This is a genomic window from Streptomyces sp. 147326 (assembly GCF_045000215.1).
GTDB lineage: Bacteria > Actinomycetota > Actinomycetes > Streptomycetales > Streptomycetaceae > Streptomyces.
The window spans coordinates 7,107,898-7,333,961 of record NZ_CP134201.1 but is presented as its reverse complement, the minus strand read 5'-3'; the positions used below and the strand labels follow the sequence as shown (position 1 = coordinate 7,333,961).

Annotated in this window: 204 protein-coding genes, 3 rRNA genes, 10 pseudogenes and 2 riboswitches (2 of these 219 only partly in view); of the genes and pseudogenes, 102 read left to right on the top strand and 115 right to left on the bottom strand. The window is 71.8% G+C overall.

Going from position 1 to position 226,064, the window contains the following annotated elements; genetic code table 11:
- Positions 1–109, top strand: partial view of a helix-turn-helix domain-containing protein gene (locus RIU97_RS33770; protein ID WP_404961297.1) — the end only. It extends 776 nt beyond the left edge of the window; only the last 109 of its 885 coding nucleotides appear in the window; the start codon falls outside the window, past its left edge; it ends in the stop codon at positions 107–109.
- 12 nt (positions 110–121) lie between these two features.
- Complete coding sequence (locus tag RIU97_RS33765; protein ID WP_319722562.1) at positions 122–343, top strand: DUF397 domain-containing protein; 222 nt, start codon at positions 122–124, stop codon at positions 341–343.
- A 6-nt stretch (positions 344–349) separates the two neighbouring features.
- On the opposite strand, the gene RIU97_RS33760 is transcribed toward RIU97_RS33765, so the two are convergent.
- Positions 350–1,522, bottom strand: coding sequence for an 8-amino-7-oxononanoate synthase (locus tag RIU97_RS33760; protein WP_404961296.1), 1,173 nt, complete (start codon positions 1,520–1,522; stop codon positions 350–352).
- 157 nt (positions 1,523–1,679) lie between these two features.
- Between RIU97_RS33760 and bioB the strand changes: the two genes are divergently transcribed.
- The 4 genes from bioB (at position 1,680) to RIU97_RS33740 (ending at position 5,974) form a co-directional block, all read left to right on the top strand.
- Positions 1,680–2,924 (top strand): biotin synthase BioB, encoded by a 1,245-nt coding sequence (gene bioB, locus RIU97_RS33755; RefSeq protein ID WP_404961295.1) that lies wholly within the window; start codon positions 1,680–1,682, stop codon positions 2,922–2,924.
- A 145-nt stretch (positions 2,925–3,069) separates the two neighbouring features.
- Positions 3,070–4,308 (top strand): adenosylmethionine--8-amino-7-oxononanoate transaminase, encoded by a 1,239-nt coding sequence (locus RIU97_RS33750; protein WP_404961294.1) that lies wholly within the window; start codon positions 3,070–3,072, stop codon positions 4,306–4,308.
- Position 4,309: 1 nt separating this feature from the next.
- Positions 4,310–5,041 (top strand): dethiobiotin synthase, encoded by a 732-nt coding sequence (gene bioD, locus RIU97_RS33745; RefSeq protein WP_404961293.1) that lies wholly within the window; start codon positions 4,310–4,312, stop codon positions 5,039–5,041.
- A gap of 246 nt (positions 5,042–5,287) precedes the next feature.
- Positions 5,288–5,974, top strand: coding sequence for a class I SAM-dependent methyltransferase (locus RIU97_RS33740; RefSeq protein ID WP_404961292.1), 687 nt, complete (start codon positions 5,288–5,290; stop codon positions 5,972–5,974).
- Here RIU97_RS33740 and RIU97_RS33735 read toward each other — a convergent pair.
- Positions 5,946–6,380: a GNAT family N-acetyltransferase gene (locus tag RIU97_RS33735; protein ID WP_404961291.1), complete on the bottom strand. Its 435-nt coding sequence runs from the start codon at positions 6,378–6,380 to the stop codon at positions 5,946–5,948. The genes RIU97_RS33740 and RIU97_RS33735 overlap by 29 nt on opposite strands.
- A 205-nt stretch (positions 6,381–6,585) precedes the next feature.
- Between RIU97_RS33735 and RIU97_RS33730 the strand changes: the two genes are divergently transcribed.
- The 8 genes from RIU97_RS33730 (at position 6,586) to RIU97_RS33695 (ending at position 13,614) form a co-directional block, all read left to right on the top strand.
- Positions 6,586–7,920, top strand: a complete 1,335-nt coding sequence (locus RIU97_RS33730) for a hemolysin family protein (protein WP_404961290.1) — start codon at positions 6,586–6,588, stop codon at positions 7,918–7,920.
- Complete coding sequence (locus RIU97_RS33725; RefSeq protein WP_404961289.1) at positions 7,917–8,942, top strand: hemolysin family protein; 1,026 nt, start codon at positions 7,917–7,919, stop codon at positions 8,940–8,942. The genes RIU97_RS33730 and RIU97_RS33725 overlap by 4 nt, the downstream gene beginning before the upstream one ends.
- Positions 8,943–9,009: 67 nt before the next feature.
- A complete protein-coding gene (locus RIU97_RS33720; RefSeq protein ID WP_404961288.1) occupies positions 9,010–9,792 on the top strand; it encodes an SGNH/GDSL hydrolase family protein in 783 nt (260 codons plus the stop codon).
- A 71-nt stretch (positions 9,793–9,863) separates the two neighbouring features.
- Positions 9,864–11,297: an adenylosuccinate lyase gene (gene purB / locus RIU97_RS33715; protein WP_404961287.1), complete on the top strand. Its 1,434-nt coding sequence runs from the start codon at positions 9,864–9,866 to the stop codon at positions 11,295–11,297.
- Positions 11,294–11,842 carry a G/U mismatch-specific DNA glycosylase gene (gene mug, locus RIU97_RS33710; protein WP_404963036.1) on the top strand — a complete coding sequence of 183 codons (549 nt, stop codon included), beginning with the start codon at positions 11,294–11,296 and terminating at the stop codon, positions 11,840–11,842. The genes purB and mug overlap by 4 nt, the downstream gene beginning before the upstream one ends.
- Positions 11,843–11,986: 144 nt before the next feature.
- Positions 11,987–12,745, top strand: a complete 759-nt coding sequence (locus RIU97_RS33705) for a GNAT family N-acetyltransferase (protein ID WP_404961286.1) — start codon at positions 11,987–11,989, stop codon at positions 12,743–12,745.
- A 148-nt stretch (positions 12,746–12,893) separates the two neighbouring features.
- The gene (locus RIU97_RS33700) at positions 12,894–13,382 is read left to right on the top strand and encodes a hypothetical protein (RefSeq protein WP_404961285.1); all 489 of its coding nucleotides are present in this window, start codon (positions 12,894–12,896) and stop codon (positions 13,380–13,382) included.
- A 31-nt stretch (positions 13,383–13,413) separates the two neighbouring features.
- Positions 13,414–13,614: a hypothetical protein gene (locus tag RIU97_RS33695; protein ID WP_404961284.1), complete on the top strand. Its 201-nt coding sequence runs from the start codon at positions 13,414–13,416 to the stop codon at positions 13,612–13,614.
- A gap of 17 nt (positions 13,615–13,631) precedes the next feature.
- On the opposite strand, the gene RIU97_RS33690 is transcribed toward RIU97_RS33695, so the two are convergent.
- Positions 13,632–14,054 carry a DUF4190 domain-containing protein gene (locus RIU97_RS33690; protein ID WP_404961283.1) on the bottom strand — a complete coding sequence of 141 codons (423 nt, stop codon included), beginning with the start codon at positions 14,052–14,054 and terminating at the stop codon, positions 13,632–13,634.
- Positions 14,055–14,339: 285 nt separating this feature from the next.
- Between RIU97_RS33690 and RIU97_RS33685 the strand changes: the two genes are divergently transcribed.
- Both RIU97_RS33685 and RIU97_RS33680 read left to right on the top strand, forming a co-directional pair.
- On the top strand, positions 14,340–15,473 hold the full coding sequence (locus RIU97_RS33685; RefSeq protein ID WP_404961282.1) for a sensor histidine kinase: 1,134 nt from the start codon (positions 14,340–14,342) through the stop codon (positions 15,471–15,473).
- Positions 15,470–16,210, top strand: a complete 741-nt coding sequence (locus tag RIU97_RS33680) for a response regulator (protein WP_404961281.1) — start codon at positions 15,470–15,472, stop codon at positions 16,208–16,210. The genes RIU97_RS33685 and RIU97_RS33680 overlap by 4 nt, the downstream gene beginning before the upstream one ends.
- A 494-nt stretch (positions 16,211–16,704) precedes the next feature.
- Here the strand turns inward: RIU97_RS33680 and RIU97_RS33675 are convergent, their stop codons facing one another.
- Genes RIU97_RS33675 through RIU97_RS33665 form a run of 3 tightly spaced genes read right to left on the bottom strand, consistent with a single transcriptional unit; the run spans position 16,705 to position 18,882 of the window.
- Positions 16,705–17,142, bottom strand: coding sequence for a hypothetical protein (locus RIU97_RS33675; RefSeq protein ID WP_404961280.1), 438 nt, complete (start codon positions 17,140–17,142; stop codon positions 16,705–16,707).
- Between the two features lie 40 nt (positions 17,143–17,182).
- The gene (locus RIU97_RS33670; RefSeq protein ID WP_404961279.1) at positions 17,183–17,932 is read right to left on the bottom strand and encodes an ABC transporter permease subunit; all 750 of its coding nucleotides are present in this window, start codon (positions 17,930–17,932) and stop codon (positions 17,183–17,185) included.
- A 38-nt stretch (positions 17,933–17,970) separates the two neighbouring features.
- Positions 17,971–18,882, bottom strand: a complete 912-nt coding sequence (locus RIU97_RS33665; protein ID WP_404961278.1) for an ABC transporter ATP-binding protein — start codon at positions 18,880–18,882, stop codon at positions 17,971–17,973.
- Positions 18,883–18,990: 108 nt separating this feature from the next.
- Here RIU97_RS33665 and RIU97_RS33660 point away from each other — a divergent pair, with 108 nt between their 5' ends.
- The 3 genes from RIU97_RS33660 (at position 18,991) to RIU97_RS33650 (ending at position 22,075) form a co-directional block, all read left to right on the top strand.
- Entirely contained in the window at positions 18,991–20,166 is a 1,176-nt protein-coding gene (locus RIU97_RS33660) for a sensor histidine kinase (RefSeq protein WP_404961277.1), read from the top strand.
- A 4-nt stretch (positions 20,167–20,170) separates the two neighbouring features.
- Positions 20,171–20,821, top strand: a complete 651-nt coding sequence (locus RIU97_RS33655; RefSeq protein WP_404961276.1) for a response regulator — start codon at positions 20,171–20,173, stop codon at positions 20,819–20,821.
- Between the two features lie 99 nt (positions 20,822–20,920).
- Complete coding sequence (locus tag RIU97_RS33650) at positions 20,921–22,075, top strand: ROK family transcriptional regulator (protein WP_327417657.1); 1,155 nt, start codon at positions 20,921–20,923, stop codon at positions 22,073–22,075.
- Positions 22,076–22,143: 68 nt separating this feature from the next.
- Here RIU97_RS33650 and RIU97_RS33645 read toward each other — a convergent pair whose 3' ends face one another.
- Positions 22,144–22,914, bottom strand: coding sequence for a GntR family transcriptional regulator (locus tag RIU97_RS33645; protein WP_404961275.1), 771 nt, complete (start codon positions 22,912–22,914; stop codon positions 22,144–22,146).
- 288 nt (positions 22,915–23,202) lie between these two features.
- Here RIU97_RS33645 and RIU97_RS33640 point away from each other — a divergent pair, with 288 nt between their 5' ends.
- The 4 genes from RIU97_RS33640 to RIU97_RS33625 all read left to right on the top strand — a co-directional run bounded on the left by RIU97_RS33640 (position 23,203) and on the right by RIU97_RS33625 (position 29,463).
- Positions 23,203–24,054: an alpha/beta fold hydrolase gene (locus RIU97_RS33640; protein ID WP_404961274.1), complete on the top strand. Its 852-nt coding sequence runs from the start codon at positions 23,203–23,205 to the stop codon at positions 24,052–24,054.
- A 123-nt stretch (positions 24,055–24,177) separates the two neighbouring features.
- Complete coding sequence (locus RIU97_RS33635; RefSeq protein ID WP_404963035.1) at positions 24,178–25,737, top strand: alkaline phosphatase D family protein; 1,560 nt, start codon at positions 24,178–24,180, stop codon at positions 25,735–25,737.
- A 246-nt stretch (positions 25,738–25,983) separates the two neighbouring features.
- Entirely contained in the window at positions 25,984–27,453 is a 1,470-nt protein-coding gene (locus RIU97_RS33630) for a GNAT family N-acetyltransferase (protein ID WP_404961273.1), read from the top strand.
- Positions 27,454–27,759: 306 nt separating this feature from the next.
- On the top strand, positions 27,760–29,463 hold the full coding sequence (locus RIU97_RS33625) for a DUF885 domain-containing protein (protein ID WP_404961272.1): 1,704 nt from the start codon (positions 27,760–27,762) through the stop codon (positions 29,461–29,463).
- Positions 29,464–29,551: 88 nt separating this feature from the next.
- Here the strand turns inward: RIU97_RS33625 and RIU97_RS33620 are convergent, their stop codons facing one another.
- Positions 29,552–30,067: a rhodanese-like domain-containing protein gene (locus RIU97_RS33620; protein ID WP_404961271.1), complete on the bottom strand. Its 516-nt coding sequence runs from the start codon at positions 30,065–30,067 to the stop codon at positions 29,552–29,554.
- A 94-nt stretch (positions 30,068–30,161) separates the two neighbouring features.
- Here RIU97_RS33620 and RIU97_RS33615 point away from each other — a divergent pair, with 94 nt between their 5' ends.
- Positions 30,162–30,608: an Lrp/AsnC family transcriptional regulator gene (locus tag RIU97_RS33615; RefSeq protein ID WP_404961270.1), complete on the top strand. Its 447-nt coding sequence runs from the start codon at positions 30,162–30,164 to the stop codon at positions 30,606–30,608.
- On the opposite strand, the gene RIU97_RS33610 is transcribed toward RIU97_RS33615, so the two are convergent.
- The 3 genes from RIU97_RS33610 to RIU97_RS33600 form a co-directional block, all read right to left on the bottom strand.
- Entirely contained in the window at positions 30,598–33,609 is a 3,012-nt protein-coding gene (locus tag RIU97_RS33610; RefSeq protein ID WP_404961269.1) for an AAA family ATPase, read from the bottom strand. The two genes, RIU97_RS33615 and RIU97_RS33610, sit on opposite strands and share 11 nt — an antisense overlap.
- Entirely contained in the window at positions 33,606–34,775 is a 1,170-nt protein-coding gene (locus RIU97_RS33605; protein ID WP_404961268.1) for an exonuclease SbcCD subunit D, read from the bottom strand. Before RIU97_RS33605 ends, RIU97_RS33610 begins: the two co-directional genes overlap by 4 nt.
- Positions 34,776–34,860: 85 nt before the next feature.
- Positions 34,861–35,487, bottom strand: a complete 627-nt coding sequence (locus RIU97_RS33600) for a YigZ family protein (RefSeq protein WP_404961267.1) — start codon at positions 35,485–35,487, stop codon at positions 34,861–34,863.
- A 106-nt stretch (positions 35,488–35,593) separates the two neighbouring features.
- Here RIU97_RS33600 and RIU97_RS33595 point away from each other — a divergent pair, with 106 nt between their 5' ends.
- Positions 35,594–35,998: a CoA-binding protein gene (locus tag RIU97_RS33595; protein WP_404961266.1), complete on the top strand. Its 405-nt coding sequence runs from the start codon at positions 35,594–35,596 to the stop codon at positions 35,996–35,998.
- On the opposite strand, the gene RIU97_RS33590 is transcribed toward RIU97_RS33595, so the two are convergent.
- Positions 35,995–36,579 carry a helix-turn-helix domain-containing protein gene (locus RIU97_RS33590; protein ID WP_404961265.1) on the bottom strand — a complete coding sequence of 195 codons (585 nt, stop codon included), beginning with the start codon at positions 36,577–36,579 and terminating at the stop codon, positions 35,995–35,997. The two genes, RIU97_RS33595 and RIU97_RS33590, sit on opposite strands and share 4 nt — an antisense overlap.
- Before the next feature lie 120 nt (positions 36,580–36,699).
- On the opposite strand from RIU97_RS33590, the gene RIU97_RS33585 reads away from it, so the two are divergent.
- Positions 36,700–37,566 carry an EamA family transporter gene (locus RIU97_RS33585; protein WP_404961264.1) on the top strand — a complete coding sequence of 289 codons (867 nt, stop codon included), beginning with the start codon at positions 36,700–36,702 and terminating at the stop codon, positions 37,564–37,566.
- Between the two features lie 16 nt (positions 37,567–37,582).
- Here the strand turns inward: RIU97_RS33585 and RIU97_RS33580 are convergent, their stop codons facing one another.
- Positions 37,583–38,329 (bottom strand): acyltransferase, encoded by a 747-nt coding sequence (locus tag RIU97_RS33580; RefSeq protein WP_404961263.1) that lies wholly within the window; start codon positions 38,327–38,329, stop codon positions 37,583–37,585.
- Positions 38,330–38,472: 143 nt separating this feature from the next.
- Here RIU97_RS33580 and RIU97_RS33575 point away from each other — a divergent pair, with 143 nt between their 5' ends.
- Positions 38,473–39,018: a gamma carbonic anhydrase family protein gene (locus RIU97_RS33575; protein WP_404961262.1), complete on the top strand. Its 546-nt coding sequence runs from the start codon at positions 38,473–38,475 to the stop codon at positions 39,016–39,018.
- On the opposite strand, the gene RIU97_RS33570 is transcribed toward RIU97_RS33575, so the two are convergent.
- The 5 genes from RIU97_RS33570 to RIU97_RS33550 all read right to left on the bottom strand — a co-directional run bounded on the left by RIU97_RS33570 (position 39,015) and on the right by RIU97_RS33550 (position 43,493).
- Positions 39,015–39,242: a hypothetical protein gene (locus RIU97_RS33570; RefSeq protein WP_404961261.1), complete on the bottom strand. Its 228-nt coding sequence runs from the start codon at positions 39,240–39,242 to the stop codon at positions 39,015–39,017. The genes RIU97_RS33575 and RIU97_RS33570 overlap by 4 nt on opposite strands.
- Complete coding sequence (locus tag RIU97_RS33565) at positions 39,239–39,910, bottom strand: DedA family protein (protein ID WP_404961260.1); 672 nt, start codon at positions 39,908–39,910, stop codon at positions 39,239–39,241. The genes RIU97_RS33570 and RIU97_RS33565 overlap by 4 nt, the downstream gene beginning before the upstream one ends.
- Before the next feature lie 57 nt (positions 39,911–39,967).
- Positions 39,968–42,496, bottom strand: a complete 2,529-nt coding sequence (locus tag RIU97_RS33560; RefSeq protein WP_404961259.1) for a beta-glucosidase — start codon at positions 42,494–42,496, stop codon at positions 39,968–39,970.
- A 115-nt stretch (positions 42,497–42,611) separates the two neighbouring features.
- Positions 42,612–42,812, bottom strand: coding sequence for a type II toxin-antitoxin system VapB family antitoxin (locus RIU97_RS33555; protein ID WP_404961258.1), 201 nt, complete (start codon positions 42,810–42,812; stop codon positions 42,612–42,614).
- Between the two features lie 228 nt (positions 42,813–43,040).
- Positions 43,041–43,493 carry a DUF4442 domain-containing protein gene (locus RIU97_RS33550; RefSeq protein WP_181382609.1) on the bottom strand — a complete coding sequence of 151 codons (453 nt, stop codon included), beginning with the start codon at positions 43,491–43,493 and terminating at the stop codon, positions 43,041–43,043.
- A 96-nt stretch (positions 43,494–43,589) separates the two neighbouring features.
- Between RIU97_RS33550 and RIU97_RS33545 the strand changes: the two genes are divergently transcribed.
- The gene (locus RIU97_RS33545; protein WP_404961257.1) at positions 43,590–44,597 is read left to right on the top strand and encodes a hypothetical protein; all 1,008 of its coding nucleotides are present in this window, start codon (positions 43,590–43,592) and stop codon (positions 44,595–44,597) included.
- Positions 44,598–44,672: 75 nt separating this feature from the next.
- Complete coding sequence (locus RIU97_RS33540; RefSeq protein ID WP_404961256.1) at positions 44,673–46,016, top strand: MFS transporter; 1,344 nt, start codon at positions 44,673–44,675, stop codon at positions 46,014–46,016.
- A gap of 108 nt (positions 46,017–46,124) precedes the next feature.
- Here the strand turns inward: RIU97_RS33540 and RIU97_RS33535 are convergent, their stop codons facing one another.
- The 3 genes from RIU97_RS33535 to tuf all read right to left on the bottom strand — a co-directional run bounded on the left by RIU97_RS33535 (position 46,125) and on the right by tuf (position 49,206).
- The gene (locus tag RIU97_RS33535; RefSeq protein ID WP_404963034.1) at positions 46,125–46,916 is read right to left on the bottom strand and encodes a spermidine synthase; all 792 of its coding nucleotides are present in this window, start codon (positions 46,914–46,916) and stop codon (positions 46,125–46,127) included.
- Positions 46,917–47,079: 163 nt separating this feature from the next.
- The gene (locus RIU97_RS33530; RefSeq protein ID WP_404963033.1) at positions 47,080–47,925 is read right to left on the bottom strand and encodes a patatin-like phospholipase family protein; all 846 of its coding nucleotides are present in this window, start codon (positions 47,923–47,925) and stop codon (positions 47,080–47,082) included.
- A gap of 99 nt (positions 47,926–48,024) precedes the next feature.
- Positions 48,025–49,206: an elongation factor Tu gene (gene tuf, locus RIU97_RS33525; RefSeq protein WP_404961255.1), complete on the bottom strand. Its 1,182-nt coding sequence runs from the start codon at positions 49,204–49,206 to the stop codon at positions 48,025–48,027.
- 276 nt (positions 49,207–49,482) lie between these two features.
- Between tuf and RIU97_RS33520 the strand changes: the two genes are divergently transcribed.
- Complete coding sequence (locus RIU97_RS33520; RefSeq protein WP_404961254.1) at positions 49,483–49,875, top strand: nuclear transport factor 2 family protein; 393 nt, start codon at positions 49,483–49,485, stop codon at positions 49,873–49,875.
- 48 nt (positions 49,876–49,923) lie between these two features.
- Here the strand turns inward: RIU97_RS33520 and RIU97_RS33515 are convergent, their stop codons facing one another.
- Positions 49,924–50,649: a DNA alkylation repair protein gene (locus tag RIU97_RS33515; protein ID WP_404961253.1), complete on the bottom strand. Its 726-nt coding sequence runs from the start codon at positions 50,647–50,649 to the stop codon at positions 49,924–49,926.
- A 49-nt stretch (positions 50,650–50,698) separates the two neighbouring features.
- Between RIU97_RS33515 and RIU97_RS33510 the strand changes: the two genes are divergently transcribed.
- The gene (locus RIU97_RS33510; RefSeq protein WP_404961252.1) at positions 50,699–51,427 is read left to right on the top strand and encodes a TVP38/TMEM64 family protein; all 729 of its coding nucleotides are present in this window, start codon (positions 50,699–50,701) and stop codon (positions 51,425–51,427) included.
- 48 nt (positions 51,428–51,475) lie between these two features.
- Entirely contained in the window at positions 51,476–52,354 is an 879-nt protein-coding gene (locus RIU97_RS33505; protein ID WP_404961251.1) for an undecaprenyl-diphosphate phosphatase, read from the top strand.
- A 311-nt stretch (positions 52,355–52,665) separates the two neighbouring features.
- Here RIU97_RS33505 and RIU97_RS33500 read toward each other — a convergent pair whose 3' ends face one another.
- Both RIU97_RS33500 and RIU97_RS33495 read right to left on the bottom strand, forming a co-directional pair.
- Positions 52,666–53,382 (bottom strand): carbamoyltransferase N-terminal domain-containing protein, encoded by a 717-nt coding sequence (locus RIU97_RS33500; RefSeq protein ID WP_404961250.1) that lies wholly within the window; start codon positions 53,380–53,382, stop codon positions 52,666–52,668.
- Between the two features lie 107 nt (positions 53,383–53,489).
- On the bottom strand, positions 53,490–53,660 hold the full coding sequence (locus RIU97_RS33495; protein WP_171053193.1) for a DUF6042 family protein: 171 nt from the start codon (positions 53,658–53,660) through the stop codon (positions 53,490–53,492).
- 292 nt (positions 53,661–53,952) lie between these two features.
- Between RIU97_RS33495 and RIU97_RS33490 the strand changes: the two genes are divergently transcribed.
- The 3 genes and pseudogenes from RIU97_RS33490 to RIU97_RS33480 all read left to right on the top strand — a co-directional run.
- Positions 53,953–54,345 carry a hypothetical protein gene (locus RIU97_RS33490; protein ID WP_404961249.1) on the top strand — a complete coding sequence of 131 codons (393 nt, stop codon included), beginning with the start codon at positions 53,953–53,955 and terminating at the stop codon, positions 54,343–54,345.
- Positions 54,346–54,350: 5 nt separating this feature from the next.
- Positions 54,351–55,009: pseudogene (locus RIU97_RS33485) on the top strand (nucleotidyl transferase AbiEii/AbiGii toxin family protein).
- A 347-nt stretch (positions 55,010–55,356) separates the two neighbouring features.
- Positions 55,357–55,461 (top strand): annotated as a pseudogene (locus RIU97_RS33480) (Sua5 family C-terminal domain-containing protein); the annotation flags it as partial.
- Positions 55,462–55,750: 289 nt separating this feature from the next.
- Here RIU97_RS33480 and RIU97_RS33475 read toward each other — a convergent pair.
- The 4 genes and pseudogenes from RIU97_RS33475 to RIU97_RS33460 form a co-directional block, all read right to left on the bottom strand.
- Positions 55,751–56,089 carry a hypothetical protein gene (locus RIU97_RS33475; RefSeq protein WP_404961248.1) on the bottom strand — a complete coding sequence of 113 codons (339 nt, stop codon included), beginning with the start codon at positions 56,087–56,089 and terminating at the stop codon, positions 55,751–55,753.
- A gap of 76 nt (positions 56,090–56,165) precedes the next feature.
- Positions 56,166–56,423, bottom strand: a complete 258-nt coding sequence (locus tag RIU97_RS33470; RefSeq protein ID WP_404961247.1) for a hypothetical protein — start codon at positions 56,421–56,423, stop codon at positions 56,166–56,168.
- A gap of 218 nt (positions 56,424–56,641) precedes the next feature.
- Positions 56,642–56,844, bottom strand: a pseudogene (locus RIU97_RS33465) (cold-shock protein).
- 248 nt (positions 56,845–57,092) lie between these two features.
- On the bottom strand, positions 57,093–57,431 hold the full coding sequence (locus RIU97_RS33460) for a MerR family transcriptional regulator (protein ID WP_404961246.1): 339 nt from the start codon (positions 57,429–57,431) through the stop codon (positions 57,093–57,095).
- Between the two features lie 892 nt (positions 57,432–58,323).
- Between RIU97_RS33460 and RIU97_RS33455 the strand changes: the two are divergent.
- Positions 58,324–58,554: pseudogene (locus tag RIU97_RS33455) on the top strand (ATP-binding protein); the annotation flags it as partial.
- Positions 58,555–58,602: 48 nt separating this feature from the next.
- Positions 58,603–58,961, top strand: a pseudogene (locus tag RIU97_RS33450) (hypothetical protein).
- Between the two features lie 103 nt (positions 58,962–59,064).
- Here the strand turns inward: RIU97_RS33450 and RIU97_RS33445 are convergent.
- The 6 genes and pseudogenes from RIU97_RS33445 to RIU97_RS33420 all read right to left on the bottom strand — a co-directional run.
- On the bottom strand, positions 59,065–59,376 hold the full coding sequence (locus tag RIU97_RS33445) for an SCO5918 family protein (protein ID WP_404961245.1): 312 nt from the start codon (positions 59,374–59,376) through the stop codon (positions 59,065–59,067).
- 49 nt (positions 59,377–59,425) lie between these two features.
- The gene (locus RIU97_RS33440) at positions 59,426–59,839 is read right to left on the bottom strand and encodes a CBS domain-containing protein (protein ID WP_404961244.1); all 414 of its coding nucleotides are present in this window, start codon (positions 59,837–59,839) and stop codon (positions 59,426–59,428) included.
- 46 nt (positions 59,840–59,885) lie between these two features.
- Positions 59,886–61,400, bottom strand: coding sequence for a DEAD/DEAH box helicase (locus RIU97_RS33435; RefSeq protein ID WP_404961243.1), 1,515 nt, complete (start codon positions 61,398–61,400; stop codon positions 59,886–59,888).
- 319 nt (positions 61,401–61,719) lie between these two features.
- The gene (locus RIU97_RS33430) at positions 61,720–61,923 is read right to left on the bottom strand and encodes a cold-shock protein (RefSeq protein WP_008734853.1); all 204 of its coding nucleotides are present in this window, start codon (positions 61,921–61,923) and stop codon (positions 61,720–61,722) included.
- 636 nt (positions 61,924–62,559) lie between these two features.
- Complete coding sequence (locus RIU97_RS33425) at positions 62,560–63,120, bottom strand: hypothetical protein (RefSeq protein ID WP_404961242.1); 561 nt, start codon at positions 63,118–63,120, stop codon at positions 62,560–62,562.
- Positions 63,121–64,151: 1,031 nt separating this feature from the next.
- Positions 64,152–64,424 (bottom strand): annotated as a pseudogene (locus tag RIU97_RS33420) (helix-turn-helix domain-containing protein); the annotation flags it as partial.
- A 223-nt stretch (positions 64,425–64,647) separates the two neighbouring features.
- Between RIU97_RS33420 and RIU97_RS33415 the strand changes: the two are divergent.
- The gene (locus tag RIU97_RS33415; RefSeq protein ID WP_404961241.1) at positions 64,648–65,037 is read left to right on the top strand and encodes a hypothetical protein; all 390 of its coding nucleotides are present in this window, start codon (positions 64,648–64,650) and stop codon (positions 65,035–65,037) included.
- Here RIU97_RS33415 and RIU97_RS33410 read toward each other — a convergent pair.
- The 3 genes and pseudogenes from RIU97_RS33410 to RIU97_RS33400 all read right to left on the bottom strand — a co-directional run bounded on the left by RIU97_RS33410 (position 64,991) and on the right by RIU97_RS33400 (position 66,513).
- On the bottom strand, positions 64,991–65,491 hold the full coding sequence (locus RIU97_RS33410; RefSeq protein WP_404963123.1) for a hypothetical protein: 501 nt from the start codon (positions 65,489–65,491) through the stop codon (positions 64,991–64,993). The two genes, RIU97_RS33415 and RIU97_RS33410, sit on opposite strands and share 47 nt — an antisense overlap.
- Positions 65,492–65,577: 86 nt before the next feature.
- A pseudogene (locus RIU97_RS33405) lies at positions 65,578–66,289 on the bottom strand (NAD(P)-binding domain-containing protein); the annotation flags it as partial.
- 95 nt (positions 66,290–66,384) lie between these two features.
- Positions 66,385–66,513, bottom strand: coding sequence for a hypothetical protein (locus RIU97_RS33400; protein ID WP_404963122.1), 129 nt, complete (start codon positions 66,511–66,513; stop codon positions 66,385–66,387).
- Between RIU97_RS33400 and RIU97_RS33395 the strand changes: the two are divergent.
- Positions 66,464–66,625, top strand: a pseudogene (locus RIU97_RS33395) (ArsR/SmtB family transcription factor); the annotation flags it as partial. The gene RIU97_RS33400 and the pseudogene RIU97_RS33395 overlap by 50 nt on opposite strands.
- A 39-nt stretch (positions 66,626–66,664) precedes the next feature.
- On the opposite strand, the gene RIU97_RS33390 reads toward RIU97_RS33395, so the two are convergent.
- Positions 66,665–67,930: a sensor histidine kinase gene (locus RIU97_RS33390; RefSeq protein WP_404961240.1), complete on the bottom strand. Its 1,266-nt coding sequence runs from the start codon at positions 67,928–67,930 to the stop codon at positions 66,665–66,667.
- The gene (locus tag RIU97_RS33385) at positions 67,927–68,604 is read right to left on the bottom strand and encodes a response regulator transcription factor (protein WP_404961239.1); all 678 of its coding nucleotides are present in this window, start codon (positions 68,602–68,604) and stop codon (positions 67,927–67,929) included. The genes RIU97_RS33390 and RIU97_RS33385 overlap by 4 nt, the downstream gene beginning before the upstream one ends.
- A 270-nt stretch (positions 68,605–68,874) precedes the next feature.
- On the opposite strand from RIU97_RS33385, the gene RIU97_RS33380 reads away from it, so the two are divergent.
- The 4 genes from RIU97_RS33380 (at position 68,875) to RIU97_RS33365 (ending at position 73,894) form a co-directional block, all read left to right on the top strand.
- The gene (locus RIU97_RS33380; RefSeq protein ID WP_404961238.1) at positions 68,875–70,485 is read left to right on the top strand and encodes an alpha/beta hydrolase; all 1,611 of its coding nucleotides are present in this window, start codon (positions 68,875–68,877) and stop codon (positions 70,483–70,485) included.
- Positions 70,486–70,528: 43 nt separating this feature from the next.
- On the top strand, positions 70,529–72,151 hold the full coding sequence (locus RIU97_RS33375; protein ID WP_404961237.1) for a serine/threonine-protein kinase: 1,623 nt from the start codon (positions 70,529–70,531) through the stop codon (positions 72,149–72,151).
- 146 nt (positions 72,152–72,297) lie between these two features.
- Entirely contained in the window at positions 72,298–73,101 is an 804-nt protein-coding gene (locus tag RIU97_RS33370) for a PIG-L deacetylase family protein (RefSeq protein ID WP_404963032.1), read from the top strand.
- Positions 73,102–73,264: 163 nt separating this feature from the next.
- Positions 73,265–73,894 carry a class I SAM-dependent methyltransferase gene (locus RIU97_RS33365; protein WP_404961236.1) on the top strand — a complete coding sequence of 210 codons (630 nt, stop codon included), beginning with the start codon at positions 73,265–73,267 and terminating at the stop codon, positions 73,892–73,894.
- 113 nt (positions 73,895–74,007) lie between these two features.
- Here RIU97_RS33365 and RIU97_RS33360 read toward each other — a convergent pair whose 3' ends face one another.
- The 4 genes from RIU97_RS33360 to RIU97_RS33345 all read right to left on the bottom strand — a co-directional run bounded on the left by RIU97_RS33360 (position 74,008) and on the right by RIU97_RS33345 (position 80,894).
- Positions 74,008–76,485 (bottom strand): tyrosine-type recombinase/integrase, encoded by a 2,478-nt coding sequence (locus RIU97_RS33360; protein ID WP_404961235.1) that lies wholly within the window; start codon positions 76,483–76,485, stop codon positions 74,008–74,010.
- Positions 76,482–77,771 (bottom strand): tyrosine-type recombinase/integrase, encoded by a 1,290-nt coding sequence (locus RIU97_RS33355; protein ID WP_404961234.1) that lies wholly within the window; start codon positions 77,769–77,771, stop codon positions 76,482–76,484. The genes RIU97_RS33360 and RIU97_RS33355 overlap by 4 nt, the downstream gene beginning before the upstream one ends.
- 476 nt (positions 77,772–78,247) lie before the next feature.
- Positions 78,248–80,113: an FG-GAP-like repeat-containing protein gene (locus RIU97_RS33350; protein WP_404961233.1), complete on the bottom strand. Its 1,866-nt coding sequence runs from the start codon at positions 80,111–80,113 to the stop codon at positions 78,248–78,250.
- Positions 80,114–80,174: 61 nt separating this feature from the next.
- Positions 80,175–80,894, bottom strand: coding sequence for a hypothetical protein (locus RIU97_RS33345; RefSeq protein WP_404961232.1), 720 nt, complete (start codon positions 80,892–80,894; stop codon positions 80,175–80,177).
- Positions 80,895–81,272: 378 nt separating this feature from the next.
- Between RIU97_RS33345 and RIU97_RS33340 the strand changes: the two genes are divergently transcribed.
- The gene (locus RIU97_RS33340; protein WP_404961231.1) at positions 81,273–82,370 is read left to right on the top strand and encodes a hypothetical protein; all 1,098 of its coding nucleotides are present in this window, start codon (positions 81,273–81,275) and stop codon (positions 82,368–82,370) included.
- 33 nt (positions 82,371–82,403) lie between these two features.
- Positions 82,404–82,934, top strand: a complete 531-nt coding sequence (locus RIU97_RS33335; RefSeq protein ID WP_404961230.1) for a hypothetical protein — start codon at positions 82,404–82,406, stop codon at positions 82,932–82,934.
- Positions 82,935–82,986: 52 nt separating this feature from the next.
- Here RIU97_RS33335 and RIU97_RS33330 read toward each other — a convergent pair whose 3' ends face one another.
- Complete coding sequence (locus RIU97_RS33330; protein WP_404961229.1) at positions 82,987–84,525, bottom strand: RICIN domain-containing protein; 1,539 nt, start codon at positions 84,523–84,525, stop codon at positions 82,987–82,989.
- A 912-nt stretch (positions 84,526–85,437) separates the two neighbouring features.
- Here RIU97_RS33330 and RIU97_RS33325 point away from each other — a divergent pair.
- The 6 genes and pseudogenes from RIU97_RS33325 to lnt all read left to right on the top strand — a co-directional run bounded on the left by RIU97_RS33325 (position 85,438) and on the right by lnt (position 89,831).
- Positions 85,438–86,430: an IS630 family transposase gene (locus RIU97_RS33325; RefSeq protein WP_404963031.1), complete on the top strand. Its 993-nt coding sequence runs from the start codon at positions 85,438–85,440 to the stop codon at positions 86,428–86,430.
- A 44-nt stretch (positions 86,431–86,474) separates the two neighbouring features.
- Complete coding sequence (locus tag RIU97_RS33320; RefSeq protein WP_404961228.1) at positions 86,475–87,239, top strand: hypothetical protein; 765 nt, start codon at positions 86,475–86,477, stop codon at positions 87,237–87,239.
- An 11-nt stretch (positions 87,240–87,250) separates the two neighbouring features.
- Positions 87,251–87,364, top strand: a pseudogene (locus RIU97_RS33315) (undecaprenyl-diphosphatase); the annotation flags it as partial.
- Positions 87,365–87,498: 134 nt separating this feature from the next.
- Positions 87,499–87,675, top strand: a complete 177-nt coding sequence (locus tag RIU97_RS33310) for a hypothetical protein (protein ID WP_365480734.1) — start codon at positions 87,499–87,501, stop codon at positions 87,673–87,675.
- A 69-nt stretch (positions 87,676–87,744) separates the two neighbouring features.
- Positions 87,745–88,212 (top strand): nuclear transport factor 2 family protein, encoded by a 468-nt coding sequence (locus tag RIU97_RS33305; protein WP_404961227.1) that lies wholly within the window; start codon positions 87,745–87,747, stop codon positions 88,210–88,212.
- A gap of 44 nt (positions 88,213–88,256) precedes the next feature.
- Complete coding sequence (gene lnt / locus RIU97_RS33300; protein ID WP_404961226.1) at positions 88,257–89,831, top strand: apolipoprotein N-acyltransferase; 1,575 nt, start codon at positions 88,257–88,259, stop codon at positions 89,829–89,831.
- On the opposite strand, the gene RIU97_RS33295 is transcribed toward lnt, so the two are convergent.
- A complete protein-coding gene (locus tag RIU97_RS33295) occupies positions 89,776–90,681 on the bottom strand; it encodes a Gfo/Idh/MocA family protein (protein ID WP_404961225.1) in 906 nt (301 codons plus the stop codon). The two genes, lnt and RIU97_RS33295, sit on opposite strands and share 56 nt — an antisense overlap.
- An 84-nt stretch (positions 90,682–90,765) precedes the next feature.
- Between RIU97_RS33295 and RIU97_RS33290 the strand changes: the two genes are divergently transcribed.
- Positions 90,766–91,290 (top strand): DinB family protein, encoded by a 525-nt coding sequence (locus RIU97_RS33290; RefSeq protein ID WP_404961224.1) that lies wholly within the window; start codon positions 90,766–90,768, stop codon positions 91,288–91,290.
- A 165-nt stretch (positions 91,291–91,455) separates the two neighbouring features.
- Positions 91,456–91,986 carry a hypothetical protein gene (locus tag RIU97_RS33285; protein WP_404961223.1) on the top strand — a complete coding sequence of 177 codons (531 nt, stop codon included), beginning with the start codon at positions 91,456–91,458 and terminating at the stop codon, positions 91,984–91,986.
- Positions 91,987–92,031: 45 nt separating this feature from the next.
- Here RIU97_RS33285 and RIU97_RS33280 read toward each other — a convergent pair whose 3' ends face one another.
- The 8 genes from RIU97_RS33280 to RIU97_RS33245 form a co-directional block, all read right to left on the bottom strand.
- On the bottom strand, positions 92,032–92,568 hold the full coding sequence (locus tag RIU97_RS33280; protein ID WP_404961222.1) for a hypothetical protein: 537 nt from the start codon (positions 92,566–92,568) through the stop codon (positions 92,032–92,034).
- Between the two features lie 96 nt (positions 92,569–92,664).
- Positions 92,665–93,333, bottom strand: coding sequence for a uracil-DNA glycosylase (locus RIU97_RS33275; RefSeq protein WP_351303116.1), 669 nt, complete (start codon positions 93,331–93,333; stop codon positions 92,665–92,667).
- A gap of 110 nt (positions 93,334–93,443) precedes the next feature.
- Positions 93,444–95,027, bottom strand: coding sequence for an ABC transporter substrate-binding protein (locus RIU97_RS33270; RefSeq protein WP_404961221.1), 1,584 nt, complete (start codon positions 95,025–95,027; stop codon positions 93,444–93,446).
- A 152-nt stretch (positions 95,028–95,179) separates the two neighbouring features.
- Entirely contained in the window at positions 95,180–95,941 is a 762-nt protein-coding gene (locus tag RIU97_RS33265) for an SDR family oxidoreductase (RefSeq protein ID WP_404961220.1), read from the bottom strand.
- A 35-nt stretch (positions 95,942–95,976) separates the two neighbouring features.
- Positions 95,977–96,738 carry a 3-oxoacyl-ACP reductase FabG gene (gene fabG / locus RIU97_RS33260; RefSeq protein ID WP_266610951.1) on the bottom strand — a complete coding sequence of 254 codons (762 nt, stop codon included), beginning with the start codon at positions 96,736–96,738 and terminating at the stop codon, positions 95,977–95,979.
- A 304-nt stretch (positions 96,739–97,042) separates the two neighbouring features.
- Positions 97,043–97,426: a DUF3037 domain-containing protein gene (locus tag RIU97_RS33255; RefSeq protein WP_351590594.1), complete on the bottom strand. Its 384-nt coding sequence runs from the start codon at positions 97,424–97,426 to the stop codon at positions 97,043–97,045.
- Positions 97,423–98,262, bottom strand: coding sequence for a HipA family kinase (locus RIU97_RS33250; protein ID WP_404961219.1), 840 nt, complete (start codon positions 98,260–98,262; stop codon positions 97,423–97,425). The genes RIU97_RS33255 and RIU97_RS33250 overlap by 4 nt, the downstream gene beginning before the upstream one ends.
- 18 nt (positions 98,263–98,280) lie before the next feature.
- Positions 98,281–98,895, bottom strand: a complete 615-nt coding sequence (locus tag RIU97_RS33245) for a cysteine hydrolase (RefSeq protein ID WP_404961218.1) — start codon at positions 98,893–98,895, stop codon at positions 98,281–98,283.
- Positions 98,896–98,971: 76 nt separating this feature from the next.
- Here RIU97_RS33245 and RIU97_RS33240 point away from each other — a divergent pair, with 76 nt between their 5' ends.
- On the top strand, positions 98,972–99,445 hold the full coding sequence (locus RIU97_RS33240; RefSeq protein ID WP_361768383.1) for a pyridoxamine 5'-phosphate oxidase family protein: 474 nt from the start codon (positions 98,972–98,974) through the stop codon (positions 99,443–99,445).
- 40 nt (positions 99,446–99,485) lie between these two features.
- On the opposite strand, the gene RIU97_RS33235 is transcribed toward RIU97_RS33240, so the two are convergent.
- Positions 99,486–100,388 (bottom strand): LysR family transcriptional regulator, encoded by a 903-nt coding sequence (locus tag RIU97_RS33235; RefSeq protein ID WP_404961217.1) that lies wholly within the window; start codon positions 100,386–100,388, stop codon positions 99,486–99,488.
- Positions 100,389–100,462: 74 nt separating this feature from the next.
- Between RIU97_RS33235 and RIU97_RS33230 the strand changes: the two genes are divergently transcribed.
- Both RIU97_RS33230 and RIU97_RS33225 read left to right on the top strand, forming a co-directional pair.
- Complete coding sequence (locus RIU97_RS33230; RefSeq protein ID WP_404961216.1) at positions 100,463–101,467, top strand: DMT family transporter; 1,005 nt, start codon at positions 100,463–100,465, stop codon at positions 101,465–101,467.
- Positions 101,468–101,513: 46 nt separating this feature from the next.
- The gene (locus RIU97_RS33225) at positions 101,514–101,771 is read left to right on the top strand and encodes a hypothetical protein (RefSeq protein WP_404961215.1); all 258 of its coding nucleotides are present in this window, start codon (positions 101,514–101,516) and stop codon (positions 101,769–101,771) included.
- Positions 101,772–101,860: 89 nt separating this feature from the next.
- Here the strand turns inward: RIU97_RS33225 and RIU97_RS33220 are convergent, their stop codons facing one another.
- Positions 101,861–103,195: an aminotransferase class I/II-fold pyridoxal phosphate-dependent enzyme gene (locus tag RIU97_RS33220; protein ID WP_404961214.1), complete on the bottom strand. Its 1,335-nt coding sequence runs from the start codon at positions 103,193–103,195 to the stop codon at positions 101,861–101,863.
- A 37-nt stretch (positions 103,196–103,232) separates the two neighbouring features.
- Between RIU97_RS33220 and RIU97_RS33215 the strand changes: the two genes are divergently transcribed.
- Entirely contained in the window at positions 103,233–103,934 is a 702-nt protein-coding gene (locus tag RIU97_RS33215; protein ID WP_404961213.1) for a pyridoxamine 5'-phosphate oxidase family protein, read from the top strand.
- Here RIU97_RS33215 and RIU97_RS33210 read toward each other — a convergent pair.
- Both RIU97_RS33210 and RIU97_RS33205 read right to left on the bottom strand, forming a co-directional pair.
- On the bottom strand, positions 103,916–104,878 hold the full coding sequence (locus RIU97_RS33210; RefSeq protein WP_404961212.1) for a DMT family transporter: 963 nt from the start codon (positions 104,876–104,878) through the stop codon (positions 103,916–103,918). The genes RIU97_RS33215 and RIU97_RS33210 overlap by 19 nt on opposite strands.
- A gap of 161 nt (positions 104,879–105,039) precedes the next feature.
- A complete protein-coding gene (locus RIU97_RS33205) occupies positions 105,040–106,014 on the bottom strand; it encodes an EamA family transporter (RefSeq protein ID WP_404961211.1) in 975 nt (324 codons plus the stop codon).
- A gap of 171 nt (positions 106,015–106,185) precedes the next feature.
- On the opposite strand from RIU97_RS33205, the gene RIU97_RS33200 reads away from it, so the two are divergent.
- On the top strand, positions 106,186–106,614 hold the full coding sequence (locus RIU97_RS33200; RefSeq protein WP_404961210.1) for an SRPBCC family protein: 429 nt from the start codon (positions 106,186–106,188) through the stop codon (positions 106,612–106,614).
- An 87-nt stretch (positions 106,615–106,701) separates the two neighbouring features.
- On the opposite strand, the gene RIU97_RS33195 is transcribed toward RIU97_RS33200, so the two are convergent.
- Entirely contained in the window at positions 106,702–107,316 is a 615-nt protein-coding gene (locus RIU97_RS33195) for a PadR family transcriptional regulator (protein ID WP_404961209.1), read from the bottom strand.
- Positions 107,317–107,616: 300 nt separating this feature from the next.
- Here RIU97_RS33195 and fxsT point away from each other — a divergent pair, with 300 nt between their 5' ends.
- Positions 107,617–110,106: an FxSxx-COOH system tetratricopeptide repeat protein gene (fxsT, locus tag RIU97_RS33190; protein ID WP_404961208.1), complete on the top strand. Its 2,490-nt coding sequence runs from the start codon at positions 107,617–107,619 to the stop codon at positions 110,104–110,106.
- A gap of 447 nt (positions 110,107–110,553) precedes the next feature.
- Positions 110,554–111,396 (top strand): PhzF family phenazine biosynthesis protein, encoded by an 843-nt coding sequence (locus RIU97_RS33185; RefSeq protein ID WP_404961207.1) that lies wholly within the window; start codon positions 110,554–110,556, stop codon positions 111,394–111,396.
- 46 nt (positions 111,397–111,442) lie between these two features.
- Here RIU97_RS33185 and RIU97_RS33180 read toward each other — a convergent pair whose 3' ends face one another.
- The 3 genes from RIU97_RS33180 to RIU97_RS33170 all read right to left on the bottom strand — a co-directional run bounded on the left by RIU97_RS33180 (position 111,443) and on the right by RIU97_RS33170 (position 114,740).
- Positions 111,443–112,204 (bottom strand): hypothetical protein, encoded by a 762-nt coding sequence (locus tag RIU97_RS33180; RefSeq protein WP_404961206.1) that lies wholly within the window; start codon positions 112,202–112,204, stop codon positions 111,443–111,445.
- Positions 112,205–112,290: 86 nt separating this feature from the next.
- Positions 112,291–113,112 carry a CPBP family intramembrane glutamic endopeptidase gene (locus RIU97_RS33175; RefSeq protein WP_404961205.1) on the bottom strand — a complete coding sequence of 274 codons (822 nt, stop codon included), beginning with the start codon at positions 113,110–113,112 and terminating at the stop codon, positions 112,291–112,293.
- Between the two features lie 95 nt (positions 113,113–113,207).
- Positions 113,208–114,740 (bottom strand): glutamate-cysteine ligase family protein, encoded by a 1,533-nt coding sequence (locus RIU97_RS33170; RefSeq protein WP_404961204.1) that lies wholly within the window; start codon positions 114,738–114,740, stop codon positions 113,208–113,210.
- Between the two features lie 493 nt (positions 114,741–115,233).
- Between RIU97_RS33170 and RIU97_RS33165 the strand changes: the two genes are divergently transcribed.
- Positions 115,234–115,854 carry a hypothetical protein gene (locus RIU97_RS33165; RefSeq protein WP_404961203.1) on the top strand — a complete coding sequence of 207 codons (621 nt, stop codon included), beginning with the start codon at positions 115,234–115,236 and terminating at the stop codon, positions 115,852–115,854.
- A gap of 261 nt (positions 115,855–116,115) precedes the next feature.
- Complete coding sequence (locus RIU97_RS33160; protein WP_030009772.1) at positions 116,116–116,304, top strand: DUF5999 family protein; 189 nt, start codon at positions 116,116–116,118, stop codon at positions 116,302–116,304.
- Between the two features lie 100 nt (positions 116,305–116,404).
- Here RIU97_RS33160 and gcvP read toward each other — a convergent pair whose 3' ends face one another.
- Positions 116,405–119,290, bottom strand: coding sequence for an aminomethyl-transferring glycine dehydrogenase (gene gcvP, locus RIU97_RS33155; RefSeq protein ID WP_404961202.1), 2,886 nt, complete (start codon positions 119,288–119,290; stop codon positions 116,405–116,407).
- A gap of 196 nt (positions 119,291–119,486) precedes the next feature.
- Positions 119,487–119,585: riboswitch (glycine riboswitch) on the bottom strand.
- A 113-nt stretch (positions 119,586–119,698) separates the two neighbouring features.
- On the opposite strand from gcvP, the gene RIU97_RS33150 reads away from it, so the two are divergent.
- The gene (locus tag RIU97_RS33150) at positions 119,699–120,064 is read left to right on the top strand and encodes a PRC-barrel domain-containing protein (protein ID WP_404961201.1); all 366 of its coding nucleotides are present in this window, start codon (positions 119,699–119,701) and stop codon (positions 120,062–120,064) included.
- 61 nt (positions 120,065–120,125) lie between these two features.
- Here the strand turns inward: RIU97_RS33150 and RIU97_RS33145 are convergent, their stop codons facing one another.
- The 13 genes from RIU97_RS33145 to RIU97_RS33085 form a co-directional block, all read right to left on the bottom strand.
- Positions 120,126–121,631: a DNA polymerase IV gene (locus RIU97_RS33145; protein WP_404961200.1), complete on the bottom strand. Its 1,506-nt coding sequence runs from the start codon at positions 121,629–121,631 to the stop codon at positions 120,126–120,128.
- Positions 121,632–121,675: 44 nt separating this feature from the next.
- Positions 121,676–122,314, bottom strand: coding sequence for a MerR family transcriptional regulator (locus tag RIU97_RS33140; RefSeq protein ID WP_404961199.1), 639 nt, complete (start codon positions 122,312–122,314; stop codon positions 121,676–121,678).
- Positions 122,315–122,503: 189 nt separating this feature from the next.
- On the bottom strand, positions 122,504–122,977 hold the full coding sequence (locus RIU97_RS33135; RefSeq protein WP_030009777.1) for a bifunctional nuclease family protein: 474 nt from the start codon (positions 122,975–122,977) through the stop codon (positions 122,504–122,506).
- 63 nt (positions 122,978–123,040) lie between these two features.
- Entirely contained in the window at positions 123,041–123,802 is a 762-nt protein-coding gene (locus RIU97_RS33130; protein WP_404961198.1) for a MerR family transcriptional regulator, read from the bottom strand.
- Positions 123,803–123,872: 70 nt separating this feature from the next.
- A complete protein-coding gene (locus tag RIU97_RS33125; RefSeq protein WP_404963030.1) occupies positions 123,873–124,817 on the bottom strand; it encodes an FHA domain-containing protein in 945 nt (314 codons plus the stop codon).
- Positions 124,818–124,902: 85 nt separating this feature from the next.
- The gene (locus RIU97_RS33120; protein WP_404961197.1) at positions 124,903–125,757 is read right to left on the bottom strand and encodes a DUF881 domain-containing protein; all 855 of its coding nucleotides are present in this window, start codon (positions 125,755–125,757) and stop codon (positions 124,903–124,905) included.
- Positions 125,758–125,762: 5 nt separating this feature from the next.
- Positions 125,763–126,095 carry a small basic family protein gene (locus tag RIU97_RS33115; protein WP_007262894.1) on the bottom strand — a complete coding sequence of 111 codons (333 nt, stop codon included), beginning with the start codon at positions 126,093–126,095 and terminating at the stop codon, positions 125,763–125,765.
- Complete coding sequence (locus tag RIU97_RS33110; RefSeq protein ID WP_404961196.1) at positions 126,092–127,000, bottom strand: DUF881 domain-containing protein; 909 nt, start codon at positions 126,998–127,000, stop codon at positions 126,092–126,094. Before RIU97_RS33110 ends, RIU97_RS33115 begins: the two co-directional genes overlap by 4 nt.
- A 135-nt stretch (positions 127,001–127,135) precedes the next feature.
- Positions 127,136–129,631 (bottom strand): sugar phosphate nucleotidyltransferase, encoded by a 2,496-nt coding sequence (locus RIU97_RS33105; protein WP_404961195.1) that lies wholly within the window; start codon positions 129,629–129,631, stop codon positions 127,136–127,138.
- Positions 129,632–129,731: 100 nt separating this feature from the next.
- On the bottom strand, positions 129,732–130,322 hold the full coding sequence (locus RIU97_RS33100) for a CDP-alcohol phosphatidyltransferase family protein (RefSeq protein ID WP_327412764.1): 591 nt from the start codon (positions 130,320–130,322) through the stop codon (positions 129,732–129,734).
- A 136-nt stretch (positions 130,323–130,458) separates the two neighbouring features.
- Positions 130,459–130,575: ribosomal RNA gene (gene rrf, locus RIU97_RS33095) — 5S ribosomal RNA — on the bottom strand.
- Between the two features lie 76 nt (positions 130,576–130,651).
- Positions 130,652–133,772 (bottom strand): 23S ribosomal RNA (locus RIU97_RS33090).
- Positions 133,773–134,055: 283 nt separating this feature from the next.
- Positions 134,056–135,580: ribosomal RNA gene (locus RIU97_RS33085) — 16S ribosomal RNA — on the bottom strand.
- The 16S, 23S and 5S rRNA genes sit together here, the layout of an rRNA operon.
- 735 nt (positions 135,581–136,315) lie before the next feature.
- Here RIU97_RS33085 and RIU97_RS33080 point away from each other — a divergent pair.
- Both RIU97_RS33080 and ptsP read left to right on the top strand, forming a co-directional pair.
- Entirely contained in the window at positions 136,316–136,765 is a 450-nt protein-coding gene (locus RIU97_RS33080) for a PTS glucose transporter subunit IIA (protein WP_404961194.1), read from the top strand.
- Between the two features lie 79 nt (positions 136,766–136,844).
- Complete coding sequence (ptsP, locus tag RIU97_RS33075) at positions 136,845–138,515, top strand: phosphoenolpyruvate--protein phosphotransferase (RefSeq protein ID WP_404961193.1); 1,671 nt, start codon at positions 136,845–136,847, stop codon at positions 138,513–138,515.
- A gap of 69 nt (positions 138,516–138,584) precedes the next feature.
- Here the strand turns inward: ptsP and RIU97_RS33070 are convergent, their stop codons facing one another.
- Both RIU97_RS33070 and RIU97_RS33065 read right to left on the bottom strand, forming a co-directional pair.
- Positions 138,585–139,487, bottom strand: a complete 903-nt coding sequence (locus tag RIU97_RS33070; protein WP_404961192.1) for a hypothetical protein — start codon at positions 139,485–139,487, stop codon at positions 138,585–138,587.
- A gap of 75 nt (positions 139,488–139,562) precedes the next feature.
- Positions 139,563–141,539, bottom strand: a complete 1,977-nt coding sequence (locus RIU97_RS33065) for an acetoacetate--CoA ligase (protein WP_404961191.1) — start codon at positions 141,537–141,539, stop codon at positions 139,563–139,565.
- A 221-nt stretch (positions 141,540–141,760) separates the two neighbouring features.
- Here RIU97_RS33065 and RIU97_RS33060 point away from each other — a divergent pair, with 221 nt between their 5' ends.
- Complete coding sequence (locus RIU97_RS33060) at positions 141,761–144,535, top strand: glycoside hydrolase family 31 protein (protein WP_404961190.1); 2,775 nt, start codon at positions 141,761–141,763, stop codon at positions 144,533–144,535.
- A 170-nt stretch (positions 144,536–144,705) separates the two neighbouring features.
- On the opposite strand, the gene RIU97_RS33055 is transcribed toward RIU97_RS33060, so the two are convergent.
- A complete protein-coding gene (locus RIU97_RS33055; RefSeq protein ID WP_404961189.1) occupies positions 144,706–145,218 on the bottom strand; it encodes an NUDIX domain-containing protein in 513 nt (170 codons plus the stop codon).
- A gap of 29 nt (positions 145,219–145,247) precedes the next feature.
- On the opposite strand from RIU97_RS33055, the gene RIU97_RS33050 reads away from it, so the two are divergent.
- From RIU97_RS33050 to RIU97_RS33035, 4 genes and pseudogenes are all read left to right on the top strand, one after another.
- Complete coding sequence (locus RIU97_RS33050; RefSeq protein WP_404961188.1) at positions 145,248–145,955, top strand: M15 family metallopeptidase; 708 nt, start codon at positions 145,248–145,250, stop codon at positions 145,953–145,955.
- Positions 145,956–146,039: 84 nt separating this feature from the next.
- Positions 146,040–146,362: pseudogene (locus RIU97_RS33045) on the top strand (Mpo1-like protein).
- A gap of 32 nt (positions 146,363–146,394) precedes the next feature.
- Positions 146,395–146,850 carry a Zn-ribbon domain-containing OB-fold protein gene (locus RIU97_RS33040; RefSeq protein ID WP_404961187.1) on the top strand — a complete coding sequence of 152 codons (456 nt, stop codon included), beginning with the start codon at positions 146,395–146,397 and terminating at the stop codon, positions 146,848–146,850.
- The gene (locus tag RIU97_RS33035) at positions 146,847–148,037 is read left to right on the top strand and encodes a lipid-transfer protein (RefSeq protein ID WP_404961186.1); all 1,191 of its coding nucleotides are present in this window, start codon (positions 146,847–146,849) and stop codon (positions 148,035–148,037) included. The genes RIU97_RS33040 and RIU97_RS33035 overlap by 4 nt, the downstream gene beginning before the upstream one ends.
- Positions 148,038–148,244: 207 nt before the next feature.
- Here the strand turns inward: RIU97_RS33035 and RIU97_RS33030 are convergent, their stop codons facing one another.
- From RIU97_RS33030 to RIU97_RS33015, 4 genes are read right to left on the bottom strand one after another with little or no spacing between them, the layout of a single operon-like run.
- Positions 148,245–148,871 carry an ATP/GTP-binding protein gene (locus RIU97_RS33030; RefSeq protein ID WP_030706636.1) on the bottom strand — a complete coding sequence of 209 codons (627 nt, stop codon included), beginning with the start codon at positions 148,869–148,871 and terminating at the stop codon, positions 148,245–148,247.
- The gene (locus RIU97_RS33025) at positions 148,852–149,316 is read right to left on the bottom strand and encodes a DUF742 domain-containing protein (RefSeq protein ID WP_319734258.1); all 465 of its coding nucleotides are present in this window, start codon (positions 149,314–149,316) and stop codon (positions 148,852–148,854) included. The genes RIU97_RS33030 and RIU97_RS33025 overlap by 20 nt, the downstream gene beginning before the upstream one ends.
- A gap of 10 nt (positions 149,317–149,326) precedes the next feature.
- On the bottom strand, positions 149,327–149,764 hold the full coding sequence (locus RIU97_RS33020; RefSeq protein WP_030016314.1) for a roadblock/LC7 domain-containing protein: 438 nt from the start codon (positions 149,762–149,764) through the stop codon (positions 149,327–149,329).
- Positions 149,761–152,583, bottom strand: a complete 2,823-nt coding sequence (locus RIU97_RS33015) for a nitrate- and nitrite sensing domain-containing protein (RefSeq protein ID WP_404961185.1) — start codon at positions 152,581–152,583, stop codon at positions 149,761–149,763. The genes RIU97_RS33020 and RIU97_RS33015 overlap by 4 nt, the downstream gene beginning before the upstream one ends.
- 386 nt (positions 152,584–152,969) lie before the next feature.
- Between RIU97_RS33015 and RIU97_RS33010 the strand changes: the two genes are divergently transcribed.
- The gene (locus RIU97_RS33010; RefSeq protein WP_404961184.1) at positions 152,970–153,419 is read left to right on the top strand and encodes a hypothetical protein; all 450 of its coding nucleotides are present in this window, start codon (positions 152,970–152,972) and stop codon (positions 153,417–153,419) included.
- 173 nt (positions 153,420–153,592) lie between these two features.
- On the opposite strand, the gene RIU97_RS33005 is transcribed toward RIU97_RS33010, so the two are convergent.
- The 3 genes from RIU97_RS33005 to RIU97_RS32995 all read right to left on the bottom strand — a co-directional run bounded on the left by RIU97_RS33005 (position 153,593) and on the right by RIU97_RS32995 (position 160,997).
- Positions 153,593–158,344 carry a hypothetical protein gene (locus tag RIU97_RS33005; protein WP_404961183.1) on the bottom strand — a complete coding sequence of 1,584 codons (4,752 nt, stop codon included), beginning with the start codon at positions 158,342–158,344 and terminating at the stop codon, positions 153,593–153,595.
- Between the two features lie 54 nt (positions 158,345–158,398).
- Complete coding sequence (locus tag RIU97_RS33000; protein WP_404961182.1) at positions 158,399–159,298, bottom strand: hypothetical protein; 900 nt, start codon at positions 159,296–159,298, stop codon at positions 158,399–158,401.
- Positions 159,299–159,491: 193 nt separating this feature from the next.
- On the bottom strand, positions 159,492–160,997 hold the full coding sequence (locus tag RIU97_RS32995; RefSeq protein ID WP_404961181.1) for a hypothetical protein: 1,506 nt from the start codon (positions 160,995–160,997) through the stop codon (positions 159,492–159,494).
- Positions 160,998–161,097: 100 nt separating this feature from the next.
- On the opposite strand from RIU97_RS32995, the gene RIU97_RS32990 reads away from it, so the two are divergent.
- From RIU97_RS32990 to RIU97_RS32970, 5 genes are all read left to right on the top strand, one after another.
- The gene (locus RIU97_RS32990; RefSeq protein WP_404961180.1) at positions 161,098–161,892 is read left to right on the top strand and encodes a LamB/YcsF family protein; all 795 of its coding nucleotides are present in this window, start codon (positions 161,098–161,100) and stop codon (positions 161,890–161,892) included.
- Positions 161,889–162,509, top strand: a complete 621-nt coding sequence (locus RIU97_RS32985; protein WP_404961179.1) for an allophanate hydrolase subunit 1 — start codon at positions 161,889–161,891, stop codon at positions 162,507–162,509. Before RIU97_RS32990 ends, RIU97_RS32985 begins: the two co-directional genes overlap by 4 nt.
- Positions 162,502–163,368 (top strand): biotin-dependent carboxyltransferase family protein, encoded by an 867-nt coding sequence (locus tag RIU97_RS32980; RefSeq protein WP_404961178.1) that lies wholly within the window; start codon positions 162,502–162,504, stop codon positions 163,366–163,368. Before RIU97_RS32985 ends, RIU97_RS32980 begins: the two co-directional genes overlap by 8 nt.
- Before the next feature lie 74 nt (positions 163,369–163,442).
- The gene (locus tag RIU97_RS32975) at positions 163,443–164,021 is read left to right on the top strand and encodes an RNA polymerase sigma factor (protein ID WP_404961177.1); all 579 of its coding nucleotides are present in this window, start codon (positions 163,443–163,445) and stop codon (positions 164,019–164,021) included.
- Positions 164,018–165,103, top strand: coding sequence for a hypothetical protein (locus RIU97_RS32970; protein WP_404961176.1), 1,086 nt, complete (start codon positions 164,018–164,020; stop codon positions 165,101–165,103). The genes RIU97_RS32975 and RIU97_RS32970 overlap by 4 nt, the downstream gene beginning before the upstream one ends.
- 202 nt (positions 165,104–165,305) lie before the next feature.
- Here the strand turns inward: RIU97_RS32970 and RIU97_RS32965 are convergent, their stop codons facing one another.
- Together RIU97_RS32965 and RIU97_RS32960 are read right to left on the bottom strand one after the other, a co-directional pair.
- A complete protein-coding gene (locus tag RIU97_RS32965) occupies positions 165,306–166,703 on the bottom strand; it encodes a HEAT repeat domain-containing protein (RefSeq protein WP_404961175.1) in 1,398 nt (465 codons plus the stop codon).
- A 333-nt stretch (positions 166,704–167,036) separates the two neighbouring features.
- Positions 167,037–167,459 carry an ankyrin repeat domain-containing protein gene (locus tag RIU97_RS32960; RefSeq protein ID WP_361765315.1) on the bottom strand — a complete coding sequence of 141 codons (423 nt, stop codon included), beginning with the start codon at positions 167,457–167,459 and terminating at the stop codon, positions 167,037–167,039.
- 316 nt (positions 167,460–167,775) lie between these two features.
- Between RIU97_RS32960 and RIU97_RS32955 the strand changes: the two genes are divergently transcribed.
- A complete protein-coding gene (locus tag RIU97_RS32955) occupies positions 167,776–167,970 on the top strand; it encodes a hypothetical protein (protein ID WP_030031218.1) in 195 nt (64 codons plus the stop codon).
- Positions 167,971–168,039: 69 nt separating this feature from the next.
- Positions 168,040–169,653, top strand: coding sequence for a hypothetical protein (locus tag RIU97_RS32950; protein WP_404961174.1), 1,614 nt, complete (start codon positions 168,040–168,042; stop codon positions 169,651–169,653).
- Positions 169,654–169,730: 77 nt separating this feature from the next.
- On the opposite strand, the gene RIU97_RS32945 is transcribed toward RIU97_RS32950, so the two are convergent.
- A complete protein-coding gene (locus RIU97_RS32945; protein WP_404961173.1) occupies positions 169,731–171,233 on the bottom strand; it encodes a PLP-dependent aminotransferase family protein in 1,503 nt (500 codons plus the stop codon).
- 258 nt (positions 171,234–171,491) lie between these two features.
- Here RIU97_RS32945 and RIU97_RS32940 point away from each other — a divergent pair, with 258 nt between their 5' ends.
- The 3 genes from RIU97_RS32940 to RIU97_RS32930 all read left to right on the top strand — a co-directional run bounded on the left by RIU97_RS32940 (position 171,492) and on the right by RIU97_RS32930 (position 174,440).
- A complete protein-coding gene (locus tag RIU97_RS32940) occupies positions 171,492–172,262 on the top strand; it encodes a glycerophosphodiester phosphodiesterase family protein (RefSeq protein ID WP_404961172.1) in 771 nt (256 codons plus the stop codon).
- A 68-nt stretch (positions 172,263–172,330) separates the two neighbouring features.
- Positions 172,331–173,740 (top strand): MFS transporter, encoded by a 1,410-nt coding sequence (locus RIU97_RS32935; protein ID WP_404961171.1) that lies wholly within the window; start codon positions 172,331–172,333, stop codon positions 173,738–173,740.
- Positions 173,741–174,065: 325 nt separating this feature from the next.
- Positions 174,066–174,440, top strand: coding sequence for an RNA polymerase-binding protein RbpA (locus RIU97_RS32930; protein ID WP_031146696.1), 375 nt, complete (start codon positions 174,066–174,068; stop codon positions 174,438–174,440).
- Between the two features lie 140 nt (positions 174,441–174,580).
- Here the strand turns inward: RIU97_RS32930 and fxsA are convergent, their stop codons facing one another.
- The 4 genes from fxsA to RIU97_RS32910 form a co-directional block, all read right to left on the bottom strand.
- Entirely contained in the window at positions 174,581–175,210 is a 630-nt protein-coding gene (fxsA, locus tag RIU97_RS32925) for an FxsA family membrane protein (protein ID WP_404961170.1), read from the bottom strand.
- 67 nt (positions 175,211–175,277) lie between these two features.
- Positions 175,278–176,087: a polyprenol monophosphomannose synthase gene (locus RIU97_RS32920; protein WP_404961169.1), complete on the bottom strand. Its 810-nt coding sequence runs from the start codon at positions 176,085–176,087 to the stop codon at positions 175,278–175,280.
- Between the two features lie 329 nt (positions 176,088–176,416).
- Positions 176,417–178,045 (bottom strand): amidohydrolase, encoded by a 1,629-nt coding sequence (locus RIU97_RS32915; protein WP_404961168.1) that lies wholly within the window; start codon positions 178,043–178,045, stop codon positions 176,417–176,419.
- Between the two features lie 57 nt (positions 178,046–178,102).
- The gene (locus RIU97_RS32910; RefSeq protein ID WP_030011705.1) at positions 178,103–178,543 is read right to left on the bottom strand and encodes an Lrp/AsnC family transcriptional regulator; all 441 of its coding nucleotides are present in this window, start codon (positions 178,541–178,543) and stop codon (positions 178,103–178,105) included.
- A gap of 217 nt (positions 178,544–178,760) precedes the next feature.
- Here RIU97_RS32910 and RIU97_RS32905 point away from each other — a divergent pair, with 217 nt between their 5' ends.
- A complete protein-coding gene (locus RIU97_RS32905) occupies positions 178,761–179,240 on the top strand; it encodes a hypothetical protein (protein WP_404961167.1) in 480 nt (159 codons plus the stop codon).
- Positions 179,241–179,274: 34 nt separating this feature from the next.
- Here the strand turns inward: RIU97_RS32905 and RIU97_RS32900 are convergent, their stop codons facing one another.
- Both RIU97_RS32900 and RIU97_RS32895 read right to left on the bottom strand, forming a co-directional pair.
- Positions 179,275–180,366 (bottom strand): phosphotransferase family protein, encoded by a 1,092-nt coding sequence (locus RIU97_RS32900; RefSeq protein WP_404961166.1) that lies wholly within the window; start codon positions 180,364–180,366, stop codon positions 179,275–179,277.
- 16 nt (positions 180,367–180,382) lie between these two features.
- Positions 180,383–181,516: a hypothetical protein gene (locus RIU97_RS32895; protein ID WP_404961165.1), complete on the bottom strand. Its 1,134-nt coding sequence runs from the start codon at positions 181,514–181,516 to the stop codon at positions 180,383–180,385.
- A 1,284-nt stretch (positions 181,517–182,800) separates the two neighbouring features.
- Between RIU97_RS32895 and RIU97_RS32890 the strand changes: the two genes are divergently transcribed.
- The gene (locus RIU97_RS32890; protein ID WP_404961164.1) at positions 182,801–183,082 is read left to right on the top strand and encodes a hypothetical protein; all 282 of its coding nucleotides are present in this window, start codon (positions 182,801–182,803) and stop codon (positions 183,080–183,082) included.
- A gap of 45 nt (positions 183,083–183,127) precedes the next feature.
- Here the strand turns inward: RIU97_RS32890 and RIU97_RS32885 are convergent, their stop codons facing one another.
- Positions 183,128–184,300, bottom strand: a complete 1,173-nt coding sequence (locus RIU97_RS32885; RefSeq protein ID WP_404961163.1) for an acyl-CoA dehydrogenase — start codon at positions 184,298–184,300, stop codon at positions 183,128–183,130.
- A 147-nt stretch (positions 184,301–184,447) separates the two neighbouring features.
- Positions 184,448–185,146 (bottom strand): TetR/AcrR family transcriptional regulator, encoded by a 699-nt coding sequence (locus tag RIU97_RS32880; RefSeq protein ID WP_404961162.1) that lies wholly within the window; start codon positions 185,144–185,146, stop codon positions 184,448–184,450.
- Positions 185,147–185,231: 85 nt separating this feature from the next.
- Between RIU97_RS32880 and RIU97_RS32875 the strand changes: the two genes are divergently transcribed.
- The gene (locus RIU97_RS32875; RefSeq protein WP_404961161.1) at positions 185,232–185,354 is read left to right on the top strand and encodes a hypothetical protein; all 123 of its coding nucleotides are present in this window, start codon (positions 185,232–185,234) and stop codon (positions 185,352–185,354) included.
- 261 nt (positions 185,355–185,615) lie between these two features.
- On the opposite strand, the gene RIU97_RS32870 is transcribed toward RIU97_RS32875, so the two are convergent.
- The 3 genes from RIU97_RS32870 to RIU97_RS32860 all read right to left on the bottom strand — a co-directional run bounded on the left by RIU97_RS32870 (position 185,616) and on the right by RIU97_RS32860 (position 187,916).
- Positions 185,616–185,768: an SCO1431 family membrane protein gene (locus RIU97_RS32870; protein ID WP_404961160.1), complete on the bottom strand. Its 153-nt coding sequence runs from the start codon at positions 185,766–185,768 to the stop codon at positions 185,616–185,618.
- A gap of 141 nt (positions 185,769–185,909) precedes the next feature.
- Entirely contained in the window at positions 185,910–186,368 is a 459-nt protein-coding gene (locus RIU97_RS32865) for an SPW repeat protein (RefSeq protein WP_404961159.1), read from the bottom strand.
- A gap of 183 nt (positions 186,369–186,551) precedes the next feature.
- Entirely contained in the window at positions 186,552–187,916 is a 1,365-nt protein-coding gene (locus RIU97_RS32860; RefSeq protein WP_404961158.1) for a peptidase C39 family protein, read from the bottom strand.
- Between the two features lie 109 nt (positions 187,917–188,025).
- Between RIU97_RS32860 and RIU97_RS32855 the strand changes: the two genes are divergently transcribed.
- Together RIU97_RS32855 and RIU97_RS32850 are read left to right on the top strand one after the other, a co-directional pair.
- Entirely contained in the window at positions 188,026–188,661 is a 636-nt protein-coding gene (locus tag RIU97_RS32855; RefSeq protein ID WP_404961157.1) for a uridine kinase, read from the top strand.
- 388 nt (positions 188,662–189,049) lie between these two features.
- Positions 189,050–190,966, top strand: coding sequence for an AAA family ATPase (locus tag RIU97_RS32850; protein ID WP_404961156.1), 1,917 nt, complete (start codon positions 189,050–189,052; stop codon positions 190,964–190,966).
- Between the two features lie 213 nt (positions 190,967–191,179).
- Here RIU97_RS32850 and RIU97_RS32845 read toward each other — a convergent pair whose 3' ends face one another.
- The 10 genes from RIU97_RS32845 to ribD form a co-directional block, all read right to left on the bottom strand.
- On the bottom strand, positions 191,180–192,223 hold the full coding sequence (locus tag RIU97_RS32845) for a hemolysin family protein (RefSeq protein ID WP_404961155.1): 1,044 nt from the start codon (positions 192,221–192,223) through the stop codon (positions 191,180–191,182).
- Positions 192,220–193,650: a hemolysin family protein gene (locus tag RIU97_RS32840; protein ID WP_404961154.1), complete on the bottom strand. Its 1,431-nt coding sequence runs from the start codon at positions 193,648–193,650 to the stop codon at positions 192,220–192,222. Before RIU97_RS32840 ends, RIU97_RS32845 begins: the two co-directional genes overlap by 4 nt.
- A gap of 200 nt (positions 193,651–193,850) precedes the next feature.
- Complete coding sequence (locus RIU97_RS32835) at positions 193,851–194,315, bottom strand: PH domain-containing protein (RefSeq protein ID WP_404961153.1); 465 nt, start codon at positions 194,313–194,315, stop codon at positions 193,851–193,853.
- 44 nt (positions 194,316–194,359) lie between these two features.
- On the bottom strand, positions 194,360–195,208 hold the full coding sequence (hisG, locus tag RIU97_RS32830; RefSeq protein WP_404961152.1) for an ATP phosphoribosyltransferase: 849 nt from the start codon (positions 195,206–195,208) through the stop codon (positions 194,360–194,362).
- Between the two features lie 56 nt (positions 195,209–195,264).
- A complete protein-coding gene (locus RIU97_RS32825; protein ID WP_319730509.1) occupies positions 195,265–195,546 on the bottom strand; it encodes a phosphoribosyl-ATP diphosphatase in 282 nt (93 codons plus the stop codon).
- A 58-nt stretch (positions 195,547–195,604) separates the two neighbouring features.
- Positions 195,605–196,090, bottom strand: a complete 486-nt coding sequence (gene ribH / locus RIU97_RS32820) for a 6,7-dimethyl-8-ribityllumazine synthase (RefSeq protein ID WP_007262951.1) — start codon at positions 196,088–196,090, stop codon at positions 195,605–195,607.
- A 51-nt stretch (positions 196,091–196,141) separates the two neighbouring features.
- Entirely contained in the window at positions 196,142–197,431 is a 1,290-nt protein-coding gene (locus tag RIU97_RS32815) for a bifunctional 3,4-dihydroxy-2-butanone-4-phosphate synthase/GTP cyclohydrolase II (protein WP_404961151.1), read from the bottom strand.
- Positions 197,428–198,084, bottom strand: a complete 657-nt coding sequence (locus tag RIU97_RS32810; protein ID WP_361765248.1) for a nicotinamide mononucleotide transporter family protein — start codon at positions 198,082–198,084, stop codon at positions 197,428–197,430. Before RIU97_RS32810 ends, RIU97_RS32815 begins: the two co-directional genes overlap by 4 nt.
- Complete coding sequence (locus RIU97_RS32805; RefSeq protein WP_404961150.1) at positions 198,081–198,710, bottom strand: riboflavin synthase; 630 nt, start codon at positions 198,708–198,710, stop codon at positions 198,081–198,083. The genes RIU97_RS32810 and RIU97_RS32805 overlap by 4 nt, the downstream gene beginning before the upstream one ends.
- Entirely contained in the window at positions 198,711–199,847 is a 1,137-nt protein-coding gene (gene ribD / locus RIU97_RS32800) for a bifunctional diaminohydroxyphosphoribosylaminopyrimidine deaminase/5-amino-6-(5-phosphoribosylamino)uracil reductase RibD (RefSeq protein WP_404961149.1), read from the bottom strand.
- Between the two features lie 150 nt (positions 199,848–199,997).
- Positions 199,998–200,128: riboswitch (FMN riboswitch) on the bottom strand.
- A 298-nt stretch (positions 200,129–200,426) separates the two neighbouring features.
- On the opposite strand from ribD, the gene RIU97_RS32795 reads away from it, so the two are divergent.
- The 3 genes from RIU97_RS32795 to RIU97_RS32785 all read left to right on the top strand — a co-directional run bounded on the left by RIU97_RS32795 (position 200,427) and on the right by RIU97_RS32785 (position 204,570).
- Positions 200,427–202,778 (top strand): chitinase C-terminal domain-containing protein, encoded by a 2,352-nt coding sequence (locus tag RIU97_RS32795; RefSeq protein WP_404961148.1) that lies wholly within the window; start codon positions 200,427–200,429, stop codon positions 202,776–202,778.
- Positions 202,779–202,868: 90 nt separating this feature from the next.
- On the top strand, positions 202,869–203,768 hold the full coding sequence (locus RIU97_RS32790) for an RNA polymerase sigma-70 factor (RefSeq protein ID WP_404961147.1): 900 nt from the start codon (positions 202,869–202,871) through the stop codon (positions 203,766–203,768).
- A gap of 52 nt (positions 203,769–203,820) precedes the next feature.
- On the top strand, positions 203,821–204,570 hold the full coding sequence (locus RIU97_RS32785; protein WP_404961146.1) for an SDR family oxidoreductase: 750 nt from the start codon (positions 203,821–203,823) through the stop codon (positions 204,568–204,570).
- 596 nt (positions 204,571–205,166) lie between these two features.
- Here RIU97_RS32785 and RIU97_RS32780 read toward each other — a convergent pair.
- Positions 205,167–206,318 (bottom strand): ROK family protein, encoded by a 1,152-nt coding sequence (locus RIU97_RS32780; RefSeq protein WP_404961145.1) that lies wholly within the window; start codon positions 206,316–206,318, stop codon positions 205,167–205,169.
- Between the two features lie 55 nt (positions 206,319–206,373).
- On the opposite strand from RIU97_RS32780, the gene RIU97_RS32775 reads away from it, so the two are divergent.
- From RIU97_RS32775 to RIU97_RS32760, 4 genes are all read left to right on the top strand, one after another.
- Positions 206,374–207,612, top strand: a complete 1,239-nt coding sequence (locus RIU97_RS32775) for an MFS transporter (protein WP_404961144.1) — start codon at positions 206,374–206,376, stop codon at positions 207,610–207,612.
- A 93-nt stretch (positions 207,613–207,705) separates the two neighbouring features.
- Positions 207,706–209,103 carry a uracil-xanthine permease family protein gene (locus RIU97_RS32770; protein ID WP_404961143.1) on the top strand — a complete coding sequence of 466 codons (1,398 nt, stop codon included), beginning with the start codon at positions 207,706–207,708 and terminating at the stop codon, positions 209,101–209,103.
- A 76-nt stretch (positions 209,104–209,179) separates the two neighbouring features.
- Entirely contained in the window at positions 209,180–209,857 is a 678-nt protein-coding gene (locus tag RIU97_RS32765) for a DUF5995 family protein (RefSeq protein ID WP_404961142.1), read from the top strand.
- 47 nt (positions 209,858–209,904) lie between these two features.
- Positions 209,905–210,486, top strand: coding sequence for a hypothetical protein (locus RIU97_RS32760; protein WP_404961141.1), 582 nt, complete (start codon positions 209,905–209,907; stop codon positions 210,484–210,486).
- Between the two features lie 66 nt (positions 210,487–210,552).
- Here RIU97_RS32760 and RIU97_RS32755 read toward each other — a convergent pair whose 3' ends face one another.
- From RIU97_RS32755 to RIU97_RS32745, 3 genes are all read right to left on the bottom strand, one after another.
- Positions 210,553–212,250, bottom strand: coding sequence for a flavin monoamine oxidase family protein (locus RIU97_RS32755; protein WP_404961140.1), 1,698 nt, complete (start codon positions 212,248–212,250; stop codon positions 210,553–210,555).
- A 40-nt stretch (positions 212,251–212,290) separates the two neighbouring features.
- Positions 212,291–213,091 carry a carbon-nitrogen hydrolase family protein gene (locus RIU97_RS32750; protein WP_404961139.1) on the bottom strand — a complete coding sequence of 267 codons (801 nt, stop codon included), beginning with the start codon at positions 213,089–213,091 and terminating at the stop codon, positions 212,291–212,293.
- 199 nt (positions 213,092–213,290) lie between these two features.
- Positions 213,291–213,746 (bottom strand): hypothetical protein, encoded by a 456-nt coding sequence (locus RIU97_RS32745; protein ID WP_404961138.1) that lies wholly within the window; start codon positions 213,744–213,746, stop codon positions 213,291–213,293.
- A 451-nt stretch (positions 213,747–214,197) separates the two neighbouring features.
- On the opposite strand from RIU97_RS32745, the gene RIU97_RS32740 reads away from it, so the two are divergent.
- Together RIU97_RS32740 and RIU97_RS32735 are read left to right on the top strand one after the other, a co-directional pair.
- Positions 214,198–214,914, top strand: coding sequence for a GNAT family N-acetyltransferase (locus RIU97_RS32740; RefSeq protein WP_404961137.1), 717 nt, complete (start codon positions 214,198–214,200; stop codon positions 214,912–214,914).
- A 92-nt stretch (positions 214,915–215,006) separates the two neighbouring features.
- Positions 215,007–215,306: a WhiB family transcriptional regulator gene (locus RIU97_RS32735; RefSeq protein ID WP_404961136.1), complete on the top strand. Its 300-nt coding sequence runs from the start codon at positions 215,007–215,009 to the stop codon at positions 215,304–215,306.
- A gap of 71 nt (positions 215,307–215,377) precedes the next feature.
- On the opposite strand, the gene RIU97_RS32730 is transcribed toward RIU97_RS32735, so the two are convergent.
- On the bottom strand, positions 215,378–215,833 hold the full coding sequence (locus RIU97_RS32730; protein ID WP_361764872.1) for an Lrp/AsnC family transcriptional regulator: 456 nt from the start codon (positions 215,831–215,833) through the stop codon (positions 215,378–215,380).
- Positions 215,834–215,850: 17 nt separating this feature from the next.
- Complete coding sequence (locus RIU97_RS32725) at positions 215,851–217,326, bottom strand: amino acid permease (protein ID WP_404961135.1); 1,476 nt, start codon at positions 217,324–217,326, stop codon at positions 215,851–215,853.
- Between the two features lie 445 nt (positions 217,327–217,771).
- Here RIU97_RS32725 and RIU97_RS32720 point away from each other — a divergent pair, with 445 nt between their 5' ends.
- The 7 genes from RIU97_RS32720 to RIU97_RS32690 all read left to right on the top strand — a co-directional run.
- Positions 217,772–218,791 carry a GDSL-type esterase/lipase family protein gene (locus tag RIU97_RS32720; RefSeq protein WP_404961134.1) on the top strand — a complete coding sequence of 340 codons (1,020 nt, stop codon included), beginning with the start codon at positions 217,772–217,774 and terminating at the stop codon, positions 218,789–218,791.
- 118 nt (positions 218,792–218,909) lie between these two features.
- A complete protein-coding gene (locus tag RIU97_RS32715; RefSeq protein WP_404963029.1) occupies positions 218,910–219,863 on the top strand; it encodes an SCO0930 family lipoprotein in 954 nt (317 codons plus the stop codon).
- Between the two features lie 131 nt (positions 219,864–219,994).
- The gene (locus RIU97_RS32710; protein WP_404961133.1) at positions 219,995–220,819 is read left to right on the top strand and encodes a LytR/AlgR family response regulator transcription factor; all 825 of its coding nucleotides are present in this window, start codon (positions 219,995–219,997) and stop codon (positions 220,817–220,819) included.
- Positions 220,820–221,058: 239 nt separating this feature from the next.
- Complete coding sequence (locus RIU97_RS32705) at positions 221,059–221,334, top strand: hypothetical protein (RefSeq protein ID WP_362814223.1); 276 nt, start codon at positions 221,059–221,061, stop codon at positions 221,332–221,334.
- Between the two features lie 135 nt (positions 221,335–221,469).
- A complete protein-coding gene (locus RIU97_RS32700; protein ID WP_404961132.1) occupies positions 221,470–223,227 on the top strand; it encodes a cation acetate symporter in 1,758 nt (585 codons plus the stop codon).
- Entirely contained in the window at positions 223,224–224,459 is a 1,236-nt protein-coding gene (locus tag RIU97_RS32695) for a sensor histidine kinase (RefSeq protein WP_404961131.1), read from the top strand. Before RIU97_RS32700 ends, RIU97_RS32695 begins: the two co-directional genes overlap by 4 nt.
- 85 nt (positions 224,460–224,544) lie before the next feature.
- On the top strand, positions 224,545–226,064 hold the 5' portion of the coding sequence (locus RIU97_RS32690) for a LuxR C-terminal-related transcriptional regulator (RefSeq protein WP_404961130.1). It continues 1,291 nt past the right edge of the window; only the first 1,520 of its 2,811 coding nucleotides appear in the window; its start codon is at positions 224,545–224,547; its stop codon lies off the right edge, out of view.

Sequence of the window (226,064 nt, the reverse complement as noted above, 5' to 3'; positions counted from 1 at the left end):
GAAGGAAGACCTAGAGGCGTACAGCGCCGCGTTCCGCACCATTCAGGAACACGCCCTCCCGCCCCAGGACTCGTCGGATCTCATCAGCAGCCTTGCTGACAACGCGTAAGGAGGCACCCCCGTGTCCGCAACCCCCTTATCCTCCAGCGGACTTCTGATCAGCGCGCGGTGGCGGCGGAGCAGCCGCAGCACCGGAATGAACAACTGCGTGGAAGCGGCCGCCCTCGGCGGCGGCCTGCTGGCCGTCCGCGACTCCAAGCGGGCCGACGGCCCGGCCGTGCTCTTCACCGGGCCGGCCTGGGACGGCTTCCTCGCCTCCGTACGGGCGGACGCGCACGCGTAGCTCCGCCTAGCGTTCCGTGGCTCCGGCGGGCGCGGTCCGAAGGATCGTCCCGACCGCCCGGTTGATCTCCTCCGCCGTGAGATCGGCCCGGGCGGTCAGCCGCAGCCGGGAGATGCCGTCCGGCACCGACGGCGGGCGGAAGCACCCCACGGACAGACCCGCCTCGCGGCAGTCGGCGGCCCAGCGCAGTGCCGCCGACGCCGACGGGGCCCGTACCGACACCACGGCCGCGTCCGGCCGGGCCGCGGTCAGGCCGGACGCGGTGAGCCGCCCGTACAGCCGGTCGGCCACCTCGCGGGCGCGGCCCGCCCGCTCCGGTTCCCGCTGGAGCAGGCGCAGGCTCGCCAGGGCCGCGCCCGCGGCGGCCGGGGCCAGTCCGGTGTCGAAGATGAAGGTGCGCGCCGTGTTGACCAGGTGTCTGATCACCTTGGCCGGGCCGAGCACGGCCCCGCCCTGGCTGCCCAGGGACTTCGACAGGGTCAGCGTCGCGACCACGTAGGGCGCGCCCGCGAGCCCGGCGGCGTGCAGCGCGCCGCGGCCGCCCTCGCCGAGCACGCCCAGCCCGTGGGCGTCGTCCACGATCAGGGCCGCGCCCTCGTCACGGCAGGCGGCGGCGTACCCGGCGAGCGGGGCGGCGTCCCCGTCCACGGAGAACACCGAGTCGCTCACCAGCAGCGCCGGGCCGTCGTGGGTGGCGAGCGTCTTGCGCGCGGTGTCCGGGTCGGAGTGCGGGATCACCGCGGTCTCGGCGCGCGAGAGCCGGCAGCCGTCGACGATCGAGGCGTGGTTTCCTGCGTCGGAGACGACCAGCGTCCCCCGGCCGCCGAGCGCGGTGACGGCGGCGAGATTGGCCGCGTACCCGGAGGAGAGGACCAGCGCGGCCTCGAAACCGCAGAAGGCGGCGAGCTCCCGCTCCAGCTCCTCGTGCAGCTCGGTCGTGCCCGTCACGAGGCGGGACCCGGTGGCTCCGGCGCCCCAGCGCTCGGCCGCCTCCCGTGCCCCGCGGACCGTCTCGGGGTGCCGGGACAGGCCGAGGTAGTCGTTGCTCGCGAGGTCCAGGAGCGGCGACACCGCCGGCCGCGGGCGGAGCGTGCGGACCAGCCCCGCCTGCTCCCGCTCGCTCTCCGCGGCGTCGATCCAGGCGAAGACGGCCTCGGGGTCGGGGGTGTGCTGGGGCATCGGCATGTCCTCGTGTTTTGTCGGCAGTCCACAGACCTGCCCCGACCCTAGCGGCCGTGACTTGTGCGCCAGGTGTGGTGATACACACACACCCATCCGGCCATGTTGTGCGATCTCTCCTTGGCCGGGATGGGTGCTGTGGTCCAGGATCGGGTGCATGGACCTGCTGAACACCCTGGTGGACAAGGGGCTGCGGCGCGAGCTGCCGACCCGCGAAGAGGCGCTCGCCGTACTGGCGACTTCTGACGACGAACTGCTCGACGTGGTGGCCGCGGCCGGCAAGGTGCGCCGCCAGTGGTTCGGGCGTCGGGTCAAGCTGAACTACCTGGTCAACCTGAAGTCGGGCCTGTGCCCGGAGGACTGCTCGTACTGCTCCCAGCGCCTGGGATCGAAGGCGGAGATCCTCAAGTACACGTGGCTGAAGCCGGAAGAGGCCTCCCAGGCCGCCGCCGCCGGCGTCGCGGGCGGCGCGAAGCGGGTCTGCCTGGTCGCGAGCGGCCGCGGGCCGACGGACCGGGACGTGGACCGGGTCGGCAAGACCATCGAGGCGATCAAGGAGCAGAACGAGGGCGTCGAGGTCTGCGCGTGCCTCGGCCTGCTCTCGGACGGCCAGGCGGAGCGGCTGCGCGACGCGGGCGCGGACGCCTACAACCACAACCTCAACACGTCCGAGGCGACGTACGGCGCGATCACCAAGACCCACACCTACGCGGACCGGGTCGACACCGTACAAAAGGCGCACGCCGCCGGCCTGTCCGCGTGCTCCGGTCTGATCGCGGGCATGGGCGAGACCGACGAGGACCTGGTCGACGTCGTCTTCTCGCTGCGCGAGCTGGACGCGGACTCGGTACCGGTCAACTTCCTGATCCCCTTCGAGGGCACCCCGCTGGCCAAGGAGTGGAACCTCACCCCGCAGCGCTGCCTGCGGATCCTGGCGATGGCGCGGTTCGTCTGTCCCGACGTCGAGGTCCGCCTCGCGGGCGGGCGCGAGGTGCACCTGCGCTCGCTGCAGCCGCTGGCCCTGCACGTGGTCAACTCGATCTTCCTGGGCGACTACCTGACCAGTGAGGGCCAGGCCGGTCAGGCCGACCTCGACATGATCGCGGACGCCGGTTTCGAGGTGGAGGGCGCCGGTACGTCGACCCTCCCCGCGCACCGCTCCGACGCGGCGGCCGCCGGGGGCTGCGGCTCGAACGGCGGCGCCTCGGTCTGCGGTTCGGGCGCGACCACGGGCGACGACGCCCCGGCGGCGGGCTGCGGCTCGGCGTGCGGCGGCTGCTCCGGGCACGGGCACGCGGAGGCGGCGCCCGTACCGGCCCAGGCCGAGGCCGGCGAGGTCCGGCCGGAGCTGGTGGCCGTACGCCGTCGCGGCGCGGGGACGGACATCGCTCCCAATGCCTGATCAGCCGCACCCGCTCGACGCACCGTCGTCCGGGACACGTCCGGCCGGCACTCGTTCGTCCGGCCCTCGTTCTTCCGGCCCTCTTTCGTCCGGCGCGGAACTGCTCGCGCTGGACCGGCAGCACGTCTGGCACCCGTACGGTCCGATGCCCGGGCGGCAGGAGCCGCTGGTCATCGCCTCCGCCTCGGGAGTGCGGCTGCGGCTCGCCGAGCCCTCCCAGGGGGAGGGCCACGAGGAGCTGGTCGACGGTATGTCCTCCTGGTGGTCGGCCATCCACGGCTACAACCACCCGGTGCTCAACGAGGCCGTGACCACGCAGCTGGGCCGTATGTCGCACGTGATGTTCGGCGGGCTCACCCACGAGCCCGCCGTCCGGCTCGCCGCGAAGCTCGTCGAGATCACCCCGCAGGGGCTGGAGCACGTCTTCCTCTCCGACTCGGGCTCGGTGTCCGTCGAGGTCGCGGTCAAGATGTGCCTGCAGTACTGGCGTTCGGTGGGGCGGACGGGCAAGACCCGGCTGCTGACCTGGCGCGGCGGCTACCACGGGGACACCTGGCAGCCGATGGCCGTCTGCGACCCCGACGGCGGCATGCACGAGCTGTGGCAGGGGCACCTGCCGCGGCAGGTCTTCGCGGACGCGCCGCCCGCCGGTTTCGACACGCCCGTGGACCCGGCGTACGCCGACCACCTGCGCTCCCTGATCGCCGCGCACGCCGACGAGTTGGCCGCCGTCATCGTGGAGCCGGTGGTCCAGGGCGCGGGCGGCATGCGCTTCCACCACCCGGACCACCTCCGGGTGCTGCGCGAGCTGTGCGACGAGTACGGCGTCCTCCTCATCCTGGACGAGATCGCGACGGGCTTCGGCCGCACGGGCGCGCTCTTCGCGGCCGACCACGCCGGGATCACCCCGGACGTGATGTGCCTGGGCAAGTCGCTGACCGGTGGCTACCTCACCCTCGCGGCGACCCTGTGCACGGAACGGGTCGCCGACGGGATCTCCCAGGGCGAGGTGCCCGTGCTCGCGCACGGGCCGACCTTCATGGGCAACCCGCTCGCGTCGGCGGTGGCGCTCGCGTCGATCGAGCTCCTCCTCGGGCAGGACTGGGCGACCGACGTCAAGCGGATCGAGGCCGGCCTCCGCGAAGGCCTGGCGGCCGCGGCGGGGATCCCCGGCGTGCGGGACGTGCGCGTGCTGGGCGCGATCGGCGTGGTGCAGCTGGACCACGAGATCGACATGGCGGCCGCGACCCGGGCGGCGGTGCGCGAGGGCGTGTGGCTGCGCCCCTTCCGGGACCTGATCTATGTCATGCCGCCGTTCGTCACCGGCGAGGCGGACGTGGCCCGTATCTGCCGCGCGGTGTGCGCGGCCGCGGAGGAAGGCTGAGATGTCCGTAGTGGTGGTGTCCGGGACGGGCACCGAAATCGGCAAGACCATGGTCACGTCGGCGATCGCGGCCGCCGCGATCGCGGCCGGCCGCTCGGTGGCCGTGCTCAAGCCCGCGCAGACGGGTGTGGGTCCGCAGGAGCCGGGGGACGCCGCGGAAGCGGTCCGCCTGGCCGGCTCCGCGGTCACCGCGGTGGAACTGGCCCGCTATCCGGAGCCCTTGGCCCCGAACACGGCGGCCCGCCGCGCGGGGCTGCCGACCCTCTCCCCGGCGGAGATCGCGGAGGCGGCGCGGCAGCTGTCCGAGGCGCACGACCTGGTCCTGGTGGAGGGGGCGGGCGGGCTGCTCGTCCACTTCGACGACGAGGGCAACACTCTGGCCGACGCGGCCCGGCTGCTGGGCGCGCCGACCGTGATCGTCGCCCCTGCGGGCCTCGGAACCCTCAACTCCACCACCCTCACGGCGGAAGCCCTGCGGGCCCGGGACCTGACCCCGCTGGGCGTGGTGGTCGGCAGCTGGCCGCAGGACCCGGACCTGGCGGCCCGCTGCAACCTGGCGGACCTCCCGAAGTCCGCGGACCTGCCCCTCCTGGGCGCGATCCCGGAGCGCTCGGGCACCCTCCCCCCGGACCACTTCCGCACCTCGGCCCCCACCTGGCTGGCCCCACCCCTCTGGGGCACCTGGTCGCCAGCCTCCTTCCTCACGACGTGGTCCCCTCCGGCATACGCCTGAGCCGGGGCACGAACCCCCGCCGGCGACAAACCCGGCAACGCCGCCGCAATCCGGCCCCGTCGCCTCAATCCAGCCCCGTCGGCGTCTGAGGCGCGGGGTCCGGGGCGGAGCCCCGGGTCTTTCCGCCTCGCCGGCGTCTGAGGCGCGGGGCATGGGCTCGGAGCCCGAGCCGCCGGAGGCAGGGATGACGGCCCGACCACAGGGCACGCTGGAGGTACCGGAACGTCGCCTCCCGGGAGGTCCGTCATGCCGCCCCGCCGCAACAAGCGCACCACGCACAGCACCCCGCCCCACGACCCCGTCCACCACCCCGTCTTCGCCCGCTTCTACGCCCGCGCCAGCACCACCGCCGAGACCCGCGCCGGCATCGCCCCCCTCCGCCGCGAGCTGCTGCACGGCGTCTCCGGCCGCGTCATCGAGATCGGCGCCGGCAACGGCCTGAACTTCCCGCACTACCCCCGCGCCGTCTCCGAGGTCGTCGCCGTCGAACCGGAGCGCACCCTCCGCCGGCTCGCGGCCTCCGCCGCCCTCCGCTGCGAGGTCCCCGTGGACGTCGTACCCGGCGCCGCCGAGGCCCTCCCGGTCAAGAGCGAGGCCTTCGACGCCGCCGTCGCCTCGCTGGTGCTGTGCACCGTACGGGACCTGCACCGCTCCCTCGCCGAACTGCACCGCGTACTCCGCCCCGACGCCGAGCTGCGCTTCTTCGAGCACGGCCTGGCGCCCGGCCCCGGCATGGCCGCCGTCCAGCGCACCCTGGACCGGACCGTCTGGCCGCACCTCTTCGGCGGCTGCCACACCGCGCGCGACCCGCTCGCCGCCATCGAGGCCGCCGGCTTCCGGATCGTCTCGCACCGCCGCCTGCGGCTGCCCGAGCGCGGTCCGGCCCTGCCGACCTCCTACTGCGTCATCGGGTCGGCGCGCCGAGAGGCTTGACCCAGCGCGTCCACTGGTCCTGGGGCCCGTAGCCCGCGGCGTCCCAGGCCAGGTGGGCCCGTGCGTTGCGGACGAGCACCATCGCGTCCGCCCGCCGCCCGCCGAGCGCCACGAAGCGTTCCTCGGCGGCGGCCAGCAGTGCGGTCCCGATCCCCTGGCGCCGGTGGCCGGGGTGCACGGCGAGCCGGTACAGGTGACAGCGCCAGCCGTCGAACCCGGCGATCACCGTGCCCACGAGCTCGCCGTCGCGCCGGGCGAGGAGCAGCGCCTGCGGGTCGCGGTCGTGGAGCCGCTCGACCCCGGCGAGGTCGTCGCTGATACTCGTTCCCTCGGCGGCGGCCTTCCAGAAGGCGAGCACGGCGCCGAGATCGGCGGCCGAAGCGGGTCCGATATGAAGATCAGTCATATCCGGATCCCATCATCCGGCCGGACTCCGCCAAAAGAATGATCCGTTCTCTTTGCCCGTCCTTTACCATGTGGGCAAGGTCCCTCTTGAGTGAAAGGTGTGAGCGTCCGCCCATGGGCGAGCCTCCCAGTCCCCGACATACCGCTCCGCGACATCGCGCGGTCCCCCTCCTCCTGGCCGATCATGGGACGGAGGTGATCGACCGATGACCGAGGTGCTCCTGCTCGTCGTGGCACTGCTGCTCTGCGTCGCCTGCGGGGTCTTCGTCGCGGCCGAGTTCTCGCTGACGACCGTGGAGCGCAGCGAGCTCGAACGAGCCGTCGAGCGCGGTGAGCGCGGGGCCGACAGCGCCCTGGCGGCCGTCCGCACCCTGACGTTCCAGCTCTCCGGCGCCCAGCTCGGCATCACCGTGACCGGCCTGGTCATCGGCATGATCTCCAAGCCGTCGATCTCCACCCTGCTCCAGGGCCCGTTCGAGGCGATGGGCCTGTCGGCCGGCGCCGCCTCCTCCACCGCCCTGGTCCTCGGCACCGTCGTGTCGACCGTGGTGCTGATGGTCGTCGGCGAGCTGGTGCCGAAGAACTGGGCCATCTCCTCGCCGCTGGCGATCGCCAAGCGCGTGGCGACCGCGCAGCGTGTCTTCAGCCGGGCCTTCAAACCCCTGATCAGCCACCTCAACACCACCGCGAACCACATGGTGCGGCGCCTGGGCATGGAGCCGGCCGAGGAGCTGGCCTCCGCGCGCACCCCGCAGGAGCTGGTCGCCCTGGCGCGGCACTCCGCGAAGGAGGGCGCGCTGGAGAAGGACACCGCCGAGCTGTTCGTGCGGACCCTGAACCTGGCCGACCTGACCGCGGAGAACGTGATGACCCCGCGCGTCCAGGTCACCGCTCTCGACGTGCAGACCACCGCCGAGGACGTGGCGAACGCGACGCTCGCCACCGGCCTGTCCCGCTTCCCGGTCTACCGGGGAAGCCTCGACACCGTCGTCGGCACCGTCCACATCAAGGACGTGCTGGCCCTGCCCGCCGAGGAGCGGCGCCGCCGTCCGGTGTCGCAGCTGCTGCGCGAGCCCCTCCTCGTACCGGAGTCGCTGACCGTGGACCGGCTGCTCGACCGGCTGTCCGGCAAGCAGACGATGGCCGTGGTCATCGACGAGTACGGCGGCACGGCCGGTGTGGCCACGCTGGAGGACATCGTCGAGGAGGTCGTCGGCGAGGTCCGGGACGAGCACGATCCGCACGAGACCCCGGACCTGGCCCCGGCCGGTACGGACGATTCCGGCCGCCTCCTCTACTCCGCCGACGGCTCCGCGCGCACCGACCAGCTCCAGCGGATCGGCCTGCGCGTGCCGGACGGTCCGTACGAGACGCTGGCCGGCCTGATAGCGACCGAGCTGGGCCGGATCCCGGCCGTCGGCGACCAGATGGAACTGGACGGCTGGCAGCTGGACGTGGTGGACGCCGGCGGACGCCGGGCGGCGCGGGTGCTGCTGCACGCCCCGGCCGAGCGCGCCGGGGGAACGGAGGAGGCCCGATGACCGTCATCCAGCTGCTGATCGGCCTGGCGACCCTGGTCGTCAACGCCTTCTTCGTCGGTGCGGAGTTCGCACTGATCTCGGTCCGGCGCAGCCAGATCGAGCCGTACGCCGAGCAGGGCGACCGGCGGGCCCGCGCCGTCCTGTGGGGCCTGGAGCACGTGTCGGCGCTGATGGCGGCGGCGCAGCTGGGCATCACGCTGTGCACCCTGGTGCTGGGTGTGGTGGCCGAGCCGGCCATCGCGCACCTGCTGACCCCGCTGTTCGACCTCGTCGGGGTACCCGACGGGCTGACGCACGCGATCTCGTTCGTGGTGGCTCTGTCGCTGGCTACGTACCTGCACATGCTCTTCGGCGAGATGGTGCCGAAGAACGTGGCGCTGTCCGAGCCGGTGCGCACCGCGCTCCTGCTGGGGCCGCCGCTGGTGGCCGTCACCCGGGCGCTGCGGCCGGTGATCTTCGCGATCAACGCCTTCGCCAACGCCCTGCTGCACCTGCTGCGGGTGGAGGTGAAGGACGAGATCGCGGCGAGCTTCTCGGACGACGAGCTGGCGCGGATGGTCAAGGACTCCAGTGACGCGGGTCTGCTCGACGACCGGGCGAGCGAGCGCCTGCACGACGCCCTGGAGCTGGGCCGGCGGCCGGTGACCGATGTGGTGCTGCCGGCGGACCGGGTGGTCTCGGCCCGCGTGGGCATCACTCCGACCGGCCTGGAGCGGCTGTCGGCCGAGTCCGGGTACTCCCGTTTCCCGGTGGTCGACGAGCAGGACCGGATCCTGGGCTACCTGCACGTGAAGGACGCCCTGGACGCGGACGGGGAGGCACGGAACGAGCCCTTCCCCGTGGCGGAGCTGCGGCCGATCGCCCAGGTACGGGCGGAGACCCCGCTGGACGACGTGCTGACCGCCATGCGGCGCAGCCGTACGCACCTGGCGGCGGTGCTCGGGGCGGAAGGTGCCATGACGGGCCTCGTGACCATGGAGGACGTACTGCGGGAGCTGTTCGGCAGGCCCGCGTCCGCCTGATCCGTCGGGGAGGTGCGGTCCCCCGGCCCTGCGGGGTCGGGGTACCGCGCGGTAACATCACTCCGCCATGGAGATGAATGCCTCTTACACCAGTTTCGTCGCGGTCGGCGACTCCTTCACCGAGGGCATGTCGGACCTGCTTCCGGACGGCTCCTACCGGGGCTGGGCCGATCTGCTGGCCGCCCGCCTCGCCGCGCGCGAGCCGGGCTTCCGCTACGCGAACCTCGCGGTCCGCGGGAAGCTGATCGGGCAGATCGCGGAGGACCAGGCCCCGGTGGCGGCGGCGATGGGCGCCGACGTGGTGGCCCTGGTGGGCGGGCTGAACGACGCCCTGCGCCCCAAGGTGGACATGGGCCGGGTCCGCGGCCACCTGGAGGCGGCCGTGGAGATCCTCGCGCCCTCCTGCAAGCGTCTCGTCCTCATGCGCTCCCCGGGGCGCAACGGTCCGGTGATGCAACGATTCCGGCCCCGCATGGAGGAGCTCTTCGTCATCATCGAGGAGCTCGCCGCCCGGCACGACGCCCAGGTCGTGGACCTGTACGGGGCCTCCGTGCTCGGAGACCAGCGGATGTGGGACGTGGACCGGCTGCACCTGACGGCGGAGGGCCACCGCCGGGTGGCCGAGGCCGTCTGGCAGACCCTGGGCCTGCCCGCCGAGCAGGATTGGCGCACGGAGCTGCCCGTCGCCGTAACGCCCGGCTGGACGGTGCGCCGGGCCCAGGACCTGAGCTTCGCCCGGCAGCACCTGCTCCCCTGGATCGGCCGCCGCCTGACGGGCCGCTCCTCCGGGGACGGCCGCCCGGCCAAGCGCCCGGAGCTGCTGCCGTACGGGGACGCTTCGCTCTCGTAGCAAGCCACAATCACGAGCGGGGGCCCTACCTGCGTGAACGCACAGCGGTGGCCCAAGTAGAATCCCTCCACGTGACTGCCAAGCCCCGCATCCCCAATGTCCTGGCCGGCCGCTACGCCTCCGCGGAGCTCGCCGTCCTGTGGTCCCCCGAGTACAAGGTGACGCTGGAGCGGCGGCTGTGGCTCGCCGTGCTGCGCGCCCAGAAGGACCTCGGTATCGAGGTCCCGGACGCGGCCCTCGCCGACTACGAGCGCGTCCTGGAGACCGTCGACCTCGCCTCCATCGCCGAGCGCGAGAAGGTCACCCGGCACGACGTGAAGGCCCGGATCGAGGAGTTCAACGCCCTCGCCGGTCACGAGCACGTCCACAAGGGCATGACCTCGCGCGACCTCACCGAGAACGTCGAGCAGCTGCAGATCCGGCTCTCGCTGGAGCTGGCCCGCGACCGCACGGTGGCCGTCCTCGCCCGCCTCGGCAAGCTGGCCGGCGAGCACGCCGAGCTGGTCATGGCCGGCCGCTCCCACAACGTGGCCGCGCAGGCCACCACCCTGGGCAAGCGCTTCGCCACCGCGGCCGACGAACTGCTCGTCGCCTACGACCGCCTGGAGAACCTCCTCGGCCGCTACCCGCTGCGCGGGATCAAGGGCCCGGTGGGCACCGCCCAGGACATGCTCGACCTGCTCGGCGGCGACGCCGCGAAGCTCGCCGACCTGGAGCAGCGGATCGCCGCCCACCTCGGCTTCGCCCAGGCCTTCACCTCGGTCGGCCAGGTCTACCCGCGCTCGCTCGACTACGACGTGGTCACCGCGCTGGTGCAGCTGGCCGCCGCCCCGTCGTCGATCGCCAAGACGATCCGCCTGATGGCCGGCCACGAGCTGGTCACCGAGGGCTTCAAGCCCGGCCAGGTCGGCTCCTCGGCGATGCCGCACAAGATGAACACCCGCTCCTGCGAGCGCGTGAACGGCCTCATGGTCATCCTGCGCGGCTACGCCTCGATGACCGGCGAGCTGGCCGGCGACCAGTGGAACGAGGGCGACGTCTCCTGCTCCGTGGTCCGCCGGGTGGCACTGCCGGACGCGTTCTTCGCCTTCGACGGCCTGCTGGAGACCTTCCTGACGGTCCTCGACGAGTTCGGCGCCTTCCCGGCGGTCGTCGCCCGCGAGCTGGACCGCTACCTGCCCTTCCTCGCGACCACCAAGGTCCTGATGGGCGCGGTCCGGGCCGGCGTCGGCCGCGAGGCCGCCCACGAGGTCATCAAGGAGCACGCGGTGGCCTCCGCGCTCGCCATGCGCGAGCAGGGCGCCGAGCGCAACGAGCTGCTGGACAAGCTGGCCGCCGACGACCGGATGCCGCTGGACCGGGCCCAGCTCGACGCCCTCATGGCCGACAAGCTGTCCTTCACCGGCGCCGCGGGCGACCAGGTCGCCGCCGTCGTCTCCCGGATCGAGGCGATCGCCAAGCAGCACCCGGAGGCCGCCGGGTACGCGCCGGGGTCGATCCTCTGACCCCCGAGGAGCTGACCGCCGCCCGTGACCGCGTCCTCCCGGACGTGGTCGCGGGCGGTCTGCGTGTGCTGTTCTGCGGGATCAACCCCGGCCTCCTCTCCGCCGCGACGGGCCACCACTTCGCCCGCCCCGGCAACCGGTTCTGGCCCGTCCTGCACCTGTCGGGCTTCACTCCGCGCCGGCTGGCCCCCGCGGAGCAGGAGGAGCTGCTGACCTACCGTCTCGGCATCACCAACGTCGTCGCCCGCGCCACGGCCCGCGCCGACGAACTGAGCGCCGAGGAGTTCCGCGAGGGCGGCCGCATCCTGACGGCCAAGGTGGAGCTCCTGCGCCCCCAGTGGCTGGCGGTGGTCGGAGTGACGGCCTACCGCACGGCCTTCGGGGAGCGGAAGGCGCAGATCGGCCCTCAGGAGCGGACCATCGGCTCCACCCGCATCTGGGCGCTCCCCAACCCGAGCGGCCTCAACGCCCACTGGACCGCCGAGTCCATGGCCCAGGAGTACGCCCGCCTCCGCGCCGCCGCCGAGGCTCCCGAGGGCTGCTGACCTCCCGCCGTTCGGCGGCTGGACCAAGACGTTCACCGACCCCCGCCTCTGCGCGGCCATCGTCGACCGCCTCACCGCGGCCAAGGCCGGCTGACATCTGACTGGGCGGTCTGAAGGTGCGGATGATCGACGAGGATCGTCGCCATGACCTACGTGATCGAAGCCGCTCGTCCGGACGACTCCGCGTGGTTGGGGCCACTGCTGCTGAGGGCTTGGCTGGAGACATACCGCAACCCAGAGGTGGGGGTCGACGAGGACTGGGTCCGTGAGCATCGCAGCTCGTCAGCCACGGCGGAGGGCATCACCCAGTGGCGGGAGTTCATCGAGGCAGCGAACCAGCAACCAGACCTGCTGTTCTGCCGCGTTGTCCGTTCCGAAACCGAGATCGTCGGCGTTCTCTGCGGGCGCCGCGGCGAAGTGGTCACCCTCGGACCGATGTATTTGCTGAATCACGTCCAGGGTCAGGGACTCGGTGGCCGCATGATGACCGAGTTCTTCACCTGGGCCGGAGCCGCACCCATAGGCCTGTGGGTCACTGACTACAACCAGAGCGCGGTCCGCTCCTACCGTCGTCACGGATTCAAGATCACGGGTGAGCGAGAGCTTTGGCAAGGAAGGCTGCCAAACCTGCGCATGACCCGCGAGGTCGCATCCAGCTTCAATCACAGCCGAGCTGCACGGAACCAGACCCGCGTTGGCAACAACTGCCTCGATGGCCAGGTGCGGGAAAACCCACCCCACGGGATCGTGGGTGGGGCCAAAACAGACTCGACGGCCCGCCGCCCTCCGGGCAGCGGGCCGTCCCCGTGGTCTGCTGCTACTTCTCGGTTCTGGCACAGATCTTGGGGAGTCGTCGCCGAGTGTTGCCCCGATGTTCGATTGCAGGGAGGCGAGTTCGCGTGAGACCGCGTACGCCTTGCCGTCCGAGAGTAGAGCTGTCGGACGCCGCCCCGATGCGATGCGTGCGCCTTTCGTGCGACCTGTTGCCGCCTTCGAGACGGTGATGGACTACCTCCACAGCCGGAGATGATCAGGGGCGAGGGGAGACGCCATGGACGGCAACGGAATCATTTCCCTTTCGGCAACGGCCGTGGCCATGGGTTCGCTAGGGGTGAGCTGGATTCAGGCGAGGACGGTGCGGACGCACAACAGGAAGTCCGTGAGGCCCCACCTTCAAATGCGCCAGGTGAAGAACTACGGAGACCGCACGACGGGCCTCCAGGTGATCAACGTCGGCCTCGGACCTGCCCTGATCACCGGAACGGCGGTGACGCTGGACGGTAGGCCCATTGGCCAGTGGAACAAGGAGACCTACGAGACACTGGCCCCGGATTGGCCCGCAGCGCCCAGCATGTACGCACTCTTCGACGGCATTGCCTTCCCCCAAGGCGCTTGCCAGTACCTCATCCATCTCGACGAGTACGATGACGCGACACATGCGTGGTTCTGGGAATTGATCTGCCGACGCCTCTCCATCGTGATCGACTACGAGTCTTTCTACGGCGGAGAGAACCTCAGGGCGTCTCCTCCTCCCATATAGGCCTGTCGGCCATGGCCACTTGGACGGAACGGTGACCGTCACGTCCGAGCCCCGGGCCCGGGCCCGGGAGACGGTCGAGCACATCGTGCGGGCGGTCCGTGACGGCGACGAGACCCGCATCCGCACCCTGCCGGCCGACCCCGCGGCCGTCGCGCACCGGAAGGTGTCGGGGCCCTTCGCGTCGCAGCGTTTCCACCGGAGCGGGGAGAGCGGGCAGCCGGTTCACCGGTGAGGGAACGGGAATGCCGTTCAGTTTCCGTTCAGGTGCTCGCGGACGCACTGCGTGTACTGGTGGAAGCTGTCGGGCTGGTAGCACTCCTGCGTCTTGTTCGCGTACCAGGCCATGAACACGGCGACCAGCCCGGACACCACGATCGCGAGGGACGACGTCACCACGGCGGTGACGGCCTTGCCCCGGCCCACGCCGGTCCGCTTGGCCGCCATCAGCGCGGCGATGCCCAGGATCAGGCCCATCACGGCGAGCGGGCCGCCGACCAAGACGAACGAGGTGCACAGGCTGATGATGCCCAGTGTCATGGCGGCTGTGGCCAGGCTGTTCTTCGGTGCTGTCAGACCCGGCGCCATTCCGTTCGGTGTCGTCTGACTCCGTACGGCCTGGTCCTGAGCGGACACCGTGTGATCCAGCGGTGTCTCGATCCCCTGAGCGTTCATCAGCCCGTCCTTCCGTCCCGTCAACTGGCAAGACCTCGATTCTGGTTTCGGGAACCCACGGACACATCGCGGGAAGGCGGGAGAGTCCGCTCCCCCGATCGGGGGAGGCCGCCGGTGGGCCGTCCGGTGATACTTACCTGGCCCATGTTCAGAGGAATCCGGCCGCTGCTGCGCGGCTCCACGTATTCGGGTGCGCTATTCGCCTATTGCGGGGCGTTGGCGAGCCTTCCATTGCTGCCTTTCGCAGCACTACCGGCGGTGGCATGGCCATCCGCTTCCTTGGGAGTGCAGTTCGCTCTGACCGTGCTGGTCTGGTCCGTACTGATCGGCGTGATCGGGCTGGCTCGTACCACGCGGCGGGTGCTGATCGCTTGCGCCCGGCGGATGCTGGGGGTGCCGTTGCCGGACCCCGTGGGCGAGCGTCGGCGTGCGGGCCTGCCCGGTGACGGGGCGGCTTCTTCCACTGCATCGGGCGCCGACCGGCTGCGGACCCCGCTCTGGCTGCTGTCGCATGTGGCGCTGGGGTGGGCGGGGGCGCAGCTGAGCATCCTGCTGTTCGTCGCGGGCTTGCTCCTGCCCGGCGGTTGGGCCGGCGCCGAGGCCGGGGTGAGTGTGAACGGCTGGTCGCTGCGGGCGGAGAGCGGCTGGCAGAGCTGGGCAGCTGCGCTCTGCTGCCTGCTGCTGGCGGCGGCTCTGTGCCCGGCGGTGACATACGCCCTGCGGTGGCTGGCGCCCAGGCTGCTGGGTCCGTCGTCGGCCGAGCGGCTCTCGCTGGCGGCCGAGCGGGAGCGGGTACTGGCCGAACGCAACCGGCTGGCCCACGAGTTGCACGACTCGATCGGGCACACCCTGACGGCCGCCACGATCCAGGCAGCGGTGGCCGGCGAGGTGCTCTGTGCCGACCCGGTGGCGGCGCGGGCCGCCCTGCGCAGCATCGAGGAGTCGACCCGGGCCGCCCTTGAGGACCTGGACTATGTGCTGGGCATGCTGCGCGAGGAGAAGGCGGGGACGGCGCCGGCCCGGACCCTGGCAGACCTGCCCGAGCTGCTCGACCGGCTGCGGCACGCGGGCGCGGTGGTGGAGCCGGAGCTGTCGGGCGACTATGCGCAGGTGCAGGGGACGCTCTCCCGGGCGGCGTACCGGATCCTGCAGGAAGGGCTGACGAACGCGCTGCGGCACGGAGCGGGCGGTCCGATCCGGGTCAAGGTGGCGACCGCGCCGGACTCGTTGGAGCTCGGCGTGGTCAACCGGACCGGAGCCGGGAGCGGAATGAGCGCGGGTGCCTTCCCGACGTCCGGGCACGGCCTGCCCGGCCTCTTGGAGCGCGTGCGGCTCCTGCACGGCGAAATCGAGGCCGGTGCGGACGGACCGGAGCACTGGCGGCTCGCGGTCCGGCTGCCGGTACGCTTGCCCGCATGATCGGCTCACAAGCGAGCGCTGCGGTCGCGACCGGCCCCGACGCGAGCGCAGCCGTCACAACTGACACCTCCGGCGCCTCCAGCTGCACCACCCTCCTGATCGCGGACGACGACGAGGTGACCCGCAGCGGTCTGCGCACGCTGCTCGCCATGCAGCCCGGGATTGCCGTCGTCGGGGAGGCCGCCGACGGCATCGAAGCAGTCGAGCGGGCACGGCAGTTGCGGCCGGACGTGGTCCTGATGGACGTACGGATGCCGCGCCGCAACGGCATAGAAGCCACCCGGCAGCTCCTCGCCGGGCCGGCCGACCCGCCGAAGGTCGTGGTGATCACCACCTTCGAGAACGACGACTACGTCACCGCCGCACTCAGCGCCGGGGCCAGCGGCTTCGTGCTCAAGCGGCTCCCCGTCCCCAAGATCGCGGAGGCGGTGCGGGTGGTCGCGGCGGGCGAGGCGATCCTCTTCCCGGCGGCCCTGCGCCGGATGGTCACCGCCCGTCCACTGGGATCCGCCGAGGCGCTGCCGCAGGCGGCGCTGACGGGCCGGGAGGAGGAGGTGCTGCGCCTGATGGCCACCGGCCGGTCCAACCCGGACATCGCGGAGTCGTGCAGGGTGAGCCTGGAGACGGTGAAGACGCACGTCGGGAACGTGCTGACCAAACTCGGCGCGCAGAACCGGACCCACGCGGTGGTGATCGCGTACGAAACCGGCCTGGTCGTGCCCGGGGTCACGGGCTGACGCAACATCAGCTGGTCTGACCCGGTCTGCCTGTGCCGCTGGACCAGCCTCCCGGGCGGTCCACGCCCGGGCCACCGCTCCCTCGGGGGCCCGGCTACGGGGACTCGGGGAGTTGCCCGCCCTCGCGGCGGGAGAGGTCGGCCGCGTAGGCGTTGCGGGGGCCCCAGGGCGTTGGGTCCAGTGAGTGGCCGACTCGATATTGATGCCGAGGAGGCGGCTCAGGACGACGGCGGGAAGCGCGGCGGCGAGATCCAAGAGAGGGGCTCGCGCTGCGAAAGGGTGGCCCTACGCCCTCGATGCAGGTCCGCAGATGGAAACCCAGCCGCTCATGCACTAGATGCAATTCCCCCGGGTTTGCGCCTCCACCACATGTGGCCGCAGCCGAAGATGCTGATGTTCGCGGCAGGGTTCGCCCCCCTCTGAGCGAGGTGCAGCTGACCTGGGTGCAGGCAGAGTGGGACGCCACCGACTAGGCAAGATCCAAAAGAGGCGGCTTAGGGCGGGTCGATGACGGTGACCCCTGCCATCAGCAGGTAGGGGTCCTCGGTGTCCCACTGCGCCACGTAGGCCACCAGCCACCGCTCCTCGGCCCGCCACAGGTGGACGTGGTCGGTGCTGTTGCTCAGCTCGTCCCACGGCTCCGGTATCTCCTCCCCGTCGAGCCCTCGCTCCAGCAGCGACCCGACGCTGAACACCTGCGGCTCCCCCCACCGGTCGGTCACCGCCTGGGTGAGCGCCCCGTACTCGGCACTGATCTGGTCGGTCGCCCCGATCCGCCCCGAACCGTCGTCATCCCAGAAGTGCTGCGTCCGAGTGAGCCGGATCAGATGAAAACCCGGGCCGCTGCTGCTTTCGACGGTCCGGACCGGCTCGGGCGGGAAATCCTTCGCCCTGAGCCTGTCGATCGTCTCGAGGTGCTCTGCCGTGGTCATACCGTCAGTATCCCCGCCACCACTGACAACTGGCCTGGCGTCACGCGTCCCGGCGGTGCACCGAGACCCACCCGCCGATGACTGCGGCGGCCGCCCACAGGGCCATCACACCGAGTCCCGTCCAGTGGCCGACAAGGCCGTCGGCCTCCATCCGCATCATCATCTGGCCGGCCCGGTCCGGCAGGAGCTGAGCCACGCCCTCGGCGCTCGCTCCGATGACGAAGGACACCAGCAGTACGAAGGGTATGAGCAGGCTCAGCACCGCCGCCGCGCTCCGCAGGACGGCCGTCAGTCCCGCCGCGAACAACGTCATCAGCGTCAGGTACATCCCGCAGCCGAAGACGGACCGGATCGTGCCCGGGTCACCGAGCTCCATGGCGTACGGCCCCATGAACGCCTGGCCGGCCACGAACGTGACGAGGGCGGTGATCTGCCCCAGCACGAAGGCGAGTGCGCCCACCACGGCCATCTTCGAGAGGTAGAAGCGGGTGCGGTTCGGCACCGCGGCCAGCGAGGTGCGCAGGGCTCCGTTGTGGAACTCGGCGGACAGCGCGTTCGCTCCGAAGGCTATGGCCGCGATCTGGCCGAAGTTGATCCCGTAGTAGGCCGCGAGGAGGCGGTCGTCACCCATGCTGCCCTCTTCGGCCTGGCCGATCGCCGCGGCGGTGAGCACCTGGATTCCGGCAGTGGCGACGAAGATGGCTATGTACGTGCCTACGGTGCCGCGCAGGGACCGTAGCTTGATCCATTCCGAGTGCAGGACGGGCATGGTGGGCAGAGCGGCGCTCATGGCGAAGCCTCCTGAGTGGGGAAAGAAGGGAGGGAAGGTCAGCGGGTTGCGGCGAACTGGGCGTGGTCGGCGGTGAGGTCCAGGTAGGCCTGCTCCAGCGAGGCCCGGTCGTCGGAGAGCTCCAGCACGGGCACGCCTTCGCGGGCGGCCAGGCTGCCGACCTGATCGGCCCGCATGCCCTCGACGGTCCATCGCCCGTCGTCCGCGGTGACCAGCTCGAAGCCGTCACGGGCCAGCGCGGCCCGCAGCCGGACCGGGTCGGAGGTGCGCAGCCGCACCCTCGGGGTGCTGCGGGCGTCGATGACCTCCTCCATCGAGGTGTCGGCCAGCAGTCTGCCGTTGCCGAGCACGACCAGGTGGTCGGCGAACGCCGAGGTCTCCGACATCAGATGGCTGGAGACCAGGACCGTGCGTCCCTCGGTGGCGAGACCGCGCATCAGCTCGCGGATCCAGATGATGCCCTCGGGGTCGAGGCCGTTGGTCGGCTCGTCCAGCAGCAGCACCCCGGGGTCACCCAGCAGCGCCGCGGCTATGCCCAGGCGCTGGCGCATTCCGAGCGAGAAGGATGTGACCCGCCGCCCGGCGACGGAGGCTATCCCCGTCTGCTCCAGGACCTCGTCCACTCTGCGCATCGGGATCCGGTCCGCCGCGGCGAGGAAGCGGAGGTGGTTCCGGGCGGTGCGCCCGCCGTGGGCCGCCTGCGCGTCCAGCAGTGCGCCGACCTGGTGCAGCGGGTCGGGGAGGTCGGTGAACCGCCGCCCGCCGATCGTGGCCGTACCGGACGTGGCCCGGTCCAGGCCCAGCAGCAGGCGCAGCGTGGTGGACTTGCCGGCGCCGTTGGGGCCGAGGAAGCCGGTGACCCGGCCGGGCAGGACATCGAAGGTGAGGCCGTCCACCGCACGGTGGGTGCCGTATGCCTTGGTGAGTTCTCGGATCTCGATGCTGTTCATGGCTCAAGACTCGCCGTCGGCCCCACCCCTCTCCCTCCCCCATGCGAGGGTGCCGTCTCCCCCACGTGGGGGAGACGGCCGCGAGCCACCTCCTGTCACGATGAGGGCATGTACCGACTGCTCCGTGCACCGCTCCAACCAGTGACCTATTCACGCTGGTTGCACCTCTGCGTGCCGATCCTGTTGGTGGCGCTCTGGATGTTCGTGGAGCCGGCGGCGCCGTGGGTCCCGCTGCTCATCGCGATACCTGTCGGTCTGGTCCCCTGGGTACGGCTGGTCGAGGGGCTGCAGGCGCGGTTCCTGCTCACCCCGCACGACTGGGGCCGCGCGGAAAGCACCATCAGTGCGGTCCCCTCCGCGCGGTGGAACGACCGTTGGCGGACCCTGCTGTGGCTGGAGGTGCGGTTCGTCCTCGCGTGGGTTGCCTGGGTCCCGACCGTGTGGCTCCCGGCCATGTCGGTCGAAATGGTCTCGATCGCTCTCGGGCATCCGCTGGGAAGTGACTACATGCTTCCCTTCGAGCCCCCGCGGTGGGCCGCCGCGCTGCTCGTGCCGGTGCCGCTGATCCTGCTCATCGCCATAGTGGTCCTTTGCGGGGAGCTGATCACCGCGATCGCCCGGCGGTTGCTGGGGCCTTCGGCGGCCGAGCGGCTCACCGCGCTGGAGGCCCGGACCGAGCAGCTTCTGGAGCGCAACCGGATCGCTCGCGAGCTTCACGACTCCATCGGGCACGCGCTGACGGTGGCGGTGGTGCAGGCAGGGGCCGCCCGGGCCGCCGGAGACCCGGAGTTCACGGACCGGGCGCTGTGCGCGATCGAGGAGACGGGCCGGGCCGCGCTGGAGGATCTGGAACGCGTGCTGGGGGTCCTGCGGGAGTCCGGGCAGCCGCCGTCGCAGCGGCCGACGCTCGTGGAGGCGGACCGGCTGCTGGAGTCGGCCCGGGCCTCCGGGGCGGCCGTGGACGCACAACTGTGCGGCCCGCTCGACAGGTTGCCGGGGCCGGTCACCCGGGAGGGGTACCGGATCCTTCAGGAGGCGCTCACGAACGTGCTGCGGCACTGCGGTCCGGTGCCCGTCCGGGTGAGGATCGAGATGGCCGGGGACCGGCTGGACCTGGAGGTGTCGAACCCGCTGCCGGACGGGCCGGCCCTGATACAGCGCAGCGGGAGCGGGCTGCGCGGGATGCGGGAGCGGGCCGCGCTGCTCGGCGGGGAGGCCGAGACCGGTCCGCACGAGGGCAGTTGGAGGGTGCGCGCGCGGCTTCCGCTGGAGCGAATACGCTGACCGGATGCCGGTTACCGTACTGCTCGTCGATGACGAACCCCTCGTGCGCGCTGGTCTGCGCGCCGTCCTGGACTCCCAGCCCGACATCGAGGTGGTGGGTGAGGCTGCGGACGGGGCCTCGGTGGTCCCGCTCGTCCGCCAACTGAGGCCGGACGTAGTGGCGATGGACGTGCGGATGCCGCTGCTCGACGGGATCGAGGCGACCCGTGCGGTCCTGCGTTCGGTGGACTCACCTCCGAAGATCCTCGTGATCACCACCTTCGAGAACGACGAGTACGTCTACCAGGCGCTGCGGGCCGGAGCGGACGGGTTCCTGCTGAAGCGGGCCCGGCCTTCGGAGATCGTGCACGCGGTACGGCTGGTGGCGGAGGGCGAGACGCTGCTCTTCCCGGCCGCGGTGCGGTCCCTGGCCGCGGAGTACGGGAACCGGCAGGCGCGGGCGGCGCTGGAGCGGGCCGCCCTGACCGGGCGGGAGGAGGCGGTCCTGCGGCTCATGGCGCGGGGGCTCACCAACGTGGAGATCGCGGCCGACCTGATCATCGGCACGGAGACGGTCAAGTCCCACGTCAGTGCGATCCTGGCGAAGCTGGGGGCGCGGGACCGCACCCAGGCGGTGATCACGGCGTACGAGTCGGGGTTCGTCTCGCCGGCCTGAGGAAAGGCTGATTCCGGCTGATGGGGGGCCGCTTCTCGCCGCGGCACCGGGCGCGCAGTACGATCCGGCAAACAAGCTCGCTAGCTGGGAGGACACACGTTGGGGCAGCTGACCGGCGGGGACCCCTCTCTGCTCCGGCGGATCAATTCCGCCGTCGTGCTGCGCGCGCTGCGCACGGCCGGATCGCCGACGCTCACGGACCTCACACGGCTGACCGGGCTCTCCCGGCCGACCGTCGAAGGTGTCGTCGAGGGGCTGATCGGGACCGGGCTCGTCGTCGAGGCCGAAGCGGAGGAAGGCGCGCGTCGCCAGGGTCGACCGGCGAGGCGGTTCCGGTTCCGGGCCGAGGCAGGGCACCTGCTGGGCATCGAGATCGGCTCGCACCGGATCGCGGTGCTGCTGTCCGGGCTGGACGGCCGCGTCATCGGCGCCGGCACCAAGGACGTCGCGGAGGACGCGTCCGCGGACGAGCGGCTGGAGCGGGTGCGGGCGGCCGTCGCGGATCTGCTGCGCCGCGCCGGCGTGCCTCGGGACTCCCTGCGGGCGGTCGGGGTCGGCAGCCCCGGGATCGTGGAGGCGGACGGCACGGTCCGCCTCGGCACGGCGCTGCCCGGCTGGACCGGGCTGCCGCTCGGGGAGCGGCTGCGCCGCTCGTTCCGCTGCCCGGTGCAGGTGGAGAACGACGCCAATGCGGCGGCGGTCGCCGAGCACTGGAAGGGCGCCGCGCGGGACACCGGCGACATGGTGTTCGTGATGGCGGGGCTCAGTCCCGGCGCCGGCTCGCTGATCGGCGGCCGGCTGCACCGCGGCTTCGGCGGCGCGGCCGGCGAGATCGGCGCCCTGCACCTGCTGGGCCGCGAGGTCACGCCCGAGCGACTGCTCTCGACCACCGGTGAGCCGCTGCATCCGCTGGACGAACCCGCCGTCGCCGAGGTCTTCGCGATGGCCAAGCGGGGCGACGAGCGCGCGGTGGCCGCCGTGGAGCGGTTCCTGCAGCGGCTGGTCCACGACGTGGCGGCGCTGGTCCTGGCGATGGATCCGGAGCTGGTGGTCGTCGGCGGCTGGGCGGCCGGGCTGGACGGCGTACTGGAGCCCCTGCGCCAGGAGCTGGAACGCTATTGCCTGCGCCCGCCGCGGGTGGCCCTGTCCCTGCTGGGCGAGGCCGCGGTGGCGACCGGCGCCCTGCGGCTCGCGCTGGACCACGTCGAGGAGGAACTCTTCGCGGTGGAGAAGACGGTCACGGCCCGCCGCTGACCACACCCCCTGGGACCCTCGCGGTTCCCTGGTGCCGGCCGGGCCGTGACCGGCCCGGCCCACGGGTGTCAGGAGGCGACGCGGGGTTCGTGCGTGATCTCGACGTTGCCGGAGTCGCCGAAGGTGAGGCGGCAGGTGTCGGCGCGGTAGGTGGCCACCGAGACGGCGGCCGTGCCCGCGGCGGTGAAGTAGCGGGTGGTGACCAGGAGGACCGGGGCGCCGGGCAGGCGGTCCAGTTCCTTGGCGTCGTCGGCACGCGCGGAGCCGAGTTCGACCGAGCGGTCCTGGCCGTCGAGGACCAGCCGCTGCAGCTCACGCAGGACGGCGCGGGCGCGGGCGGGTCCGGACGGGGCCTCGATCGCGGGGAGTCCGGGCACCGAGGCGGCCGGAACGTAGAGCAGCTCGGCGGCGACGGCCTGGCCGTGCGTGACCCGGGTCCGGCGCACCGTGTGCACCGGCTGGTCGGCGGCGAAATCCCCACCGGTGCCGAGGAGCTGCAGCACCGCGGCCGGCGGCAGGCTCTCGGCCGCGTCCACCGGCTCCCAGCCGTCGACGCCCTCGCCGGGCCAGCTGTGCTGCGCGCTGCCGACGGCGACGCCCACGCGCGGCGGGGCGACGGTGGTGCCGACGCCACGGCGACGCTGCAGCCGGCCTTCGAGCTCCAGCTGCTCCAGCGCCTGACGCAGGGTCGCGCGGGCGACCCCGAAACGGGCGGCGAGTTCACGCTCGTTGGGCAGGACCTCACCGACGGCGAAGTCCTGGTCGAGCGCCTCGCTGAGGACGGTCTTGAGGTGCCAGTACTTCGGCTCCGGCGCCGTTTCGAGCTGCGTGGTCCCCACCCTGACTCCTCCTGCCGTCGCTGCACTCGCCGTGTGTTCCAGCGGCAGTTCCGCGCCCTTGTTTATTAAAGGTTCCTGCACTATCCCTGCGACGATAGGACGGTGCACCCCCTTGGTCAAGACCAATGCTCGTCCCTTTGCCGGGCAGATCGGGCATACGTATCAAGCCGTTCACGGGATGTTCTCGTGTGCCCCGAAGGCTTGTAGTCAAGGGCTACCGGACGGTAATCATGGCGGTGGGTGTTACTGACAGCCTGTCTCGCACGCGTCCCACCGACGAGGAGCAGCATGACCGCCACGGTCTCCTTCACGATCGACACGCCGCTCGGCCCCCGCACCACCACCGTCGCCTACGAGCGCAAGGGCTCCGGCGAACCGCTCCTCCTGCTGCACGGCATCGGCCACCACCTCCAGGCCTGGCAGCCGGTGACCGACATCCTGGCCGCCCAGCACGAGGTGATCGCCGTCGATCTGCCGGGCTTCGGCGCCTCGGAGCCGTTGCCGCACGGGGTTCCGTACAACCTGGGGACCGTGGCACCCGCGCTGGGGGCGCTCTGCACGGCCCTCGGCATCGAGCGCCCGCACGTCGCGGGCAACTCCCTCGGCGGGCTGCTCGCCCTCGAGATGGGCCGGAGCAAGCTCGTCCGCTCGGTCACCGCCCTCTCCCCCGCCGGGTTCTGGACGGAGGCCGAGCGCCGCTACGCCTTCGCCACCCTCCTCACGATGCGCGCCGGCGCCAAGGCCCTGCCCCTCCCCGCGGTGCGGCGGCTCTCGCGCAACGCCGTCGGCCGCGCCGCACTCACCGGCACCATCTACGCCCGCCCGGCCCGCCGTTCGCCGGAGGCCGTGGTCGCCGAGACCCTGGCCCTGCGCGATGCCACCGGCTTCGAGGAGACCCTGGCCGCGGGCGGTTCCGTACGGTTCACCGACGACGTGCCCGGCCTGCCGGTCACCATCGCCTGGGGGACGCGCGACCGGCTGCTGCTGCGCCGCCAGGGCGTGCGCGCCAAGCACATCCTCCCCGGCGCCCGGCTGGTCCGGCTCCCGGGCTGCGGCCACGTCCCGATGAACGACGATCCGGCGCTCGTCTCCCGGGTGATCCTGGACACGGCCCGCAGCGCGAACCCCGTGGCCGCCTGAACGGATGAGCGGCTGACGGGTGTTCATCCGGGGTTCGCGTGGGCGACGCGGCCGGGCCGGGGTGCGGCGGCACGCTGGTCCGACCCGTCCTCGCCGGCCCCTGGAGACGCACCGATGGCATCGATGCCGCACACCCGACGGACCCTCATCGGCGGTTCCCTCGCCCTGTCCTCCGCGCTGTTCGCCGCTCCGGCACTCGCCGCCCCCGCCTTCGCCCGCTCCGGCCGGCCGAAGGCGCTCTGGGGCGTCCAGTCCGGCGAGATCACCGCCCACTCGGCCACCGTCTGGACCCGTTCCGACCGCCTCGCGCGGATGTACGTCGAGACCTCCCCGAGCGAGGCGTTCCGCTACGCCGTACGGCGCCACCGCGGCCCGCTGCTCGGCCCGTCGAGCGACTTCACCGGAACCACCGTCCTGCGCGACCTCCCGCCCGGGCAGCAGATCCACTACCGCGTCGTCCTGGCCGACCCCGACGACCCCCGCCGCACCGCCGAGCCGGTCCACGGCACCTTCCGCACCACCCCCGTCTCCCGCCGCCACGACGTGCGCTTCCACTGGTCCGGGGACCTGGCCGGCCAGGGCTGGGGCATCAACCCCGACCTCGGCGGCTACCGCGTCTTCGAGGAGATGCGGCTGCGCAACCCCGACTTCTTCCTCTTCAGCGGGGACACGATCTACGCCGACGGGCCGATCAAGGAGTCCGTACCCCTGCGCGACGGCAGCCTCTGGCGCAACGTGACCACCGAGGAGAAGGCGAAGGTCGCCGAGACCCTCGCCGAGTTCCGCGGGAACTTCCGCTACAACCTGCTCGACCGCAGCCTGACCGCCTTCAACGCCCAGGTCCCGGTCCTCGCCCAGTGGGACGACCACGAGGTGCGCAACAACTGGTACCCGGGCCAGCTGATCGACGACCCCCGCTACACCGTCAAGGAGGCCGACACCCTCGCCGCCCGCGCCCGTCAGGCATTCGGCGAGTACTTCCCCGTCACCGACCTGCGCGGCGGCCGCGCCGAGGGCCGGATGTACCGGGTGATGCGGTACGGGCCGCTGCTCGACGTCTTCGTCCTCGACATGCGCACGTACCGCGACGCCAACTCCCCCGGCACCCAGTCCGAGGACCCCATCGGCATCCTCGGCCCCGAGCAGCTGGCCTGGCTCAAGCGCGAGCTCTCCCGCTCCCGCGCCACCTGGAAGGTCATCGCCGCCGACATGCCGCTCGGCATCGTCGTCCCCGACGGGGCCGCGAACTTCGAGGCCGTCGCCCAGGGCGACCCGGGCGCTCCGCTGGGCCGCGAGCTCCAGATCGCCGAACTCCTGCGCCACATCAAGCACCAGCGCATCACCGGCACCCTCTGGCTCACCGCCGACGTGCACTACACCGCCGCGAACCACTACGCGCCCGAGCGGGCCGCCTTCACCGACTTCGCGCCGTTCTGGGAGTTCGTGTCGGGCCCGATCGGCGCCGGCGGCTTCCCGGCCGGCCGTCTCGACGCCACCTTCGGCCCGGAGACGGCGTACGTGCAGTCGGCCCCCTTCGCCAACATGTCGCCTTCGGAGAACCCTCCGTACTACGGTGAGGTCGACATCGACGGCGGCAGCGGGGAACTCACGGTCCGGCTGCGCCGCCAGGGCGGCGGCGTCCTGTTCACCAGGACGCTCCAGCCCGGCCGCGTGGGCCAGTAGAGCCGGACCCGGGGGCAGACGCCGGCAGGGCCGGCCCCGGGGGCACACGCCGGCAGGGCCGAACCCGGGGGCACACGCCGCCAGGGCCGAACCCGGGGGCACACGCCGCCAGGACCGGGCCCGGGGCTCACGCCCGTATTCCGGAAACGGCCCCGAAAACTGGATGAAATCGGCCAGATGGACACTTAACCAGTCGGTCACAGATCGTTCGTGATCACGCAACACCCCTGCGCCACAGTGGTGTGCATGACTGACCGCAGCCCCGCCTCCGCCCAGCGTCCCCACCGCCACCACTGGCGCCGTGACCTCGTCGAACTCGCCGCACTGTTCTGCGCCGTCGCCGTCGCCGACGCCATCGCCAATCTCGTCGTGCACGGCCCGAGGGGCCCGATCCTGCTGGTCACCTCGGCCGTCGCACTCCTGGTGACCGCCGCGTTCCACACCTGGTGGGCACGGCGCCACAGCCATGCGCCGCCGCCGGGGAGCACAGCGCCCAGTGATCCGACGCCGCTCCCGGCCGAGGCCTCCGGCCCGACCGCCACGGCGACCGCCGCCACCACCAGCCTGTGGCGGATGCGCACGACCGTACGGGACGAGCCCGGCTCCCTGGCGGCCGTCTGCACCGCCCTCGCCCGCAGCGGCGTCGACATCCTGACCCTGCAGACGCATCCGCTCCCCGAGGGCGGCACGGTCGACGAGTTCCTGCTGCGCGCCCCGCATCAGCTGCCCTCCGCCGACCTCTCCCGCGCCATCTCCCGGGCCGGCGGCCACAGCACCTGGATCGAGCGCGCCGACGCCCACGATCTCGTCGACACCCCGACCCGTGTCCTGGGCCTGGCCACCCGCACCGCCCTCGACGCCGCCGAGCTCCCGCTCGCCCTGCGCCAGCTGCTCGGCCGCTGCACCATCCACTCGATCCCGGCGACCACCCTTTCCGGCCGCCCCAACCTCGGCGCGGACGCACCCGTCGAGGGGGTCCTGGAGGCCACCGTCATGCGGCTGCGCGACCCCTCGGGCGGCGCGATCACCGTGGAGCGGCCCTACCTGCCCTTCACCCCGACCGAGTTCGCCCGGGCCCGCGCCCTGGTCGAGCTCGACGCCCGGCTCGGCCCCCGCGTCCCGCGCAGCCAGGACGTGCTGACCCTGCCCGAGGGCAACGAGATCACGGTGCGCCGCGCCGACGGCTCCGACCAGGCCGCGGCCCGCGCCATGCACGACCGCTGCTCCGAGCGCACCCTCGGGCTGCGCTACCACGGGCCCGTCGCCGACGCCGACCGCTACCTCGGCCACCTGCTGAGCCCCCGCTTCGGCCGCACCCTCGCCGCCACCACCGCCTCCGGGAAGCTCGTCGCCCTCGGCCACCTGCTGTGGGACGGCGACGAGACCGAGGTCGCCCTGCTCATCGAGGACGACTGGCAGCGCCGCGGCATCGGCTCCGAGCTGCTGCGCCGGCTCCTCTCGATGGCCGTCGAGGCCGGCTGCGACAGCGTGTACGCCGTCACCCAGGCCTCCAACACCGGCATGGTCGCCGCGATGCGCGGCCTCGGCCTCCCCCTCGACTACCAGATCGAGGAGGGCACCCTGGTGATCACCGCCCGGCTCGACGCCACCCCGGTCGGCTCGCGCCCGCCCTACGTACTTCCCCGCGACCTCCCCTACGAGCTCCCCCGCGAGCTGCCGCACGACCAGTGGGCCGCGCCGCGCCGCCCGCACTGAGCCGCCCGGCCCGGACCGGCCCGCGGACCTGCCGCGAGCCGCCGGGCCGGATCGTCGGAAGCCCGCGCGAACCGCCCGTAACCGGACGTCCGGCAACCGGACGGAGAGCGTCCGGGGACCTCCGGATCCGGCCAAACTCCGGGCGCCCGGAGCCCCGGCCGCCCCGCCCCGGGGGCGCTAACTCGCCTGCGCCGAACGCTGGTTGATCTCTCCCGGCACACACGGCGGGACCGGCCGCGGCCCACGTGGGCAGGCTGACGGCAATCTGTGATGACGGGAGCCCGTCTCACATACGAAGATGGCCGCATGTCAGAGATCCTCCAGAACGGCAGCGCCCCCCGACTGCCCCGCCAGGTGGCCGACGCGTACGTCGACGCCCTCATCGCCCTCGACCCGATCACGGGCACCTACCTCGGTGTCGCCGCGAGTTCCGGCAAGCTTCCGGACTTCTCGCCGGCGGGTCGCGCGGCCGTCGCCGAGCTGGCCCGCGACACGCTCGCCCGCCTCGACGCCGCCGAGGCGCTGCCGGGCGCCGACAGCGACGCCGAGCGCCGCTGTGCCCGTCTGCTGCGCGAGCGCCTCACCGCCGAGCTGGCGGTCCACGAGGCCGACGAGTACCTGTGCGCCGTCAGCAACATCCACGGGCCCGCGCACGAAGTCCGCGAGGTCTTCACCCTGACCCCCTCCGACACCGAGGAGGACTGGGCGGCGATCGCCGAGCGGCTGCGCGCCGTCCCGGCCGCCTTCGCCGGCTACCGCGAGAGCCTCCGGCTCGGCCTGGAGCGCGGCCTGTACGGCGGCCCGCGCGCCACCACCACCATGATCGGCCAGCTCGGCAACTGGGCCGGCCAGGACGGCGCCGACGCCGCGTTCTTCGAGGAGTTCGTCTCCGCCGGCCCCGACTCCCTGCGCCCGGAGCTGGACGCGGCAGCCGCCGGCGCCACCGCCGCCGTCGTCGAACTGCGCGACTGGATGAGCACGGTGTACGCCCCGGCCGTCGAGGGCAGGCCGGACACCGTGGGCCGCGAGCGCTACGCCCGCTGGTCCCGCTACTTCAACGGCACGGACCTGGACCTCGACGAGGCCTACGCCTACGGCTGGGCGGAGTACCACCGGCTGCTCGCCGAGATGAAGACCGAGGCGGCCAAGATCCTCCCGGGCGTCGGCCCCTGGGAGGCGCTGAAGCACCTGGACGAGCACGGCACCCACATCGAGGGCGTGGACGAGGTCCAGGCCTGGCTGCAGGGCCTGATGGACGAGGCCATCGAGAACCTCGACGGCACCCACTTCGAACTCGCCGAGCGGGTCCGCAAGGTGGAGTCCCGGATCGCCCCGCCCGGCGGGCCCGCGGCCCCGTACTACTCCTCCCCCTCGGAGGACTTCTCCCGGCCGGGCCGCACCTGGCTGCCCACCATGGGCCAGACCCGCTTCCCCGTCTACGACCTGGTCTCCACCTGGTACCACGAGGGCGTGCCGGGCCACCACCTGCAGCTCGCGCAGTGGACGCACGTGGCGGACCAGCTCTCCCGCTACCAGGCCACCGTCGGCTGGGTCAGCGCCAACTGCGAGGGCTGGGCCCTGTACGCGGAGCGGCTGATGGACGAGCTGGGCTACCTCAAGGACGCCGAGCAGCGCCTGGGTTACCTGGACTGCCAGATGATGCGCGCGGCGCGGGTCATCGTGGACATCGGCATGCACCTCGGGCTGCGGATCCCGGACGACTCGCCGTTCCACCCGGGCGAGAACTGGACGGTCGACCTGGCGCAGGAGTTCTTCGGCCTGCACAGCGGCCGGCCGGCGGACTTCATCGAGAGCGAGCTGACCCGCTACCTGTCCATGCCGGGACAGGCGATCGGCTACAAGCTCGGCGAGCGCGCCTGGCTGCTGGGCCGGGAGAACGCGCGCGCCGCGCACGGCGAGTCCTTCGACCTGAAGGCCTGGCACATGGCGGCGCTGTCGCAGGGCTCGCTGGGTCTGGACGACCTGGTGGACGAGCTGTCGAAGCTCTGACGGCGCGGCTGCCGCCGCCCGGTGAACGACTGACGGGCCGCTCCTTCCCCCCCGGGGGACGAGCGGCCCGTCCGCGTGGACCGGCACGTCAGCAGCCGCAGTCGTCCGAGTCGGTCGGCGCGGTCAGCGGGTCGGCCTCGGCGCGCTGCCGGCTGCCCTCCCAGGTCTCGACCTCGAAGCCCTCGCGGATCCAGTACTCGATGCCGCCGAGCATCTCCTTGACCTGGAAGCCGAGTTCGGCGAGGGCGAGGGCGGAGCGGGTGCCGCCGTTGCAGCCGGGGCCCCAGCAGTACGTCACCACGGGGATGTTCTTGTCCAGGAGCCGCTCGGCCTGCTCGGGGATGAGGGCCGTGGGCAGGTGGACGGCGCCGGGCACGTGCGCCTGGTCCCAGGAGGGGGTGGAGCGGGAATCGACGAGCTGGAAGCCCAGCTCGGCGCCCGTCTCGCGGTGCGTCTTGAAGGCGCTCGCGACGTCCGAGACGTCCGCGTGGAAGGCCAGGCTCGCGGCGAAGTACGCGGCGGCCGCGGCCGGGGAGGCCGGAGGCACCCGGAGCACGGGGTTGGCGGAGGCAGTGGCAGCGGCGGCGGTGCTGGTCGTCGTCATGGCAAGAAATCTACGATTTGTTGATCACTCCCGGAAGTGACTTTCCCCGGCCTTCTCGTTGTCGGACCGGGGATTCCCCTGCTAGACCTGCACCATGACCGACTATTCCCCTGACGCCACCGACTGGCGCATCCTCGAAGCACTCCAGCGGGACGGCCGCGCCAGTTTCACCGAGCTCGCCCGCACCGTGTCCATGTCCGCGAGCGCCGTCACCGAGCGGGTCCGCCGGCTGGAGGAGACCGGCATCATCACCGGCTACACGGCGGTGGTGGACCCGGAACGGCTCGGCAAGTCCATCCTCGCCCTGGTGCGGCTGCGCTACCCGCACGGCAACTACAAGCCCTTCCACGACTTCCTGGAAGCCACCCCGGAGATCCTGGAGGCCCACCACGTCACGGGCGACGACTGCTTCGTCCTCAAGGTCGCGACCCGCTCGATGTCGCACCTGGAGGAGGTCACGGGCCGGATCGCGGGGCTCGGTTCGGTGACGACGAGCATCGTCTACTCCTCTCCGCTGCCCCGCCGGCCCCTCAGTCCGTGAATGCCGCCGTCCGGTGGCGCACCACTGAGCCGCCGCGCTGCTTGACGATCTCCAGCTGGGCCTGGACCCGGGTCCGCAGGTCGGCGACGTGACTGACGATGCCGACGCTGCGGTCGCGCTCGCGCAGCGAGTCCAGTACGTCGAGCACCTCGTCCAGCGCCTGGTCGTCGAGACTGCCGAAGCCCTCGTCGATGAAGAGGGTGTCGAGGCGCATGCCGCCCGCCTCGTCGGTGACCACGTCGGCGAGGCCCAGCGCGAGGGCGAGCGAGGCGAAGAAGGTCTCGCCGCCGGACAGGGTGGCGGTGTCCCGCTCGCTGCCGGTCCAGGCGTCGACCACGTGCAGCCCGAGTCCGGAGCGCCCCCGTCCGCTCGCGCGCGCGTCGGAGTGGACCAGGGTGTAGCGGCCGCCCGACATGCGCAGCAGCCGTACCGTCGCGGCGGCTGCCACCTGCTCCAGCCGGGCGGCCAGCACGTAGGCCTCAAGGCGCATCTTGCGCTCGTTGTCGGCGGACGTGCCCGCGGTGAGTCCGGCCAGCCGGGCCACGCGGTCGTAGGCCTCCCGCAGCGGGCCGAGCGCGCGCAGTTCCTGCTCGGCCTGCCGTGAGAGCCGGTCCAGCTCCGCGCAGCGCACCCGGGCCGCGTCGGCGGCCGACCCCGCCGTACGGAGCTTCGCCGCGGCCCCGGCCGCGTACGCCTCGGCCCGCTCCGGTTCGGCCGGGGGCAGGGCTGCCGCTTCGGCGGCGCCGGTTTCGCCGCGGCGGTCCGCGAGGAGGGCCTCCTCCGTCTGCCAGGCGTCCAGCCGGTGTTGGAGCGCGGTGCGTTCGTACTCGGGGAGCACCGCGTCGGCGGCGGCCTCGATGGTGTCGAATCCGGCCTTGAAGGCAGCGTCGGCGAGCTGGTCGTCGGCTTCCTTCAGCCGGGTGGCGGTTGCCTCGGCGCGGCGCAGCGCTCCGGCGGCGCCCGAGACCATCCGGACCCGGTCCTCCAGGGTCCGGGCGCGGGCCGCGACGGTGGGCGCGCCGTCCCGTACGAGGGTCAGCTCGGCCTCCAGCGAGGCCTGTTCCCGGTCCAGGGCCTCGCGCCGGGAGGCCCTGGCGGCGGCCCGGGTCTCGGCGCCCTGGCGCTCGGTGCTGCGCGCGGCGTGCTCCCGTTCGGCGCGGGCGAGCCGTTCCCGGGCGGTGTGCAGTCCGGCGGCCGCGGCGTGGGCGGCGGCGTGCCGGGCACTCAGGTCCGCGGTCAGGGCGAGGAGTTCATCGGTGGTGGCGTCCCCGGCGGCGGCCGCGGCCTCGTCGCGGGCCTCCCCGGCGGCGGCGAGCCGGCGGTCGGCGGCGGCCCTGGCCCGCTCGGCCCGTTCGAAGAGGCCGTGGGCCGCGTCCTCGGCGGCGCGGTCCACGTGGCCGGGTGCCGGCCGGGCCGGAGCCGGGTGCTCCGCGGACCCGCACACGGTGCAGGCCTCCCCCGCCACCAGGGCCTCGGCGAGTTCTGCGGCGATCCCGCGCAGCCGGGCCTCCTTGAGCTCCAGCCAGCGCTCCCGGGCGGCGGCCGACTCCTCGCGCAGGGTGAGCAGTTCGCCCTCGGCGCGGTCCGCTTCCGCCGCGAACTCGTCCCTGCGGCGGGCGGCGTTCAGGTGCATCCGGGCGGGTTCCAGCCGGCCCGCGAGCTGCTCGGCCAGCGTCGCGGCCTGCTGGGCTGCGTCCACGCGCTCCTGCAGGGCGGTCCGGGTCGCCTCCCAGCGCTCCAGCCACTCGGCGGTCTCCTGGTGCTGCTCCTCGGCTGCCCGGGACTCCCGTTCCAGGTCGGCCCGCTCACGGCCGATCTCGGCGCTGCGCTGCTCGGCCCGGTGGGCGGCCCCGAGCGCGCCCAGGTCCTCGCGCAGCCGCTGTTCCACGGCGGCCAGTTGCTCGGTGCCCGCCTCCTTCAGCTGCGGCGGGAGCTCCGCGCGGGCAGCGGCCTCCGCGTGCGCGGCGGTGAGGTGCGCTGCGGAGGCGGCGCCGCGCAGTTCCAGGGCGGGGGCCACCAGGGCGCCGCGCCGGGCCCGGTCCAGTAGGCCGCGCACGCGCTCCCGCTCGGGCTCCGCCTCGGCGAGCAGGGCGGCCCGGCGGGTGGTCTCCGCGTGCCGGCGCTGCAGCCGGTCGAGCTCGCGCGCGTCCTCGGCGGCCCGCCGGGCGGCGTGGTGCCGGCTCTCGACGGCGGCGAGCGCGTACTCGGCGACGTCCTGCCGCTCCCGGGCCGAGCACCGGGCGACGGCCGCCCAGGCGCGGACCGCCGGGGCGAGCCCGGGGTCTCCCGGCTGGTGTCCGGGCAGCGGCCAGGCCCGCAGGTCGGCGCTGTCCCCGGCGGCCTGGGCGAGCCGCTGCGCGGTGTGCAGCACCTTCTCGTCGCCGGCCCGGACCCTGGCCTCGGCGGCCCGGCGGCGCTCGCCGAGCAGGGTCTCGACGGCGGCGAAGCGGCGGGTGTCGAAGAGCCGGCCGAGGAGCCGGCCGCGGGCCGCCTCGTCGGCGCGCAGGAACTTCGCGAACTCCCCCTGCGGCAGGAGCACGACCTGGCAGAACTGCTCGCGGCTCATGCCGAGGAGCTGCTCGATCTCCTCGCCGATCTCCTGGTGGGAGCGGCTGAGCGGCTGCCAGTCCTCGCCGGTGTGCTCGCGCAGCCGGCTCTGGGCCTTGTCCTTGGTGGTGCCGGTGCCGCGCTTCTTGGGGCGCTCCTGTTCGGGGCGCCGGGTGATCTCCAGTCGGCGGCCGCCGGCGGTGAGTTCGAGGGTGACCTCGGTCGGGGTCCCGGCGGACGCGTGGTCGCTGCGCAGGCTGGTGCCGGGGGCCTGGCGGGGGCCGGGCACGGAGCCGTAGAGGGCGTAGCAGACGGCGTCGAGCACGGAGGTCTTCCCCGCTCCGGTGGGGCCGTGCAGCAGGAAGATCCCGGCGCCGGACAGGGCGTCGAAGTCGATCTCCTGGGGCTCGGCGAAGGGCCCGAAGGCGGTCACGGCGAGCCGGTGCAGCCTCATCGGTGGGTCTCCTGGCGGCTGTCGTCGGCCCGTACGTCGTCGAAGGCGCCCTGGAGGACGGCCCGTTCGGCCTCGTCCGCCCGTCCGCCGCCGCGTACGTGGGCGACGAAGTCCTCGGCGATCTCCTGGTCGCTGCGGCCCCGCAGCCGCTGGGCGTAGGAGGAGCCGGCCTCCTCCTCACGGCCCTCGGGGTCGAAGGCGAGGCTGAGGGTGTGCGGGAAACGGGCGGCGAGCCGGGCCATGGGGTCGTCGGGGCGGACCGGGTCGGTGAGGGTGGCCTCGACCCAGGCGTCCTCGTGCACCGCGTACGCCGGCTGCGCCAGCAGGTCGTCGAGGCGTCCGCGCAGCCGGGCGAGGGCGCGCGGTACGGGGGTGTCGATCCGCTCGGCGCCGGCGATCTCCCCTTCCGCGCCCAGTTCGATCAGCCACATGGTCTTGCGGTGGTCGGCTTCCGAGAAGGAGTAGGCGAGCGGGGAACCGGAGTAGCGGACCCGTTCGTTGATGGTCTGGCAGCCGTGGAGGTGGCCGAGGGCGGCGTAGTCCACCCCGTCGAAGACTGAGGCGGGCACGGCCTCGACCCCGCCGACGGTGATGTCGCGCTCGCTGTCGCTGGCCTGCCCGCCGGTGACGAAGGCGTGTGCCAGGACGACGGAGCGGGTGCCGGGCGGGCGGGTGGCCAGGTCGGCCCGGACCCGGTCCATGGCCGCGCCCAGTACCGCCTCGTGGCTCACCTTCTCCGCACGGAACTCGTCCTTGACCAGGGCCGGTTCCAGGTAGGGCAGCCCGTACAGCGCCACCTCGCCGTGTACGTCGGCCAGGACGACGGGGTCGGCGCAGCCGGCCGGGTCGGTGCGCAGGTGTATCCCGGCCCGGTCGATCAGTCCGGCGCCGACGCCGAGCCGGCGTGCCGAGTCGTGGTTGCCGGAGATCATGACGGTGGGCACGCCGAGGTCGGCGAGCCGGTGCAGGGCCCGGTCGTACAGATCGACGGCGGGCAGCGGGGGCACGGCCCGGTCGTAGACGTCACCGGCGACGAGGACGGCGTCGACCTCGCGCTCGCGGACGGTCGCGACGAGGTGGTCGACGAAGGCGGCCTGGGCGCCGAGCAGGTTCACCCGGTGGAAGGCCCGGCCGAGGTGCCAGTCCGAGGTGTGCAGGAACTTCACTCGCCGGCCCCGCCGCGCATGCCGTCTCCCCCTGGTCGTCTCCCGCTCGCTGAACCCCTCTACGCTAACCCGTCCCCGGGGTCGCTCAGGGCGCGTACGTCTCTCCGCCGAGGGTGAGGCCGGCGGTGCCCGCGGTGCTGTCGGCGAGCCAGGCCTCGAAGGCCGGCAGATCCGCTTCCGGGAGGGCGACCTCGATCTCCACCGCGGAGCCGTAGCGCAGGTCGACCACGGTCCGGCCGGTGGCGCGCAGATCGTTCTGCGTCTTGCCGGCCCGCTGGTGGTCGACGGTGACGGTGGCCAGCCGGTAGCGGCGCCGGGTGACGGTGCCGAGCTCGTCGAGCGCCTCGCCGACGACTCCGCCGTAGGCCCTGATCAGACCGCCGGCGCCGAGCTTGACGCCGCCGTAGTAGCGGGTGACCACGGCGACGGCGTAACGGATGTCGCGGCGCATGAGCATCTGCAGCATCGGCACCCCGGCGGTGCCGCCGGGCTCGCCGTCGTCGCTGGCCTTCTGGACCGAGGCGTCGGCGCCGACCACGTAGGCGAAGCAGTTGTGCGTGGCGGTGGGGTGCTCCTTGCGGATGCGCGCGACGAACCCCTGCGCCTCCTGCTCGGTCGCGGCGGGCGCGAGCGAGCACAGGAAGCGCGAGCGGTTGATCTCGGACTCGTGCACGCCCTCGCGGGCCACCGTCACGTACTGGTCTGCCTTCACCGCTCCACCCTACGGGGAATCGGACATGCGTCCTTTCGGTTGACCAGGCTGAACGGCAACCCCAGCAGCCCTGAACGACGGACGAGAACCACAGGAGGCGGCGCCCGTGTACGGCGACCCGGCAACCATCCGCAAGATCCTCACCGAGCTCGGCGACACCTGGGCCGTGGTGGGCCTCTCGAACAACCAGGACCGGGCGGCCTACGGGGTGGCCCGCGTGCTCCAGCGGTTCGGGAAGCGCGTGATCCCCGTACACCCCAAGGCCGAGACGGTGCACGGCGAGCGCGGGTATGCCTCGCTGGAGGAGATCCCGTTCAAGGTGGACGTGGTGGACGTGTTCGTGAACAGCGAGCTGGCCGGCCCGGTGGCCGACCAGGCGGCCGCCGCCGGCGCCGATGCCGTCTGGTTCCAGCTCGGCGTGATCGACGAGGCCGCTTTCGACCGCACCCGCGCGGCCGGGCTGACCATGGTCATGGACCGCTGCCCGGCGATCGAGATCCCCGCGCTCTAGCCCCCTGCCGGACGGACGGGCGGGATGGAGACGGCCATCGTCATCTCCATCGGCCCGGGCCCCTCGTTGTGGTAGGCGTGCGGCAGGTTCGCCTCGAACGAGACGGCCCCGCCCGCCGGGACCGCGTACCGCTCGCCGTCCACCTCGAGGGTCAGCTCTCCCTCCGTGACGTGCAGCATCTCGAAGGTGCCGGCCGGGTGGGGGTCCGAGGCGGTCCCGTCGCCGGGCTCCAGTCGGTAGATCCACATCTCCACCGGCCCGCGCCTGTCGTCGCCGAGCAGCATGCTCGCACCGCTGCCCGCCGGGGACGACCACATGCGCACCCCCTGACCGGGCAGCACCACATGCACCTGCGGGGTGCGGTCGTGGTCCAGCAGCGTGGTGATGCTGACTCCGAGGGCGTCGGCCAGCTTGACCGTGGTCCCGACGCTGGGATTCGTACGGGCCTGCTCGATCTGGATGATCATCCCGCGGCTCACCCCCGCCCGGGCCGCCAGCCCCTCCAGGGTGAAGCCGCGCTCCCCGCGCCACCGCTTGAGGTTGCGGGCGAGCGCCTGGGTGAGCTCTTCGAGATCGGACACGGACTGCCCACTCCATTTCGTCCAATATCTTGGATGACGCAGTCCAATGGACTGAACTATCATCGCGGTGTCATCAATGCTGCACTCCACCGTTCACCGCACTGTACTGCGAGGCCCCGCATGACCGCCCTCTTCGCCCTGGCCACAGCCGTGCTGTGGGGTCTCGCCGACTTCGGCGGCGGGCTGCTGACCCGCCGGATACCGGCGCTCACGGTGGTCGTCGTCTCGCAGATCGTCGCGGTCCTCGTGCTCGGCGCGGTGGTCCTCGGCACCGGCGCCTGGCGGGAGGCCGGACCGCAGCTGTGGTTCGCGGTCGGCGCGGGCCTGGTCGGCCCGGTCGCGATGCTCAGCTTCTACAAGGCGCTGGCCCTCGGCCCGATGGGCGTGGTCTCGCCGCTGGGCTCCCTCGGGGTGGTCGTGCCCGTCACCGCGGGCCTGGTCCTGGGCGAGCGGCCCGGCCTCGGCCAGTTCGCGGGCATCGCGGTGGCCGTCGTCGGCATCGTCCTCGCGGGCGGCCCGGAGCTGCGCGGCGCGCCCGTCCAGCGGCAGGCCGTCGTCCTGACCCTGGTCGCGGCCTTCGGGTTCGGCGCGGTGATGGCCCTGATCGCGGAGGCGTCCACCACCCTCACCGGGCTGTTCCTCGCGCTGTTCGTCCAGCGGGTGACCAATGTCGCCGTGGGCGGCGCCGCCCTGTGGGCCCGGTCCCGGCGCGGCGTCCCGGCCCTGCCGACGGGCACCGGCCCGCGGATCCTGTGGGGGCTGCTGCCCGCGCTGGCCTTCGTCGGCCTCGCGGACGTCGCGGCGAACGGCACCTACTCCATCGCCGCCCAGAGCGGCCCGGTCACCATGGCCGCCGTACTGTCCTCGCTCTACCCGGTGGTCACCGCGCTCGCCGCCTTCGCCGTGCTCAAGGAGCGGCTGCGCGGCATCCAGGCGGCGGGCGCCGGCCTGGCCCTGGCGGGAACGGTTCTCCTGGCCGCGGGCTGACCGGCCGCAGACACCTCTACGCCTGCTCCGCCTCCGCCAGCTCGGCCAGCCCGCGCAGTTGCTCCGGGGTCATCCCGTCCGGGATCGGCACCGGCGCCGGCGTGCGCAGCGGCGGCTGCCAGCCCGTCTCCGGCTCCCAGCGCCGTACGATGCGCGCCGGCGCCCCCGCCACCACGGCATGGTCCGGCACCTCGCCCCGTACGACGGCCCCCGCGGCCACCACCACGTTGCGGCCGAGCCGCGCGCCCGGCAGGATCACCGCGCCGGTGCCGAGCCAGCACCCCGGGCCGATCTCCACCGGCGCGCTGCGCGGCCACTGCCGGCCGACGGGCTGGTGCGGGTCGTCGTAGCTGTGGTTCGTGGACGTGATGTAGACCCCGGGACCGCAGAAGGTGTTCGCCCCGATCGTGATCCGGGCGTCGGCGATGACATGGCTGCCCCGGCCGATGACGACCCCGTCGCCGAGCACGAGCATCGGCTCCTTGCCCAGGTCGAGGTCCGGCATCATGCCGGCGGTGAGGGTGACCTGCTCGCCGATGATGCAGTGGCCGCCGAGGCGGATCCACTGCTCGCCGAAGACCGTGCCCTGCGGGAAGGCGAGCCGGGTGCCGTCCCCGATCGCACCGAACCGCAGCCGGCCCGGGGTCTGCGCGGTCACCGCGCCGGCCTGCTGCATCCAGCGCCAGCCGGTGTGGACCGCGCGGCTCGCCAGCCGGCGGCGCAGGGCCGTCAGAGATGAGAACGTGTTCTGGTTCTTCGGCACCCGGCCACGTTAATGCGCCCGGCGCCGGTCGTCCGGACCACCATCCTGTGATCTTCACCCCATCGCGGGTGCGGCGGGCCGCGTGCCCTACGGTGCCGTTAGCGCGGCACCCGGACGACAGACAGACGGCAGAGGAAGAGAACATGAGCCACCAGGCGGCCCAGGCACTCGTGGCGGGTGTCGGCGGCAAGAACCCGGACATCGACCCGACGGCCTTCACCGCGCCCACCTCGGTCGTGGTCGGCGACGTCACCCTCGCCGCCGGCGCGAGCCTCTGGTACTCGGCGGTGCTGCGCGCCGACTGCGGCCCGATCACGCTCGGCGCCGACAGCAACGTGCAGGACAACTGCACGATCCACGTGGACCCGGGCTTCCCGGTCTCGATCGGCGAGCGCGTCTCCATCGGCCACAACGCCGTCGTGCACGGCTGCACCGTCGAGGACGACTGCCTGATCGGCATGGGCGCGACCGTGCTGAACGGCGCGGTCATCGGCGCCGGTTCGCTGGTCGCCGCGCAGGCTCTGGTCCCGCAGGGCATGGTGGTCCCGCCCGGCTCGCTGGTCGCGGGCGTGCCCGCCAAGGTGCGCCGCGAGCTGACCGACGAGGAGCGCGAGGGCATCAAGGTCAACGCCCTGATGTACGTGGAGCTGGCCGAGCAGCACCGCGCCTCGGTCACCGTGGAGGGCTAACGGGCTTCCCACGCGATCCGGAGTGCGGACAGGACGGCCGCGTACTCCGGGTCGCGGTCGCGCCAGCCGCGCTCGATGCCGTCGGCGTTGCGCTTGCGCCCCGCCATCGCGCCGAGCACGGTCTGCCTCGTGACCGCGGCGCCGCGCGCCAGCGGGTGGTAGTGGTCTTCCCGGCCCTCGCCGGACCAGTCGGGCGGCTCGCCTTCCTGTCGCGCCGACGTCACTCGCCGACCGTCGCCCGGGCCTCCGACTGCGCGGGGATCCCGGCCCCGGCCGCGCCCGCCTCGGCGGCCGCCTTCTTCATCCGGCTGCGCATCACCAGGGTCACCGCCAGCCCGAACAGCACGGCGAGAGCCAGGGCCAGCCAGGAGAACCGCTTCAGCCATGGCTCCGCGACGATCCCGACCGAGTAGATGACGGCCGTGGTGCCGCCCGCCCAGAGGATCCCGCCGAGGACGTTGGCGACGAGGAAGCGCCAGTACGGCATGTGCAGCACGCCCGCCAGCGGTCCGGCGAAGATCCGCAGCAGCGCCACGAACCGCCCGAAGAAGACGGCCCACATGCCCCACTTCTCGAAGGAGCGTTCCGCCAGGGCCACCTGCTGCGGCCCGAAGTGCTTGGGGAAGCGCCGGCCCAGCTTCTCCAGCAGCGGCTTGCCTCCCCGGCGGCCGATCGCGTAGCCGATCGAGTCACCCACGATCGCCCCGGTGATCGCGCAGATCCCGAGCACCACGGGGTCGATCTCCCCGTGCTGCGAGGCCAGCAGCGCCGAGCTGACCAGGATGATCTCGCCCGGCAGCGGAATGCCGAGGCTCTCCAGCCCGATGACCAGACCCACCAGGAGATAGATGCTGACCGCCGGAATCGTCTCCAGCCATTCCTGGATGTGCACCGGTACGTCCTCCCGTGTCGTCCCGGCGCGCCCCCTGTGACACGCCGAACGGGCAGCCTATCGGCTCGCCACCACGACCTTTGACTTCAGTGGCAGCTCGCGCGAGGAACGGCCCGCGAACACCTCCCGGCGGCCGGAACCCAGCACCCACGTGTGCCGTTCCGGATCCCACGACGACAGGGCCCTGGCGTCGACGTCGACGGCGACCCGCTGCGCCTCGCCGGGCGCGAGGGTGAGCCGCCGGTAGCCGGCCAGTGCGCGCACCGGCTGGTCGAGCTGGAGCTCCGGGGACGGACCGACGTACACCTGGGCCACCTCGGTGCCCTTGCGGCGGCCGGTGTTGCGGACGGTGAACTCCGCGCGCAGCCCGCCCCGCTCCGGCCGGACCGTGAGCCTCTCGTACTGCCAGGTCGTGTACGAAAGCCCGTGCCCGAAGGGGAACAGCGGCGCCACCTGCTGGGCGTCGTACCAGCGGTGGCCGACGTGGATGCCCTCGGAGTACTCCTGCCGGCCGCCCAGTCCCGGATAGCGCAGCGGGTCGCCGCCGACCGGGGTCGCCCGTTCGTCGGCCGGGAAGGTCTGGGTGAGGCGGCCGCCCGGGTCCACGTCGCCGAAGAGGACGTCGGCGGTGGCTCCCGCGCCCTCCTGGCCCGGGTAGTACATCTGGAGGACGGCCCCGGTACGTGCGAGCCACGGCATGGTCGTGGCGGAGGAGGTGTTGAGCACCACCGTCGTACGGGGGTTCGCGGCGGCCACCGCCTCGATCAGCCGCTCCTGCCCGCCGGGGAGGGCCAGGGAGGTCCGGTCCCTGCCCTCGGTGGCGTCCTCGTAGGCGAACAGGATCACGCTGCGGGCCGATTTCGCCGTCCTCACGGCCTCGGCGAGGTCCGCCGCCCGGCTCGCCCCGGTGGTGTGCCGGAGCCGGAAGCGCTGGCCCCCGTCCCCGCCCCTGGCCGTCACGGCGAGCCGGTGGGTGCCCGCCTTGAGGGCGAGAGTGCGGCGGCGGACGGCCATCCCGTCGGGTGCGCAGCCGAGGAGTCCGCCGGCGAAGTGCTCGGCCATGCCCTGCCGGACGGGGAACAGCTCCTCGCCGTCGAGGCGCACGGCGGGCCGCTGCCCGGTGTAGTGGACGATCAGGGTCCACTCGTCGTCCGCCGCGAGGCGGAACTCGCCCTCGTGGCTCCACTCGCGCCCGGGGGCCACGCTCCGCTCGTCGAGGCCGGCGGCCGGGGTCAGCAGGTGCGCGGGGAGCGGCCGTCCGTACAGGTCCTCGCCGAGGGCGTGGCGGACGGCGGAGCGGTTCCCGGCCCGTTGCCGCAGGGCCGTGAGCGGGGCGGCCGCCCCCTCGGGGACCACGTGCGAGCTGCCCCCGCCGCCGACGAACGGCACCTGGGCGGTGGGACCGATCACCGCGATCGAGCGGGCGGCGGCGCCGGTCAGGGGCAGGGTGCCGGCTTCGTTGCGGAGCAGCACCGCCCCGGCGGTGGCCACCTTGCGGGCGACCCGGGCCCCGGCGGTGGCGTCGCGCGCGGGCCGGGCGGCGGGCCGGGCCGCCAGCAGCCCGAAGCGGTCCATGGTGGTCAGGATCCGGTGGACGGCGAGGTCGACGGCGGCCTCGGTCACGGAACCGCCGCGCACCGCCTCGCGCAGCGGGCCGCCGAAGTGGGTGCCGCCGGGCATCTCCATGTCGAGGCCGGCGCCGATGGCGGCGACGGTGCTGTGGGCGGCGTTCCAGTCGGACATCACCCAGCCGTCGAATCCCCAGCTCCCGCGCAGCAGTTCGTCGAGCAGCGGCTTGTTCTCACAGGCGTGGACGCCGTTGACCTTGTTGTACGCGCCCATCACGGCGCCCGCGCCGGCGGCCACGGCGGCCTCGAAGCCCCGTAGCTCGGTCTCGTGCAGGGTCTGCTCGGCGGCGGTCACGTCGACGGTGTGGCGGCCGTGTTCCTGGTTGTTGAGGGCGAAGTGCTTGACGGTGGCGACGAGCCCTTCGTCCTGGACGCCCCGGACCACCTCCGCGACCAGGTCCGCCGTCAGCCGCGGGTCCTCGGCGAAGGTCTCGAAGTTCCGGCCCGCGTACGGGGTCCGGATCAGGTTGACCATGGGCGCGAGCAGGACGTCCTGGCCGAGCGCCCGGCCCTCGCGGCCGAGGACCCGGCCGTATTCGCGGGCCAGCGCCGGGTCGAAGGCGGAGGCGAGCAGGACCGGCGCGGGCAGTGCGGTGGCGTGCCGGGCGACCCGTACTCCGGCGGGCCCGTCGGCGAGGCGCAGCGCCGGGATGCCCAGGCGCGGTACGCCGGGCACGTAGCCGGCCTGGCCGAGGCGGGCGGGGTCCTGCGCGCCGTGCAGCAGGCTGGTCTTCTCTTCGAGGGTGAGCCGTTCCAGCAGGGCGTCGATGCGGGCGGCGCCTGAGCCCCCGGGCCCGGCGGCGGATCCCCCGGTGGGTCCCGCCGCGGGCGGTGCCTTGGAGAGTCCCGCACCCGGCGGCACGGTGGGGGCGCAGGCCCCCGCACCGAGGGCCGCTCCGACTCCGCCCGCCGCCGCGAGCAGCCGCATCGCCGAACGTCTGGACACGGCCTCGCTCATCGGCGCTCCCTGCGGCGTGGTTCGGCGGGAGCGGCCCGCGCCGGACCGCTCCCCCGCCCACTGTGCGCCGCGCGCCGACGTGCCCGGCCGAGACGCGCCACCGCGGAGCCCAGGTTCAGCCCTCCGGCAGCGGCGGCATCGTGTCGGCGGTCCGGCGCAGCTCGTCCTGCCGCTGGACCCGCGCCTCGGTGCGGTGCCCGCGCGCGATGTAGTCCCGTACGACGGCCTCCACCGCGTCCTGCGGGGATCCGACCCCGGCGAGCACCATCACCTCCACCACGAGCTCGGCATCGAGGCTGATGTTGACCTTGGCCACGGGCGCTCCCTCCATCGTCGTCCGACGGACTCTAGCCGCCGGACGCCCGCGGGTTCCGTGGTTCCGCCCCTTCATCCGGGTTCATCCGGGCGTCTCCTCCAGCCGGCCCGTCCGGCCGACGGACCACGGGCTTGCGCGCTCACCCCCCGCGCGTGCGCCCTGCCGTCGCGGCGGCACGCAAAAGGCCCCCGCTCGGCAGAGCGGGGGCCTTCGCAGCGGCGCCGGGACCTATGCGTTGGGGCGCAGGGTCCAGACGACGGTCATTTCGCCGGTCACGGCCTCGTCCTCGCGCTGGATGGCGATGGTGACCGGGAACTCGGGGCGGCCGCCCGCGTCGAGTTCGGCGATGACCTCGGCGGCCGGGCGGCCGAGGGTGGCGGTGGCGGTGACGACGCCCTTGGCGAGCTTCTTGTAACCGATCTCGGCCTTCACGGCGAGGGGCACGGCGCGCGAGAGCTGGTCGCCGAAGGCGGCCAGGACGATCGCCCCGCTCGCGGACTCGGCGAGGGTGAACATGGCGCCGGCGTGCGGGCCGCCGACGTGGTTGTGGTAGTCGGGCTGGTCCGGGAGCCGGACGACCGCGCGCTCGGGGGTGGTCTCCAGGAACTGGAGGTTCAGGGTCCGGGCCATCGGCACCGTCGCGGCGAGCAGTTCGCCCACGTTCATCTGGTCTGCGCTCATGAACGGCGATGTTACCCGCGAGTAGAAGCTCTTGGCCAGAGCTCTCGAGGGGGCGGCCGTGGCTCCCGGGGTCCGCTCCCACTATCGTTACCGGCCATGTGGCCAGGACAGCAGCAGCCGCCCGGGGGCGAACAGAACCCCCAGGACGCGCACCAGAACCCGTACCAGCAGCAGCCGGGGCAGCCGAACCCGTACCAGCAGCAGCCGGGTTACGGATACCCGCAGCAGCCCGGGTACCAGCCGCCCGCAGGCGTCCCCGGCCAGCAGTGGGGCCCGCCCCAGCAGCCGCAGCAGCCCCAGGGCGGCGGCGGGAGCCCGTACTCGACCAAGACTGTGGCCATCGTCGCGGCGGCCGCCGTCGTCGTGGCAGCCGCCGGGACCGGCGCGTACGTGTTCACCCGGGACGACAAGAAGACCGAGGCCAACGACAAGCCGCCGGCGGCCAGCTCCCCTGCGGCCACCGAGGCACCCGCCCCGGCCGGCAGCAGCCCCAACCCGCGGGCCGGCGGCAGCATGCAGCCCGTCATCCCGGGCTGGAAGGTCGTCGTCAACACCAAGTACAACGTCGCCTACGACGTGCCCCCCGAGTGGAACGTCAACGACTCCGGGGTGTCCCTCTCCATCCACGACGAGGCCGACGGCAAGCCGGTCGTCACGATGTCCGGGACCGCCACCCTGAAGCAGGAGTGGTGCACGGTCGACAAGAACGCGGACGGCACCATGGAGAAGTACTCGCTCGCGGACACCGGCGTCAAGGGTGCCCAGGGCGCCAAGGACACGGCCCAGGTGGCGACCGACAACACCGGCACCTGGGTCTGGGCGGCATACGCCCAGAAGGAGCCCAAGGGAACGGTGAAGGTCACCGAGCCCAAGGAGTACACGACCGCCTCCGGCATCAAGGGCCACACGGCGGTCGCGACCGCGCCGAACGTGAAGAAGGAGAACAAGTGCTCCTCGGACGGCAAGGCGATCGGCTTCGCCTTCAAGAACGCCGTCGGTGACTTCGCCAGCTTCGTGATCGTGGGCGCGGCAGGCGTGAAGGACGAGGTTCCGACCGACGTCTCCGACAAGATGCTCAGCTCGATCCGGCTCTCCACCGGCTGATCTCCGCCTCCGCCTCCGCCGCCCCGGTCCGGGAATCCGTTTGGATTCTCGGCCCGGGGCGGGGATAGTCCGGGGGTGAGTCCTCCCCCCGCCGCAGCGCCCCGTACGCCCGCACGCCGTCGCCGGCCCGAATGGGCGGGCCGCAACTACTCCCTGCTGACGGGCGCGGCGGTCGTCACCAACCTCGGCAGCCACGGGGCCCTCATCGCCGCCACCTTCGCGGTGATGGAGGCCGGCGGATCCAGTGGCGACATCGGCCTGGTCGCGGCCGCCCGTACGCTGCCGCTCGTCCTCTTCCTGCTCATCGGCGGCGCCGTCGCCGACCGGCTGCCGCGCCACCGCGTGATGGTCGCGGCCAACGCCCTGAACTGCCTCTCGCAGGCGGCCTTCGCGCTGCTCGTCCTCACCGGCGACCCCCAGCTGTGGCAGATGATGCTGCTGACCGCCCTGTGCGGCACCGGCACCGCCTTCTTCAACCCCGCGGCCGAGGGCATGCTGCTGTCCACGGTCTCCGGGGAGAACTCCAACCGGGCCTTCGCGCTGTTCCGCATGGCCATGAACGGCGCGGGCATCGGCGGCGCCGCCCTCGGCGGGGCGATGATCGCCGCGATGGGCCCGGGCTGGGTGCTGGCCGTGGACGCGGCCGCGTTCGCCGTCGCGGGCCTGCTGCGCGCGTTCCTCGACGTGAGCCACGTCCCCGGCCGGGCCCCTGGTGGCGGCCTGCTGGCCGACCTGCGCGAGGGCTGGACGGAGGTCCGGACCCGCCCATGGCTGTGGAGCATCGTGCTCCAGTTCTCCGTCGTCGTCGCCGTCGTGGGCGCCGCGGAGGCGGTCTACGGTCCGCTGGTCGCCCGGGACCAACTGGGCGGGGCGGCTCCCTGGGGCGTGGCCCTCGCCTTCTTCGGGGTCGGCACGATCGCCGGGGCCGTCCTGATGATGGTGTGGAAGCCGCGCCGGCTGCTGCTGATCGGCACGCTGTGCGTGTTCCCGCTGGCGCTGCCGTCGGCGGGCCTCGCCGTGCCGCTGCCCGTATGGGGGCTGTGCGCGGTGATGCTCGTCAGCGGAGCCTCGATCGAGGTCTTCGGGGTGAGCTGGATGACCACGATGCACCAGGAGATCCCGGAGGAGAAGTTCTCCCGGGTCTCCGCCTACGACTGGTTCGGCTCCGTGTCGATGCTCCCGCTGGCCACCGCCCTGGCCGGCCCGGCCGAATCGGCCTTCGGCCGCACCGAGGCCCTGTGGGGCTGCGCGGCCCTGGTCATCCTGGCCACGGCCCTGGTCCTCCTGATCCCGGACGTCCGCCACATGACCCGCGCATCCAAAGCGACCCCCCTCCCCAAGCCCCCCACCAGCCCGGCCACCCCGTCGACGGCCGCACCCTCCCACCCCACCGCACCCTCCAGCCCCGCCGGCGTTTGAGGCGCGGGGTCCGGGGCCGAGCCCCGGTCTCCGCGCCCCGCCCGGGGGCACCTCCCAGCGGTAGCTGGGGGAGATCGAGGCGCGGGGCACGACGCGGCAGCACGCCGGCTACCCCAGCGAGAACGCACCCTCCGGCGGAGCCGGAGACGGCGCCGCGTCCGCGTCGGCCACCGGCGCCGCGCCCTTCATGAACCGGACCAGCCCGTCCCCGTACTCCACCCGCGCCGGAAACACGTCACCCGCGCACCGCCGGGCCAGCGCGGCCACCGGGAGCCCGGCATCGGAAGCCAGGAGCACCGCGTTCCCGAACCGCCGCCCCCGCAGCACCCCCGGCTCCGCGACCAGCGCCAGCTCCCCGAACGCCTCCGCGAAGTTCGCCAGTTGTGCCCGCAGGAAGTCGAACGGCGCCCCGTCGGCCAGGTTCGCCGCGTACAGCCCGCCGGGCCGCAGCACCCGCGCCGCCGCCCGCGCGTACTCCACCGACGTCAGCTGCGCCGGCACCCGAGAGCCGCCGAAGACGTCGGCCACCACCACGTCCGCGCTCGCGGCCGGCGCCGCCTCCAGCCAGGCCCGGGCATCGGCGGTGTGCACCGTGATCCCGGACCCCTCCGGCAGCGGCAGGTGTTCGGCCACCAGCTCGACCAGGCCCGCGTCGAACTCGACGACCGCCTGCCGGGATCCCGCCCGGGTCGCGGCCGCGTAGCGGGGCAGGGTGAGCGCGCCGCCGCCCAGGTGCAGGAGGTCCAGTGCGCCTCCGGGCTCCGCGGCGCAGTCCAGGACGTGCGCGAGGCGGCGTACGTACTCGAATTCCAGGTGTTCCGGATCATCCAGGTCCACATACGACTGCGGGGACCCGTCGACGGTCAGCAGCCAGGCCCGCTCCGCGTCCACGTCCGGCATCAGCTTGGCAGTGCCCTGGCCCACGTCCCGGACGACCGGGATCTGTTCGTCGCTCACCCCACCATTGTCGGGCGGACCGCAACGGGACGGTCCGCCAGGGGGCGCGACCGGACCGGACCCGGCTCAGGCGGACCGGACCCGGCTCAGGCGGACCGGACCCGGCTCAGGCGGACCAGACCGCGGCCGCCTCCTCGACGTGCTCCGCCGCCTGAGCCAGACCGGCCCGCGCCGCGGGGTCCCGGCGGGCGGGGTCGAGTACGTTGCGGCCGAAGGCCTTGCGGGCCTCCGCCGACGGGGTGATCAGCAGGACCCGCGCCCCCGCGTCCCGCAGCCGTGCGGCCTGCACGGCCGGCGAGGGGACGAGCCCGGAGCCGAGCGAGATCGGCGCGATGATCACGACGCGGGCGTACCCGGCGGCGAGATCGGCGTTGGTCGCGGAGCGGATGCCTCCGTCGATGAACCGCCGTCCGCCGACCGTCACCGGCGGCCACACCCCCGGCACGGCGCAGCTCGCCGAGACCGCGTCGACGAGCCCCGCGCCGCTCTCCCGGTCGAAGTCGGCCGGTTCGCCGGTGAGCGCGTCCACGGCGGTGACGACGAGCCGCCGCTCGGGCCATTCGTGCGAGACCAGCCGGGCGGCGAGCACCGCGCGCCGGTCGGCCTCCGCCCCGGTGTCCGCGGCCAGGGCCAGGGCGCCGACCCGCTGCCGGTAGGCCGTCGCGTTGCGGGAGCGGACCATCGCGACGGCGTACCGCGCGATCACGCCGGCCCCCAGCTTCGCGGCGATCTCCCCGGTGGCGTCGCCGAGCTGGCGCTCGTACAGCTCCCGCACGGACAGCTGCCCGCAGGTGAGCTGGGCGCCGACCACCGAGCCCGCCGAGGTGCCGACGACGAGGTCGGCGGTGGTGAGGTCGACGCCGGCGCGGGCGAGCCCGTACAGGATTCCGCACTCCCAGCCCACGCCCGTCAGTCCCCCGCCGCCCAGCACCAGTGCCGTCTCGCCGCCCATCGCCGCCCGCCCCTCTGCTTCGCGCATGCCTGTGGTGACGGCAGTCTGGCGCAGCAGCACCGCCGTCACCACAGAGGGGTCCGCCTCAGGTCGGCCGGGTCACCCCAGCACGGCCGTCACGGTTCCCGCGCCGACGGTCCGCCCGCCCTCGCGGATCGCGAAGCCGAGCCCCGACTCCAGCGGGACGTCCCGCCCGAGCTCGACGGTCATCGTGACCGTCTGCCCCGGCCGGGCCACGCCGGCCTCGCCCAGGTCCACGTCCCCCACCACGTCGGCGGTGCGGATGTAGAACTGTGGCCGGTAGCCGGTGGCGACCGGAGTCGTACGGCCGCCCTCGCGCCCGGAGAGCACGTACACCTGCGCGGTGAAGCGCCGCTTGGGCGTCACGCTGCCGGGCGCGGCCACCACGTGCCCGCGGCGCACGCCGTCGCGCGGGACCCCGCGCAGCAGCAGCGCGACGTTGTCCCCGGCCTCGGCGGACTCCATCGGCTTCCCGAAGGTCTCCAGTCCGGTGACGACCGTCTCGGCCGGCTCGCCGTCGCCGCCGAGGATCGCGACGCGGTCGCCGAGGCGGACGCTGCCGCGCTCGACGGCTCCGGTCACGACGGTCCCGCGCCCGGTGATGGTCAGCACGTTCTCCACCGGCAGCAGGAACGGCGCGTCCGTGTACCGCACCGGCGTCGGCACGTACGTGTCCACCGCGTCCAGCAGCGCCTCGATCGCCCCGGTCCACCGCGGGTCGCCCTCCAGCGCCCCGAGCCCGGAGACCCGTACGACCGGCGCGGCGTCCCCGCCGTAGCCGTGCGCGGTGAGCAGCTCGCGGACCTCCAGCTCGACCAGGTCGGTCAGCTCGGGGTCCCCGGCGTCGGCCTTGTTCAGCGCGACGACGATGTGGTCGACGCCGACCTGCCGGGCGAGCAGCACGTGCTCGGCCGTCTGCGGCATGACCCCGTCGAGGGCGGAGACGACGAGGATCGCCCCGTCGAGCTGCGCGGCCCCGGTGACCATGTTCTTGATGTAGTCCGCGTGACCGGGCATGTCCACGTGGGCGTAGTGCCGGGTGTCGGTCTCGTACTCGACGTGCGTGAGGTTGATGGTGATGCCGCGCCGGGCCTCCTCGGGGGCCCGGTCGATGCGGTCGAAGGGCACGAAGGAGGCGCCGCCGCGCTCGGCGAGGACCTTGGTGATGGCGGCGGTGAGGGTGGTCTTGCCGTGGTCGACGTGACCCATGGTGCCGATGTTGAGGTGCGGCTTGGTCCGCACGAAGGCCGTCTTGGCCATGATGTCTTTTCCCGTTGCTCGAAGCGTGATCGGGACCCCTGAACCGAGCCGACCCTCCCCCTGCGGGGTCCGCCGGACGATCCGGGAAGGGTCAGCTTCGTGCGCCGTCGAATGCGGCGAAGGCCTCTGCGGGAAATGCGAATGCGGCAGCCTTCGGCGCGTCCGCGACTGCGGACGGCGCTGCGGGGAAGGCGAACCGGGACATGCCCCTGATCCTGCCGGACCGCCCCGGGCCCGTCGACTGGATTTCGGCGCCGTCGGAGGTAACTTGCCCCTGTGACGGGTGCGGATGACGCGGAACCCACCTCGGTCGTCGTGCGGTTCAACGACTGCATCAACCGCCGGGACCTCGGCGGTCTCGCCGGCCTGATGCCGCCGGACCACACCTTCGTCGACACGCGGGGAGCGGTCGTTTCGGGCCGGGAGAGCTGCCTCGAGGCGTGGCGCGGCTTCTTCGCCTCGTTCCCGGACTACCGGAACGCCTTCGCCTCGCTCACCGCGCGGGAGGACGTGGTGACGGTCGTCGGGCACTCGGTGTGCTCCGAGCCGGGCCTCGAAGGACCGGCACTCTGGACCGCGCGGATCCGGGACGGCCAGGTCGTCGAGTGGCGCGTCCACGAGGACACTCCGGACGTCCGGAGGAGGCTGGCCGTCCAGGAGGGCCGGTAGCCCCTCGACGCCCGCGGCCGCCCTCTACGTCCCGTCCTCGGCCGATCTCTACGAGGGGGGAAGGTTCTTGAGCGCCTCGCGCACGGACAGCGGGGCCAGGGAGCCGCGTTCGGCCTCGACGAAGGCGCGTACGGCGCCGGGGTCGGTCTTCGCGTACTCCCGCAGGGACCAGCCGATGGCCTTGCGCAGGAAGAAGTCCGGGTGGCCGGCCCGGAGGCGGCAGTAGGCGAAGAGGCGCCCGGTGTCGGTGGCGGCCTTGTAGCGGAGCTGGTGCAGCAGGGCGGCGCGGGCGAGCCAGAGGTCCTCGTCCTCGATCCACTCGTCCATCACCTCCGCCAGCGCCGGGTCGGCGGCCACGAGCGGGCCGACCGTGTGCGCGGCCAGCAGGTCGACGGTGTCCCACCAGGGGACGGTGACGATCAGGTGCCGGACCACCGGCAGGAAGCCGGAGGAGCACCGGGAGACGTGGCGGCGCAGGTAGTCCACCGCGAAGTAGTGGTACTCGCGCTCGGGGAGCCGCCAGCAGCGCAGCGCGAGCGCCGCGCAGTCCGCCTCCGACGGCTTGGGGGTGTCCCGGGTCACGGCCTCCGACAGTTCCCGGCGCAGCGGCGACGGGATGCCGAGGAAGGGTGCGACGTCCTTCATGTACGCGGTCATCGCCTCGGCCCGCGCGGGGTCGGCGGCTGCCGCGTACGTCCTGGTCAGCCGGTCCAGCAGGGTGTCCGCGAGGGGGCTGCCGGGAACCCCCGGGGGGCGCCGGCCGTTCGACGGCATGAGGCCCAGATTACGGCGCGACGCCGCATACGTCGGCTAGTCTCCCGGGATGTCCCTCCTCCTCGCGCCGTGGACCCGGCTGTCGCTGCTCGTCGTGCTGCTCGTGGCGGCCGGCGTGTGCGTGCTGCTGTTCGAGCCCCAGCGCCTGCTCTCGGAGGGCTGGCCCCCGGGCCTCCCGGTGGGCACGGCGGTCCTGCTGTTCGCAACCGCGTACGGTGTGTGCGCGGCGGCCTTCGTACCGCGCCCCCTGCTGAACCTGGCCGCGGGAGCCGTCTTCGGCACCCAGTTCGGCCTCGTCGCAGCGGTCGGCGGCACCGTCCTCGGCGCCGGGATCGCCTTCGGCCTCGGCCGGATCATGGGCCAGGAGGCTTTGCGCCCGTATCTGCGCGGCCGCTGGCTCGAGACGGCGGACGGCCAGCTCAGCCGGCACGGCTTCCGCTCGATGCTCGCCGTCCGGCTCTTTCCCGGCGTGCCCTTCGTGGTGGCCAACTACTGCGCGGCGGTGTCCCGCTGCGGCTGGGGCCCCTTCCTCCTCGCGACGGCCCTCGGCGTCGTGCCGAACACCACCGCGTACGTGATCGCCGGGGCCAGCGCCTCCTCCCCCGGTTCGCCCGCCTTCCTGGTCTCCTTCGGCTTCATCGTGGTCTCGGTGGTGGCGGCCGGAGCCGTCGCCTGGCGCAAGCGGCACCGCCTGACACCCCCGCGAGCCCGGGATTCGGCGTACGAACTGACGCCCCAGCACCCCCCAGTGGTCAGTGGCACTTCGCACGGGCCCTAGCATCGGACGCGAACTGCCCGACGATCACAAGGACGAGCGCACCCCGACATGAGCTGGTTCGAATCCCTAATCCTCGGTCTCGTCCAGGGGCTTACGGAGTTCCTCCCGATCTCCTCCAGCGCCCACCTGCGGCTGACCGCGGCGTTCGCCGGCTGGCACGACCCAGGAGCGGCCTTCACCGCGATCACCCAGATCGGCACCGAGGCTGCCGTCCTGATCTATTTCCGCAAGGACATCGCGCGGATCATCTCCACCTGGTTCCGTTCCCTGTACACGAAGGCCCTGCGCTCCGAGCAGGACGCCAAGATGGGCTGGCTGGTGATCGTCGGCTCGATTCCGATCGGCGTCCTCGGTCTGGTCTTCAAGGACGCGATCGTGGGTCCGGCCCGCGACCTGCGGCTGACGGCGACCACCCTCATCGTGATGGGCATCGTGCTCGGCGTCGCCGACCGGCTGGCCGCACGCGATGAGGAGGGCGGCCGGCACCGCGCCATCCGCGAGCGCAAGACGCTCAAGGAGCTCAGCGTCAAGGACGGCCTGATCTTCGGTGCCTGCCAGGCGATGGCCCTGATCCCGGGCGTCTCCCGGTCCGGCGCGACGATCTCCGGAGGTCTGCTGCTGGGCTTCACCCGCGAGGCCGCGGCGCGGTACTCCTTCCTCCTCGCCATCCCGGCCGTCCTGGCCTCGGGCGCGTTCGAGATCCTGGACGTGGTCGAGGAGCCGGGCCACATCTCCTGGGGTCCGACGATCTTCGCCACGGTCATCGCCTTCTTCGTGGGCTACGCCGTGATCGCGTGGTTCATGAAATTCATCACTACGAAGAGCTTCATGCCGTTCGTGATCTACCGGATCCTCCTCGGCATCCTGCTGTTCGTGCTGGTGGGAGCCGGTGTGCTGAGCCCGCACGCGGGCGAATCCGGCGGCTGAACCAGGGCCGTACAGGTAGCGCTATCTAGCATTTCCTAGCGCCTGATTGCAGCACCACGCCATGATCATCTCCCACTCGTCTCCCACCCAGGAGACCGGGAGACGATCAGCCAGAAGTGCGCACCTGCAAAGTCGGGAGCAGAAAGGAGGGCCCGCACAGCTGCTGCTGTGCGGGCCCTTCCGCGTGGCGGCCGGCCCGGGTCAGTCGAGGCTGAGGCGCGCCAGTAGGCCCTGGACACGGCCGGCGAGCGCCTTCTCCGGGTCCGGGCTGATGGTGGCAAGTGCCACTGCGGCCGTCACGATGACGTCGCTCAGCTCCTTCTCGACGAGCCGCCAGCGCGGGCGGTGAGGAAGTCGAGGGTGTAGCGGTCGGGGTTGCCGTAGTCGGCCAGGCCCATGAGCTTGCCGGAGCTGGTCCAGTTGCCGAGTCCGAGGTGTTCGGCGACGGTCTCGTAGAACCAGCCCAGCGACTGGCTGAACGGGAACTGGCGCAGGACCTTCAGTCCCTTGGCGGTGCCGTGGGCGAGGGTGGCGGAGAGGCCGTCGCCGGAGCCGTCGACCACCAGGACGGCGGCCTCGTCGAAGCCGCTGGGGTGGAAGGCGGAGGCGGCGTGCGCGAGGTGGTGCTCGACCACGGTGACCTGCCGGGGCCGGTGGTGGCCGAACAGGGCGGGGGCGAGGAGTTCGGCGATCAGCTCGGCGTCCGTGCAGATGTTGCTCGGCGTAGGCCAGGCCGGGTTGAAGGCGATGGCGATCTCGTCAATGTCGGCCAGGGTGATGCCGGCCTCGGACAGGCAGTAGGCCGCGGCCACCGCGCAGGAGCGGGAGTCCTTGTGGTGCTTGCGGCGGGAGAAGCGCTCCTCCTCGGCGAAGGCGACCACCTTCCCGTCGATGACCAGGCAGGCGGAGGGGTGGAAGCAAAGGGGGAGGAGGGGGCGGCGGTACGGGCCGATTCGGCTGGTGCCCGTCGTCCCCGATCGGCGACCGGTGGTTCCCCTCCACGACCCTTGCCACAGCAGCCTCCTCAAGGCCTGGGTTCTCCACTGCAGAAGCGGAGGCCCGCGATGCACGAGGGCGCACATGCGCCTGTACACCTGTACGCCTGCTGCATACAACCCAGCGACTGGGTCGCTCGTCAGCCTTCGAGCGGGCGGCCCTGTGCTGCCCGCAGGCGGGCCAGACCGGAGATCCGCGTGCGAGCAAGTGGCAGTTCGTCTTCGGGGGTCGGGAGCGTGACGGGCATGGACCACACACCGCTGGTCTGGGAGGCGATGCCGAGCGCGACCATCACCTCGGCGAGTCCCATGCCGTGGCCGGGACAGGGAGCCCGACCACGGTGAGTACGTCGGTGCAGCCGGCCTCCTTCCCGGCAACCAAGGCGCGGATCTGGACCTTGGTTGCCGTCCCGCGCAGCGGTAATCGCGGAGCCAACTCAGCCCTCTACCGCATTGCCCTCGTCCCGCATGTCCAGAGACGCCCGCGCCAACGAGTTTGCCGCGGCGGCGGACCGTTCCGACTTTCCTGCCGGTGGATGTCGGCCGGTGATCGGCCGCGTCCAGCTGCTCGGCGAGCGGGAAGCTGCCGCCATAATGGGAGGCATGCCCTCCAGCCCGCACCACCCCGCACCCGCGTCGAAGAACCTCTCGGGCACGGACGCCGAGGACCTCGCGCTGTACCGGGAGAAGTTCCGGTGCCGTCTGCCGGAGTCGCTGGACGAGTTGCACGGCCCGACCCAGGGGATCGTCGAGCTGCCGCTGCACATGGCCTGGTCCGGGATGACCTCGTACGACCTGGGCAAGCCGCGCCAGCGCATGGGCCTGTACCGCACTGTCTTGCATGAGGGCCTGCACGACGACCTGCCCCGCTACCTCAACCAGGACCTGCTCCTCCAGCTGTGGCCGGTGCTGCGCACTCTCGTCGGCCGCACCGTGCGCACCGTGTGGGAGGACGCCTTCGCTCAGCTCGCCTCCCGCACCCAGGCAGCCGCGTGACGGACATGCCGGAGCTGCACGCGCGGCTCCTGGCGGATGTGATCGCCCTCGGCTCCCCGTATCCCCTGGTCCTCACTGGCGGGTATGCCGTGCGGGCGCACCGCCTCGTGAACCGCCCCAGCCAGGACCTCGATGTCGCCCGGCGCCCATGGCCGACATCGCGGCCACGCTCCGCGCCGGCCTGGAAGCCCGCGGCTGGAAGGTGCACGCGCTGGAGACCGCCCCGCTGTCCGCCCGCTTCACCGTGACCGACCCGGCCACCGGGCAGGACTGCGAGGTCGACATCCTCAAGGAGATCTTCTGGCGGCCGGTCGCCCAGAGCCCGTACGGGCCCGTCCTCGCGGGGGAGGACGTGATCGGGACCAAGGTCCGCGCCCTCGCCGACCGCGGAGCGCCCCGTGACCTGATCGACGTGTTCGCAGCCTCCCGCCGTTGGAACACCGCCGATCTCGAGGAATTCGGCCGTCGCCACGCCCGCGGCCGCTTCGAGGGCGAAGACCTGCAGGCAAACCTCGCCGGATCCGAGTGGACCGACGACGAAGCCTTCGCCGCCTACGGCCTGGACCAGGCCACCATCACCGCTCTTCGTGCCTGGGCCGTGGAGTGGGCCGACGACCTCGCGGCCCGACTCCTCGAAGAGTCGGATGATCCGGAAATCGACTGATCACATCTGGCCGACCACCGGAAACGGGAGCCCGGGGAAGCCGAGCGAGGGGCAAGTACGGTGCCGTGGAAATATCCCCACGGCACTGGGCAAACTGACCTCTCACGGGCGATACGACCAACATCCGACTCCTCCGGGCAGCCAGGCCACGCCTCGAAGGTAGAGCTCGGCAAGCACTTCGGGCGTCCGCGCTCTGAGAACTGACTTCCCTCGAGCCCGCAGTCTGACGACGTTCTATCAGCGCGGACGACCGCCGCTGAGGTGGCGAAAAGAAGAGCTCCTCGCTCGCCAACACTGCTCTTCCAGTGGCCTGACCAGCCAGCCCGCCGGCGCACCCGACACGCCATCAAGGGTGCGACCTCATCGTCGCGTCACTACCGGCGGAGGAGGGACTGGGACTGGCGATCGCCAACCGGCTCCGCCGCGCTGCTGGGCCCCGAACCACCGTGTGACCAGCGCCGACGCCCTGCCCTTACTGCTACTGGCGGCAGCCTACGAGCGGGCACCAGCCATCGCACCGTCTGGTCCCGCCGGAGGTCGCCGGATCGAGCCACGCTGACGGCCTTGTCATCACACCCAGGCGCCGGGCGAGGGCGGTCTCGGTGCGGAACCTCAGCGCGCGCCGGTGCTGCCCCGCCCCGTACGGCGACCGGTCCAGGACCCTCCATTCGTCGTCCACGTCCGCACAACGAGCCAGGCGCCGCCCGCGCTGTCGGCCGAACGAGGGCGGACCGCCCGGGATCACTCGCCGCCCCCGCCGTTCCGGGCCTGCGCCAGCAGCGCCGCCACGACGTCGTCCGTCCCGTCCTCGATCTGTTCAACGAGCCTGTGCACCACGTCGCCTGCGCCGGGACCGAGGACCTGCCGGGTGAGGCGTTCCATCGGCTCGGGGTCGGTGCCGCTGCCGGGGCCGGTGAGTTCCACCCGTGTCGGCCAACGCGAGGCGAAGATTTCCGGCCCTGTCGGCGCCTCGGTCGCCTCCGCTTCGGCGAGCGCGCGGTAGACCGAGGCGACCGAGGGGTGCTGGCCACGGGCGATGCCCGTGAGGCCGAGGAGAAGGTCAAGGACGTCTTCAAGCACTGATCCTCATGCGGCAGGGCCGGGACCGCAGGAGCGGTTCCGGCCGGGCTTCGTGTCCGCGCGCTGTCGGCCGGGGTCAGGCGGCGGCGAGCTGGGGCCGGCGCAGTTCTGCCCGGCCGAAGAGGAGGGCGTGGCCGCCCGGGAGCTGGCGCAGGATGCGGGCACCGCCCTCACCGACCTTCCCGACGCCGCCGCGGCGGCCGTCGGCGAACTGAACCGGGCCCTGGCCGACAACGACGCAGCCCGCCTCGTCCGGCCCCTGACCGACACCCGGGCCCATCTGCGCCCCGAAGACCGGGCCCTCGTCGATCGCCTCGACGCCATGACCCGACACACCGACCACCTCCGCCGGGACAGCGTGACCGGCGCGGCACCTGACCTCGGGTACAAACCGCAGCTCGCCGAGGCCAGGCAGCTGCGTTGTTCGTACGCGGCCCTGATTCGCTATGCCGCGGATCCCCCCGACATCACGCAGGAGCCGCTGTTCGGGTCGAGCGGTACGGGCTCTGGGACAGCCTTACGTTCCGGTCTCGGTGCCGCGGGTAGTACGGGTCAGGCCGGGGTGATGTTCTCGGCCTGGGGGCCCTTCTGGCCCTGGGTGACGTCGAACGTCACGGTCTGGCCCTCCTGGAGCTCGCGGAAGCCCGAGGAGTTGATCGAGGAATGGTGGGCAAGACGTCCGGGCCGCCGCCGTCCTGGGCGATGAAGCCGAAGCCCTTCTCCGCGTTGAACCACTTCACAGTTCCCGTAGCCATGTCTGATGCCTTCCAGCCGATGAACGCCTCCCGCTCCATGCGGAAGGCGGAGATGATCGTCCTGGTTCCTGCGGCACAGCACAGCAAAACGCCCACGCCGAAGGCGTGGGCAAGGGGAACTTCCGAACCACGACAGCTGACGCAGACGCTATACGTCCACAACGGACTGTCACCAGGCGAACGAACGCGCGCCGCAACCCCAAAACGCTCGAGTGGGCGTGCCCGCCATGCCGACGAGCACGCCCGCCTCAGGCTGCCGTCCGTGGATGCCCGGGAAGCGCTGAGCGGCGGTGCTCGGCGTTGACGCGCTGCGCTTCTTCGAGCCGGACTTCGAGCATCACGATCCGGCAGGCCGCCTCGATGGGGGTGCCGTGGTCGACGAGTTCGCGGGCGCGGGCGGCGATCCGCAGCTGGTAGCGGGAGTAGCGGCGGTGTCCGCCGGCGGAGCGGAGCGGTGTGATGAGGCGGGCCTCTCCGATGGCGCGGAGGAAGCCAGGCGTGGTGCCGAGCAGCTCTGCGGCCCGGCCCATCGTGTAGGCGGGGTAGCCGTCGTCGTCGAGACGGCCGAACGAATCGTCTGCTGTCATCGCACCTCACTGCGAAACAGGTAGGGAAAGGGGTCGGAACACGGGGAGGGGCCCTGGCGCGTACAGCACCAGGGCCCCGAAGGAACTGCTACACCATCTGCCGGCCCTAGTCCTGCGCCGGCCTACTGTTTCCGCCGACCCGACCGACATGCTGCCGGGAACGCGGGGATCGCGGTTGCTTGACCGGAGACCACCTCACTATCGATGTCCTGCGGTACCCGGACTCAGCACTTACGCCCGGGCGATCCTGATGGCGCCTCAACTCCTCCGTTCTTCCCTCGGCGATCAACTGCATACCAAACGGGAGAGACTGCGAACTGCGGGAACTGCACTCACTGCGGATACTGCGAACTGCTGGTGGCCTGCGTCAGCGCCACTCTTCGGCAGCCAGCCCCGTTGCCCATCCTGCGTCTGCTCTGGCTTGGAACCCCACTGCCGAACTTCCCGGTGCGCGCGTCCGCAGCCGACGCCTTCACCGAGGTGCTGCTCACTGACTTCACTGCTGGTACTGCACTTCACTGCTGGTACTGCGCACTGCACTTACGGGTACTGCCACTGCTCAACTGCGGTACTGCTCACGGCGGCCCCTGATCACTGCGGGCCACCCGGTCCGGTCGTCAGCCCCGGCGCCGTCCTGCAACAACCCTGGCTTCGGAACTCCACCACCGCACCGTCATGCGAACTGCAACTGCGCTTACTACTGCCCGGCAGTTCGTCTCTGCCAGGCCCTGCGGTCTCTCTGGGCTACGAGAGAAACCATAACCACCCCACCACCCAATGTCTACTCCGGCCGTCATAGATTTTCAGGCTCGTCGGTGAGAGGTAGACCTGCATGGTCGGTCCAGGATGTGCACAGCGGCTTGCGCAGTAGGTCAGCGGCGGGAAGCTCCGTCAGCCGGCGACGGCCACGGGGGCCGCGGACATGTGGTCTTTGGTCGTGTCCGAGCTCGTCACGAACGCCGCGCGCCATGGCGGAGGCACCTGCAGCTTGCAACTGACGGCCCACACGGAGAGCATCGAGGCGGCCGTCGGCCGGCGGATGGTCAACCGCTTCCCCCGAGCGACGGCTGTCACTCGTCGGTCCTCCGGCGGGAAGACTGTGAGTGCTCTTCTCGACCGGTAGCGCTACCGGCCGAGAGGACGGGGCGACCGGTGCATAAAATCGGCTCTCATGTCGAATCCTGACGAGCTGCTCGTTGACGTTGCCACCTGGTGGAGTCCGGGCAGAGCAATCAGATGTCCCTGACTGTGGTCTCCTCCGGTGCTGTCATCACCGGTCGACTTGCTCCCGAAGCCGTGTGGAGGCAGCGGGTGTCGGAGGTGCTGACGGATTCCGCGCGTCTGGGCGAGTTCTCCGCGATCTTCACCGCCACGACACCCCAGGAGGGGCCACCCGCTCACCTGCACTTCCATGTGGCCCGCATTCTTCAGGGCACGGTGGGGATCCCGGAGACGGGTGGGATGTACCGCGTCTCGATCGCGGATGTCAGCGCCTGGACCGTGGGCGACTTCAGCTACTCCGACCACTGAACCGGCCCAGCGTAAAACCCTGGGTACGCGAAAAAGGGCCCGACCGGCGTGTGCCGGTCGGGCCCTTTTCGCTCACTGGGTGGCGGCACCGCCGGGCCACCCGTCAGGCGGTCACGGGGTTACCGAGCATCGCGGAGGCCCGCTGGAGGGGGCTGAGCACGCCCGTGGGCACGGCGGTCCGGGGAAGGCCGCGGCAGGTGAAGCCGAGCTGGTTCATGGCCCGGAGGACTTCGCCGGCGCTGAAGTCGCGGCGGTCCTGGCGGGTGATGACCTGGCCGACCTGCTTGACGGGGTAGGTGCGGCGGCCGATGATCACTGACTCGCCGATTACCTGCTCGGGCTTGATGCCCTTCATCGACTCCAGGACACCGCTCTTGGTCAGGTCGAACGGGAAACGGGCGATGACACAGCGCATGGATGCCTCACAGGGTGAAGGGGAAACGGGCCGACCACGGTGCGGTGGTTCAGCGGCTGAGGGCGAGGACGCCCAGGGCGCTGCCTTGTTCGTCCACGACAGGCAGGGCGGTGAGCCTGCAGTAACGCATCGCGTGGTTGGCCTCAGCCATCGTCGTCATGGGCGAGGCGAACGGCCCGCGGTCACCGAGAACATCGCGCAGACGGGTCCGGTCCGTGTACGCCGCGCTGTCGCGGACGATGGTGAGCTGGGCACGGGTGACCAGCCCGGTGCACAGGCCGTCCTCGTCGCAGACGAGCAGATGGTCCGCGCGGGCGCCGGCCATGACGGCCAGGGCCACCTCAACGGTCATGTCATCGCAGACCTGTGGACCCGCCGCTTCCATGGCGTCGTCCACCGTCGGGTGGCCGAGGTCGGCGGCATCGGCATGCGCCGGGCGGGGCTGCATCTGGACCAGCGTCAAAAGGTGCCTCCTGCAGAGGTGGGTCAGTGTCCTGATCACGTGGTTCTCAGGCCGCCGCATCAAAGGCGGTCTGTCGCAGGCTCGCGCGCCGCGCAGCCGACAGGGGCCCGCGTCGACCGCGGGAGGCCGTGCTGCGCTTGGGCCGCTCGGACACCGGTGCGGTGATGGTGACCGGAATGCCGGAGGGGGCCTGGGCACCGGTGATGCGGTTCAGGGCCTCGTCGCCCGAGCGGACCTGGGTGGTCAGCGGGGCGATGCCCGCGGCCTGCATCAAGCGGGCCATCTCGCGGCGCTGGTTGGGGGTGACGAGGGTGACGACGCTGCCGGACTCCCCGGCGCGGGCGGTACGGCCGCCGCGGTGGAGGTAGTCCTTCGGGTCGGTCGGCGGGTCGACGTTGACGACGAGGTCGAGGTTGTCGACGTGGATACCGCGCGCCGCCACGTTCGTGGCGACCAGCACGGTGACGTGCCCGGTCTTGAACCGGGCCAGGGTCCGGGTGCGCTGGGGCTGGGACTTCCCGCCGTGCAGGGCCGCGGCGCGGACCCCGCTGTCGAGGAGGTCCTGGGTGAGGCGGTCCACGGCGTGCTTGGTGTCCAGGAACATGATCACCCGGCCGTCGCGGGCCGCGATCTCCGTCGTCGTCCGGTGCTTGTCGGCGCCGTGGACGTGCAGGACGTGGTGCTCCATCGTGGTGACCGCGCCCTGCGAGGGGTCGACGGAGTGCACGACCGGGTCGGTCAGGTAGCGGCGGACCAGCAGGTCGACGTTGCGGTCCAGGGTGGCGGAGAACAGCATCCGCTGGCCCTCGGGACGTACCTGGTCCAGGAGGGCGGTGACCTGCGGCATGAAGCCCATGTCGGCCATCTGGTCAGCCTCGTCGAGGACGGTGATGGCGACCTGGTTCAGGCGGCAGTCACCGCGGTCGATGAGGTCCTTGAGGCGGCCGGGCGTGGCGACGACCACTTCGGCTCCGGCACGCAGGGCACCGGCCTGGCGGTGGATCGGCATGCCGCCGACCACGGTGGCCAGGCGCAGCTTGACCGCCCGGGCGTAAGGGGTGAGGGCGGCGGTTACCTGCTGGGCGAGCTCTCGTGTCGGTACGAGGATCAGCGCGAGCGGCTGACCCGACTCGGCGCTCTGGCCGGCCGTACGGGCCAGCAGCGCGAGGCCGAAGGCCAGGGTCTTGCCGGAGCCGGTACGGCCGCGGCCGAGGACGTCGCGGCCCGCGAGGGTGTTGGGCAGCGTCGCGGCCTGGATCGGGAACGGCGTGGCCATGCCCTCACGGGTGAGCGTGGTGAGCAGCTGGGCCGGCATGTCGAGGTCGGCGAAGGCCTCGACGGCGGGCAGCGCCGGAGTGATCGTCTTCGGCGGTGCGAACTCGCCCTGGATCGCGGCGGGCCGGCGGCCGTAGCCGCCCGAGCGGCTCGGACCTCCGGAACGGCTCGGGGCCGACGAGCCGAAGCGGCTGCCCCGACCCGAACCGGCGCCGGTGCCGAAAGCGGGGCCGCCGGTGCGGCCGCGGGTGCGAGAAGAGCGCTCGTTCGTACGTGTGGGGTTCATGCGGAACCTTCCTTGATACGGCACGTATCAAGGAATTCCCGCAGCGTAGAAGAGGCGCAGGGAATTGCAAGAACGGGCCGAATGGAATGCGACGATAGCGATCTGGCGGACAGGAATCTGTTCGGGCTCAGACGCTGAAATGAGGTGGCGTCATGCGGACGCGACAACCAAGAAAAGAAATCGGGTGCAGCTCCGAGAGGGCCAGTCGGCCAGATCTCTCAATGCTTGATACCGCGGGTGAACGCACCGCGGGAAATGCGTGCAGCTGGGGCCCGCACCCCGAGGGATGCGGGCCCCAGCTACAGAATGCGTGTCAGCGTCAGGCGGGAACGATGTTCTCGGCCGTCGGGCCCTTCTGGCCCTGCGCGATGTCGAAGGTGACCTTCTGGCCCTCGTTCAGCTCGCGGAAGCCCTGGGCGGCGATGTTCGAGTAGTGGGCGAACACATCAGCGCCGCCACCGTCCTGCTCGATGAAGCCGAAACCCTTTTCCGCGTTGAACCACTTAACGGTACCAGCAGCCATGCCATATCTCCTTTGGGGCAGTGCATCAACGTCTGCACTGTGCGGACGCCGTGTCGCCGCGATGATGCCCCGCCCGGAAATTGACCGGGAAATACAAAGCACTTCCGTGTGGCCCGAAAGTCCGACTGGAGGCGCTTGAAGTTCTTGGGTACCAAAACTGCAACCGAGATCGACAGTAGCACGCTGCAGCGGCTTGTGTGCGCTAGATATTCGGGCTGCCGTGTGGCGATAGAAACTCTCCCCGCAGGATCCGTTAAATTCTCAGGTCGCGGTGACAGATATTGATTCACCCCGAGCGCAGCGTTCTTAAGTGCTCGCCGTCGGCTGCAGGATGCGGCAGCGAGGTCGTCGCGGAGTTGGCTGGTTGAGGACGTATGGGGGGCGGGTGCCGCCGGGGCGGACCGCTGGAGCGGTCCTCGCGGTGGTGAGGTCCTGTACGACAACGAACGCGAAGTCGTTGTCGTGGAGGTGGCCAGGGTGCCCGGAGCGGGCTTGCCGCTACGAAGTTCTCCCTTGCCCAACTCAGCGAGGGGCGCCTGACGATCGGGGGGTGGGGGGAGGGAGGTGTCAGGCATCCCTCCCCTCACCTGCTCTACGGGTGCCGTCGGGGCCGAACGGCACAGGCGACCGTGTCGATCAGGCACTCGTCCATGCGGCGAGGAAGGCTTTCCGCCTGGCCGGATCGGCTGATTTGTGGTCGGCGTGCAGGACGCGCCAGGCGGTGAGTTCGAGGTCCCGGAGCCATAGCTCGCCGATGACCTGCGTTTTGAGGTCGGGAAGGTGGTCGGATTCGGAGAGCGCCTGGCCGATGACCTCCCCCGCTGCGATGCGCTGGGGCGGGGTCATCTCATCGAAGGCCGAGAGGATCTGTCCTGCCAGACCGGCGCCTTCTCCCGCCAGCGAACTGAGCACGTACTCCTTGATGTTGGCAGGAAGCAGGTAGAGGGAGCCCGAGGACCTCCACAAGTCCGACCAGAAGTGCTCTCCGGCCTCGGTGGGAGCGGGGAGCGCGGCCAGCAGTCCGAGGAGGTGCGCGGTGGCCGCGTATCCGTTGGAGTGGGCGGATGCGACGACGGCGATGTCCGCGACGCGCTCCACGTCGATTCGGCCCGCTTCGAGGCGGGGGTCCAGTCCCAGCCGCTGTTCCAGCTGATGGGAAAGGGGGACGGACGCGTGGGAGCGGAACTCGGGAAGCATCGGCGGTCCTTGAACGTAGGAGAGCGGAGAGGCCCGTTCGGATCCCTCATCGTTCCCATGAGCCGCCGAATTACACGACTTTCACGGTCTCAACCGGTGGCGGACCGCCAGGAAGCAGAACCATGAGGCGGCTGAACGTGCCACGTCCGCGGCGGACCTCTGGGGAGCTGATTTGAGCGGGCTCCTACCATGACCACATGGTTGCCCGTGATGCCCAGCACCCACAGCCCGGACGGGAAGCAGTGTCCCGAGACGACGCCGAACCCGGCAATGCCTCTTTCGCAACAACGGTCGGAGAACGCGACGACTCCCACCAGGTTTCCGACCTGTTCGAGCGAGCAGCCGATCTGGTGGAGCCGATCAAACCGAAGCTACGAGGCTGGCTTCACGCCGGAAGAGGGTGTCGGGGCAGGGGTTCCCGCGCTGGGGAGAGCGCTGCTGCCCGGGTCGCTGTTCGACCTGAAATCGAACTCCCTCGGCACCTACCTGCGCCCAGCAACGGCACGGGACCTCGTACGGATCACGGCCGGACCGCCCGGGATGCGCGCCGCGTTGTACTGCGTCTTCTCCCCGGCGGGCGCGCGGCAGGTCCTCGCCTCCGAGGCGGCCAACTTCCGCAAGGACACCCCCTTCTACCCAGAGGTCCGGGAGTCCTTCGGCAACGGGCTGCTGACCAGTCAGGACGAGGACTACCTGCGCCAGCGCCGGCTGGTCCAGCCGCTGTTGACCCGACGCCGGGCGGACGGCTACGCCGGGGCCGTCGCCGCCGAGACCGATATGGTCATCGCCGTCGGGGGGGATGCCCCAGACGGGGTCCTCGACGTCTCCGACGAGATGATGCACCTTGCCTTACGCGCCGTCGCGCGGATCCTCTTCGGCACCGATGTCGAGGCCACGGCCGATGTCGTGGCCCGGCGCTTTCCGGTCATCACGGATTACGTGCTGCGCCGCGGCTACTTCCCCGCCAACACCTCGCGCGAGTGGCCCACCCCGGGCAACAAGCGGGCGGCCACCGCGATGGACGAGCTCTACGGGGTGTGCGACAACTTCGGCCAGCCGCCCTTGCACTTCGGACACAGGGAGTCGAAGCCGTCGGTGTTGAAGTTGTGGATCCCGTCCCGGATCCGGTCATCACTGGTGAACGTCACTTCGGCGATCTTCGCCACCGGTATGCCCTGCGCGGACAGCAGGACCACCTGGGCCCGCCGCCAGGTCACCACCGACCCAGTGCCCCTGCGGATGATCCGAAGCGGCCGTCTGCCCTCGTCATCCTCGATCTCGAGTGCACGTACTCGCTCTGCCACCCGGACAGGGTGACGGTCACGCGCCGCCCGACACAGCACCAAGACGGCGCGTCACAGCACAAGAGGGCGCACGTTGCCTGATGCGGCACTAGCCCCACCGCCGGTGTGCCAGCGCCTCCACCTGGACAGTGGTCGTAGCCGGCCCGGCTCCCGCCTCGGATACCGTGTTCCTCTACGGGGTGCCATAACGGATGTGACGCCCCCCACCGGAGGTAGACAGCGTATGAGTTCAAAGCGCAGCAAGAATCCAGCCCTGCCCGTACTTGACGACGCATTCCGACTCGAGTCGGTCAAGGACGCCGAAGAGTCCACCCGTGACTTGGCCGCGCGGCTGGCCACTACCGAGCTGCGCCGCGTTTCCCACCCGGGCCGGGTCACCTGGGAGCCCACCGATCAGGCCGAGCCCGTACCGGTCCCGCCGAGTGTGGTCGACGGTGACGGGGACCTGTGGCTGCGGGACCGGGGCACTGGCACCTGGACCATGCCCGAGTTCAACCCGAAGGAGTTCCCGGCCCGCTGTGGCGAGGTTCTGACGTGGAACCAGCTTGCCCGCGAGTTCGGCCCGCTTACCGCACTGGCCGACGACCGCCGCATCGGCGGCGGCCGGCGCTGACCGCGCAGCCTTCTGGGATGACCGCGCCCCTGAAGCGCCCGTTACGGGTAGCTGGGAGCTCCAGCTCACCGCCGAGCTCGACGATGGCGGCGAGCAGGTGAGCGTGGTGGTGGCGTGCGACGGCCTCGATCAGCGTGGTGCGGGCCTGGCGCCACCCGATGTCCTCGGTGCGGCCGGCGTCGGTGGACCAGCCGGGTAGCGGTCGGCCTTCAGTTGCCGTGGTGAGCGCGCGGCCCAGCTCGGCGATCGACTGCTGCCGGTCGGCCAACTGCCCGAGCAGGCCGCGCACCAGCTCGTCGACGGCGGCCGCCGGGCCGGCGCCGAAGGCCCGCGCTTCGGCGCCGGCCTCGGCGAGGACGTCTTCGTCCAGGTCCTCGAGGGCCTCACGCCACGGAGCGGAACCGGCCAGGGCGGCGTGCAGCTCGGCGTCGAGAGCGGCGGGCGAACACGGCAACGGGGTGCTGATGAGGATATGTGAAAATCACCAGGGTCGCTCTTCCCCTCAGCTGGTTGGGGGTTGAACGTTCTGGGGAGCCTGGGGATCGAGGAGCGGAGAGACCAGGTCGCGTGCGTCCCGATGCCGTCCTCCGCCTTGGCGAGGTAGGCCAGGGCGGTGAAGGCGGAGGCGCCGGAGCCGATGACGGCAGTGCGCTTGCCCGCGTACCGGGTCCGGACGGCGGGGTCCGTCAGGTCGGGGACGCGGTAGGAGATCCGGTCGGAGGCGGCGCGCCCGTCGAGGGCGAGCAGGCCGCTGGCGCCGGCCGGGCTGGGGGTGGACCAGGTGCCGGAGGCGTCGATCACGGCGCGGGCGAAGATCCGCTCCTCGTGGCCCGTGGGGCTGGTGAGGTGGATGACGAAGGGCTGGGTCTCTCGGTCGGCGTCGACGATGCGGTCACGGCCGGTGCGGGAGACGCCGGTGACGGTCGCGTTGTAGCGGACGCGGTCGCCGAGGAGGTCGGCCAGGGGCTTGGAGGTAGAACTCGGCCCAGTCGCCACCGGAGGGGCAGGTGGCGCCGTCCGGCTTGACCCAGCCGGTGGGGGCGAGGAGCTTCTCGGCGGCGGGGTCTACGACCTCGGACCAGGTGGAGAAGAGCCGTACGTGCGACCAGTCCCGGACTGCGGTCGCGGCGGCCGGGCCGGCCTCCAGGACCAGGGGCTCGATGTCCCGCTCGATCAGGCGCGCGGCCGCGGCGAGTCCGATCGGGCCTGCGCCGGTCACGACGACAGGCAGGGTCTCGGTGGATGCGTTCACGGCAGACTCCCCAGTTGATTTGACGTTTGTCGATGTCCTGACGCCTCTAGGGTGACTCCTGGATCGACGTCCATCAACATAGACATCTGTCGAATTTAGACGGATGCTGGGGGCATGACTACGAAGGTGTTGCCGCTGCTGGAGCCGGAGGCCGTGGCGGCGTGCTGCCCGCCGCTGACGGAGCGCCCGCTGACCGCCGAGGAGGCGGAGCGGACCGCCGTCATGTTCAAGGCCCTGGGTGACCCGGTTCGCCTGCGGCTGTTCTCCGCCATCGCCTCCCACGAGGCTGGCGAGGCGTGCGTCTGCGACATCTCCGACGTCGGCGTCTCGGCGCCGATCGCGGGCGTGGCGAACGCGGCTGGCGAGTGCTCCCTCTTACTTCGCCTGGGGCTTGAGGTGGAGGGTGAAGCGGGCGCCGCCGCGTGGGCTGGTGGTGGCGTCGAGGGTGCCGTCGTGGGCGTGGGCGATCCAGGAGGCGATGGAGAGGCCGAGGCCGCTGGAGCCTGAGGCGGACCCGCTGCGGAAGCGTTGGAAGAGGGAGTCGGCCAGTTCCCGGGGTACGCCCGGTCCGGTGTCGTCGACGGTCAGCGTGCCGTCGGCGGTCACGGTGAGCTCGACCTCCGCGGGCCGGCCGGGGGCGTGGCCGTGGACGAGGGCGTTGCCGAGCAGGTTGGCCACCGCCCGCTTCAGGAGGTCGGGGTCGGCGACCACGACGACCGGTTCGGTGCGTACGGTCACGTGGTGCCCGCCGGTCTCGGTGTCGTCGACGACGGCTTCGACGAGCTGGTCCAGGCGCATGGGCTGGCGGTCCGGGGCGCTGACGCCGGCTGCCATCCGGGCGCGGGTGAGCAGGCCGTCGATGAGGTCGCCCATCCGGCTCGCCAGGCGCACGGTCCGTTCCAGGGCGGCGTCCCGGTTGGTGTCGTCGCGCAGCGCGGTTTCGGCGAGGATGCGCAGTGAGGCGGCCGGGGTGCGCAGGTCGTGGGCCGCGTCGGCGAGGAACTCCTCCTGCTGGCGCAATGCCGTCAGCGCGGGTCGGATCGCGCGTCCGGAGAGCAGGTGTCCGGCTGCGGCGGACAGTGTCACCAGGGCTGCGCAGCCACCTGTCAGGAGCAGCGTCAGCCGGCGGTGTGCGGCCTGGTCTGCGGACATGTCCACGGCGGCGACGAGCGCGCCTTCCGGTTTTTCGCCGTCGCCTGCCGTGTAGGGCTCGGCGAGCAGCCGGATCTCGTGGCCGTCTTCGCTGCGGGCGTCGACGACGACCGCCTCACCCTCCTTCACGGCTGCGGCGGCCGCCTCCTCCAGGTCCTCGTTCCGAGGCCCTACGCAGGCCTGGCGCGGCTGGTAGACGATGGTGGGCTCGTTCGCCGTCGTGGCCACCACGGTGAGCAGGGGGCACTCGGTCTCCATGCCCTCCTTCAGGGCCTGGACGTCGAGTTTGCCCTTCTCGTCGGTGCCCAGGAGCGGGATCGCCCGGCTGGTCTGGAGGTTGAGGGCGTCGTCGAGCTGGTTGCGCCAGGAGTTGTCGTTGGTGTGGATGGCGAACGCCGCGAGGGCGATCAGCCCGACCGCGCTGGTCAGGGTGAACAGGGCGGTAAGCCGTCGGCGCAGCCGGCGGGCGCGGGCCTCGGCCGCCGTCATGCTCGGCCGGTCGTGGGGGGTGCCAGGCGGTAGCCGATGCCGCGGACCGTGTGGATCAGCGGTGGGTCGCCGAGCTTACGGCGCAGTTGGGAGACCAGCACCTCGACGACGTTGGAGTTCGGCTCGGCCATCTCGTCCCAGCATTTCGCGATCAGTTCGGCGCGGGGTACGGCCTGGTCAACGCGGGCCGCGAGCAGTTCCAGTACGGCGAATTCCTTGCGGGTCAGGATCAGCAGCACGCCGCCCCGGTGCACCTGGCGGCGGGCGGTGTCGATCTCCATGTCGGCGATCCGCTGCACCGGCGGCCGGGCCGCCCCCGCCCGTCGGCACAGGTTGTGCACCCGGGCCACCAGCTCGGGCACGGCGAACGGCTTGACCAGGTAGTCATCGCCGCCGACGGCGAACCCAGCGACCCGGTCGGCGACCGTGTCACGAGCCGTGAGGAACAGCACCGAGACGGTCCGCCCCGCGCGCCTCATCTTGTCCACGTAGTCGATGGCGTCCCCGGAGGGCAGTGTCCGGTCGAACACCACACAGTCGTAATCGGTGACGAACAGTGCCTCGTCGGCGGCCGGCAGATCGGCTACCTCGTCGACGGCCAGCCCCTCGGAGCGCAGCGCTGCGGACACCGCGAACCGCAGATCGTCATCGTCCTCGACCACCAGTACTCGCACGGCGGTCAGGATAGCCCGCCCGTCAGATCGGCCCTGGGCCCGTCCTCATCAAATCCTCAGGTTCCCTCAGGGAGCATCCATCCAGGTCGCAGCGGAATCGAACACGCGGCGACTTGAGACACCCCCGGGCGTGGACCCCCCACCCCCACCCGGCTCCACGTCCGGGGGGCAGGCCGCAGACAGCGGCCTCCCCGCTCTAGGCGCCGGCTTGAACGCGTGCCCTGCGCGCCGTGAACCGGCGCCGCCGACCAGTCCCGACGGAGTACTCCCATGAACCATCCGGCCCTCAAGCGCGGCAGCCTGATCCTGGCCCTGGCCGCACTCGGCGCGACGGCACTCACCGGCTGCGGCCCGGCCAGTGATGGCGCACGACCGCCCGGCGTCGGCGCCGTATCCGCCGATCCCGCCGGGCAGAGCGATCTGCAGGGCTTCTACCAGCAGAAACTGACCTGGACCCGGTGCGGTGAGCTGCAGTGCGCCACGCTCACCGTGCCCATGGACTACGCACATCCCAAGGACGGCCGGACCTTCACCCTCCCGCTGGCCAAGGCCGTCACCGCGGACCCCGACTGGCGCGTCGGCTCCCTGGTCTTCAACCCCGGCGGCCCCGGCGAATCCGGGGTCGACCAGCTGAAATCCGGCGCCCAGTCGTCCTTCAGCGAACGGACCCGCGCCCGCTTCGACATCGTCAGCTTCGACCCGCGCGGCGTGGCCGGGAGCAAGCCGGCCGTCGACTGCGGGTCCTCGGACCCGGCCGCGGAGGACCAGCCCCCCTCCGGTGCCGGCGACACGTCGACGAGCCTGTACCCGAAGACCGACGCCGAACGCCGCGCCGAACTCGCCAACGCCGAACACCAGACCGCCGCCTGCAAGGCCCGCAGCGGCGCGATCCTGCCGCACGTCGGCACCCTGGACGCCGCCCGCGACATGGACGTACTGCGCGCCGCCCTCGGCGACGACAAGCTCACCTACCTCGGCTGGTCCTACGGCACCTACCTCGGCACCGTCTACGGTGAGCTGTTCCCGCGCCGGGTCCGGGCACTCGTCCTCGACGGCGCGGTCGACCCCGCACTCGACTGGTCCGAGGCCGCCCTCCAGCAGGCCAAGGGCTTCCGGAAGTCGGTGGACGACTACGCCGGGCAATGCGCCTCCGTGGTGGGGAACGCCTGTCCCGCCGCCACCCCCGACGGTATCCACAAGGTGATCACCGACCTGTACGCGCGGGTTTCGAAGCGCCCGCTGCGCATCAAGGGCAGCGACGAGCGGCTCGACCAGGCCATGCTCAACGCCGCCGTCAGCATGTCGATGTACTCGCCGGAGTCCCAGTGGCAGCCCCTGTCCGAGGCACTTCGCGCGGCGCACAAGGGCGACGGGACGAAGCTCGCCGAGATCGCGGACCCTGGCATATCGGCTCAGGACGACAGCTCCGACGGCGGATCCGAGCCGGGCTCCGACGACGACCAGGCCCCCGGTAACTCCTCCGACGCCATCGTGGCCGTCAACTGCCTCGACCAGCCGCACCCCAGGGACCCGCAGCCCTACTGGGACCTGCTCGACCGGGCGAACCGCGAGGCCGGGGCCTTCGGCACCTCCAACGTCCTCGCCGCGCTCACCTGCAAGGACTGGCCTGCCGGAGCGCAGAAGCCGCACCGCGTCCAGGCCGAGGGCCTCCCCCCGGTCTTGGTCGTCGGCACCACCGGCGACCCGGCCACGCCCTACGAGTGGTCGAAGAACCTCGCCGGTCAGCTGCCCGGCGGCATGCTTCTCACCTTCCGGGGGCCGGGCCACACCGCTTACGGCCGAGGCAGCGCCTGCGTGACCGCCGCCGTGGACGCCTACCTCCTCGACCTCAAACCGGTCCCGGACGGGACGACCTGCTGAACAGCCCCCTCACAGCCCGTACGTACCACTGGAGATCTTCCGCATGCCCATGGACCTGCCCCCGGATTCCTCGCTCGCGTCAACGGTCTTCCAACCGTTGCAGCCCGACGACCCGGGCGAAGTGGGCAGCTACCGGTTGTACGCCCGGCTCGGGGCCGGCGGTATGGGGCGGGTCTACGTGTCGTACACACCCGGCGGCCGGCCGGTGGCCCTGAAGACGATCCGGCCGGAGTTCGCACAGGACCCGGAGTTCCGGCGGCGCTTCGCGCACGAGGTGGCCAACGCCCGGCGGATCCACGGGCTGTACACCGCCCAGGTCATCGACTCCGGTGCAGGCGCCGAGGTGCCCTGGCTGGCCACCGCGTACGTACCGGGCCCGTCGCTGCAGCAGGTGGTCCGGGACCACGGCGCACTGCCGGTGCGCACCGTACTGCTGCTGATGGGTGGGATCGCGGAGGCACTGCAGGCGATCCACGGAGTCGGCGTGGTGCACCGGGACCTCAAGCCCGCCAACGTACTGGTCTCGGCCGACGGACCCCGCGTGATCGACTTCGGCATCGCCCGCGCGGCCGACGCCATCGCGCTGACCGGCACGGGTTTCCGGATCGGCTCCCCCGCGTTCATGGCGCCCGAGCAGGCCCTTGGCCGACCGGCCACGCCCGCGACGGATGTCTTCGCGCTGGGCGCGCTGGCCGCGTACGCAATCTCCGGCGCGCTGCCGTTCGGCGAGGGGCCGGAGACCACGGTGCTGTACCGGGTGGTCAACGAGCAACCCAACCTCGACCGTGTCCCGGGCGACCTGCACGGGCTGCTGCTGCGCTGCCTGGCGAAGCAGCCCGAGGACCGGCCGACGCCCACCGAGATCATCGAGACCGCCCGCACCCACCACACCGTGGGCGGGCAGCTGCGCTTCGCCGACGACTGGCTGCCCACAGGGGTCAGCACCGACATCACCCGCCGCTGCGACCTGCCCCGACACCTTCCCCCGGCCGTCGCCCCCGCCTGCGTTCCCACCCAGGCACCGCCCGGCTCCTTCGGCTCCCCACAGCCCCCGACCGAGGCACCGACCGCCCTGCTGCCCACACCGCCGGCGACCGTTGCCGCTCCGGCGCCACCCGCGCAGGTCAAGCCCCGCCGCCGTCGCCACAAAGGCGCGTCCTGGAAGACGGTGCTCGTGGTGGCGCTGCTGACGGCGCTCGGCGGAACGATCGCAGGCGTACTCCTGGCCGTCCAACCCGGCCAGATCCCCAACGACACGGATGACACCAGCCCCGACGCGGCGGCAAGCACGGCCACCTACACCCCGGCGTATACCGAGACGGTCCTGACCGCGCCCGACGACTCCTACGACTTCGACATCACCACCGGCACGCTCACCCCCACGCGGTCCACCCCGTGGGCCGTGGGACACAACGCCGACGGGTTCCTGAGCCCGTCGGACAGCGACGCCTCCATCACCCCCAGCAGCCAGCCGACGCCCGCCGAGTGCTCCACAGCCATCGACCAGCAACCTGCGACTGCCGTCGGCTTCGGAGATCTGCCGACCGGACGAGCCTTCTGCGTGCGCTCACGCAGCACTCACGACATCGCGATCCTGCGAGTGATCACCGTGTCCGACAACGGTCCGGTGACGATCTCGATGGACTACTACCGCAACGACAACTGACTGCCGTGCGACACCGTTCGTACCGAGTCATAGCTGACCTCATTCTGATCGCCGTGACGGGTGTCACGGTGCTTGTCCTGTTCGGCTGGGTCGACAGCTGGGGCGTCGGAGCCGGGCTCTTCGGTGAGTCGGCGGGATGCCCGTTGTTGCCCAGTCTGCTCGCTGTCTTCGCTCACCCGGATGACGAGTCCCTCCTCGCTGGCGGGGTGCTCGCCCAGCACGCCGCCGCCGGGGCACCCACGGCGGCGGTCGCCGCCACCTGGGCCCCGGACAGCCGTCGGGCCGCCGAACTCGCAGCGGCGCTGGATGTCCTCAGCGCGGGTGCGCCACGGATGCTCGGATACGGTGACGCCCGCAACGAATCGTCGGCGCCCGGCCGACCCCGCTGGTGCGACGTGCCCCTGGACGACGCCGTCGCCCAGGTGGTCGCGCACATTCGGCAGTTCCGCCCCGACATCGTCGTCACTCATGACGTGCTCGGCCAGCTGACCGGGCACCCGGATCACCGGCGCACCCACCAGGTGACGCTGCTCGCTGTGGAAGCAGCCGGAATCGCTCACCTTCACCCGGAGGCCGGGGAGCCGTGGCAGCCCCGCGCGCTCTACGCGGCCACCCACCCTCAGTCCGGGATCGGCGACCTCGGGCCGCTGCTGTGCGGGGTCGGCAAGACCCTGCTGGCCGTGCCGGACGAGTACGTGGCCGCCGCCGTGAACGTGACGGAATGGATCGACCGCAAATGGCGCGCGATCTGCTCCCACAGCAGCCAGCTCGAAGGCGAGCGACCGCTGCCAGCGCTGCTGTCCCGCGTCGATACGGAGAGGAGGAACCGCATTCTGGCCATCGAGTACTTCACCCGCCTCAGCCTCCCGACCGGCGGCCCCATCGCTTCCGCGCTCACCAGCGGTCCGACCGTCCACTCCTGTGGGTCGGGTTCCGTAAGGACAGGCTGACGTGGACGGGCTCAGGTGGCGAGCCGACGTGGTACGCGACTTGGCTTCTCCGAACTACCGAGGGCGTCCCGTGATCGGGTGACGGGACGATCAGTCTCGAGGAGAAGGGTCGGCATGTGGCCGGAGAACGGCTGCGAACGGCGCGGGTGTTAGTTTCCTTCCCGTGTTGGAACACCAGGACGAGACCAGGGCGGCCTACGACGGGGTCGTCGAGCTGTATGCGTCGATGTTCGCTAATCGGTTGGAGACGCAGCCGTTCGCGCGGAACATGATCGCCACCTTCGCCGAGCTCGTGCGTGGGACGGGGAATCTGCGGGCAGCCGACGTCGGGTGTGGGCCCGGACATCTGACGGCCATGCTGCACGACTTGGGGCTGGACGCCTTCGGGCTCGACCTCTCCCCGGCCATGGTCGACCACGCCCGGCGGGCCCATCCGGCGCTGCGGTTCGACGAAGCGCGAATGGAGGCCCTGCCGGTCGAAGACGGCGCGCTCGGTGGAGTGCTGGCCCACTACTCGATGATCCATACCCCACCTGGGGAATTGCCCGCGCTGCTCGCTGAGCAGGTGCGTGTCCTGGCATCAGGGGGCTTGCTCCTGGTGTCCTTCTTCGGGACCGAGGGGCCGGAGCCGGTCCGCTTCGATCACAAGGTGGCGCCCGCCTATAGCTGGCCGGCGGAGCAGTTTGCCGAGTTGCTGGCCGGGGCCGGGCTCGTCACGGTGGCTCGGTTGCTCCACGACCCGGCCTCTGAGCGGGGCTTCCTCGACACACACTTGCTGGCCCGCCGCCCGTAGAGCGTGGCCTGGGGTGGTGTAGGTCATCCGCCTGCTGAAGCGCCGCGTTCTGGCCGATCGGTTTCGATCGGTGCAGACCTTCCGAGCATCGCCGGAGACGACAACCGTCCAGGTCATGAAGACTCCGGCGGTGCGGCCACCGCAGTGGTGCGAGCAACGATCTCCCGGAAGGAAGGAATGCCCAGGTCAACGGACTGCTGCTGCCGGGAGATCTGCGCATCGAGCTGGGCGAGCTTCTCCTCGGCGTGACCCAGGCTGCTCTGCAAGCCTTCGATCTCACCAAGCCAACCCTCGCGTTCGGCTTCCAGGATGCGCGCGAGGAGGTTGTCGCGGATCTCGATGAGCCGCGGACGTTCTGTCGCGTGAACGATGAGTACGGGACAACGGACACAGGCGTGCTCATGAGCACAATCGGTTCCGTATGCGCGGCCGCAGTCGCCCAGGGCGAGCTTGCGGCGCTCGAAATGCCCAAGGAACTCGTCCCATTCCTCCGGGGTGACGGTGCGGTATTCCTCGACAGGCCGCAGTGCCCGGCGCCGGGCGATGAACGCCCGATGGGCCTCGATGGCGTCCGTCGGGTAGATAGCGGCGTATCCCATCGTGGTCCCGATGTGGTCGTGCCCAGCGATGACCTGCGCGATGTGGGGCGGTAGGCCATTGAGGATGGAGTCTGTGATGAAGATTCGGCGGAAGTCGTGGGGCTGGAAGATGAGGGGGTCGCCTGCGCTGTCCACCAAGCCCGAGGCCAGCAGAGTCGCGTCGAGTCCCCTGCGGATCGTCGTCGCAGACAGCGGACGCGGGGCTCCAGTAACCCGATCTTGGATCAGCAGCGGCATCGGCGGGTTCCAGACCCGTTCGTAGTGGTCGTAGCTCCGGACCAGGGGAACGCGACCGTTGGCGGCGCGGAGTCGGGAGACGACTGTGCTCAGGACGTCGGCCAGTTCCGGTGTGACCAAGACGAGTCGTTCCTGGTCTGTCTTCGATGGGGCAATCTGTAAGAGCGGGACGACCTGGCCGGTGGTGGGCAGCTTGTAACTGATGATGCTGTGATGCCCCAGCTCGAGGAGTTCCTCGATGCGGATGCCGGTGTGCCGCAAGACCTCGATAGCTGCCCATGCCCAGAATGCGCTCCGCTCCTCGCCCGCGAACGATCGCCGGCGGCCGCGGGCGTCCCAGGCATGGACTGGACGTCCGTCAGCGCGCTTACTGGAGCGAGGGACGGTGAACGTCTCGCCCAAGACGGTGAATGTCGAGTTGAGCGGTGCGGCGTTGAGCGCATCAATTCGAGCCGTGGCCTCCCTCAGAAGGCGGCCAGCTGTCTGCACCAGCGTGGGCAGCGCGGGAAGGCGCTCACGAGTGCGTTGGTCCATTCGGGCCTTGAGCTGGCGGTCAGCCTTTGCTGTCGAGCACTCGGCTTCACTGATCGGGCAGGGAGCGACCCAAGCAGCCCACTGGCTGGGTTCTTCCACTGCCCACTCCGCCAGGTCCAAGTACAGGGCCCTGACCTGGGTCTTGATGGCGGTTGCGTTCCTGCGCGGTTCGGTGAACTCGCGGAAGGAGCCGTCGGGGAGACGCTTGCGGACGGTCTTCGTGGCCAGTCGGAGCTTCCAGGCAGTCATCACCTCGGCGGGCAGCCGAAGAGAGTCGACGCCCGGATGATGCCGCTCCAGGTCGTCCCAGAACCGAAGCGCCAGCGAGTTCGTGAGCCCCATCAAAGACGTGAAGTCAAGACCTACGGACCGATGGGAAAGATAGGCGACCAACAGATCGCGGACCGGCCGGCACTGCAGTTGGTAACGGTCCACGAGATCTGCAGCAGTGAGTTGCCCAGTGCGGTGGGAGATCCGGAACAGCGTGTGCGGTGCGTCTGCGGGAAGGATGCCCAAATTGAGCAGCCAGGTGTAGGCGAGCTCGATCCGCCGATTGCTGTTGGTCCGGTTCGTGCGGTGCCATAGCAACAGGTCACCGACGACGATGTCCTCGATGGTCCCGCCCTGGCAAGCCATGATCTCCGTGATGGTCTTCAGCCCGGACGAACCATCACCCGACGACAGCTCCACCGGCAGTGACGCTCTCAACCGTGCGAAGCCCTCGGGGTCACGCGCCTCCTCCATAGCCGGTCGGAGATGCCGCGACCTGGACCCGATGAGGAAGCCCGGGTCGGGTCTGACAGCATCCGCGCAGAGCAGTGCCAGGACCCCGACCAGGAGCGTCTCGCGCCGGGACACGCGTGATTCCGAGCGAGCCCACTTCGCGTAGGCATCCCTCCACCCGGGGGACGCAATCTGCTGGCCGTGGGCAGGACTCGCTTGCCAGCGCTCCTGCCAGGTCTCGCCGGGAAAGGTTGCCAGCCAGTCCAGCACGAGGCGTGCACCGAACATTCGATTCGCCTGAGCGCTGCTGTCCGCGACTCGCAGCGGCGGACGAGCCATCCGTTTAAGGATTTCTGCGCGCGAGGCGGCTGTCGCCGGCCACGTACTCGGCCTTCGACGAGGTGGAAACCGGTTCATCAAGGTGAGCGCTTCGGCGCCCACCAGGCTTCTCTTCTTCGGCACAAAACTCGAGATGATGTGCGTTGCAGCGCTGGTCATGGCACGTCCCGTCCGAAGAGGATCGACAAGGAGTCGGGGTTGTAGGACGGCTCGTCAACGGAGACGGGCGGCTGCTTGCGGCGCTGGTCCTGACGGGCATGGTGGGCAAGCCCGGCGGTGATGACGTCGTCACGAGTAGGACGGTTGTAGATGTCCAAGGTCGACAAGCACTTGTGGCCGAGGATCTTCTGCACGTAGACCGGCGGCATGTTGGGGTCGTCGAGCATCAGGAACGTCGCCGTGTGCCGCAGGTCGTGAAGGGTCCAGTTGGCCCCCAGAAGCTCGTTGGCACGGTTGAACATCATGCGGGCCGCGTCGTATTCCAGCGGTCGCCAAGGGCGCCGCAGTGTCCACCACAGCGGGTGGTGGCGGCCGCGAGGGACGCCCTTCCTCCAGGCATCCTCCTGGTAGAGCCGCAGCCATACGAACGCGTCGGGGTTGGTGGGCAGCTCCTGGTATTCGCGGCTGCCCTTGCGGATCACACCGATGGTCTGCTCACCAACGACCGCACCGCCTTGCCTGACGGTAAGCAGTTCCTCAGCGCGAGCGCCGGTAGCGACCCAGAAGGCCAGCAGGGCCCGGTCGCGGTGCGAGCGGAGCCCAGCGAAGACCTCGGTGTACTTCTCGTCGGGGATCCGCCGCGGGATCTGCTGAGGAACGGTGGGCCGGTAGAGGCCCGTGCGCCGGTTCCGGTGCTTCTTCTCACCGTGGCTCTGTGAGCCGGGCCGTGCCGAGCGGCGGTCGCGAACGATCGGAAACGGGTTGACGAGCAATGCCCCGACGTTGCCATCCAGATGGAAGTCGTAGAACTGCCGCAGCACCGTTTCACAGTGGGCACGAGTTCTCGGCGAGTACTTCGTCCCGACGGTGGGCTTGCCCGTCACCGGATTCGGTGTCCCCGGCACCGGCCTGTCACTGCGAGGCGGCGGGATCTCTGAAGGCGCCTTGCCTCGGCGGCGCCAATGCACGCGTACCGGCTTGTTGGCCACCTTCATCCACAACATGAAGTCCCGGGCATCCTCCCGGGTAGCACGGTCCCACTCGATCCCGAGCACCCACAAGAACCGGAACCAGCGCAGCAGATCCATGCCGTACGACCGCGGCGTCAGCGGCGACCTGTCCCTCGCCATCAGCTCTTTGAGGTACAGCGCTGCTGGCTCGACCGGGCTACCGACCGGATCCAACACCCTGTACGGCTCCCAGGGGTCCCCCGTCTCCAGTAGCCGGCCTAACTCGGGCAGCACGAAATCCCTCAGGTCCCTTCCGGGACGTTGCTCATCAAGCACGCCGGGAAACTAGCAGACACCCCGCCTGAACTGCGAGGACGCACTAGTTAGTTCGGTCAACAGGCCCGACTCTGCGCCGGGGCTTCTGCCCGCCATGCGTTATGCAAGCAGAATGTGTGTCCATGTGTCTCGTGTCTCAAGCCGGGCACGTGACCGGCATCGTGCACAGGCATATCACCGTCACACGCGCCAAGCCCCTCGAAGCTGTGCGCCAGGGCTGGTCAGCCGGAAGCCCGCGGTCGACCTCGACCACCCAGACGTCAGCATCAGCACCCTGAGCGGAGCCCTTCCCCGCGGGCTGACGCTGAGCGGCCTGAGACAAGACCGAGCCGTCTCTCACTGTCAGCGCAGTAGCCGGATTACTGCGGTTGCTCGACGTGCGGCCTGGCAGGCGAGGGCGCACCGGGCCGCACGTCGGGTCGGGGTGACGGGTTCCGGCAGGTCACCGTGGTCCGGCTGAAGAGGTTTGCCGACGGTTATCGGGTTCGGAAGCGCCGGTAGAGGTTGCGGGCCACGTACACGCCCGGGCCGCCGAAGCCGACGATGTCGACGCGTTTGTCGCCGGTGATGTCGGTGAGGAAGCGGGGGTGGCGGTCGACCCGCCAGCCGCCTGCGTTCTCGTTGTAGCCGAAGCCGCGGCACACCAGCTGGGCCTGCTCGAACCGGCCGTCGCCGCGGTTGTGCGATACCCAGACCCCTTCGTTGCCGAAGCCGATGATGTCCGGGTTGCCGTCGCCGGTGACGTCGGCGAGGAAGCGAAGGTGCTTCTTACTCGTCCACCCCTGGGCGTGCCCGAAATCGTTCAGGACGAGCTTGGCGCGCTCGAACGTGCCGTCGCCGCGTCCGCGTGCGACGACGACGCCCTGCGGGCCGAACCCGACGATGTCCACCGCCCCGCCATCGGTGGTGCTGAGCAGGAACCGGGGGTGTTCCTCGACCGAGCTCCACCCCTGGTCGACGCCGAAGTCGTCGAGGACGTACAGGGGGTCGGCGAACGTGCCGTCCTCGTTCTGGAGGGAGATCCAGACGCCGTCGTCGTGGAAGCCGACGATGTCGAGCCGGCCGTTGCTGGTGGTGGCGGCGAGGAAGCGGGGATGCTTGTCGGCAAGCCAGCCGCCCGCCTTCTCGTCGTGGCCGAACGCCCGGAGGACCGGTTCGTCGGGGAGCGGTTCGAACGTGCCGTCCTCGTTCTGGAGGGAGATCCAGACGCCGTCGTCGTGGAAGCCGACGATGTCGAGCCGGCCGTTGCTGGTGGTGGCGGCGAGGAAGCGGGGATGCTTGTCGGCAAGCCACCCGCCGGCCTGCTGGCCGTGCCCGAACGCCTTGAGGACCGGCTCGCCGCCCGCGGGCGGGAACGTCCCGTCCTCGTTCTGGGGGGATACCTGGACACCGTCGGTGGCGAGCACGACGACGTCGGGCTTGCCGTCGCCCGTCAGGTCGACGAGGGTCCACAGGTCCGCGGGATGCGAGGAGGGCGCGGACTGGTGCAGGACGCATTCGTCGTCGTCGAACGTCCCGTCGCCCCTGCCGGACGACGTCACAGCCCCCTTCGCGGGCTTGAGCCCGACGATGTCCTTTCGCCCTGCTTTCGTGGTGTCGGCGAGGAACCGGTCACCGAGCCCGGCCCACCAGCCCGGTTGCCCGCTGGGAGAGTGGTTGGCCTTGTAACTCTTCCACCCGCCGGCGTCCTGGTCGCTGCCGAACTTCTCGAGGACCAGCAGCATGTCGCTGAAGCAGGGCGTCGCGCCGGGTGCCGGCCGCAGCGCGTTAGGGCGGCCCAGGCGCCAGGACCGGCGGCCGTTCCAGTGATCCAGGGAGGCCCAGGGCAGCACGGGGTCGCTGACGCGCTCGGGCTCGGCCGCGACGAACCGCCACCGCTGGCTCTCCGCGCTGTCGTCGTGCTCGCGCAGGACGACCCGGGTGCCCTCCACGTCGTCCACGTCGGGATCGGCGGCGTCGGCGAGGTCGAGAACGGCGCCGTCGGTCGCGGCCTCGATGAAGTACACGCCCGCTTCACCCTCAACGGGGACGAGGTGCCACTGCTGGGCCTTCCTGCCGGCGGTGGCGTTCCACTGCCTGACGCCGCTATCCGCGGCGGCGGGGTTGTCGAGCGCCTTGTCGCTGGCCGCGTTGCGGATCACATACGCCTGTTCTCCCTGTGCTTGTCCGCCCTGCGCGGCCTGTGCGGGGGTGAGGTGCCACTGCTCCGGGCTCGGCCCGCCTTCGGGGAAGTCGCGGACGACGAGCGCCCCGTCCGCGCCCGGCGCGGCCTTGGCGCCGAGGGTCTTCCCCGTGGCGGCGTTGACGATCTCCAGTTTCAATTCTTGCGTGGGCACGGGCATCGTGGTGCCTCTTCCAGGCGGTTGGGGCGTGGGCTCGGGACGGGTGCGCGGCTGCTGCGGATCACGTGAAGACGTGGTGGTACGGCGCGCTCCACTCGTTGGGCAGCCGCGGGTAGAACGTGTTGATGACCGTGCCGGTGAAGTCCCCGCCCCAGTTGTAGGTGAGACGCACCTCGCTGTCGGCCCCCACCGCGTGGTCCTTGAACCCGAGGATGGCATCGGGGTGGGTGATCGGCACGAAGGTGATCCCGCCCCACGGCGTCACCGTGACGACCCAGAGCTGGGTGTCCTCGGGCGCGCCGTTCTTCCCGCGCCACAGGGCGTCCACCTTGTCGGGCAGGCCGACCTGAACGGTGTCGGCCGTGCTCTCGGGAGCCTTTTGGTGGACGGTGATGCGCCTGCGCTGTGGCTTGGGCGCCCCGTCGTCGCCGCGCCCGGCGTCGGCTTGGCCCGCACTGGCGAGCTTGGGCGTGACCTGGCCCGCCGCGCTCTCGATGAAGTACAGCGGTCGCTGCCCGAAGAAGCCGGCGGGAGTGATGTGCCAGAGGTGGCCCTTGGCCTCCTTGGTGGCGGAGTCGAGCGCGGTGGACAGCTTGACGCCGTTCTTGTGGTCGTCCTCCTTCAGCTCTGCGGGTCGCAGGTAGCCGCCGTTGAAGGCGTGGACGAGCATGACCGGCCGGTTCTCGACCAGCGCGGCCACGATCGCGTTGTCGTAGCTGTTTACCGCCACCGGGCCGCCGACCACCAGATTCGACATCGCCGTGCGTTCCTGGGTGTACATCGCGGAAACCTCACCTGTTCTGAATTATTGAAAACGCATCGGACGCTCAATACAGTGGCCTGTCGCGCGGCATTTCCGCACACTCGAAAACGACTGGATTGACTGACACGAATAACCCACCCGCGCAAGAGCCGCAGCTATGGAATCCGTAGGCGGGTTGATTCGGGAATCCATCAGTCGAGTGATCGACAAGCCTCAAGGTACCCATGAAATAGGAGAGTTGAGAAAGCTGTCGAGCATTTATCACTCGATTGAGCGCATAGTACGGAGATGTCTTCCCGGGCGGCGGAGCGCATGTTAGCTTCGCCTTTCTGGGCAGGCAGATTTTCGTTTGCATTTCATCTAGTGGAATTCGGCCGGATTAGTCGAGGGCGGGGAATGTCTTCCAACGCGTACATCCTGGGGCGGGCCAAGCGTCAGCCGCTGACGAAGAAGAACCTGCGGGAGCTCAACATCGCGGAGATCTGGGAGTCCATCCTGGACCACCCCAATCTGGTCTACGTCGACGGCTACGGCGTGCGGCACAAGCCCGTCGGGTTCTCCGTGAACAAGTCGAGCTTCGGCACCTTTCCCGGGACCGCGTTCGAGCGGGGCTGGCTCGCGTACATGAACCTCGGGGAGCCGCTGATCGAGGAGCGGTGCGACATCAGCCAGCCCCCGCCCGACACGTTCTCCTGCCGCACCTACGTCAACCGCAGCCAGGCGTCCGCGATGACGTTCACCGACTCGGTCGATTTCACCGTGTCGAACGGGGTCACCTGGTCGCTTTCCGGGGAGGCCAAACTCACCTTCGGCGGCAGCGTCACCGCGCAGCTCCAGCTGCAGCTGCAGAACCAGCTCAAGATGGACCTGCAGACGCAGCTCCAGACGCAGCTCCAGAACGAGATGGCGAACAAGAACGCCAACACGATGACGAACAAGAACAGCAAGGACAGTGTGGGGGTGGACAATGCCAACGCCACCGAGACGGGTGTGAGGAACGCGGCGACGAACTCCGCTACGAACGCGGTGACGAACTCGGTGGCGTTCACGACCACGGGCAGCGCCACCGGCACCGCGGCGCTCAACGCCTCGTTGCTGCTGGGCATCTCGGGCTCGGTCGGCGGCTCCCTGAACACCAGCTGGGCCTCGAAATCGCAGATCTCCGGCCAGGTCCCGCCCGGCTCCCGCGTGGAGACCCTCGCCACGCAGCGGCGTTGCCGCAAGCAGTACTGCTACGAGATCCCGGTGACCTTCTCCGGGCTGATCGCGGTGATGTACGCCGTGCCGGTGGCGGTCCTGTCTCCCCCGCAGCCCGGCAGCTATCCCGGGCTCGACAAGCTGGTCGCCCGCGACATCGGTGACATCGACCTGGCCGGCGGCGGCTTCCGTATGAAGGGGCTGGCCGAGGTCGTCTCTTCCCTGGACGTCCACCACACGATGTTCGACGGCGAGGACCTGATCGACGACCCGCGAGCCTTGTACAAGCAGCCCTGACCGGGCACACGACGACGACAAAGGGTGACGACCATGGTGTTCGGCAACATCTTCAAATCCGCGGGCGACAGCGCGAAGCTCTTCTCGGTGAACACCAACGAAGACAAGCCCCGACCGGCGAGTGTCGACGACTTCGAGGACGTCGAAGCCGACGCGTACGACGACAAAAGCACGAGCCTGGACAGCAGCACCATTCATGGGGCTTCCTTTCAGGCGAAGGTGGTACGCGAGCAGTCACCCGAAGCACGGGCCATGCTGGGCTTCCTCGGCTCCTTCATCCAGACCACCCAGCGATCGGCCGGTAAGCAGGCCGAGTACGCCCAAGATCCCGGCTCGGTGTCCACGGCGGCGTCGGACGGCATGCGGAAGGCGCGTGAGACGGTGGAGAAGCACGAGGGCCTTCAGAAGAACCCGGACCTGGCGAGCAAGCCGAACAAGAGCGAGTACACCAAAGCCCCCAAGGCTCCCGAAGCACCCAAGGCCGAGGAGCCCGGCAAGGCCCCCCCGGCGAGCGCCGAGAAACCCCCTCGTTCCGAGGAGCCCCCCCGTTCCAAGTCCGAGTAGGGCCCGGCTATACGTGGGTCAGGGGCGACGCGGCCCCTGACCCACGCGTGTGTCACACGGGGAGCAACTGCCACTGCCGGTTGCGTTGGTCGCCCTGCGACCCGTGCTGCCTGATCACGGTGCGGGCGTTGGTGTCGACGTGCAGGAGCAGACCGCTGTTCCGGTTCGCGATCTCGAACACCCGCGGAGTGTCAGTCGCTGAGCCGACCGGGATCAGCCGCCACTGCTGGTGGCGTGCGTCAGCACCCTCTTGGGCACGCTGCGCCACTACCGACCCGTCCGCCATCCCCGCTCCGACGACCTCCAGGACCTTGCCGCTGCGCACGTTCTCGATCCTGTACAGGATGTCGCCGTCGTCGTGCCCCGCCGCGATGAGCCGCCACTGCTGGTGATTCCGGGGGGCGGCGAGGGTCTGGTGGACCTCGGCTCCGTCCTTGGTGGACTCACGCACGACCCCCATCCGCAACCTGCTGCGGACGTTGGCCCAGGAAGCCACCGTGCCCGAATCGGGCAGCCCGGCCATCCTCGCCGACACGACCCTCCGAACTCGGTGGTTGCTCAGGTCGGCGATGTAGAGGGTGTCGACACAGTCAACGGCGAGCCCGCACGGGGAGTTCAACGGGGCCGAGGTTGCCGGGACGCCGTCAGCACCGTAAGTCGCTGCGCCCGTGCCCGCGACCGTGCTGATCTTCTTGTCGGCCGTCACCTTCCGAACCCGGTGGTTGTTGCAGTCGGCGATGTAGAGGGTGTCAGTGCTGTCCACCACCACCGCCATGGGGGTGTACAACGGGGCCGAGATTGCCGGGACACCGTCAGTGCCGAAGGTCGCGGCGCTCGTGCCGGCGACCGTGCTGATCTTCCCATCGGACCACGTGATCTTCCGGACCCGGTTGTTGCCGGAATCGGCGATGTAGAGGTCGCCCGCACTGTCCACCGCCACTCCGTGCGGGTACTGCAAGGGGGCCGAGGTTGCCGGGACGCCGTCACCGCCGTAAGTCGCGGCGCTCGTGCCCGCGACTGTTTTGATCTTCCCGTCGGCCATGGTGACCTTCCGGACCCGGTTGTTGCTGTAGTCAGCGATGTAGAGGTCGCCCGCACTGTCCACCGCCACTCCCGACGGGTAGCTCAGCCGCGCGGAGGTGGCGAGGTCACCGTCACCACCGAATGTCGCGGTGCCCGTGCCGGCGACCGTGCTGATCTTCCCGTCGGCCATGGTGACCTTCCGGACCCGGTTGTTGCTGGAATCGGCGATGTAGAGGTCGCCCGCGCTGTCCACCGCCACCCCACGCGGGTATTGCAGCTGGGCCGAAACGGCGAGGCCGCCGTCTCCCCCGGGTCCCGCGACCCCGGTCCCCGCGACCGTACTGATCTTCCCGTCAGTCGTGATCTTCCGGACCCGATGGTTGCCGTAGTCGGCGATGTAAACGGTGCCGGAACTGTCCACCGCGAGCCCGATCGGATTGCTCAACTGAGCCGAAACAGCGCGCTCATTCTCCCCTTGGGGCGGCCCCGCGACCCCGGTCCCCGCGACCGTGCTGATCGGAGGGTCGAAGTGCTCGTCACCCGTGGCTGCCGTGGGGGCAGTGCTCATGGTCTTCCCTTCACCGTTCACCATTACCGACCGCCCACTACGGACGGCTGGAGGTTGACTGCAGGAAGTCCCAGGAGTGCCGGGGCGACGAAATCACTTGCGTGATGTTTCCTGTGGGGCACGTTGGCGAGATACCACACCGGATCGGTAGCAGCCCCCGCCAACACCCTGACGCGGAAACCGCTCGACCGCCGCGGCGGCTTGGCCCAGCCCGAAGCGCTCTGGGAGGCGGTGGCAGCCAACGGCTCGCCGCGACACGCCATCACCAAGCGTGAAAATTCGGGCAGCTCTCTTGCGCCCGTCCAAGCCGTGATCCCCCTTGCGAGAAGACTCCCTGCAAGGGGGATGCTGGCAGTCCAGCAGGTCAGGCAAACGGCGCAAGCATCATCTAAGTCGACGACGCAGTCCTGAAGGAGACGTTTAGTGATGGAGCGGCGCGCTCATTCCTTGCCTCTAGCGCCGTCCGCCGGTCCACCGAATGACCTGAAAGAACTCGCCCACACGGGTTATCCCATCTCCCACACGCAGTCTTCGCAGCGCGGTGGCTGGCGCCGACCGAACGTGCACCGGGCGTGATCGAAGCCGACGCCGGCGGGGACGCAGCCGCTCGGCCTCCTGGTGGCGCAGCGCTTCGACCAGTCCTTCACGGCCGCGGGCGCGCGAGGCTGCAACCAGTGCACTTGGGCGAGAGGTGCCCTCGTCGGCCCTAGGGGGCGGTGAGGGGCGCTATGCAGGGGCGTGTTGAGGGGTGTCGTCGGCGCACGACGGCGGCTGACGCTCCGTCATGAGGAGGCGCGGAGCCTATTGATCCGAAACGCTTTGGGTTCAGGCTCATTGACGGTGTGTGAGTGATCTGGTGGGGGATGCGCGGGCCTGGCGCCGGATGCGCAGGAGGCCGCGCGGTCGTTGGCGGTGTCCGCGCTGGTGGAGGGCCGGGACCGGGTAGAAGTTGCCGCCCTGTTCAAGGTGTCGGTGAAGGCCGTGGACAACTGGTGGGCGAAGTGGCAGGCCGGCGGCCGGGACACATTGCTGTCCCGCCCACGAGGCCGTCGCGTGGGTGAGCACCAGGTCCTGTCGGAGGCCGAGCAGGCGGCCGTCCGGCAGGCTGTCCTCGATCACATCCCCTCCGACCTGGGACTTTCGGGTCAGCTGTGGACACGGGGGCAGATAGGCGAGCTGATCTTCAAGCTGGCCGGCGTCCGCTTCACCGAGCCCGGGGTGGGCAAGTACCTCAAGCGTTGGGGGCTGTCCTTCCAGCGTCCGGACAAGCGGGCGGTCGAGCAGGACCCGGAAGCGGTCCGCCTCTGGCACGAGGAGACCTGGCCGGCGATCCGGGCCAAGGCGAAGGCGGAGAACGGCGAAGTCCTCTTCGCCGACCAGGTCGGGATCCGCTCGGACCAGGTCACCGGCCGAACCTGGGGCGCCAAGGGCACGACTCCCATCGTCCGCCGGACCGGGAACCGGTTCTCCGTGAACGCGATGTCCGCGATCAGCACCCGCGGCCGGATGCACTTCATGGTCTTCACCGAGTCGTTCGACGCGAAGGTCATGTGCCGCTTCCTTGCCCGGATCGTCGGGCACTTCGGCCGGAAGATCCACCTGATCGTCGACCGGCACTCGGCCCACCGCTCGAAACCTGTCCGGGCCTGGCTCGCCAGTCACGAGAACGAGATCGAGCTGCACTTCCTGCCCTCGTACTCACCCGAGCTGAACCCCGACGAGCTGGTCAACGCCGACCTCAAGCGCAGCCTCCCCCACGCCCACCGGGCCAGGAACCAGGCCGAACTCGCGGCCGAAACCCGCAGATTCTTCCACAGACGCCAGCGTCAACCACACATCGTCCGCGGCTACTTCGGCGGCCCACATGTCCGCTACGTCCTCGACGAGAACCCTTTGAGTTTCTGATCAATACCTTCTGGGGTTTCGCCGGCTACGTCTTCTTCCTGACGATGCCGTTCACGGTCATGCGGCCTGCCGAGCTCTACGCTCTGCGCCGCGAGTTCTGCCACCCGAACTGGCCGACTTCAGACCCCGACCTTGAACGGCGGAAAGAAGCCCTGGAGCGCTACGGGCCAACGGCACTGCCCGCGCTGCGCGTCCAGTGGCAGTTCCAACGCGAGTTCGGCAAGGGACCGGTGAAGCTCTTTCCGCCAAAGTACGAATCCCATCGAAATCTCTCCCTCCCCGGATTCATCGCGGAGCTGCACACGGCGCTCCTCGCCACCCATGATCACGAGTACCTGTTCCCGGCCATTGGCGGCGGGCTGCTGGCCAACGCAAACTTCAGCTACTCCCACTGGCAGCCGGTCTCGCGCGGTCGACCGGCCTCCGAGGAGTTCACGAGGATCCGCCTGAACCAGCCCCAGCTGGTCACCTCCCGCCGTCCCATCCCGGACGTCCCTGCGACCGCGTACGCCGGGAAGCGGCTGTACCTGCTTCGTCACGGCGGCAAGGAGTGCCTGGACGAAGATGGACACAGTCGCATCGCCGTGGAGACCCGCATGGGCCACGAGGTCGCCGGCGTGGAAGGTCTCTACTCGCACGTTCCCCTGACCATGGAGCAGGAGATTGCCGATTCGCTGCAAACCAGGTGGCTGCGCTTCGTGGCCAGCGAGGGAGAGCACTGGAAGGTGCCATCTCCCACTGCTCTCCCATTCGATCTTGAAGAGTGGTGGAAACAGCAGGTCAAAGCCGCTCAGGACCTTGACGCTTGAACTCCACCAAGAAGTTCATCTCGACCAAGAGCTCCATGCCCTTCGTGATCTACCGGATCCTCCTGGGCATCCTCCTGTTCGTGCTGATCGGCGCGGACGTGCTGAGCCCGCACGCGGGTGAGTCCGGCTCCTGGCAGGACCCGCTCCACCGCCTTCGCGTGAACCGGAAGCCGCTCGGGAACGTTCCCGGGCGGCTTCCGCGTCGTTGTGCCTGAAGAGACCTGAAGAGACCGGAAGGCAAGCAAGCAGGGGGTGTCCCATGGGTCGAGTGGTGCTGGAGCGTTTTCCGGCCGGAAGTCCGAGGGGGAGCTGGCCCGCCGAGGAGTACGCGGCGCAGCGCATGCGGGAGGGGGTGCAGGCCGAGGTGGTCATGGACCTGGACAGCGACGCGTTCCTCGTCGTGGTCCGCCAGCGGGAGGCCCGTTCCGGTCACTGAGCGCCCGCGGCAAGATCCGGTCCGCGCACGCCCCTTGGCCTCGCGCCCGCGCAGCCCCACACTGACCCGATGACTCAGCGTGTGGATCTCGCGACGGTGATGGACCGGCTGGCGATCGACGAAGTGGTCACGGGCTACGCGGTGGCCGTCGACGACGGCGACTGGGCCGCCTACCGCGCCCTCTTCACCGCCTCCGGGCGGGTCGACTACAGCTCGGCGGGCGGGATCGAGGGTTCGGCGGGGGAGGTCGCGGACTGGCTCGCGGAGACCATGAAGCTCTTCCCCGTGCGTCAGCACCTGATCGTCAACCGGCTGGTCCGGCTCGAGGACCTGGGCGGTTCGCCCGGCGACAGCGCCGAGGTCCGGGCTGACTTCCTCAACCCGATGCGACTGGCGGGGCCGGAGTCCGATCCTGCGGTCACCGCTCCCAACTTCGTCGCCGCCGGACGCTACGCCTTCGCGCTGGCTCGCACCCGTGACGGCTGGCGGCTCACCCGCGTCACCGTGCACGAGACGTGGCGGCACATGTCCGCCTGAGCCTGTCCGGCCCTGCACTGCCAGACTGAAAGCGGAGGCGCGCCATGGTCGCGATGCGGAACGAGTGGATGCGTCGGTGGCGCGCGCCCGCCGCGGTCGCCGCCGGGGCGCTGCCCGCCCTCGCCTTCCCCGCGCCCGCGCTCTGGTGGTTCGCCTACGTCGCCCTCGCGCCCTGGATGCTGCTGTTGAGGTCGGCCCCCACCGGGCGGCGGGCGGCCCTCGAGGGCTGGCTCGGGGGCGCGGGGTTCATCGTGGCAGTCCACCACTGGCTGCTCCCCAGCCTGCACGTCTTCCTGATTCCGGTGGCCGCGCTGCTGGGGCTGCTCTGGATCCCCTGGGCGCTCCTGGTGCGGGAACTGCTCGGCGGCGTCCCGTCCGCCGGCCGGGCACTGTCCGCGCTGGTCCTCGTACCGGCGGGATGGCTGCTCTCGGAGCTGGTCCGGTCCTGGCAGGGGCTGGGCGGGCCGTGGGGGCTGCTGGGGGCGAGTCAGTGGCAGGTGCCGCCCGCGCTGCGGCTGGCCTCCGTGGGCGGGGTGTGGCTGGTCAGCCTGCTGGTGGTGGCGGTGAACTGCGCCCTGGTGCTGCTGCTGGCGGTGCCGGGGGCGCGGATCCCGGCGGTGGCGGGAATGACGGGGTGCGCGGTGCTGACGGCGGTGGTGTGGGTGTGGACGGCGGCCCCCACGGAGTCCGGCCGGCTGCGCGTGGCCGTCGTACAGCCGGGCCCGGTGCCGGACGGCCCGGACAGTGCGGAGCGGCGGTTCGCGGCCGGTGAGCGGCTGACCCGGCCGCTGGCCGGGCAGCGGGTCGACCTCGTGGTGTGGGGCGAGAGCAGCGTCGGCGAGGACCTGACGGCCCGCCCGGACCTGGCCCGGCGGCTGGCGTCGTTGTCGGCGGAGGTCGGGGCCCCGCTGCTGGTGAACGTGGACGCGCGGCGGGCGGACCGGCCGGGGATCTACAAGAGCGCGGTGCTCGTGGGCCCCGGGGGCCCCACCGGCGACCGTTACGACAAGATGCGGCTCGTCCCCTTCGGGGAGTACGTACCGGCCCGGGCGCTGCTCGGCTGGGCCACCTCGGTCGGAAAGGCGGCGGGCGAGGACCGGGTGCCCGGCACGGCCCCGGTGGTCATGGACCTGCCCGCACGGCCGGCCGGGGCCGGCGCTCCCACCGGTGTCCGCCTCGGTCCCCTGGTCTGCTTCGAGTCGGCCTTCCCCGACATGAGCCGGCGCCTGACCCTCGACGGGGCCTCGCTGCTCATCGCCCAGTCGGCGACCTCCACCTTCCAGGAGAGCTGGGCCCCGGCCCAGCACGCCTCGCTGGCGGCCCTGCGCGCCGCCGAGAACGGCCGCCCGATGGTGCACGCCACCCTCACGGGCATCAGCGTCGTGCACGGCCCCTCCGGCGAGCGGATCGGCGCGGCGCTGCCGACCTCCGCGAGCACGGCGGCGGTGTACGAGGTCCCGCTCGCCCGGGGCACGACCCTCTACGGCCGCTTCGGGGACTGGCCGGTGGGGGCCGCCCTCGCCGCGCTCGCGGTGTACTGCGCGGTGGCGGGCGTCGGTTCGCTCAGGAGGCCTGCTCCAGAGCCGACTCCACCACCTGCTCGCACAACTGGTGGGTGAGCAGCGCGTCCCGCGCGCTGAGGATCTTGCCGGCCTCGACGGCCTCCAGGAAGTGGTCCACGACCTGCTCGATCCCCCGCTGGCGGGCGACGGACACCCAGTCCCCGCGGCGCCGCACGGTCGGCTGGCCCTTGTGGTCGATGACCTCGGCGAGGTTGACGACCTGCCGCTTGGTGTCCCGGCCGGAGACCTCCAGGATCTCCTCGGTGGAGCCGGAGAGCCGGTTCATGATGCCGAGCGCGGTGAAGCCGTCGCCGGACAGCTGGAGCACCACCTGGTGCATCAGCCCTTCGCGCACCACGGCCCGCACGTCGACACGGTCGGTCTCCCCCGGCAGCAGGAAGCGCAGGGTGTCGACGACGTGGATGAAGTCGTCCAGGACCAATGTGCGCGGGTCCTCGGGCAGCCCGACCCGGTTCTTCTGCATGAGGATCAGCTCGCGCGGGTGGTCGGCGCACTGCGTGTAGCCGGGCGCGTGACGGCGGTTGAAGCCGACGGCGAGCGAGACCCCCTGCTCTTCGGCCAGTTCCACCAGCCGCACCGAGTCCGCGAGCTCGTAGGCGAGCGGCTTGTCCACGTACGTCGGCACGCCGGCCCGGAGCAGCCGCGTGACGATCTCGGGGTGGGCCGCGGTCGAGGCGTGCACGAAGGCCGCGTCGAGCCCCTCGGCGAGCAGCGCGTCGAGGTCGGTGTGCCGGCGCGCTGCGGGGACGTGGTGGATCTCGCCGACCCGCTCCAGCGTGGCGGGAGTACGGGTCTGCAGGTGCAGCTCGAGGCCCGGGCGAGTGGTGAGGACGGGCAGGTACGCCTTCTGCGCGATGTCGCCGAGTCCGATACAGCCGACCTTCACCGGGAGACCTCCAGGTTGATCCTTGTGGGACTTCAGCAGCTTAATCCCTGGTGGCAGGGGCCCGGTTCACCGAGGATGTCCCTCATGACCACCAGTTCCGGATCACATCGCACCGAGCCCGCGACCACCGCCGACGAGCGGGACATGCTGGACGGCTGGCTCGACTACCACCGCGCGACCCTCGCCTGGAAGTGCGAGGGGCTCCAGGACGAGCAGCTGCGCCGCACCCCGCTCAAGCCCTCCGAGTTGAGCCTCCTGGGCCTCGTACGGCACATGGCGGAGGTGGAGCGGTACTGGTTCCGGGAGATCATGCTCGGCGAGGACCTTCCCGAGCTGTACTGCACCGACGATGATCCGGACGGCGACTTCCACTTCACCGACGACGCCACCTGGGCCGAGAACGAGCAGGTGTGGCAGACCGAGGTCGAACTGGCGCGCCAGGCCGCCTCGGGCCGTTCGCTGGACCTGCTGTCGCAGGCCGAGAGCCACCACCGCGGCGAGGTCTTCAGCCTGCGCTGGGTCTACACCCACATGATCGAGGAGTACGCGCGCCACAACGGCCACGCGGACCTGCTGCGCGAGCAGATAGACGGCGCCACGGGCGACTAGCACCTCGCTTGCGGACCGGGCCGGACCGGGCCGTCCGATCCGGGCCGGGCCGTCCGATCCGGGCCGGGCCGGCTCCGCCGGACACCCCGCTCGCCGTCACCCGTGCGGGGTGAATATCCGCTCCGGGTTTTCGCAACGGGGTCCTCGCACACCAGAGTTGCGCGGGTGCATCCAACCCGAACCACGACAACCCTGCTGCTCGGAGTGGCCTGTGCCGTCTCGGCCGTCTCCGGCTGTGTGAACGTGAGCCCCGGTCCCGTGCGGCCGGCGGCGGTCCCCGCCACCGGCGAGCCGCCCCGCCACGAGCCGCGCGGCGGGCCCGGATCCGCCCACGTGGTCGTCCAGGCGCCCGCACTGGAGGCGCTGAAGGCGGTCCCGGAGCAGCCCGCGCACCCGGTGGCCTCCGCGCCCGCCCGGCCGTCCGCCCAGCCCTCCGGTCAGGGCGCCTCCGGCGGGCCCGCACCGGACGTGCCGCCGGTCCCGGACATCCCGGAGCCGCCGAAGCCCGCCGAGCCCGCGTCGGGGCGTCCAGGCGGCCGCCCCGAGCATTCCCGGCGCGATGCCGAGGTGGGGCGGGAGCTGGTGCGGAAGCTGCCGGTGCGGCCGGCCGACGTGTGCGCGCTGGGCCGCCGGCACGGCCGCTGGCACCCGGACAGCCCGGAGGCCCGCATCTGCGCGGGCGTCCGCGAGGGCTGACCGCCGGGCCTGTCATTCGGGCGATCGGGCCGGGACGCGGCGCCCCTACGGGGACTGCTCGGGGAACGGCCGGGGGCCGGCCCCCGGTTCCGTGGCCAGGCGCCGCTCCAGCCGTGCGATGGCCTCCCGCACGCCGTTTCCGTACCCGTCGTCCGGGAGGTCCCCGGTGGCCGCCCTGGCCCGCGCCAGGTGGACCCGGGCGGCCTCCGGTCGCTGCAGCTTCACGTAGTCGGCGGCCAGGCTGAGGTGCAGGGACGGGTAGAACACGCGCATCGCGAGATGCGGCTCCCGCGGCGCCGTCCCGCCGTTGCGCGCCCCGGTGACGGGCCGGTCGCCCAGGGCTTCGGCGGCGGTCAGGGCCCGCAGGTCCCAGGCCAGCTCGTCGGCGGGATCGTCCTGGGCGTCGGCCATGTAGTGGGCGAGGGTGCAGCGGTGGAGGTCGTCCCCCTCCTCGCCGATCTCCGACCAGATCGCGCCGAGCCGGTTGCGGGCCTCCTCGCGGTCCCCGGCGTGCAGCAGGATGACCGCCTGGCCGATCCTGGTCATGACGGCGTCCTCCGACGCCTCCTGCTGCTCCGTCACCGCGGCCTCCGGCTTGATCCGCCAGACCTGCTCCGGGTCTGATCATCACGAAGCTAGCCGGAGGTGGCGGCAATGGCGCCGAGGCGCGGTGGGGCGTCAGCCGAGGTCCGGGATCCGCCAGTCGATCGGCTCATGGCCCTGGGCGGCGATGGCCTCGTTGATCTGGGTGAAGGGCCGGGATCCGAAGAACTTCTTCGCCGACAGCGGGGAGGGGTGGGCCCCCTTGACCACGACGTGCCGCTCCTCGTCGATCAGCGGGATCTTCTTCTGGGCGTAGGCGCCCCACAGGACGAAGACGGCCGGGTCGGGCCGCTCGGACACCGCGCGGATCACGGCGTCGGTGAACTTCTCCCAGCCCTTGCCCTTGTGCGAATTGGGCTCGGCCTCCCGCACGGTGAGGACCGCGTTGAGCAGCAGGACTCCTTGCTGGGCCCACGGCATCAGGTACCCGTTGTCCGGGACCGGCAGGCCGAGCTCCTCCTTCATCTCCTTGTAGATGTTGCGCAGCGACGGCGGGGTCTTGACCCCGGGCTGCACGGAGAAGCACAGGCCGTGACCCTGGCCGGCGCCGTGGTACGGGTCCTGGCCCAGGACGAGCACCTTCACCTGGTCGAAGGGAGTGGCCTCCAGGGCCGCGAACACCTGCTCGCGGGGCGGGTAGACCGGCCCGTTCGCCCGTTCCTTCTCGACGAACTCGGTGAGTTCCTTGAAGTAGGGCTGGTCCAGCTCCCCGCCGAGGACGGGGAGCCAGGACTCGGGCAGCATCTGGGTCACGGCGAAAACCTCCGGTACAAGTTCGTGCAACTGCTCCAGAACCTACCGGGGGCCACTGACAACGCGTCGGCCGCCCGGGGCGCAAGCCCCGGGCGGGGCCGCTACCAGCTGGTCTTGCGGTACAGCTCCCACATCTGCATGGCGGTCTGCGGGTCCAGCGCCCGCTCGGCGCCCGCGATGTCCTCTTGCGCGGCGACGTACAGCTTGCCCTGCCACAGGGGCAGCAGCCGGACGTCCTCGGCGAAGATCTGCTGTGCCTTCTCGAACTGCTGGACCCCGGCGGAGCGGTCGCCGTCGCGGCGGGACTTGGGCAGCAGGTCGTTCTGGATCTCCGTGGACTCGTACGGGGTACCGACCGCGTTCTCCCTGCCGACGAACGGCGCGATGAAGTTGTCGGGGTCCGGGAAGTCGGGGAACCAGCCTCGGCCGAAGATGGGGTACTCCTGGCCCTTGTAGCCCTCCTGGAAGGCCTTCCAGGGCTGGCTGCGCAGGGTGATCCGGAAGAGCTGGCTCTCGTCCAGCTGCCGCTTGAGCTCGGTGAACTCCTCGGCGGTGGAGGAGCCGTACCGGTCGGTGGTGTACCAGAAGGTCAGGTCGACCGGCGTGGGGACCCCTGCGTCCTTGAGGAGCTTCTTGGCCTTGGCGACGTCCGCGGCGCCGTACTTGTCGTAGAACGGCGTCTTGTGGCCGACCACGCCCTTGGGAACCATCGAGTACAGAGGCTCCGCGGTGCCCTGGTAGACCTTGGAGACGAGGGTCCCGCGGTCGACGGTCTGGGCGATGGCCTGGCGGACCGCCAGCTTGTTGACGGCGGGGTCCTTGGGGTTGAAGACCAGGTAGCGGATCTCGGCGCCGACGTTCTCGACGACCTGGACGCCCTGTGCGTGCGCCGCGGGGGTCTGCAGGTCCGTGATCTCCGTGGCCGACAGGCCTCGGTAGGTGGCGTCGATATCCTTGGCCTTCAGGGCCGAGACCATCTTCTGGGAGTCCTGGAAGTAGCGGATGGTCACCGCCTTGTTACGGCGGTTGGCGAAGCCCGCGTAGCTCGCGTTGTTGCTGAGGACGGCCTCGTTGCCCTCCTTGTACGAGTCGAGCACGTACGGGCCGGAGCCGGTGATCTTGCCGTCCTGGCGCACCTTGTCGGCGGGGTAGTCCTTGGGCGCGACCAGCGAGGCGGCGGGCGATCCGAGGACGTACGGGAAGGTGGCGTCCGAGGTGTTCAGGTGGAAGACGACCGTCAGGGCGTCCGGGGTCTCGATCTTGTCGAGGCTGCCGAAGAGGTCCTTCGGGCCGACCTTGGAGCCGATCGTCTTGATGCGCTCGAGGGAGTGCTTGACGGCCTTGGCGTCGAGCGGCTCGCCGTTGGAGAACTTCAGGCCCTTGCGCAGGGTGCACCGGTAGGCCTGGCTCGCGCCGTCCGTGAACTCGCAGCTCTGGGCGGCGTCGGGCTGGGGCTTGGTGGAGCCCGTGGGGAACGCCAGCAGCGTCTGGTAGACGTTCCGGTACAGCTCCCAGGAGCCGTCCCACGCCGCGGCGGGATCGAGGGTGCTCGGTGCGCTCGTGGTGCCGACGACGATCCTCTTCGCCTCGTCGTCGTTGTCCTCCGACAGCAGGCCGCATCCGGCGAGCAGGGATATGGACGCAAGGGCCGCAGTGATCTGCAGGCATCTGGTCCGGTTGAACACGTGCACGCTCCTCGATCAGCCAGGGGTGCGGCAGACCCTACCGCAGTGCCCCACGAATCCAATGGGGTGGTTTCGTGGGGCACTTGACCGGTTCCGTGCACATTCGATACGCATTTACCTCCCTTTCGGAGGCGAATACGTCCGATTATCGGTCAGTGCACTCCAGCATTGAGGAACATCCCACCGTCGACGACCAGAGTTTGGCCCGTGATCCATTCCGCTTGTGCAGATGTAAGAAACGCGGCGGCCCCTCCGATGTCCGCCGGGTGCCCCAGCCGGCCGAGCGGATAGGCGGCCGCGGCCTCCTGTTCCCGGCCCTCGTAGAGCGCCTGCGCGAACTGGGTCTTGACCACCGCCGGGGCGATCGCGTTGACCCGGACACCCGGTGCCATCTCGTGGGCGAGCTGGAGGGTGAGGTTGATCATGGCGGCCTTGCTCATCCCGTACGCCCCGATGAAGGGCGAGGCGGAGACGCCGGCGATGGAGGCGATGTTCACGATCGCTCCGCCGTTGTCCTTCTGCCAGGCGTGCCAGGTCCGCTGGGCGAAGCCGAGCGCCGAGATCACATTGGTCTCGAAGACCTTGCGGGCGACCCCGAGGTCCAGGTCCGCGATCGGCCCGAAGACCGGATTGGTGCCGGCGTTGTTCACCAGGAAGTCGACGCGGCCGAAGGCCTCCATCGTGCGCTCGACGGCGACGGCCTGGTGGGCCTCGTCGTGCGCCTTGCCGGCGACCCCGATCACCCGGTCCGCGCCGAGCCGCTCGACGGCCTCCTTGAGTGCCTCCTCGTTGCGCCCGGTGATGCAGACCCGGTCGCCGCGGGCGACCAGCGCCTCGGCGATGCCGTAGCCGATGCCCCGGCTCGCTCCGGTGATCAGTGCGACCTTGCCGCTGTCGATACCGTCGTACGTCATGACGTGCGCCCTGCCTCTCGTGATCTCTTGGCTCGTCAGTTGAGCGGGCCGCCGGCGACGTACATGACCTGGCCGGAGACGAAGCCGGCCGCCTCGCCGGTGAAGAAGGCGATGGCGTTGGCGATGTCGTCCGGGCGGCCGACGCGCTGGACGGGGATCTGGGTGGCGGCCGCCGCCTGGAAGTCCTCGAAGCCCATGCCGACGCGGGCGGCCGTCTGGGCGGTCATCTCGGTGACGATGAAACCGGGGGCGACGGCGTTGGCGGTGACGCCGAACTTGCCGAGCTCGATGGCCAGGGTCTTGGTGAAGCCCTGCAGGCCGGCCTTGGCGGCGGAGTAGTTGACCTGGCCGCGGTTGCCGAGCGCCGAGCTGCTGGAGAGGTTCACGATACGGCCGAACTTGGCCTCCACCATGTACTTCTGACAGGCCTTGGACATCAGGAAGGCACCGCGCAGGTGCACGTTCATGACCGTGTCCCAGTCGGTCTCGCTCATCTTGAAGAGCAGGTTGTCGCGCAGCACACCGGCGTTGTTGACCAGGATGGTCGGGGCGCCGAGCTCGCTCGCGACGCGCGCGACGGCGGCCTCCACCTGCGCGCCGTCGGAGACGTCGCAGCCGACCGCCAGGGCCTTGCCGCCGGCCGCCGTGATCGCCTCCACGGTGTCCTTGCAGGCCGCCTCGTCGAGGTCGAGTACGGCGACGGCCCGGCCCTCGGCGGCCAGGCGTACGGCGGTGGCCGCGCCGATGCCCCGGGCCGCCCCGGTCACGATCGCGACGCGCTGCTCGGTGGTGGACATGCTGGATCTCCTCGCCCTTGAGAGACGGCCGCCCAGAGGTGAGCAACCGCTTAGTAGCTTCAGCTGAGGAGACGCTAGGAGCCCCGGCACCCGGTGTCAACGGCGGCACATCCAGCCCCGTCGGCGTTTTTTGAGGCGCGGGCACGGGGCGGAACCCCGATCTTTCAGCCCCGCCGGCGTTTTTTGAGGCGCGGGGAACGGGTCGGAGCCCCGATCTTTCAGCCCCGCCGGCGTTTGAGGCGCGGGGGCTCGGGGGCAGAGCCCCCGCAACAGAGACGCACCGGCCCACCGGCGGGACCCGCGGTCAGCGGACCAGCAGGTCGAGCAGCCGCTCCACCTCCGCCGCGGGATCGGCCGTCAGGCCGGTGTGCACCGGCCCCGGCTGCACCACCGTGCTCCGCGGAGCGATCAGCCACCGGAACCGCCGCCCGGCGTCGTCGCCCGCCGCCTGCCCGGCGGACTCCCCGCCCGCGCACACGCCCTCGACCCCGTGCAACGCGGCCCGCACGCCGGCCACGTCCGCTCCCGGATCCAGCGCGAGGAGCTTCGCCTCGTCGAGGTGGGTGCGCGCGGCGACGTACGCGTGCGCCCGGCAGTAGACGATCACGCCGGCGTTGAAGCACTCACCCCGTTCCATCCGGGGCACCACACGCACCAGCGCGTACTCGAACACGTCCCGCTTGGTCACTCGTCGTCGCTCTTCTTCTTGGGGGGCAGGGGGGCGAGGCGTTCGGCCAGCCAGCCCGGCGGACCGGACCGCTGCTTGACCTCGGCCTCCATGGTGATCCTCTCGTGGATCGTTGCCGCGCGCGGCAGCAGCGCCTCCACGTAGGCGCGGCGCAGCGCGTCGGTGGAGCCGAAGCCCGGCTCGTCGACCAGCCACTCGTCGGGGACGTCGGCCGCGACCTCCGTCAGCAGTTCCTCGGTGACCAGCGGCGCGAGGGCCGCGGCCGCGGCCTCGATGTCCGGTCCGACGGGGGCCAGTACGTGGTCGGAGGCGTTGTAGGGCTTGGCGGCCGCGGCCTTGGCGGTGGGCCAGTTGTGGTGCCAGATCATGGTGGCGCCGTGGTCGATGAGCCAGAGGTCCCCGTGCCAGACCAGCATGTTCGGGTTTCGCCAGGACCGGTCGACGTTGTTGATGAGGGCGTCGAACCAGACCACGCGTCCCGCTTCGGCCGGGTCCACCTGGTAGGCGAGCGGGTCGAAGCCGATCGAGCCGGGCAGGTAGTCCATGCCGAGGTTGAGCCCGCCGCTGGCCTTGAGCAGCTCCTGGACCTCCTGGTCGGGCTCGCCGAGCCCGATGACGGGGTCGAGCTGCATCTGGACCAGGGTCGGGACGCGCAGTCCCAGCCGTTGGGCCAGGCGGCCGCAGATGACCTCGGCGACCAGGGTCTTGCGGCCCTGGCCGGCTCCGGTGAATTTCATGACGTAGGTACCGAGGTCGTCGGCCTCGACGATTCCCGGGAGCGAGCCGCCCTCACGCAGAGGCGTGACGTAACGGGTCGCGATCACTTCGGACAGCATCCGCCCAGGTTACGGGGATCAGTGCGCGGGGGCCCACTGCTTGAGCAGGTCTTCGGCCGTGGTGATGGACGCCACGAGCGCGAGGGAGTTGCGGATCACCTCGGCGGTGCAGGACGCGGGCACCCCGGAGATGGCGTCGGCGGGGACCACGACCTGGTAGCCGAGGTTCACGGCGTCGAAGACGGTGTTGGGGATGGCGATGTTGGAGGAGACCCCGGTGACGACGAGGGTGCGGATGCCGAGGTTGCGCAGCAGGGGGTCGAGATCGGTGCCGGCCATCGGGGAGAGGCCGTGCAGCCGGCGGACCACAAGGTCCTGCCCGGCGACGACGATGGGGGCGGCGACCTCCACGGCCCGGCTTCCCGTCAGCTGGCGCACGGGCAGCTTTCCCGCGGCCCGGAACAGCCGGGCGTTGGTGTTCGCACCGAGCCCGTCGGGCCGCCGCTCGGCGACGGCGTGCAGCACTTGTACGCCGGCCCCGCGCGCGGCGTCGACCAGCGCGGCCACCCGCCCCAGCATCCCGGAGTCCCGGGCCTCCTTGGCGAGCTCGGGCAGCGCGCTCTCCTCGCCGACGACACCGTTCTGGCACTCGACGGTGAGCAGCGCGGTGGTGGCGGGATCGAGATCCGGCATGGCTCCCCCTGGCGTGGCGACGGAAGAGCCCTCATGATTCCTGACACACAGTCAGATGTGAAGGGGTGCAGGACGGATGGACGAGTCACGAACCGGAACCTCGCAGCGGCGGGGCCGGCGCATCATGATGAGCGACGCGGAAGTGGACTCCTTCCTGCGCGAGCAGAAGACCTGCCGGGTCGCGACGGTCTCCCCCGACGGGCGTCCGCACGTGGGGGCCCTGTGGTTCGCCTGGGACGGCGGCTCGCTGTGGCTGTACTCGATCACGCGCAGCCGCCGCTGGTCCGACCTGCGCAAGGATCCGCGGATCTCGGTGGTCGTGGACTCGGGCGAGTCGTACGACGAACTGCGCGGGGTGGAGCTGTCCGGCAGCGCCGTCTTCGTGGGCGAGGCCCCGCGCACCGGCGAGCCGTGCCCCGAACTGGCGGAGGCCGAGCGGATCTTCCCGGTCAAGAACTTCGGCATCGAGGAGATGCCGCACGACGGGCGGCACGCCTGGATCCGGCTGACCCCCGACTCGATCGTCTCCTGGGACTTCCGCAAGCTGTAGAGCTGGAGAGCTGGAACTGCGGGCAGGGCGGACGGACGGACTACTGCAGTCCGGCGGCCGCCTGCCGCAGGGCGTCGACCGCGGCCCGGATCGAGGGCCGCCGGTCGGCGTCCGCGCGCCAGACGGCGTACACGTGGCGGCGTACGGCGTCGCAGACCGGCAGCAGCCGCACCCCCGGCGGCACCGGGCCGCGGCCCAGCCTCGGCGCCACGCACACGCCGAGTCCGGCCTCCACGAAGGCCAGCTGGGTGTGGTGCTCCTCGGCGATGTGGGCGATGCGCGGCTCGACGCCCGTACCGCGCAGGGTGAAGACCAGCCACTCGTGGCAGAACTGCCCCTCGTTCCAGGAGATCCAGTCGTCGTCGGCGAAGTCGGCGAGCGAGATCCTGCTCCGGTCGGCCAGCGGATGGCCGGCCGGGACCGCGATGTCGACGGAGTCGTCCAGCAGGTGGGTCCGGCTGAGCTCGGCGGGCACCGGCATCCGCTTGTTGTGCCAGTCGATGGCCAGCGCCAGGTCGAGGTCCCCGCGCACGACGGCGGCCATGCTGTCCTCGGGCTCCTGCTCGCGCACCCGGGCCCGCACGTCCGGGTGCCCGGCGCGCAGCGCGGACAGGGCCTGCGGCAGCAGCCCGCGCATGGCGGTCGGGAAGGCGCCGATCCGCAGCTCGCCGACGGCGCACCCGCGCTGAGCCTCGACGTCGGCCTGGGCGAGCTCCACCTGGGAGATGATCCGGGCCGCGTGATCGGCGAGCAGCCGCCCGGCGTCGGTGAGCCGGACCCCGCGCCCGTTCCTGGCCAGCAGCGGCTGGCCGACCTCGCGCTCCAGCTTGGCCATCTGCTGGGACACGGCGGAGGTGGTGACGTGGAGCCCGTCGGCCGCGCCGCTGACCGAGCCGTGGCGGGCGAGGGCATCGAGGGTGCGCAGGCGCTCCAGGTTCAACATGTAAGCAATGCTACGCCGTGGACTGGAGAGACTCTCGCTTGTCCTACGAAGTTGACACGAGCACAGTAAGGGTCATGAGCGCACCGACAGCCCCGCGGCCCACCCTCTCCACCACCGCCACCCCTACGACCGCCACCATCCCCCCGAGCGCCGCCACCACGGCCACCGCCGCCGGCTCGGGCTGGCGCACCAGGCTCCTCGACTGGCGCGTCCGGTTCGCGATCCTCTCGGTCGTCTGGGGCTTCAGCTTCCTCCTGATCAAGGTCGGCACGGAAGCGTACGCACCCTTCCAAGTGGCCCTGGGCCGGGTCCTGTTCGGCGCGCTCGCCCTCCTCGCGGTGCTGCTGGTCCGCCGCGAGAGGCTCCCCCGGGGGCTGCGCACCTGGGGCCACCTCAGCGTGGCCGCGCTCCTGCTCAACACCGTGCCGTTCTCCCTCTTCGCGTACGCGGAGCTGAGCATCCCCTCCAGCCTGGCCGGCGTCTGCAACGCGACCTCCCCGCTGTGGGGCATGGCGCTGTCGATGGTCGCCCTTTCCGAGGACCGCCCCACGCGCCGCCGCTTCGCGGGCCTGGGCCTGGGCTTCCTCGGCGTCCTCATCGTCCTCGGCGCCTGGCAGGGCTTCGCCGGCGTCGACGCCCGGGGCACCGCGCTCGCCCTGCTCGCCGCGCTCTGCTACCCCATCGGCTGGATCTACGTCCGCCGCACGCTGGCCGGCACCCCGGGCTCCCCGGTGGCCCTGACCGGCGGCCAGCTCATGGTCTCCACGCTCCAGCTCTCGCTGGTCAGCGCCCTCTTCACCACGGCGCCGGCCTCGTTCCCGCTCTGGCCGACCCTCTCCGTGATCGCGCTGGGCGCCCTCGGCACGGGCATGGCGCTGCAGATGCAGTACGGCCTGGTGACGGAGGTCGGCCCGACCACCGCCCAGATGGTCACCTACTTCATCCCGGTCATCGCCACGGCGGCGGGTGTCCTGGTCCTCGGTGAGCAGCTGCACTGGAACACCCCGGTCGGCGCCGCGATCGTCCTGGCCGGAGCCGCCCTCAGCCAGACCCGCCCCGGCACACGGAAGCCCGTCTGACCACTGCTGATGTCCGGGCGATCATCACACCGCCCGGAGGCACCTCTTGAGCACCGCCGTCGTCCTGCTGACCGTCGGACCCGCCCTGATCGTCGCGGGCAGCTGGGTCGCGCTGAACATTTGCGGCGCCGCCGCCGCGCTGGAGCGGCGGTCAGCCGCCAACGCCGAACTCAGGATGCACGCCCGGGGAGACCTCGGCCCGGCCCCGCGGGTCGCCGCCGCCGTGTTCTACCGCTACCTGGGCTCGGTGAACGCTCTGTGCGGAGTCCTCCTGACCCTGGGCGGCCTGCTCGAACTCGCCTGACCCCGGCCCGCCCGGTCCGCCTCCTCCAGTCCTGTCGGCAGGACTGGAGGAGGACCGGGCGGCACCGGGCCGGGAGTTGACCCGTACGGTTAGTCGTTCCGCCCGCCCGCGACCCCCGTCCGGACCGCCGCGGCCACGGCGTCCGCCAGGCCCGGCACCTCCGAGACCCCCAGCTGCGACACGGTCAGCCGTACTCCCGGTCCCGCCTCGACCCGGAAGATCGCCCCGGCGGCCACCGCCCATCCCGCGGCGAGCAGCCTCGTGACCACCACCGTCTCGTCGGCCACCGGCACCCACACGTTCAGCCCGCTCCGCCCGTGCGCCCGCACCCCCCGCTCCCGCAGGGCCTGGACCAGGGCGTCCCGCCGCTCCCCGTACGCGCGGGCCACCGCTGCGCGGTCCACGGCGTCCGAGGCCCACAGCTCCACCACCGCGTGCTGGAGCAGCCGGCTCACCCAGCCCGGGCCCAGCCGCTGGCGCCCCCGTACGCGGTCCAGGGTCACCGCGTCGCCCGTGAGCACGGCGAGCCGCAGGTCGGGCCCGTAGGCCTTCGCCGTGGAGCGGATCGTCGCCCAGTGCGCGGTCACCCCGCCCAGCGGGTGCAACGGCAGGTCGACGATCCCGTGGCCGTGGTCGTCCTCGATCAGCAATACCCCGGGGTGGCGCGCCAGCAGCTCCCGCAGCTCCGCCGCCCGCTCGGCGCTCACCGCGGCGCCGGTCGGGTTCTGCGCCCGCGAGGTCACCACCAGCGCCCGGGCCCCGGCGGCGAGCGCCCGGGCCACCGCGTCGGCCCGTGGCCCGTCGTCGTCCACCGCCACCGGCAGCACCCGTAGGCCGAGCGCCGGGACCAGGTCGAGGGAGCCTCCCCAGCCCGGGTCCTCGACCGCCACCGCGTCCCCCGGCCTCAGGTGGGCGACGAGCACCCGCTCCATCGCGTCCAGCGCTCCCGAGGTCACCGCCACCGGGCCGGGCGGCACGGCGTCCGCATCGAAGTCCGCCCGGGCGAGCCGGGCCAGGTCCGGCGCGACCGGGTCCGCTCCGTAGAGGGCCGGGGCCTGCGCGTACCGCCGGGCCGCCGCCGCCAGCGCCCCGTCCAGGGCGGGCAGCAGCGACACGTCCGGATTGCCTTCCGCGATGTCGCGCACGCCCGCCGGCACCACCATCCGCAGCGCGTCCCGCGGGGTGCTGGAGGGGCGGGGCCGCACTCTGCTTCCGCGCCGCCCGTCGGTTTCGATGACCCCGCGCTCGCGCAGTGTCCTGTAGGCAGCCGCCACGGTGTTGGGGTTGACGCCCAGTTCGCCCGCCAGCTCCCGCATCGGCGGCAGCAGCGATCCGGGCGGCAGCGCGCCGGATGCCACTCCCGCCTCGACGCTGGCCGCGATATCCGCTGTGCCGCGCCCTGTGATCCGATACTCTACTAGCACAAACCCAAGTATGCACTAGTGCAATGGAGTCGGCATCATGACCGCGACGCCCGCCACCGAGACGACGACCGAGAGCACCGGGACGACCGGCGCGTACGAGCCCACCGACCGCACGGTCCCCACCCGGTCCCGCGACCGGGCGCGCTACGACCGCGAGACGGTGCACTCGATACTCGACGAGGCCTACATCTGCCACCTCGGCTTCGTCCGCGACGGCGCGCCCGTGGTCCTGCCCACGCTGTTCGCCCGGGTCGGCGAATCGATCTACGTGCACGGCTCGACCGGCTCCCGCCCGCTGCGCGCGGCCGGAAAGGCTGATCCGGGCCTGGCCGTCTGCGTGACCGTGACCCACGTCGACGGTCTCGTGCTGGCCCGCTCGGCCTTCCACCACTCGCTCAACTACCGCTCGGTGGTCGTGCACGGCACCGCCTACCAGGTCACCGACGAGGCGGAGTGCCGGATGGCCCTCGACGCCCTGGTCGACTCCGCCGTTCCGGGCCGCTCCGCCGACATCCGGCCCGCCAACGCCAGGGAACTCGCCGCCACGGCGGTGATCCGCGTGGACCTGACCGAGGTGTCCGCGAAGCTGCGTACCGGCCCGAGCAACGACGACGCCGAGGACCTGGGCCTGCCCCACTGGGCGGGCGTGGTCCCGGTCGCCCCCGCGTTCGGAACCCCGGTGCCCGCCGCGGACCTGGCCCCCGGCATCACCGTCCCGGACTACATCACCGCGCTCTGAGGACTCCGCCGCGCGGCGGTGGGCACGGGCTCCGCCGGACGGCGCGATTCCGCCGCGATCAGGGCGCCCACCGCCGTCAGCAGCAGTACGGTGCCCAGCACCACGGCGGCGGTCAGCCGCTCCCCGAGGAGCAGGACGGCGATCACCGCGGCGCTCACCGGCTCGATCAGCATGATCACCGAGACGGTGGCGGCCCGTACGGCGGCGGCCCCCGTGAAGTAGAGCGCGTAGGCCAGCGCCGTCGGCACGGTGGCCACGTAGACGAGCAGCCAGAGCACCCGGCCGAGATCGGCGGTGTGCGGCAGCAGCCCCTCCACCGCGGCGAGCGGGAGCAGACACACCGTGCCCACCGCGACCGACCACGCGGTGGTCACCAGCGGGTCCCCGCCGGCGCCGCGCTGCCCGAGCCAGCGGGCCCGCAGGGTCATCGCCGCGTAGCCGGCGGCGGACAGCAGGGCCCAGCCGACGCCGAGCGGCCGCACTTCGCCGCCGCCGCTTCCCAGCACCAGGACGGCGAGGCCCGCCAGCGCGCCCGTGACGGCGGCCACGCCGCCGCGGCCGAGCCGCTCGCGCATCCAGTACCGCGCCCCGAGCGCGATGAGCACGGGCCCGGCGCCGAGCGTGACGACGGTGCCCACCGCGAGGCCGGTCTCGCGGACGGCGGCGAAGTAGGCGGCCTGGAAGAGGGTGAACAGCAGCCCGGTCCCGATCAGCGAGCCCGCCGAGGGCCGCGTCCGTCCCGGCCCGCGACGGGACCCCCGCACGGCGAGGACCCCCAGCAGCACCACGAGCCCGCCCGCGCACCGCCAGAACGACAGGGCGAGCGGGCCGAGGTCACTGGCCAGGAAGAGGAGTGAGGCGGCCGCCCCGGCGGTGCCCCAGGCGGCTCCGGCGACGACGAGGTACAGCAGACTGCGCCCGGCGGCGGGCGAATGGTTCGACACGAAACTCTCCGCGCATGCGTGAAGGATGAAAGAAGCAGGTCATCGCTTCGCGGGCAGCGCGAACCCGCCCGGGAACTCCCCGGGCCGGATCATGGTCGTGGAGGCGCCGCCCGCGCTAGGCGGCGGGAGGCGGAAGCACGGTCGAATGCATGATCGCCACCCTAGGCCGTCGTGGTCTCGCGGTCCAGCAGGGCCGGACCGCCCACGGCGGGCGGGACCGGGGGGACGGGCGGGGCCGGCCGGGAGGACTGGGCGATGAAGGCCCCGCCCAGCACCAGTGCGCCACCGACGATCTGCCAGGTCGAGAGGTACTCGCCGAGCAGGATCCACGCCAGCACGGTCGCGACGACCGCCTCCAGGAAGGCCACCACGCCCGCGACCTGCGGCGAGAGCCTGCGCACCGAGACCACGCCGGTCAGATACGCGAAGACGGTCGCGACCAGCACCACCCAGGCGAGCAGCACCGGCGCGGGCATCATCGTGCCGCCCACGGAGGCCTGGCCGCCCAGCACCTGCCAGTCGATCTCCCACGGCCGGGCGATCGCCGTCATCACCAGGGCGCCGACGAGCATGCCGTACGCGATCACCCCCAGCGGGTCGGGGGCGTCGTCCCCGTCGGCGCCCTGGTCGGCGAAGACGAAGTAGAAGGCCTGGCAGCAGGCCGCGGCGAGGCCGAAGAGCACGCCGAGCGGGTCCAGGCTCAGCCCGGCCCAGATCTCGACCACGCAGGCCAGGCCCACGACGGCCACGGCCGCGCCGGCGGCCGCGCCCCGCGTCACGGGCTTGCGCTGCACGAAGCGGATGTAGCCGAGCAGCAGCGCCGGGCCCAGGTACTCCAGCAGCAGGGCCACGCCGACCGGGATCCGGGACAGGGAGGCGAAGTAGAAGGCCTGCACGCCCGCGACGGCGATCAGCCCGAAGCCGGCCAGCAGCAGGGGCTTGCGCAGGACGAGGTCACGGTGGCGCCAGGCCAGCGGGGACAGCACGAGCGCTGCCCCGGCCACTCTGAGCCAGACCATGTGGAGGGGGTCCAGACCCGCCTCGATCAGCGGCTTCGCCGCAACTCCGGAACCACCGAACGCGAACGCCGAGACGAGGGCGAGGCCCAGTCCGGCGTTTTTCCCTGACGCTTGCATCCCGTCATCATGACAGGGCCGGTCAGCACCGTCACGGCCATGACACCTGTTGAGACGGAGTCGAGATCACACCCGCCGGCCCCCATGATTTCTGACAGGTCGTCAGTATTGAATGTTCCGCCCGGCAGGGCTACCTTCCGCCGCACGTACCCGACGAGAAGGGGTGGTCGCATGGCTGAAGTCACCGCGGAATCACGCATCGAGGCGCCCGCCGCGAAGCTCTGGTCCCAGCTCACGGACTGGGACGCGTACGGCCGGTGGAGCATGACCCACACGAACTTCCCGAAGGGCGGACCGGAGACCCTCGCGGTCGGATCCACCTTCGCCGAGAACATGAAGATGATGGGCTTCCCGGCCGAGGTCGTCTGGACCGTCTCGGAGCTGGAGGACGAGCGCCTCTTCGCCATCACCGGCAAGGGTCCGATGGGCGTGGCCGTCCTCACCCGGTACACCCTGACCCCGGACGGCGGGGCCACCACGGTCCGCATCGACGGAGAGTTCACCGGGGCCGCCGTCTCGCTGATGGCGGGCAAGCTCAAGGACTCGGCGACCGCCGCACTGAACGAGTCGCTGCGCAAGCTGGCCGCCCTGGTGGCCTGACCACCCGCCTCCCACCCCCGTACACGACGGCGCGCCCCGCGAGAGGACTCGCGGGGCGCGCTGGGTGAAGCCGGGGCCTTCCGGCCCTCAGTGCTCGTCGGCCAGGATCAGGTAGAGCTTCTTGCGGGCGTCGTTGATGACCCCGAGCGCCTTCTCGCGCTGCTCGGGCGAGCCGGTCTTGAAGACCTGCCCGAAGGCCTCCATCAGGCCGATTCCGGCCGTCCGGACCTCGCGCATCGCCTCGAAGTCAAAGCCGCGCCCTGCATCGGCCCACGGTGCGTCCGGGCCCGACTCGGCCTCGGTGCGGCCGGCGTCGGTGAGCGTGAACAGCTTCTTGCCGCCCTCGCTCTCGTTCGTGATGAGCCCCTCGTCCTCGAGCAGCTGCAGGGTCGGGTAGACCGAGCCCGGGCTGGGCTTCCAGGACCCGCCGCTGCGCTCGCCGATCTCCTGGATCATCTCGTAGCCGTGCATCGGCCGGTCGGCGAGCAGCGCCAGGATCGAGGCGCGCACGTCACCGCGCCGGGCCCGGCCGCCGCCCCGCCCACCGCGACCGCCGCCCCCGAAGGGCCCGCCGCCGAAGGGCGGCCCGAACGGCCCGAAGGCGGCGCGCAGCCCCCTGAACTCCTCCCGACGGTCCGGCCCGCAGTGGCCGTGACCCCGTCCGTGCTCATGTCCGTGGTCGTGCTGTCCATGTGAACGCATGACTGCGCTCCTTTCGTCACGTCGTCGTTCTGCGTGTCATCGGTTGCCCGATGACTCAACTATCGCTAATCCATCGCGATGCGTCAACGATATATCGGAAACTCGTCAGCGACAGGTGATGCGATGGCACACCTTCGTCCTGCCGCATTGGACCTGGACCGGTCTCACCGAAGTTCGACGACCACCCCGTGGCGGGGTGCACGGCAGTTCCGCGGGACGGTGCGTGGGGGCGTGGCGCATCCTTGGGCCATCGGCATCGTGGGGGATGGGGGCGGTGTGGGTAGTGGCAGGCGTGCGCGGGTGGGTTCGGTCGTCAGCGGGTCGGGGGCGGCGGCGACGTTCGCGTTGGGGGTGGTGACGAACTACGCCACGAACGCCGCGCCGGGCTGGGCGTCTCATCCGTGGGTGGTGTGGTCGGTCTTCGGTGTGCTGGCGGCGGGTGCGCTGGTGTTGGAGCTGGTCGGCCGCCGCTTGGACACCGCAGGGGCGGTGGGGGGTGGTGGGCCGGTGAGGTTGGTGGCGCTGGAGCGGCTCCGCGTTTCCGGCGGCGTGGCTTCGCTGCGCGCGCCGCACGGGTCTGGTCCCGTGCGCGGCCGTGACGGCGAACTCGACTCTCTTCGGCGGCTGCTGGCCCGGCCCCAGGGGAGGTACGCCGTGGTGTGCGGGGTGGGTGGGATCGGCAAGACCGCCCTGGCTTCCGCCCTGGCTGACATCGCGCGTGCTGACGGCCGGGCCGTGTTCTGGATCCGCTGGCGCGACAGGGAGGAGCTGGCCGAGCAGATGATCCGCACCGCGCTGGCCTGTGGCCTTCCCGAAGCCCGGCTCGAAGAAGCGCGCGCGGGGCGGGCCGGACTGCCGGATCTGGTGTGGGAGCAGCTGGAGCAGACCGACAGGTGGCTCCTGGTCCTCGACAACATCGACACCCCGCAGGCCGTCGGCCCCGACGGGGAGGACGTGGCGTCCTACCGGGGGTGGATCCGGCCGGCTGGCAGGGGGCTGCTGCTGGTCACCAGCCGCAACACCGACCCCGCGGTGTGGGGCATCCGGGCCGTACTGCGCCGCGTCGTCCCGCTGGAGCCCGCAGCCGGCGGCCAGGTCCTCTGCGACGCGGTCCCCCACGCAGGAACCGCCGAAGAAGCACGGGCGCTCGCGGACCGGCTGGGCGGCCTGCCGCTCGCCCTCCATGCCGTCGGCCGCTACCTGGCTGCCCCCGGCAGCCGCCACCGCACCTTCACCGCTTACACCGCCGCCCTCGAGACGCAGCTGGGCACGCTGCTCGGCGCCACGCAACCCCAGGCGAGCGACCCGGCCGTCGCACGGACCTTGATCCGCCACACCTGGGAGCTGTCACTAGACGAACTCGCCACCGACGGCAACCCGCTCGCACGGCCGGCACTGCGGCTGCTGTCACTTCTGGCACCAGCCCCCGTCCCCGTCTTCCTCCTCACCCCGGCACTGGTCACCGAGGCCACCGGGCAACCGACCGGCGAGATCGAGGTGGAGGCCGCGCTCAACGGCCTGCACACCTACGGACTCGTTGACACGCCCACACGCCAAGGCGGGCAACCCGTCCTCGGACAGATCGTTCTGCACCCCCTCGTACGAGAGATCACCGCTCACACCCACACCATCGAATCCACCGGGCCCGACCGCTACCAGCAGTCCCTCACCGGCCGCCTGATCCAGGCAGCCCAAGGGGTGATGGGTTCCAGGGTCGCCGACCGGGATACGGCCCTCCTCCTCGCCCCGCACCTCCTCGCCGCCGCAACACACACCACCAACCAGCACAACCGCCTCCTCGCCCATGCCGTCGATCGCATCAGCCGGTCCCTCACGGAAGCGGGCGACTACGGCAGCGCCCTACAACTGCAGCAGGCAGCGCACTCGATCACCGCCCGCTCCTTCGGACCCGACCACCCCGAAACGCTGAACAGCCGCAGCCACCTCGCCGACGCGCTCGACCTCTTCGGCCGGCACCAGGAGGCAGCCGACCTCCACCACCAGGTCCTCACCACCCACGAACGCGTTCTCGGCGCCGACCACCCCGACACCCTGCTCAGCCGCAACAACCTGGCCAACGCGCTGGACCACCTCGGCCGACACCAAGAGGCAGCAGACCACCACCGGCAGATCCTCACGGCCCGCGAACGTGTCCTCGGCACGGACCGGATTCCCACCCTGCACAGCCGCAACAACCTCGGCCTCGCGCTCGGCTACCTCGGCCACCACCGAGAAGCAGCAGACCTGCACCGACGGGCTCTCTCCGGTTACGAACGCCTCCTCGGCGCCGACCATCCCGACACCCTGAACAGCCGCAACAACCTCGCGCTCGCGCTCGATGACCTCGGTCGGCACCAAGAAGCAGCAGACCTACACCGACAGGTCCTCAGCGCCTACGAACGCCTCGTCGGCCCCGATCACCCCGACACCCTGCACAGTCGCGACAACCTCGGCCTCGCGCTCGACCACCTCGGCCACCACCGAGAAGCAGCAGACCTACACCGACACGTCCTCAGCACCTACGAACGCATCCTTGGTCCCGACCACCCCAGCACTTTGACCAGCCGCAGCAACCTCGGCCTCGCGCTCGACCACCTGGGCCAGCACCGAGAAGCAGCAGACCACCATCAACACGTCCTCACCACCCGCGAACGCGTCCTCGGACCTGCCCACCCCCACACCCTGCGCAGTCACGACCACCTCGCGGCAGCCCTGCGTGCTGCGGGGCGCACCGGCACAGGATTGGGTTGGGGGAGGAGGCTCCGGTTCATCGGGGCCAGGCGCAGTTGAGGGTCGACGCGATCGTGGCTGCGCAGCTGCTCGGCCCGTCCTGCACGGGTCCACCCGGGGATGCAGCGGGGTGGATGGGCGACCGAACTTTCGGGCGTGGAGCGTGCGGGTGTGTGCTGGGCTGGGCTGGGCCGCGAACATGCCCAGACGACCCGCAACGGGGACATCCGTGCGCCTTCAGGGACGCGCCAGGAAGCGGCTCGCCGCCGCGGCCGCCGCCGCGCTGCTGCTCGTAGTGCCGGGCCCGGCCACCGCCGACGGCCCCGACCTGTGGCCGCGGTGACGGGAACTTCGACCTCGTCCCCCCGCTGTCGGGCACGAAGGCACTCTCGCGGAACTGAGCCGGCCCGCCCCGGGGCACCGGCCCCCGCTCCGGGGCTCCGTCCCAGTCCAGTCACCCCGGATTGGCCTTTGTCGGCGATCAAGGAACCGCCCTACCGTCGGTGCATGCGCATCCGAATCGTCGACGCCTTCACCGACCGGCCCTTCCACGGGAACCCCGCCGGAGTCCTGCTCCTCGACACCGCCTTCCCGCCGGACGCCTGGCTCCAGCAGGTCGCTTCCGAGGTGAACCTCTCCGAGACCGCCTTCGCCCACGCCCTGCCGCCCGGCGGGGACGCCGACTGGGCGCTGCGCTGGTTCACCCCGGCCGCCGAGGTCGACATGTGCGGCCACGCCACGCTCGCCACGGCGCACGTCCTGGCGTCCGCGGGCCTCGCCGCGGGCCGGATCCGCTTCACCGCGCGCTGCGGGATCCTCACGGCCGAGACCGCCGAGGACGGCACGATCACCATGGACTTCCCGACGTCCTCGCTGACCCCGGTCCCGGCGCCGACCGCCGTGGACCACGCGCTCGGCGGGGCGCCGATCCTCTCCGTGCACGACACCGCCGCGCACATCGGTGACCTCGTGATCGAGCTCGCCGACGAGAAGACCGTCCGCGAGCTGACGCCGGACCACGGCGCCCTGCGCGCCTTCGCCAAGCGCGGGGTCATCGTCACCGCGGCCGCCGAGGATCCCTCCCGCGGGTACGACTTCGTCTCCCGGGGCTTCTTCCCGGCCTTCGGGATCGACGAGGACCCGGTCACCGGCAGCGCCCACACCGCACTCGCCCCGTTCTGGGCCGAGCGTCTGGGCCGCACCGAACTGACCGGACTCCAGGGCGGCGCGCGCCGCGGTCTCGTACGGGTGACCCTGGCGGGCGACCGCACGCTGCTGACCGGCCGGGCCGTCACCGTCGTCGACGGCGAACTGTTCGCGTCCCCGCCCGGGGCCGGACAGGCGGGGTGAACCACGGGGCACGGACGCGGGCTGACCCGGGCCGGGCGGCGCCGGGTCAGCCCGCGGACCCACCCCCGTCGCCCTTCTCGTCACCCTTCACGTCCCCCTTTGCTCGCACCTTGCCTCGCGCCTTCGAGCGCGCCTTCGCCTCCGCCTCCGCCCGCGCGGCACTCCGACGCTTCTGCTCCTGCTCCACCCAGGCGGCCGAGTCGATCCGCTTGCGGTAGACCTGCTCCGGCTCCGCCGCGCCCAGGTGCACCGTCCACACCCACAGGACGGCCGACACGACGAAGAAGACGCCCGCCAGTGCCAGATACGAGGCGATTTCCTCGGACTCGGAGGCACCGTCCTCGTGCGCGAAACCGGGTACGCCGACGACGAGCGCGTTCACCCACCACGCGAGCGCCCCGTTGAACAGGACGAGGGAGATCCAGTACGCGACCCGCATGCTCTTCGCCGGGCCGCTCACTTCTCCCAGCAGCAGGAGGCGCCGCAGCGAGACCGGCCCCGTCCGGTGGCGGCCGCCCGTGTCCGCCTTGGCGCGGCGCACCGACGCGTAGCAATCGTCCAGCCAGCGCCCCGGCTCCGGGTCCGGGGCCGGGGCCGGGGAGTCGGTCGGCGCCAGCTCCTTGGCCTGGATCCAGCCGGTGAGGAACTGGACCTCCAGCTGGGCCTTCTCCAGTCGCCTGCGGTAGTGGTGGTCGGAGCTGCGTGCCTCGCGGCGGTCCCGGATGAGGAGGCTGGCCCCGCCCACCAGGCCGCTGACCACGGGCACGAAGAACGGCGCGAACGGAACCAGGGAGTCCACAACAGCCACCGGGCGCGCCTCCTCACTCCCCTCCAGCGTCGCACCGGTTCGGCCTGCACCCCCGCCCGGCAGGGCCGTTCGGGTGCGCCGCCGCATCACGGCGTGGGCAGCCAGCCCACCTTGCCCGCGAGCAGGGCGTACCCGCCGAAGGCCACGAGGTCGAGCAGCGCGTGCGCGACGACGAGCGGACCCACCCGGCCCCAGCGGCGGTAGGCCAGGACGAAGACGACGCCCATCACCATGTTGCCGATGAAGCCGCCGATGCCCTGGTAGAGGTGGTAGGAGCCGCGCAGCGCCGAGCTGGCCAGCAGCGCGGCCATCGGCGACCAGCCGAGCTGGTCGAGCCGGCGCAGCAGGTAGGCCAGCACGATGACCTCCTCCACCACGGCGTTCTGCAGCGCGGAGAGGATCAGTACGGGGAACTTCCACCACACGTCGGGCAGCGCCTCCGGCACCACCGTGAGGTTGAACCCGGCGGCCCGCGCCCCCAGGTAGAAGGCGAGCCCCGCGCTCCCGATCCCTGCGGCGACGAGCGCGCCCCGGGCCAGGTCCCCCAGGGGCCGGGTGCGGTCGAAGCCCAGCACCCGCAGCCCGGGGGCGCCCTCGCGGGTCAGCAGGTGCGCCACCAGCAGGACGGGGACCAGCGCGCTCGCGATGCCGAACAGCTGCCACGCGAGGTCCAGCCAGGGCCGGCCCGGAGCCAGCGAGGCGTTGAGCGTGGCGGCCTGGTCCTTCAGGCCCCCCGGCTTGGTGAGCGAGCCGATGAAGCTGATGAGCGCCGAGACCCCGCTCGCGCCCAGCGACAGCGCGAGGACGAGCAGCGTCTCGTTGCGCAGGAGACCCCGCCGCCCGTCCTCGTCCAGCTTCACGAACACCGGCTCCGGATCCGCCCGCACGCCCGACTCCCGTCCTGCCATCCCGTTGCGACCACCCCATATTGCCTCCTCGGGCGACCGGGAGGATCACTGCGGGGGGCAACGGGATCAACAGACGGCTCCGGCGGCACGGCGGCTCAGCGCGCCGCCGGCACCGAGGCGCTCACCTCCTCCCCCGGTCCCACGGGCCAGGTGTGCACCGGGTCGCCCTTGTGCATCAGCTCGCTGTACCTCCGGGTGGTCGCGGCCAGCGCCTCGTCCCGCTCCAGCCCGGCCGCCAGGGCCCGGTGGTAGGTGTCCACCTGCCAGGTCGCCCCGTTCGCCCGCCGCCGGCAGCGCTCCTCGATGATGCCGAGGTAGTGGTCCCGGTCCGCGGGCTCGATGCCCCAGGCGTCCAGCCCCGCCGCCGCCATCGGCAGCAGCTCGTCCAGGACCAGCCGTACGGCGGGCACGCTCGCCAGTCCCCCGGCCCGGCCCCGGCGCGGCCACCGCAGCCGCGCGTCGATCCCGTACCGGCACGCCGCGTCGAAGTTCGCCTCCGCCTCGGCGAAGGGCAGGCGGGTCCACACCGGGCGCGGCTCGTCGGCGAGGGTGCGGACGAGCCCGTAGTAGAAGGCGGCGTTGGCGACGACGTCGGCGACCGTCGGCCCGGCCGGCAGCACGCGGTTCTCGACCCGCAGGTGCGGCACCCCGTCCGCGACCCCGTACACGGGCCGGTTCCAGCGGTAGACGGTCCCGTTGTGCAGGACCAGCTCCTGCAGCGCCGGCACCCCGCCCTCGGCCAGCACCCGCAGCGGCTCCTCCTCGTCGCATATCGGCAGCAGGGCCGGGAAGTAGCGGACGTTCTCGGCGAAGAGCTCGTACGCCGAGTCCACCCACCGCTCCCCGAACCAGGTGCGCGGCCGCACTCCCTGCGCCTGGAGCTCGGGCGGCCGGGTGTCGGTGGCCTGTGTGAACAGCGGCGGCCGCGATTCCCGCCACAGCTCGCGCCCGAACAGGAAGGGCGAGTTGGCGCCGACGGCTATCTGCGCGGCAGCCACCGCCTGCGCCGCGTTCCACACGGCCGGGAACCGGGCCGGCGTCACCTGCAGGTGCAGTTGTACGGAGGTGCAGGCGGCCTCCGGCACGATCGACCCGGAGGTCCAGATCAGCCGCTCGACCCCGTCGATGTCGAGCGTGAAGTCCTCCCCGCGCATCATCAGGATCTGCTCGTTCAGCAGCGAGTAGCGGTCCACCGCCGACAGGTTCGCGGTGACCAGGTCGGAGCGGGAGATCGTCGGCAGAATGCCGATCATCACCACGCCGGCGTCGATCTCCGTGGCCTGCCTGTGGGCATAGCCCAGCCCCGCGCTGAGTTCCTCGGCGAGCTGGTCGAATACCCGGCCGCCGAGCCGGTGCGGCAGGACGTTCACCTCCAGATTGAACATTCCCAGTTCGGTCTGGAAATCAGGACTCGCTATCCGCTCCAGCACCTGGGCATTCACCATTCTCGGCAAACCGTCGGCGCCCGCGAGATTCAGCTCGATCTCCAGTCCCATCATGTTCTTCGGGCGATCGAACCTCTTCTCCGCCAGGAGTCGCTCCAGCCCCTCCAGACACTCGTGAAGCTTCCTTCGATACCGCTGCCGATCGGACAGGTCGAATCCGCCCGCCACGACCTTCTCCCCCATCGAAGCGTCCCTCCTCGAGTGGCCCGGCCCGGGACACCCAGGCGCGCATTACGGTCGATGATGCCCCGCCTCCGTGATCCATAACGCGGTGGGGGCGTGCGTGGCGAGGAGCGCGCGCCGGTTTGGCCGAAGGGCGCTTCGGCACATTCACCTGGCAAGTCGCTTCGCGCAAATTCCTCTTCGACTTTGCGCGCGCCGCAAAACCGATGCTTTCCAGCCGAGCCCCCGTCAGGTAACCTCCGAGGTCAGCGCGGCTCGTTCGCGCACATCCGGCATGAATGCCATGTCAGCGGGACCGGTAAGCGCCTTGTCGGCAATAGGCGGGACAGCTAGCCGAAACACTGCGTGAACACATGTCGTATAAACTCCGCAAACGAGGCAGAGAGTTGGCGCGCGGCCATTGCCCCTCGGCCCCCCTCTGGCCCCAGAATGCGACAGCGCCGTCCGCACCTGCCCCCGTTCCACAGGTCTCCCAAGTGAGAGGCGACCCACCATGCCGCTGCATGTCCCTCCGGCTCCCGCGCCCGCCCTGCGCAGCGTCCTCGCGGCACTCGGTTCTCCCACCGCCGTCCACGAGGCGCACACCCCGGCCCTGCGCGCGATCCAGGGGCCACTGACCGCCGAACTCCCCCTTCCGGTGCACGTCCTCGACCGGCTGGGCATGTCCACCCTCGCGGCCGGCGGCAGGCCGCCCCGCACGCGGCTCACGGGCTGGCGGTTCCTGATCCGCAGCGGGGACCGCTACGTCGCGGCGGCCGACACCCGCCTGACCCCCGACGGCTGGACCTTCTCCCACTTCTTCGAGGGGCCCTACGTCGCCGCCACCGAACGCGCCCTGCGCCAGGCGGAGTCCCTCGGTACGAACTACCAGCCGCGGCTGCTGTCCGTACCGGAGCTCTACATGCTGACCCTGTGGCTGCACGGGGCGGTGGGCGCCGACGCCTCCGCCGGGCTGCCCGCCGGCGAGGACCTGCTGGTGCCGCTGGCCCCGGCCCCGCCCGGCATCGCCGCGTACCGGCCGCATCCGGTCTCCGAGCTGCTGCCCGTGCTCACCCACCGGCTGACCCCCGCCACGGCACCCCTCCCTCCGTCGTTGGCCGCGCCCGCCGCCTGACCCGATTAGCCCATTCGGCCTAGTCCGCTCGGGTCACGTGCGAACCATCCGAAAGGACAGGGGAGTTGGCCTGAACCGCCCGCACGAGTGATGCGTCATCAATCTGTGAGGACAGCTGCGGGGAAATACCTGCGAAGCGGCTGTCGTGGGGGAAGACTGATGACACGCTCCCCGCGGGTGCGGGGATGACCCAGGGGGACGGCCATGAATCACGCATCGAGCCGTAGCACGCAGACCACACCGCAGCGAAAGAACGCATCCATGTGCCAGCACCAGCCAGCCTGCCCGTCAGCCGAATCCGCCGACCGGGAGGCCGCTCGCCCGGTGGCCAACCACCCGGAGCAGGGCTGGAGCCTGCTGTGCAATGGCGTCCTGCTCTTCGAGGACACCGGTGAACTGCTGCCGGACGGCCAGATCATCGCCCCGCACCGCCCGCTCGCGGCGGCCTAGGCGCTGAGGACGGCCCGGCCGACGGAAGCCACGACGAAGGGGCCGGTCCGGGAGAATCGCCCGGACCGGCCCCTTCGTCATGTCACTTCACCGCTCGGTGTCAGTGGTCGTACTCGTCCAGCGGCGGGCAGGAGCAGACCAGGTTGCGGTCGCCGAAGGCACCGTCGATGCGGCGCACCGGCGGCCAGTACTTCTCGGCGGCCGTGACGCCGCCCGGGAAGACGGCCTCGTCGCGGGTGTACGGGTGGTTCCACTCGCCGCCCAGCGCCGCCGCGGTGTGCGGGGAGTTGGCCAGCGGGTTGTCGTCCGCCGGCCACTCGCCGCCCGCGACCCGCTCGATCTCGCCGCGGATGGCGATCATCGCGTCGCAGAAGCGGTCGATCTCGGCGAGGTCCTCGGACTCCGTCGGCTCGATCATCAGCGTGCCGGCGACCGGGAAGGACATCGTCGGGGCGTGGAAGCCGTAGTCGATCAGACGCTTGGCGATGTCGTCCACGCTCACGCCCGTGGACTTCGACAGCGGGCGCAGGTCGATGATGCACTCGTGCGCGACCAGGTTCCCCGGGCCGGTGTAGAGCACCGGGTAGTGCGGCTCCAGGCGCTTGGCGATGTAGTTGGCACCGAGCACCGCCACCTGGGTGGCGCGCTTGAGGCCCTCACCGCCCATCAGGCGCACGTACGACCAGGAGATCGGCAGGATGCCGGCCGAGCCCCACGGGGCGGCCGAGATCGGGCCGACGCCCGTCTCCGGGCCGGCGGTCGGCTGGAGCGGGTGGTTCGGCAGGTACGGGGCCAGGTGCGCCCGGACACCGACCGGGCCGACGCCCGGACCGCCGCCGCCGTGCGGGATGCAGAAGGTCTTGTGCAGGTTCAGGTGCGAGACGTCGCCCCCGAAGTGACCCGGCTTGGCGAGGCCCACCAGGGCGTTCAGGTTGGCTCCGTCGACGTAGACCTGGCCGCCGGCCTCGTGCACCTGGGCGCAGATGTCGGCGACGTGCTCCTCGAACACACCGTGCGTGGAGGGGTACGTGATCATCAGCACGGCGAGCTCGTCGCGGTACTGCTCGATCTTGGCGCGCAGGTCGGCCGCGTCCACCTCGCCGTCGTCGGCGGTCTTGACGACGACGACCTTCATGCCGGCCATCACGGCGCTGGCGGCGTTGGTGCCGTGCGCGGAGGACGGGATGAGGCAGATGGTGCGCTGCTCGTCGCCGTTCGCGCGGTGGTAGGCGCGGACGGCCAGCAGGCCGGCGAGCTCACCCTGGGAGCCGGCGTTGGGCTGGATGGACACCTTGTCGTAGCCGGTGACCTCGCAGAGACGTTCCTCCAGCTCGGTGATGAGCGTGAGGTAGCCCTCGGCCTGCTCCACCGGGGCGAAGGGGTGCAGCTGGCCGAATTCGGGCCAGGTGACCGGCTCCATCTCGGTGGTCGCGTTGAGCTTCATGGTGCAGGAGCCCAGCGGGATCATGCCGCGGTCCAGCGCGTAGTCCTTGTCCGAGAGCTTGCGCAGGTAGCGCAGCATCGCGGTCTCGGAGCGGTGCTGGTGGAAGACCGGGTGCGTCAGGTAGTCGTCCGAGCGCAGCAGGCCCTCGGGCAGGGTGTCGTCCGTGCTCTCGTCAAGCGCCTCGATGTCCGCGGTAACACCGAAGGCGGCCCAGACGGCCTCGACGTCGGCGCGCAGGGTGGTCTCGTCGCAGGCGACGGAGACGTGGTCGGCGTCGACCGGGTGCAGGTTGATGCCACCCTCGCGGGCGGCGGCGACGACCTCGGCCGCGCGGCCCGGAACACGGGCGGTGACCGTGTCGAAGTACGAGCCGTGCACGATCTCGACCCCGCCGGCCGACAGGCCCGCGGCGATCAGGGCCGCGTAGCGGTGGGTCCGGCGGGCGATCGTCCGCAGGCCGTCCGGGCCGTGGTAGACGGCGTACATGGCGGCCATGACGGCGAGCAGCACCTGCGCGGTACAGATGTTGCTGGTGGCCTTCTCGCGGCGGATGTGCTGCTCGCGGGTCTGCAGCGCCAGGCGGTACGCCCTGTTGCCGTCCGCGTCCACCGAGACGCCGACGAGTCGGCCGGGCAGCGAACGGGCGTGCTTGTCCTGGACGGCCATGTAGCCGGCGTGCGGTCCGCCGAAGCCCATCGGGACGCCGAAGCGCTGGGTGGTGCCGACGGCGATGTCCGCGCCCAGCGCGCCCGGGGAGGTCAGCAAGGTCAGCGCGAGCAGGTCGGCGGCGACGGCGACGATGGCGCCGAGCTCGTGCGCCTGGTCGATGACCGGCTTGATGTCACGGACGGCGCCGGAGGCGCCCGGGTACTGGATCAGCACGCCGTAGACACCGCGCTCGGCGACCTCGGCCGGGATGCCCTCGGACAGGTCGGCGACGACGACCTCGATGCCGATCGGCTCGGCGCGGGTCTCGATCACGGCGATGGTCTGCGGCAGCGCGTCGGCGTCCACGAGGAAGACGTTGCCCTTGGCCTTGCCCACGCGGCGGGCCAGCGTCATGGCCTCGGCGGCCGCGGTGCCCTCGTCGAGGAGGGAGGCGCCCGAGGTCGGCAGCCCGGTGAGCTCGGCGACGACGGTCTGGAAGTTCAGGAGGGCTTCGAGGCGGCCCTGCGAGATCTCCGGCTGGTACGGCGTGTACGCCGTGTACCAGGCCGGGTTCTCCATGACGTTGCGGAGGATCACCGGGGGCGTGAAGGTCCCGTAGTAGCCGAGACCGATCATGGAGGAGAGGACCTGGTTGCGGTCGGCGAGCGAGCGCAGCTCGGCGAGCACCTCTGCCTCGGTCCGCGCCTCGGGCAGGTCGAGCGCCTCGGCGGTCTTGATCACATCCGGTACCGCGGCGGCGGTCAGTTCGTCCAGGGAGCCGTAGCCCACATGGGCGAGCATCTTCGCCTGCGCCTCGGCATCCGGGCCGATGTGGCGCTGTTCGAAGGGGATGCCTCGCTCCAGCTGGGAGAGCGGAATGCGGTTGGCGGTCATGTACGGAGGCCTCCTGGTCGTACGACCTGCGAGGGGCACCACGGCGCGGGCACCCGGACGGCCTCCCCCTCTGTCATCTGCACCTGAGAGTTTCACCGGAGTCACGGGGGTCACCCGCGCCCTCCGGCTTTCACCGTCGGTGAGGAGTGGGACCGGCACTGCGCGCCCGGTACCCGCCCCTGCTTTCCAGAGTGGCCTCGTCCGTGCGGTACGTATGCCTGAGAGATTCCGGGGAGGATTTGCTCCTTCGGCGCCTCCGTCTTGCTCACTCGGAGGACTCTCCCGCACAGGGTCGACAGCCATCACCCAGCCTACCAGCGAGGTTCTGGGGCCTCCCCCGAGTGGCCTCCGCTGCCGTTATGCACTTCTGTAGTCATTACGGAGGAGTTGCGACCATTTGGAGGGACCGTGCAGACCGACATCGATCCGCGCAGCCTGATCGGCCGCAAGGCGTTCGACCGCAATGGCACCAAGATCGGCACCGTGGACGAGGTCTACCTCGACGATGCCACGGGCGTCCCGGAATGGGCGGCCGTCCGTACGGGCCTGTTCAGCCGGGACGCCTTCGTCCCGCTGGAGCCGAGCGAGATGGTGGGCGACACCCTGCGGGTGCCCTTCGAGCGCTCCCTCATCAGGGACGCCCCCGACTTCGGCGTCGGCCGCCACCTCTCCCCCGAACAGGAGCTGCAGCTCTACCACCACTACGGCCTGGACACGACCCTGCCGGCGGACGTCCAGCGCGACTTCGGCCGCCTGGCGAGCGACGAGGGCTGAGCGCCCCCGGGGCCAAGGGCCAGGGAACGGGCCGTGCGATACCCCGCCTCCGGCTCCCGGGTCATGCCGGGCCGGCGGCTCCCGGCTCCCCGTCCCCCACCAGCGGCAGCGGATCGGACGGCTCCAGCTCGGGGTCGTCCACCCGGAAGGTCCGCACCCGGCCGGGCTCCGATCCGGGCTGCTCGAACCGTACGGTCACCCGCCCGACCCCGCTGCCCTGCACCCACCCGGGCCCGTACACCGCGTGCCGTACGTCGCTCCCGGCCGGCCAGCGCCGCTCGGGAGCCGGCTCAGGCGCCCCGGGCGGCTCGGCGGCCACCGGGGCCCCGGCAGCCACAGAAGCCCCCACAGGCGCGGCAGCAGCTCCGGTCTCGCCGCTCCCGCCGACGACGACCGTCCCGGCCTCCTCACCCGTCGTGCCCGTCCCACTGGTCCCGTCCGTCCTGCCGGTCCCACTGGTCCCGCCGGTCCCGCCCGCCCCGTCCGGCTCAGCGGCGAGCGACTGTGCGAACAGGTCCTCCTGCGTGTAGTCCGCGAGCCCCGTCACCCCCACCCCCAGCAGTCGCACCCCTCCCGTGGTGTCCACGCCCTCCAGCAGCCGCCCCGCGGCCTCCCGCACCACCGCGGGGTCGTCCGTGGGCCCGCGCAGCGTCTCGGACCGCGTCAGCGTGGAGAAGTCGTACCGCCGCACCTTCAGCACGATCGTCCGCCCCGAGTGCCCCGAGCCCCTCAGCCGCTGCACACACCGGTCGGCGAGCCGCTGCACCTCGTTCCGGATCCGTACGCGGTCGTGCAGGTCCACGTCGAAGGTGCCCTCGACCGACACCGACTTCGCGTCCCGTTCCGCGACCACCGGCCGGTCGTCCAGCCCCAGCGCCATCCGGTACAGGCCGACGCCGTGCGCCCGCCCGAGCATCCGGACCAGCTCGTCCTCCCCGGCCTCGGCCAGCTCCCCCACCGTGGTGATCCCGGCGCGGCGCAGGTGCTCCCCCGTGGCCGGTCCCACTCCGGGCAGCGTCCGTACGGACATCGGCGCGAGCAGCTCGCGCTCGGTTCCCGGCTCGATCAGCAGCAGCCCGGCCGGCTTGGCCTCCTCGGACGCCACCTTGGCCAGCATCTTCGACCCTGCGAGCCCCACCGACCCGCTGAGCCCCGTGGCAGCCCTGATGTCGGCCCGCAGCCGCTCCCCCGCCGACCGGGCGGTCCACGAGTCGAAGGCCACCCCGCCCGCCTCCAGGTCCACGAAGGCCTCGTCAAGGCTGAGCGGCTCCACGAGCGGCGACAGCTCCCGCAGCAGGGCCATCACCACGTCGCTGACCTGCCGGTAGACACTGAAGCGCGGGATCAGGTAGGCGCCGTTCGGGCAGAGCCGCCGCGCCTGCGCCGTCGGCATCGCGGAGTGCACCCCGAAGCGCCTGGCCTCGTACGACGCCGTGGCGACGACCCCACGGGGCCCCAGCCCGCCGACGATGACGGCCTTGCCCCGCAGACTGGGCTTCGACGCCTGCTCCACGGAGGCGTAGAAGGCGTCCATGTCCAGATGCAGGATGGTCGGCGCGGCTCTCACAGCACCGATGCTGCCCTACGCCACTGACATTTCTCCGGCCCGGATCAGACGGCCCGGTTGCGGCGGGCGGCCAGCTCGTCCGTCGGGTTCTGCCCGACCAGGGTCTCGCCGGTGTCCACCCGCTCCCCGTGCAGCTGCGAGAGCGCGCTCTCGACATCGCGCCACACCACGCCCACGGCGATGCCGAAGACGCCCTGCCCGCCCTGGAGCAGGCTCACGACCTGGTCCGGCGAGGTGCACTCGTACACGGTGGCGCCGTCGCTCATCAGCGTCATCCGTTCGAGGTCCGAGAACCCGCGGTCACGCAGGTGCTGGACCGCCGCACGGATGTTCTGCAGCGCCACCCCGGTGTCCAGGAAGCGCTTGACGATCTTGAGGACCACGACGTCGCGGAAGCTGTAGAGCCGCTGGGTGCCGGATCCGTACGCGGGGCGCACACTCGGCTCCACCAGCCCGGTCCGCGCCCAGTAGTCCAGCTGCCGGTACGTGATGCCGGCCGCGGCACACGCCGTCGGCCCGCGGTATCCGATCTGCTCGGGCGCCGGGTCACCGCTCACCGGTCCGACCGGCGTCGACTCCGGCTGACGGCGCGCGGACCCGACCGCGCCACCGTGCAGCGGGTACGGCCCAGCGTCACTCCGTACGGGGGTGCCCCCGGTCGTACCGTCGCCCGTGATCCTCACGCCGACCCTCCGTCCTTGACCTGCCACCTTGAAGGTAGGCAGTCACCCGGGGTGCGTCAACGATCGCCACACTCGGCACGCCGAGTGATAATCACCCTGAGAGTGGTTTCCCGTATCCCGTTATGGGGAAAGGCTAATCGAATGGGCTGAAAGTTCCCCGCGAATCACGCGGGCGACGCGGCCCACGCCTCACTGCGGGCCGGTGCCGAAGTCCTCGGGCGAGATCTGGTCGAGGAACTCGCGGAACTTCTCCACCTCGTCCTCCTGCTCGTCCGGAATGGCGATTCCGGCGTCGTCCAGCACGCCGTCACTGCCGTAGATCGGCGTCCCCGTCCGCAGGGCCAGCGCTATGGCATCGGAAGGCCGCGCGCTCACCTCGACCCCGCTGGCGAAGACGAGCTCCGCGTAGAAGACGCCCTCCCGCAGATCCGTGATCCGGACCTCGGTGAGCTCCTCGCCGATCGCCTCCAGCACGTCCTTGAACAGGTCGTGCGTCAGCGGCCGGGCAGGGGCCATCCCCTGCTGCGCGAAGGCAATGGCGGTCGCCTCCCCTGGACCGATCCAGATGGGGAGGTACCGGTCGCCTCCCACTTCACGCAGGAGCACGATCGGTTGGTTGGAGGGCATTTCCACCCGGACACCCACAACGTCGAGCTCGTTCACACAGCAACCCTAGGACCTGCCCGGCAGGTTTGGGTAGTCGGGGCTCCACTCCGACCAGCGCGGTCACCGCAACCGGACTCCCAGAGCGGTCTGTACGAGGGCCTCGTGGAGCCGTACGGACAGCCCGGCAAGCTCCTTCAGCGTGGCCTCCGCATGGGCTCTGGTCTGTGGGTTGCGGTGCCGGCGCAGCGGTGCCACGACCTGCTCCACCAGGCCCGCCTCACGGTCGGCGGCGGCCTTCATCGCGCGCAGGTGCCGCGGCTCCAGTCCGAAGCGCCCCAGATCGGCCACGAGGCGGGCCACCGTGACCGCCTCGGCGTCGAAACCACCGCCCGGCGCCTCGGCCAGCAGCCCGTACGACTCCCACTCGGTCAGCTGGACCTCGTCCACCTCGGCGGCGGCGATCAGCTCCGCCCGGCCCACCCGGGCCACGGCGGGCCGCTCCCGCCCGACCTCGCCGTACACGGCCGCCGGGCCGGCGGGACCGTCGGAGTCCCCGTGCGCGGTGGGTGCCGGGATGCGGATCTGCTCACCGCGGGCGAGCGCGTCGAGCTGCTCGCGGATGACCTTCAGCGGCAGGTAGTGGTCCCGCTGCAGACGCAGGATGCGGGCGAGGCGCTCCACGTCCTCGGTGCTGAACTTGCGGTATCCCGAAGGGGTGCGCCGGGGTTCGACGAGCCCCTCCGCCTCCAGAAAACGGATCTTCGAGATGGTGACTTCGGGGAACTCGTCACGCAGCGTGGTGAGCACCGTGCCGATGCTCACCAGCCGCCCGGCCGAGCCGGTGGTGCCGTTCCCGGCACCCCCTGTCGGGTTGCGCAGCATGGGACCTTCCCTGGGAAGCCCCGGACGCAGTCCGGGGGTGGGGGTCCCCCCGGACGGAGTCCGGAAGGGGTCAGATGCCCCGCAGGCTCGCGTAGAAGACCAGCCGGTACTTGCCGATCTGCACCTCGTCGCCGTTGTGCAGCGCGACGGAGTCGATCGGTTCCCGGTTCACGTACGTGCCGTTGAGGCTGCCCACGTCGGAGACGGTGAAGCCGCCGTCCTGGCCCCGGCGGAAGTCGACATGGCGCCGGGAGACGGTGACGTCGTCCAGGAAGATGTCGCTCTGCGGGTGCCGGCCGGCCGTGGTCAGCTCGCCGTCCAGCAGGAAGCGGCTACCGGAGTTGGGACCGCGCCGCACGATGAGCAGAGCGGAACCGGGGGGCAGCGCTTCCACCGCGGCCTGGGCCTCGGGGGACAGCGAGGACGACACGTGCGTTTGTCCCGACACCTCGGCCTCGTAGGCCTCCAGGCCCGAGATCGAGATGGTGGACGTGGTCTCCGAGGCACGCTCCGGCGTCAGACCCGGCCGCAGCGGCGCCCCGCAGTTGGAGCAGAACCGGCTGGCCGCATCGCTGCGGTGTCCGCACCTGCTGCAAATCTGCTCGGCCGACATGGACGGCTCCTCGCGCCGCGGCTGCCCCGCGGAGGCATTGGTGGCGTACGGGTCGGGGGCAAACCCTCCACCCGCAGTTGAGGTTGATGGTTCACCGAAACCTATGCCTCCGGTACCGGCAGGGTCAACGGACGACGCGCCGTGGCCGCCCGAAACATCACCCGGGCCGGCAACCTCGTCGCGGAAGAGCGGCCGGTCGCCCTGCCCTTCCACGTCCCCGCGCCCCGCGCGGTGCCGTGCCGCACCGCCGTCCTCGCGGTTCTTCTTGCCGAACAACTTCTCAAACAACTTCACGGGCGATTCCCCTTGACCGAAACAGACCCGCCCGTGGGGCAGGACGAACTCCGAATGCAGACACCTGCCGACCCGGACATACTCACAACGTCCGTAACCACCAGACAGTTTCCACCACGCACCGCGACTTCAGTGCGCCGACCCCCCGCAGGCATCCGCCCGCGTGAGCCGCTCCACCCTCCACTCCAGTTCCTCACGATGACGACCGAGCGTAGTCAGGCTGCTTCGCAGCCCGCAAGGCATCCACAACGATCTTCGCCGACCGTGTGACGGCAACGGTCGCCTGCTCCTTCTCCAGCGTCTGGACGACACCACCGGGGATGTTGAGCGCGGGCTCCAGATCCTGGGGCTTGCCGATCACCCTGAACTCGTAGGGTTGTGTGATCTTCTTACCGTCGATCGCGACCCCGCCGTTCTCGTCGGAGAAGTACGAGCCGGCCACGATGCGCACACCGTTGATCTGGATCGCCTCGGCCCCGGCCGCCCGCAGCTCCTGAAGGGTGTCCAGCAGCTGGTCGGACTGCACCTGGCCCGTGGGATCGGTGATCTTCAGCGTGATGCCCGGCCCCTGCGCTGCCACCGTACCGGCCAGGATCCCGAGCTGACGCTCCTTCTCCACGGTCTGCTTGCGGGCCTCCTCGGCCTGGTTGGAGCTGCTCTCCAGCTCCCTGCGCTGATCCTCCAGCGCCTGCTTCTCCTCTTCCAGGCGCTTGGTGCGCCCGTCGAGCTCGTCCAGGATCCGTACGAGGTCCTCCTGGCGCGCCCCGCGCAGCGCGCTGGAGTCGCTGTTCGACCGGACCTGGATGGCCAGCCCCAGCCCCAGGACGAACAGCAGCAGTGCGACGATCAGTTGGGCCCGGCTCACCCGCGGCGGCCACAGCCCGGCCGCGAGCCGCTGCCGGCCGGTCTCCTCGGGCTGAGCGGCGGACTGCACGGGCTCCGGCGCGGGCTCCGGCGCAGGCTGCTGCACGGGCTGCGCCGGTACGTCCTTCGGCGGCTGCCCTGCGGGCCCCGCGCCCGACTCCTCGGGACTGTCGTTCGTACTCATCGGCCTCACGCCCGGAACACGTGCCGGCGGATGGCCGCGGCGTTGGAGAAGATGCGGATGCCGAGGACCACGACCACACCCGTGGACAGCTGCGAGCCGACGCCGAGCTTGTCACCGAGGAAGACGATCAGGGCCGCCACCACCACGTTCGACAGGAACGACACCACGAAGACCTTGTCGACGAAGATCCCGTCCAGCATCGCGCGCAGACCGCCGAACACCGCGTCCAGCGCCGCCACCACGGCGATCGGCAGATAAGGCTCCACCACGGCCGGTACCTCGGGCCGGACCAGAAGTCCGACCACCACTCCGGCCAAGAGGCCCAGTACCGCGATCACGATGCACCCTTCTGCTGCTCTACCGGTGTAGCTGTACGTACGGTCAGACTCGACGCGGCCGGCAGCCGCACCTCGTCCGCGGCGGACAGGGTGTAGCGGATCCCGTAGCTTTCCTGCAGCACGTGCAGGTACTGGCCGTCCGCGGAGTCCTGGAAGGCCGTGCCGAGCCGCTTCTTGTCCCCCACCGCCAGCACCTCGTACGGCGGCACCAGCGGCCTGTTGTCGACCAGTATCGCGTCACCCGCGGCCCTGATCGCCGACAGCTCCGTGAGCCGCTGCCCGTTGATGGAGACGGCCTCCGCCCCGGACTGCCACAGCCCGTTGACGATCTTCTGCATGTCGCGGTCGCGGAGCCGGCCGGTGTCCGAGAAACCGGCGCTCTCACGCGGTTTGCCACCGCCTCCGGAAGAAGCGCCCTTCGCATCGTCCACGACCAGCTTGATCCCGGGCCCGCGGACCTCCGTGGCACCGGCCAGCAGCGCCACGAGCTCACCCTGGCCCCCGCCGGGCTGCTTCAGCGCCGCGCGCTGGCGGGCCGCGACATCGGTCCTCAGGCCGTCGATCTGCCGCTCCAGGCCGTCCGCGCGCTCATCGGCCCGCTGCACCCGGTCGATCAGCTCGTGACGCTCCTTGGCCAGCACCGGGGCGGCCAGCCGCGCCTCGGCCGCACCGAGCGTGACGACCATGGCGGTGATCACGAGCCCGGCGGCAAGCCCCAGTTTGGCCTTGAGGGTGCGGGGCAGACCCGCCGTTCCCTCCGCCTCGCGCCGGGCCGCGGCCTCCGCGTAGCCCTCGTCGAGACTGTGGTCCATCACGTGCGTCAGCAGCGACATGGAAGCGTCCGGGCGCGGGGGCACAGGAGACGCCGAAGTCCGGTTGTGGGGCGGCTGCGACATGCCCCACATCGTCGCATGTCGGCGCCGTACACACCCAATGCGCCCATCCGGTGGACCGGAGCGGAACTCCCGCACCCGGCCCACCGGACCCTGTCCTACGTCGTCACGCAGCGACGTCCTACATCGTCACGCGGTGACCGGCGCTCAGTGCCCGGCCCCGTCCACCACGGCCGCCCACTCGTCGAGCAGGGCCTGCGCGGAGGCGTCGTCGGGACCTTCGGCCCACAGGTGCGTGACCGCCTCCGCCGGGTCCGGCAGGACCAGCGCCCACCGTCCGTCGGCCTCGACCACCCGTACCCCGTCGGTGGTGTCCACCTGCCGGTCGCCGGCGGCCTCCACGACCCGCCGCATGACGAGTCCCTTCACCGCCCACGGCGTCGGGACATCACGCTTGAGCACGTGGGCCCGCGGAATCCGCGCGTCGATCTGGCTCAGCGTGAGCTGGGTGCGCGCCACCAGACCGAGCAGCTGCACGAAGGCCGCCGAACCGTCGAAGACGCTGCTGAACTCCGGAACGATGAAGCCGCCCCGGCCGTCCCCGCCGAAGATGGTGTTCTCCGCACGCCCCACGCGGGTCAGGTCGTCGGGCGACGTCGTCGTCCACTCCACCTGCGTGCCGTGGTACGCCGCCACCTGCTCGGCGACCCGGGTCGTGGTCACCGGCAGCGCGACCTTGCCGCTGCGCTTCTCCGCGGCCACTAGGTCGAGCATCACCAGCAGCGCGCGGTCGTCCTCGATGATCCGTCCGCGCTCGTCCACGAGGGAGATCCGTTCGCCCACCGGGTCGAAACGCACCCCGAAGGCCGCCCGTGCCGAGGCGACGATCTCCCCGAGCCGCACCAGCCCGGCCCGCCGGGATTCGCTGGTCTCCGTCGGCCTGGACTCGTCGAGCCCGGGATTGATCGTCAGGGCGTCCACGCCGAGACGTCCCAGGAGGCTCGGCAGAACGAGCCCGGCGCTGCCGTTGGAGGCATCCACGACCACCTTGAGCCCGGCATCGCCGATCCCGGTGGTGTCCACCCGCCGCAGCAGCGAGCCCGTGTATGCGTCGAAGACGCTGCCCGGGAACTGCAGGTCGCCGATCTCGCCGGGGAACGCACGCCGGTACTCCTGGCGTGCGTACACGCGGTCCAGCTTGCGCTGCTGCTGGAGCGAGAGGTCCGCTCCGCGCTCGTCCAGGAACATGATGTCGACGGAGTCCGGCACACCGGGCGAGGTCCGCAGCACGATCCCGCCGGCGGTGCCCCGTGCGGTCTGCTGCCGCGCCACCGGCAGCGGTACGTTCTCCAGGTCCCGTACGTTGATCGCGCTGGCCTGCAGGGCCGAGATCACGGCCCGCTTGAGCGCTCTCGCGCCTCGGGAGTGGTCACGGGCCGTGGTGACCGTCGCACCCTTCTTCAGGGTCGTCGCATAGGCGCCGGCGAGCCGGACCACCAGCTCGGGGGTGATCTCGACGTTCAGGATCCCGGAGACTCCCCGCGCGCCGAACAGATGGGCCTGCCCGCGGGACTCCCAGATGACGGACGTGTTGACGAAGGCACCGGCCTCGATCGTCTTGAAGGGATAGACCCGCACGTTCCCCTGGACGATCGATTCCTCACCGACGAGGCACTCGTCACCGATGACGGCCCCGTCCTCGATCCGCGCGGAACGCATGATGTCGGTGTTCTTGCCGATGACACAGCCGCGCAGATTGCTGTGGGGCCCGATGTAGACGTTGTCGTGGATGACGGCCCTGTGCAGGAAGGCCCCGCTCTTGACGACGACGTTCGACCCGATGACGGTGTGCTCGCGGATCTCCACGCCGGCCTCGATCTTGGCGTAGTCCCCGATGTAGAGGGGTCCGCGCAGCACCGCGTCCGGGCTCACCTCGGCGCCTTCGGCGATCCAGACCCCGGGCGAGATCTCGAAGCCGTCCATCTCGATGTCGACCTTGCCCTCGAGCACGTCGGCCTGTGCCTTGACGTAGCTCTCGTGCGTGCCCACGTCCTCCCAGTAGCCCTCGGCCACGTAGCCGTAGATCGGCCGGCCTTCCTTCATCAGCTGCGGGAAGACATCGCCGGACCAGTCGACGGAGACGTCCGGATCCACGTAATTGAAGACCTCGGGCTCCATGACGTAGATACCGGTGTTGACGGTGTCGGAGAACACCTGGCCCCAGGTCGGCTTCTCCAGGAAGCGCTCGACCTTGCCCTCCTCGTCCACGATCGTGATGCCGAATTCCAGCGGGTTCGGCACCCGGGTCAGGCACACGGTGACGAGTGCGCCCTTCTCCTTGTGGAAGCGGATCAGATCGGTGAGGTCGAAGTCGGTGAGCGCATCGCCGGAAATGACGACGAAGGCGTCATCCTTCAAGGCCTCCTCGGCATTCTTCACACTGCCGGCGGTGCCGAGTGGCTTCTCCTCGTTGGCATAGGTGAGCTCCATTCCGAGCTCTTCGCCATCCCCGAAGTAGTTCTTGACGAGCGACGCCAGGAACTGCACGGTGACCACGGTCTCGCTGAGCCCATGGCGCTTGAGCAGCCTGAGCACGTGCTCCATGATCGGCCTGTTGGCCACCGGCAGGAGCGGCTTGGGCATGCTCGAGGTCATGGGGCGAAGACGCGTACCTTCGCCACCGGCCATCACGACGGCCTTCATGTCGGAAGAATCCTCCTTGAGAGATGACAGTCGTGCCGACTCTCACCCGTCTCGGTCGGTGACTCCGCAACTCCTCCGCGTCATCCGGCGCCGGTCGGGCTCAATCGGCAGTGGCGTCAGCCTTCACGAGACGGCGGACTTGAACCACGTAAAGGATTCCTGCCCACCAATAGAGGGTTGTACCCCATCCCGCGAACGCCCATCCGAAAACTGACCCCAACCAGGCCAACCAACCCGTGCCATCACTGAGCAGCAGCAAGGGAAACGCGTACATCAGGTTGAAGGTCGCCGCCTTGCCGAGGAAGTTGACCTGCGGCGGCGGATAGCCGTGACGGCGCAGGATCCACACCATGACTAGCAACATCAGCTCACGCAAGAGCAGTGCTCCGGTGAGCCACAGCGGCAGCAGCTCGCGATAGGTCAGACCGAAGAGCGTCGACAGGATGTAGAGGCGGTCCGCAGCCGGGTCCAGCAGCCGGCCGAGCTTGCTGATCTGATTCCAGCGCCGCGCGAGCTTCCCGTCGAGGTAGTCGCTGATCCCGCTGAGCATGAGGACGGCCAGGGCCCATCCGTCGTACTCCGCGAGGATCAGCCACAGGAACAAGGGCACGCCGGCGAGGCGAGCCATGCTCAGGATGTTCGGAATGGTGAAAATTCGGTCGGTCTGAACCCGAGTCTCCTGGACCTCCACCCGGGGGCCTCCACTGTGACTGTAGAAAACGGTCGTTCGATGCCCCCTGACCCTACAGGAGACCCCACACGTGTCCGGAACGCAGAAAAGCCCCGCACCGGACCCGAAGGTCTGGTGCGGGGCTTCCGCAATGATTGTTCGGCGGCGTCCTACTCTCCCACAGGGTCCCCCCTGCAGTACCATCGGCGCTGAAAGGCTTAGCTTCCGGGTTCGGAATGTAACCGGGCGTTTCCCTAACGCTATGACCACCGAAACACTATGAAATTTGAACGCTGGCATGAACACAGCTGTTCGTTATTTCAGAACTAACACAGTGGACGCGAGCAACTGAGGACAAGCCCTCGGCCTATTAGTACCAGTCAGCTTCACCCGTTACCGGGCTTCCACATCTGGCCTATCAACCCAGTCGTCTACTGGGAGCCTTACCCTCTCAAGGAGGTGGGAATACTCATCTTGAAGCAGGCTTCCCGCTTAGATGCTTTCAGCGGTTATCCCTCCCGAACGTAGCCAACCAGCCATGCCCTTGGCAGGACAACTGGCACACCAGAGGTTCGTCCGTCCCGGTCCTCTCGTACTAGGGACAGCCCTTCTCAATATTCCTACGCGCACAGCGGATAGGGACCGAACTGTCTCACGACGTTCTAAACCCAGCTCGCGTACCGCTTTAATGGGCGAACAGCCCAACCCTTGGGACCGACTCCAGCCCCAGGATGCGACGAGCCGACATCGAGGTGCCAAACCATCCCGTCGATATGGACTCTTGGGGAAGATCAGCCTGTTATCCCCGGGGTACCTTTTATCCGTTGAGCGACGGCGCTTCCACAAGCCACCGCCGGATCACTAGTCCCGACTTTCGTCCCTGCTCGACCCGTCGGTCTCACAGTCAAGCTCCCTTGTGCACTTACACTCAACACCTGATTGCCAACCAGGCTGAGGGAACCTTTGGGCGCCTCCGTTACCCTTTGGGAGGCAACCGCCCCAGTTAAACTACCCATCAGACACTGTCCCTGATCCGGATCACGGACCGAGGTTAGACATCCAGCACGACCAGAGTGGTATTTCAACGATGACTCCACCCCAACTGGCGTTGAGGTTTCACAGTCTCCCACCTATCCTACACAAGCCGAACCGAACACCAATATCAAACTGTAGTAAAGGTCCCGGGGTCTTTCCGTCCTGCTGCGCGAAACGAGCATCTTTACTCGTAGTGCAATTTCACCGGGCCTATGGTTGAGACAGTCGAGAAGTCGTTACGCCATTCGTGCAGGTCGGAACTTACCCGACAAGGAATTTCGCTACCTTAGGATGGTTATAGTTACCACCGCCGTTTACTGGCGCTTAAGTTCTCAGCTTCGCACGCCCGAAAGCGCACTAACCGGTCCCCTTAACGTTCCAGCACCGGGCAGGCGTCAGTCCGTATACATCGCCTTACGGCTTCGCACGGACCTGTGTTTTTAGTAAACAGTCGCTTCTCGCTGGTCTCTGCGGCCACCCCCAGCTCACGGAGTAAATCCGATCACCAGTGATGGCCCCCCTTCTCCCGAAGTTACGGGGGCATTTTGCCGAGTTCCTTAACCATAGTTCACCCGAACGCCTCGGTATTCTCTACCTGACCACCTGAGTCGGTTTAGGGTACGGGCCGCCATGAAACTCGCTAGAGGCTTTTCTCGACAGCATAGGATCATCCACTTCACCACAATCGGCTCGGCATCAGGTCTCAGCCTTAATGAGGGACGGATTTGCCTACCCCTCGGCCTACACCCTTACCCCGGGACAACCACCGCCCGGGCTGGACTACCTTCCTGCGTCACCCCATCGCTTACCTACTACAAGTCTGGTTCGCCGGCTCCACCACTTTCCTTTCCCCGAAGGGTCCGGAACGGCTTCACGGACTTAGCATCGCCTGATTCGATATTGGGCGTTTCAAAGCGGGTACCGGAATATCAACCGGTTGTCCATCGACTACGCCTGTCGGCCTCGCCTTAGGTCCCGACTTACCCTGGGCAGATCAGCTTGACCCAGGAACCCTTAGTCAATCGGCGCACACGTTTCTCACGTGTGTATCGCTACTCATGCCTGCATTCTCACTCGTGAACCGTCCACAACTAGCTTCCGCTGCTGCTTCACCCGGCACACGACGCTCCCCTACCCATCACAGCGGGCGTTGGCCCTATTGCTGCAATGACACGACTTCGGCGGTACGCTTGAGCCCCGCTACATTGTCGGCGCGGAATCACTTGACCAGTGAGCTATTACGCACTCTTTCAAGGGTGGCTGCTTCTAAGCCAACCTCCTGGTTGTCTCTGCGACTCCACATCCTTTCCCACTTAGCGTACGCTTAGGGGCCTTAGTCGATGCTCTGGGCTGTTTCCCTCTCGACCATGGAGCTTATCCCCCACAGTCTCACTGCCGTGCTCTCACTTACCGGCATTCGGAGTTTGGCTAAGGTCAGTAACCCGGTAGGGCCCATCGCCTATCCAGTGCTCTACCTCCGGCAAGAAACACACGACGCTGCACCTAAATGCATTTCGGGGAGAACCAGCTATCACGGAGTTTGATTGGCCTTTCACCCCTAACCACAGGTCATCCCCCAGTTTTCAACCCTGGTGGGTTCGGTCCTCCACGAAGTCTTACCTCCGCTTCAACCTGCCCATGGCTAGATCACTCCGCTTCGGGTCTAGAGCGTGCAACTCAATCGCCCTATTCGGACTCGCTTTCGCTACGGCTTCCCCACACGGGTTAACCTCGCTACACACCGCTAACTCGCAGGCTCATTCTTCAAAAGGCACGCAGTCACGACCGTTGTTCCGAAGAAAACGGCGACGCTCCCACGGCTTGTAGGCACACGGTTTCAGGTACTATTTCACTCCGCTCCCGCGGTACTTTTCACCATTCCCTCACGGTACTATCCGCTATCGGTCACCAGGGAATATTTAGGCTTAGCGGGTGGTCCCGCCAGATTCACACGGGATTTCTCGGGCCCCGTGCTACTTGGGAGATGAGCAAGCAAGCCGCTGATGTTTCGTCTACGGGGGTCTTACCCTCTACGCCGGACCTTTCGCATGTCCTTCGACTACATCAACGGTTTCTGACTCGCCGACCGGCCGGCAGACCGATCAAGCTCATTCCCACAACCCCGCATGCGCAACCCCTGCCGGGTATCACACGCATACGGTTTGGCCTCATCCGGTTTCGCTCGCCACTACTCCCGGAATCACGGTTGTTTTCTCTTCCTGAGGGTACTGAGATGTTTCACTTCCCCTCGTTCCCTCCACATGCCCTATGTGTTCAGGCATGGGTGACAGCCCATGACGACTGCCGGGTTTCCCCATTCGGACACCCCCGGATCAAAGCTCAGTTGGCAGCTCCCCGGGGCCTATCGCGGCCTCTCACGTCCTTCATCGGTTCCTGGTGCCAAGGCATCCACCGTGCGCCCTTAAAAACTTGGCCACAGATGCTCGCGTCCACTGTGTAGTTCTCAAACAACGACCAGCCACCCATCACCCTGCTCCACTCGGGAACAAGTTCACTGGGGCCGGCACTGAAGACATGACCTTACGGCCGTACCTTCAGGACCCAACAACGTGCCAGGCACGATCCTCCGTCAGTGACTCACTTTCCACGCCGAAGCAGTACTCGTGATCCATCCGGAAAACCGTGCCAACTAATCAACGTTCCACCCATGAGCTGACCGTGCAGAACATTTGTCTGCAATCGGTACTGTGCTCCTTAGAAAGGAGGTGATCCAGCCGCACCTTCCGGTACGGCTACCTTGTTACGACTTCGTCCCAATCGCCAGTCCCACCTTCGACAGCTCCCTCCCTTACGGGTTGGGCCACCGGCTTCGGGTGTTACCGACTTTCGTGACGTGACGGGCGGTGTGTACAAGGCCCGGGAACGTATTCACCGCAGCAATGCTGATCTGCGATTACTAGCAACTCCGACTTCATGGGGTCGAGTTGCAGACCCCAATCCGAACTGAGACCGGCTTTTTGAGATTCGCTCCACCTTACGGTATCGCAGCTCATTGTACCGGCCATTGTAGCACGTGTGCAGCCCAAGACATAAGGGGCATGATGACTTGACGTCGTCCCCACCTTCCTCCGAGTTGACCCCGGCGGTCTCCTGTGAGTCCCCATCACCCCGAAGGGCATGCTGGCAACACAGGACAAGGGTTGCGCTCGTTGCGGGACTTAACCCAACATCTCACGACACGAGCTGACGACAGCCATGCACCACCTGTATACCGACCACAAGGGGGGCACTATCTCTAATGCTTTCCGGTATATGTCAAGCCTTGGTAAGGTTCTTCGCGTTGCGTCGAATTAAGCCACATGCTCCGCTGCTTGTGCGGGCCCCCGTCAATTCCTTTGAGTTTTAGCCTTGCGGCCGTACTCCCCAGGCGGGGAACTTAATGCGTTAGCTGCGGCACCGACGACGTGGAATGTCGCCAACACCTAGTTCCCAACGTTTACGGCGTGGACTACCAGGGTATCTAATCCTGTTCGCTCCCCACGCTTTCGCTCCTCAGCGTCAGTAATGGCCCAGAGATCCGCCTTCGCCACCGGTGTTCCTCCTGATATCTGCGCATTTCACCGCTACACCAGGAATTCCGATCTCCCCTACCACACTCTAGCTAGCCCGTATCGAATGCAGACCCGAGGTTAAGCCTCGGGCTTTCACATCCGACGTGACAAGCCGCCTACGAGCTCTTTACGCCCAATAATTCCGGACAACGCTTGCGCCCTACGTATTACCGCGGCTGCTGGCACGTAGTTAGCCGGCGCTTCTTCTGCAGGTACCGTCACTTTCGCTTCTTCCCTGCTGAAAGAGGTTTACAACCCGAAGGCCGTCATCCCTCACGCGGCGTCGCTGCATCAGGCTTTCGCCCATTGTGCAATATTCCCCACTGCTGCCTCCCGTAGGAGTCTGGGCCGTGTCTCAGTCCCAGTGTGGCCGGTCGCCCTCTCAGGCCGGCTACCCGTCGTCGCCTTGGTGGGCCATTACCCCACCAACAAGCTGATAGGCCGCGGGCTCATCCTTCACCGCCGGAGCTTTCAACCCCCGCCCATGCAGGCAGGAGTGGTATCCGGTATTAGACCCCGTTTCCAGGGCTTGTCCCAGAGTGAAGGGCAGATTGCCCACGTGTTACTCACCCGTTCGCCACTAATCCACCCCGAAGGGCTTCATCGTTCGACTTGCATGTGTTAAGCACGCCGCCAGCGTTCGTCCTGAGCCAGGATCAAACTCTCCATGAATGTTTACCCGTAATCGGGTGCACACATCACTTAGAGCGGGCACGTCAGGTCGGAATAAGACCGACGCGCCACAACGTCCTCGCTGTGTAATTGCCTGCCAGTGCCCGAAGGCTCGACAGGACTTTTTCAAAGGAACCTCATCCACCGAAGTGGACGGGGTATCAACTTCTGGCGTTGATTTTTGGCACGCTGTTGAGTTCTCAAGGAACGGACGCTTCCTTCGTACTCACCCTCTCGGGCTTTCCTCCGGGCTTTTCGTTCTGTGTTCTTGCGTTTCCGACTCTATCAGACCCTTCCGGGCCCGATTTCCTCGGTGCTTTCCAGTTCCTGCGCTTTCGCGCTTTCCCTTTCCGGCGATTCCGACTCTATCAGCGATTTCCCGGCTCTCTGGCCACTCGCCGTATTACCGAAAAGGCATACGAAAAGACGGACGGAGATCAAGATCGTTGATGAAGAGGGAGGGGTCCCGTCCATCTGCCGTTCGCGAGAAGTTCACACGAGGCGTCCTGGCGGGAGTCACGACAGTACAGGCCCCATGGTGCCCAAGCAAATCGATTCAGGCGTATGGTCTAGTCCACCGGTCTAGTCCACTAGTCTCCGTGCCGAAGGGCCAGCCCGGATCGGGACCTGACATCGGGCGAACCCGAACATCAAGTGACATATCCTTCAGAAGAGTACGCCGTTCGCGACAGGCAGTGACGGCGACACGATGAGCCCCACCCCTGGGAGGCCCCCATGACCAGCGTGACGTCCCCACTTGCCGGGATCGCCATCGGACTCGCGGCAGTGCCCGATCCGGTGTTCTCCGGCGCGATGGTGGGACCGGGCACCGCTATTGATCCCGTCCGCGAGCCCTCGGAGGCGGTGGCCCCCGTCGACGGTGTGGTCGTCTCCCTGCACCCGCACGCGTACGTAGTAGTCGACGGCGAGGGCCACGGCGTACTCACGCACCTCGGGATCGACACGGTTCAGCTCAACGGCCAGGGCTTCGAGCTGCTGGTGAACAAGGGCGACACCGTGACCCGCGGCCAGGCCGTCATCCGCTGGAACCCCGCTGCGGTCGAGGCCGCCGGCAAGTCGCCCATCTGCCCCGTCGTGGCGCTCGAGGCGACGGCCGAATCCCTCTCCGACGTCGTCGACTCCGGCGACGTGAAGGCTGACGACGCACTCTTCAGCTGGCAGTGACGCTTCCGCCCGTCACGGGCGAGTGAGTCGGACATCCACCGCGGCGGCTCGGCCCGCCGCTCAATCGGAGACGGGTGAAATGGAGACAACGCTGCGAGGCGTCGGCGTGAGCCACGGTGTGGCGATCGGCGAGGTCCGGCACATGGGCACGGCGGTCCTGGAGCCGCCGGCCAGGCAGATCACCGCGGACGAGGCGGAGCGCGAGCAGGGGCGCGCCCGTCAGGCGGTGAGTGCGGTGGCGGCCGATCTGATCGCGCGTGGCCAGCTGGCCGGTGGCGAGGCCCAGCACGTGCTCGAGGCCCAGGCGATGATCGCCGAGGACCCCGAGCTGATGGCGGACGTCGACCGGCGGATCGCCGTCGGCAGCACCGCCGAGCGGGGCGTGTACGACGCCTTCGCCGCCTACCGCGATCTGCTCGCGGGGGCCGGCGAGTACATGGCCGGCCGGGTGGCCGACCTGGACGACGTGCGCAACCGCATCGTGGCGCGGCTGCTCGGCGTGCCGATGCCTGGTGTGCCCGACAGCGACGAGCCGTACGTGCTGATCGCGCGGGATCTGGCTCCCGCCGACACGGCGCTGCTGGACCCGGCGCTCGTCCTCGGTTTCGTGACCGAGGAGGGCGGGCCGACCAGTCACAGCGCGATCCTCGCGCGGGCGCTGGGCGTGCCGGCGATCGTGGCGCTGCCGGGTGCCGGTGAGATCGCCGAGGGCACGGTCATCGCCGTCGACGGCAGCACCGGGGACCTGTTCGTCGAGCCCACCGCCGAGAAGAAGGCCGAGCTGGCGGCGGCGGCCGCCGAGCGCAAGGCGGCTCTTGCCGCCTCGTCGGGGCCGGGTGCGACGTCCGACGGTCACAAGGTGCCGCTGCTGGCCAATGTCGGCGGTCCCGCCGACGTACCGGCGGCCGTCGAGGCGGGGGCGGAGGGTGTGGGCCTGTTCCGCACCGAGTTCCTGTTCCTGGACGACAGCAAGAAGGCGCCGTCCGAGGAGAAGCAGATCGAGTCCTACCGCAAGGTGCTTGAGGCGTTTCCCGAGGGCCGTGTCGTCGTGCGGGTGCTGGACGCCGGCGCCGACAAGCCGCTGGACTTCCTGACTCCGGCCGACGAGCCGAACCCGGCGCTCGGCGTCCGCGGGCTGCGCTCGCTGCTGGACCACCCGGACGTGCTGCGTACGCAGCTCACCGCGCTGGCCAAGGCGGCCGAGGGGCTGCCGGTCTACCTCGAGGTCATGGCCCCGATGGTCGCCGACCGCATCGATGCCAAGGCTTTCGCGGACGCCTGCCGCGAGGCGGGCCTCAAGGCCAAGTTCGGCGCGATGGTGGAGATTCCCTCCGCCGCGCTCCGGGCGCGCTCGATCCTGCAGGAGGTCGAGTTCCTGTCGCTGGGTACGAACGACCTCGCGCAGTACGCCTTCGCCGCGGACCGGCAGGTGGGTGCGGTGTCGCGGCTGCAGGACCCGTGGCAGCCGGCGCTGCTCGACCTCATCGCCATGTCGGCCGACGCGGCCAGGGCCGAGGGCAAGAGCTGCGGTGTCTGTGGTGAGGCCGCTTCGGACCCGCTGCTGGCCTGTGTGCTGACGGGTCTGGGTGTCACCTCCTTGTCGATGGGTGCCGCGTCGATTCCCTATGTGCGGGCGACGCTCGCGAAGTACACGCTCGCCCAGTGCGAGCGTGCCGCGGCGGCCGCCCGGGCGTCGGACAGCGCCGAGGAGGCCCGCGTGGCCGCGCAGGCGGTGCTCTCCGGCGAATAGCCGGACGGACCGTCGTTCCCCGAGGGGCTCTCGCCAGTGGCGAGGGCCCCTCGGGCGTTCCCGGCGGATCTAGTGGTGGGGGCCCGGGGTGTCCACGTCGTAGCCCGGGCAGTATTCGACGCCCGGTTCGGGGGCGACGGGCTCCCCCGTGTCGGCGTCCGTGCAGTAGGCGTTGAAGACGGCCGCGGCCGAGAGTGCGACGAGCCGGCCTCGGTCCAGGCGCCAGCCGTGGACCCGGTCGCGGTGGCCCTCGGTGGTGCTCCGCACCACCAGTCCCCCGGGTCCGCCCTGGGCGAGTCCGGCGGCCAGGACCGTCACGAAGTCGAGGCCTTCGCGGCCCTCGATACGTGGCGGGGTGTCCGGGTCTTCGGTGGTCTCGGCGTGGAGGACGGCGACGAGGTGTTCCGCCTCGGCCGGGATGCTGCAGACGAAGTGGTGGTGCCCGGGCCCGGCGCCGGCGAGGAGTCGTTTGAGCGCGTCGGAGGCGCGGTCGAAGGAGGCGTGGCCGATGTCCTCGCCGCAGTCCGCGCAGCGGCCGATTCCGGCGAGGAGGGTGGTGGCGTACTCCCAGGTGGCCTGGCGGACCGCCTCGTCGACGAGGAGCGGGACGATCTCGTCGACGGGCTGGCCGGTGTAGGGCAGGACGGCGCTGCTGCCGGCGAGCTCCGCGGTGAAGCGGGTGCGGGTCTCGGCCGTGTCGGGGTCGAGGCCGTGTTCCCCGCAGTATTCGGCGTACTCGTCGGGGTCGAAGAGGGCGACGGTGGTGTGGATGCCCCGGGCCGCGAGGGACCGGAGCAGGCCGTCGACGTGGCGGAGGTACTCGGCGTAGTCGGCGGGGTGGTCGAACGTGAAGCTGCGGTAGCCGCACATGGCCGCGAAGTCCCCGGCGTCGGCCAGCAGGCCGAGGGTGCTGGGGACTTCGCGGCGCAGCGTGCGGCGCCTGTCCGTGTCGTGGTCGTTCCTGCGTGGCATGGCTCCCCCTGAGTGATGCGATCTTCTGCTCACTCAAAGTAATCATTGCCACTGACAGTGACGGCGTCGGCAGTGTCAGCCGCGGGTGCGGGCCAGCTCCTCGTAGAAGTGGAGGAGGTCCAGGTTGTCCACGGAGCCCGGGTTGACCGCCTTGGCCAGGGGCGCGCCCTGGAGGAGGCGCTTGACCGGGACCTCGATGCGCTTGCCGGTGAGGGTGTGCGGGATGCCCGGGACCTCGATGATCTCGTCGGGGACGTGGCGCGGGGAGAGCTCCTCGCGGATCGTCGCCTTGATCCGGGCGCGCAGGTCCTCGTCGAGGGTGGCGCCGGGGGTGAGGTGCACGAAGAGCGGCATCCAGTAGCCGCCGTTCGGCTCCTCCAGCCCGATGATCAGGGACTCCTTGATCTCGGGGAGCCGCTCGACGGCCTCGTAGATGTCGGCGGAGCCCATCCGGACGCCCTGGCGGTTGAGGGTGGAGTCGGAGCGGCCGTGGATGATCACCGAGCCGTGGTCGGTGATCGTGATCCAGTCCCCGTGGCGCCAGACCCCCGGGAACATCTCGAAGTAGCTGTCGCGGTAGCGGCTGCCGTCGGGGTCGTTCCAGAAGTGGATCGGCATGGACGGCATGGGGTTGGTGACGACGAGCTCGCCGACCTCGCCGATGACGGGCTTGCCGGACGGGTCCCAGGACTGCAGGTCGGTGCCGAGGCAGGCGGCCTGGAGCTCGCCGATGTGGACGGGGAGCGTGGGGACCGCGCCGGCGAAGCAGCTGCAGACGTCGGTGCCGCCGCTGACGGAGGCGATCCAGAGGTCCTCGGCCACCTCGTCGTGGAGCCAGCGGAAGCCGTCGGGCGGGAGCGGGGAGCCGGTGGTGGCCACGCACTTCACGGCGGACAGGTCGAAGTCGCGCGCCGGGTGGACCTCTGCCTTGCGGCAGGCCATGACGTACGCGGCGGAGGTGCCGTAGAGGGTGGCCTTCGTCCGCTCGGCGATGCGCCACTGGGCGCCCGTGTCGGGGTAGCCGGGGCTGCCGTCGTAGAGGACGACCGTCGTGCCGGTGAGCAGTCCGGAGACGAGGAAGTTCCACATCATCCAGCCGGTGGAGGTGTACCAGAAGAACCGGTCCTCCGGCCCGAGGTCGCAGTGCAGGCCGAGCTGCTTGAGGTGTTCGAGGAGGATGCCGCCCTGCGACTGGACGATGGCCTTGGGCAGGCCCGTCGTACCGGAGGAGTAGAGCACCCAGAGGGGGTGGTCGAAGGGGACCGCCTCGAAGACGGGCGGAGTGTCGGCGGCGGTGAGGGCCGACCAGTCGAGGGCGCCCTCGGGGGCGGGCGTGCCGAGGAGCGGGATGTGGACGACCGCGCGCAGGGAGGGGAGCTCGGCGCGGAGTTCGGCGACGGTGTCGCGGCGGTCGTGCTCCTTGCCGCCGTAGCGGTAGCCGTCCACGGTGAACAGGACGACGGGCTCGACCTGCTGGAAGCGGTCGAGGACGCTGCGGGCGCCGAAGTCGGGTGCACAGGAGGTCCAGACGCCGCCGACGGCGGCGGTCGCGAGGAGGGCGACGGTGGCCTCGGGGATGTTGGGGAGGTAGCCGCTGACCCGGTCGCCGGGGCGTACGCCGAGGGCGCGCAGTTCGGCGGCGAGCGAGCCGACCTGGCGGCGGAGCTCGGCCCAGCTGACCGGGGTGACCTCGTGGGTCTCGTCCACGTACAGCAGGGCGGGGTCGCCGGCGCGGGCCGGGTCCTCGGCGGCGCGCAGGGCGTGCTCGGCGTAGTTGAGGGTGGCTCCGGTGAACCAGCGTGCGCCCGGCATGGAGCGGTCGGCGAGGACGGATTCGTACGGGGTGGTGAAGCGGACGTCGAACCATTCGGCGACGGCCTGCCAGAAGGTGTCGAGCTCGTCGACGGACCAGCTGTGCAGGGCGGGGTACCCCCCGTCGGCGGGGGCTCCGAAGCGGGTCGCGGCCCAGGCCTGGAAGGCGGTGATGCGGGCCGCGGCGATCCGGTCGGGGCCCGGCGCCCAGAGGGGTTCCGGCTGCGTGGCTGAGGTCATGGGTCGGCTCCCGGTCAAGTCTGCGGCTCGCGCTTCGTGTGCGTACGGTGCCATCGCGCGGGGGGTGTACGCGCGGCGGCTCACAGGGACGATGCCATGTGATCGACCGCTACACCAGGGCTGTCCTGGCCGGTCGGGTGACCTGCGGAAGGTGCCGCTCCCGGGTGAACGGCAGTTGAACGCGGTCCCCTCGGCCGGGGGCCGGTGGCAGGGTGATCTCCATGGACGGTCGTGATCTGGTGCGTGCGGTGAAGGACATCGGTACGGAGCGCGGGCGGCGCGCCTGGCGCGCGGCGTGGCGCCACCGGCGTGCGGACGCCGTGGGGCTCCCGCGCCGGGGCGCGGAACGGGCGCGCGTGCCGGGGCTGCTGACCGGTACGGAGCCCCGCCCGGGCGGGGGTGTACTGCGGTTCGCGCGCTCGGAGCTGCTGGTACGGGTCATGGCGGGCGGCGCGGTGTTCTGGGGGTGGGACGGGGCCGGGCCGACGCCCTCGTACGCGGTGGTGGGCGACGGGCCGGAGCCGGATCCGCGGGCCGTGCTGGAGCCGGACACCGGGGGCGGCTGGCGGGTGGTGTCGGAGCGGGTGACGGTGGCGGTGTCCCGGCACGGGGCGGTGGAGGTGCGCACCCCGGGCGGGACGGTGCTGCGGCGGGAGGCGCCGCCGCGATGGTGGGAGCCGGTGCCGGTGCCCCTCGCCGGGGAGGCGAGGAGTGGGGACGGGGCGCCCGGGGCCGGGACCGTCGGGGGCGGGACAGCCCGGGACGGGACCTCCGGGGACAGGGCCGTGGGGCACGGGACGGCCGGGGACGGGGCCGGCGGGCGCGGGGCCGTGGGGCACGGGACGGCCGCGGAGGGGGCCGACGGGCGCGGGGCCGTGGGGCACGGGACGGCCGCGGAGGGGGCCGACGGGCGCGGGGCCGTGGGGCACGGGACGGCCGCGGAGGGGGCCGACGGGCGCGGGGCCGTGGGGCACGGGACGGCCGCGGAGGGGGCCGACGGGCGCGGGGCCGTGGGGCACGGGACGGCCGCGGAGGGGGCCGACGGGCGCGGGGTGGTCGGAGGTGGGGTCTCCGGGGGCGCCTCGGTCGGGGGCGGAAGGGCTCCGGACGGGACCGGCGGGCGCGGGGGGCGGTGGGTGCAGCGCAGTGAGGTGGCGGCCGATGCGCGGTTCTTCGGGCTGGGCGGGCGGGCCGCCGGGCCGCGGCTGCGGGACGGGGCGTACCGGCTGTGGAACACGGACCCTAAGGGGGGCTTCGGGCCGGGTGTCGATCCGCTGTACCTGACGATGCCGGTACAGATGGTGGTCGCGGACGCGGGGACGCATCTTGTCTTCCACGACAACACCTGGGACGGACGGGTGGTGCTGCGGGAGGGCGAGGAGGGCGCGGGCTCGGGGGCGGACCGCCCCGGGGCGAGCGAACTGCGCATGGAGGGCGGGCCGCTGCGGTGCTGGGTGCTGGTGGGGACGCCGGCGCGGGTGCTGCAGGGCTGGTCGGCGCTGACGGGCGCGGCCGCGGTGCCGCCGGAGTGGGCGCTGGGGTACCAGCACGCGCGGTGGGGGTTCGGGAGCGCGGCGGAGGTGCGGCGGGTGGTCGAGGGGTACGCGTCGCGCGGGCTCGCGCTGTCGGCCGTACACCTGGACATCGACCACTACGACGGGCACCGGGTGTTCACGGTGGACGAGCGGGCCTTCCCCGATCTTCCGGGGCTGGCCCGGGAGTTGCGGGAGCAGGGGGTGCGGCTGGTCTCGATCGTGGATCCGGCGGTGAAGGCCGGGGACCCGGTGCACGTGTCGGGGCGTGCGGTGGGGGCGGCCGGTGCCTTCGTACGGGACGCGCGGGGCGAGGAGGTGCGCGGCGAGGTGTGGCCGGGCGAGTGCGCGTACCCCGACTTCACGGATCCGGCCGTACGGGAGTGGTGGGGCGGGCTGTACGAGGAGCGGCTCGCGCAGGGCTTCGCCGGTTTCTGGCACGACATGAACGAGCCGGTGTCCTTCGCGCCGTTCGGGGACGCCACGTTGCCGCGGTCGGCGCGGCACGCGATGGACGGGGCGGGCGGGGACCACCGCGCGGGGCACAACGTGTACGCGCTGGGAATGGCTCGGGCGGGGTGGGAGGGGCTGGTGCGGCTGCGGCCGGCCGAGCGGCCGTTCCTGTTCTCCCGGTCGGGCTGGGCGGGGATGCAGCGGTACGGGGGCACGTGGTCGGGTGATGTGGAGACCAGCTGGGAGGGGCTGCGGGCCTCGCTGGCGCTGGTGTTGGGGCTCGGGCTGTGCGGGGTGCCGTACTCGGGCCCGGACGTCGGCGGCTTCGGCGGTTCGCCGTCGCCGGAGTTGTACGTGCGGTGGCTGCAACTGGGCGCGTACCTGCCGCTGTTCCGAACCCACTCGGCGATCTGGGCGGGGCGGCGGGAGCCGTGGGCGTTCGGCCCCGAGGTGGCGGAGCAGGCGGCGGCGGTGATGGCGGAGCGGGAGCGGCTGCGGCCGTACTTCGTGACGCTGGCGCACCTGGCACGGCGGACGGGTGCCCCGTACGTACGGCCGGTGTGGTGGGGGGCGCCGGAGGAGCGGCGGCTGCGGGACTGCGAGGACGCGTTCCTGCTCGGCGACGCACTGCTGGTCGCGCCGGTGCTGGAGTGCGGGGCGGACCGGCGGGCGGTACGGCTGCCGCGGGGCCGGTGGTACGACACCGCGACCGGGACGGCGTACGAGGGCCCGGGCCAGATCCTGCTGGACGCCCCGCAGGGGCGGATCCCGGTGCTGGCCCGGGCGGGGGCCCTGCTGCCGGTCCGCTCCGCGGGGGGTGACGGGGTGACCTTGGAGGCCTGGGCGCCGGCGCGGGGGCGTACGGGGGGCGGGGTGGTGATCCGGGACCCGGGGCCGGGGTTCGAGGCGGGCACGGTCGAGCGGTACACCGTGCGGTGGGCCGGGGACGAGGTGGTGGTGGAGACGGAGGCGGGCGACTCCGTCGAGGGGGTCACCGTGCGGGGGCTGTAGGGCCTCGGCAGGCTCCGCGGCGGGCCCGCGGCCCCACAGGGTGGCTGGGCCGAGTGCGCGGGTGCCGGTGCCGGTGCGGGTGCGGGTGCCGGTGCGGGTGCCGGTGCGGGTGCCGGTGCGGGTGCCGCGCTTCAGACGCCGACGGGGCTGAATCGGGGGCTGAAGGCCTCCTACGCGCTGTACTTGCCCGCGAACCAGGCGGCGGCCGCCTGGGTGTGGAGGGGGAAGGCCAGGGGTGACGGGGTGTGCAGGATGTGCCAGCCCGTGGTTTCGTCCGTCGGCTTCGAGGTGGGGAGGTCGGCGGCGCGGCGGGGCGGGAGGAGGCCGAAGAGGAGGAGGTGGCCCGCCGGGGAGCTCAGGGCGTCGGCCAGGGTGACCTCGGAGGCCGGGGCCGTGATGCCGGTCTCCTCGCGGAGCTCGCGGACGACCGCGTCGCGCCAGTCCTCGCCGAAGTCGATGAAGCCGCCGGGGAGGGCGACGCCGCCGAGGGCCGGTTCGATGGTGCGGGTGATGACCACGAGGCCGGTTCCGTCAACGTCCTCCACGGGGAGGAGGGTGACGGCCACGGGGAGCGGGTTGCGGTAGGCGGTCGCCCCGCAGGCGGCGCAAGAGCGGGGCCACGCGTGGGTGGAGTAGGGCGCTCCGCAGGCGGAGCAGTGCGAGTCCTTCAGCTGTGCCGGCATCCGGCGATGGTATGCCAAGGGGTATGCGGATGACGGCGGTTGTGGGTGTGCTCGCGGTACTGGCCGGCGGGGCGGCGCCCTCCGGGCACGGGTACGGGCACGGGTACGGCCACGGATTCGTGGCGCTGCGCGAGGTGGATCCGAGCGTCCGGCAGGACATGCGGTACGCCGGTGCGCGGAATTTCACCGGTGGGGTGGTGGACGGGTACGAGGAGCCGGTGTGCCTGCTGGCCCGGCCCGCCGCCGAGGCGCTGCGGCGGGCGCAGCGGGGGCTGCTGCGGCGCGGGTATTCGCTGCGGGTGTACGACTGCTACCGGCCGCAGCGGGCGGTCGACCGGTTCGTGCGGTGGGCGCGGGAGGCGGACGGTCCGGACGACCGGGCGGCGAAGGCGGAGTTCTATCCGAACGTGGAACGGAACCGGCTGATTCCTGAGGGGTACATCGCGGAGAAGTCCGGGCACAGCCGCGGGAGCACGCTCGATGTGACCCTGGAGGAACTGTCGGGCCGGCAGGTGGACATGGCGACCGCCTTCGACTTCTTCGATCCGCTCTCGCACACCGATGATCCGCGGGTCACGGGTGCCGCCCGCGCCCATCGGAAGGTGCTGAAGGGGGCGCTGGCCGATCAGGGGTTCGTGAATCTTCCCGAGGAATGGTGGCACTTCACGTACAAGCCGGAGGCGTATCCGGACACGTATTTCGATTTCCCCGTCGCTGTCGCCTCCGTCCGCCCCTGAGTACCGTGCGCGCATGACTTTCAGCTCTCCCCCAGCTACCGCCGGGAGGGGCCCCCAGAGGAATTCTGGCCGTACTACGTCGCGATGCACTCCCGGGCCGCCACCCGCTGGATCCATCTCACCGGCACGCTCACGGGGCTCGCCCTGAGCGTCTACGGGTGGCGCGGGGCCGGAAGCGGTATCTGGCCGCGCTCCCCCTGATCGGGTACGGGACCGCCTGGCCGGCGCACTTCCTGATCGAGGGGAACAATCCGGCCACCTTCGGCCATCCGGGATGGTCGCTGCGCGGGGACGCGCAGATGATCCGGATGATGCTGGCCGGGCGGGACGCGGAGCTGGGCGAGATCGCCCGGAAGTGGCTCGCCGAGAACCCGTGCCAGGGATGCCCGCCCGTGACAGACTCCTGACGATCCGTCAGAAGTCTGGCTAGGGAGGGATCTTGGCACGCACACGCACACCCGTCGTGAACGGGTGGTTCACCGAGGACGGTCCGGACGGCGGCTTCCGGCTGCTCGGCACCCGCTGCTCGGCCTGCACCGCGGTGTTCTTCCCGCGCGAGGACGCGTACTGCCGCAATCCGCACTGCACGGGGAACGGCGAGCTCACCGAGGTGCCCCTGTCCCCGCGGGGCCGGGTCTGGTCCTGCACCGACGGGCGCTACCGGCCGCCCGCCCCGTACGTCTCCGACCCCGACGTGCCCTGGGAGCCGTACACACTGGTCGCGGTGGAGCTGGAAACAGAGGGGATGGTCGTGCTGGGGCAGGCGGCGCCCGGGGTGGGGGTCGCCGATCTGGCGGTCGGGACGGAGGTCGAGGTGGTGGGCGGCGTGCTGAACGAGGACGCCGAAACCGTCTGGACCACCTGGCGGTTCAAGCCGGTGGGAGGGGCCGCATGAGCACCGACATCGCCGTCCTCGGGGCCGGAATGCACCCCTGGGGCAAATGGGGCCGCAGCTTCGTCGAGTACGGCCGGACCGCCGCGCGGGCGGCGCTCGCGGACGCCGGACTGGACTGGACGGACGTGCAGTCGATCGTCGGCGCCGACACCGTGCGCTCGGGCTACCCGGGCTACGTGGCCGGTGCCACCTTCGCGCAGGCCCTCGGCTGGCAGGGCGCACGGGTGACCAGCGTGTACGCGGCCTGCGCCTCCGGGGCGCAGGCGATCGGCGCGGCCCGCGCGCAGATCCTGGCGGGCCTGGCCGACGTGGTCCTGGTCGTCGGTGCGGACGCGGCGCCCAAGGGGTTCTTCGCCCCGGCGGGCGGCGACCGGCCGGACGATCCGGACTGGCTCCGCTTCCGCGTGCTGGGAGCCACCAACCCGGCGTACTTCGCGCTGTACGCCCGGCGCCGGATGGCCGTCCACGGGGACACCCCGGAGGACTTCGCCCAGGTCAAGGTGAAGAACGCGGCGGCCGGGGTGCTCAACCCGTACGCCCGTTACCGCAAGAGCGTGAGCGCCGAGGAGGTCGCGGCCTCCGCGGTGGTCGCCGATCCGCTCCGGCTGCTCGACATCTGCGCCACCTCCGACGGGGGCGCGGCGCTGGTGCTGAGCAGCATGGACTTCGCGCGTTCGCGCGGGGTGGCCGATCCGGTGCGGATCCGGGCGGTGTCCACGGTGACGCCCACGTATCCGCGGACGGTGCTGGACCTGCCGGACATCGCGACCGACTCGGCGGTGGCCGTGAACCCGGCGGCCGGATCCTTCCGGTCGTCGATCGCGCGCGCCGCGTACGAGGAGGCGGGGCTGGGTCCGGACGATCTCTCGCTCGCCGAGGTGTACGACCTCTCCACCGCCCTCGAACTGGAGTGGTACGAGGACATCGGGCTGTGCGGGGAGGGCGAGGGGGCGAAGCTCGTCCGGGAGGGCGCGACCGCGCTGGGCGGCCGGATCCCGGTCAACACCAGTGGCGGGCTGGCCTCCTTCGGGGAGGCGGTGCCGGCGCAGGCCATCGCGCAGGTGTGCGAGCTGACGTGGCAGCTGCGCGGGACGGCCGGGGACCGGCAGGTGCCGGGCGCGAGGGCCGGGATCACGGCCAATCAGGGGCTGTTCGGGCACGGCTCGGCCGTCGTCGCCGTGCGCTGAACGGCTCGGGTTGTCCGAACGCTTGACGACCCCCTGCGGCAGGTTCACACTCGCTCCACAGTCCCGCTCCGCGACCGGGACCCCGAACCCCCCGTGAGAGCTGCGGCCCGTACCCCAGTCGGCGGGGGTACGGGTCGCCTCCATGCCGGGGCCGTCGTACGGACGCCGGCGCCGGGCCCCTGGTACGGGCGCCACGCCGGCCGCCCGTCAGGCCCCCGCGGACAGGCTCCGGCGCCGCTCGCGCGCCAGGGACATCGCGTGTTCCACGACCCCCACCAGCACGTCCTTCACGGATTCCCGGTCCCGTGCGTCGCAGAGCAGCACGGGTACCCCGGGGTCGAGGTCGAGTGCCGTCCGTACGGTCACCACGGGGTGCCGGTCGGCGCCGTCGAAGCAGTTGACGGCGACCACGAACGGGATCCCGCGCCGTTCGAAGTAGTCGACGGCCGCGAAGCAGTCGGCGAGGCGGCGGGTGTCGGCGAGGACCACGGCGCCGAGCGCGCCCTGGGCCAGCTCGTCCCACAGGAACCAGAAGCGGTCCTGTCCGGGCGTGCCGAACAGGTACAGCACCAGGTCCTCGCGGAGCGTGATGCGCCCGAAGTCCATGGCCACGGTCGTGGTGCTCTTGCCCTCCACTCCCCCGGTGTCGTCGACACCGACGCCCGGCTCGGAGAGCCGCTCCTCGGTCCGCAGCGGTCTGATCTCGCTCACCGCACTCACCAGGGTGGTCTTGCCCACCCCGAAGCCGCCCGCGACCAGGATCTTCAAGGTCAGCGGTTCGACCGGCGACACCGCGTGCATGGCACCGGTGCGGCTAAAGCGCCCGAAGGCCATCGATCACCTCACGCAGAATGGATTCATCGGGCAGTTCGGCCGGTGGTACCGGCCTGGTCACATGGACCAGTTCCTCGTCGACCAGGTCGCCGATGAGGACGCGTACGACCCCGACCGCGAGGTCGAGGTCGGCCGCGAGTTCGGCGACCGACTGCGGCCGGCCCCGGCACAGCCCGAGGATGTGGGCGTGTTCCGGGGAGAGGGTCATGTCCCAGACCGGATCGTCGGCCGCCGCTTCGGCGACGACGAGCGCGATCAGGTCGAGGCGGTGCTGACCCGCATGGCTGGTCCGGCCGCGGGTCATGGCGTACGGGCGTACGACGGGACCCGCGTCGTCGTCGAACCAGTGCGCGTGGTCGGGGCCGTCGGCCGAAGGGTCGACGGGGAAGCCGATTCCGGCGGCGATGTCGGTGTCGGTGGAGTGGTCCTGGCCTGAATCGCTCATGCCGTACGACTCACCCTCCGGCTGGCAGCCCGGTGCGCGGGGCGGTCGCCAGGTGGTCGCCCACTCGCTTGACCATCAGCGTCATCTCGTACGCGACCTGCCCGACGTCGGAGTCCGCGTCGGCCAGCACGGCCAGGCAGCTGCCGTCGCCCGCGGCCATGACGAAGAGGAAGGCCTCGTCGAGTTCGACCACGGTCTGGCGGACCCGGCCGGAGTCGAAGTGCCGGCCGACGCCCTTGGCCAGGCTGTGGAAACCGGAGGCCACGGCCGCCAGGTGCTCGCTGTCCTCGCGGGTCAGGTCCTTGGAGCTGCCGGTGGGCAGGCCGTCGCCGGAGAGGACCACCGCCTTGCGGATGGAGCCGACCCGGTCGACGAGCTCGTCGAGGAGCCAGTTGAGCGGGCCGGAGCCGCGGCCCCTGGTGTCGTTGCCGGTCTGCGGTGCGGTCATCGACCGTCCCCTTCGTTCTCGTATCCGGGACCGTCGGCGGCGGATGTGCCTGCCTCGGTCCCGGGCTGCGGTGCGTGCTGGTTGCGGCCCGCCGTCCAGCCACGCTGGAGTGCGGACATGCGCGTACGTACGTCTTCCGCGTCGCGGTCGGCCGCCTGGTCAGTGGCGGCTTCGGCGGGTGCGGCGGACGGGCTCTTCTTGAGCTGGGGTGCCAGGCTGGCCTGGCGGACCCGGCGGGGCAGCCCGCCGGTGCCCGGGCCGGGTGCGGGGTCCGTGTCACCGGATCCGGCCGCCGGGGCGGGGGTGGGCTGCGGGACCACCGACACCGGGCGTTCCACCCGGCGGCCGTGATCGGCGACCAGCGTCGGGGCGGGGCGGCGGCGCGGCAGCGGTACGGCTCCCTGGGTGCGGGGGGCGTCCGGTCGTGAGGCCTCCACGCGCTGGGTCTCCAGCCGGACGGGGCCGGTGGGGGTGAGCGATTCGCGGTCGCGGTCGTTCTTGCGGGCGCCGTTGCGCTCGGCGTGCCGGTCGGTGTGCGGCCGGTCCGCCGGGCGCAGGCCCAGCAGGGCGCTGCGCGGGGTGCCGTTCGGCGGGGTCTCGTCGTCGAGGGTGGCCATGACGGGGCGGCCGACGGCGCCGGGGCGGCCCGTGATTGCGGCGGTGGCGTCGTCCAGGACTGCGGGGTCGTCGAGTCCGTCCAGCGGGTCCAGGCCGCGGCCCACGAGCGGGGCCTCCAGCTCGACCGGGCCGCGCAGTTCGGCGGCGGGCAGCGGGCGGCCGGACGGGGCGCGCTCCACGGCGGCGGGCGCGGGCCGCTCGGACGTCGTCCGGCCGGCGTGGCCGGCCTTCGCGGGCGAGGCGGCCCGTACGGGCTTGGCGACCGCCCGGGCGCCGTCGAGGCGCACGCCGTTGCCGTTGGTCTCGGGGGCCTCGGTGAGCAGGGCCACGGGGAGGAAGACCACCGCGGTGGTGCCCCCGTACGGGCTGGGCTGGAGGACGACCTTGACGCTGTGGCGCTGCGCGAGGCGGCTGACGACGAACAGGCCGAGGCGGTCGGTGTCGGAGAGTTCGAACTCGGGGGTCTCGGCGAGCCGGAGGTTCGCGTCGAGCAGTGCCTCCGGGGTCATGCCGAGGCCGCGGTCGTGGATCTCCAGGGTGAAGCCGTTGGCCACGCGCTCGCCGTGCACCTGGACGGCGGTGTGCGGCGGGGAGAACACCGTGGCGTTCTCCAGGAGTTCGGCGATGAGGTGGGTGATGTCGGCGACGGCGGGGCCGACGATGCCCAGGCGCGTGAGGCGGCGCACCTCTATTCGCTCGTAGTCCTCGACCTCGGCGACGGCGGCCCGTACGACGTCCATCAGCTGGACGGGCTTGCGCCACTGGCGGGAGGGCGCGGCGCCGGAGAGGATCACCAGGCCCTCGGCGTGGCGGCGCATGCGGGTGGTCATGTGGTCGAGGCGGAAGAGGTCGGCGAGCTCCTCGGTGTCCTCGGTACGGCGTTCCATGGTGTCGAGGAGCGTCAGCTGGCGGTGCAGCAGCACCTGGTTGCGGCGGGCCAGGTTGACGAACACCTCGGAGACACCGCGCCGCAGGTCGGCCTGCTTGACGGCGGCCTCGACCGCGGCGCGCTGGAGGGTGTTGAGGGCCTGGCCGACCTGGCCGACCTCGTCCTTCTCGTATTCGAGGTGGGGCGCCTCGGTCTCCACGTCCACCGGCTCGCCGGCGGCGAGGCGGCGCATCACGCTGGGCAGCCGGACGCCGGAGGCCTCGTGGGCCTCCTTGCGCAGCCGGGACAGGTCGCGGACGAGGTCGCGGCCGATGCGGACGGAGAGCACCAGGGACACGATGAGGGCGATGAAGCCGAGCACACCGGCGGCGGCGGCCTGGATCATGACGTCCATGGCGACGGGTTCGATGCGCTGCTGGTAGCGGTCGCCCGCGGCCGTGTTCATGGCTGCCAGGTCTTCGAGGGCCTTGGCGGCGGCCTCGTCCCACTGGGCGGGGGTGACGCTGCGCGGCTTGTTGACCGCGCCGCCCGCGATGAACCGTTCTTCGGCATCGCGCAGGGGCTTGGTCTGAGGGTCCTTCCAGTACTGCTCGAAGAGTTCCCGGTCGCCGGCGGGAAGGGTCACGAGGTTGAACTCGTAGAGCAGCGAGCGGTTGGCGGCGTAGTCGGAGACGTGGCGCACGTCGGGTGCGGTGACGTTGCGCGCGGCGAGGGCGGAGGCGACGACGGCGTCCTCGCGGGAGAGCAGCTCACGGGCGCGGCTGATGCCGACGAGGGCGCGGCCCTCCTTGTCGACCTCCACGTTGTCCAGGCCGTGGAGGTTCATGAGGAAGTCGTAGCAGGGGTCGACCAGCCGGTTGTAGAGCTCCAGGGCCTGGGTGGGGTCCAAGGCGTTCTGGTCGACGGAGCGGCGCATGGCACCGATGCCCTGGAAGGCGCCGACGATGGAGCGCAGGCGCTGGGCGCTCTGCGAGCTCAGCTCGTCGATGACCTTGGGGTCGCGTGCGCTGACGCTGATGCGCTCGACGGCCTCGTCGGTTTCGGCGCGGCGCTTGGTGAGTTCGGCGGTGGCCGTGGCGGCCCGCGGGTCGCCGAGGACGACGAGGGTCTGGCGCCGTTCCTTCTGGATGACGCGGACGACGTCCTCGACGGGGTAGCCGACCTTGTCGATCACGTAGGCCACGTCGAAGAGTTGGATCGCCTGCCGGCCGGTGATGACCGTGGCGAAGCCCCAGAGCGCGGTCAGGGAGACGAGCGGCACAAGGAGCAACGCCACGATCTTCCGGCGGATGGACTTTCCGCGAAAGCGCATGGCCTCCCCAGCCTCCCCCAGGTCAACCCCGTTACCGGGGGTCGGTGTTCCGTCATTTAAACGGCGTGAGCCTACTACTGCTCTGGAGCAGGTTCGAAGGCGTGTCCGGACGTTTTCGGCCGGACCCCCGGACGAAGATCACCAGTTGTCCGACACTTCCGGTCAAGAGCGGCCCGATATGTGGCAGATGACACTTGGTGGGGCGTCAGTTCCTGCAACCTGATGGATGGCTGGAATTGTTCGTTCCGCGATCATCGGGGCGCGTGGAGGCATCCGCGATCCGGGAATCTCTCGGTACCGCCGGACGTCTGTCTGTTCGAGGGCCACGTCGGGGGTAGACGTGGTGGGTAGGCATGGCGGACCGCGGCGTGGGGAGTGAGCGGACCATGAGCAGTGACGAGCGCGGCGGGGCGGGTGCGGGCGCGTACGCCGGAGCGGCGGGACGGGGGCTGTGGGTGGAGGAGCCGGCCCGCCGGCGCCGGATGCCCGATCCGGTACGGACTTCCGCGGTGCGGGCGGTGCTGATCGTCGCCGTGACCCTCACCCAGGCGGCGATCACGTTCTTCCTGACCCTGACCGGCTCCTGGCTGGCCCTGCCGATGGCGCTCGGCGCGATAGCGGGGACCGTCGTGGCCACGTGGGGCGTGCTGGACGTGTGGATCACCCGGCAGACGTGGAACCAGCGGTACGGGGTCCTCTCGGAGCCGAGCAGTACGGCGCGCAGCCGCCGCCGTGAGGCCCGCAGGGCCGCCCGGGCCGCGCGCGAGGCCGCTCCGGGCCGAATACCCCGGGACGACGGCCCCCTGACGGCCTTCGGCGGCTCCACGTCCCCCTGACGGCGGACCGGCCCCTGCTCGCCTGCGGCGGGCACGGCGGGGCCGGCCGGCCTCACTGCCGGGCGCGGCTGCCGCCCGCCCTCCGGCGGACGGGGTCCGGCGCAGCGGGCCGAAGCCCGTGAGGCGCCCGGCGCCGAGCGGCGCGAGGCACGCGTCGGGAAGGGCGGCGGGCGTCAGGAGACGCCGCTGCGGCGGAACATGCGGGTGGCGGTGATCTCGCCGTGGATGGTCTCCTCCTCCGGGGACTGCTGCGGCAGGCCCGGGCGCAGGTGTTCCTCGACGCTGATGTACTTCAGGCCCGCCCGCAGGTCCGCGTCGTTGCGCAGCCGGATCACCAGCGGGAACTCGGCGAGGGCCGTGGTGTCGAACAGGCCCGTCGTGTAGAGCAGCTGGACGCCGAGAGCGTCGGAGACGGCCCGCTGGAGCTCCAGCAGGTACGTGGCGTTCGCGCGGCCGATCGGGTTGTCGAGGAACAGCGTGCCCGCGTGGCGGTGCTTGTCGCGGCCGCGGTCGTTGCTGCGCAGCGCCGCCATCGTGCAGTAGAGGGCGATCGCGGCGGTGAGCAGCTGCCCGCCGGAGAAGACGTCGCCCATCTGGCCGACGGGGACGCGTTCGGCGCGCAGCACCGCGTCCGGCTTGAGGATCTCCACGGAGATGCCCTTGGGCTCGAGGGCCGCCTGGACGCCCCTCAGCAGCAGGGACATGCCGTCGCGGCGGCCCTCGCCGAAGGAGGCGGTGCTGTTCTTCTTCACGGCCGCGCGGGTGGCCTCGTCGATGACCTCGCCGAGCCGTTCCGTGAGCGTGGCCTGGTCCGGCTCCTCGAAGCGGATCCGCAGGAACTCCTGGCCCGACCATTCGCCCAGGCCCTCCGGCAGCTGGGAGAGGCGCTGCGCGGAGCGGAGCGTGGCCAGGGCCGATTCGACGAGGCCGCGCAGGCGGTCGACGATGCTGTCGCGGTTGCGCTCCAGCTGCGCCAGTTCGTCGGTGAGGACGCGCAGGCGGGGGGCGAAGGCCGCCGCCCAGGCCGCCGCGTGCTCGGGCAGCGCCGCGGCGGGCAGTTCCCGGATCTGCTGGCGCGCGGGGGTGCGTACCTGCTCGTAGCGGGTGGCGTTGGCGTGCCGGACCAGGATGTCGCTCGCCTCGCGCAGCGCCGACTCGGCGGCCGAGAGGTCGGCCGCGCAGCCGCGCAGGGAGCGGCGGACCTCGGTGGCCGACTGTCGGGCCTCCTCCAGGGTGCCCGGGTGGGGCACCGGCTCCTGCTCGTCCTCGGCGTGCGCGTGGTCGCGCAGGAGGTCGCGCAGCAGGGCCGCGGTCTCGTCGAAGCCGCCGGCGCCTTCCTCGGCGGTGCGGTGGGCGCGCAGCAGGTCCGCGTGGGCGGCGCGGGCGCTCTCCACGGCCGCGGTGTGGGCGGCGAGCTGGGCGGTGGCCGTACGGAGCAGGGCCTGGGCCTGTTCGACGTCCTCGGGGACCAGTTCCTCGGGCAGTTCGGTGTGGGCCTCGCCCTCGGCGGGGGCGTGCCGCTCGGCCTCGCCGCGCAGCCGGCCGAGCTGCTCACTGGCCGTGGACGCGCGGGTCTCCAGCATCTGCACGAGGGACTCGGCGCGGGCGGCGGCGGCCTGCCGGGAGGGGCCGTCGGCGCCGTCGGTGCCTTCGAGGAGCTGGGCGGCGCGGGTACGGACCTTGTTGGTGAGGCGGTCGAGTTCGGCGAGGGCGGCGCTCTCGTCGCTCTCGGCGCGGGCCTGTTCGGCGCGCAGGTCGGCGCCGACGCCCACCTTCTCGTAGAGCTGGGAGGCCGCGCGGTAGGCCTCGCGGAGGTCCGGGAGGGGCACCCGCGGGCCGGCCGCGTCCCCGTCGGGCAGCTGGTCGGGGGCGCCGGCGATCTCGGCGCGCTCGGCGCGCAGGGCGCGGGCGGTGCGGCGGGCGTCGTCGGCCGCGCGCTGGGCGGCGCGGCGGTCCTCGTCGGCGGCGCGGGCCCGGTCCAGGCAGACCTCGGCGCGGGCCTCGGACTCGGCGGCCTCGTCGGCGAGTTCGCGGAGCCTGGCCTGCCAGCCGGCCCGCTCGCGCAGGCGGAAGGCGAGGCCGGCGAGGGCGTCGGCGACGCGGCGGGCTCGCTGGGCGGTGTCCTGGCGCTCCTCGCGGACGCGGGCGGCGTCGGCGGCGGCCTCGTCGGCCTCGGCGCGTACGGTACGGGCCTCCGCGAGCTCGGCGTCGGTCTCCTCGGCGAACGCCCGGGCGGCCGCGGCCTGTTCGGCGAGTTCGGTGAGGCGGCCGGGCGGGCAGCCGGTGCGCCAGGAGGCGAGGCGGGCGGCGAGTTCGCGGTCACCGGAGAGACGGGCCGCGAGTTCGCGGATCTCGGTGTCGCGGGCGCCGGCCCGGGTGCGCAGGGCCTGGCGCTCCTCGTCGGCAGCGTGCTCGTCGTGCATGGCCGGGTTCGGCGGGACGAGGAACACGGCGGTGTCGGTGTCGGCCGCGGGCGGTACGGGCGCCAGCAGGGCGGCCGCAGTGCCGACGGCGACCGTGGAGCGGGGCAGCAGGGCCGCGCCGGAGAGGACCTCGCGGGCCCGGCTGTGGGTGTCGGGGTCGGTGATGACGACGCCGTCGACGAGTTCGGGGCGGGCGGCGAGGACGGCGGCGTGGTCGGCGGGGTCCACGGACTGGGCGAGGTAGCGCCAGCCGGGAAGGGCCGGGATGCCGTGCTCGCCGAGGTACTCGACCGTGGCGAGGACGTCGGGACCGGGCGGCAGCAGGCCGCCGTCGCCGAGCGCGCCGAGGATGCGGGAGTCGTCGGCGGCGGCGGTGCGCAGCTCGAACAGCTGGCGTTCCGCCGAGGTGACTCCGTCGGTGAGGAGCTGGCGGAGGTCGTCGGCGTTCCGGTCGAGGTCGGCGACGGTGAGCCCGCCGGCTCCGGCCGCTTCGGGGCGGCCGGCGGGCCCCGCCTGGGCCGGGCCGTGTCCGCCGGAGCCGTGCGCGGCCCCGGCCGACGCCGCCTGGGCGCTCTGGGCGGCCTGCGCGCCGGATCCCGCGAAGGCGCCGGATGCACCGCTCTGCGTGCGCGGGTGGGGCAGGAAGGAGGCGGGCACCGACGGGAGCCCCAGGAGCTCGGCCAGTCGGGGCGATTCGGCGAGGGAGGCCGCGGCCCGGTGCTCGGCGTCGTGGGCGGCCTCGGCCGCCTCGGCGGCGTCAGCCGCACGGGCGGCGGTGAGCTCGGCGCGGGATTCGTTGGCGGCGGCCTCGCGGGCGGCTTCGGCGGCGGCGCGGGCGGCATCCCGGGCCTCGTCCCAGGCAGCCACGGCGGTCTTCTCGGCGTCGGTGGCGGCGAGGGCCGCGCGCGCCGGGTCGGCGTCGGGTGCGGAGTCGTCGAGCCAGCCGGCGCGGACGGCCTCGGCGGTCTCCTGCTGGACCTCGGCGAGGCGCGAGCGGAGGTGCTCGGCCTCGCTGCGGGCCCGCTGGGCGGCCGTGGCGGCGGCGGTGGCGTCGCGGTGGGAGTCCTCGCCGGTGGCCTGGAGGGCGGCGGAACGCTCCTCCTCCTCGTTGGCGAGCCGTTCGCCGTGCTCGGCGGCGGTGTGCAGGGCCCGTACGAGCTCGCCGGCGGCCGTGGCGCGTGCGGCCAGGGCGGGGGCGGCGTCCCGCTCGGCCTCGCGGATCGCGGCGGCGACGCGGACGGAGCGGTCGGCGGCGGCGCGGTGGCGGAGCACGATCTCGGCGGCCTGCCACGCGGAGTGCAGCGTGCGGGCTTCGAGGAGTTCGCGGCGCTGGGCGGCGGCGGCCTTGTCGGCGACGGTCAGGGCCAGCGAGGCGTGCCGGTAGGCGAGTTCGGCGGAGACGGCGGCGCTGCGGGCGCGGGCGGAGTCGGCGGCGGTGACCTGGTGGGCGGCGCCGGTGACCTGCTGGGCGAGCTCGGCGGCGCGGCCGCGTTCCTCGGCGGCGCGGGCGGACAGCCGCCGGGCGAGGGTACGCGTACGGCGCTCCGCGCCCGCGTGGACGTCGCGGAGCCGGGAGCGGGTCCCGGCAGCCTCGACGATCTTGGTCAGCAGGTCCACCGAGCCGGCGGTGAAGTCGCGTTCGGCCATGAGCTCGGCGCGGCGGCCGAGCTTGTTGCCGAAGCCGTGGACGAGGTCGGCGAGGCCGTCGGTGTCGCGGGTGTCGGTGACGGCGCGCAGCAGGAGGTCGGTGAAGTCGGAGTCCTTCTTCACCGCGAAGAGGCCGGCCGCCTCGCCCTCGTCGGCGTTCATCTCGCGCTGGTAGCGGAAGAGTTCGGGGTCGAGGCCGAGTTCGGTGAGGTGCTCGTTCCAGCGGTCGTGGATCTCCTCGAAGTACACCTCGAGGTGCGGGTAGGCCTTGCCGGCCTCGGTGAGGGCGTCGCGGAAGCCCTTCATGGTGCGGCGGCGGCCCTGGGCGCCGGAGGCGCCTTCGACGGGCGCGCGCACGGCGGTGGCCTCGGCGACGGGCAGGTTGTCCAGGCCGAGGCCCGGGCCGGGGCGGAAGGAGTACCAGGCCTCGGCGAACTTGCGGGGGTCGTTGGAGACCTGGCGGCCGCGCCATTCGCTGACCTTGCCGACGACCACGCACTCGCCGGTCTGGGTGTGCTGCCACTCCAGGGCCACGTGGCCGCAGTCGTCGGCGAGCAGGAACTTGCGCAGGACGCCGGAGCTCGCGCCGCCGAGGGTGTTGCGGTGGCCGGGCAGCATCACGGAGAAGATCAGCTTCAGGAGGACGGACTTGCCGCCGCCGTTCTCCAGGAACAGCACGCCGGCGGGCGCGGGCCGGCGCGGCGGGCCGGTGGGCTCGTCCTCGAAGAACTCCGCCTGGGCCGGCGCCGGGTGGGGCACCGGCTCGCCGACTCCGCGCAGGTCGAGCACGGTGTCGGCGTAGCGCGCGCCGGCGGGCCCGATGGAGTAGAGGCGGATCCGGGACAGCTCGTACATGGCGTCGGACTCTCGTGGTGTCTGGTGACTCAGGGCGTACGGAGGACGGGTGGCTCAGGCGTGGAACGGGAGCCCGGCGTCGGCGGCCAGGTCCAGGTCGTCGCCCTCGGGCGGCGGCAGGAGGGTGGCGGAGCCGTCGGTGACGGCGACCACGCCGAGTTCCAGGAGTTCGGCCATGGCCGCACTGCCCGCCATGTCGCGGACCTGGAGCTGGTAGCGGGGGGTGGTGCGGTACGTGCCGCCGGACTCGTCGCCGGTGCGCTGCAGGAAACCGGAATCGGTGAGGAAGGCGGCGGCCTTGCCGACGATGCCGGTGGTGGAGCCGGCCAGGCGGCGGGCGTCCTTGGTGGCGCCGGTCGCGCTGCGGCGGGCGTAGACGCGCCAGGCGGCCTCCAGGCCGGGGGCGTCGGTGGCCGGGTCGGTGTTCTCGCCGAGCTCCTCGGCGCGTTCCTCCAGGCGGCGGCAGGTCTGCCGGACGAAGGAGTCGACGCCGTTGACGGTGATGCGGCCGATGTAGCCGTCGTCGGCGAGGTCCTCGGGGCGGGGGAAGGCGAGGGCGGCGACGGCGAGGTGCGCCAGCCCGTGCAGGAACCGGTCGGCGGAGTCGGCGGCGGTGCGGCGGGCGTAGTCGCCCATCCGGACGGCGAAGACGGAGTCCTCGCCGGCGGCCACGGCCATGCCGGCGCGCGGGGACACCTCCAGGACGACCAGGCCGAGGCCGGTGGCGACGGCGTCGGCGAGGCGGCCGAAACCGGGGTCCTCGCGGTAGCGGCGGAGCAGCTCGGCGTACTCGGCGTCACGGGCTGGCAGCAGCTTGGGCTGCAGCCCGAAGGCGACGAGCCGGGCCGCGTCGGCGGCGTCGGCGGGGGTCACCGCCGGGTTCGCGGCCGCGACGGGGGTGGCGGGAGCCGCGGGCTCGCTCCACGCGGGGTGCTCGGCGTGGTGGTCGCTCACGGGTGGGTCTCCTCGGCGGTGCGGGTGGTTCGGGCGGTACGGAGCGCGCGGCGGAGCCGCACTCGGGATTCGGCCTCGCCGGCGTGGTTCGCGACGCGCGGGCGTCCGGCCGGTGGCTCCGCCACATCCAGCCTCGGCGGGGCTGGATCGGGAGCCGGCAAGGCTGCGGTGGGCCAGGCAAAGGCGACGGCGGTCATGACGCCTCCGCGCGGTCGGCGGCCATGCCGGCGGCGTCGAGGAGGGCGGTGCCGACGATGAGGTCGGCGCCGCCGAACTCGGGGTCGTCGAGCTGCGTGCCGTCGTCCACCGCGAAGAGCAGCCGCTCCTCACCCTGCCGGTACGCCGTGCCGACGGCCGGGCTCGCCGCGTGGACGGCCAGCAGGGCCACCAGGTACGGCAGGTCCGCATCGCTGCGCCGGGCCTCCGCGAGGAGCCCCGACAGCCGCCGCGGGGCGTCGTGCGGGAGGTCCAGGAGCTGCATCGCGGCGGCGAGCTGCTCCTCGCTGAAGCGGCTGTCGTCCGGGGTGGCGATGAGGTCCGGTTCGGGCATCTCCGCGCCGAGGTGCTCGCGCTCCACGGGAGGGGTGAGCAGGATCTCGACCAGGTCGGTCACGCGCACCGAGACCGGCGTGCGCAGCCCCGCGCCGGAGGCGAAGAAGGCGTCGGTCACCCGGCTCGCCTGCTCCAGGGGCAGAGGCAGGAGCGGGGCCACGAGCTGGCCGTACAGGTCGATGCCGGAGCGCGGCGCCGGAGCGGCGAAGGCCTGGCGGTCCTGCTCGGCACGGAACAGCGGGCCCGCGTCCAGCAGCCGGGACTGGAGCTGGGTGTGGCGGCGGATGCAGTCCTTGACGATGTCGACGAGCTCGGCGGCGCGGCGCTTGCTCTCCGGCTCCTCGGCCTCGTCGCGCGCCTTGCGGATGTTGGTCAGGATCGCGTTCTCGTGGCGGTAGCGGTCGGCGACGTGGTCGAGGGCCTCGGCGATCATGTCGGGCACGGCCTGCAGCCAGTCCACCGCCCGGACGTTGCGCCGGGTCGCGTCCAGCGTGCGGCGCAGGGTCTCGGCGTACTGGACCGTCCGGTAGCGGGCCTGCTCTGCGGCCAGCTGGGCGTCCGCCAGCCGCCCGCGGCTGATCAGCACCTCGAGCTTGACCTCGGCGGCGATCTGGGCGCTGGTGACGTCGGTGTCGAGGGCGCCGACCAGGACGTTGACGGCCTCGTCGGTGGTGCGCAGGTAGACGGCGCCGCCGTAGCCCGGGACCTCTTCGATCAGCTTGAAGTCGTAGTCCCGGCGGACGTAGACCCCGTCGGGGCCGAAGGTGCCGTAGATCGCGCGGAAGCCGCGGTCGACGCTGCCGACGTTGATCAGGTTCTCCAGCACCCAGCGGGCCACCCGCTCGTGCTCGGCCGCCGGGCGGGACGGGGCCTGGGCCGCGACGCGCGGCAGCAGCCTGGCCACTATCTGCTCGTGGTCGGCGCCCGTGTCGAAGTCCATGTTGAGCGTGATCAGGTCGATCGCGGCCAGCGCCACCTCCGCCATCGCGTAGACCCCGTACTCGCCGGCCAGATTGGCCTTGCGTACGTCGAGGTCGTGCAGCGGGGCGGTGCAGGCGAGGGCGCGCAGCCGCCGGGCCAGGCCCTCGTCGGCGGCCGGGCCCGGCGCCGGGGACGGGAGGGTCTTCGCCGGGGCTGGGAGAGTCACGGACAAAGACTAGGCGCTGTTACTGACAACATCCCAAACGGCATGGTTCGGCCGGATCGTCCCCGGCCGAACCGCCGGACGCCTGCTCTACGCTCAGCCCATGGATTCCATGATCGCATCCGCTCGCGTCGTCGACCTCAACGCCGACCTCGGCGAGGGATTCGGACGCTGGACGCTCACCGACGACGAGGCCCTGCTCTCCGTCGTCACGAGTGCCAACGTGGCCTGCGGTTTCCACGCCGGGGACCCGTCCATCATGCGCCGGGTCTGCGAGCTGGCCGCGGAGCGGGGCGTACGGATCGGCGCGCAGGTCTCCTACCGCGACCTGGCCGGCTTCGGACGGCGCGCGATGGACGTGCCGGCCGGCGAGCTGGCGGACGAGGTGGCCTACCAGATCGGCGCGCTGGAGGTGTTCGCGCGGGCGGCCGGCTCCCGTGTGTCGTACGTGAAACCGCACGGAGCGCTCTACAACCGGACCGTGCACGACGGCGACCAGGCGGCCGCCGTGGTCGCGGGCGTCCGGCTGGCCGCCGGGTCCGGTGCCACCGGGGGCCTGCCCGTCCTGGGGCTGCCCGGATCGCTCCTGCTCGCCGCCGCCGAGGGGGCCGGGCTGGCCGCCGTACCGGAGGCCTTCGCCGATCGCGCTTACACGCCCGCCGGGACGCTGGTGCCGCGCACCGAGCCGGGAGCGGTGCTGCACGACCCGGACGCGGTGGTGGCGCGGGCCGTACGGATGGCGGCCGAGGGGACGGTCGTGGCTGCCGACGGGTCGGCGGTCCCGGTGGCCGCGCGGTCGCTGTGCCTGCACGGGGACACCCCGGGGGCGGCCGTGCTCGCGCGGCGGGTCCGGGAGGCGCTGGGCGCGGCCGGGGTCCGCGTGGAGGCGTTCGCGTGAGGCCCCTCGTGGTGGGCGGCGAGGCGCTGCTGATCGAGCTGGACTCGGCCGCGGAGGTGGCCGCGCTCCACGCCGAGCTGCTGCGCCGCCGGGACGCGGGCGAACTGGGCGCCGTACGGGACCTCGTGCCGGCGGCGCGGACCGTGCTGCTGGACGGGGTGCGGGACCCGGCCGCGCTGGGGGCCCGGATCGCCCGGTGGGAGGTGCCCGCGCTCGCGGAGGCGGAGGGGCCGCTGGTGACCGTCCCGGTGCGGTACGACGGCCCGGACCTGGCGGAGGTGGCCCGGCGGTGGGGGGTGTCCCCCGGGGAGGTGCCGGGGATCGTCGGGGGCACCGGCTTCCGGGTGGCCTTCTGCGGTTTCGCCCCCGGCTTCGGCTACCTGACGGGGCTCCCGGCACGCTTCCACCTGCCCCGCCGTGACACGCCCCGTACGGCCGTCCCGGCGGGTTCGCTGGCGCTGGCCGGCGAGTACGCGGGGGTGTACCCGCGCTCCTCCCCCGGCGGCTGGCAGCTGATCGGGTCCACGGACGCGGTGCTGTGGGACCCGGAGCGGGAACCGGCGGCGCTGTTCGCGCCGGGCGTCCGGGTGCGGTTCACGGAGGCGGGCCGTGACTGAGCTGCTGGTGGTGCGGCCGGGCGCGCTGACGACGGTCCAGGACCGGGGGCGCCCGGGATGCGCGCACCTGGGCGTCCCCCGCTCGGGAGCGCTGGACACGGCGGCGTACGCACTGGCCAACCGGCTGCTCGGCAACCCGCCGGGTGCGGCCGCGCTGGAGACGACCCTGGACGGGACCGGGCTGCGGGCGCTCGCCGCGACGGTCGTGGCGGTCACGGGCGCCCCCTGTTCCGTACGGATCTCCGGCCGCCCGGCGGCCTGGGGAGCGGCGGTCCGGCTGCCGGCCGGGGCGGAGCTGGAGGTGGGCCCGGCGGAATCGGGGCTGCGCAGCTACGTCGCGGTACGGGGAGGCCTGGCCGTCCCGCCGGTCCTCGGCAGTCGCTCGACGGACCTGCTGTCAGGCCTGGGGCCGGCCGTCCTGTCGGCCGGGATGCGGCTGCCGGTGGGCCCCGCCGGGCCGGATCCGGTGCCCGGGGCGGACCTCTGCGCCCTGCCCGGGCCGCCCGCGGAACTGCTGCTCCCGCTCCGCCCGGGGCCGCGCGCGGACTGGTTCGCGCCGGCTTCGCTGGCCGGGCTGTGGCGTGCGGAGTTCCGGGTGTCGGCCAGGTCCAACCGCATCGGCCTGCGCACGGAGGCGGGCCCGCCGCTGGTCCGCGCCCGGCCCGGGGAGCTGCCGAGCGAGGGCATGGTGCTGGGCGCGGTCCAGGTCCCGCCGGACGGCCTGCCGGTGGTGTTCCTGGCCGACCACCCGGTGACGGGCGGCTACCCGGTGGTGGGCGTGGTCCCGCCGGGGCCGGCCCTGGACGCGGCGGCGCAGGCCCGGCCGGGGACTCCGGTGAGGTTCCTGCGGTCCCGATGAAACGTTTGCGGGGGCTCCGGCCAAGTACGGAGTGAGGGGGCCGACCGGGTCCCCGACGCAGGGGAGGAACCAGGGTGCGCAGCCCAGGACAGAAGACCGGGCCACCGGATCTCACCACGCACGACGGATTCGGCGCGTTCTACGAGGAGCACATCGACGCCGTGCTCGGCTTCGTCACCCGCCGGGTCGCCGACCCGCACCTGGCGGCGGACCTGACGGCGGACATCTTCCTCGCGGCGATGGGCTCGGCCTCCGGTTATCGGCCCAACAGGGGAGCGCCGATCGCCTGGTTGTTCGGGATAGCACGCAACGTCCTGTCGGGCCACGCCCGCGGACTCGCCCGCGAGAGCGGCGCGCTGGCGCGGCTGAGCGGCCGCCGCCTCCTCGAGGACGAGGACGTCGCCGCCCTGGAGGAACGGATCGACGCCCAGCGGGCCTTCAGGTCCCTCGCCGAGCGCCACGCCGGCCTCTCGGAGCCGCTGCGCGCCGCCCTCGACCTCGTGGTCATCGACGAACTCACCCCGGCCGAGGCCGCGCAGGCCCTCGGGGTCACCCAGGCGACCGTCCGCGTCCGTCTGCACCGCGCCCGCCGCGCGCTGCGCGGGACCGGGCCCTGCGCCGTCACCGAACCGCACTTGGAGGCAGCCCGATGAGCACCAGGCCCAGCGGGTTCGAGGACCGGCTCAAGGCGGCGCTGCTGGCCCGCCTCCCGGAGGAGGCCCCGGCCCCGGCTCCCGCCCGCTCCTTCGCCCGCCGCTACGGCATCCCGCTCGCCGTGGGCATCGCCACGGCCGTCGTCGTCGCCGTCATGGCCCTGCCCGGCAGCACCCGCAACGGCTCGCTGCCCGCCGGCGGTCCCACCGGCTCGCCGAACCCTCCGGCCACGGGCGCGCCCGAGATCAGGAAGGATCCGGACGGGTCGCTCCGGCTCAAGCTGCCCGGGCACGATCAGATCCCGGCCCTGGTGGACCGGCTGAAGGAGCTGGGGGTCCAGGTCGCACTGGTCCCGAAGCGGCCCCGGTCCCGGTGTTCCGAGCTCGGCGGTGGGTACCGCGGTCCACAGGCCGACCCCGAGGCCGAAATCATGCAGCACAGCGATGACGACTTCACGCTCAAGGTCAACGCGAAGACGGTCCCACCGGGCTACACGCTCACGTTCTCGTGGGCGGACTACTACCCGCTGGGTGAGCAGGGGATCGGCTTCGGCGTGGTCGAGACGTCCAAGGTCCCGTCCTGCTCGATCGACTACTCCGAGGGCCTGGAGGAAGCGCTGAAGGCGCGTTCCGAACCCCCGAAGGATCCCGGCAAGACCATCGAGGTCGACGTTCCCGCGCCTGAGGGGCTGGTCGCACTGGTCCAGAGCCTTCGGGCCCAGGGGGTCAGCGTCGCGGTGACCGAGAAGAAGCCCGCGACGGAGTGCACGCACGTGGGGGGCGGCTACCGGGGCCCGCAGGCCGACCACGAGGCCGAGGTGTCCGTCGGGACGACACCCCGGTTGCGGATCAACTCGAAGACGGTCCCTCCGGGGTACACCCTCGTGCTCACGAAACCGGCGAGGCCGTCGAGCCCGTACGCGAAGGTCGGGTACGGCGTGAAGGAGACGTCGAAGGTCACGCCCTGCGAGATCGACTTCTCGTCGACCGACGAGGAATGGGCCGAGGCGCAGGCCAGGCTCAAGGAACTGCAGGGCGGTCCCCAGCTCCTTCCGGCACCGCCCGCCACGTCGTCGCGGTGAGCCCCCGCCCCGGCCCCCTCAGGGCCGGGGCGTCCGCGCGCCCGCGACAGGGCGCGACGGGCGGGCCACGATCAGGTGGTTGCGGGCGGCGGTTCGACCGATGGAGCGATCGGTCCACGTGGTCAAAGGGCCCGGGGCTCGCCCGTGCCGCCTCGACCACGGGCACCGCCCGCTCGGGAACCGCCTTGCCCGTCACGCGCCCCTACACGGCGGTCTCCGGAGCGATCCGGCTGCGTACGGCCGACTGGACGTCCTCTTCCTCGGCCGGGTCCGTCGCCAGGCGGCGCAGTCGCGGCGCGACCCGGGCGTCGGCGGTCTCGGCGTGGTGGGCCGCCACCTCCCGGGTGGTCTCCTCGCAGTCCCAGAGGCATTCGACGGCGAAGCCCGCCGCGAAGGTGGGGTCCGTGCTGGCGAGGGCCCGCGCGGCCCGGCCGCGCAGGTGGGAGGAGGCCGTCTCGCGGTAGATGTGGCGCAGGACGGGGGCCGCGCAGCCGATGGCGAGGCGGCCGGCTCCGTCGACGAGGGCGTAGAGCCGCCGGGTGTCGGGGCCCGAGCCGCGGACCGTGGAGCGCAGGGCGCCGAGGACCAGTTCCGCGTCGTCGGCTCCGCCCCGGGCGGCGAGGACGGCCGCGGCGGCCGCGCCCAGGGCGTCGGGGCGGTGGATCCAGCGCCGGGCCCGTTCGACGGCCCCGGGGCCGCACATGCGCTCGTAGGCGGCCACGGCGGGTTCGTCGGCGGCGGCTTCGATGAGGTCCAGCACGGCCGGATTCTCCGGCTCGGCGAGGACCAGGTGGTGCAGGGCCGTGGCGCGGGCGGCCTCGCCGGAGGCGCCGGCGGCGGCCGCGAGGATCGCGGAGCGGTCCTCGGGCGCCGCCACGGCGGCCAAGCAGCGTGCGGCGGGCACGTGCAGCGGCGTGCCGCGGCGCAGCCCGTCGGCGGCCCAGTCGAAGACGGCCTGGACGCCCCAGCCGGGCCGGGGGCCGCTCGGGTTCAGCTGGCGCTGCCAGCGGTCGAAGGAGCCCTGCTGGCGGGCGGCGCGCAGGCGCTCGCCGTGCTGCGGGGTCTCCTCCCACAGGCACCACGGCCGGGGCTCGTAGGCGTCGCGGACGGCGGCGGCCAGCCGCGCCTCGCCGTCCGCCGTGGCGGGGAATCTGGCGAGGACGGGCGTGGCCAGTGACCGCAGGCCTTCGTCGTCGTCGCGCAGGGCGAGCTCGTCGAGGGCCCAGGCCCAGTTCGCCCCGGAGGCGGCGTACCGGCGCAGCAGCATGAGCGCGTCGTCGCGGCCGTACGAGGCCAGGTGGCCCAGGACGGACAGGGCGAGGCCGGTCCGGTGGTCCTCTTCGTCGACGAGGTCGTCGGCGCTGAAGAGGTGGTTCTCGATCTCGCCCAGGGGACCGTTGAGGTCCAGGTAGAGCCGGGCGTAGTACAAGGAGCGGTTCTCGACCTGCCAGTCCTGGCGCGGGTCGCGGAGCACGCATTGGTTGAGGGCCTCGAGGGCCTCCGCCCTGGGTGCCGCGAGTGCGTGCAGCGTGCCGTCGCCGCGGCCGCGCTGGAGGAGCCCGAGCAGGGTACCGCTCGGTGCTATGACTGGTTCGAACATGGGAATGGCCTCAAATCAAGCTGGGGACGCAACCGGGAATCGGGATTCACAAGGCCGCGTAACAGCATGTGAGGACGTCCGCCGTCATGTTCCGCTCGATGTAGACCATTGCCTTCTCACTCTCGTCAGTTCTTCGTGACCATGGTGGCCGGGTCGGGCCGGGACACCCTTCGTGTCCTACCCCGCTCCGGCCCGCCCCCCGTGCTCGCGAATCGAATCCGACGCCATGATGGCCCAGCCGGTTTGTGCACCGCGACCACATTTACGGCCGCCGTGACCAACCTGTGAGGTCGGGAACCGGCCGGGCGCGGCCAGATCCCCGGCAAAAACGGACTACTTGGCTCCGAAAAGTTCCAGCAGGTCGGCCTTGGCGAACATGCGCGCCGTGTCCACGGCGGAGGGGGTTCCGGCGTTCGGATCGGCCCCGCCGGCGAGCAGGGCGCGGATGACGGCCTCCTCGCCCTTGAAGACCGCCCCGGCGAGCGGGGTCTGGCCGCGGTCGTTGGCGCGGTCGGCCTCGGCGCCGCGGGCCAGCAGGGCCGAGACCGCGTCGGCGTGGCCGTGGTAGGCGGCGAGCATGACGAGGGTGTCGCCGCGGTCGTTGGTGAGGTTCGCCGGGACCCCGGCGTCGAGGTAGGCGGTGAGCGTCTCGGTCTCACCCTGACGGGCGAGGTCGAAGATCTTGGTGGCCAGTTCGATGACGTCCTCGTCGGGGACGCCCTGGGAACCGGCGCCTTCTGCAGCCTGCTCGCTCATCGTTCGTACCGCCTTTCACTCGTTGCTGACATGGTCCGCCTCGCGGCCCCGTCCCCGGGACGGGCGGGCAGGGGGGTGCACGGCACTGCGTCCGTACGGGTGAATCGCCAGAGTAGCGCCCTGGCCTGCACATGTCCGGGCCGGGCCGAGGCAAGGATCACCCTCGACCCCCTGTGCGCCGGACGCGCCAGCCGAGCTGAGCCGGTCAAGTGAAAAACCCTGGAATTCACCCGTATGCACCTTTTGTCGCATAGATACTTCCTGTGAGCCTGGAAGAACTGATGGTGACTGTCCCCACCAACCAGGAGGGCTCCTCATGGTCCTGTCCATCTCAGGCGTGGTCCTGCTCGGCATCATCTGCTTCCTCTTCTTCAAGAAGGACGGGATGAAGCTGACGCACGCGTTCGTCTGTTCGCTCTTCGGCTTCTTCCTCGCCGGCTCCGCCATCGCCCCGAGCATCACGGCGAGCACGGCGAGCCTCGCGAGCCTGCTCGGCGGGATCAAGCTCTAGCCCGCCATCGCGCAGCGCCACCAGCAACACCCGAAGCACCCGTCACACCCACAACTCCAGGAGACGCCCGTGGCCCGGCGCCCACTTCCCCGCATCCTCAGCAGCGGCACCGCGTCGCTGTCCCGGGGCCGCGACCTCGCTCGCACGGCCGCCGACACCGCCACGGACGTCCTCCATCCGCTCCTCACCATCGGACGCGGGCTGCGCATCCTGGCCTCGGCCGGGCGGCGCAGATGGTCCGAGACCCCCAAGGACAAGCGTGGTCCCGCGCTGTTCCTGGGAGCCGCCTGCGTCCTCGTGGTCGCGCTCCTCCCCTACGGTCCGCTCCTCGCCCTGATCACCCTCATGGCGGCCGCGGCCTGGCAGGGACGCGACCGCACCGCGGTGAAGACCGGGCCCAGCGATGCCGAGACCGAACGGCTCGACTCCCTCTACGAAGCCCTCGTGCCGTACTTCTCCATCCCGGAGGACCCGAACCCCCTCTTCGCCCACGGCGGGGACTGGGACAAGGCCTTCAGCGGCTACGAGTTCGACGAGGCGGGCCGCATCACCCGGCTCCACATCCGCTACCCGGCCTACTTCACCGATGGCGAGGCCGCCTCACGGGCCCGGATCGAGGCACTGCTGCACGCCAAATCCGGGCGCGGACGGGAGTATCTCTTCGACTGGGACGAGGAGGGCAACCAGCTCGACCTGAGTGTGCTGGCGGCGCTGCCGACGGGCATCGCCGCCCAGCCGTTCGTCACCTCGCCCGGCGAGACCGTGCTCGGCTTCACCGACACGGGCGGCGTGCAGCGCACCCTGCCCGTCCTGGAGGGCGATGAGCCCCGCGACGTGCCACCCGTGATCTGGCGCACCGGGCCCCGCTCCACCGAGCCCCACCTGCTGGCCGTCGGCCAGCCCGGCACCGGCACCTCCACCCTGCTCCGCTCCGTCGCCCTGCAGGCCCTGCGGCACGGCGGCGACGTACTGATCGTCGACGGCGGCGGCAGCGGCGACTACTCCTGTCTGTCGGGCCGCGCCGGCGTCCTCGCCGTGGAATGCGGGCCGACCGGGGCGCAGGCCACCCTGGAATGGGCCGCGCAGGAGACCGAGCGGCGGCTCATCGCCACCCACCGGGCCCGGGAGTCCGGCCGGCCCGCGCCCGAGGACACCCGGCGCCCGCTGTGGATCCTGCTGGACCAGCCGAGCGTGCTGGCCCATCTCGCGGTCGCCGAAGGGGGCCCCGACCCGCTGGCCCAGCTGCAGGTGCCGCTGCGGCACGGCCGGCCCGCCCACGTCACGGTGGTGGTGGCCGAGCACTTCGACCACCTGGAACTGCTCAACGACGCGGTCTGGCAGCACACCCGCGCCCGGATCGTCCTCGGACCCGCCGGGATCCAGCAGATCGCCGACGTACTGGGGCTGCCGCCGCACACCACCCCGACCGCCCAGGTGCCGCCCGGCCGCGGGTACGCCCGGCTCGGCGCGGGTCCCGTACACCGGCTGCAGGTGCCCGCCACCCCGGACCCGTACGACGAGGCCGCGAACGCGGTGTACCGCCAGGCCGTGCTGGAGCTGCTGCCGGACCGGCAGCAGGGCCCGGGCCGCGGCCCGGGCAGGCCCCACCACACGCTGCCGCCGGCGCAGGGCTGGGCCGTCGGCGCCTCGGAGATCCCGGAGGTCCCGGCCGAGGCGCCGTGACCCCGGCGGGGGCCCGGCGCTCGCCCGCCGCCCGGGGCTGCCCGGGTGGCGGGGCCCTGGTGGTACGCCACGAACTGTTACGCCACGAATGTGCGCGGCGGCTCCGCGCCGCTGCCGCCGGCGCCCGTGCCGACCAGCCGGGCCGCCGCCGCCAGCCGGGAGGCGGCCTCTTCGGCCACCGGCCCGCCCACGGTGAAAGGCAGCCGGACGTAGCCCTCGAAGGCCCCGTCCACGCCGAACCTCGGTCCCGAGGGGACCCGTACGCCGACCCGCTCCCCCACCTCGGCCAGCCGGGAGCCCGACAGGCCGCCCGCGCGGGCCCACAGGGTCAGCCCGCCCTGCGGAACCTCGAACTCCCAGTCCGGCAGCTCCCGGCGGACCGCCGCGACCAGCGCGTCGCGGTTCTCCCGGGCCTGGTCGCGGCGGATCCCGACGGCCTCCCGCCAGCCTCCGGTGCGCATCAGCCAGTTCACCGCGAGCTGTTCCAGCACCGGCGTGCCCAGGTCGGCGTAGGCGCGGGCGGCGACCAGGCTGCGGATCACGTCGGGGGCGGCGCGGACCCAGCCGATCCGCATGCCCGCCCAGAAGGCCTTGCTGGCGGAGCCCACGGTGATGACCGTACTGCCGGCCGGGTCGAAGGAGCAGACCGGGCGGGGCATGTCCAGCTCGGGGTCCAGCTGGAGTTCCAGCATGGTCTCGTCGGCGACCAGGACGGTGCCGGCCGAGCGGGCGGCCGCCACCATGGCGCGGCGCTGCTCGTCGGAGGCCAGGGCCCCGGTCGGGTTGTGGAAGTCGGCCACGACGTAGGCGAGGCGGGGGGCCGAGTCGCGCAGCACCTGCCGCCAGACGTCCATGTCCCAGCCGGCCAGCCCGTCCGCCATGGCGACGGGCACGAGGCGGACCCCGGCGGCGCGCATGAGCTGGAGGATGTTGGCGTAGGACGGCGACTCGACGGCGATCCGCTCCCCGCGCCCGGCGAAGAGGCTGCAGATGGCGTCGATCGCGCCCATCGCGCCGGTGGTGACCATGATCTGCTCGGGCATGGTGGGGATGCCCTGCTCGGTGTACCGGTCGGCGAGCATCCGGCGCAGCGCGGGCAGGCCGGCCGGGTAGTCGCCGTGGGTGTGCGCGTACGGGGGCAGCTCCTCCAGGGCGCCCTGCACGGCCTTGGTGAGCCAGGGCTCGGGGGCGGGGAGGGCGGCGCAGCCGAGGTCGATCATCGAGCCGAGGGACTCGGGCGGCAGCGGCTCCAGGCCGCGCGCGGGCAGCGGGTTCCCGGCCGGTACGGAGGTCCAGCTGCCGGCGCCGCGGCGGGACTCCAGGAACCCCTCCCCGCGCAGGGCCTCGTACGCCGCGGCGACGGTGGTGCGGCTGAGGGAGAGGGCGACGGCCAGCTCCCGCTCGGCGGGGAGCCGGGCGGCGACCGGAACGCGGCCTTCGAGGACGAGGAGGCGGATCCCGTCGGCGAGGGTGCGGTACGCGGGCGGTTTGCGGGCGCCGGGGACCGCGGGGCGCTCCTGCTGCGAGGTGATGAGACGGGCGAGCTGGGCGGCGCCGACCGCCGAGGTCCATTCGGCCATTGCGTCCGGTCCACCTTCGTCGGATTGGCCTCGGCCGCGGGTGCCGGGAGCCGGGATTGGATTGATGTCTGCGGGCACAGCCTGTCACGTGCCAGTCCACTTGCACCAGGGGGTGCCGCACCGGGACGCCGGCCGGGCACCGGAGGGGTGCCGGTGGAGCATCGGAGGGGCGTCGGCGGGCACCGGTTCGGACGGCGCCTCGTCCGCCGTTCACCTCGCGTACCACCGTCCACGCACGTCCCGGGGGATACTGCCGCCGTGACGCACGTACGCCTTCGCCATCCGTATCTGGACCACCCGGCTCCGATCCCCTTCGCGCACCGGGGAGGTGCCGCGGACGGGCTGGAGAACACCGCTGCCGCCTTCCGCCGGGCCGCCGAAGCGGGCTACCGGTACTTCGAGACCGATGTGCACGCCACGGCCGACGGAAAACTCGTCGCCTTCCACGACTGCACGCTGGACCGGGTCACCGACGGCCGGGGCCGGATCGCCGAGCTGCCCTGGAAGCAGGTCCGCGAGGCGCGCGTGGCCGGCACCGAGCCGCTGCCGCTCTTCGAGGAGCTGCTGGAGGAGTTCCCGGACGCCCGCTGGAACATCGACGTCAAGGCCGAGTCGGCGCTGCACCCGCTGGTCAACCTGATCGCCCGGACCGGGATCTGGGACCGGGTCTGCGTGGGCTCCTTCTCGGAGAGCCGGGTGGCCCGCGCCCAGAAGATCGCCGGCCCCCGGCTGGCGACCTCGTACGGCGTGCGCGGGGTGCTCGGCCTGCGGCTGCGCTCGTTCGCGATCCCGGCGGCGCTGCGCGTGGGCGCGGTCGCGGCCCAGGTGCCGGAGACCCAGGCGGGCATCCGCGTGGTCGACCGGCGCTTCGTGCGGACCGCGCACGAGCGGGGCCTTCAGGTCCACGTGTGGACCGTGAACGAACCGGAACGTATGGAGGCTCTCCTCGACCTGGGTGTCGATGGCATCATGACCGACCGGATCGACATCTTGCGCACGGTGCTGGACCGGCGCGGGGCCTGGGCCTGACACGCTCTTCGGCCGCCGCGCGGGCAAGGGGGCCGCTGCGGTACGGGGACCAGCGAGGGGGACACCAGGTGAGCGCGGAAGACAGCAGGACGACCGAGGAAGCGGAACCAGCGGAACCGGGAGCCGAGGACGGCAGATCGGCCGCGACGGCCGCTGCCGCGACGGCCGCGCGCAAGCGCGAGCAGCGGGGCTGGTACTTCTACGACTTCGCCGTGTCGGTGTACTCGGCGAGCGTGCTCACCGTGTTCCTCGGGCCGTACCTGACCTCGGTGGCCAAGGCCGCCGCGGACGCCGAGGGCTTCGTGCACCCGCTGGGCATCCCGGTGCGGGCCGGGTCCTTCTTCGCCTACTCGGTGTCGGCCTCGGTGATCCTGGCCGTGCTGCTCATGCCGCTCGTGGGCGCCGCGGCGGACCGGACCGGGCGCAAGAAGCCGCTGCTGGCGGTGGCCGCCTACGTCGGCGCCGCGGCGACGGCCGGGATGTTCTTCCTGGGGGGTGAGCGCTACCTGCTGGGCGGGCTGCTGCTCATCGTGGCCAACGCCTCGCTGTCCGTCTCGATGGTGCTCTACAACGCCTACCTGCCGCAGATCTCCACACCGGACGAGCGGGACACCGTCTCCTCCCGGGGCTGGGCCTTCGGTTACACCGCGGGCTCCGTGATGCTCGTGATGAACCTGGTGCTCTACATGGGCCACGATTCCTTCGGCCTCACCGAGGGCATGGCGGTACGGATCTGCCTGGCCTCGGCGGGCCTGTGGTGGGGGGCCTTCGCTCTGATCCCGCTGCGCCGGCTGCGGGACCGGGCCGTGGTCCGGGAGCCCGGGGCCGGGCCGGCGGTCAGCGGCTGGAAGCAGCTCGTCGCCACCCTCAAGGACATGCGGCGCTACCCGCTGACCCTGTCGTTCCTGCTGGCGTACCTGATCTACAACGACGGCGTGCAGACGGTGATCTCCCAGGCCTCCATCTACGGCTCGGAGGAGCTGGAGCTGGACCAGTCCACCCTCATCGGGGCGGTGCTGCTGGTGCAGGTCCTGGCGGTGGCGGGGGCGCTGGGGATGGGCCGCCTCGCGCGGATCTACGGCGCCAAGCGGACGATCCTGGGCTCGCTGGCCGCCTGGGCCGTGACGCTCGCGGTCGGCTACTTCCTGCCCGCCCGGACCCCGGTGTGGTTCTTCGCGCTCGCCGCGATGATCGGACTGGTCCTGGGCGGCAGCCAGGCGCTGTCGCGCTCGCTCTTCTCGCACCTGGTGCCGGCGGGGAAGGAGGCCGAGTACTTCTCGGCGTACGAGATGAGCGACCGCGGGCTGAGCTGGGTGGGCCCGCTCGTCTTCGGCCTGACCTACCAGCTCACGGGGAGCTACCGGGACGCGATCATCTCGCTGGTGGCCTTCTTCGCACTGGGATTCGTGCTCCTGGCGCGAGTGCCGGTGCGGCGCGCGGTGGAAGCGGCAGGCAATCCTGTACCGGAGCGGATCTGAGAGCGGATCTGAGAGCGGGTCCGCGAGTGCGCACGGCCCGGATCCACGAACGAATTCCGAACGAATTTAGACGTTGAAGCAAAGGGCCGGTAGTGTACGCCTTTGGCCTGCCAGGCGGACCGTTACTGCGCGCTTAATAAGCGTGGACGTTGGGTGACATCTGCTGCCAGATGTGACAAAACGGGCACTGGTGGGTACAACAAGGGGCGGCACGACGGGCGACGCACGACCCGGAGCGGGAATCTATACCGCCGACCGGACGTTGACCGGATGACGACGACAGCGACACCTGTCCTGTGGGCGACAAGCCCGGGAGGCACGATTCATGAGTGAGCGAGCTCTCCGCGGTACGCGCCTCGTGGTTACCAGCTACGAGACGGACCGCGGCATCGATCTGGCCCCGCGCCAGGCGGTGGAGTACGCATGCCAGAACGGACATCGATTTGAGATGCCGTTCTCGGTTGAGGCAGACATTCCGCCGGAGTGGGAGTGCAAGGCGTGCGGCGCCATGGCACTCCTGGTGGACGGGGACGGGCCCGAAGAGAAGAAGGGCAAGCCTGCGCGAACGCACTGGGACATGCTCATGGAGCGACGCACCCGCGAGGAGCTGGAGGAAGTGCTGGCCGAAAGGCTTGCGGTCCTGCGCTCCGGCGCCATGAACATTGCCGTGCATCCGCGGGACAGCCGCAAGTCCGCCTGACAGCCGGACGGATACACAAGCCGAGGGGCCCCGCCACACAGTGTGGCGGGGCCCCTCGGCTTGTCCTGCGCTCTCCTGTCTCCTGCGCTCTGCCCGATCGGGACCGGCCGTGACGGCCGGGGCCGGATCGGGCCGGTGTCCTACGAGGTCAGGGGCGGGCGGTGGCTCGTCTCCGGGCCGCCCGGGCCCTCGGGCCGGTCCTCACGGATGACCTCTCCCTGGACGATCTTGCCGTCGGGGTAGCGGATACGGGCCTGCTGGAAGGCGTCGCCGAAGCTCCCGGCCGGGGCCGAGGCCATCTTCCGCTCCAGCGAGCGGGTCGCACGGCGGCCGATCCAGGCCCGGACGGGCGGCAGCAGGAGGAACAGTCCCGCCACGTCGGAGAGCAGACCCGGCATCATCAGGAGCAGGCCCGCCAGCATGGTGAGGCCGTTGCCCCGGCCGGGCTGCTGCGGGGCGGGCTGCTGCCCCTGCTGGGCCTGCTGGGCCTGCTGGGCCTGCTGGGCCTGCTGGGCCTGCTGGAAGGTGTCCGCAAGGTTCTTGAAGGCGCGCCGCCCGGCCCGCTTGATGACCACGGCGCCCAGCACCATGGCGCCCGCGAGCAGCGCGGCGACGGCCAGCCCGCCGGCCACGTCCGCGACCACGGTGAGCAGCCAGATCTCCAGGATCAGCCAGGCGGCGACCGCCAGGGGGATGAAGGTTCGGGCGGGCGTGCGCCGCCGGGGGGCCGTCGAGGTCCCCGGCCGCAGGGATCCAGTGCCGGTCGTCATACCCACCAGTGTGCCTGGGGCCGCATAAAAGTGTCCTCAGCCGGAGGTACCGGACCGCCCCTAGGGGTCAGCGCTCCGCGTCGGGCCTGCTAGCGGGGTTGGCCGGACCCCCGCCGCCGTCCTTGCCCAGCAGCCTGGCCGCCTGGGCCTTCAGACCCCACTGGGTGACCCGCCACAGGGCCTCGACCACGATGTCCTTGCTCATCTTGCTGTCGCCGAACTCGCGCTCGACGAACGTGATGGGCACCTCCACCACGCGGAAACCCTTCTTCACCGCCCTGCGGGCCAGGTCGACCTGGAAGCAGTAGCCCGCGGAGGCCACCTCGTCCAGGCCCAGACCCTCCAGGGTCTCGCGGCGGAAGGCCCGGTAGCCGCCGGTCACGTCGCGGATCGGGACGTTCAGCATCAGCCGCGAGTACGTCGAACCGCCGCGCGAGAGGATCTCCCGGCTCTTCGGCCAGTTGACGACCCGGCCGCCCGGCACCCAGCGGGAGCCCAGGACCAGGTCGGCGCCGGCGAGTGCGGTGAGCAGGCGGGGCAATTCCTCCGGCTGGTGGGAACCGTCGGCGTCCATCTCGACGATCACTCCGTAGCCGGCGTCCAGGGCCCAGAGGAACCCCGCCAGATAGGCCGCGCCGAGCCCCTCCTTGCCCTTGCGGTGCAGTACGTGCACGTGGTTGTCGCCGACCGCGAGCTCGTCGGCGAGCTTTCCGGTGCCGTCGGGGCTGTTGTCATCGGCGACCAGGATGTGGGCCTCGGGCACCGCCGCGCGGACGCGGCCGACGATCAGCCCGATGTTCTCCGCCTCGTTGTAGGTCGGAATGATCACCAAGGCCGTACCGAGCGGCCCGTAGGTCCGCTGTCCGCCGTCGCTCACTGAGTCCCCTTTTGTGCTCGTGCACGTCCTGTACGTCTGGTCGCAGAGGATGACTTTAGAACAGTGATCGGGGCCCGCGGTCCTTCGGGCCGGTCAGACGCCCGCTGGCTGCGGGCCGCCGTGACCGTTGTCTACTGGACCGCCGGGCCCCGACCCGGGGCCACCCTCCCCCAGCTACCACTGGGGGTGCCCCCACCGGCGAAACCTTCCCTCGCCCCCGAGGCGCGGGCGCGCTGAGCAGACGGATCCGTCCGGCACGGACGTCCTGTGGTGGACCCGGCCGAACCTATCCGGGTCCGACCGCCCGTACCGAACCGAGGCACACCGGATCACCCCTGTGGGCGTACGAATGCCTCCCGCCCGCCGACGACGGTGGCGAGGCACACCGGCAGTTCGGATCCGGGGGTCAGGTCGGGCAGTCCGGGGGTGCCCGAGCGGGGGTCGGTGGACCAGCGGGCCACCCGGTCGTCGGGGGCCTGGACCAGCAGTTCGCCGGTCTGCCAGACCGCGTAGTCGGCCGGGGCGCCGGGGACGAGGATGCCCGCGTCGTCGCGGCCCAGCGCTCGCCAGCCGCCCCGGGTGTGGGCGGTGAAGGCGGCCCGTACGGAGATGCGGTGCTCGGGGGTCCGGTGGAAGGCGGCCGCGCGGACGGTGCCCCAGGGGTCCAGCGGGGTGACCGGTGCGTCCGAGCCGAAGGCCAGTGGCACACCGGCCTTGAGCATGGCCGCGTACGGGTTGAGGGTGCGGGCGCGCTCGGCTCCCAGCCGGTCGACGTACATGCCGTCCTCGCCGCCCCAGGCCGCGTCGAAGGCGGGCTGCACGGAGGCGGTGAGCCCCAGCTCCGCGAAGGCGGCGATCGCGGCGGGCGTCATCATCTCGGCGTGCTCGACCCGGTGCCGGGCGGCGCGGACCCGGGCCAGGCCGACCTTCTCGGCGGCCGCCCGGACGCCCTCGACGACGGCGGTGATCGCGGCGTCGCCGATGGCGTGGAAGCCGGCCTGGAGGCCCTCCTCGGTGCAGGCGGCCACGTGTTCGGTGACGGCCTGCCGGTCGAGGTAGCCGGTGCCGGTGTGCGAGGCGTCGGCGTACGGGGCGTGCAGGCAGGCGGTGTGCGAGCCGAGGGCGCCGTCGACGAAGAGGTCACCGGCCGCCCCGACGGCCCCGAGCGCCTTGGCCAGTCCCAGGTCCCGGTCGGCCCAGTACCCGAAGACGCGCGGCCCGGGCCGCTCGGCGGCCAGGGCGAGCAGGCCGGTGAAGTCCTCGGCGGAGGAGATGTCGGGCCCGCCGCACTCGTGCAGGGAGCCGATGCCGAGGGAGGCGGCCCGGTCGAGGGCGGCCCGCTGGGCCTCGGCGCGCTGGGCCGGGGTGACGGCGGCCAGGGCGGCCCGCCGTACGGCGTGGTGGTCGTCGGCGGTCAGCGGCCGGTCCCCTGCGGGCCGCACGGCCGGGACGAGGTCGAGCAGGGCCGTGGTGACCACCGCCGAGTGGACGTCGATGCGGCTGAGGTAGAGCGGGCGGCCGCCGGCGGCCTCGTCCAGCTCGGCGCGGTGCGGCGCCCGGCGCTCGGGCCAGCGGGCGGCGTCCCAGCCGTGCCCGAGGAGCACCCGGTCGGCCGGACGGCTCGCGGCGTACGCGCGTACGAGGTCCAGCGCGGCCGTCAGCGAGCGCGCGCCGCTGAGGTCAAGCCCGGTGAGGGCCAGACCCGCGGAGGTGGTGTGGACGTGGGCGTCGCTGAACGCGGGCGTGACGAGCGCCCCGCCGAGGTCCACGACCTCGTCCACGCCCTGCGCGAAGGCGTCGGCCGCGCCCTCGGAGCCGACCCAGGCGATACGGCCGCGCTCGACGACCATCGCGGTGGCGAAGGGGTCGGCGGGGCTGTGGACCTCGCCCCCGCGGAGGAGGACGGTCCTGGTCAGTGCTCCGGCGGCGTCGGCGGAGTCGGTGGTGCGGTCAGTCATGCCGACCAGTGTCCCGCGTCGCCCCGCCCCCACCGACCGCCGGGTCCCCCGCGCGGACTACACGCGGGGCGGGCGGGCCTCGTAGGGGGTGGACAGGACCACCGTCGTGCGCGTCGAGACGTGGGCGAGGGCGCGCAGCCGGCCCAGGAGGTCCTCCAGCTCCAGGGGCGTGGCGACGCGCACCTTGAGGATGTAGTTCTCGTCGCCCGCGACGCTGTGGCAGGCCTCGATCTCGGGGACGCCTGCCAGCCGGTCGGCGATGTCGTCCGGGGCGCTCGGGTCGAAGGGCTTGACCGAGATGAACGCCGTCAACGGCAGGCCGACGGCCTCCGGGTCGACCACGGCCGCGTACCCGCGGATCACCCCGCGCTGTTCCAGACGGCGTACTCGCTGATGGACTGCCGACGTGGACAGTCCCGTGGCCTTGCCCAGATCCGTGTAGCTCATCCGCCCGTCCCGTACGAGCAGATCCACGATCTGGCGGTCCAGCTCCTCCATTGCGCTCATAGCCGCACAACTTAAGGCCCAAGGGCACTCCAGGCCCAGTGGTGTCCGCCCACTGGAGGCATCTGCGCCAGGCATGTGACCAAGGCCACAGGGGTATGCAGGCGCAGGCCGGTCTGTTGTGGTTACTCGTGACGCTCGACGGGAAGTGCTTGCTGTGGCCGAGGCCGTAGAAGCTGCCCGCCCGGCCCACCCAAGGGGGAGTACATCCATGCTGAACACCAAGCGCGCCGGTCGCACCGAACCGGAGCCCCTGGAACCGCTCGCATCCGGGGACGGCACGTACCCCGAGGACGGCGCCTACGCCGAATACCCGGACGACCTCGACGGGTTCGAGATCCACCACGCGATCTGCCCCGACTGCGGCCAGTCGATCGCCCTCGTCGCGGACGAGGAGTTCCTGCCGCAGCACGCGCTCTGCCTGACCCCGTGGAACCCTTTCGGGCTCACGGTGTGCGCGGGTACCGGGCGGCCGGCCACGGACGCGCTGCCCACCGTCGGCACGATCCAGCCGGCGGAGGTCCAGGAGCTCGATTCCGTCGTCCTGTCGGCCCTGCCCCAGGGCCTGGACTGGCGGACGCAGCCCTTCTCGCACGTCGGCGGCCCGGGCTCGCGTCCGGTCCGCGTGGTGAGCCCGGTGCTCCCGCAGCCGCAGGCGCAGACGCGGCAGCAGCACGCCCAGGCGGCCTGACCACCGCCCGGGCGTCCCGCCCCTGCTCCGACCCCTACCAGTACGTTCCCTGCACCATGGCGGCCAGGCTGGCGTGGTGCAGGATCAGGCTGTCCGGGTCCGCGGGGATCTCCACCTCGCCGAAGTGCGCCTGCCGGTAGGCGATGCGCAGCATCACGATGGCGTGCCGCAGGGCGGCGTAGAGGGTGTGGAACTCCATGTCGCGCGGGGTGTGCCCGGTGAGTTCGGCGTACCGGCGCTCCAGGTCCCCGCGGCGCAGGAAGTCCGGCAGGCCGGGCTGTCCGAAGCCGACGGTGAGGTCCTGGAAGAACCGGTGGAGGTAGACGGTCCAGCCGAGGTCCACCTCGCGCGGGACGCAGGCCGCCATCTCCCAGTCCAGGACGGCCACCGGCGTGAAGCCGTCGTAGATGACGTTGCCGATGCGGGCGTCGCCCCAGTTGAGGACCGCGGGGCCCTCGTCCGCCGGCCACAGCTCCTCCAGGCGGGCGAAGGCCCGCTCGATCAGCGGGGACGGGGCGAGTCCGCCCACCACCCAGGCGTAGTAGGCGCGTTGGGCGTCCACGTGCCGGCGCAACGGGGTGCCCTTGCCGTCCGGCAGGAGGAACTCGGCCTCCTTGGCCGGGAATTGGTCGTGCAGGCGGGCCAGCAGCGAGATGCTCGCCTCCTGGAGCGCGGCGCGCTCGGCGTCGGTGGCGGCGTGCAGCCAGTTGCCCTCGTAGGTGTAGGGCATGACGTCGGGCGGGACCCTGCCCTCGGCCCGCGCCATCACGAAGAACGGCGCCCCCAGCGGCCCCGGATCCTCCTCCAGCCACTGCACCCGCGGGACGGGCAGGTCCGTGTGCTCGGCGACCAGACGCATCACCCGGTGCTGGCGCGGCATGTCGTACGTCGGGAAGACGGTGTAGGCGGCCGGGTCGGCGGCGAGCCGCAGCGCGCAGGCGCGGAGCGGGGTGTCGGGGTGCTCTATGTCGAAGAGCAGGGTCTCGCTGGACATCCCGTTGGATCCGGGGACCGAGACGTTGGTGACCTTCGCTCCGGGGAGCCTGCCGTCCAGCCAGACGGCGAGGCGTCGGCCGAGCTCTTCGGGCTCCCGGGTGGAGGTGCGCGGGCGTGGCGCGATGGCCATGGTGAGCCCCTTCCTGCTACTGGGCGACGGAGGAGTAGTCGGTGAAGCCGCTCGGGTCGTGGCGGCCGAAACTGCCGTGCTCGAAGATGCCGTGTCCGGTCTGCCCGTCGAGGGTGAAGCGGGCCGAGTGGTCGGTGACCCCGAAGGCGGCCATGGGGTGGGCCGCGGGGTCGGACAGGTCGTAGACGCGGCGGTCGGTCCAGCCGCGCCCCTGCCAGGTGCCGTGCTGCCAGTCGCCGGCGGGCGGGTAACCGGCGCCGACGGCCAGCGGGGAGCTGTTGAGGATCTCCACGACCAGTTCGAGGGGCTTGCGGGACGGGTCGGCGAGATGGACCACGGCCCGCTCGGGGTGCCGGCCGCCCGGCCGGTAGCGGATCTCGGTGTGCGGCCAGCCGAGCTGGACGTCGTGGCGGCCGCTGCCCTCGGGAAAGACCTGCACCGCCTCGTTCAGGGTGCGGTGCCCGTCGGCGTCCTCCTGGGCGATGACCATGACGAACCGGTCCTCGAAGCGGACCGGGATCCAGAGCCAGTGAAACCCCTCGGGCCGGTACTCCTCGGCGGCCCTCCCCCCGTCCTCACCAGGTATCGGCCGCACCCCCCAACTCCGGTCGCGGGTACCGGTCCACTCCCCCGGCGTGAGGACGAACTCCTCCCCCTTCGCCCGGATGACGCCGCTCACGCCACCGGCCTGGACGAAGCGGCGCCCCTCCAGCATGAGCCGGTCGCCGCGCCGCTGGACGTGGTGGGGCTCCCAGACGGCGGGGAACTCGGCGGTCCAGGTGACGTCGTACGAAAGCCCGTCCGGGTCCTCCGGGTCCGCCGCGCAGCGCAGGGTGAGCCGCTTGAGCGGAACGTCGACCGTGATGGACAGGGGCCCCACGGACAGATTCATCCGATCGTCGGTGAGGGCGTCGGAGGCCCGGACGGCGAGGAGCTCGTCGCCGATGCGGAGGGTGGCGTAGGCGTCGATCACCCCGGCGTTGGGGTAGACGCCGAGGCCGAGGATGAGGACGGCGCGGCCGGCGTGGTCGAAGACGTGGAAGATGCAGCGGTCGTAGGCGTTGCGGTCGCCGCTGACGAGGTGCTTCATCGACAGGGGGGCCTGGTGGATGGGGTACTCGTCGAGGGCGACGGGCCGGTCGACGGACATGGCGGACCTCCTGGACGGACGGCTTCGGGGGGCGGCTCAGGCGGATATGACGGTACGTCAGAAGCGCCCCCCAAGACCACCCTTCTGGCACGCTCTGACACCCCGACACACCACGCCGCGCCGGGGTCGCCGGACCGCTGGGCCGCTGGGCCGGAAGGCCGGAAGGCCGGAAGGCCGGAAGGGACCGGTGAGGACGGTGAGGGACCGGTGAGGACGGTGAGGGACCGGTGAGGACGGTGAGGGACCGGTGAGGGACCGGTGAGGGACGATCGAGGGGGCGGAGAGGCTGAAGCTCGACTCAGCCGAACTGGACCGAGGTGTGGCTGGGGCCCAACCCCGGGCGGTTGCCGGCCGCCGTTACGGAGGAGGCCGTAGCGATGAGAGGCGGCCTACCGACCCCAGACGGCAGGCGGCCGCCGCCACGCAGGATCGATGGCGCCCTACGTCCACCCCCAGACGGCCGGCAGCCGCTGAGACGTGCGAAACCGCGTAGCCAGCGGTGGCGGCCCATGCCCACCCCGAGACAGCCGGCGACCGGCGGCCGGCGCCCGCTGAAGCGTGCGAAGCCTGTAGCGATCGCCGGGGGCTCATGTCCAGCCCCCAACGCCCTGCGGCCGCCGTTACGGAGGAGGCCGTAGCGATGAGAGGCGGCCTACCGACCCCAGACGGCAGGCGGCCGCCGCCACGCAGGATCGATGGCGCCCTACGTCCACCCCCAGACGGCCGGCAGCTGCTGCGGGGCGAAGCGCTTCGCGATCGATGGCGGCCTACATCCAACCCAGGAAGGCCAGGCAGCCGCCGCGAACGTGCGAAGCGCCCAGCGATCAGCGGCGGCCCCAGGCCCAACCGCAGACGACCGGCAGCCGCCGAAACATGTGAACCGCGCAACCGTCGATGGCGACCTATGCCCACCCCCAGACGGCCGGCAGCCGCTGAGAGATGCGAAGTGCGTAGCGATCTGATGCGCCCCCCAACCGGGCCGTCGGCCACCGACACACCCGTCCCTGCCTTGATCGCCCGGCCCGTTCTTTTGGGGGTTTCCCGGCTGTCTTCGATTTTCCGTGGCGGGACGGTCGGTCAAGGGTGGCCGCAGGCCATCGCGCAGCGACGCGACGAAGGAGCGCCCTTGAGGGACCGGCCCGCCACGGAAGACGATGAGACCGACGGGAAACCCCCGAACCCCCTCTGATCCCGGCCCGCCAGACCCGCCCCCGGGGACGGCTCGAACGGATACCCGTACCCCGGGGGCGATTACCCGGCCCTTTGCTCCCGCGTTGGCCGTGCATGACCATGCTTCAGTCTTCAACCGGCCGAAGGCGTCGGCCGACGCCGCCGGGATTCGAAGAATCGGTTCAGCGGCAGCATCCCCACCAGCGTGAGCAACAACAGCAACCGCAACATCAGCAACATCAGCAGCAACAGCAGACGCCCGACCCGCCGATCTACCGCGACCTGCTGGCCCGGTGGGCCGATGCCGGCCGCACCCTGCCCGGTCGGCGCGACCCTGAGTGGTCCCGGCTCACGTCCTCCCCGGTCTGGCCCACCACCAGCAGCGGGCTGTACTAACCCCCCCCCCACCAGCCCCGGCTAACCCCCACCCCCGAACCAGGCTCAGCGGGTCTCCGGCCCCGCCAGGTGGCGGGCGATGACCATGCGCTGGATCTGGTTGGTGCCCTCCACGATCTGGAGCACCTTCGCCTCGCGCATCAGGCGCTCGACGGGGAAGTCCGCGGTGTAGCCGTAGCCGCCGAGGACCTGCACGGCGTCCGTGGTGACGGCCATCGCCGCGTCCGTGCAGAACAGCTTCGCCATGGCCGCCTGCCGGGAGAACGGCTTGCCCGCGTCCCGCAGCCGGGCCGCCGCGAGGTACAGCGCGCGCCCCGCCTCGATCTTGGTGGCCATGTCGGCCAGCATGAAGCGCAGCCCCTGGAAGTCCGCGATCGGGTGCCCGAACTGCTTGCGGTCCAGGGCGTACGTGAGCGCCTCGTCCAGCGCCGCCTGCGCGACGCCGATGGCGCAGGCGGCGATGCCCAGGCGTCCCGCGTCCAACGCGGCCAGGGCGATGGTGAAGCCCTGCCCCTCCTCGCCGATCCGGCGCGCGTCCGGCACCCGTACGCCGTCGAAGTGCAGCTGGGCGGTGGGCGAGCCCTTCATGCCCATCTTCTTCTCGGGAACGGCCGCCGTCAGGCCCTCCGCGTCGCCGGGGACCAGGAAGGCGGTGATGCCCTTGGGACCCTCGGCGCCCGTCCGCGCCAGGACGGTGTAGAAGTCGGCGACTCCGCCGTGGGTGATCCAGGCCTTGGTGCCGGTGATGACCCAGTCGTCGCCGTCGCGCACCGCCTTGGTGGTGAGCGAGGCGGCGTCGGAGCCGGCGGCCGGCTCGGACAGGCAGTAGGCGCCCAGCAGGCCGCCGCCGAGCATCGCGGGCAGGTGCGCGCCCTGCTGCTCCTTGGTGCCGTAGCCGGCCAGGCCGTGGCAGGCCAGGGAGTGCACGCTGACGCCGAGGCCGACGGTCAGGCGGGCCGCGGCCAGCTCCTCCAGGACCTGGAGGTAGACCTCGTACGGCTGCTCGCCGCCGCCGAACTCACCGGGGTACGGGAGGCCGAGCAGCCCCGCCTCCGAAAGCAGCGTGAAGACCTCGCGGGGGAACCTCCCGGAGTCCTCTTCCTCGGCGGCCTTCGGGCGGATCTCCCGCTGGGCGATCTCGCGTACGAGGGCGAGGAGGTCGCGGGACTCCTCGGTGGGCAGCTGACGGTCCACCGGCTGCGGGGCGCGGTCTGTCATGGCGGCGCTCTCCTCCCTGGTCGGGCACGGCGGCGACGCGTGAGGTGTGGGACGCGCCGCCGGGTCTCGGTGCTCTCACAGCCGATGGTGCCCTCCCGGATCACGGAATGGGCTGTTCAGCGGCTGCGGCGGCTTGAGTATGCCCGATCAGGGGCTTCCCGTCACCGGGGCAAGATCGTCACGCTGACCGAACGGTCCTTCGGTAGCGGGAGGTGCCGGACACTCCGGGACGAATTCCCCGATCACCGTCAGTGTCGCGCGCAGCTGGCGCACGAGCAGGGCCCCGATCTCGGCGCGATCGGGCTGCGCCTCCACCTCGATCCCACCCGGCCCGCCGATCCATTCCAGGGTGATCCCCTCGACCGAGGAGAGCCAGCCGACGAGGGCGAGCCGGGCGACCGGAGGGAGCGCGCGGTGGCCGTACGCGCCTTCCGCGATGGTGGCGACCAACTCCTCGCGGACGGCGTCGCGGATGGCGAGCACCTCGGCGTCGGAGCCGACACCGCCGGTGACGATGGTGCGGTAGGCGGCGCGGTGGTGCTCGGCGTAGTGCAGGTAGCCGTCGATGGTGCGGCGGACGCGCTCCGCGTCGGGGAGGTCCGCGTCCCCGCCGGCGCGGGCGACGAGCTCGGCGACCGAGTCTTCGACGATGGCGAGGTAGTAGCCGCGCTTGCTCTTGAAGTAGTAGTAGATCAAGCCCTTGGCGACCCCCGCATGCTTGGCGATGTCGTCCATGGAGAGCGCGTCGTAGGAGGTGTCGGCAAACAACTTGCGCCCGGTTGCTATGAGTTCGGCCATGCGGACCTGCGAACGCTCGGTCGTACCGCGCTGTTGACTGTTATTCAAATTCAGCCCTAGCCTCGAACCGCCACAACGTGCCCGAAGTATGGCAGCACTCCCCTGCGCACCGGACGACCTACGGGAGGAACACATGGCTACCGGCAAGAACACACCCTGGCGCGCCCGCCGCCTCCGTCCCGTCGACGGCGAGGACCTCGACGGCGACGCCACGTTCGGTACGGCACAGATCGGCCGGGACGCGGACTGCCGGTGATGCGGGGCGGGACCGAGCTGCTGCTGATCCCGCTCTCCCGGTCATCCCGCCGTTCGTCTTCATGGCCCGGGTCAGCGCCGAGCAGGCGCTGGTCACCTCCGACGTGATCGTCACCGACGGACTGAGGCCGGAGGCCTCGTGATCCCCGGTGCGGAGGCGACTACGAAGGCGACTGCGGAAGCGACTGCGGAGGCGGCTGCGGAGGCGGCTGCGGAGGCGCCGTCGAGGCGGCCGCGAGCGTGCGGGCTGGAACGGACGCGGTTACAGCCAGCCGACCTGGGTGACGAACATGGCGACGACGACCACGAGGGTCCAGCCGAGGACGTGCTCCAGCCAGGAGGAGTCGCCCTTGGGGCCTCCGGTGCGAACGAGGTCCAGGGCGGGGGCGGTCGGGGCGGCGCTGTCGGCAGTCATGATGTCCAATGTGCCAGCGTTCGCGGCCTTCGCGGTAGATGACGATGGTCACGTGGTGGTCCACATCACACCGCCGGGCCCTCACCGCTCCCCGAGAACACAGGGGGCGGCGAGGGCCCGGCGGCCTGTTCGGCGCCGTCGTCAGATGCGGGAATCGCGTCGGGAATCGCGTCGGGAATCGCGACTGCGGCCCGCCATGCCCGCCATCGCGAGGCCGAGGCAGAGTGCGACGACTCCGGTGATCACGTTGCTGACCACGGAACGAGTCGTGTCCATCTCTCCGGCGATGGCCCACGGGGCGATGATCGTCCACGCGCCGAGCGCTACGGCGGTCCAGGCCATCGCATGGGTGCGTTCGTAAGCCGACCCCAGACCACCCATGCACAGGCAGAACGCCAGGCCGGCGATCAGGTTGTTGATGGCCAGCGGGGTCAGGACGCTGAACCCGGCTATCCACGGCGAAGCCGCCAGGTACAGACCCGTGACCAGGGCCAGTGCTTCAACGGCTTGCGCGGCAGGGGTGCTGGTCACCCGCTCGAACCGAGTGCGCATCTCGGCAAGGTCCGGGTGGTGCTCGATGCTGCTGGGATGAGTGGTCATGGCGGACTGCCTCCTACAAGGAGCCTTATATGCCGTTTATGCCCATATTCCGCCCGTTAAGCCATCCGGACCAGCGGAGCTTTCGCGGCCCCCTCCCGGACCTGCCCCCGAGCTTTCCCGGAGCTTTCGCGGAGCTTCCCCGGAGCCTTCGCGGACCTGCCCCCGAGCTTCCCCGGAGCCTTCTCAGAGCACCCCGACCGCCGTCAGCGCGGCCGTGTGCCCCGCGCCCAGGGCCGCCGGGAAGTAGAGGTAGCAGATACCGCCGGCACCCGAGGCGACCTTGCCGGAGGCGCCGTGGCGCTTGGTGCGCAACCAGATGGTCTCCCATTCGGCGCGCTTGTAGACGCGGCGGACGGCGGGGTTGTCGGGCGAGTTGGGGTCGTTCGCGATCACGTCCCCGGCCGCCGTGAAGCCGATGACGGTCATCAGGTGGCCCGCGGTGCCGTAACCGGCGCCGCTGAGCTCCTCCGTGCGGAAGGACTGCGAGGTGATGGCCGGGATGCCGGCCCGGACCAGGGTCTCCAGGTCGGACAGCGCGGTGAGGCGGGTGACGACACCGGCGAGCCCGCGGTAGGTGGCCGCGTACGCGGGGTTGAAGGGCCAGTTGCCGCAGCCCTTGTAGGCGGCGTCGTAGGTGGAGCGGGCCGCGTGGCAGATCTGCGGGTCGGCGTACCTCGGGTTCACCCAGGTCAGGGCGGTGGCGCTGGCCTTCCCGCCCCAGTACTCGATGATCATCTGCGAGGAGGTGGGGCTGCACCAGGCCTCGCCGCCGTTGTCGTACTCGGGGTACTGCCCGGCGTGGGTCTCCTGCGAGTAGCGCGGGACCTTCAGCTCGTGGGCGGGACCCGAGAAGGAGGAGGCGGGGACCGCGAACCGGTCCGGGACGTCGGAGACCATCGCGCCCGCCAGCCACACGGTGGGGCCGCGGTCCGCGCCCGGCTTGCGGTACAGGGTGAGGCGCAGCTGCCAGTCCGTGATCCGCAGCCCGGCGGCCGCGGCCGGGGCGTCGACGGCCAGGGTGTCGGTCCAGACGGTGGACTTCCCGTCGGTCTGGCCGTCCACCGACGTGCGGCGGATGTCCCGGTCGCCGGAGGCCCACCGCCCCATCACGTACCAGAGGGTGGCGGTGCCGTCGGTGTAGGTGCCGCGCAGTTCGATCTGGATCCAGGTGCCGGCCGGGGTGCGGGCGTTCCAGGAGGCGATGGCCTCGGTGGCGGGCACGGTGGAGCGGTGCACCGGGGAGGTCCAGGTGGCGTACTCCCAGACGCTCTTCGTCCCGGTGTGCGGATCGGCGTACTCCGTACGGCCGGCGGCGGTCTTGATCTCCAGGCCGGGACGGGCGCCGCCGACGGCGGTGGTGCCCTTGTGGGCGCCGGCCAGCCAGTGGGCGAAGGAGTACCAGAAGCGGTTGTCGACGGTGCGGCCCGCTGCCCTTGGGGTCGGCCGGGCGGCCGCTGAGGCGTTGCCGCCGGGGACACCGGCGGCCGCCGCGGTGGCGACCGCGAGAGCGGCGACGAGTACGGCCCTGCGTGGCGTGGATGCTGTCATCGCGAGGTTCCCCCGGGGTGGGTCGGCGCTTCGGTGGGTTCACCCTTCCAGTTCCCGGCGGCCGTACGCCGAAGCCACTGGTCGTGTCGGGTTTGTCTACGCTGGTCGGGTGGAGCCACAGCAGTCACTTGAGTCACTCGCCCGGGAGCTTGCCGCGTTGCCGGTCTCCCTCGGCCCGGTGCGCCTGATCGGGATCGACGGTCACGCCGGATCCGGGAAGAGCACCTTCGCGGGGCGGCTCGCCGAAGCGCTGGGCGGGGCGCCCGTCCTGCACCTGGACGACGTGGCCAGCCACGAGGAGCTGTTCGGCTGGGAGGAGCGGCTGCGCGCGCAGGTGCTGGAGCCGCTCGCCGGGGGACGGCCCGCGCTCTGGGCCCCGTACGACTGGGTGGAGCGCCGCTTCGGGCCGGAGCGGGTGCTGGAGCCGGCGCCGGTGCTGCTGATCGAGGGGGTCGGGGCCGGCCGGCGGGCGCTGCGCCCGCTTCTGGCGGGGCTGCTGTGGATGGAGACGCCTCGTGCGCAGTCCTGGCTGCGGGGGCGAAACCGGGACGGGCGTGAACTTTCCGACTTCTGGGACGGATGGGAGCGCGAGGAGCGCGCGCACTTCTCCAATGACCCTTCGCGCCCCTTCGCCGACACCCTGGTGCGCCAGAGCGGTACGGGATACGAGTGGTCTTCCGGGGCGGGAGCGACGGCGGGAACCGCCGCTTCCGTGACCGAGGGTGACGAACTCCCCCGGGCCTGAGCGGCCCTGAAAATCCTCTCCGCCAGGCCTCCACCGACCTGCTTGACCTGGGGCCCGCACCGGCCTTACGTTCTCAATGCGCGGCCTTACGGCTGCTGCAGACACGAAGCCCCCGATTGTTCCCCCGTGATCGGGGGCTTCGTTCTGCCCGCGAACCCCCTTCCCACGGGTGTCACGCGACGCGGATCCGCCCCTGTTCTTCACCCTGAGTCACCGGACGCCCCCGGGGCGCACTCCCGAACCCGGCCCGTCGCGCCCTACGTAAGGTGCGAAACCGCAGGTACGATGCAGCCCTGATTTCAGCGACGCCAGCCGGGGGCACCGGTCAACTCGCGCGCTCGCAGCGGGGGTTGCCGCGCACCACGGGGGCAGGCTTGTGGGGGACGTGATGGATTTCGGCACGCCGGGCAGCATGCACGCCCCGGCCGAACTCGCCTGGCTGCGCGGAGTCGACGCCTGCACCATGGGCGCGTATCCGCAGGCCGAGGAGGAGTTCCGGGCGGCCGTACGACTCGACCCCTCGATGGCCGACGCCTGGCTGGGGCTGCACGCGCTCCGGGTGGACACCGGCAACGCGTTACTCCGGATGTACGCGCACCGGGACCGCTTCGGCGAGCAGCGGGCCCGGCACCGGCGGACACTGAACTCCTGGTACTGGCTGGGCTGGTGGGTGCAGCCGGTGCTGGAGAGCCGGCGGGACCTGCTGCTCGCCCACGCCTCGCACTGGCTGGACGGCCGCCACGTGCCCGAGCTGGACCAGGCCCTCGCGGCGCTGCCGCCGGTGGACACCGACTCCCAGGTACGGTTCCTGCACGCCTGCCGGGCCTACCTGGTGAAGGACTGGGAGCAACTGGTCCGGCACACCGAGCCGCTGGTGAACGATCCGCTGCTGGGGATCGAGGCGGGGCTGTTCGGCGGGATGGCCCGGGTCCGGCTGGAGATGTACGGGCAGGCGGAGCCGATGCTGTCGGCGGCCCTGATGCGATGTCGCAGCGAGCAGCCGCAGCGCAAGGAGCTGCGGTACTGGCTGGCGCGGGCGCACGAGGGCACCGGGCGCAGCGCGGCGGCGCTGCCGCTGTACCGGGCGGTGCACCGGGTGGATCCCTCGTTCATGGACACCGCGGCCCGGCTGACGGCCATCGAGGACGGCGACGACACCGACGGCATGGCCGATCTGGCGGGTCTGGCGGGGTACGCCGGCTACGGGGCCTACGCCGGGCACGGCCCGTCCCCGGCCGGCGGGGACTTCGCGGCGGTCGCGCTGGGCGGCGGGCCCGTCCAGGACATCGCGGCCGACAACCAGGCCGAGCCGGACCCGCTGGCTCCGCCGACTCCCCCGGCGGGCCGGGTGGAGGGCGCACGGCGCAAGGTGCCCGTCCCGCCGCAGGGCGGCCCCGAGGGGCTGCCGGCCGGTCCGGCCGACCCGGCGGCGCTCGCCGAGGCGCTGGCGGAGCTGGAGCGGATGGTGGGCCTGGAACCGGTCAAGCGGCAGGTGAAGGCGCTCTCGGCGCAGCTGCACATGGCGCGGCTGCGGGCGGGTCAGGGGCTACCGGTGCAGCCGCCGAAACGCCACTTCGTCTTCTCGGGGCCGTCGGGGACGGGGAAGACGACGGTCGCGCGGATCCTGGGGCGGGTCTTCTACGCGCTGGGACTGCTGGGCGGGGACCATCTGGTGGAGGCCCAGCGGGCGGACCTGGTGGGCGAGTTCCTGGGCCAGACCGCGGTGAAGGCGAACGAGCTGATCGATTCGGCGATCGGCGGGGTGCTGTTCGTGGACGAGGCGTACTCGCTGTCGAACTCGGGCTACAGCAAGGGCGACGCGTACGGCGACGAGGCCCTGCAGGTGCTGCTCAAGCGGGCCGAGGACAACCGGGACCACCTGGTGGTGATCCTGGCGGGCTATCCGGCGGGGATGGACCGGCTGCTGGCCGCCAATCCCGGGCTGTCCTCGCGGTTCACCACCCGGGTGGACTTCCCCAGCTACCGGCCGCTGGAGCTGACCGCGATCGGCGGGGTGCTGGCGGACGCGAACGGGGACCACTGGGACGAGGAGTCGCTGGAGGAGCTGCGCAGCATCAGCGGGCACGTGGTGGAGCAGGGCTGGATCGACGAGCTCGGCAACGGGCGCTTCCTGCGGACGCTGTACGAGAAGAGCTGCGCGTACCGGGACCTGCGGCTGGCGGGCTTCGCGGGTGAGCCTTCGCGGGACGACCTGGCCACGCTGCGGCTGCCGGACCTGATGCAGGCGTACGGGGAGGTCCTGTCGGGCCGAGGGCCGCAGGAACGGCCGGAGCCGCCGTTGTGACCCCGGCGGCCGCGGTGGCCGCGGTGGCCGGTGCGCGGAGCCTTCTCCCCGCCCCGCCCTTTCGCCGTTTCTCCCCCAGCTACCGCTGGAGGTGCCCCCAGGGCCTGCCCGGAGCCGGTCCTCAAACGCCGGACGGGCTGAAAATCCAGCCCGCCGGCGATTGAGGGGTGGGGGTTCCAGGGTTCCCCCGGACGGAGTCTGGGGGAACCCTGGCTACGCGCCCCGCACGTACGCCCGGTGTGACGGGTCGCGGACCTCGCCCACCAGCATTTCCAGGACGTCCTCCAGGGCGACCAGGCCCAGGACCCGGCCGGCGGGGTCGGCGACCTGCGCCAGGTGGGTGGCGTCGCGGCGCATCACGCCGAGGGCGTCGTCCAGCGGGACGGTGGCGCACAGGGTGGTCATCCGGCGCCAGACCCGCTGGGGCACGGCCCGCTCCCGGTCCTCCAGGTCCAGTACGTCCTTGACGTGCAGGTAGCCCATGAAGGCGCCACTGGCGGCACGGACGGGGAAACGGGAGTAGCCGGTGCGCACGGTCAGCTGCTCGATCTGGCGCGGGGTCACGTCGGGGCCGACCGTGACCAGGCGGTCCCGGTCGAGGAGGACGTCGCTGACGGGACGGCTGCCCAGTTCGAGGGCGTCCTCCAGCCGCTCCTGCTCGACCGGCTCCAGGAGCCCGGCCCGCCGGGAGTCCATGAGGAGCCGGCCCAGCTGGGCGGAGGTGTAGACGGCCTCGACCTCGTCCTTGGGTTCGACCTTGAAGAGCTTCAGGACGAGCTTGGCGCAGGCGCCGAGCGCGGTCGTGACCGGCCCGCACACACGGGCGAAGGCGACCAGGCCGGGGCTGAACCACAGGGCGGTCTTCTCAGGGGCGGCCATGGCGAGGTTCTTGGGGACCATCTCGCCGATGACCAGGTGCAGGAAGACCACGGCGGCGAGCGCGAGCGCGTAGCCGAGGGGGTGGATCAGGCCCTGCGGTACGTGGACGGCGTGGAAGACGGGCTCCAGCAGCCGGGCCACGGTGGGTTCGGCGACCGCGCCGAGGGTGAGCGAGCAGATGGTGATGCCGAACTGCGCGGCGGCCATCATGCGCGGGAGGTTCTCCAGGCCGTGGAGGACCTGGCGGGCCCGCTTGGAGCCGGCCGCGAGGGGCTCGATCTGGCTGCGCCGTACGGAGACGAGTGCGAACTCGGCGCCGACGAAGAAGCCGTTGGCGAGGACCAGCAGCAGGGCGAAGAGGAGCTGGAGCACGTTCACCGGGAGGCGCCTTCCAGCTCGGCCCGCTGCGGGACGCCTTCGCCGTGACGGCCGGAGCCGAGCAGGCCGGCGCCGTCGGCCGCGGAGGCGGGCCGGTACCCGCCGGCCGCGGGCACCGCCGTCAGCCGGACCAGGCGTACGAGCTCGGCGCGGTTGCGGCCCACCCGGCGGACGGACAGCTTCCAGCCGGGGAGATCGGCCCGGTCCCCGGGGGCGGGGATCCGGCCGAGCAGGTCGGCGACGAGGCCCGCGACGGTCTCGTACGGCCCTTCGGGCACCTCCAGGCCTATCCGGCGCAGGGTCTGCACCCGGCAGCTGCCGTCGGCCTCCCAGGAGGGGCGGCCGTCCTCGGCCGCCACGACGGCCAGTTCGGGGCTGTCGTCCTCGGCGAGGTCGTGCTCGTCGCGGACCTCGCCGACGAGTTCCTCGACGATGTCCTCCAGGGTGACCACGCCGGCGGTGCCGCCGTACTCGTCGACGACCACGGCCATCGGCTGTTCGCTGCGCAACCGTTCCAGCAGCGGCTGCACCGGCAGGGAGCCGGGCACCAGCAGCGGGGCGACGCAGATCCGGCTCACGGTGGTGCGGTCGCGGTCGGACTCGGGCACGGCGAGGGCGTCCTTGAGGTGGACCACGCCGGTGACCTCGTCGATGCGGTCGCGGTAGACCGGGAAGCGGGACAGGCCCGTGGCACGGGTCAGGTTGAGCACGTCGGCCGCGGTGGCCGTGTGCATGAGGGCGCTGACCTTCACCCGGGGGGTCATGACGTGCTGGGCCGTGAGCTCGCCCAGCGAGAGGGTCCGTACGAAGAGGTCGGCGGTGTCCTGTTCGAGGGCGCCGGCCTGGGCCGAATGGCGGACCAGGGAGACCAGTTCGCCGGGGGTCCGGGCGGAGGCCATCTCCTCGGTCGGCTCCACGCCGAGCGCCCGGACGAGCCGGTTGGCGACGGCGTTCAGCCCGGCGATGACCGGCCGGAAGGCGCGGGAGAAGGCGTTCTGGGGGCCGGCGACGAAGCGGGCCACCTGGAGCGGCCGGGAGACCGCCCAGTTCTTCGGTACGAGCTCGCCGACGACCATCTGGACGGCGGAGGCGAGCAGCATGCCGATGACGACGGCGACGCCGGGGACGGCTCCCTCGGGCAGGCCGGTCGCGGCGAGCGGCCCGGCCAGCAGCGCGGCGAGGGCGGGCTCGGCGAGCATGCCGACCACGAGGGAGGTGATGGTGATGCCGAGCTGGGTGCCTGAGAGCTGGAAGGAGAGCTCTTTCAGGGCCTCGACCACCGTGCGGGCACGGCGGTCACCGTCGGCTGCGGCGCGCTCGGCCTCGGGTCGCTCCACGGTGACGAGGCCGAATTCGGCTGCCACGAAGAAACCGTTGGCGAGGATCAGGGCGAATGCCGCCGCGAGCAGGAGTAGCGGAATGGTCATGCCGCCGCCTCCGGAGGGAGGGCGGCGCGGGTACTACCGGACGATCCGTCCATTGCTGGAGGGAGTCACTCCTCAAGTCGCAGGTGCCCACGGACCTCGGGGTCCCGGGGCCGGTGGGAGGGCGCACGACTGCGCCCCGCCACCAGGGTAGTCATTGAGATCCCGGCCGCAACGGTACGCAGCGACGAGGATCGGCGGTCTCAGCTGTCGTTCGCGCCGGTTCCGCGGGATTCGGCGAGGGCGCGCAGGGCGCGGGCGTCGCCGATCGCCTGCTGCTTGGCGACACCCGGCTGGATGCCGAGGACGGGCAGGCTGGTGCCGTCGCTGAGGTCCAGGAACACCCACGGGTCGCCGGGGCGGAGGTTGACGCGCAGGATCTGCGCCCACTCCAGGCGGCGGGTGGTGGTCAGGTTGACCACGGTGACTCCGGTCTCGTCCGCGACCACCTTGGGGCGGCTGAGCAGGACGAGTACGGAGGACAGCAGGACGGCGACGAAGACGAAGCTGATCCGCTCGCCGGGCTGCAGGCGCTCCAGCATCACCGCGATCGAGGTGATCGTGGCGAACATGGCGAGGCCGACGCCCAGCAGGACCACCCGGGTACGGGTCGGCCGGAAGGTGACCGGCAGGGCGGGGGGTTCGGGCTGGGCGGCGGACTCGGCCATGGTGGTTCAGGTGCCTTCTGCAGTGGTGGCGCGGGTCGGACGGGTCAGAGCCGGCAGGCGTGGATCGACGTGGTGAGGATCGCGCGCGCGCCGAGCTCGTACAGGTCGTCCATGATCCGCTGGGCTTCCTTGGCCGGGACCATGGCACGGACCGCGACCCAGCCCTCGTTGTGCAGCGGGGAGACGGTCGGCGACTCCAGGCCCGGGGTGAGGGCGACCGCGCGCTCGAGGTGCTCGGCGCGGCAGTCGTAGTCCATCATCACGTAGCTGCGGGCCACCAGGACGCCCTGGAGGCGGCGCAGGAACTGCTGGACCTGCGGGTCGTCGGCGTCGGCGCCGTTGCCGCGGATCACGACGGCCTCGGAGGTGAGGATCGGCTCGCCGATGACCTCCAGGCCCGCGTTGCGCAGGCTGGTGCCGGTCTCGACGACGTCCGCGATGATCTGGGCGACGCCGAGCTGGATGGCGGTCTCGACCGCGCCGTCGAGGTGGACGACGGAGGCGTCGATCCCCTTCTCGGCGAGGTGCTTGGCGACGATTCCCTCGTACGAGGTCGCGATCGTCATCCCGTGGAAGTCCCCGGGGCCCTTCGCCGTGCCGGGGGTGGTGGCGTAGCGGAAGGTGGACCGGCCGAAGTTCAGCGGCAGGATCTCCTCGGCGCTGGCGCCGGAGTCGAGCAGCAGGTCGCGGCCGGTGATGCCGATGTCGAGCTTGCCGGAGGAGACGTAGATCGCGATGTCCTTGGGGCGGAGGTAGAAGAACTCCACCTCGTTCTCGGGGTCGACGACCACGAGCTCCTTGGACTCCTTGCGCATCCGGTAGCCGGCCTCATGGAGCATCGCCGACGCCGGTCCGGAGAGTGAACCCTTGTTGGGGACGGCGATGCGCAGCATGGGGCTTCCTTTGGTGCGTGGTGTGCGTGGTTACGGGCGGGTGTGCGTGCCGTGGATCAGAGGTGCGCGTAGACGTCGTCGAGGGAGATCCCGCGCGCGACCATCATCACCTGGACGTGGTACAGCAGCTGGGAGATCTCCTCGGCGGCGGCTTCCTTGCCCTCGTACTCGGCGGCCATCCAGACCTCGGCGGCCTCCTCGACGACCTTCTTGCCGATGGCATGGACGCCCTTGTGGACGAGCTCGGCGGTGCGGGAGGTGCTGGGGTCGCCTTCGGCTGCCTTGAGCTGGAGCTCGGTGAAGAGCTCTTCGAAGGTCTTGGAGGGTTCGTTCGCCATGATGTCCTTAGAGTAAGGGCTCACCCGGGTGTCCCCGTGCCGGGGTTCACTCCTTGGACTAGCGCCAGGGTTCGCTGACGGTCCGCAGGGTCATGGCGGTGGAGACGGCGGCGGTGACCGCTTCGTGCCCCTTGTCCTCGTTCGACCCCTCGAGCCCGGCGCGGTCCAGCGCCTGCTCGTCGTTGTCGCAGGTCAGCACGCCGAAGCCGACGGGGACTCCGGTGTCGATCGACACCTGTACCAGGCCCTGGGTGACGCCCTGGCAGACGTAGTCGAAGTGCGGGGTGCCGCCGCGGATGACCACACCGAGGGCGACGATCGCATCGTAACCGCGACCGGCCAGCACCTTCGCCACGACCGGCAGCTCGAAGCTGCCCGGGACGCGGAGCAGGGTGGGCTCGTCGATGCCCAGCTCGTGCAGGGCCCGCAGGGCGCCGTCGACCAGTCCGTCCATGACCTTCTCGTGCCACTGGGCCGCGATCACGGCGACTCGGAGGTCTCCGCAGTTCTTCACGCTCAGTTCGGGTGCGCCCTTGCCGCTCACAGCTCTGCTCCTCGGTGGTTCGTGGATGTACGTACGGGTGGTGGTGCTTGCCTACTGGTTGCCGCAGGCGGACGTGGTCACGGCCCCGTCCAGCCAGGGCAGGTCGTGGCCCATCCGGTCCCGCTTGGTGCGCAGGTACCGGAGATTGTGCTCGCCCGCCTCGACCGGCATGGCCTCCCGGCCGGTGACCTCGATGCCGTACCGGACGAGGGCGGCGGACTTGTCGGGGTTGTTGGTCATCAGGCGGACGTCGTGCACGCCGAGGTCGGCGAGGATCTGCGCGCCGGCCGCGTAGTCGCGGGCGTCGGCGGGCAGGCCCAGTTCCAGGTTGGCGTCGAGGGTGTCGCGGCCGCGCTCCTGCAGTTCGTACGCGCGCAGCTTGGACAGCAGTCCGATGCCGCGGCCCTCGTGGCCGCGCAGGTAGACGACGATCCCGCGGCCCTCGTTTTTGATCCGCTCCATGGAGGCGTGCAACTGGGGGCCGCAGTCGCAGCGCTGGGAGGCGAAGATGTCGCCGGTGAGGCACTCGGAGTGCATGCGGACCAGGAGGTCCGTGCCGTCGCCGATCTCGCCGTGGACGAGGGCGACGTGCTCGACGCCGTCGACGGTGGAGCGGTAGCCGTAGGCCGTGAACGCGCCGAAGGCGGTCGGCAGGCTGACCTCGGCCTCGCGGCGCACGGTGGGCTCGGCGGAGCGGCGGTAGGCGATCAGGTCCTCGATGGAGATGATCGTCAGGCCGTGCTTGCGGGCGAAGGGGATCAGCTCGGGCAGGCGCAGCATGACGCCGTCCTCGCCGGCGATCTCCACGATGGCACCGGCCGGGCGCAGGCCCGCGAGGCGGGCGAGGTCGACGGCCGCCTCGGTGTGGCCGTTGCGGACGAGGACGCCGCCCGGCTTGGCGCGCAGCGGGAAGATGTGGCCGGGGCGGACGAAGTCGCCGGGGCCGCAGACCCCGTCGGCGAGGAGCCGCAGGGTGGCGGCGCGGTCGGCGGCCGAGATGCCGGTGGTGACGCCGTGGGCGGCGCTCGCGTCGACGGAGACGGTGAAGGCGGTCTTCATCGACTCGGTGTTGTTCTGGACCATCTGGGGGAGTTCGAGCCGGTCCAGCTCGGGGCCCTCCATGGGGGCGCAGATCAGGCCGCGGCACTCGCTCATCATGAAGGCGATGATCTCGGGGGTGGCCTTCTCGGCGGCGATGACGAGGTCGCCCTCGTTCTCGCGGTCCTCGTCGTCGACGACGACCACCGGCCGGCCCGCCGCGATGTCGCGGACGGCCTGCTCGACGGGGTCGAGGCGGAAGGTCTCTTCGGGGATCTCGGGCACGGGCTTGAGGGTGGTCATGCCGTTGCTCCTTCCAGGGCCGGGGCGGGGGTGGTGGTGCGCGAGCGCTGGTACCAGTCGTAGGCGCCCCAGACCACGAGGGCGAAGTACACGACGTAGACGAGGCCGGAGAAGGCCAGGCCGTTGTTGAAGGCGAGGGGGACGCCGACCAGGTCGACGAGGAGCCAGGCGATCCAGAACTCGACGAGGCCGCGCGCCTGGGCGACCATCGCGACGATGGTGCCGACGAAGATGTACGCGTCGGCCCACGGGCTCCAGGACAGGTCCGGGTAGAGCGTGAACAGGCCGCCGACGGCGAGGGTGCCGAGCGCCGCTCCGGCGAGGAGCAGTCCGCGCTCCTTCCAGGTGGCGGTGCGCACGGCGATGGAGCCGTCCTGGGCCTGCTGCCGGCCGAGCTGCCAGGCCCGCCAGCCCCACGCGGCCACGCCGATGACCAGGAGCTGCTTGCCGACGCCGCCGGCGAGGTGGGCGGAGGCGTAGGCGGCGATGAGGATCAGGCCGGAGAGGAGCTGGGCGGGCCAGGTCCATATGGAGCGGCGCCAGCCCAGGGCGAGCGCGGCCAGGCCCATCAGGTTGCCGATCATGTCGGACCAGATGACCTTCTGGCCGAAGACGGTGAAGGCCTCGGCGTTGAGCCAGGTCAGGGCGGTCACTGGTCGTCTCCCGTCGGACGCGCGTGCAGGGGGTCGACCCCGGCGGCCAGGAGGCGCTCGACGTACTTCGCAAGGACGTCGACCTCCAGGTTGACCGGGTCGCCGGGCTGCTTGGTGCCGAGCGTGGTCAGGGCGAGGGTGGTGGGGATGAGGCTGATCGTGAACCAGTCGGCGGCCGCCTCGACCACGGTGAGGCTGACGCCGTCGACCGTGATGGAGCCCTTCTCGACCACGTACCGGGAGAGGTTCTCCGGGAGGGCGACCTTGACGATCTCCCAGTGCTCGGAGGGGGTCCGGGAGAGGATCTCGCCGGTTCCGTCCACGTGCCCCTGGACCAGGTGGCCGCCGAGGCGTCCGCCGAGGGCCATCGGGCGCTCCAGGTTGACCCGGGAGCCCTCGGCGAGGGCGCCGAGGCTGGAGCGGTTCAGGGTCTCCTGCATGACGTCGGCGGTGAACTCGCCGTCGGCGGTCTCCACGACGGTCAGGCAGACGCCGTTCACGGCGATCGAGTCGCCGTGCTTGGCGCCCTCGGTGACCAGGGGGCCGCGCAGCCGGAAGCGGGAGGCCTCCTCGAGCTGCTCGACGGCGGCGACCTCGCCCAGTTCTTCGACGATTCCGGTGAACACTCAGTGCTCCTTGGGGGCGGTGGTGGGGATGGCGGTGATGCGGAGATCGGGGCCCACGCGCACGGCCTCGGTGATGTCGAGGCGTACGGCGTGGGAGATGTTCGTGATGCCCGCGTCGCCGAAGGCCGCGGGGCCGGCGCCGAGCAGGGCCGGGGCGAGGTAGCCGACGATCCGGTCGACGGCTCCGTCCTCGACGAAGGCGCCCGCCAGGGTGGGGCCGCCCTCCAGGAGGAGGGAGCGCACGCCGCGGGCGTACAGCTCCGCGAGGAGCCTGCGGACCGGGATGCGGCCGTCCTGCAGGGGCAGCCGCAGGAGGTCGACGCCGGGCAGGTGACGGGTGTCGGCGTCCTCGGCGACGACCAGCAGCGTGGGTGCGGAGTCGTCGAGGATGCGGGCGCCCGGCTGGAGTCCGGCGTGGGTGTCGAGGGCCACGCGCAGGGGCTGGGTGGCTCCGTCGATGCCGCGTACGGCCAGGTGCGGGTCGTCGGCGCGCAGGGTGCCGCCGCCCACCAGGACGGCGTCGGCCTCGGCGCGCAGCCGGTGGACGTCCGCGCGGGACTCGGAGGAGCTGATCCAGCGGCTGGTGCCGTCGGCCGCGGCGCTGCGGCCGTCGAGGGTGGCGGCGTACTTCCAGGTCACATGGGGGCGGGCGAGCCGTACGGAGGTCAGCCAGGCGGTGTTGCCGGCCTCGGCCTCCGCCTCCAGCAGCCCGGCCTCGGTGTCGACCCCGGCGGCGCGCAGGGTGGCCGCGCCACCGCTGGCCTGCGGGTTCGGGTCGGAGACGGCGTAGACCACGCGGGCGATCCCGGCCTCGACGAGGGCGCGGGCGCAGGGTCCCGTACGGCCGGTGTGGTTGCAGGGTTCGAGGGTGACGTAGGCGGTGCCGCCGCGGGCCGCGTCGCCTGCGGTGCGCAGGGCGTTGACCTCGGCGTGCGGGCCGCCGGCCCGCTCGTGCCAGCCCTCGCCCACGACGGTTCCGGAGGCGTCGGTGATGACGCAGCCGACGACGGGGTTGGGGCTGGTGGAGCCGAGTCCGCGGGCGGCGAGCTCGACGGCTCGGCGCATGGCACGGGTACCCGCGTCGGATGCGGGTGCTGCGTGCGCGGCGTGTGTCGCCACCGGGTCCTCCTGCCTCATCGGGCACGGACTCCGGGGCCTGTCGGGATACGACAGATGAAGCGGTCCAGCTCACAGGGGGACGCCGAGGCCGAAAAAACGGTCCGATCGGGCATGTCCGCAGGGATATGCCGATGAACCGCCGACGGCGGCGTACCCGTGACTGGCCCGCCGCGCACTGCCTCCCATCCGGACTTTAACCGTCGGTCCAGGAATCTCACCTGGTCAACCGGCCGCTGGCTGCGGACGGGTCGCGGACTATAACCGCCGGTTCGGAATTACACCGACCCCGGAGTGCGCTGCTACTGGTACTCCAGCCAGTCTGCCACGGGTGATCCGCCGCCACGCAGGTGATGCGGTGTGGCCTGGCTCACAGAGGGTGACCCGGGGGGTGACCGCGGCCGAGACCTGGCCAAGTGGGCCGGGGGTTGGTCCAGACCTATTGACGGGGTGGTCTAGTCCTCTTAACGTTCCCTTCATCTTCTCGGGAACAGCCCGTCAGATGTGCGCACGTCACGGGCCAACACGCTTCTGCACCAGTCCTGTTGCTTCACGTTGTGTCCACCTGTGTCCCGCATCCTCCCCTCCCCAGGAGGCACCATGCCGTCCCCCACACGTACGAGAGCGATGCTCCTGGCATCCGGCGCCGCGATCGCCGGACTGCTGGTGGGCGGGCTCTCTGCGGGCGTCTCGCACGCCGCCGACAACGAGAGCTGTCGCCCCGACGGGCTCTACAAGACGGCCGGCGTCGACGTCCCGTACTGCTCGGTCTACGACTCCGAAGGCCGCGAGAAGATGGGCGCCGACCACCAGCGCCGCGTCATCGGATACTTCACCGGCTGGCGCACCGGCAAGGACGGCACGCCCGCCTACCTCGCCCACAACATCCCGTGGTCCAAGGTCACCCACCTGAACTACGCCTTCGCCCACGTGGGCGCCGACAACAAGATCTCGGTCGGCGCGGACAACGTGAACAACGCCGCCACCGGGATGACCTGGCCCGGCGTCGCGGGCGCCGAGATGGACCCGGCCCTCCCCTACAAGGGCCACTTCAACCAGCTGACGAAGTTCAAGAAGCAGTACCCGGGCGTCAAGACGCTGATCTCGGTCGGCGGCTGGGCCGAGACCGGCGGCTACTTCGGCGACGACGGCAACCGCGTCGCCTCCGGCGGCTTCTACTCGATGGCCACGAACGCCGACGGCTCGGTGAACCAGGCCGGCATCGACACCTTCGCCGACTCCTCGGTCGAGTTCATCCGCAAGTACGGGTTCAACGGCGTCGACATCGACTACGAGTACCCGACCACGATGAAGGACGCGGGCAACCCGCTGGACTGGCAGCTGGCCAACGCCCGCCGCGCCGGTCTGGTCCAGGGCTACGCGGCCCTGATGAAGTCCCTGCGCGAGAAGCTCGACCGCGCGGGCGCCGCCGACGGCAAGCACTACCTGCTCTCCGTCGCCGCCCCCTCCTCCGGCTACCTGCTGCGGGGCATGGAGACGTTCCAGGTCCAGAAGTACCTGGACTACGTCAACATCATGTCCTACGACCTGCACGGCGCCTGGAACGAGTACGTCGGCCCCAACGCCTCGCTCTTCGACGACGGCAAGGACGGCGAACTCGCCGCCGCCGGCGTCTACTCCACCTCCCAGTACGGCGGCATCGGCTACCTCAACACCGACTGGGCGTACCACTACTTCCGCGGCTCGATGCCGGGCGGCCGCATCAACATCGGCCTGCCCTACTACACGCGCGGCTTCAAGAACGTGCAGGGCGGCACCGACGGGCTGTGGGGCAAGGCACCCGCGACGACCTGCCCGGCCGGCGCGGGCCTGGCCAAGTGCGGTGACGGCGCGGTCGGCATCGACAACCTCTGGCACGACAAGGACACCAACGGGGTCGAGTCCCCGGCGGGCTCCAACCCGATGTGGCACGCCAAGAACCTGGAGAAGGGGGTCGTCGGCGACTACGTCACCAGGTACGGCTTCCCGGCGAACACCACGCTGAGCGGCGCCTACGTCCGCAAGTACGACTCCACCCTGGTGGCGCCGTGGCTGTGGAACGCGCAGAAGAAGGTCTTCCTCTCGACGGAGGACGAGCAGTCGGTGGCCGCCAAGGCCGACTACGTGGTGAACAAGGGCATCGGCGGCACGATGGTCTGGGAGCTCGCGGGCGACTACGCGTACAACGCGGCCAAGGGCCAGTACGAGATGGGTGACACGCTCACCGACACGATGTACCAGAAGTTCAAGTCGGCCTCCCCGTACGGCGCGAAGAAGTCCAACGCGGCGCTTCCCGCCCAGGCCGTGAACATCAGGACGGAGTTCACCGAGTTCAAGCTGGGGGACTCCAACTACCCGCTCACCCCGAAGCTCAAGATCACCAACAACACGAACACGACGCTGCCCGGGGGCACCGAGTTCCAGTTCGACTACGGGACCTCGGCCCCGGACAACGCCTCCGACCAGTCGGGCTTCGGCACGAAGGTGATCAGCAGCGGTCACACCGGCACCAACGCCGGCGGCCTGAAGGGCGACTTCCAGCGGGTCTCCCTCAAGCTCCCGGCCTGGCAGACGCTGGCCCCGGGCGCCTCGGTGGACCTGGCGTTCAACTACTACCTGCCGGTCTCCACGCCCTCCAACTGGACGGTGAACATCTCCGGCACCACCTACGCCCTCGCCGGTGACCTGGCACGCGGCACCACGGTGACGGAACCGGGCGGCACCCAGCCGCCGACCACCCCGCCGACCACTCCCCCGACCACGCCGCCCACCACCCCTCCCCCGACGGGCGGGACCTGCACCGGCCCGGCGTACGCGGCGGGCACGGTCTACAACAGCGGCAACGTCGTCTCCCACAAGGGCCGCAACTGGAAGGCCCAGTGGTGGACGCAGAACGAGGAGCCCGGCACCACCGGAGAATGGGGTGTCTGGAAGGACCAGGGCGCCTGCTGACCCTGATCCGTACGTGCGTGCGCACGTGAGCGGGTGAGGACCCGGTGGCCCGGCGGCCACCGGGTCCTCGCCCGTGCCTAGGCTGTCCCGGTGAGCACCCATGTCACCGCGACCGAAGCGGACTTCGAGGAACACCGGCCCCGGATGTTCGGCATCGCCTACCGCATGCTCGGCTCCGCCGCGGAGGCCGAGGACACCGTGCAGGACGCGTACCTGCGCTGGGTGTCGGCGGACCGCGCGGACATTCGGCACCCGGGGGCCTGGCTCGCCAAGGTCGTCACGAATCTGTGCCTCAACAACCTCACCTCGGCGCGCGTCCGGCGCGAGGAGTACGTCGGCCCCTGGCTCCCGGAGCCGGTCCTCACCGGGGACGGGACGCTCGGCCCGCTGGAGTCGGCGGAGCAGCGGGACAGCGTGTCGATGGCCCTGCTGGTGCTGCTGGAGCAGCTCACGCCGGTGGAGCGGGCGGTCTACGTGCTGCGCGAGGCCTTCGCGTACGGCCACCGGGAGATCGCCGGGCTCCTGGACCTCAGCGAGGCCAACTGCCGCCAGCTCTACCGTCGGGCGGCGGGCCGGGTGGCGGCGGAGCGGGCGGCCACCGAGGAGCGGCGCTTCGAACCGGACCCCGAGCGGTGGCAGAGCCTGGTGAAGACCTTCCTTTCGGCGGCCCGCGGCGGGGACCTGGAACGGCTGGAGGGCCTGCTGACGGCCGACGTGCGGTACGTGTCGGACGGCGGCGGCGTGGTCGGCGCGGCACTGCGGCCGATCGTGGGGCGGGACAAGGTGGCCCGGTTCTCGATCGGGGTGCTGGAGAAGTTCGCCGCGGGCCTGCCGGTCACCGTCGCGGAGGTCAACGGCACGCCCGCGCTGCTCTTCGGGGAGGTGGCGGTCCTCTTGGTGGAATTCGAGAACGGACTGGTCAGCGGCATCAGCACGGTGGTCAATCCGGAGAAGCTGGCCTTCCTCCGGCGGCAGCTGTCACATTCCTGAGGACTGTCCTGTCCCAGCTGGCGAAAAACGTTCCCGGCGAAAGGCGGACCCCATGAGCACCATCCTCGTCACCGGAGGCACCGGCACCCTCGGCACCCTGGTCGTGTCCCGGCTGCGGGAGGCGGGCCACGAGGTCCGCGTACTGAGCCGGCACGCCCCCGAGTACCCGGTGGACCTGCAGGACGGAAGCGGACTGGACGCGGCGATGGCCGGCGTGGAAGTGGTCGTGCACTGCGCGAGCAACACGCGCCGCGCGGGCAAGGGCGACGAGATGGCCACGGGGCACCTGATCGACGCGGCCCGCCGGGCGGGGACGGTCGGCAACATGGTCTACATCTCGATCGTCGGGGTGGACGTGGTTCCGCTCGGCTACTACAAGGCGAAGCTGCGGGTGGAGCGGATGCTGGAGGGATCCGGGCTGGGGGTGACGATCCTGCGCACCACGCAGTTCCACGACCTGGTGGCGCAGGTGACCGACGCTGCGGCGAAGCTGCCGGTCGTGCCGGTGCCGAAGGGGGTCCCGGTGCAGCCGATCGCCGTCGAGGAGGTCGCGGACCGGCTGGCCGAGCTCGCGGTCCCCGCCCCGGCGGGCCGGGTCCCCGACATGGGCGGTCCGCAGATCCGGCGCCTGACGGACCTGGCCCGCGCCTACCTGGAGGCGACCGGCCGCCGCGGCCGGGTGGTCCCCGTCCCGCTGGCGGGCAAGACGTACGCCGCCTTCCGCCGGGGCGGCCACCTGACCCCGTCCCACGCGGTGGGCAAGGGCACGTTCGCACAGTTCCTCGCGGCGCGGGGGCGGTAACGGGCGGGGCCGGGTCCCTTGGCCTGGCCGGCCGGAACGCCGCAGTCCCACCGGGGCCGGGTGCGTGCCGGGGCACCCCTGGCCCGGCCGGCCGGAACGCCGCAGTCCCACCGGGGCCGGGTGTGTGCCGGGGCGCTCCCCGCAGGGCGTCGAACGCAAGGTGGCCCGGCCCGCCGACCCCCCGTCACGTTCGGCGTCCGAGGAGACGCCCCGGCGCGCGCACGGCCCCACCCGCACCGGCGAAGCCTGCCGCCCCGATCCCGCACGAGCGGCGCAGCCACCCGCGCTCGAGGAGACGCCCCGGCGCGCGCCCCGCCCCAGCACCCGCCCGGCCCGGGGCACAACAGGCCCGATCCCGCACGAGCGGCGCAACCACCCGCGCTCGAGGAGACGCCCCGGCGCGCGCCCCGCCCCAGCACCCGCCCGGCCCGGGGCACAACAGGCCCGATCCCGCACGAGCGGCGCAACCACCCGCGCTCGAGGAGACGCCCCGGCGCGCGCCCCGCCCCAGCACCCGCCCGGCCCGGGGCACAACAGGCCCGATCCCGCACGAGCGGCGCAACCACCCGCAGGGAACGCCCCGGGTGGACCCGGCCCTACCCCCCGAACAACACCTCCTGCGCCGCCTCCCGTGCGGCCAGGCGGGCTCCGGCCAGGACCGCCGGGTCGCCCAGGGTCGTGGCGCGGATCTCCGTCGGGACCGGGGTCAGCTTCGCCAGGCGGTGGGCGACCCGGGCCGCCAGCGCGGGACCGCCGGCGCGGCCGAGTTCGCCCGCCAGGACCACGCAGCCGGGGTCCAGGATCGCCGCGGCGGCCGCCGCGCCCAGCGCGAGCCGCTCGGCCAGGGCTTCGAGGAAGGCCTCGCCGGCGGCTCCGGCCACCGCCTCCTCCGCCGGGCCCGCGAAGCCGTGTTCGCGCGCGAGCGCGGTCACGCCGTCCCGTCCGGCCAGGGCGTGGAACCCGCCCCCGCAGTCGGCGGCCGAGGGCAGGGAGCCGGTGCCCGGTACCGGGAGGAAGCCGATCTCGCCCGCCCCTCCGGAGGCGCCCCGGCGCAGCCGGCCGTCCAGGACCACCGCCGCGCCCACCCCCGCGCCGAGCCACAGGAGCACGAAGGAGTCCAGGCCGCGGGCGACGCCCAGGCGTTGCTCGGCGAGGGCGGCCAGGTTGGTCTCGTTCTCGACCACCACCACGGCGGGCAGGGTCCGTTGCAGGGCGGTCACCAGGTTGCGGTGCCAGGCCGGCAGGCCGCTGGTGTCGCGGAGTTCGCCGGTGGCCGGGGTGACCAGGCCGGGGGCCCCGATGACGACGGTGTGCAGGGCCGCGGCGCCGGCCTCGTGCGCGGTGCGCAGCAGGGCCGCCACCGCGTCCTCGGGTGCGCCGACGGGCAGGGCGGCCTCGGCCAGGGGGTGGCCGAGCAGGTCGGTGACGACGGCGGTGACCCGGTCCGTGCGGACGTCCAGGGCGGCCAGGTGGGCGCGGTTCGCGACGATCCCGTACAGCTTGGCGTTCGGGCCGCGCCGCTGTTCGCCGGACTCCCCGACGACCTCGATCAGCCCGGCTCCGGCGAGCCGGTCGACGAGGTCGGCGACCGAGGGGCGGGAGAGCCCGGTCCTGGACTTGAGCTGGGTGGCCGTCAGCGGCCCGGACTCCTGGAGGAGTCGCAGGGCGAGGCGGTCGTTGATGGCCCGGGCCGTGCTGGGCGAGGCGGGGGACGGTACCGGGGCGGGGGCGGAAGTCACGGCGCCCATCCTAGGGAGTCGAGATCATTATCTATCAGGCAGGGTCCCTGATAGTTTATTTGTCATGACCGGGGACAACCACCTCAGCCCGGCGCGCCTGCGCCACGCCCGTTTCGCCATCGCCGCCGTCTTCTGTGCCCACGGCGCGGTCACCGGCTCCTTCGCCACCCGCATCCCCTGGATCCAGGACCACGCCCAGCTCGGCGCGGGCACCCTGGGCCTCGCCCTCGCCTTCCCCGCCCTCGGTGCGGCGTTCGCGATGCCGCTCGCCGGGCGGATCAACCACCGGTTCGGCGCCCGCGCCGCGCTGCGCGGACTGCTGGCGATGTGGACCCTCTCCCTGATCCTGCCGAGCCTCGCCCCGAACCTGCCCGCCCTCTGCCTCGCGCTCCTGGTCTACGGGGCCACCGCCGGCATGTCGGACGTGGCGATGAACGCGCTGGGCGTGGAGACCGAGAACCGGCTGCGCCGCTCGATCATGTCCTCGCTGCACGGCATGTGGAGCGTGGGCGCGCTGCTCGGCTCGGCCGCCGGCATGGTCGCCGCGCACGGCGGGGCCGACGCCCGCCTGCACCACCTGGTCGCCGCGCTCGTCCTCACCGCGGCCGGGCTGTTCGCCGTACGGGGGGTGCTCGACCTGAGGAGCGACGGGGAGGCCCAGGCGCCGCCGCACTTCACGCTGCCCCCGAAGTCCGCGCAGCTCATCGGGGCCATCGGGTTCTGCGCGGTCTTCGCCGAGGGCGCGAGCCTGGACTGGTCGGCGGTCTACCTGCGGGACGTGCTGCACACCGACGCCGGCCTGGCGGCCGCCTCCACCACGGCCTTCGCGCTCACGATGGCCGTGGCCCGGCTCGCCGGGGACCGGGTGGTAGACCGGTTCGGGCCGGTGCGCACGGTCCGGGCGGGCGGCGTACTGGCCACCGCCGGCGGGCTGCTCGTGGTGCTGGTGCGGGATCCGGTGGCGGCCATGGCCGGCTTCGGGATGATCGGGCTGGGCATCGCGGTGGTGGTCCCGCTGGCCTTCGCGGCCGCGGCGCGCAGCGGGCCCGCCCCGGCGCAGGCCATCGCGGGCGTCGCGACGATCACGTACACCTCGGGGCTGATCGCGCCGTCGGCGATCGGCGCGGTGGCCGACGCGAGCTCGCTGGTGGTGTCCTTCGGTCTGGTCACGCTACTGGCCTTCGCGCTGGTCGTGGGCGCCGCGGTGCTGCGTCAGCGGCCGCCGGTGGGGCAGTCTGGGGGCGGGGCCGGCGAGAAGGCCGGTCCGACCGAGCGGGACGAAACCATCGATATCCGGCCGTAATATGTCGACTGGCCGCAGCGGCACGATCCGTGCGCTGCGGCCTCGACGTGTGAGCGGCCGGCGCGGTGACCGTCCGGAGAAGAGGAGTGGAACATGGGCCTCGGCGTGGGCTGGACCCTGCACGGAGACGGGCGGACCCCCGCCCCCGGCGCGGTGGTCCGGCCGGAGGAGCGGCTGTCGTGGCCGCGGACCGCCGGGCTCGGCGCCCAGCACGTCGTGGCGATGTTCGGCGCGAGCTTCGTGGCACCGGTCCTGATGGGCCTGGACCCGAACCTGGCCATCATGATGTCCGGCGTCGCGACCGTGATCTTCCTCCTCGCGACGCGCGGCCGGGTCCCCTCCTACCTGGGCTGCTCGCTGTCCTTCGTCGGCGTCGCGGCGGCGATCCGGGCCTCGGGCGGGGACAGCGCGGTCGTCACGGGCTCCGTGTTCGTCGTCGGCGTGGCGCTGTTCCTGGCCGGTCTCGCGGTGCAGCGCTTCGGCGCGCGCATCATCCACACGGCGATGCCGCCCATCGTGACGGGTGCGGTGGTGATGCTGATCGGCTTCAACCTGGCTCCGGTGACGGCGTCGACGTACTGGCCGCAGGACCAGTGGACGGCGTTGCTGACCATGCTGTTCACCGGGTTCGCCGTGGTCTGCCTGCGCGGTTTCTGGTCGCGCATCGCGATCTTCCTGGGGCTGGTCTTCGGGTACACGATCTCCTGGCTCTTCGACCTGCTCTTCGGGAAGATCCACTCGACGGTGGGCGGGGAGGCGGCCGTGGACCACTGGCGCCTGGACCTCTCCGGGGTAACGAAGGCCGACTGGATCGGCCTGCCGTCCTTCCACGGGCCGTCCTTCGATTGGTCCGCGATCCTGATCGCCCTGCCCGTGGTGATCGCGCTGATCGCCGAGAACGCGGGGCACATCAAGGCCGTGGGCGAGATGACCGGCGACCCCCTCGACGACAAGCTGGGCACGGCCATCGCGGCGGACGGCGCCGCGTCGATGCTGTCCACGGCCGTCGGCGGCCCGCCCAACACCACGTACTCCGAGAACATCGGCGTCATGGCGGCCACCCGGGTCTACTCCACGGCTGCCTACTGGGCGGCGGCGGGCTTCGCGCTGCTCTTCGGTCTGTGCCCCAAGTTCGGCGCCGTCGTCGCCGCGATCCCGGGCGGCGTCCTCGGCGGCATCACCGTCATCCTGTACGGCATGATCGGTCTGCTGGGCGCCCAGATCTGGATCAACGGCCGGGTGGACCTGCGCAATCCGCTGAACCTGGTGCCGGCCGCGGCGGGCATCATCATCGGCGTCGGCGGTGTGAAGCTGCAGATCACCGACAGCTTCGAGCTGGGCGGCATCGCGCTGGGCACGATCGTGGTGATCGCCGGCTATCACGCGCTGCGCTACTTCGCCCCCGCGCACCTGAAGTCGCAGGAGCCCCTGCTCGACGCGGGCACCTCCGCCTACGACGCCGGCGGGGCGGCGGAGGACAAGCCCCGTTGACGGGGTTTCGCCCGAACCGGGGAAGCGTACGGCCAAGTTCCCCGGATCCGCGTCGGCGCCTGCGACTCTGCCTCCCATGGAAGCGGTGCTGGCGCGGATGCGCGCCCTGGAGGAGCGGCTCCCGCCGCAGGACGGTGTCGCCGTCTTCAACCGGGTCTACCTGACGGTGACGGAGACCCTGCACGATCGGATCGAACACGGGTGTTTCCCGGCGCCCCGGCGGGCGGCGACCCTCAGCGTGCGGTTCGCGGAGCGGTACCTGACGGCGGTGGAGGCGGACCGGGCCCCGGCCTGCTGGCGCCCGCTGCTGCAGTACCGCCGTCACCCCGGGATCCAGCCGCTGCAGCACGCGCTGGCCGGGATCAACGCGCACATCGGGCACGACCTGGCGCTCGCCGTGGTGGCCACGTGCGGTGAGCTGGACTGCGAACCGCGGGCCCTGGAGGCGGACTTCGACCGGGTCGGCGACACGCTGGTCTCGCTGGAGGAGCACATCCGGGAAGACCTGATGCCGGGCCCGGACCTGCTGGAGATCGCCGACCCACTGACCCACCTGGTCGGCTCCTGGAGCCTGGAGCGCGCCCGGGCCGGTGCCTGGTCGGCAGCCCGGCTGCTGTGGACGCTGCGCCGGGCGCCGGAACTGGCCGAGGAGTTCGCGGACTCCCTCGACGCGGGCGTGGGCCTGGTCGGCCGCTGCCTGCTGACCCCCGTCAGGACGCCCTCGGAAGCGGGCCGGTCCCCGAGCCGGGCCTGACCGCACGCCCCGGGCGGTCCGCGGGCGCCGGCGTCTAGGCTCACGCGATGGCCAGCTTCACCACGCACCGCCTCCGGGCGCACGATCCCGCGCGTTCGCCGGCGCTCCGCTTCGCCGCGCTGTGCACGTGCCTCGCCGAGTTCGCCCCGTACGGGTTCCGCGCGACCTACCACCACCTGTGCCGCAGCGCGGGGATCCCGCCCGAACCTGAGCAGGACCCGGAGGCGGTGGTGCGGGCGGTGGAGGAGCTGCACGCGGCGCGGGAGGTCTGGTTCGCCGCGTTCCGGGCCTGGAAGGGCGGGCGCCGGGTGCAGAAGCTCGCCGGGGCACGGGTCCCGGAGCCGCCGGAGCCGCGTCGGCGGCTCTGGTGCCCCGACCCGGAGTTCCACCCGGGTGAGCCGCTCTCGGTGGTGATGCGGCAGATCACGCGCGCCCCGGCCGGGGACCTGGAGAGGTGCCCTGTGTGCGTGGAGGGGCGCGGGACGAAGACCTGGCACGACGGGTTCACGGAGCACACGCTCTGCGCCGGCTGCGGGGTGAGCCTCGCCGGCCGGCCCGTTCCGCACGATGTCCGTATCGCCGCCGGCCGGGCGGAGCGGTGGCGGCTGGTCTGGAGGCGGCGGGCATGAGAACGGGCCGCCGGCCCGCGTGCTGACGTTCGCGGGGCGGCGGCCCGTGATCAGGGGCCGGGAGGGTCAGTCCTCCGGCAGTTCGACCGGGGCGATGTCGTCGTACATGTCGCCCGGGCCCGGGTTGGTGGCGTCCGTGGAGCCGCCGAGGTGGTGCATGACGCCCCAGACGGCGTTGAGGGCGGTCTGGACCGCGCCCTCGGCCCAGCCGGCCGTCCAGGAGATGTCGTCGCCCGCGAGGAAGATGCCGCGCTTGTCCTCGGGGAGGCGGTCCTGCATGAAGTGGGTGAACAGGCGGCGCTGGTAGCGGTAGTGGCCCGGGAGGTTGGCCTTGAACGCGCCCATGAAGTAGGGCTCGTTCTCCCAGGACACGGTGACCGGGTTGCCGATGACGTGGCGGCGGATGTCGACCTTCGGGTAGATCTCGCCGAGGGACTTCAGCATGACCTCCATCCGCTCGTTCGCGGACAGCGGCAGCCACTTCAGGCTGTCGTCGCACCAGGTGTACGAGAGGCAGATGACGGCGGGCTTGTCCGGGCCGTTGTCCAGCAGGTACGTGCCGCGGGTCATGCGGTCCGTGAGGGTCATCGACATGACGTCGCGGCCGGTCTCTTCGTCCTTGTCGAGCCAGAAGGGGCGGTCGACGGGGACGAAGAGCTTCGAGCTCTCCATGTAGTGGGTGCGCTCGATCGCCGTCCAGTGGTCGATCGGGAAGAGCGTGTCGTCGCACTCGATCTTCGACAGCAGCATCCAGGACTGGGCCGTGAAGATCGCGGCGCGGTACGTGCGGATGTCGCCGGAGGAGTCGGTGACCGTGATGCGGTTGCCGGCCGTGCGGTGCAGGCGGGTCACCGCCGGGCGCGGGGTGCCGTCGTGCAGGGTGGACAGGGACGTGCCCTGGGCCCAGTGCACGATCTTCTCGGGCTCGCGCTCCCACAGGCGCAGCGGCAGCTGCTGCGAGCCGCCCACGATGCCGCGGTGGTGGTCGTCGGCCTCGGTGTAGACGACGCGCAGGATCTCCAGGATGGAGTTCGGGAAGTCGGTGTCCCAGCCGCCGGTGCCGAAGCCGACCTGGCCGAAGATCTCGCGCTTGCGGAAGGACTGGAAGGCCTCGGACTTGCAGAGGAAGCCGTAGAAGGTCTCGTCGTCGAGCTTCTCGACGAGCTTGGCCCAGATCTCGCGGATGCGCGGGACGTCCCGCTCGCGCATCGCGGTGTTCATGTCGGAGAAGTCGGCGCCCTCGTCGAGGCAGGCGTTCCACGCGGCGGCGACGTCGCGGTAGACCTGCGGGAGGTCGGCGATGGTCTCGGCGTAGTGGGTCTCGCCCTTGAGGTCCACGACCGTCGAGGGGGTGGCCTCGGCGAGCGGGTTCGGGAAGGGCTCGGTGACCAGGCCGACGAGGTCGATGTAGTGCTGCAGGGCCGTGGAGGACGGCGGGAAGCGCATGGCGCCCATCTCCGCGGTCAGCTCCTCGGTGCCGGCGCCCTCGAAGCCGACGGTGCGCAGCCGGCCGCCGATCTGGTCGGCCTCGTAGACGACGGGCTTGAGGCCCATCTTCATCAGCTCGTAGGCCGAGATGATGCCGGACAGCCCGCCGCCGATGACGGCGACCTCGGTGCCGAGTTCGGTCGCGGGTATCTGACCGAGCCCCGCCGGGTGGGCGAGGAAGTCGTCGTACGCGTACGGGAAGTCCGGGCCGAACATGGTGATCGGCGGCTGTCCGTCGCTGTGCGGGACGGCGGTGGTGGGCACCGTGGACGTCATGGGGGTACGTCTCCTTGCGGCAGGGCTGGGGGAAGAGGTCTTAGACGAGGGAGGCGTAGAGCCCGGGGCGGCGGTCGCGCAGGTAGGGGTTGTTCTCGCGCGACGCGGCCAGCAGCTCGGGGTCGGCCTCGCCGAACACCATCTCCTCGCCGCGGCCGGCCCGGGTCCGGGTGACCCCGTCGGGGCTCGCCAGGCAGCTGAGTCCGACGAACTCGAACTCGCCTTCCGGGCCGGTGCGGTTGACGTACGCGATGTACATCTGGTTCTCGAAGGCCCGTACGGGGACGAGCTGTTCGGCGACGAACTGGAACGGGTGCATCTGCGCGGTCGGCACCAGGAGGAGGTCGGTGCCGGCCAGCGCGTGCGCCCGGACGTTCTCGGGGAACTCCACGTCGTAGCAGATCATGATGCCGATGCGGAGGCCGTCGAGGTCCGCCTGGACGACGGGGGTGTCGCCGGGGGTGAAGGCGTCCTGTTCGAAGCAGCCGAAGAGGTGGGTCTTGCGGTAGTTCGCGAGCCGCACCCCGTCGGGGCCGATGAGCTGTGCCGCGTTGTAGACGGTGTCGTCCGCCCGCTCCGGGTAGCCGTACAGGACGGCGATGCCGTGGCGGCGGGCGATCTCGCCGATGGCGACGGCGGACGGGCCGTCGGCCGGTTCGGCGAGCCTGGGGATGTCCTGGAGGTCCAGCGCGTAGCCGGTCAGGAACATCTCCGAGGTGACGAGGAGCCCGGACCCGCCCTGCGCGGCGTTCGCCGCCGCCTCGTCGAGCGCCTTGAGGTTCTGGGCGGTGTCGCCGAGAACTCCGGAGCTCTGGAGGAGGGCGGTGCGCAGCGCAGGCATGGGCTACCTCTGTGACAGGAGGGGTGGGGTCATACGAAGGTACGTTCGCGCGTTGCACCCGGACAAGCCGTGACCGTTGCGCTGCGCGCATCGATTCGTTGCGTGTTCCGCGACGGGTGCGGCGATTCGTTGCGCGGGACCCCAGGAGGCTCCCGGGGAACCCCTGAGGACCGCCCGGGACCCCCTCGGCGGGCCCCTCCTACGAAGCCTTGCGGAAGGCCGGGTGGCCTGCCAGGAAGTGCAGGTCGTCGAGGATGTCGGGGGTGTGGTCGGAGACGACGCGGCCGCTCCAGGTGTCGACGAGGGCCGGGACGGTCAGGGTGCCGTCGAAGTGGTGGCCGGCGGCCTCGTACGCGAGGCGCAGCGCGGTGTACCCGGCCGCTTCGGTGCCGCGGCCGGCCCCGGTGCCGGCGAGGGTATCGGTCTCGGTGCCGGCGCCGGTGCCGGCGCCGGTGCCGGTGCCGGTGCCGAGGACCGTGGTGGCGACGGAGTCCTCGATGCCCAGCGCGGCGAGGGCGGCGGCCACCCGCCGGGAGCGCGGACAGTCGGGGCGGAGGTAGAGGCGGTAGCGGTGCGGGACGGGGGAGAACCCGGCCCCGATGCGGCCGCGCAGGGCGGGGGCCGGGCCGGTGCGGGGCAGGACGGTGTGGGACATGACGCTCCTGGGGCGGCGCGGGCGGTGGCCCGGGCGCAGTGCGGCCGGGCGGCGTGGCGCCCTGCGCGGCGGGGCTCCGCCCCGGGCGGGGCGGTGCTGCGCAGGGCTGCGCTCCGGGCGGCTTGGCGCACGCCCGGTCCGGGTCACTCGTCTTGGGGAGGGGTCAGCCGCGCGGGCCGAATGCGCTGCACACCCGCAGGAGGTCGATGTGCAGGCGCCGGGTCAGCCACCAGCGCCGCAGGGTCGGGGCTCCCGCTTCCGCGGTCCGGGGCGTGTGCACCGGTCCTCCACCCCCGTCCTGTCCTCGGCGGCCCGTTGCGCGGTGGTGAGGCTTCCCGCGGCGGGCACGGTCCGTCGTGGCCGTCCCCCGCAGTCTCGTGGCGGCGCCCGGGGCCGTCAAGAAGGCGGTCGCGGACGATCGCCGCCGCCCCACGGAAGGAGTCCCGCAGCCATGTCCCCCGAGACCGGCACCCTGCCCGACAACGCCGTACTCGACAATCCGGTCTGGGCCGCACTGACCGGCACGCACCGCGGTTTCGCCGAGCTGGGGCCCGCGGGTCTGGCCGGCCGGTACACCTTGGACACGTCCCCCTTCGCGGCGCTCGCCGACCCGGCGGATCCCCGGGCGTGGGCGGACCTCGCCGCGCTGGTGGGGCCTGGTCAGGAGGTCTGGGTGACCGGGCTGCCGACCCCGCCGCCGGACTGGGAGACGCTGGCGAGCGTGCCGGGCGTGCAGCTGGACGGCCGGGCGGTACGGGCCGAGGCCGCGCCGGAGGCGGTCCCGCTGGGCCGCGGCGACGTACCGGAAATGCTGGAGCTGGTCGGGCTGACCCGGCCGGGCCCGTTCCTGGACCGGACGGTCGAGCTGGGCACGTATCTCGGGATCCGCCACGAGGGCAGGCTCGTGGCGATGGCCGGGGAGCGGATGCGGCCGGCCGGCTGGTCGGAGATCAGCGCGGTGTGCACCCACCCGGACCACCGGGGCAGGGGCCTGGCCGGCCGGCTGACCCGTGCGGTCGCGGCGGCGATACGGGAGCGCGGGGACAGCCCGTTCCTGCACGCGGCGGCGGCGAACACCGGCGCCGTCCGGCTCTACGAGTCGATGGGCTTCACGCCGCGCAGCCGCCCGCTCTTCCTCGGCCTGCGCACACCGCCCCGGGAGGCCTGATCCGGAGGGCGCCCGGCCGCGTACCGGGCGTGGCGGTGTTTCAAGGGGCGGCGAGCGGTCACACGCGGGGCATCCCGAAGAAAGGAACCGTCATGACCGATGTGTCGCGCCTGCCCGGCGCCGTCCACCACTCCTGGCAGTGGCAGACCGGGGCGGCCTGCCGGGACCTGGGGTCCGGCCGCTTCTTCCATCCCGCCGGTGAGCGGGGCGAGGACCGCGAGGAGCGGGACGCCGCCGCGAAGCGGGTCTGCGCGGCCTGCCCGGTCCGGACGGCCTGCCTGGAGCACGCGCTGCGGACCCGCGAGCCGTTCGGCGTCTGGGGCGGCCTGACGGAGGAGGAGCGCCACGCGCTCCAGGGCTCGGCGGGGATGACCGTGGCGGCGCGGGCCTAGAAGGCGGCGTCACGGGCCCGGGCCGGCATCGGCCGCCCGGGCCTCGTCCCGTCCGTCTTCTCCGAGGAGGTCTACGCCGGTGCGCCGGAGGTGAAGCGGCGGAGCAGCGGGGAGAGGACCAGGACCGACTTGGTGCGCTCCACGAAGGGCTCGCCCGCGATGCGCTCCAGGACCCGCTCGAAGTGCCGCATGTCGGAGGCGAAGATCTGGACGAGGGCGTCCGCGTCGCCGGTGACGGTCGACGCGGACACCACCTCGGGATAGCGCGCCAGTCCTCGCCGGATGTCGTCCGGCGAGGTGTTGTGGCGGCAGTAGATCTCGATGAAGCCCTCGGTCTCCCAGCCCATGGCGGCGGGGTCCACGCGGACGGTGAAGCCGGTGATGGCGCCTTCGGCGCGCAGCCGGTCCACGCGCCGCTTCACGGCGGGGGCGGAGAGCCCGACCTCGGAGCCGATGTCCGCGTAGGAGCGGCGGGCGTCCTCGGCGAGGGCGTGCACGATGCGTTCGTCGAGATCGTTCAGTCGCACGGGGGGGTGAATCACTTCTATTCAGCGGCCTCCTCGGCCGTGGCGGCCAGGGCGGCCACAGTGGCCAGGCTGGAGCGGCGCATGCCGTAGAAGAAGTAGATCACGAGCCCGGCGGCCATCCAGCCACCGAAGACCAGCCAGGTGATTCCGGGCAGCTCCGTCATCAGGTAGGCGCAGAGGAGGAAGCCCACGATCGGGGTGACCGGGAAGAGCGCGACCTTGAAGGTGCGGTTCATCTCCGGGCGGGTCTGGCGCAGGATGATGACGGCCACGTTGACAAGGGCGAACGCGAAGAGCGTGCCGATGCTGGTGGCGTTCGCCAGCTCACCCAGCGGAATGAAGGCGGCGAGCAGTCCGCAGAAGAGGCAGACGATGATCGTGTTGACGCGCGGGGTGCCGGACTTCGGGTCGACCTTGGCGAAGGCCTTGGGCATCAGGCCGTCGCGGGACATGGCGAAGAGGATGCGGGTCTGGCCGTAGAGGACGGCGAAGACGACGCTGGCGATGGCGACGACGGCGCCCGCGGCGAGGATGACGCTCCAGAAGGAGTGTCCGGTGACGTTCTCCATGATCTGGGCCAGGGCGGCCTCGCTGCCCTCGAACTCCTGCCACGGCATGGCGCCGACGGCGACCAGGGCGACGAGGCAGTAGATCGCGGTGACGATGGCGAGCGAGAGCATGATCGCGCGCGGCAGGTCCTTCTTCGGGTTCTTGGCTTCCTCACCGGCGGTGGAGGCGGCGTCGAAGCCGATGTACGAGAAGAAGAGCATGGAGGCGGCGGTGCTGATGGCGGTGACGCCGAGCGGGGCCAGCGGCGTGTAGTTGCCGGCCTTGATGCCCATGAAGCCGATGACGCAGAAGAGCACCAGCGTCACGATCTTGACAGCGACCATGATCGAGTTGATCCGGGCGCTCTCCTTGGCGCCGCGGAGCAGGAAGACCATGCAGAGCAGGACCACGACCAGGGCCGGCATGTTGATGTAGCCGCCCTCGCCCAGCGGGGCGGAGAAGCCCTCGGGGATGGTGATGCCGAGGGTCCCGTCGAGCAGCTCGTTGAGGTACTGGCCCCAGCCGACGGCCACGGCCGCGACGGAGACGCCGTACTCCAGGATCAGGCACCAGCCGCAGACCCAGGCTATGAGCTCGCCCATGGTGGCGTAGGCGTACGAGTACGAGGAGCCCGAGACGGGGATGGAGCCCGCGAGCTCGGCGTAGGAGAGCGCCGAGAACAGCGCGGTCAGGCCCGCGACGATGAACGCGATGAAGACGGCCGGGCCGGCGATCGGGGTGGCCTCGCCGAGGACGACGAAGATGCCGGTGCCCAGGGTGGCGCCGATGCTGATCATGGTCAGCTGCCACATGGTGAGCGAGCGCTTGAGTGCACCGCCCTCACCCTGGCCGCCCTCGGCGACCAGCTGCTCCACCGGCTTGCGGCGGAGCAGCGGGTTGACGGGCTTCGAGGCGAGCGGTGGCGCCTGGCCGTGGTCGAGCACGAGGGGACTCCTTGTCACTGCGGATCGGGGAGGTCGGGGATGAGGCATCGACCGCGACGATCCGGAGCAGGACAGGGCCCGACGGGGGAAGGGCCTGAGCATGGGAGGACCGCCGAGCTGGCGATCCGCCACTCCACGTACAGCGAGTGAGCCTACGAGCTGAGTGATACTGCCCGTAATGCACCATCCTTGCACATTGGCGCACGATCGTTGCGCGGATCTGTCCGGGATGGTCCTTTGTTGCGTGCGGATGATCGATCGCTGCGCAGCCCTCTCCGAACCCCGTTTCTTGACACTTCGTCAGATGTGCCGCAGCGTGCCGCCTGACGGCATTGGTGCGACCGGAGGCGGTGGATCCGGGCCAGCACGGGGTACGGGTGGCCGAGACCGCGACCGGGACCGAAGGTTCCCGGACCGGGACCGCGGACACGATCGGAGGCGAAGCGTGAGCAGACCGGGCACTGACCAGCAGTGGCCGTGGCAGGATCCGCAGCCCTTCCTGCGCGGGGTCGCCTGGCTGGACAAGGGGCGCCCGGTGCGGGCCGACCCGGCGGACACCATGCGGCTGCCCTGGGACACCGGCGAGCGGGCCACCCTGCCCATAGGGGTCCGGCTGGAGTTCACCACCGAGACCGCGCGGGCGGTGGAGATCCGCTACCGGGCGACCGTGCCCGGCCCCACCGACGCCCTGCGCGACCTCGCGCACGGCTTCGCCCTGTGGGACCGGCACGGGGTGGTCACCGAGGTGTTCACCGAACCGGCCGCGGAGGCCGTCGTACGGATCGAGCTGGGAGGCGGCAACGGGCCGTTCACCATCCACCCGCCCGAGACCCAGTCCCCGCTGGTCCTCGGCCTGCGCGGGATCGGCGGCCCCCTCGCCCCGGCGCCGCCCGCCCCGCGCTGGGTGGTGCACGGCGACTCCATCACCGAGGGCTGGTGGTCCACCCGCCCCGCGCACGGCTGGCCCTCGGTCACCGGCCGGGCACTCGGCTGGGACACCGTCAACCTCGGCTACGCCGGCGCCGCGCGCGGCGAGCTCACCACCGCCGAACAGCTCGCGGGCCTGCCCGCCGACGTCCTCACCCTCGCCTTCGGCACCAACTGCTGGTCCCGGGTGCCCTTCTCTGCGCCCCTCCTCTACGAGACCACGCGCGCCTTCCTCGAACTGGTCCGGCAGGGGCACCCGCGGACCCCGCTGCTGCTGGTCTCGCCGGTGCTGCGGCCCGACGCCGAGCGCACCCCGAACAAGCTCGGCGCCACCCTGGGCGCCCTGCGCGACGCGATGGAGCGCGCCACCCGGGACCGGATCGCCGCCGGGGACGACCGGCTCGCCGTCCTTCCGGGCCGGGACCTGCTCGGTCCCGAGCACCTGGAGGACGGGCTGCACCCCAACGACAGCGGACACCAGGTACTCGGCCTCGCTGTGGCCACGGCTCTGCGGCGCGCCGGGTTCGGCGCGGGGTGAGTGAAACAGCCCACACGAGCTCCCTTGAACAGATCCCTGCCATCAGGGCGTGTCCTGAGCACAGTTGCCGCCGCCGGGGGCGACGGCACGAAAGACACCACACGTGGGAGAGATCAAGATGGGCATCAAGCGCGGAACCACCCTTGCAGCCGTCGCGATGACGGTCGTCCTCGCGGCGACCGCCTGCGGTCCGTCCGACGACAAGGCGGCCGACTCGGCCCAGCCCGCCGGTGCCGCCTCCCAGGCTCCCGCCGCGGACGGCGGATACGGGGCCCCCGCCGCGGACGCGGGATCGGGCGCCAAGCCCGGCGGGCAGCTGGCCCTCGCCAACAACGACCAGCTCGGCGCGGTGCTCACCGACAGCGCGGGGCTCACCCTCTACCGCTTCGACAAGGACACGGCCAAGCCGCCGAAGTCGAACTGCGACGGGGACTGCGAGAAGACCTGGCCGGTGGTCGCCGCCGGCGATGCCACCGCCGCGGCGGGCATGGACCCCTCGCTGCTCGGCGAGGTCGTGCGCAGCGACGGCAGCAAGCAGCTGACGGTGGCCGGCTGGCCCGCGTACCGCTACAACAAGGACGCCAAGGCGGGGGACTTCAACGGCCAGGGCGTCGGCGGGGTGTGGTTCGCGCTCGCGCCGGACGGAAAGAAGGCCGCTAAGGGGGCGGCGACCGAGGGGGCACCGCCGGCCGCGGGCGGCGCCGCCGAGGCCGACGGGAAGCTGTCGGTGGCCAAGGACCCCAAGCTGGGCGACCACATCGTCGACGGCAAGGGCATGACCGTCTACCGGTTCAAGCCGGACACCCAGTGGCCGATGACCTCCAAGTGCGTGGGCGACTGCCTGACCAAGTGGCCGGTCGTTGCGCCGGTGGAGAAGGCCAAGGACAAGGGGATCGCCGAGAAGAACTACTCGGTGCTCAACCGCCCGGACGGCCTGAAGCAGCAGAGCGTCGACTGCTGGCCCGTCTACACCTTCACTGGTGACAAGAAGCCCGGCGACATCAACGGCCAGGGCGTGGGCGGCACGTGGTACGCCGTCTCCCCCGAGGGCAAGCTCATCACCATCCAGTAGTCCCGTAGTCCCGGGACTGCTCCGAGACCCTCCAGTCCCCCCACCACGGTTCGCGCGGCCCCGCCCCCATCCCCCGGGGCGGGGGCCGCGCCCCGTTCCGCCGCGGCGCACCGCTCTCTAGACTCGTCGGCATGCTGCGCGTACTGGCCGTCGACGACGAGAAGCCGCTCCTGGAGGAACTCCTCTACCTGCTGCGCTCGGACCCCCGCGTGCTCAGCGCGGAGGGCGCCTCGGACGCCACCGAGGCCCTGCGCCGGGTCACCCGGGCGCTGGAGTCCGGACCGGACGGGGCCGACGGCATCGACGTGGTCTTCCTCGACATCCACATGGCCGGGCTGACCGGTCTGGACATCGCCCGGCTGCTGGCCGGGTTCGCGCAGCCGCCGCTGATCGTCTTCGTCACCGCCCACGAGGGTTTCGCCGTACAGGCCTTCGATCTGAAGGCCGTGGACTACGTGCTCAAGCCGGTGCGCCCCCAGCGGCTGGCCGAGGCCGTCCGGCGGGCCTGCGCGCAGCTGGGCCGCGCCGAGGAGGCTCCGATCGCCGCCGGGCCGGCGGCGAGCCCGTCGGCCGTGGCGGCGCCGCGCCGCCCGGCCGCCGAGGTCACGGTCGCCGAGCGCGCCCCGGAGCAGATCGCCGTCGAACTGGGCGGGGTCACCCGCTTCCTGGCGATCGCCGACATCGCCTACGTCGAGGCGCAGGGCGACTACGCCCGCCTGCACACCGACGAGGGCAGCCACCTGGTCCGGATCCCCGTGTCCACGCTGGAGGAGCGCTGGGCGGCGCGCGGGTTCGTACGGATCCACCGCCGCCATCTGGTGGCGCTGTCGCGGATCGACGAGATCCGGCTGGACGCGGGTACGACCAGCGTCCGGGTCGGGTCGGCGGAGCTCCAGGTCAGCCGCAGGCACGCGCGGGAGCTGCGGGACCTCCTGATGCGGCAGGCCACCGGCTGAAAGCGGCCGCCGGCGGAGCCCGTTCGGGCCGCCCGTCCGCCGGCGCCCGTCCGCCGGCGCCCGTCCGCCGGCGCCCGACCGTCCGGCGCCCGACCGTCCGGCGCGCGCGGGCGCCGTTCGTCGCGCCGGGAAGGACGTACGGCGATCCGCCGGAGCCGTCGGCCGCACCGGCGGCGGGAACGGCCCGCCACTGCCGGCACCCCTGCGTATCGTGGATCTTCCGGCGCGGGAGGAGCGAGATGTCCGAGATCCAGGCGCTGGTCGACGCGCTGAGCGGACTGCCCCGTACCCGGCCCGCCGGGCCCGCCGAGGCGGAGGCACTGCTGGCCCGGCTGCGCAGTGCGGCCGCCCGCTGGGCCGACATCCTGTACGAGGCCCGCGAGGGGGTCCGCGAGCAGGTGCCGCCGCGTGCGGAGGCGGCCCTGACGCTGGCCTTCCGGCGCGCGGAGGAGTCGTACGTGGAGCTGGAGATCGCCTTGCGGGACTGCGCCGAGCACCGCGACCCGGCCGTCTGATCCACGAGCGGCACGGGGCCCCGGGCGGCGCCCGGGCAGCGGCGGCTCAGGGCCGGATCGTGCCTGTTGCCACGTCCGGGCCCGTGCGTAGACTCCGGTCTCCACTCCACGCCCCTCCGCCGAAGGACCCCACCGGTGAACCAGACGTACGCGCTGACCGCGGTCGCCGTCGTCGTGGTGGCCACCGTCCTGGTCGGCGCGCTGGGCCTGCGCATATCCCGGACCACCTCCGACTTCTACGTGGCCTCGCGCACGGTGGGGCCCCGGCTCAACGCGGCGGCCATCAGCGGGGAGTACCTCTCGGCCGCGTCCTTCCTCGGGGTGGCCGGGCTGGTGCTGCTCCAGGGGCCCGCGATGCTCTGGTATCCGGTGGGCTACACGGCCGGGTACGTGGTGCTGCTCGCGCTGGTGGCGGCCCCGCTGCGGCGCTCCGGCGCGTACACGCTGCCCGACTTCGCCGAGGCCCGGCTGGAGTCGCAGGCGGTGCGCCGGATCGCGGTGCTGTTCGTGGTCGGGGTGGGCTGGCTGTACCTGCTGCCGCAACTGCAGGGCGCCGGGCTGACGCTGGAGGTCATGACCGGGGCCCCGCACTGGGTCGGCGGGCTGGTGGTGGCCTTCGTGGTGAGCGCGGCGGTGGCCGCCGGCGGGATGCGCAGCATCACCTTCGTACAGGCCTTCCAGTACTGGCTCAAGCTCACCGCCCTGCTGGTCCCGGCCTTCTTCCTGCTGGCCGCCTGGACCGGGGACGGGGCGCCGCGGGCCACCTTCGACGCCCCGGCGGTCTTCCGGGAGCACACCTCGGTGACGCTCGCGGAGGACGTGCGGCTGTCCCTGGACGAGCCGCTGACGGTCACCGTGACCGGGCAGGTGGACGGGCAGAGCTACGTGGCGGTCCCGCTGGCCCTGGCCCCCGGCGGGCATTCCGTACGGGCGCACGCGCGGCTGGAGTTCGCCCCGGACACGCCCGTCCCGGACACCCGCGCGGAAGCCGGTCTCGGGGTGTCCAGCTGGTCGGAGCCGCTCTCCGGGGACCGCCCGGAGCACCGGCTGTACGCCACCTACGGGCTGATCCTGGCCACCTTCCTCGGCACGATGGGCCTGCCGCACGTGGCGGTGCGCTTCTACACCAGTCCCAACGGGCGGGCCGCGCGGCGCACCACGCTGGTCGTGCTCGGCCTGGTCGGCGCCTTCTACCTGCTGCCGCCGGTGTACGGGGCGCTGGGCCGGATCTACGCCCCCGAACTCGCCCTGACCGGTGACGCGGACGCGGCGGTGCTGGTGCTGCCCGAGCGGATGCTGGGCGGGCTGCTCGGCGAGCTGCTGGGGGCGCTGCTGGCCGGGGGCGCCTTCGCGGCGTTCCTCTCGACCGCATCGGGGCTGACGATGGCGGTGGCCGGGGTGCTGCACCAGGACGTGCTGCCGGCCCGGGGGGTGCGCAGCTTCCGTTCGGCGGTGCTCGTGGCGATCCTGGTGCCGCTGGGCGGGAGCGTGGCGGCGACGGAGGTGCCGGTGGCGGACGCGGTGGGCCTGGCCTTCGCCGTGTCGGCCTCGTCGTTCTGTCCGCTGCTGGTGCTGGGCATCTGGTGGCGCGGGCTGACCCCGCCCGGGGCGGTGGCGGGTCTGGTCACCGGCGGCGGGGCGGCGCTGAGCGCGGTACTGGCGACGCGGACGGGGCTGGCCCCGGCGGGCTGGGTGCACACGCTGCTGGCGTGGCCCGCGGTGTGGTCGGTGCCGCTCGGGTTCCTGACGATGGTCGCGGTGTCGCTGGCCACCCGGTCGCGGGTCCCGGCCGGGACGGCGGCCACCCTGGCCCGGCTGCACCTGCCGGAGAACGTGGCCGTGGACCGGGCGTGGGAGTCCCCCCGGCGCAGCGAGGGGGAGGGCGCGCGGTGAGCGCGGTGTGTGCGGCCGTGCTGGCGGTGGTGGGTGCGGTCCTGCTGCTCGCCGCGGGCTGGGCGGCGGGCCGCCGGCACGCCCGGCGCGGTGAACGGGCGGCCGGGCTGGACCTCGGGACGCCGGTGGAGCGCGCCACCTTCCACACCCTGCACACGGCTTCGCTGGCCGCTCCCCCGCTGCGCGCCGGGCTCACCGAGGACGCCGCCCGCAAGGCGGCCCGGCGGCTGCGGTCGCTGCTGGGCACGGAGGCCCTGTGCCTCACGGACCGGGAGTCGGTGCTGGCCTGGGACGGCCCGGGCGCCGACCACCACGAGCGGCGGGCGATGGCCCGGGTGGCGGTGATGCTAGAGTCGGGGCGCAGCCAGAGCGTGCGGACCGAGTGCCAGCGGCCCGACTGTCCGCTGAAGTGGGCGGTGGTGGCCCCGCTCACCGGCGAGGACGGGATGCTGGGCGCGCTGGTGGCGTACGGGTCGCGGGAGTCCGCGGTCCTGGTGCGGGCCGCGACGGAGGTCGCCCGGTGGGTGTCCGTCCAGCTGGAGCTGTCCGAGCTGGACCGCTCGCGGACCAGGCTGATGGAGGCGGAGATCAAGGCGCTGCGGGCGCAGATCTCCCCGCACTTCATCTTCAACTCGCTGGCCGCGATCGCCTCGTTCGTCCGCACCGATCCGGAGCACGCCCGGGAACTGCTGCTGGAGTTCGCGGACTTCACCCGGTACTCCTTCCGGCGGCACGGCGACTTCACCACGCTCGCCGAGGAGTTGCGCTCCATCCAGCAGTATCTGGCGCTGGCCGGCGCCCGGTTCGGCGACCGGCTGAAGGTGACCTTGCAGGTGGCTCCGGAGGTGCTGCCGGTGGCGCTGCCGTTCCTGTGCCTGCAGCCCCTGGTGGAGAACGCCGTCAAGCACGGGCTGGAGGACTCCACCGAGGAGTGCCGGATCACGATCACCGCGCAGGACGCGGGCGCGGAGGCGGTGATCACCGTCGAGGACAACGGGGTGGGAATGGATCCGGCCCTGCTGCGCCGGATCCTGGCCGGGGAGCAGAGCGGCTCCTCCTCCGGCATCGGGCTGCCCAATGTCGACGAGCGCATCCGGCAGGTGTACGGGGACGCGTACGGTCCGGTGATCGAGACGGGCGTCGGTGCCGGCATGAAGGTCACCATCCGAATTCCCAAATACCGTGCGGGCGTGCACAGTTCACCGTCAGGACAACATCTCCCGCAACCCTGACCGGCCGGTCGCGTGTCATCCTGGGAGGGGCGCGGCGCGACCGGTGGGGGCACCCCCGGCAGTGACTGCGGAAGGGATCGCCGACGTGCGGGTCGGGCGAGAGCAGCTTCGTGACGAGATACGGCAATGGGTGCGCGGGGGCGCCGAGGGTACTGGGGCCTTCCTGGTCGTGGAGGGCGAGGCCGGCGCGGGCCGGACCGGCTTCGTACGGGACGCCCTGACACGGGCGGCGGCCCTGGGCTGCCGCGTGCGGTACGCGGCGGCCGACGCCCCCGGCGTGGAACTGCCGCTGCGCGCCGCACTGGACTGCCTGCACCCCCGCGGCCCGGAGCGGGCCGCGGCCGTCGCCCTGCTGCGGGAGGACGAGGCGGCGGCGCGGCCCGGCGGCGCGCTGCTGGCCGCCATGGACCTGCTGACGGCCGCGGTCGAGGAGTGGTGCGCACAGCGGCCCCTGCTGCTGGTCTTGGACGATGCGCACCGGGCGGACGCGGCCAGCCTGCTGCTGTGGCGGCGCCTGGCCGACCGGGCGGTGACGGGCCGGCTGCCGCTGCTGCTGGCGGCGACCCGGCGGCCGCTGCCCGGGCGCCCCGAGGTGGAGGAGCTGTGCGCGACCCCGGGTGGGCGCACGCTCCGGCTGGAGCCGCTGTCCGCGGCGGAGGCGGCGGGGCTGGTCCGGGACCTGCTGGGGGTCGGGCCCGGGCCCCGGCTGCGGGAGGCGGCGGAGCAGGCCGGCGGCAACCCGCGGCTGCTGCGGGAACTGCTCGCGCACTGGTCCGGGCTCATTCGCGTCGACGGCGACCGTGCGGAACTCCTGGTCACGGAGGAGGAGTTGCCGCCGCCTCCCGCCTCGCTGACCCGGGAGCCGGACCGGCTCCGCGAACCGGCACGCTCCACCCTGCGGCACGCGGCGCTGCTCGGCCCGGCCTTCACCGCGCGCGAGCTGGCCCTCGTACGGGGCGCACCGGTCCGCGAGCTGCTCGCGGACCTGGAGGAGCCGATGGCGGCCGGGCTGCTGGCGGACACCGGCGGCTCGCTGCGCTTCCGCCACCCGGCACTGCGCCTGGCGCTGTGCGCCGGGACCCCCGAGGCCGTGCGCGCCGCCCTGCACCAGGACGCCGCGCGGGCCTTCGCCGAGGCGGGGCTGGACCCGGAGCGGACCGCCGAACAGCTGGTGCGCGGCGGCCGGCTGGCCCCGTGGGCGGTGCGCTGGCTGGCGGACTCGGCGCCGGCGCTGATCGCCGGGGCGCCCGGCGCGGCGGCCGAGCTGCTGGAGCGGGCCATCGCCCAGGGCGGCCTGCGGGAGCCGGAGACCCGGGACGCGCTGGAGGAACGGCTGGCGGACGCGGCGCTGATGCTGCGCCGACCCGAGTCGGCGGACCTCCTGGGCACGCTGCGCGCCCGGACCACGGATCCCGGCCGGCGGGCCGCGGTGGACTTCAAACTGGTCTCCGCCCTGATGATCCAGGGGGACATGGCCCGGTCCCTGGCGGTCACCGAGCGGGCGCTGGCGGACGAGTTCCCCTCGGTCGCCCTGCGGTTGCGCCTGGAGGCCTGCCGCGTACTGGCCCTGGCCGATCTGCACCGGGCCGCCGAGGCGTACGCGCT

Bases quoted from the DNA above. Each gene is read 5' to 3' on its own strand.
- RIU97_RS33760 (WP_404961296.1), bottom strand. From the start codon at position 1,522: ATGCCCCAGCACACCCCCGACCCCGAGGCCGTCTTCGCCTGGATCGAC.
- bioB (WP_404961295.1), top strand. From the start codon at position 1,680: ATGGACCTGCTGAACACCCTGGTGGACAAGGGGCTGCGGCGCGAGCTG.
- RIU97_RS33750 (WP_404961294.1), top strand. From the start codon at position 3,070: ATGCCCGGGCGGCAGGAGCCGCTGGTCATCGCCTCCGCCTCGGGAGTG.
- bioD (WP_404961293.1), top strand. From the start codon at position 4,310: ATGTCCGTAGTGGTGGTGTCCGGGACGGGCACCGAAATCGGCAAGACC.
- RIU97_RS33740 (WP_404961292.1), top strand. From the start codon at position 5,288: ATGCCGCCCCGCCGCAACAAGCGCACCACGCACAGCACCCCGCCCCAC.
- RIU97_RS33735 (WP_404961291.1), bottom strand. From the start codon at position 6,380: ATGACTGATCTTCATATCGGACCCGCTTCGGCCGCCGATCTCGGCGCC.
- RIU97_RS33730 (WP_404961290.1), top strand. From the start codon at position 6,586: ATGACCGAGGTGCTCCTGCTCGTCGTGGCACTGCTGCTCTGCGTCGCC.
- RIU97_RS33725 (WP_404961289.1), top strand. From the start codon at position 7,917: ATGACCGTCATCCAGCTGCTGATCGGCCTGGCGACCCTGGTCGTCAAC.
- RIU97_RS33720 (WP_404961288.1), top strand. From the start codon at position 9,010: ATGGAGATGAATGCCTCTTACACCAGTTTCGTCGCGGTCGGCGACTCC.
- RIU97_RS33705 (WP_404961286.1), top strand. From the start codon at position 11,987: ATGACCTACGTGATCGAAGCCGCTCGTCCGGACGACTCCGCGTGGTTG.
- RIU97_RS33700 (WP_404961285.1), top strand. From the start codon at position 12,894: ATGGACGGCAACGGAATCATTTCCCTTTCGGCAACGGCCGTGGCCATG.
- RIU97_RS33690 (WP_404961283.1), bottom strand. From the start codon at position 14,054: ATGAACGCTCAGGGGATCGAGACACCGCTGGATCACACGGTGTCCGCT.
- RIU97_RS33680 (WP_404961281.1), top strand. From the start codon at position 15,470: ATGATCGGCTCACAAGCGAGCGCTGCGGTCGCGACCGGCCCCGACGCG.
- RIU97_RS33675 (WP_404961280.1), bottom strand. From the start codon at position 17,142: ATGACCACGGCAGAGCACCTCGAGACGATCGACAGGCTCAGGGCGAAG.
- RIU97_RS33670 (WP_404961279.1), bottom strand. From the start codon at position 17,932: ATGAGCGCCGCTCTGCCCACCATGCCCGTCCTGCACTCGGAATGGATC.
- RIU97_RS33665 (WP_404961278.1), bottom strand. From the start codon at position 18,882: ATGAACAGCATCGAGATCCGAGAACTCACCAAGGCATACGGCACCCAC.
- RIU97_RS33660 (WP_404961277.1), top strand. From the start codon at position 18,991: ATGTACCGACTGCTCCGTGCACCGCTCCAACCAGTGACCTATTCACGC.
- RIU97_RS33655 (WP_404961276.1), top strand. From the start codon at position 20,171: ATGCCGGTTACCGTACTGCTCGTCGATGACGAACCCCTCGTGCGCGCT.
- RIU97_RS33640 (WP_404961274.1), top strand. From the start codon at position 23,203: ATGACCGCCACGGTCTCCTTCACGATCGACACGCCGCTCGGCCCCCGC.
- RIU97_RS33635 (WP_404963035.1), top strand. From the start codon at position 24,178: ATGCCGCACACCCGACGGACCCTCATCGGCGGTTCCCTCGCCCTGTCC.
- RIU97_RS33630 (WP_404961273.1), top strand. From the start codon at position 25,984: ATGACTGACCGCAGCCCCGCCTCCGCCCAGCGTCCCCACCGCCACCAC.
- RIU97_RS33625 (WP_404961272.1), top strand. From the start codon at position 27,760: ATGTCAGAGATCCTCCAGAACGGCAGCGCCCCCCGACTGCCCCGCCAG.
- RIU97_RS33620 (WP_404961271.1), bottom strand. From the start codon at position 30,067: ATGACGACGACCAGCACCGCCGCCGCTGCCACTGCCTCCGCCAACCCC.
- RIU97_RS33615 (WP_404961270.1), top strand. From the start codon at position 30,162: ATGACCGACTATTCCCCTGACGCCACCGACTGGCGCATCCTCGAAGCA.
- RIU97_RS33610 (WP_404961269.1), bottom strand. From the start codon at position 33,609: ATGAGGCTGCACCGGCTCGCCGTGACCGCCTTCGGGCCCTTCGCCGAG.
- RIU97_RS33585 (WP_404961264.1), top strand. From the start codon at position 36,700: ATGACCGCCCTCTTCGCCCTGGCCACAGCCGTGCTGTGGGGTCTCGCC.
- RIU97_RS33575 (WP_404961262.1), top strand. From the start codon at position 38,473: ATGAGCCACCAGGCGGCCCAGGCACTCGTGGCGGGTGTCGGCGGCAAG.
- RIU97_RS33560 (WP_404961259.1), bottom strand. From the start codon at position 42,496: ATGAGCGAGGCCGTGTCCAGACGTTCGGCGATGCGGCTGCTCGCGGCG.
- RIU97_RS33550 (WP_181382609.1), bottom strand. From the start codon at position 43,493: ATGAGCGCAGACCAGATGAACGTGGGCGAACTGCTCGCCGCGACGGTG.
- RIU97_RS33545 (WP_404961257.1), top strand. From the start codon at position 43,590: ATGTGGCCAGGACAGCAGCAGCCGCCCGGGGGCGAACAGAACCCCCAG.
- RIU97_RS33535 (WP_404963034.1), bottom strand. From the start codon at position 46,916: ATGCCGGACGTGGACGCGGAGCGGGCCTGGCTGCTGACCGTCGACGGG.
- RIU97_RS33530 (WP_404963033.1), bottom strand. From the start codon at position 47,925: ATGGGCGGCGAGACGGCACTGGTGCTGGGCGGCGGGGGACTGACGGGC.
- tuf (WP_404961255.1), bottom strand. From the start codon at position 49,206: ATGGCCAAGACGGCCTTCGTGCGGACCAAGCCGCACCTCAACATCGGC.
- RIU97_RS33515 (WP_404961253.1), bottom strand. From the start codon at position 50,649: ATGCCGTCGAACGGCCGGCGCCCCCCGGGGGTTCCCGGCAGCCCCCTC.
- RIU97_RS33510 (WP_404961252.1), top strand. From the start codon at position 50,699: ATGTCCCTCCTCCTCGCGCCGTGGACCCGGCTGTCGCTGCTCGTCGTG.
- RIU97_RS33505 (WP_404961251.1), top strand. From the start codon at position 51,476: ATGAGCTGGTTCGAATCCCTAATCCTCGGTCTCGTCCAGGGGCTTACG.
- RIU97_RS33495 (WP_171053193.1), bottom strand. From the start codon at position 53,660: ATGGGACTCGCCGAGGTGATGGTCGCGCTCGGCATCGCCTCCCAGACC.
- RIU97_RS33490 (WP_404961249.1), top strand. From the start codon at position 53,953: ATGCCCTCCAGCCCGCACCACCCCGCACCCGCGTCGAAGAACCTCTCG.
- RIU97_RS33460 (WP_404961246.1), bottom strand. From the start codon at position 57,431: ATGACAGCAGACGATTCGTTCGGCCGTCTCGACGACGACGGCTACCCC.
- RIU97_RS33445 (WP_404961245.1), bottom strand. From the start codon at position 59,376: ATGCGCTGTGTCATCGCCCGTTTCCCGTTCGACCTGACCAAGAGCGGT.
- RIU97_RS33435 (WP_404961243.1), bottom strand. From the start codon at position 61,400: ATGAACCCCACACGTACGAACGAGCGCTCTTCTCGCACCCGCGGCCGC.
- RIU97_RS33430 (WP_008734853.1), bottom strand. From the start codon at position 61,923: ATGGCTGCTGGTACCGTTAAGTGGTTCAACGCGGAAAAGGGTTTCGGC.
- RIU97_RS33425 (WP_404961242.1), bottom strand. From the start codon at position 63,120: ATGCTTCCCGAGTTCCGCTCCCACGCGTCCGTCCCCCTTTCCCATCAG.
- RIU97_RS33415 (WP_404961241.1), top strand. From the start codon at position 64,648: ATGAGTTCAAAGCGCAGCAAGAATCCAGCCCTGCCCGTACTTGACGAC.
- RIU97_RS33400 (WP_404963122.1), bottom strand. From the start codon at position 66,513: ATGACGGCGGTCCGCTCCGCCTCCTCGGCGGTCAGCGGGCGCTCCGTC.
- RIU97_RS33390 (WP_404961240.1), bottom strand. From the start codon at position 67,930: ATGACGGCGGCCGAGGCCCGCGCCCGCCGGCTGCGCCGACGGCTTACC.
- RIU97_RS33380 (WP_404961238.1), top strand. From the start codon at position 68,875: ATGAACCATCCGGCCCTCAAGCGCGGCAGCCTGATCCTGGCCCTGGCC.
- RIU97_RS33375 (WP_404961237.1), top strand. From the start codon at position 70,529: ATGCCCATGGACCTGCCCCCGGATTCCTCGCTCGCGTCAACGGTCTTC.
- RIU97_RS33360 (WP_404961235.1), bottom strand. From the start codon at position 76,485: ATGACCAGCGCTGCAACGCACATCATCTCGAGTTTTGTGCCGAAGAAG.
- RIU97_RS33350 (WP_404961233.1), bottom strand. From the start codon at position 80,113: ATGCCCGTGCCCACGCAAGAATTGAAACTGGAGATCGTCAACGCCGCC.
- RIU97_RS33345 (WP_404961232.1), bottom strand. From the start codon at position 80,894: ATGTACACCCAGGAACGCACGGCGATGTCGAATCTGGTGGTCGGCGGC.
- RIU97_RS33340 (WP_404961231.1), top strand. From the start codon at position 81,273: ATGTCTTCCAACGCGTACATCCTGGGGCGGGCCAAGCGTCAGCCGCTG.
- RIU97_RS33335 (WP_404961230.1), top strand. From the start codon at position 82,404: ATGGTGTTCGGCAACATCTTCAAATCCGCGGGCGACAGCGCGAAGCTC.
- RIU97_RS33330 (WP_404961229.1), bottom strand. From the start codon at position 84,525: ATGAGCACTGCCCCCACGGCAGCCACGGGTGACGAGCACTTCGACCCT.
- RIU97_RS33320 (WP_404961228.1), top strand. From the start codon at position 86,475: ATGCCGTTCACGGTCATGCGGCCTGCCGAGCTCTACGCTCTGCGCCGC.
- RIU97_RS33310 (WP_365480734.1), top strand. From the start codon at position 87,499: ATGGGTCGAGTGGTGCTGGAGCGTTTTCCGGCCGGAAGTCCGAGGGGG.
- RIU97_RS33305 (WP_404961227.1), top strand. From the start codon at position 87,745: ATGACTCAGCGTGTGGATCTCGCGACGGTGATGGACCGGCTGGCGATC.
- lnt (WP_404961226.1), top strand. From the start codon at position 88,257: ATGGTCGCGATGCGGAACGAGTGGATGCGTCGGTGGCGCGCGCCCGCC.
- RIU97_RS33290 (WP_404961224.1), top strand. From the start codon at position 90,766: ATGACCACCAGTTCCGGATCACATCGCACCGAGCCCGCGACCACCGCC.
- RIU97_RS33275 (WP_351303116.1), bottom strand. From the start codon at position 93,333: ATGCTGCCCGAGTCCTGGCTCCCCGTCCTCGGCGGGGAGCTGGACCAG.
- RIU97_RS33265 (WP_404961220.1), bottom strand. From the start codon at position 95,941: ATGACGTACGACGGTATCGACAGCGGCAAGGTCGCACTGATCACCGGA.
- fabG (WP_266610951.1), bottom strand. From the start codon at position 96,738: ATGTCCACCACCGAGCAGCGCGTCGCGATCGTGACCGGGGCGGCCCGG.
- RIU97_RS33250 (WP_404961219.1), bottom strand. From the start codon at position 98,262: ATGCTGTCCGAAGTGATCGCGACCCGTTACGTCACGCCTCTGCGTGAG.
- RIU97_RS33245 (WP_404961218.1), bottom strand. From the start codon at position 98,895: ATGCCGGATCTCGATCCCGCCACCACCGCGCTGCTCACCGTCGAGTGC.
- RIU97_RS33240 (WP_361768383.1), top strand. From the start codon at position 98,972: ATGGACGAGTCACGAACCGGAACCTCGCAGCGGCGGGGCCGGCGCATC.
- RIU97_RS33235 (WP_404961217.1), bottom strand. From the start codon at position 100,388: ATGTTGAACCTGGAGCGCCTGCGCACCCTCGATGCCCTCGCCCGCCAC.
- RIU97_RS33230 (WP_404961216.1), top strand. From the start codon at position 100,463: ATGAGCGCACCGACAGCCCCGCGGCCCACCCTCTCCACCACCGCCACC.
- RIU97_RS33215 (WP_404961213.1), top strand. From the start codon at position 103,233: ATGACCGCGACGCCCGCCACCGAGACGACGACCGAGAGCACCGGGACG.
- RIU97_RS33205 (WP_404961211.1), bottom strand. From the start codon at position 106,014: ATGCAAGCGTCAGGGAAAAACGCCGGACTGGGCCTCGCCCTCGTCTCG.
- RIU97_RS33200 (WP_404961210.1), top strand. From the start codon at position 106,186: ATGGCTGAAGTCACCGCGGAATCACGCATCGAGGCGCCCGCCGCGAAG.
- RIU97_RS33195 (WP_404961209.1), bottom strand. From the start codon at position 107,316: ATGCGTTCACATGGACAGCACGACCACGGACATGAGCACGGACGGGGT.
- RIU97_RS33185 (WP_404961207.1), top strand. From the start codon at position 110,554: ATGCGCATCCGAATCGTCGACGCCTTCACCGACCGGCCCTTCCACGGG.
- RIU97_RS33175 (WP_404961205.1), bottom strand. From the start codon at position 113,112: ATGGCAGGACGGGAGTCGGGCGTGCGGGCGGATCCGGAGCCGGTGTTC.
- RIU97_RS33170 (WP_404961204.1), bottom strand. From the start codon at position 114,740: ATGGGGGAGAAGGTCGTGGCGGGCGGATTCGACCTGTCCGATCGGCAG.
- RIU97_RS33165 (WP_404961203.1), top strand. From the start codon at position 115,234: ATGCCGCTGCATGTCCCTCCGGCTCCCGCGCCCGCCCTGCGCAGCGTC.
- RIU97_RS33160 (WP_030009772.1), top strand. From the start codon at position 116,116: ATGTGCCAGCACCAGCCAGCCTGCCCGTCAGCCGAATCCGCCGACCGG.
- gcvP (WP_404961202.1), bottom strand. From the start codon at position 119,290: ATGACCGCCAACCGCATTCCGCTCTCCCAGCTGGAGCGAGGCATCCCC.
- RIU97_RS33130 (WP_404961198.1), bottom strand. From the start codon at position 123,802: ATGCTGCGCAACCCGACAGGGGGTGCCGGGAACGGCACCACCGGCTCG.
- RIU97_RS33120 (WP_404961197.1), bottom strand. From the start codon at position 125,757: ATGAGTACGAACGACAGTCCCGAGGAGTCGGGCGCGGGGCCCGCAGGG.
- RIU97_RS33110 (WP_404961196.1), bottom strand. From the start codon at position 127,000: ATGTGGGGCATGTCGCAGCCGCCCCACAACCGGACTTCGGCGTCTCCT.
- RIU97_RS33105 (WP_404961195.1), bottom strand. From the start codon at position 129,631: ATGAAGGCCGTCGTGATGGCCGGTGGCGAAGGTACGCGTCTTCGCCCC.
- RIU97_RS33080 (WP_404961194.1), top strand. From the start codon at position 136,316: ATGACCAGCGTGACGTCCCCACTTGCCGGGATCGCCATCGGACTCGCG.
- ptsP (WP_404961193.1), top strand. From the start codon at position 136,845: ATGGAGACAACGCTGCGAGGCGTCGGCGTGAGCCACGGTGTGGCGATC.
- RIU97_RS33070 (WP_404961192.1), bottom strand. From the start codon at position 139,487: ATGCCACGCAGGAACGACCACGACACGGACAGGCGCCGCACGCTGCGC.
- RIU97_RS33065 (WP_404961191.1), bottom strand. From the start codon at position 141,539: ATGACCTCAGCCACGCAGCCGGAACCCCTCTGGGCGCCGGGCCCCGAC.
- RIU97_RS33060 (WP_404961190.1), top strand. From the start codon at position 141,761: ATGGACGGTCGTGATCTGGTGCGTGCGGTGAAGGACATCGGTACGGAG.
- RIU97_RS33055 (WP_404961189.1), bottom strand. From the start codon at position 145,218: ATGCCGGCACAGCTGAAGGACTCGCACTGCTCCGCCTGCGGAGCGCCC.
- RIU97_RS33050 (WP_404961188.1), top strand. From the start codon at position 145,248: ATGACGGCGGTTGTGGGTGTGCTCGCGGTACTGGCCGGCGGGGCGGCG.
- RIU97_RS33035 (WP_404961186.1), top strand. From the start codon at position 146,847: ATGAGCACCGACATCGCCGTCCTCGGGGCCGGAATGCACCCCTGGGGC.
- RIU97_RS33030 (WP_030706636.1), bottom strand. From the start codon at position 148,871: ATGGCCTTCGGGCGCTTTAGCCGCACCGGTGCCATGCACGCGGTGTCG.
- RIU97_RS33025 (WP_319734258.1), bottom strand. From the start codon at position 149,316: ATGAGCGATTCAGGCCAGGACCACTCCACCGACACCGACATCGCCGCC.
- RIU97_RS33020 (WP_030016314.1), bottom strand. From the start codon at position 149,764: ATGACCGCACCGCAGACCGGCAACGACACCAGGGGCCGCGGCTCCGGC.
- RIU97_RS33015 (WP_404961185.1), bottom strand. From the start codon at position 152,583: ATGCGCTTTCGCGGAAAGTCCATCCGCCGGAAGATCGTGGCGTTGCTC.
- RIU97_RS33010 (WP_404961184.1), top strand. From the start codon at position 152,970: ATGAGCAGTGACGAGCGCGGCGGGGCGGGTGCGGGCGCGTACGCCGGA.
- RIU97_RS33005 (WP_404961183.1), bottom strand. From the start codon at position 158,344: ATGTACGAGCTGTCCCGGATCCGCCTCTACTCCATCGGGCCCGCCGGC.
- RIU97_RS32990 (WP_404961180.1), top strand. From the start codon at position 161,098: ATGGATTCCATGATCGCATCCGCTCGCGTCGTCGACCTCAACGCCGAC.
- RIU97_RS32970 (WP_404961176.1), top strand. From the start codon at position 164,018: ATGAGCACCAGGCCCAGCGGGTTCGAGGACCGGCTCAAGGCGGCGCTG.
- RIU97_RS32965 (WP_404961175.1), bottom strand. From the start codon at position 166,703: ATGTTCGAACCAGTCATAGCACCGAGCGGTACCCTGCTCGGGCTCCTC.
- RIU97_RS32960 (WP_361765315.1), bottom strand. From the start codon at position 167,459: ATGAGCGAGCAGGCTGCAGAAGGCGCCGGTTCCCAGGGCGTCCCCGAC.
- RIU97_RS32955 (WP_030031218.1), top strand. From the start codon at position 167,776: ATGGTCCTGTCCATCTCAGGCGTGGTCCTGCTCGGCATCATCTGCTTC.
- RIU97_RS32945 (WP_404961173.1), bottom strand. From the start codon at position 171,233: ATGGCCGAATGGACCTCGGCGGTCGGCGCCGCCCAGCTCGCCCGTCTC.
- RIU97_RS32930 (WP_031146696.1), top strand. From the start codon at position 174,066: ATGAGTGAGCGAGCTCTCCGCGGTACGCGCCTCGTGGTTACCAGCTAC.
- fxsA (WP_404961170.1), bottom strand. From the start codon at position 175,210: ATGACGACCGGCACTGGATCCCTGCGGCCGGGGACCTCGACGGCCCCC.
- RIU97_RS32915 (WP_404961168.1), bottom strand. From the start codon at position 178,045: ATGACTGACCGCACCACCGACTCCGCCGACGCCGCCGGAGCACTGACC.
- RIU97_RS32910 (WP_030011705.1), bottom strand. From the start codon at position 178,543: ATGGAGGAGCTGGACCGCCAGATCGTGGATCTGCTCGTACGGGACGGG.
- RIU97_RS32905 (WP_404961167.1), top strand. From the start codon at position 178,761: ATGCTGAACACCAAGCGCGCCGGTCGCACCGAACCGGAGCCCCTGGAA.
- RIU97_RS32900 (WP_404961166.1), bottom strand. From the start codon at position 180,366: ATGGCCATCGCGCCACGCCCGCGCACCTCCACCCGGGAGCCCGAAGAG.
- RIU97_RS32895 (WP_404961165.1), bottom strand. From the start codon at position 181,516: ATGTCCGTCGACCGGCCCGTCGCCCTCGACGAGTACCCCATCCACCAG.
- RIU97_RS32890 (WP_404961164.1), top strand. From the start codon at position 182,801: ATGACCATGCTTCAGTCTTCAACCGGCCGAAGGCGTCGGCCGACGCCG.
- RIU97_RS32885 (WP_404961163.1), bottom strand. From the start codon at position 184,300: ATGACAGACCGCGCCCCGCAGCCGGTGGACCGTCAGCTGCCCACCGAG.
- RIU97_RS32875 (WP_404961161.1), top strand. From the start codon at position 185,232: ATGGCTACCGGCAAGAACACACCCTGGCGCGCCCGCCGCCTCCGTCCC.
- RIU97_RS32870 (WP_404961160.1), bottom strand. From the start codon at position 185,768: ATGACTGCCGACAGCGCCGCCCCGACCGCCCCCGCCCTGGACCTCGTT.
- RIU97_RS32865 (WP_404961159.1), bottom strand. From the start codon at position 186,368: ATGACCACTCATCCCAGCAGCATCGAGCACCACCCGGACCTTGCCGAG.
- RIU97_RS32860 (WP_404961158.1), bottom strand. From the start codon at position 187,916: ATGACAGCATCCACGCCACGCAGGGCCGTACTCGTCGCCGCTCTCGCG.
- RIU97_RS32850 (WP_404961156.1), top strand. From the start codon at position 189,050: ATGGATTTCGGCACGCCGGGCAGCATGCACGCCCCGGCCGAACTCGCC.
- RIU97_RS32840 (WP_404961154.1), bottom strand. From the start codon at position 193,650: ATGACCATTCCGCTACTCCTGCTCGCGGCGGCATTCGCCCTGATCCTC.
- RIU97_RS32835 (WP_404961153.1), bottom strand. From the start codon at position 194,315: ATGGCCGAGTCCGCCGCCCAGCCCGAACCCCCCGCCCTGCCGGTCACC.
- hisG (WP_404961152.1), bottom strand. From the start codon at position 195,208: ATGCTGCGCATCGCCGTCCCCAACAAGGGTTCACTCTCCGGACCGGCG.
- RIU97_RS32825 (WP_319730509.1), bottom strand. From the start codon at position 195,546: ATGGCGAACGAACCCTCCAAGACCTTCGAAGAGCTCTTCACCGAGCTC.
- RIU97_RS32815 (WP_404961151.1), bottom strand. From the start codon at position 197,431: ATGACCACCCTCAAGCCCGTGCCCGAGATCCCCGAAGAGACCTTCCGC.
- ribD (WP_404961149.1), bottom strand. From the start codon at position 199,847: ATGAGGCAGGAGGACCCGGTGGCGACACACGCCGCGCACGCAGCACCC.
- RIU97_RS32795 (WP_404961148.1), top strand. From the start codon at position 200,427: ATGCCGTCCCCCACACGTACGAGAGCGATGCTCCTGGCATCCGGCGCC.
- RIU97_RS32785 (WP_404961146.1), top strand. From the start codon at position 203,821: ATGAGCACCATCCTCGTCACCGGAGGCACCGGCACCCTCGGCACCCTG.
- RIU97_RS32780 (WP_404961145.1), bottom strand. From the start codon at position 206,318: ATGGGCGCCGTGACTTCCGCCCCCGCCCCGGTACCGTCCCCCGCCTCG.
- RIU97_RS32775 (WP_404961144.1), top strand. From the start codon at position 206,374: ATGACCGGGGACAACCACCTCAGCCCGGCGCGCCTGCGCCACGCCCGT.
- RIU97_RS32770 (WP_404961143.1), top strand. From the start codon at position 207,706: ATGGGCCTCGGCGTGGGCTGGACCCTGCACGGAGACGGGCGGACCCCC.
- RIU97_RS32765 (WP_404961142.1), top strand. From the start codon at position 209,180: ATGGAAGCGGTGCTGGCGCGGATGCGCGCCCTGGAGGAGCGGCTCCCG.
- RIU97_RS32760 (WP_404961141.1), top strand. From the start codon at position 209,905: ATGGCCAGCTTCACCACGCACCGCCTCCGGGCGCACGATCCCGCGCGT.
- RIU97_RS32755 (WP_404961140.1), bottom strand. From the start codon at position 212,250: ATGACGTCCACGGTGCCCACCACCGCCGTCCCGCACAGCGACGGACAG.
- RIU97_RS32750 (WP_404961139.1), bottom strand. From the start codon at position 213,091: ATGCCTGCGCTGCGCACCGCCCTCCTCCAGAGCTCCGGAGTTCTCGGC.
- RIU97_RS32745 (WP_404961138.1), bottom strand. From the start codon at position 213,746: ATGTCCCACACCGTCCTGCCCCGCACCGGCCCGGCCCCCGCCCTGCGC.
- RIU97_RS32740 (WP_404961137.1), top strand. From the start codon at position 214,198: ATGTCCCCCGAGACCGGCACCCTGCCCGACAACGCCGTACTCGACAAT.
- RIU97_RS32735 (WP_404961136.1), top strand. From the start codon at position 215,007: ATGACCGATGTGTCGCGCCTGCCCGGCGCCGTCCACCACTCCTGGCAG.
- RIU97_RS32715 (WP_404963029.1), top strand. From the start codon at position 218,910: ATGGGCATCAAGCGCGGAACCACCCTTGCAGCCGTCGCGATGACGGTC.
- RIU97_RS32710 (WP_404961133.1), top strand. From the start codon at position 219,995: ATGCTGCGCGTACTGGCCGTCGACGACGAGAAGCCGCTCCTGGAGGAA.
- RIU97_RS32705 (WP_362814223.1), top strand. From the start codon at position 221,059: ATGTCCGAGATCCAGGCGCTGGTCGACGCGCTGAGCGGACTGCCCCGT.